The sequence below is a fragment of the Streptomyces sp. HUAS TT7 genome (genome assembly GCF_051550175.1).
Lineage (GTDB): Bacteria > Actinomycetota > Actinomycetes > Streptomycetales > Streptomycetaceae > Streptomyces.
In genome coordinates, this window is sequence record NZ_CP196175.1 from 3114421 (window position 1) to 3345106 (window position 230686).

Annotated in this window: 205 protein-coding genes and 3 pseudogenes (2 of these 208 running past the window's edge); 104 read left to right on the forward strand and 104 right to left on the reverse strand. The window is 70.5% G+C overall.

Going from position 1 to position 230686, the window contains the following annotated elements:
* The 3 genes in view from ACSHXC_RS13825 to ACSHXC_RS13835 are tightly spaced (at most 60 nt apart) and all read right to left on the reverse strand, a layout consistent with a single transcriptional unit that may run on beyond the window.
* Positions 1-12: the 5' portion of a DUF6113 family protein gene (locus ACSHXC_RS13825; protein ID WP_438291875.1), read on the reverse strand. It extends 378 nt beyond the left edge of the window; the window shows 12 of its 390 coding nt (coding positions 1-12); it begins with the start codon at positions 10-12; its stop codon lies beyond the left edge, outside the window.
* A 14-nt stretch (positions 13-26) separates the two neighbouring features.
* Positions 27-914, reverse strand: coding sequence for an N-acetyl-1-D-myo-inositol-2-amino-2-deoxy-alpha-D-glucopyranoside deacetylase (gene mshB, locus ACSHXC_RS13830; RefSeq protein ID WP_438291876.1), 888 nt, complete (start codon positions 912-914; stop codon positions 27-29).
* 60 nt (positions 915-974) lie between these two features.
* A complete protein-coding gene (locus ACSHXC_RS13835; protein ID WP_053729969.1) occupies positions 975-1169 on the reverse strand; it encodes a DUF2304 family protein in 195 nt (64 codons plus the stop codon).
* A 191-nt stretch (positions 1170-1360) separates the two neighbouring features.
* On the opposite strand from ACSHXC_RS13835, the gene ACSHXC_RS13840 reads away from it, so the two are divergent.
* The 6 genes from ACSHXC_RS13840 (at position 1361) to ACSHXC_RS13865 (ending at position 10024) form a co-directional block, all read left to right on the forward strand.
* Positions 1361-3526, forward strand: a complete 2166-nt coding sequence (locus ACSHXC_RS13840) for a prolyl oligopeptidase family serine peptidase (RefSeq protein ID WP_438291877.1) — start codon at positions 1361-1363, stop codon at positions 3524-3526.
* A gap of 355 nt (positions 3527-3881) precedes the next feature.
* A complete protein-coding gene (locus ACSHXC_RS13845; protein WP_438291878.1) occupies positions 3882-4919 on the forward strand; it encodes an ABC transporter permease in 1038 nt (345 codons plus the stop codon).
* Positions 4920-4947: 28 nt separating this feature from the next.
* A complete protein-coding gene (locus ACSHXC_RS13850) occupies positions 4948-6729 on the forward strand; it encodes an ABC transporter substrate-binding protein (RefSeq protein ID WP_438291879.1) in 1782 nt (593 codons plus the stop codon).
* 70 nt (positions 6730-6799) lie between these two features.
* Positions 6800-7777 (forward strand): ABC transporter permease, encoded by a 978-nt coding sequence (locus ACSHXC_RS13855; RefSeq protein WP_438291880.1) that lies wholly within the window; start codon positions 6800-6802, stop codon positions 7775-7777.
* Positions 7778-7805: 28 nt separating this feature from the next.
* On the forward strand, positions 7806-8873 hold the full coding sequence (locus ACSHXC_RS13860; protein ID WP_438291881.1) for an ABC transporter ATP-binding protein: 1068 nt from the start codon (positions 7806-7808) through the stop codon (positions 8871-8873).
* A gap of 20 nt (positions 8874-8893) precedes the next feature.
* Positions 8894-10024, forward strand: a complete 1131-nt coding sequence (locus tag ACSHXC_RS13865) for an ABC transporter ATP-binding protein (protein ID WP_438291882.1) — start codon at positions 8894-8896, stop codon at positions 10022-10024.
* A gap of 262 nt (positions 10025-10286) precedes the next feature.
* On the opposite strand, the gene ACSHXC_RS13870 is transcribed toward ACSHXC_RS13865, so the two are convergent.
* The 12 genes from ACSHXC_RS13870 to ACSHXC_RS13925 all read right to left on the reverse strand — a co-directional run bounded on the left by ACSHXC_RS13870 (position 10287) and on the right by ACSHXC_RS13925 (position 26960).
* The gene (locus ACSHXC_RS13870) at positions 10287-11327 is read right to left on the reverse strand and encodes an ABC transporter ATP-binding protein (RefSeq protein WP_438291883.1); all 1041 of its coding nucleotides are present in this window, start codon (positions 11325-11327) and stop codon (positions 10287-10289) included.
* On the reverse strand, positions 11320-12294 hold the full coding sequence (locus ACSHXC_RS13875) for an ABC transporter ATP-binding protein (protein WP_438291884.1): 975 nt from the start codon (positions 12292-12294) through the stop codon (positions 11320-11322). The genes ACSHXC_RS13870 and ACSHXC_RS13875 overlap by 8 nt, the downstream gene beginning before the upstream one ends.
* A gap of 11 nt (positions 12295-12305) precedes the next feature.
* Positions 12306-13280 carry an ABC transporter permease gene (locus tag ACSHXC_RS13880; protein ID WP_438291885.1) on the reverse strand — a complete coding sequence of 325 codons (975 nt, stop codon included), beginning with the start codon at positions 13278-13280 and terminating at the stop codon, positions 12306-12308.
* Positions 13273-14196: an ABC transporter permease gene (locus ACSHXC_RS13885; protein ID WP_438291887.1), complete on the reverse strand. Its 924-nt coding sequence runs from the start codon at positions 14194-14196 to the stop codon at positions 13273-13275. Before ACSHXC_RS13885 ends, ACSHXC_RS13880 begins: the two co-directional genes overlap by 8 nt.
* Positions 14197-14279: 83 nt before the next feature.
* A complete protein-coding gene (locus ACSHXC_RS13890) occupies positions 14280-15908 on the reverse strand; it encodes a peptide ABC transporter substrate-binding protein (protein ID WP_438291888.1) in 1629 nt (542 codons plus the stop codon).
* A gap of 162 nt (positions 15909-16070) precedes the next feature.
* Positions 16071-17219, reverse strand: a complete 1149-nt coding sequence (locus tag ACSHXC_RS13895; RefSeq protein WP_438291889.1) for an ABC transporter ATP-binding protein — start codon at positions 17217-17219, stop codon at positions 16071-16073.
* Positions 17212-18270: an ABC transporter ATP-binding protein gene (locus ACSHXC_RS13900; RefSeq protein WP_438291890.1), complete on the reverse strand. Its 1059-nt coding sequence runs from the start codon at positions 18268-18270 to the stop codon at positions 17212-17214. Before ACSHXC_RS13900 ends, ACSHXC_RS13895 begins: the two co-directional genes overlap by 8 nt.
* A gap of 11 nt (positions 18271-18281) precedes the next feature.
* Positions 18282-19217, reverse strand: coding sequence for an ABC transporter permease (locus ACSHXC_RS13905; RefSeq protein ID WP_438291891.1), 936 nt, complete (start codon positions 19215-19217; stop codon positions 18282-18284).
* A complete protein-coding gene (locus ACSHXC_RS13910) occupies positions 19210-20136 on the reverse strand; it encodes an ABC transporter permease (protein ID WP_438291892.1) in 927 nt (308 codons plus the stop codon). The genes ACSHXC_RS13905 and ACSHXC_RS13910 overlap by 8 nt, the downstream gene beginning before the upstream one ends.
* A 134-nt stretch (positions 20137-20270) precedes the next feature.
* A complete protein-coding gene (locus ACSHXC_RS13915; protein ID WP_438291893.1) occupies positions 20271-21896 on the reverse strand; it encodes a peptide ABC transporter substrate-binding protein in 1626 nt (541 codons plus the stop codon).
* Between the two features lie 502 nt (positions 21897-22398).
* Complete coding sequence (gene typA, locus ACSHXC_RS13920; protein WP_438291894.1) at positions 22399-24306, reverse strand: translational GTPase TypA; 1908 nt, start codon at positions 24304-24306, stop codon at positions 22399-22401.
* A 311-nt stretch (positions 24307-24617) separates the two neighbouring features.
* Entirely contained in the window at positions 24618-26960 is a 2343-nt protein-coding gene (locus tag ACSHXC_RS13925; RefSeq protein ID WP_438291895.1) for an ABC transporter family substrate-binding protein, read from the reverse strand.
* A gap of 323 nt (positions 26961-27283) precedes the next feature.
* On the opposite strand from ACSHXC_RS13925, the gene ACSHXC_RS13930 reads away from it, so the two are divergent.
* Genes ACSHXC_RS13930 through ACSHXC_RS13945 form a run of 4 tightly spaced genes read left to right on the forward strand, consistent with a single transcriptional unit; the run spans position 27284 to position 31129 of the window.
* Positions 27284-27577, forward strand: coding sequence for a hypothetical protein (locus tag ACSHXC_RS13930; protein WP_438291896.1), 294 nt, complete (start codon positions 27284-27286; stop codon positions 27575-27577).
* A gap of 23 nt (positions 27578-27600) precedes the next feature.
* Positions 27601-28431, forward strand: a complete 831-nt coding sequence (locus tag ACSHXC_RS13935) for a hypothetical protein (protein WP_438291897.1) — start codon at positions 27601-27603, stop codon at positions 28429-28431.
* 2 nt (positions 28432-28433) lie between these two features.
* Positions 28434-30362, forward strand: coding sequence for a fumarate reductase/succinate dehydrogenase flavoprotein subunit (locus tag ACSHXC_RS13940; protein ID WP_438291898.1), 1929 nt, complete (start codon positions 28434-28436; stop codon positions 30360-30362).
* Positions 30359-31129: a succinate dehydrogenase/fumarate reductase iron-sulfur subunit gene (locus ACSHXC_RS13945; protein WP_438291899.1), complete on the forward strand. Its 771-nt coding sequence runs from the start codon at positions 30359-30361 to the stop codon at positions 31127-31129. The genes ACSHXC_RS13940 and ACSHXC_RS13945 overlap by 4 nt, the downstream gene beginning before the upstream one ends.
* 17 nt (positions 31130-31146) lie before the next feature.
* On the opposite strand, the gene ACSHXC_RS13950 is transcribed toward ACSHXC_RS13945, so the two are convergent.
* The 8 genes from ACSHXC_RS13950 to ACSHXC_RS13985 form a co-directional block, all read right to left on the reverse strand.
* Positions 31147-32172 carry a hypothetical protein gene (locus tag ACSHXC_RS13950; protein ID WP_438296568.1) on the reverse strand — a complete coding sequence of 342 codons (1026 nt, stop codon included), beginning with the start codon at positions 32170-32172 and terminating at the stop codon, positions 31147-31149.
* A 232-nt stretch (positions 32173-32404) separates the two neighbouring features.
* Positions 32405-32674: a hypothetical protein gene (locus tag ACSHXC_RS13955; RefSeq protein ID WP_438291900.1), complete on the reverse strand. Its 270-nt coding sequence runs from the start codon at positions 32672-32674 to the stop codon at positions 32405-32407.
* Positions 32675-32827: 153 nt separating this feature from the next.
* Positions 32828-35362, reverse strand: coding sequence for a SpoIIE family protein phosphatase (locus ACSHXC_RS13960; protein ID WP_438291901.1), 2535 nt, complete (start codon positions 35360-35362; stop codon positions 32828-32830).
* Positions 35363-35529: 167 nt separating this feature from the next.
* Positions 35530-35934 (reverse strand): ATP-binding protein, encoded by a 405-nt coding sequence (locus tag ACSHXC_RS13965; RefSeq protein ID WP_438296569.1) that lies wholly within the window; start codon positions 35932-35934, stop codon positions 35530-35532.
* 125 nt (positions 35935-36059) lie between these two features.
* Positions 36060-36461: a (deoxy)nucleoside triphosphate pyrophosphohydrolase gene (locus ACSHXC_RS13970; RefSeq protein WP_438291902.1), complete on the reverse strand. Its 402-nt coding sequence runs from the start codon at positions 36459-36461 to the stop codon at positions 36060-36062.
* 56 nt (positions 36462-36517) lie between these two features.
* On the reverse strand, positions 36518-36700 hold the full coding sequence (locus ACSHXC_RS13975; RefSeq protein WP_189962829.1) for an SPOR domain-containing protein: 183 nt from the start codon (positions 36698-36700) through the stop codon (positions 36518-36520).
* A 197-nt stretch (positions 36701-36897) separates the two neighbouring features.
* A complete protein-coding gene (locus tag ACSHXC_RS13980) occupies positions 36898-37650 on the reverse strand; it encodes a GntR family transcriptional regulator (protein ID WP_053729995.1) in 753 nt (250 codons plus the stop codon).
* 156 nt (positions 37651-37806) lie between these two features.
* Positions 37807-38931: a DUF4190 domain-containing protein gene (locus ACSHXC_RS13985; protein ID WP_438291903.1), complete on the reverse strand. Its 1125-nt coding sequence runs from the start codon at positions 38929-38931 to the stop codon at positions 37807-37809.
* 218 nt (positions 38932-39149) lie between these two features.
* Here ACSHXC_RS13985 and ACSHXC_RS13990 point away from each other — a divergent pair, with 218 nt between their 5' ends.
* Positions 39150-40337 (forward strand): serpin family protein, encoded by a 1188-nt coding sequence (locus tag ACSHXC_RS13990; RefSeq protein ID WP_438291904.1) that lies wholly within the window; start codon positions 39150-39152, stop codon positions 40335-40337.
* Positions 40338-40342: 5 nt separating this feature from the next.
* On the opposite strand, the gene ACSHXC_RS13995 is transcribed toward ACSHXC_RS13990, so the two are convergent.
* Positions 40343-40825: a cupin domain-containing protein gene (locus tag ACSHXC_RS13995; RefSeq protein ID WP_438291905.1), complete on the reverse strand. Its 483-nt coding sequence runs from the start codon at positions 40823-40825 to the stop codon at positions 40343-40345.
* Between the two features lie 65 nt (positions 40826-40890).
* A complete protein-coding gene (locus ACSHXC_RS14000) occupies positions 40891-41739 on the reverse strand; it encodes a carbon-nitrogen hydrolase family protein (protein ID WP_438291906.1) in 849 nt (282 codons plus the stop codon).
* 161 nt (positions 41740-41900) lie between these two features.
* On the opposite strand from ACSHXC_RS14000, the gene ACSHXC_RS14005 reads away from it, so the two are divergent.
* Together ACSHXC_RS14005 and ACSHXC_RS14010 are read left to right on the forward strand one after the other, a co-directional pair.
* Positions 41901-42086: a hypothetical protein gene (locus tag ACSHXC_RS14005; RefSeq protein WP_438291907.1), complete on the forward strand. Its 186-nt coding sequence runs from the start codon at positions 41901-41903 to the stop codon at positions 42084-42086.
* 153 nt (positions 42087-42239) lie between these two features.
* The gene (locus ACSHXC_RS14010; RefSeq protein WP_438291908.1) at positions 42240-42968 is read left to right on the forward strand and encodes a thioesterase II family protein; all 729 of its coding nucleotides are present in this window, start codon (positions 42240-42242) and stop codon (positions 42966-42968) included.
* On the opposite strand, the gene ACSHXC_RS14015 is transcribed toward ACSHXC_RS14010, so the two are convergent.
* Positions 42940-44343, reverse strand: coding sequence for a class II 3-deoxy-7-phosphoheptulonate synthase (locus tag ACSHXC_RS14015; RefSeq protein WP_438291909.1), 1404 nt, complete (start codon positions 44341-44343; stop codon positions 42940-42942). The two genes, ACSHXC_RS14010 and ACSHXC_RS14015, sit on opposite strands and share 29 nt — an antisense overlap.
* Before the next feature lie 288 nt (positions 44344-44631).
* On the opposite strand from ACSHXC_RS14015, the gene ACSHXC_RS14020 reads away from it, so the two are divergent.
* Both ACSHXC_RS14020 and ACSHXC_RS14025 read left to right on the forward strand, forming a co-directional pair.
* Entirely contained in the window at positions 44632-46134 is a 1503-nt protein-coding gene (locus ACSHXC_RS14020) for an anthranilate synthase component I family protein (protein WP_438291910.1), read from the forward strand.
* 35 nt (positions 46135-46169) lie between these two features.
* Positions 46170-46772 carry an anthranilate synthase component II gene (locus ACSHXC_RS14025; RefSeq protein WP_438296570.1) on the forward strand — a complete coding sequence of 201 codons (603 nt, stop codon included), beginning with the start codon at positions 46170-46172 and terminating at the stop codon, positions 46770-46772.
* Between the two features lies 1 nt (position 46773).
* Here ACSHXC_RS14025 and ACSHXC_RS14030 read toward each other — a convergent pair whose 3' ends face one another.
* A complete protein-coding gene (locus tag ACSHXC_RS14030; RefSeq protein ID WP_438291911.1) occupies positions 46774-48189 on the reverse strand; it encodes a PLP-dependent aminotransferase family protein in 1416 nt (471 codons plus the stop codon).
* A 124-nt stretch (positions 48190-48313) separates the two neighbouring features.
* On the opposite strand from ACSHXC_RS14030, the gene trpD reads away from it, so the two are divergent.
* Positions 48314-49375, forward strand: a complete 1062-nt coding sequence (gene trpD / locus ACSHXC_RS14035; protein ID WP_438291912.1) for an anthranilate phosphoribosyltransferase — start codon at positions 48314-48316, stop codon at positions 49373-49375.
* 6 nt (positions 49376-49381) lie between these two features.
* Here trpD and trpC read toward each other — a convergent pair whose 3' ends face one another.
* The gene (gene trpC / locus ACSHXC_RS14040) at positions 49382-50185 is read right to left on the reverse strand and encodes an indole-3-glycerol phosphate synthase TrpC (RefSeq protein ID WP_438291913.1); all 804 of its coding nucleotides are present in this window, start codon (positions 50183-50185) and stop codon (positions 49382-49384) included.
* Positions 50186-50535: 350 nt separating this feature from the next.
* Between trpC and ACSHXC_RS14045 the strand changes: the two genes are divergently transcribed.
* From ACSHXC_RS14045 to ACSHXC_RS14125, 17 genes and pseudogenes are all read left to right on the forward strand, one after another.
* The gene (locus tag ACSHXC_RS14045; RefSeq protein WP_438291914.1) at positions 50536-51333 is read left to right on the forward strand and encodes an AfsR/SARP family transcriptional regulator; all 798 of its coding nucleotides are present in this window, start codon (positions 50536-50538) and stop codon (positions 51331-51333) included.
* A 155-nt stretch (positions 51334-51488) separates the two neighbouring features.
* Complete coding sequence (locus ACSHXC_RS14050; protein WP_438291915.1) at positions 51489-54038, forward strand: non-ribosomal peptide synthetase; 2550 nt, start codon at positions 51489-51491, stop codon at positions 54036-54038.
* Positions 54039-54147: 109 nt separating this feature from the next.
* Positions 54148-55137: a TauD/TfdA family dioxygenase gene (locus ACSHXC_RS14055; RefSeq protein WP_438291916.1), complete on the forward strand. Its 990-nt coding sequence runs from the start codon at positions 54148-54150 to the stop codon at positions 55135-55137.
* A gap of 454 nt (positions 55138-55591) precedes the next feature.
* Positions 55592-55771, forward strand: a pseudogene (locus ACSHXC_RS14060) (helix-turn-helix domain-containing protein); the annotation flags it as partial.
* A gap of 24 nt (positions 55772-55795) precedes the next feature.
* Positions 55796-56569: a LysR substrate-binding domain-containing protein gene (locus ACSHXC_RS14065; RefSeq protein ID WP_438296572.1), complete on the forward strand. Its 774-nt coding sequence runs from the start codon at positions 55796-55798 to the stop codon at positions 56567-56569.
* 45 nt (positions 56570-56614) lie between these two features.
* Positions 56615-56893, forward strand: a complete 279-nt coding sequence (locus ACSHXC_RS14070; RefSeq protein ID WP_189962842.1) for an acyl carrier protein — start codon at positions 56615-56617, stop codon at positions 56891-56893.
* Positions 56894-56922: 29 nt separating this feature from the next.
* Positions 56923-58155, forward strand: a complete 1233-nt coding sequence (locus tag ACSHXC_RS14075) for a beta-ketoacyl-[acyl-carrier-protein] synthase family protein (RefSeq protein WP_438291917.1) — start codon at positions 56923-56925, stop codon at positions 58153-58155.
* On the forward strand, positions 58155-59249 hold the full coding sequence (locus tag ACSHXC_RS14080; RefSeq protein WP_438291919.1) for a beta-ketoacyl synthase N-terminal-like domain-containing protein: 1095 nt from the start codon (positions 58155-58157) through the stop codon (positions 59247-59249). The genes ACSHXC_RS14075 and ACSHXC_RS14080 overlap by 1 nt, the downstream gene beginning before the upstream one ends.
* A gap of 117 nt (positions 59250-59366) precedes the next feature.
* Positions 59367-60113: a 3-oxoacyl-ACP reductase FabG gene (gene fabG, locus ACSHXC_RS14085; RefSeq protein WP_438291920.1), complete on the forward strand. Its 747-nt coding sequence runs from the start codon at positions 59367-59369 to the stop codon at positions 60111-60113.
* A 45-nt stretch (positions 60114-60158) separates the two neighbouring features.
* On the forward strand, positions 60159-60875 hold the full coding sequence (locus ACSHXC_RS14090; protein WP_438291921.1) for a 2-hydroxychromene-2-carboxylate isomerase: 717 nt from the start codon (positions 60159-60161) through the stop codon (positions 60873-60875).
* Between the two features lie 107 nt (positions 60876-60982).
* Positions 60983-72205 (forward strand): amino acid adenylation domain-containing protein, encoded by an 11223-nt coding sequence (locus tag ACSHXC_RS14095; RefSeq protein ID WP_438291922.1) that lies wholly within the window; start codon positions 60983-60985, stop codon positions 72203-72205.
* Positions 72202-73047 carry an ABC transporter permease gene (locus ACSHXC_RS14100; RefSeq protein WP_438291924.1) on the forward strand — a complete coding sequence of 282 codons (846 nt, stop codon included), beginning with the start codon at positions 72202-72204 and terminating at the stop codon, positions 73045-73047. Before ACSHXC_RS14095 ends, ACSHXC_RS14100 begins: the two co-directional genes overlap by 4 nt.
* A gap of 25 nt (positions 73048-73072) precedes the next feature.
* On the forward strand, positions 73073-74314 hold the full coding sequence (locus ACSHXC_RS14105) for a cytochrome P450 (protein ID WP_438291925.1): 1242 nt from the start codon (positions 73073-73075) through the stop codon (positions 74312-74314).
* A gap of 190 nt (positions 74315-74504) precedes the next feature.
* Positions 74505-74738, forward strand: coding sequence for a hypothetical protein (locus ACSHXC_RS14110; RefSeq protein WP_344378085.1), 234 nt, complete (start codon positions 74505-74507; stop codon positions 74736-74738).
* Between the two features lie 103 nt (positions 74739-74841).
* Positions 74842-75060 (forward strand): MbtH family protein, encoded by a 219-nt coding sequence (locus tag ACSHXC_RS14115; protein ID WP_399483656.1) that lies wholly within the window; start codon positions 74842-74844, stop codon positions 75058-75060.
* 43 nt (positions 75061-75103) lie between these two features.
* Positions 75104-76036 (forward strand): ATP-binding cassette domain-containing protein, encoded by a 933-nt coding sequence (locus tag ACSHXC_RS14120; protein WP_438291926.1) that lies wholly within the window; start codon positions 75104-75106, stop codon positions 76034-76036.
* Positions 76037-76086: 50 nt separating this feature from the next.
* Positions 76087-77091 carry an ArsR/SmtB family transcription factor gene (locus ACSHXC_RS14125; RefSeq protein ID WP_438291927.1) on the forward strand — a complete coding sequence of 335 codons (1005 nt, stop codon included), beginning with the start codon at positions 76087-76089 and terminating at the stop codon, positions 77089-77091.
* Between the two features lie 110 nt (positions 77092-77201).
* Here ACSHXC_RS14125 and ACSHXC_RS14130 read toward each other — a convergent pair whose 3' ends face one another.
* The 8 genes from ACSHXC_RS14130 to ACSHXC_RS14165 form a co-directional block, all read right to left on the reverse strand.
* Complete coding sequence (locus ACSHXC_RS14130) at positions 77202-79742, reverse strand: FtsX-like permease family protein (protein WP_438291928.1); 2541 nt, start codon at positions 79740-79742, stop codon at positions 77202-77204.
* The gene (locus tag ACSHXC_RS14135) at positions 79739-80539 is read right to left on the reverse strand and encodes an ABC transporter ATP-binding protein (RefSeq protein WP_438291929.1); all 801 of its coding nucleotides are present in this window, start codon (positions 80537-80539) and stop codon (positions 79739-79741) included. Before ACSHXC_RS14135 ends, ACSHXC_RS14130 begins: the two co-directional genes overlap by 4 nt.
* The gene (locus ACSHXC_RS14140) at positions 80536-81324 is read right to left on the reverse strand and encodes a sensor domain-containing protein (protein WP_438291930.1); all 789 of its coding nucleotides are present in this window, start codon (positions 81322-81324) and stop codon (positions 80536-80538) included. The genes ACSHXC_RS14135 and ACSHXC_RS14140 overlap by 4 nt, the downstream gene beginning before the upstream one ends.
* Positions 81321-81554 carry a hypothetical protein gene (locus ACSHXC_RS14145; RefSeq protein WP_438291931.1) on the reverse strand — a complete coding sequence of 78 codons (234 nt, stop codon included), beginning with the start codon at positions 81552-81554 and terminating at the stop codon, positions 81321-81323. The genes ACSHXC_RS14140 and ACSHXC_RS14145 overlap by 4 nt, the downstream gene beginning before the upstream one ends.
* Positions 81551-81880 (reverse strand): ArsR/SmtB family transcription factor, encoded by a 330-nt coding sequence (locus tag ACSHXC_RS14150; protein WP_053730020.1) that lies wholly within the window; start codon positions 81878-81880, stop codon positions 81551-81553. Before ACSHXC_RS14150 ends, ACSHXC_RS14145 begins: the two co-directional genes overlap by 4 nt.
* Positions 81881-82063: 183 nt before the next feature.
* Positions 82064-82588 carry a flavin reductase family protein gene (locus ACSHXC_RS14155; RefSeq protein WP_438291932.1) on the reverse strand — a complete coding sequence of 175 codons (525 nt, stop codon included), beginning with the start codon at positions 82586-82588 and terminating at the stop codon, positions 82064-82066.
* Positions 82585-83877 carry a cation:proton antiporter gene (locus ACSHXC_RS14160; RefSeq protein WP_438291933.1) on the reverse strand — a complete coding sequence of 431 codons (1293 nt, stop codon included), beginning with the start codon at positions 83875-83877 and terminating at the stop codon, positions 82585-82587. Before ACSHXC_RS14160 ends, ACSHXC_RS14155 begins: the two co-directional genes overlap by 4 nt.
* 22 nt (positions 83878-83899) lie before the next feature.
* Positions 83900-85450 carry a tryptophan halogenase family protein gene (locus ACSHXC_RS14165; RefSeq protein ID WP_438291934.1) on the reverse strand — a complete coding sequence of 517 codons (1551 nt, stop codon included), beginning with the start codon at positions 85448-85450 and terminating at the stop codon, positions 83900-83902.
* Positions 85451-85750: 300 nt separating this feature from the next.
* Between ACSHXC_RS14165 and sbnB the strand changes: the two genes are divergently transcribed.
* The 9 genes from sbnB (at position 85751) to ACSHXC_RS14210 (ending at position 95079) form a co-directional block, all read left to right on the forward strand.
* Positions 85751-86812 (forward strand): 2,3-diaminopropionate biosynthesis protein SbnB, encoded by a 1062-nt coding sequence (gene sbnB / locus ACSHXC_RS14170; RefSeq protein ID WP_438291935.1) that lies wholly within the window; start codon positions 85751-85753, stop codon positions 86810-86812.
* 15 nt (positions 86813-86827) lie between these two features.
* The gene (gene sbnA, locus ACSHXC_RS14175) at positions 86828-87805 is read left to right on the forward strand and encodes a 2,3-diaminopropionate biosynthesis protein SbnA (RefSeq protein WP_438291936.1); all 978 of its coding nucleotides are present in this window, start codon (positions 86828-86830) and stop codon (positions 87803-87805) included.
* Positions 87806-88027: 222 nt separating this feature from the next.
* Positions 88028-90265, forward strand: coding sequence for an MMPL family transporter (locus tag ACSHXC_RS14180; RefSeq protein ID WP_438291937.1), 2238 nt, complete (start codon positions 88028-88030; stop codon positions 90263-90265).
* 589 nt (positions 90266-90854) lie between these two features.
* A complete protein-coding gene (locus tag ACSHXC_RS14185) occupies positions 90855-91391 on the forward strand; it encodes a hypothetical protein (RefSeq protein ID WP_438291938.1) in 537 nt (178 codons plus the stop codon).
* Complete coding sequence (locus ACSHXC_RS14190) at positions 91388-91912, forward strand: hypothetical protein (protein WP_438291939.1); 525 nt, start codon at positions 91388-91390, stop codon at positions 91910-91912. Before ACSHXC_RS14185 ends, ACSHXC_RS14190 begins: the two co-directional genes overlap by 4 nt.
* A gap of 23 nt (positions 91913-91935) precedes the next feature.
* A complete protein-coding gene (locus ACSHXC_RS14195) occupies positions 91936-93696 on the forward strand; it encodes a fatty acyl-AMP ligase (protein ID WP_438291940.1) in 1761 nt (586 codons plus the stop codon).
* Positions 93693-93977: an acyl carrier protein gene (locus ACSHXC_RS14200; protein ID WP_438291941.1), complete on the forward strand. Its 285-nt coding sequence runs from the start codon at positions 93693-93695 to the stop codon at positions 93975-93977. Before ACSHXC_RS14195 ends, ACSHXC_RS14200 begins: the two co-directional genes overlap by 4 nt.
* A complete protein-coding gene (locus tag ACSHXC_RS14205) occupies positions 93974-94630 on the forward strand; it encodes a 4'-phosphopantetheinyl transferase family protein (protein WP_438291942.1) in 657 nt (218 codons plus the stop codon). The genes ACSHXC_RS14200 and ACSHXC_RS14205 overlap by 4 nt, the downstream gene beginning before the upstream one ends.
* A gap of 92 nt (positions 94631-94722) precedes the next feature.
* On the forward strand, positions 94723-95079 hold the full coding sequence (locus tag ACSHXC_RS14210; protein ID WP_438291943.1) for an ArsR/SmtB family transcription factor: 357 nt from the start codon (positions 94723-94725) through the stop codon (positions 95077-95079).
* Positions 95080-95124: 45 nt separating this feature from the next.
* On the opposite strand, the gene ACSHXC_RS14215 is transcribed toward ACSHXC_RS14210, so the two are convergent.
* From ACSHXC_RS14215 to ACSHXC_RS14225, 3 genes are all read right to left on the reverse strand, one after another.
* Complete coding sequence (locus ACSHXC_RS14215) at positions 95125-98064, reverse strand: trypsin-like peptidase domain-containing protein (RefSeq protein WP_438291944.1); 2940 nt, start codon at positions 98062-98064, stop codon at positions 95125-95127.
* Entirely contained in the window at positions 98054-98410 is a 357-nt protein-coding gene (locus ACSHXC_RS14220) for a trypco2 family protein (protein WP_438291945.1), read from the reverse strand. Before ACSHXC_RS14220 ends, ACSHXC_RS14215 begins: the two co-directional genes overlap by 11 nt.
* 276 nt (positions 98411-98686) lie before the next feature.
* Entirely contained in the window at positions 98687-100063 is a 1377-nt protein-coding gene (locus tag ACSHXC_RS14225; RefSeq protein ID WP_438291946.1) for a cellulose binding domain-containing protein, read from the reverse strand.
* Between the two features lie 520 nt (positions 100064-100583).
* Here ACSHXC_RS14225 and ACSHXC_RS14230 point away from each other — a divergent pair.
* From ACSHXC_RS14230 to ACSHXC_RS14255, 6 genes are all read left to right on the forward strand, one after another.
* Positions 100584-101678 (forward strand): glycosyltransferase family 2 protein, encoded by a 1095-nt coding sequence (locus ACSHXC_RS14230; RefSeq protein WP_438291947.1) that lies wholly within the window; start codon positions 100584-100586, stop codon positions 101676-101678.
* 13 nt (positions 101679-101691) lie between these two features.
* The gene (locus ACSHXC_RS14235; RefSeq protein ID WP_438291948.1) at positions 101692-101877 is read left to right on the forward strand and encodes a hypothetical protein; all 186 of its coding nucleotides are present in this window, start codon (positions 101692-101694) and stop codon (positions 101875-101877) included.
* Between the two features lie 94 nt (positions 101878-101971).
* Positions 101972-103357: a glycoside hydrolase family 26 protein gene (locus ACSHXC_RS14240; RefSeq protein ID WP_438291949.1), complete on the forward strand. Its 1386-nt coding sequence runs from the start codon at positions 101972-101974 to the stop codon at positions 103355-103357.
* Positions 103358-104161: 804 nt separating this feature from the next.
* Positions 104162-104437 (forward strand): hypothetical protein, encoded by a 276-nt coding sequence (locus ACSHXC_RS14245; protein WP_255980202.1) that lies wholly within the window; start codon positions 104162-104164, stop codon positions 104435-104437.
* Entirely contained in the window at positions 104434-104841 is a 408-nt protein-coding gene (locus tag ACSHXC_RS14250; protein ID WP_438291950.1) for a type II toxin-antitoxin system VapC family toxin, read from the forward strand. The genes ACSHXC_RS14245 and ACSHXC_RS14250 overlap by 4 nt, the downstream gene beginning before the upstream one ends.
* Positions 104842-104968: 127 nt before the next feature.
* Entirely contained in the window at positions 104969-106210 is a 1242-nt protein-coding gene (locus tag ACSHXC_RS14255; protein ID WP_438291951.1) for a hypothetical protein, read from the forward strand.
* A 228-nt stretch (positions 106211-106438) separates the two neighbouring features.
* On the opposite strand, the gene ACSHXC_RS14260 is transcribed toward ACSHXC_RS14255, so the two are convergent.
* The 3 genes from ACSHXC_RS14260 to ychF all read right to left on the reverse strand — a co-directional run bounded on the left by ACSHXC_RS14260 (position 106439) and on the right by ychF (position 108537).
* Positions 106439-106852: a DNA-binding protein gene (locus ACSHXC_RS14260; protein ID WP_102926138.1), complete on the reverse strand. Its 414-nt coding sequence runs from the start codon at positions 106850-106852 to the stop codon at positions 106439-106441.
* Positions 106834-107118, reverse strand: a complete 285-nt coding sequence (locus ACSHXC_RS14265; RefSeq protein ID WP_103541406.1) for a hypothetical protein — start codon at positions 107116-107118, stop codon at positions 106834-106836. Before ACSHXC_RS14265 ends, ACSHXC_RS14260 begins: the two co-directional genes overlap by 19 nt.
* 330 nt (positions 107119-107448) lie before the next feature.
* A complete protein-coding gene (gene ychF, locus ACSHXC_RS14270) occupies positions 107449-108537 on the reverse strand; it encodes a redox-regulated ATPase YchF (protein WP_438291952.1) in 1089 nt (362 codons plus the stop codon).
* 174 nt (positions 108538-108711) lie between these two features.
* On the opposite strand from ychF, the gene ACSHXC_RS14275 reads away from it, so the two are divergent.
* Positions 108712-109305: a DUF6542 domain-containing protein gene (locus ACSHXC_RS14275; RefSeq protein ID WP_438291953.1), complete on the forward strand. Its 594-nt coding sequence runs from the start codon at positions 108712-108714 to the stop codon at positions 109303-109305.
* 70 nt (positions 109306-109375) lie between these two features.
* On the opposite strand, the gene ppgK is transcribed toward ACSHXC_RS14275, so the two are convergent.
* Together ppgK and ACSHXC_RS14285 are read right to left on the reverse strand one after the other, a co-directional pair.
* Positions 109376-110119: a polyphosphate--glucose phosphotransferase gene (gene ppgK / locus ACSHXC_RS14280; RefSeq protein WP_438296574.1), complete on the reverse strand. Its 744-nt coding sequence runs from the start codon at positions 110117-110119 to the stop codon at positions 109376-109378.
* Between the two features lie 106 nt (positions 110120-110225).
* Entirely contained in the window at positions 110226-111215 is a 990-nt protein-coding gene (locus ACSHXC_RS14285) for a 4-hydroxy-3-methylbut-2-enyl diphosphate reductase (protein ID WP_344378043.1), read from the reverse strand.
* A 75-nt stretch (positions 111216-111290) separates the two neighbouring features.
* Between ACSHXC_RS14285 and ACSHXC_RS14290 the strand changes: the two genes are divergently transcribed.
* The 4 genes from ACSHXC_RS14290 (at position 111291) to ACSHXC_RS14305 (ending at position 115087) form a co-directional block, all read left to right on the forward strand.
* Entirely contained in the window at positions 111291-112739 is a 1449-nt protein-coding gene (locus ACSHXC_RS14290; RefSeq protein ID WP_438291955.1) for an APC family permease, read from the forward strand.
* A 9-nt stretch (positions 112740-112748) separates the two neighbouring features.
* On the forward strand, positions 112749-113963 hold the full coding sequence (gene xseA, locus ACSHXC_RS14295) for an exodeoxyribonuclease VII large subunit (RefSeq protein WP_438291956.1): 1215 nt from the start codon (positions 112749-112751) through the stop codon (positions 113961-113963).
* 10 nt (positions 113964-113973) lie between these two features.
* Positions 113974-114204, forward strand: coding sequence for an exodeoxyribonuclease VII small subunit (locus ACSHXC_RS14300; protein WP_386006012.1), 231 nt, complete (start codon positions 113974-113976; stop codon positions 114202-114204).
* Positions 114205-114496: 292 nt separating this feature from the next.
* Positions 114497-115087 carry a malonic semialdehyde reductase gene (locus tag ACSHXC_RS14305; protein ID WP_438291957.1) on the forward strand — a complete coding sequence of 197 codons (591 nt, stop codon included), beginning with the start codon at positions 114497-114499 and terminating at the stop codon, positions 115085-115087.
* A gap of 209 nt (positions 115088-115296) precedes the next feature.
* On the opposite strand, the gene ACSHXC_RS14310 is transcribed toward ACSHXC_RS14305, so the two are convergent.
* Positions 115297-115851 (reverse strand): DUF4245 domain-containing protein, encoded by a 555-nt coding sequence (locus ACSHXC_RS14310; RefSeq protein ID WP_438291958.1) that lies wholly within the window; start codon positions 115849-115851, stop codon positions 115297-115299.
* A 128-nt stretch (positions 115852-115979) separates the two neighbouring features.
* Here ACSHXC_RS14310 and glpX point away from each other — a divergent pair, with 128 nt between their 5' ends.
* The gene (gene glpX, locus ACSHXC_RS14315) at positions 115980-117011 is read left to right on the forward strand and encodes a class II fructose-bisphosphatase (RefSeq protein WP_344378035.1); all 1032 of its coding nucleotides are present in this window, start codon (positions 115980-115982) and stop codon (positions 117009-117011) included.
* 124 nt (positions 117012-117135) lie between these two features.
* Here glpX and ACSHXC_RS14320 read toward each other — a convergent pair whose 3' ends face one another.
* Complete coding sequence (locus ACSHXC_RS14320) at positions 117136-117489, reverse strand: WhiB family transcriptional regulator (RefSeq protein ID WP_438291960.1); 354 nt, start codon at positions 117487-117489, stop codon at positions 117136-117138.
* Positions 117490-117640: 151 nt separating this feature from the next.
* On the reverse strand, positions 117641-118339 hold the full coding sequence (locus ACSHXC_RS14325; protein ID WP_438291961.1) for a DUF1707 SHOCT-like domain-containing protein: 699 nt from the start codon (positions 118337-118339) through the stop codon (positions 117641-117643).
* Between the two features lie 166 nt (positions 118340-118505).
* Here ACSHXC_RS14325 and ACSHXC_RS14330 point away from each other — a divergent pair, with 166 nt between their 5' ends.
* Together ACSHXC_RS14330 and ACSHXC_RS14335 are read left to right on the forward strand one after the other, a co-directional pair.
* A complete protein-coding gene (locus ACSHXC_RS14330; protein ID WP_438291962.1) occupies positions 118506-120191 on the forward strand; it encodes a fumarate hydratase in 1686 nt (561 codons plus the stop codon).
* A gap of 134 nt (positions 120192-120325) precedes the next feature.
* Entirely contained in the window at positions 120326-120628 is a 303-nt protein-coding gene (locus tag ACSHXC_RS14335; protein WP_438291963.1) for a hypothetical protein, read from the forward strand.
* Positions 120629-120649: 21 nt separating this feature from the next.
* On the opposite strand, the gene ACSHXC_RS14340 is transcribed toward ACSHXC_RS14335, so the two are convergent.
* Entirely contained in the window at positions 120650-122173 is a 1524-nt protein-coding gene (locus tag ACSHXC_RS14340) for a ricin-type beta-trefoil lectin domain protein (RefSeq protein WP_438291964.1), read from the reverse strand.
* A gap of 165 nt (positions 122174-122338) precedes the next feature.
* On the opposite strand from ACSHXC_RS14340, the gene ACSHXC_RS14345 reads away from it, so the two are divergent.
* From ACSHXC_RS14345 to ACSHXC_RS14355, 3 genes are all read left to right on the forward strand, one after another.
* Complete coding sequence (locus ACSHXC_RS14345) at positions 122339-123730, forward strand: class II fumarate hydratase (protein WP_438291965.1); 1392 nt, start codon at positions 122339-122341, stop codon at positions 123728-123730.
* A 55-nt stretch (positions 123731-123785) separates the two neighbouring features.
* On the forward strand, positions 123786-124466 hold the full coding sequence (fomD, locus tag ACSHXC_RS14350; RefSeq protein ID WP_438291966.1) for a cytidylyl-2-hydroxypropylphosphonate hydrolase: 681 nt from the start codon (positions 123786-123788) through the stop codon (positions 124464-124466).
* A 293-nt stretch (positions 124467-124759) separates the two neighbouring features.
* On the forward strand, positions 124760-126796 hold the full coding sequence (locus ACSHXC_RS14355; RefSeq protein ID WP_438291967.1) for a SpoIIE family protein phosphatase: 2037 nt from the start codon (positions 124760-124762) through the stop codon (positions 126794-126796).
* A 62-nt stretch (positions 126797-126858) separates the two neighbouring features.
* Here ACSHXC_RS14355 and ACSHXC_RS14360 read toward each other — a convergent pair whose 3' ends face one another.
* Positions 126859-129144 (reverse strand): transglycosylase domain-containing protein, encoded by a 2286-nt coding sequence (locus ACSHXC_RS14360; protein WP_438291968.1) that lies wholly within the window; start codon positions 129142-129144, stop codon positions 126859-126861.
* Between the two features lie 270 nt (positions 129145-129414).
* Here ACSHXC_RS14360 and ACSHXC_RS14365 point away from each other — a divergent pair, with 270 nt between their 5' ends.
* The 4 genes from ACSHXC_RS14365 to ACSHXC_RS14380 are packed head-to-tail and all read left to right on the forward strand — an operon-like array spanning position 129415 to position 135389.
* Positions 129415-131790 carry an FtsX-like permease family protein gene (locus ACSHXC_RS14365; protein WP_438291969.1) on the forward strand — a complete coding sequence of 792 codons (2376 nt, stop codon included), beginning with the start codon at positions 129415-129417 and terminating at the stop codon, positions 131788-131790.
* Between the two features lie 58 nt (positions 131791-131848).
* The gene (locus ACSHXC_RS14370; protein WP_438291971.1) at positions 131849-132373 is read left to right on the forward strand and encodes a PadR family transcriptional regulator; all 525 of its coding nucleotides are present in this window, start codon (positions 131849-131851) and stop codon (positions 132371-132373) included.
* On the forward strand, positions 132370-133062 hold the full coding sequence (locus ACSHXC_RS14375; RefSeq protein ID WP_189968552.1) for an ABC transporter ATP-binding protein: 693 nt from the start codon (positions 132370-132372) through the stop codon (positions 133060-133062). The genes ACSHXC_RS14370 and ACSHXC_RS14375 overlap by 4 nt, the downstream gene beginning before the upstream one ends.
* Complete coding sequence (locus ACSHXC_RS14380; protein ID WP_438291972.1) at positions 133059-135389, forward strand: FtsX-like permease family protein; 2331 nt, start codon at positions 133059-133061, stop codon at positions 135387-135389. The genes ACSHXC_RS14375 and ACSHXC_RS14380 overlap by 4 nt, the downstream gene beginning before the upstream one ends.
* Positions 135390-135438: 49 nt before the next feature.
* Here the strand turns inward: ACSHXC_RS14380 and ACSHXC_RS14385 are convergent, their stop codons facing one another.
* Positions 135439-136377: a hydrogen peroxide-inducible genes activator gene (locus tag ACSHXC_RS14385; protein WP_438291973.1), complete on the reverse strand. Its 939-nt coding sequence runs from the start codon at positions 136375-136377 to the stop codon at positions 135439-135441.
* A gap of 165 nt (positions 136378-136542) precedes the next feature.
* Here ACSHXC_RS14385 and ACSHXC_RS14390 point away from each other — a divergent pair, with 165 nt between their 5' ends.
* Positions 136543-137097: a peroxiredoxin gene (locus ACSHXC_RS14390; protein ID WP_053726283.1), complete on the forward strand. Its 555-nt coding sequence runs from the start codon at positions 136543-136545 to the stop codon at positions 137095-137097.
* Positions 137098-137100: 3 nt separating this feature from the next.
* Positions 137101-137643 carry an alkyl hydroperoxide reductase gene (locus ACSHXC_RS14395; RefSeq protein ID WP_386003735.1) on the forward strand — a complete coding sequence of 181 codons (543 nt, stop codon included), beginning with the start codon at positions 137101-137103 and terminating at the stop codon, positions 137641-137643.
* 69 nt (positions 137644-137712) lie between these two features.
* On the opposite strand, the gene ACSHXC_RS14400 is transcribed toward ACSHXC_RS14395, so the two are convergent.
* The 4 genes from ACSHXC_RS14400 to ACSHXC_RS14415 form a co-directional block, all read right to left on the reverse strand.
* Positions 137713-139116 carry an AI-2E family transporter gene (locus ACSHXC_RS14400; protein WP_438291974.1) on the reverse strand — a complete coding sequence of 468 codons (1404 nt, stop codon included), beginning with the start codon at positions 139114-139116 and terminating at the stop codon, positions 137713-137715.
* Positions 139117-139276: 160 nt separating this feature from the next.
* Entirely contained in the window at positions 139277-139978 is a 702-nt protein-coding gene (locus ACSHXC_RS14405) for a transglycosylase SLT domain-containing protein (protein ID WP_438291975.1), read from the reverse strand.
* A 385-nt stretch (positions 139979-140363) separates the two neighbouring features.
* Positions 140364-141686: a PhoH family protein gene (locus ACSHXC_RS14410; protein ID WP_438291976.1), complete on the reverse strand. Its 1323-nt coding sequence runs from the start codon at positions 141684-141686 to the stop codon at positions 140364-140366.
* A 658-nt stretch (positions 141687-142344) separates the two neighbouring features.
* Positions 142345-143106, reverse strand: coding sequence for an isoprenyl transferase (locus tag ACSHXC_RS14415; RefSeq protein ID WP_189968569.1), 762 nt, complete (start codon positions 143104-143106; stop codon positions 142345-142347).
* Positions 143107-143242: 136 nt separating this feature from the next.
* Between ACSHXC_RS14415 and mgrA the strand changes: the two genes are divergently transcribed.
* Positions 143243-144280, forward strand: coding sequence for an L-glyceraldehyde 3-phosphate reductase (gene mgrA / locus ACSHXC_RS14420; protein WP_438291977.1), 1038 nt, complete (start codon positions 143243-143245; stop codon positions 144278-144280).
* Between the two features lie 368 nt (positions 144281-144648).
* Here mgrA and ACSHXC_RS14425 read toward each other — a convergent pair whose 3' ends face one another.
* Both ACSHXC_RS14425 and ACSHXC_RS14430 read right to left on the reverse strand, forming a co-directional pair.
* On the reverse strand, positions 144649-146196 hold the full coding sequence (locus ACSHXC_RS14425) for a DUF2079 domain-containing protein (protein ID WP_438291978.1): 1548 nt from the start codon (positions 146194-146196) through the stop codon (positions 144649-144651).
* 19 nt (positions 146197-146215) lie between these two features.
* Complete coding sequence (locus tag ACSHXC_RS14430; protein ID WP_438291979.1) at positions 146216-147013, reverse strand: class I SAM-dependent methyltransferase; 798 nt, start codon at positions 147011-147013, stop codon at positions 146216-146218.
* 46 nt (positions 147014-147059) lie between these two features.
* On the opposite strand from ACSHXC_RS14430, the gene ACSHXC_RS14435 reads away from it, so the two are divergent.
* Positions 147060-147443 (forward strand): DUF192 domain-containing protein, encoded by a 384-nt coding sequence (locus ACSHXC_RS14435; RefSeq protein WP_438291980.1) that lies wholly within the window; start codon positions 147060-147062, stop codon positions 147441-147443.
* Here ACSHXC_RS14435 and ACSHXC_RS14440 read toward each other — a convergent pair.
* Entirely contained in the window at positions 147433-148215 is a 783-nt protein-coding gene (locus ACSHXC_RS14440; RefSeq protein ID WP_438291981.1) for a hypothetical protein, read from the reverse strand. The genes ACSHXC_RS14435 and ACSHXC_RS14440 overlap by 11 nt on opposite strands.
* A 453-nt stretch (positions 148216-148668) precedes the next feature.
* Here ACSHXC_RS14440 and ACSHXC_RS14445 point away from each other — a divergent pair, with 453 nt between their 5' ends.
* The 6 genes from ACSHXC_RS14445 to ACSHXC_RS14470 all read left to right on the forward strand — a co-directional run bounded on the left by ACSHXC_RS14445 (position 148669) and on the right by ACSHXC_RS14470 (position 155421).
* Positions 148669-149289, forward strand: a complete 621-nt coding sequence (locus ACSHXC_RS14445; protein ID WP_438296576.1) for a Uma2 family endonuclease — start codon at positions 148669-148671, stop codon at positions 149287-149289.
* A 276-nt stretch (positions 149290-149565) separates the two neighbouring features.
* Entirely contained in the window at positions 149566-149973 is a 408-nt protein-coding gene (locus ACSHXC_RS14450) for a DUF6507 family protein (protein ID WP_438291982.1), read from the forward strand.
* Positions 149970-152258, forward strand: a complete 2289-nt coding sequence (locus ACSHXC_RS14455) for a hypothetical protein (protein WP_438291983.1) — start codon at positions 149970-149972, stop codon at positions 152256-152258. Before ACSHXC_RS14450 ends, ACSHXC_RS14455 begins: the two co-directional genes overlap by 4 nt.
* On the forward strand, positions 152255-153280 hold the full coding sequence (locus ACSHXC_RS14460; RefSeq protein WP_438291984.1) for a hypothetical protein: 1026 nt from the start codon (positions 152255-152257) through the stop codon (positions 153278-153280). The genes ACSHXC_RS14455 and ACSHXC_RS14460 overlap by 4 nt, the downstream gene beginning before the upstream one ends.
* A 37-nt stretch (positions 153281-153317) precedes the next feature.
* Positions 153318-153959 (forward strand): hypothetical protein, encoded by a 642-nt coding sequence (locus ACSHXC_RS14465; RefSeq protein ID WP_344377995.1) that lies wholly within the window; start codon positions 153318-153320, stop codon positions 153957-153959.
* 43 nt (positions 153960-154002) lie between these two features.
* Complete coding sequence (locus ACSHXC_RS14470; RefSeq protein ID WP_438291985.1) at positions 154003-155421, forward strand: DUF6177 family protein; 1419 nt, start codon at positions 154003-154005, stop codon at positions 155419-155421.
* 175 nt (positions 155422-155596) lie between these two features.
* On the opposite strand, the gene ACSHXC_RS14475 is transcribed toward ACSHXC_RS14470, so the two are convergent.
* Positions 155597-156076, reverse strand: coding sequence for an ATP-binding protein (locus ACSHXC_RS14475; RefSeq protein ID WP_438291987.1), 480 nt, complete (start codon positions 156074-156076; stop codon positions 155597-155599).
* 238 nt (positions 156077-156314) lie between these two features.
* Here ACSHXC_RS14475 and ACSHXC_RS14480 point away from each other — a divergent pair, with 238 nt between their 5' ends.
* Both ACSHXC_RS14480 and ACSHXC_RS14485 read left to right on the forward strand, forming a co-directional pair.
* On the forward strand, positions 156315-157166 hold the full coding sequence (locus ACSHXC_RS14480) for a helix-turn-helix domain-containing protein (protein ID WP_438291988.1): 852 nt from the start codon (positions 156315-156317) through the stop codon (positions 157164-157166).
* 11 nt (positions 157167-157177) lie between these two features.
* Complete coding sequence (locus tag ACSHXC_RS14485) at positions 157178-157369, forward strand: hypothetical protein (RefSeq protein ID WP_438291989.1); 192 nt, start codon at positions 157178-157180, stop codon at positions 157367-157369.
* 51 nt (positions 157370-157420) lie between these two features.
* On the opposite strand, the gene ACSHXC_RS14490 is transcribed toward ACSHXC_RS14485, so the two are convergent.
* The 15 genes from ACSHXC_RS14490 to ACSHXC_RS14560 all read right to left on the reverse strand — a co-directional run bounded on the left by ACSHXC_RS14490 (position 157421) and on the right by ACSHXC_RS14560 (position 169090).
* On the reverse strand, positions 157421-157654 hold the full coding sequence (locus ACSHXC_RS14490) for a hypothetical protein (protein ID WP_438291990.1): 234 nt from the start codon (positions 157652-157654) through the stop codon (positions 157421-157423).
* A gap of 96 nt (positions 157655-157750) precedes the next feature.
* Positions 157751-158371: an OmpA family protein gene (locus tag ACSHXC_RS14495; protein ID WP_438291991.1), complete on the reverse strand. Its 621-nt coding sequence runs from the start codon at positions 158369-158371 to the stop codon at positions 157751-157753.
* Positions 158372-158378: 7 nt separating this feature from the next.
* The gene (locus tag ACSHXC_RS14500) at positions 158379-158930 is read right to left on the reverse strand and encodes a hypothetical protein (protein WP_438291993.1); all 552 of its coding nucleotides are present in this window, start codon (positions 158928-158930) and stop codon (positions 158379-158381) included.
* Between the two features lie 81 nt (positions 158931-159011).
* On the reverse strand, positions 159012-159641 hold the full coding sequence (locus ACSHXC_RS14505) for a pilus assembly protein TadG-related protein (RefSeq protein ID WP_438296577.1): 630 nt from the start codon (positions 159639-159641) through the stop codon (positions 159012-159014).
* On the reverse strand, positions 159638-159946 hold the full coding sequence (locus tag ACSHXC_RS14510; protein WP_438291994.1) for a hypothetical protein: 309 nt from the start codon (positions 159944-159946) through the stop codon (positions 159638-159640). The genes ACSHXC_RS14505 and ACSHXC_RS14510 overlap by 4 nt, the downstream gene beginning before the upstream one ends.
* Positions 159947-160017: 71 nt before the next feature.
* The gene (locus ACSHXC_RS14515; protein ID WP_438291995.1) at positions 160018-160779 is read right to left on the reverse strand and encodes a response regulator transcription factor; all 762 of its coding nucleotides are present in this window, start codon (positions 160777-160779) and stop codon (positions 160018-160020) included.
* An 11-nt stretch (positions 160780-160790) separates the two neighbouring features.
* Positions 160791-162101 carry a sensor histidine kinase gene (locus tag ACSHXC_RS14520; protein ID WP_438291996.1) on the reverse strand — a complete coding sequence of 437 codons (1311 nt, stop codon included), beginning with the start codon at positions 162099-162101 and terminating at the stop codon, positions 160791-160793.
* Positions 162098-162991, reverse strand: coding sequence for a DUF5936 domain-containing protein (locus ACSHXC_RS14525; RefSeq protein WP_438291997.1), 894 nt, complete (start codon positions 162989-162991; stop codon positions 162098-162100). Before ACSHXC_RS14525 ends, ACSHXC_RS14520 begins: the two co-directional genes overlap by 4 nt.
* A 39-nt stretch (positions 162992-163030) precedes the next feature.
* Positions 163031-163966 carry a type II secretion system F family protein gene (locus ACSHXC_RS14530; protein ID WP_438291998.1) on the reverse strand — a complete coding sequence of 312 codons (936 nt, stop codon included), beginning with the start codon at positions 163964-163966 and terminating at the stop codon, positions 163031-163033.
* A gap of 32 nt (positions 163967-163998) precedes the next feature.
* The gene (locus ACSHXC_RS14535; protein WP_438292000.1) at positions 163999-165336 is read right to left on the reverse strand and encodes a CpaF family protein; all 1338 of its coding nucleotides are present in this window, start codon (positions 165334-165336) and stop codon (positions 163999-164001) included.
* 25 nt (positions 165337-165361) lie between these two features.
* Positions 165362-165754, reverse strand: coding sequence for a TadE/TadG family type IV pilus assembly protein (locus ACSHXC_RS14540; RefSeq protein WP_438296578.1), 393 nt, complete (start codon positions 165752-165754; stop codon positions 165362-165364).
* A gap of 9 nt (positions 165755-165763) precedes the next feature.
* Complete coding sequence (locus ACSHXC_RS14545) at positions 165764-166132, reverse strand: TadE/TadG family type IV pilus assembly protein (RefSeq protein ID WP_438292001.1); 369 nt, start codon at positions 166130-166132, stop codon at positions 165764-165766.
* Between the two features lie 2 nt (positions 166133-166134).
* Complete coding sequence (locus ACSHXC_RS14550) at positions 166135-167370, reverse strand: AAA family ATPase (protein WP_438292002.1); 1236 nt, start codon at positions 167368-167370, stop codon at positions 166135-166137.
* 7 nt (positions 167371-167377) lie between these two features.
* Positions 167378-168085 (reverse strand): Flp pilus assembly protein CpaB, encoded by a 708-nt coding sequence (gene cpaB / locus ACSHXC_RS14555; protein WP_438292003.1) that lies wholly within the window; start codon positions 168083-168085, stop codon positions 167378-167380.
* Between the two features lie 69 nt (positions 168086-168154).
* On the reverse strand, positions 168155-169090 hold the full coding sequence (locus ACSHXC_RS14560) for a hypothetical protein (protein ID WP_438292004.1): 936 nt from the start codon (positions 169088-169090) through the stop codon (positions 168155-168157).
* Between the two features lie 431 nt (positions 169091-169521).
* Between ACSHXC_RS14560 and ACSHXC_RS14565 the strand changes: the two genes are divergently transcribed.
* Positions 169522-171207 (forward strand): chitinase, encoded by a 1686-nt coding sequence (locus ACSHXC_RS14565; RefSeq protein WP_438292006.1) that lies wholly within the window; start codon positions 169522-169524, stop codon positions 171205-171207.
* A gap of 72 nt (positions 171208-171279) precedes the next feature.
* Here the strand turns inward: ACSHXC_RS14565 and ACSHXC_RS14570 are convergent, their stop codons facing one another.
* From ACSHXC_RS14570 to ACSHXC_RS14590, 5 genes are all read right to left on the reverse strand, one after another.
* Positions 171280-172152, reverse strand: coding sequence for a S1 family peptidase (locus ACSHXC_RS14570; RefSeq protein ID WP_438292008.1), 873 nt, complete (start codon positions 172150-172152; stop codon positions 171280-171282).
* 177 nt (positions 172153-172329) lie between these two features.
* The gene (locus ACSHXC_RS14575; RefSeq protein WP_438292009.1) at positions 172330-173811 is read right to left on the reverse strand and encodes a GntP family permease; all 1482 of its coding nucleotides are present in this window, start codon (positions 173809-173811) and stop codon (positions 172330-172332) included.
* Positions 173812-173934: 123 nt separating this feature from the next.
* Positions 173935-174348 carry a RidA family protein gene (locus ACSHXC_RS14580; protein ID WP_438292010.1) on the reverse strand — a complete coding sequence of 138 codons (414 nt, stop codon included), beginning with the start codon at positions 174346-174348 and terminating at the stop codon, positions 173935-173937.
* Positions 174349-174357: 9 nt separating this feature from the next.
* A complete protein-coding gene (locus ACSHXC_RS14585; RefSeq protein WP_438292011.1) occupies positions 174358-175119 on the reverse strand; it encodes an IclR family transcriptional regulator in 762 nt (253 codons plus the stop codon).
* Positions 175116-176171, reverse strand: coding sequence for a sugar kinase (locus ACSHXC_RS14590; protein ID WP_438296580.1), 1056 nt, complete (start codon positions 176169-176171; stop codon positions 175116-175118). Before ACSHXC_RS14590 ends, ACSHXC_RS14585 begins: the two co-directional genes overlap by 4 nt.
* A gap of 207 nt (positions 176172-176378) precedes the next feature.
* Here ACSHXC_RS14590 and ACSHXC_RS14595 point away from each other — a divergent pair, with 207 nt between their 5' ends.
* Together ACSHXC_RS14595 and ACSHXC_RS14600 are read left to right on the forward strand one after the other, a co-directional pair.
* Entirely contained in the window at positions 176379-177662 is a 1284-nt protein-coding gene (locus tag ACSHXC_RS14595; protein WP_438292013.1) for an amino acid deaminase, read from the forward strand.
* A gap of 179 nt (positions 177663-177841) precedes the next feature.
* Positions 177842-179566, forward strand: coding sequence for an N-acyl-D-amino-acid deacylase family protein (locus tag ACSHXC_RS14600; RefSeq protein ID WP_438296581.1), 1725 nt, complete (start codon positions 177842-177844; stop codon positions 179564-179566).
* Here the strand turns inward: ACSHXC_RS14600 and ACSHXC_RS14605 are convergent.
* Together ACSHXC_RS14605 and ACSHXC_RS14610 are read right to left on the reverse strand one after the other, a co-directional pair.
* A complete protein-coding gene (locus ACSHXC_RS14605) occupies positions 179496-179828 on the reverse strand; it encodes an alkyl sulfatase dimerization domain-containing protein (RefSeq protein WP_438292014.1) in 333 nt (110 codons plus the stop codon). The two genes, ACSHXC_RS14600 and ACSHXC_RS14605, sit on opposite strands and share 71 nt — an antisense overlap.
* A gap of 113 nt (positions 179829-179941) precedes the next feature.
* Positions 179942-181375: a cellulase family glycosylhydrolase gene (locus ACSHXC_RS14610; RefSeq protein WP_438292015.1), complete on the reverse strand. Its 1434-nt coding sequence runs from the start codon at positions 181373-181375 to the stop codon at positions 179942-179944.
* Between the two features lie 108 nt (positions 181376-181483).
* On the opposite strand from ACSHXC_RS14610, the gene ACSHXC_RS14615 reads away from it, so the two are divergent.
* From ACSHXC_RS14615 to ACSHXC_RS14625, 3 genes are all read left to right on the forward strand, one after another.
* A complete protein-coding gene (locus ACSHXC_RS14615; RefSeq protein WP_438292016.1) occupies positions 181484-182053 on the forward strand; it encodes a hypothetical protein in 570 nt (189 codons plus the stop codon).
* A gap of 297 nt (positions 182054-182350) precedes the next feature.
* A complete protein-coding gene (locus tag ACSHXC_RS14620; protein WP_438292017.1) occupies positions 182351-183562 on the forward strand; it encodes a pyridoxal phosphate-dependent aminotransferase in 1212 nt (403 codons plus the stop codon).
* A gap of 92 nt (positions 183563-183654) precedes the next feature.
* Positions 183655-184041 (forward strand): hypothetical protein, encoded by a 387-nt coding sequence (locus tag ACSHXC_RS14625; protein ID WP_438292019.1) that lies wholly within the window; start codon positions 183655-183657, stop codon positions 184039-184041.
* Positions 184042-184329: 288 nt separating this feature from the next.
* Here the strand turns inward: ACSHXC_RS14625 and ACSHXC_RS14630 are convergent, their stop codons facing one another.
* Positions 184330-186153, reverse strand: a complete 1824-nt coding sequence (locus ACSHXC_RS14630; RefSeq protein WP_438292020.1) for a phosphoenolpyruvate carboxykinase (GTP) — start codon at positions 186151-186153, stop codon at positions 184330-184332.
* A 289-nt stretch (positions 186154-186442) separates the two neighbouring features.
* On the opposite strand from ACSHXC_RS14630, the gene trhA reads away from it, so the two are divergent.
* Entirely contained in the window at positions 186443-187132 is a 690-nt protein-coding gene (gene trhA / locus ACSHXC_RS14635) for a PAQR family membrane homeostasis protein TrhA (protein WP_438292021.1), read from the forward strand.
* Positions 187133-187273: 141 nt separating this feature from the next.
* Here trhA and ACSHXC_RS14640 read toward each other — a convergent pair whose 3' ends face one another.
* Positions 187274-187420, reverse strand: a complete 147-nt coding sequence (locus ACSHXC_RS14640; RefSeq protein ID WP_438297107.1) for a hypothetical protein — start codon at positions 187418-187420, stop codon at positions 187274-187276.
* Between ACSHXC_RS14640 and ACSHXC_RS14645 the strand changes: the two are divergent.
* Positions 187386-188166: pseudogene (locus ACSHXC_RS14645) on the forward strand (hypothetical protein). The gene ACSHXC_RS14640 and the pseudogene ACSHXC_RS14645 overlap by 35 nt on opposite strands.
* Before the next feature lie 5 nt (positions 188167-188171).
* Positions 188172-188858: a TetR/AcrR family transcriptional regulator gene (locus ACSHXC_RS14650; protein WP_438292022.1), complete on the forward strand. Its 687-nt coding sequence runs from the start codon at positions 188172-188174 to the stop codon at positions 188856-188858.
* A 266-nt stretch (positions 188859-189124) separates the two neighbouring features.
* Here ACSHXC_RS14650 and ACSHXC_RS14655 read toward each other — a convergent pair whose 3' ends face one another.
* Complete coding sequence (locus ACSHXC_RS14655) at positions 189125-191149, reverse strand: thioredoxin domain-containing protein (RefSeq protein WP_438292023.1); 2025 nt, start codon at positions 191147-191149, stop codon at positions 189125-189127.
* 113 nt (positions 191150-191262) lie between these two features.
* Here ACSHXC_RS14655 and ACSHXC_RS14660 point away from each other — a divergent pair, with 113 nt between their 5' ends.
* Complete coding sequence (locus ACSHXC_RS14660; RefSeq protein ID WP_438292024.1) at positions 191263-194508, forward strand: tetratricopeptide repeat protein; 3246 nt, start codon at positions 191263-191265, stop codon at positions 194506-194508.
* Between the two features lie 80 nt (positions 194509-194588).
* Here the strand turns inward: ACSHXC_RS14660 and ACSHXC_RS14665 are convergent, their stop codons facing one another.
* Entirely contained in the window at positions 194589-194834 is a 246-nt protein-coding gene (locus ACSHXC_RS14665; protein WP_438292025.1) for a hypothetical protein, read from the reverse strand.
* On the reverse strand, positions 194827-195708 hold the full coding sequence (gene mca, locus ACSHXC_RS14670) for a mycothiol conjugate amidase Mca (protein WP_438292026.1): 882 nt from the start codon (positions 195706-195708) through the stop codon (positions 194827-194829). Before mca ends, ACSHXC_RS14665 begins: the two co-directional genes overlap by 8 nt.
* 127 nt (positions 195709-195835) lie before the next feature.
* Here mca and ACSHXC_RS14675 point away from each other — a divergent pair, with 127 nt between their 5' ends.
* Complete coding sequence (locus tag ACSHXC_RS14675; RefSeq protein WP_438292027.1) at positions 195836-196237, forward strand: DUF4307 domain-containing protein; 402 nt, start codon at positions 195836-195838, stop codon at positions 196235-196237.
* Positions 196238-196449: 212 nt separating this feature from the next.
* Positions 196450-196947 carry a transcription elongation factor GreA gene (gene greA, locus ACSHXC_RS14680; protein ID WP_386007444.1) on the forward strand — a complete coding sequence of 166 codons (498 nt, stop codon included), beginning with the start codon at positions 196450-196452 and terminating at the stop codon, positions 196945-196947.
* 71 nt (positions 196948-197018) lie between these two features.
* Here the strand turns inward: greA and ACSHXC_RS14685 are convergent, their stop codons facing one another.
* The 3 genes from ACSHXC_RS14685 to ilvA form a co-directional block, all read right to left on the reverse strand.
* On the reverse strand, positions 197019-197843 hold the full coding sequence (locus ACSHXC_RS14685) for an ABC transporter permease (RefSeq protein WP_438296583.1): 825 nt from the start codon (positions 197841-197843) through the stop codon (positions 197019-197021).
* Between the two features lie 17 nt (positions 197844-197860).
* Entirely contained in the window at positions 197861-198874 is a 1014-nt protein-coding gene (locus ACSHXC_RS14690; protein WP_438292028.1) for an ATP-binding cassette domain-containing protein, read from the reverse strand.
* Positions 198875-199045: 171 nt separating this feature from the next.
* Positions 199046-200275, reverse strand: coding sequence for a threonine ammonia-lyase (gene ilvA, locus ACSHXC_RS14695; protein ID WP_438292030.1), 1230 nt, complete (start codon positions 200273-200275; stop codon positions 199046-199048).
* A 156-nt stretch (positions 200276-200431) separates the two neighbouring features.
* Here ilvA and ACSHXC_RS14700 point away from each other — a divergent pair, with 156 nt between their 5' ends.
* Genes ACSHXC_RS14700 through ACSHXC_RS14710 form a run of 3 tightly spaced genes read left to right on the forward strand, consistent with a single transcriptional unit; the run spans position 200432 to position 201758 of the window.
* A complete protein-coding gene (locus tag ACSHXC_RS14700; RefSeq protein ID WP_189968650.1) occupies positions 200432-200935 on the forward strand; it encodes a MarR family winged helix-turn-helix transcriptional regulator in 504 nt (167 codons plus the stop codon).
* Positions 200936-200968: 33 nt separating this feature from the next.
* Positions 200969-201481, forward strand: a complete 513-nt coding sequence (locus tag ACSHXC_RS14705; RefSeq protein WP_438292031.1) for a sigma factor-like helix-turn-helix DNA-binding protein — start codon at positions 200969-200971, stop codon at positions 201479-201481.
* Between the two features lie 22 nt (positions 201482-201503).
* A complete protein-coding gene (locus ACSHXC_RS14710; RefSeq protein WP_386103885.1) occupies positions 201504-201758 on the forward strand; it encodes a hypothetical protein in 255 nt (84 codons plus the stop codon).
* Here the strand turns inward: ACSHXC_RS14710 and ACSHXC_RS14715 are convergent.
* On the reverse strand, positions 201755-202909 hold the full coding sequence (locus tag ACSHXC_RS14715) for a cystathionine gamma-synthase (RefSeq protein ID WP_386035929.1): 1155 nt from the start codon (positions 202907-202909) through the stop codon (positions 201755-201757). The genes ACSHXC_RS14710 and ACSHXC_RS14715 overlap by 4 nt on opposite strands.
* A 69-nt stretch (positions 202910-202978) precedes the next feature.
* Between ACSHXC_RS14715 and ACSHXC_RS14720 the strand changes: the two genes are divergently transcribed.
* The 5 genes from ACSHXC_RS14720 (at position 202979) to ACSHXC_RS14740 (ending at position 207310) form a co-directional block, all read left to right on the forward strand.
* Positions 202979-204088 (forward strand): hypothetical protein, encoded by a 1110-nt coding sequence (locus tag ACSHXC_RS14720; protein ID WP_438292033.1) that lies wholly within the window; start codon positions 202979-202981, stop codon positions 204086-204088.
* Positions 204089-204171: 83 nt separating this feature from the next.
* Positions 204172-204837 (forward strand): peptide-methionine (S)-S-oxide reductase MsrA, encoded by a 666-nt coding sequence (msrA, locus tag ACSHXC_RS14725; protein WP_438292034.1) that lies wholly within the window; start codon positions 204172-204174, stop codon positions 204835-204837.
* A 381-nt stretch (positions 204838-205218) separates the two neighbouring features.
* Positions 205219-205647, forward strand: coding sequence for a hypothetical protein (locus ACSHXC_RS14730; protein ID WP_438292035.1), 429 nt, complete (start codon positions 205219-205221; stop codon positions 205645-205647).
* 460 nt (positions 205648-206107) lie between these two features.
* Positions 206108-206404 (forward strand): hypothetical protein, encoded by a 297-nt coding sequence (locus tag ACSHXC_RS14735; protein ID WP_438292036.1) that lies wholly within the window; start codon positions 206108-206110, stop codon positions 206402-206404.
* A gap of 261 nt (positions 206405-206665) precedes the next feature.
* On the forward strand, positions 206666-207310 hold the full coding sequence (locus tag ACSHXC_RS14740) for a hypothetical protein (RefSeq protein ID WP_438292037.1): 645 nt from the start codon (positions 206666-206668) through the stop codon (positions 207308-207310).
* Between the two features lie 7 nt (positions 207311-207317).
* Here ACSHXC_RS14740 and ACSHXC_RS14745 read toward each other — a convergent pair whose 3' ends face one another.
* Positions 207318-208112 (reverse strand): MmyB family transcriptional regulator, encoded by a 795-nt coding sequence (locus ACSHXC_RS14745; protein ID WP_438292038.1) that lies wholly within the window; start codon positions 208110-208112, stop codon positions 207318-207320.
* 161 nt (positions 208113-208273) lie between these two features.
* Here ACSHXC_RS14745 and ACSHXC_RS14750 point away from each other — a divergent pair, with 161 nt between their 5' ends.
* Positions 208274-208708, forward strand: coding sequence for a VOC family protein (locus ACSHXC_RS14750; protein WP_438292039.1), 435 nt, complete (start codon positions 208274-208276; stop codon positions 208706-208708).
* Here ACSHXC_RS14750 and ACSHXC_RS14755 read toward each other — a convergent pair.
* The 3 genes and pseudogenes from ACSHXC_RS14755 to ACSHXC_RS14765 all read right to left on the reverse strand — a co-directional run.
* Positions 208705-208941: pseudogene (locus ACSHXC_RS14755) on the reverse strand (TetR/AcrR family transcriptional regulator); the annotation flags it as partial. The gene ACSHXC_RS14750 and the pseudogene ACSHXC_RS14755 overlap by 4 nt on opposite strands.
* 71 nt (positions 208942-209012) lie before the next feature.
* Positions 209013-210176, reverse strand: coding sequence for an AAA family ATPase (locus ACSHXC_RS14760; RefSeq protein ID WP_438292040.1), 1164 nt, complete (start codon positions 210174-210176; stop codon positions 209013-209015).
* Positions 210177-210272: 96 nt separating this feature from the next.
* Positions 210273-211310 (reverse strand): NAD(P)-dependent alcohol dehydrogenase, encoded by a 1038-nt coding sequence (locus tag ACSHXC_RS14765; protein WP_438292041.1) that lies wholly within the window; start codon positions 211308-211310, stop codon positions 210273-210275.
* A gap of 158 nt (positions 211311-211468) precedes the next feature.
* Here ACSHXC_RS14765 and ACSHXC_RS14770 point away from each other — a divergent pair, with 158 nt between their 5' ends.
* Complete coding sequence (locus ACSHXC_RS14770; protein WP_438292042.1) at positions 211469-212323, forward strand: helix-turn-helix domain-containing protein; 855 nt, start codon at positions 211469-211471, stop codon at positions 212321-212323.
* Between the two features lie 4 nt (positions 212324-212327).
* Here the strand turns inward: ACSHXC_RS14770 and ACSHXC_RS14775 are convergent, their stop codons facing one another.
* The gene (locus ACSHXC_RS14775; RefSeq protein ID WP_438296584.1) at positions 212328-213599 is read right to left on the reverse strand and encodes a L,D-transpeptidase; all 1272 of its coding nucleotides are present in this window, start codon (positions 213597-213599) and stop codon (positions 212328-212330) included.
* A 179-nt stretch (positions 213600-213778) separates the two neighbouring features.
* Positions 213779-214105 carry a hypothetical protein gene (locus tag ACSHXC_RS14780; protein ID WP_438292043.1) on the reverse strand — a complete coding sequence of 109 codons (327 nt, stop codon included), beginning with the start codon at positions 214103-214105 and terminating at the stop codon, positions 213779-213781.
* Between the two features lie 107 nt (positions 214106-214212).
* Here ACSHXC_RS14780 and ACSHXC_RS14785 point away from each other — a divergent pair, with 107 nt between their 5' ends.
* Complete coding sequence (locus ACSHXC_RS14785) at positions 214213-214494, forward strand: LPXTG cell wall anchor domain-containing protein (protein ID WP_386008876.1); 282 nt, start codon at positions 214213-214215, stop codon at positions 214492-214494.
* Positions 214495-214644: 150 nt separating this feature from the next.
* On the opposite strand, the gene hutH is transcribed toward ACSHXC_RS14785, so the two are convergent.
* The 5 genes from hutH to ACSHXC_RS14810 form a co-directional block, all read right to left on the reverse strand.
* Entirely contained in the window at positions 214645-216186 is a 1542-nt protein-coding gene (gene hutH / locus ACSHXC_RS14790; RefSeq protein ID WP_438296585.1) for a histidine ammonia-lyase, read from the reverse strand.
* Between the two features lie 93 nt (positions 216187-216279).
* Positions 216280-217440 carry a diguanylate cyclase domain-containing protein gene (locus ACSHXC_RS14795; RefSeq protein WP_438292044.1) on the reverse strand — a complete coding sequence of 387 codons (1161 nt, stop codon included), beginning with the start codon at positions 217438-217440 and terminating at the stop codon, positions 216280-216282.
* A gap of 86 nt (positions 217441-217526) precedes the next feature.
* Positions 217527-218315, reverse strand: a complete 789-nt coding sequence (locus ACSHXC_RS14800) for an enoyl-CoA hydratase/isomerase family protein (protein WP_438292045.1) — start codon at positions 218313-218315, stop codon at positions 217527-217529.
* Between the two features lie 40 nt (positions 218316-218355).
* Positions 218356-219558, reverse strand: coding sequence for an adenylate/guanylate cyclase domain-containing protein (locus ACSHXC_RS14805; protein WP_438292046.1), 1203 nt, complete (start codon positions 219556-219558; stop codon positions 218356-218358).
* A gap of 115 nt (positions 219559-219673) precedes the next feature.
* Complete coding sequence (locus tag ACSHXC_RS14810; RefSeq protein WP_438292048.1) at positions 219674-220534, reverse strand: biotin--[acetyl-CoA-carboxylase] ligase; 861 nt, start codon at positions 220532-220534, stop codon at positions 219674-219676.
* 151 nt (positions 220535-220685) lie between these two features.
* On the opposite strand from ACSHXC_RS14810, the gene ACSHXC_RS14815 reads away from it, so the two are divergent.
* A complete protein-coding gene (locus ACSHXC_RS14815) occupies positions 220686-222296 on the forward strand; it encodes an acyl-CoA carboxylase subunit beta (RefSeq protein ID WP_438292049.1) in 1611 nt (536 codons plus the stop codon).
* A gap of 19 nt (positions 222297-222315) precedes the next feature.
* Complete coding sequence (locus tag ACSHXC_RS14820) at positions 222316-222522, forward strand: acyl-CoA carboxylase epsilon subunit (RefSeq protein ID WP_438292050.1); 207 nt, start codon at positions 222316-222318, stop codon at positions 222520-222522.
* Between the two features lie 180 nt (positions 222523-222702).
* Here the strand turns inward: ACSHXC_RS14820 and ACSHXC_RS14825 are convergent, their stop codons facing one another.
* Complete coding sequence (locus ACSHXC_RS14825) at positions 222703-223989, reverse strand: SGNH/GDSL hydrolase family protein (protein WP_438292051.1); 1287 nt, start codon at positions 223987-223989, stop codon at positions 222703-222705.
* 276 nt (positions 223990-224265) lie between these two features.
* On the opposite strand from ACSHXC_RS14825, the gene mmpB reads away from it, so the two are divergent.
* Complete coding sequence (gene mmpB / locus ACSHXC_RS14830) at positions 224266-224394, forward strand: morphogenic membrane protein MmpB (RefSeq protein WP_264198151.1); 129 nt, start codon at positions 224266-224268, stop codon at positions 224392-224394.
* Between the two features lie 25 nt (positions 224395-224419).
* The gene (locus tag ACSHXC_RS14835; RefSeq protein ID WP_438292053.1) at positions 224420-225031 is read left to right on the forward strand and encodes a Maf family protein; all 612 of its coding nucleotides are present in this window, start codon (positions 224420-224422) and stop codon (positions 225029-225031) included.
* Between the two features lie 9 nt (positions 225032-225040).
* Here ACSHXC_RS14835 and ACSHXC_RS14840 read toward each other — a convergent pair whose 3' ends face one another.
* Positions 225041-225487, reverse strand: a complete 447-nt coding sequence (locus tag ACSHXC_RS14840) for a hypothetical protein (protein WP_438296587.1) — start codon at positions 225485-225487, stop codon at positions 225041-225043.
* A 392-nt stretch (positions 225488-225879) separates the two neighbouring features.
* On the opposite strand from ACSHXC_RS14840, the gene ACSHXC_RS14845 reads away from it, so the two are divergent.
* Positions 225880-227634 carry an acetyl/propionyl/methylcrotonyl-CoA carboxylase subunit alpha gene (locus ACSHXC_RS14845; RefSeq protein WP_438292054.1) on the forward strand — a complete coding sequence of 585 codons (1755 nt, stop codon included), beginning with the start codon at positions 225880-225882 and terminating at the stop codon, positions 227632-227634.
* A gap of 98 nt (positions 227635-227732) precedes the next feature.
* Positions 227733-228311, forward strand: a complete 579-nt coding sequence (locus ACSHXC_RS14850) for a TetR/AcrR family transcriptional regulator (protein WP_438292055.1) — start codon at positions 227733-227735, stop codon at positions 228309-228311.
* A gap of 18 nt (positions 228312-228329) precedes the next feature.
* On the opposite strand, the gene ACSHXC_RS14855 is transcribed toward ACSHXC_RS14850, so the two are convergent.
* Together ACSHXC_RS14855 and ACSHXC_RS14860 are read right to left on the reverse strand one after the other, a co-directional pair.
* Positions 228330-229286, reverse strand: coding sequence for a DeoR/GlpR family DNA-binding transcription regulator (locus ACSHXC_RS14855; protein WP_438292056.1), 957 nt, complete (start codon positions 229284-229286; stop codon positions 228330-228332).
* A 154-nt stretch (positions 229287-229440) separates the two neighbouring features.
* On the reverse strand, positions 229441-230686 hold the 3' portion of the coding sequence (locus ACSHXC_RS14860; RefSeq protein WP_189962918.1) for an NAD(P)H-quinone dehydrogenase. 194 nt of this gene lie beyond the right edge of the window; only the last 1246 of its 1440 coding nucleotides appear in the window; its start codon lies beyond the right edge, outside the window — the gene reads right to left on this strand; the stop codon is at positions 229441-229443.

Below are 230686 nucleotides of genomic sequence, written 5' to 3' on the forward strand. Positions count from 1 at the left end.
CGTTTCATCCATGGCGGTACGTTTACTCACTTGCCCACACCTTCAAACAGGTCGCGTTCGCGCTGACCGGCCGGAACTCCCGGGACGCCCGCCGCCAATTGGTAGTACTCGGTGGTGAAGATCGGCTGGCCCAGGTCGTTGGAGAGCGCGAAATAGGGCCCCTGAACGGCGATCTGGGTCTCGTGGGCGCGCATCGCGGCGGCCTTGGCCGCGGCGAACGCAGTGCCGTCGATCTCGGCCGTGATGTCCGGCTCGTCCACGACACCCGGTACGTCGCCGATGGCGGCGATGCCGGGGAAGTCCGTGTTCGCGGCGCGCAGCTCGGCGAAGGCGGCCTCGGCGACCGGGCGGGGCACCCGGTTCCAGTAGATCTTCGCGACGGTGTGCGGCTCGCCCAGGTCGCGGCGGTAGCCGGACTCGGCGGCGAGTTCGGCGGCGCGCATCGCGACCCGGTGCGCCTGGATGTGGTCGGGGTGCCCGTAGCCGCCGTCGGGGTCGTAGGTGACGAGGACCTGCGGGCGCACGGAGCGGATCACCTCTACGAGGTACGCGGCCGCCTCGTCCACGTCGGTGTTCCAGAACGCGTCCGCACGGTGGTTCTGCTCGACACCCATCATTCCGGAGTCGTGGAAGCGGCCCGGGCCGCCGAGGAAACGGTGGTCGGTGACGCCCAGTTCCTTCATCGCGGCGGCGAGTTCGCCGATCCGGTGGGCGCCGAGGCCGCCCTCCTGGTCGGGCGCGAGATGGGCGAGCTCCGGCGGGATGACCTCGCCCTCCTCGCCGAGCGTGCAGGTCACCAGCGTGACGTGCACGCCATCGGCGGCGTACTTGGCCATGGTGGCGCCGTTGTTGATCGACTCGTCGTCCGGGTGCGCGTGCACCAGGAGAAGACGGCGGGCGGGGAGTTCCGACATGGGCCCAGCCTACGAGGCCGGGCCGTGCCGTGCCCCCGCCGCCGGGGTTCAGGACAGGCCCTAGAACTTGATCCCGCCGATCATTCCCGCCACGTTGCTGGTCACTTGGCTGATGGTGGGGGCGATGGACGAACTCGCCAGATAGAAGCCGAGCAGCATGCAGACCGCCGCGTGTCCGGCCTTGAGCCCGGATTTCCGGACCAGCAGGAAGACGACGATCGCCAGCAGCACCACCGCCGAAATCGAGAGTGCCACGGCGGTTCACCTCCATCTGTTCCGGTGGTCGGACGGACCCAGCAGCGCGCATACAGCCAGCAGGTTCATACCCACTGAGCGCTACGGATCATAACTTTCCGTGGGAACGCATTGATCGGGGCACGGGCGCACATGGGGCGCACGCGGCTCGCACCTGGGCGGGCCGCACCGAGGGCGGCTAGGTTCCCCTCATGACGACCACCGCATCCAGGCACCCAGAGGACCCCGGGCAGCTCTCGTTCCCCCGGCACTCAGCACGGACCCAGCGCTTCACGCTCGGTGCGCCCCGCGCCTTCACCGTGTCGCCGGACGGCGAGCGGATCGTCTTCCTTCGCTCGCCGTCCGGCACCGATCGCAGCAACCGGCTCTGGGTGCTCGACCTGGTGCGCGGCGGTACGGAGCGGATCGCGGCGGACCCCGGCGCGCTGCTCGGCGGTCAGGGCGAGCGGCTCTCGCCGCAGGAGCGGGCGCGGCGCGAGCGCAGCAGGGAGGGTTCGGCCGGAATCGTCGGCTATGCCACCGACGCGGCTGTCGAGCTCGCCGCCTTCGCGCTGTCCGGGCGGCTTTTCACCGCCGAGCTGCGCGCCGGCACCGCCCGCGAACTGCCCGTGCCGGGCCCGGTGCTCGACCCCCGCCCCTCCCCCGACGGGCGCCATGTGGCCTATGTGGCGCGGGGCGCGCTGCGGGTCGTGGGAGCCGAGGGCGAGGGCGACCGGGCGCTCGCCGAGCCCGAGTCGCCCGAAGTGACGTACGGGCTCGCGGAGTTCATCGCCGCGGAGGAGATGTCCCGCTCGCGCGGCCACTGGTGGAGCCCCGAATCGGACCGCCTCCTGGTCGCCCGCGCGGACGACTCGCCGGTGCGGCGCTGGTGGATCGCCGACCCGGCCAACCCCGGCCAGGAGCCCGTACGGGTCGCCTATCCGGCGGCCGGCACGCCCAACGCCGAGGTGCGGCTCTTCCTGTACGCCCTTGACGGCACCCGTACCGAGGTCGTCTGGGACCGGGTCCGCCACCCCTATCTCGCCCGGGTCCACTGGTCCTCGGACGGGGCGCCGCTGCTGCTCGTCCAGTCCCGGGACCAGCGCACCCAGCTCCACCTCGCCGTCGACCCCTCGTCGGGCGCCACGCGCACCGTGCATGTCGACGAGGACGCGGACTGGCTCGAACTCCTGCCGGGCGTCCCCGCGTGGGCTCCCGACGGCCGCCTGGTCCGCATCGCGGACGAGGGCGGGGCGCGGGTCCTGGCCGTGGGCGACCGGGCCCTGACCGGCGGGCAGTTGCACGTCAGGGCGGTGCTCGACATCGGCGAGAGCGATGTTTTGATCTCCGCGTCCGCGGGCGTGAAGGCCCCTTCGGCGACGGCCGGTGCTCCCGAGATCGGCGAGATCCATGTGTACCGGGTCAATGAGCTGGGTACGGAACGCGTCTCGGACGGCGCGGGAGTCCACTCGGCCGTGCGTTCCGGGGCGATCACGGTGCTCAGCTCCGCCCGGCCCGACCGGCCCGGGACGGACGTCAGGGTGCTGCGGGACGGCAAGGAACTGGCCAAGATCGTCTCGTATGCCGCGACTCCCGGCCTCTCGGTGCGGCTCCGGCTGACCGAAGGGGGCGCACAGCGGATCCCGTGCGCCGTTCTGCTCCCGTCCCACTACCGCGAATCCGACGGACCGCTGCCCGTACTCATGGATCCGTACGGCGGGCCGCACGGACAGCGGGTGGTGGCCGCGCACAATGCGCACCTCGCCTCGCAGTGGTTCGCCGACCAGGGCTTCGCGGTGGTCGTCGCCGACGGCCGCGGCACCCCCGGCCGCTCCCCCGCCTGGGAGAAGGCGGTCAAGAACGACTTCACCCTCGTCCTCGACGACCAGATCGAGGCGCTGCACGGCCTGGCGGGCGCCCATCCCCTGGACCTCGGCCGGGTGGCGATGCGGGGCTGGTCCTTCGGCGGCTATCTGTCCGCGCTCGCCGTGCTGCGGCGGCCCGATGTGTTCCACGCGGGCATCGCCGGGGCGCCGGTGACGGACTGGGAGCTGTACGACACGCACTACACGGAGCGGTACCTGGGCGACCCCGCACAGAACGCGGCCGTCTACACCGCCAACTCCCTTGTCTACGAAGGTGAGTTGACGCAGCATCCGAGCCCGGCCCGCCCGCTGATGGTCATCCACGGCATGGCGGACGACAACGTGGTGGTGGCCCACTCCCTGCGGCTGTCCTCCGCGCTCCTGGCGGCGGGCCACCCCCATGAGGTGCTCCCGCTCACGGGCGTGACGCACATGACCCCGCAGGAGCAGGTCGCGGAGAACCTGCTGCTGCTCCAAGTCGACTTCCTGCGCCGCTCGTTGGGGCTCCAGTAGACCCGAGCAGCCCGAGTGACGGTCGGCCGGACCGCAGGAAGCGGCCCGGCCGGCCCACGGCACCCGCACGGCCGTACGGTGCTCACCGTGCCATGTCCGTATATCGGCGCCGCGACCGGCATGTTGCCCCCGCGTTACGGAAATTGATGGGCATTTAGCATGAGATTCCGGATAAGCCGGGAGCCTGTCAAGCACGCGGCCGCACCGAAGAATGAAATCTTGCGCCAAGTAAAGCGATGAGTTCACCTCGGCCTGTACCAACCTCTTGACTCGCACCGCCGCACGCATGAATGTTCCGGTCAACAAATGACGCAACAGCGCCGCTGAATCCTTCCTGCGCGGAGGGCAATGCGAAATGTCGAGTTCCACAAGAGCTGCCATGGAGCCATCCGATCCACTTCCCGGAGAGGGTGGGGCCCCCGGCCCGGTCGACGGTATCGAAGCAAAGACAGGCGAACTTGTCGGGCGCTCACCCGGGCGTCTCGCATGGATCCGGTTCAAACGCGACAAGGTCGGAATCCTGTGTGCCTTTACGGTGCTCGGATTCATCCTGGTCGCCGTGGCCGCTCCCCTCATCTCCAAGCTGTACGGAAAAGATCCCTACCAGCTGTACGGGCAGGACCGCGGGCTGCTGAACAGCTACGGCATTCCGCTCAAGCCCAACGGCGGGATCGACGGCGACTTCTGGTTCGGCCTCGAACCGAAGCTCGGCCGCGACGTGTTCACGCTTTTGATCTACGGCATCCGCACCTCGCTGCTCATCGCCCTCGCGGTCACCACGGTCGCGGTGATCATCGGCGTCCTCATCGGCCTGGTGCAGGGGTATCTGGGCGGCCGGACCGACTACTTCCTCGGCCGGTTCTCGGACCTCATGCTGTCCTTCCCGCAGCAGCTGTTCTTCATCGCGTTCACCCCGGTGATCGTGGCCCTGTTCGTCTCGCCCACCGAGGAGGAGCCCGCCTACGTGCGGGTGGTGGCGCTGATCCTGGTGCAGCTGGTCCTCGGCTGGATGACGATCGGCCGACTCATCCGGGCCCAGGTGCTCTCGCTGCGCGAGCGCGAGTTCATCGAGGCGGCCCGGCTCAGCGGTGCCTCGGGGTGGCGGATCATCCGCAAGGAGCTGCTGCCCAACATCTGGTCGACCGTGCTCGTGCAGGCGACCCTGCTGCTCCCGGTCAACGTCACCGCCGAGGCGGGGCTCTCCTATCTCGGCGTCGGGGTCCACAGCCCGACTCCCGACTGGGGCCTGCTCTTCCAGTCCGGAGCCACGTACTACGACTCCGATCTCACCTTCATGTTCTTCCCCGGCATCGCGATGGTCGTCTTCGTCGTCGCGTTCAACCTGCTCGGGGATTCGGTCCGGGACGCTCTCGACCCCAAGACCGTGCGCTGAAGCCGATCATCCTGACAGGCAGGAACTCATGAGAATAGACAAGGCGCGCCAGGTTTCCGCGGTGTTCGCGGTGGGGGCACTGGCGCTGACAGCCGCGTGCAGCAGCGGCGGGGCGAGCGACGGCGGCAAGAGCCCGGGCACGGGCAAGCAGGCCTCGGTGCAGAACTTCGGCGTGGGCACCAAGGCCGACTCCACCGGTCCGGCCGTCGCGGTCGACGGCGCGAAGTCCGGCGGCACCGCCTACAGCCTCGACCAGGCCGGCTTCGACTACCTGGACCCGGGCCAGCAGTACGTGAGCGACCAGCTGTCGGTGCAGCTGCTCTACAACCGCTCGCTGACCGGCTACAAGATCGACCCGAAGACCGGCAAGACGATCGTCGTCGGCGACCTCGCCACCGACACCGGCACCCCCTCCGACGGGTCGAAGACCTGGACGTACACCCTCAAGGACGGGCTGAAGTTCGAGGACGGCACGCCGGTCACCACCAAGGACATCAAGTACGGCATCGAGCGGCTCTTCGCCGACTACGAGACACAGGGACCGCAGTACGTCCAGAAGTGGATCTACGGCCCCGACTACCGCAAGCAGTACGCCGGCCCCTACGACGGCAAGGAGATCCCGGACTCGCTGATCTCGACGCCCGACGACAAGACGATCGTCTTCCACTTCCTCCAGCCGCACGCGGACACCCCGTATGCGATGGCGATGCCCAATATCTCGCCGGTCCCCAAGGCCAAGGACGACAAGCAGAAGTACAACAACCACCCGGTCTCCACCGGCCCGTACAAGATCGCGAGCTATCAGCCGGGCAAGTCGCTGTCCTTCGTGCGCAACACCAACTGGGACCCGAAGACCGACCCGATCCGCAACGCCTACCCCGACAAGTGGGAGTTCCAGCTCGGCATCCAGGAGCCGGGGCTCACCAACCGGCTCGCCGCGGACACCGGCACCGACAAGTACGCCATCAACATGGCGCAGTCGGCGGACCCCTCGAAGATGCAGACGCTGACGTCGGACCCGCAGTACAAGAGCCGGACGGTGAACGAGTACCAGCCCTACGTCGAGGTGTTCAACCTCAACACCAAGCGGATCACCAACCCGAAGGTGCGCCAGGCGCTCCAGTACGCCTTCCCGCTGCAGCAGGTCCAGCAGGCCATGGGCGGCGGCGCACAGGGCGACCTCGGCACCTCGCTGCTCAGCCCGACGGTGTCCGGCTACAAGAAGTCCGACCCGTTCGGCAAGCTCGCCAAGCCCATGGGCGACCCCGAGAAGTCACTCCAGCTCCTGAAGGAGGCCGGCGTCACCACCCCGTACAAGATCTCGCTGGCCTACGCGAACACCCCGAAGTGGGACACCGTCACGCTGACCATCCAGAAGGCCCTTGAGAAGGCCGGCTTCCAGGTCGACCGCAAGGCGATCGACACGACCTCGTACTACACGGTGGTCGGCAAGGTGAACACGCCGTACGACATGTACCGCGCGAGCTGGGGCGCGGACTGGCCCAACGGGTCGACGGTCGTGCCGCCCACCCTGGACGGGCGCAACCTCATGGACGGCACCAACAACTACTCGTTCCTGAACGACCCGAAGATCAACTCCGAGATCGACCGCATCAACCAGATCACGGACCTGCCCAAGCAGGCGGCCGCCTGGGAGCAGCTCTCCGAGTACGCGCTCCAGACCGACGCGTCGCAGATTCCGTTCATGTTCGACAAGTACTTCAACCTGTACGGTTCCGGCCTCGGCGGCATCACCTACAACCAGGTCTACGGAACGATCAACCCGAACTCGATCTTCGTGAAGCAGTAGCACGTGCGGCCCGGTTTCCCCGGCCCCGAGGCGGGCCGGGGAAACCGCATAGCGACGGAAGAGTCAGCCGATGTTCCGTTTCCTGGTGCGCCGTGTGCTCGGTGCCATGGTCATTCTGGTTCTGATCAGCATGATCACGTATTTCCTCTTCTTCTCCCTGCCGTCCGACCCGGCGCTGCTCTCCTGCGGAAAGCAGTGCGATCCGCAGAATGTCGCCCTGATCCGCAAGAACCTCGGGCTCAACCTGCCGATCTGGACGCAGTACTGGCACTACATGGTCGGCATTTTCGCCGGCCGTCATATGCCGATCGGCAATTGCCCGGCGCCCTGTTTCGGCTATTCCTTCGCCAATCAGCAGCCGGTCTGGGGCACGATCGCCGACAGCTATCCGACGACGCTGACCCTCGCGGTCGGCGGCGCGGCGGTCTTCCTCACCATCGGCGTCTCGCTCGGCCTGATCTCGGCCTGGCGCCAGGGCACGGTCTTCGACCGGTTCGCCAGCGCCACCTCGCTGCTCGGGCAATCAGTGCAGATCTACTTCATCGGACCGCTGGCGATCCTCTTCTTCTCCACCAAGCTGGGCTGGCTCGACCGGGGCCACGACGTGGACTGGGCGCACGACATCTGGGGTTCGGTCACCGGGATGATCCTGCCCTGCCTGGTCCTCTCGGTGATCTTCTGGTCCAACTACAGCCGCCAGACCCGCTCGTTGATGGTCGAGCAGCTCTCCGAGGACCACATCAGGGCGGCCCGCGCCAAGGGCATGTCGTCCCGCTACGTCTTCCTGCGGTACGCGCTGCGCGGCGCGATGGCCACCATCATCACCATCTTCGGCGTGGACCTGAGCGCGGTGCTCGGCGGCGCGATCATCACCGAGGTCACCTTCGGCCTGCACGGCCTCGGGCTGCTCTCGGTGGAGGCGGTGCTCCGCAGCGACCTGCCCCTGGAGATGGCCGTGATGCTCATCGGCGCCTCCCTCATCGTCGTCTGCAACATCGTCGTGGACCTGGCGTACGCCTTCATCGACCCCCGGATCAGGCTCGCCTGACGCCCGCAGACCTTCAGGAGAACCACCTGTGTCCACCCTGAGCCAGCCCGCCGCCGAGCCGGTCTCCGCGCCGGCGCGCTCGTTCCTCTCGGTCCGCGACCTGTATGTGCACTTCGCCACCGAGGACGGCACCGTCAAGGCCGTCGACGGCCTCTCCTTCGATCTGGAACGCGGCTCCACGCTGGGCATCGTCGGCGAGTCGGGCTCCGGCAAGTCGGTGACCAACCTCGCGATCCTGGGCCTTCACAACCCGCGCAACACCACGATCCAGGGCGAGATCCTGCTCGACGGCCAGGAGCTGACCGGCGCCACCGAGCGGCAGCTGAACCGGCTGCGCGGCAAGAAGATGGCGATGATCTTCCAGGACTCGCTGGCCGCGCTCTCGCCGTTCTACACGGTGGGCCGGCAGATCGCCGAGCCCCTCATGAAGCACACCGGCGCCTCCCGCCGCGAGGCGCGGGCGCGGGCCGTGGACATGCTGCGCAAGGTCGGCATCCCCCAGCCCGAGCTGCGCGTCGACGACTATCCGCACCAGTTCTCCGGGGGCATGCGGCAGCGCGCCATGATCGCGATGGCGCTGGTCTGCGACCCGGAGCTGGTGATCGCGGACGAGCCCACGACCGCGCTCGACGTGACCGTCCAGGCCCAGATCCTCGACCTGCTCAAGGACCTCCAGCAGGAGACCGGCGCGGCGATCATCATCATCACCCACGACCTCGGGGTGATCGCCAAGACCGCCGACCAGGTGATGGTGATGTACGCCGGCCGGTGCGTGGAGCGCGGCACCGTCAAGGAGGTCATGCACCGGCCCCAGCACCCCTACAGCTGGGGGCTGCTCGGCTCCGTACCCCGCCTCGACTCCTCGGTCGAGACCCCGCTGATGCCGATCCCCGGCGCCCCGCCGAGCCTGCTCTCACCGCCGCCGGGCTGCCCGTTCCACCCCCGGTGCGGCTTCACCGGGGAGGTCCCGGGCGGGACCTGCCACACCGTCCGGCCCGATCTGCCCGAAGACCAACGACGCGGCTCCGCCTGCCACCTGACGAGTAATCAGAAAGAGGCCATCTTCACCGACCAGATCCGTCCGAGGCTGCGCTGACAAGGATGCGGGACATCGTCATGAGTGAGAAAGCCACCAGCCTCGCCGAGCAGCGGGGCAGCGCGCCCGGGTCCGGCGGCACGGGCCCGTTGCTCGAAGTGACCGGCCTCGTCAAGTACTTCCCGATCAACATGGGGTTCCTCTTCAAGCGGCACGTCGGCGATGTGCGCGCCGTGGACGGGATCGACTTCAGCATCGGGAGGGGCGAGACCCTCGGCCTGGTCGGCGAGTCCGGCTGCGGCAAGTCGACCACCGGCCGCCTGGTCACCCGGCTCCTGGAGCCCACCGCCGGAAAGGTCGTCTACGCCGGGCGGGACATCACCCACGCCTCCCGCCGGGACATCGCGCCGATCAGGTCCGAGATCCAGATGATTTTCCAGGACCCGTACGCCTCGCTCAACCCGCGCCAGACGGTCGGCGACATCATCGCCAACCCGATGCTGGTCAACGCCATCAAGCCGCCCGGCGGCGTGGAGCGGCGGGTGCGCGAGCTCCTGGAGACCGTCGGTCTGAACCCGGAGCACTACAACCGCTTCCCGCACGAGTTCTCCGGCGGCCAGCGCCAACGCATCGGCGTGGCACGGGCGTTGGGCATGGAGCCCAAGCTGATCGTGGCGGACGAGCCGGTCTCGGCGCTCGATGTGTCGATCCAGGCGCAGGTGGTCAACCTGCTCCAGAACCTCCAGCAGGAGCTGGACATCGCCTTCCTGTTCATCGCGCACGACCTGGCGATCGTGCGGCACTTCTCGCAGCGGGTCGCGGTGATGTACCTGGGCCGGATCGTCGAGGTCGGCGATCGCGAGTCGATCTACCGGCGTCCGCGCCACCCGTACACCCACGCCCTGCTCTCGGCGGTTCCGGAGGCCGTGGTGGACGAGGAGGGCGAGGGCCGCGAGCGCATCCGCCTCGCCGGGGACGTGCCCTCGCCGGTGGACCCGCCGTCCGGTTGCCGGTTCCGCACCCGGTGCTGGAAGGCTCAGGAGCGCTGCGCTTCACAGATGCCGCCGCTGGTGCGGATCGAGGGCAACCGGGAGGGGCATCTGACGGCGTGCCACTTCCCGGAGGAGCCGACGATCACGGCCCGGGACGAGGACGTGGTCCTCGACCCCGCGCTCGCCGCGATCGAGGAGGCGACGGACACCACCCGTTGACCCGAGTTCGTAGTGCCTCCGCTCGGAGCGAGGCCCGCGCCCGCACACCCCAGCCACCACCGCGGGCGCGGGCCTCGGCGGCACGCCCCTTGAGGCAACGGCGAAGCCGAGCACTCCAGGGGCGCGGGGAACTGCGCGACCAGCCCCCACCGGCCCGCGGTCGAAGGCGGGTTCAGGGGCGCGGGGAACTGCGCGACCAGCCCCCACCGGCCCGCGGTCAAAAGCGGGTTTCAGGGGCGCGAGGAACTGCGCAAAAAGCCCCCTACCCGCGGCCCGCGTCCGGCGGCACCACCCGCTTCTCCTCCGCGAAGTGGCAGGCCGAGGGGTGGTGGGCCGGGCCCGGAGCCAGCCGGAACTCGGCCGGCACCTCAAGCAACGGCACCTCAAGGGCGCACCGCTCCCGCGCCTTCCAGCAGCGCGTACGGAAGGGACAGCCCGACGGCGGATTCGCGGGCGAGGGCACGTCCCCGGTCAGGATGATGCGCTCGCGGTGCTCGCGCGCGGACGGGTCGGGCACCGGCACCGCGGAGAGCAGCGCCTGGGTGTAGGGGTGGGTGGGGTGGTCGTAGATCTCCTCGTCCCGGCCGATCTCGACGATCCGGCCGAGGTACATCACCCCGACCCGGTCGGAGATGTGCCGCACGATGGACAGGTCGTGGGCGATGAAGACGTATGAGAGGGAGAACTCGTTCTGGAGGCGGTCCAGGAGGTTGACGACCTGCGCCTGCACCGAGACGTCGAGCGCGGAGACCGGCTCGTCCGCGACGATGATCTCGGGCTGGAGCGCCAGCCCCCGCGCGATGCCGATGCGTTGGCGCTGGCCGCCGCTGAACTGGTGGGGGTAGCGGTTGATGTACTCGGGGTTGAGCCCGACCACGTCCAGCAGGTCCTGGACCTTCTGGCGGCGGTTGCCCTTCGGGGCCACCTCGGGGTGGATCTCGTACGGCTCCCCGATGATGTCGCCGACCGTCATGCGCGGGTTCAGCGAGGTGTACGGGTCCTGGAACACCATCTGGATGTTGCGCCGGACCGCCTTCAGGGCCCGCCCGGACATCTGCGTGATGTCCTCGCCCTTGTACTTGATCTGCCCGGCCGTCGGGCGTTCCAGGTTGACCAGCATCTTGGCGACCGTCGACTTGCCGCAGCCGGATTCGCCGACGATGCCGAGCGTCTCGCCGGCCGCGAGGTCGAAGGAGACGCCGTCGACCGCCTTGACCGCGCCGACCTGCTTCTTGAAGAGGATGCCCTGGGTCAGCGGATAGTGCTTGACCAGGTCCCTGACCTCCAGAATGGCCTCAGCCATCGAGGGTCTCCTTCCAGAAGAAGCACGCGCTCTGCCGGTCGGCGGCCACGTCGAACAGCGGCGGCACGTCGGTCCGGCAGACGTCCTGGGCCATCGGGCAGCGCGGGTTGAAGGCGCAGCCCGGCGGGATGTGCATCAGGTTGGGCGGCAGGCCCTTGATCGCGTACAGCTCCTGGCCCTTCTGGTCCAGGCGCGGGATCGATTCGAGCAGCCCCTTGGTGTACGGGTGCGCGGGCTTCTTGTAGATCTCGTGCACCGGGGCCTGCTCGACGATGCGGCCCGCGTACATCACCGCGATCTTGTCCGCGACGTCGGCGACCACGCCCAGGTCGTGGGTGATCAGGATGAGCCCCATGTTCAGCTCGCGCTGCAACTCGGCCAGCAGGTCCATCACTTGGGCCTGGACGGTGACGTCGAGGGCGGTGGTGGGCTCGTCCGCGATGATCAGGGACGGTTCGAGGGCCATCGCCATCGCGATCATGATGCGTTGGCGCATGCCGCCGGAGAACTGGTGGGGATACTGGCCGACCCGCTCCTTCGCGGCGGGGATGCGCACCCGGTCCATCAGCTCGACGGCCTTGGCCCTGCCGTCCTTCCTGGACATGCCGCGATGGACGGTGAACATCTCCGAGAGCTGGTCGCCGACGCTGAGCACCGGGTTCAGGGAGGACAGCGCATCCTGGAAGATCATGGCCATCCCGGAGCCGCGGATCCTGCGCCGCTCGTCCTCCTTGAGCTTGAGGAGGTCCTTGCCCTGGAAGAGGATCTCGCCGCCCGCGATCCGTCCGGGCGGCATGTCGAGGATGCCCATGACGGCCTGCGCGGTCACGGACTTGCCGGAGCCGGACTCGCCGAGCACGGCGAGCGTCTCGCCCGCGTCCACCGAGTAGTTGACCCCGTTGACGGCCTTGGCGACCCCGTCCCGCGTCTTGAACTCCACCTGGAGATCGCGTACTTCGAGCAGCATGGTCCCTCTCCTCAACGCAGCTTGGGGTCGAGGGCGTCGCGCACCGCGTCGCCGAGCATGATGAACGCGAGCACCGTGATCGCCAGCGCCCCGGCCGGCCAGAGCAGCATGTGCGGGGCGTTGCGGATGTACTGGGAGGCGGCCGAGATGTCGATGCCCCAGGAGACGGTGGGCGGCTTGAGGCCGACGCCGAGGTAGGACAGCGTCGCTTCGAGCGCGATGTACGTACCGAGTGCGATGGTCGCCACGACGATGACCGGCGCCACGGCGTTGGGCGCGATGTGGCGGAGCAGCATGCGGGAGTTGGAGGCGCCGAGGGCGCGGGCCGCCTGGACGTAGTCGTTCTGTTTGGCGGTGATGACGGAGCCGCGGGCGATGCGGGCGATCTGCGGCCAGCCGAGCAGGATCATGAAGCCGATGACCGGCCAGACGGTGGCGGAGGTGACCACCGACAGGAAGACCAGGCCGCCGAGGACGACGGGGATGCCGAAGAAGATGTCGGTGACGCGGGAGAGCAGCGCGTCCCAGCCGCCGCCGAAGAACCCGGCGAGCCCGCCGACGAACGAGCCGAACAGGGCGACGCCGACGGTGGTGCACACGCCGACGGTGACCGAGGTGCGGGCGCCGTAGACGGTCCGCGTGTAGACGTCGCAGCCCTGCCCGTTGTAGCCGAAGGGGTGTCCTGGCTGGGAGCCCTCCTGCGCCTTGGCGAGGTCGCACTGGAGCGGGTTGCCGTCGGCGATCAGCGAGGGCCACAGCGAGATGACGACCAGGAAGAGGATGACCAGGCCCGAGAGGATGAAGACGGGGTTGCGGCGCAGGTCGCGCCAGGCGTCCGACCACAGCGAGCGGGGTTTTTCGGAGGGGCCGGTGCCGAGCGGCCCGCCGGGGGTCTTCTCCAGGGTGGCAGCCTCGCTCGCCGCGAGGTCCATCGCCCCGCCGGCCCCCGTCCCGGCGATCGCTCCGTCGTCGTAGGGCTCAGGCATAGCGGATCCTCGGGTCGAGTACGGCGTACAGAAGGTCGACGATGAGGTTGGCGACCAGGAAGACCAGCACGAGCACGGTCACGAAGCCGACCACGGTCTGGGTGCTCTGGCGCAGGATGCCCTGGTAGAGCTGGTAGCCGACGCCGTGGATGTTGAAGATCCGCTCGGTGACGATCGCGCCGCCCATCAGCGCGCCGACGTCCGTGCCGATGAAGGTGACGACGGGGATCAGCGAGTTGCGCAGCAGGTGCTTGGTGATCACCCGGCGCCTGGGCAGGCCCTTGGCGACGGCGGTGCGGACGTAGTCGGCGCGCGAGTTCTCGGCGATCGAGGTCCGGGTGAGCCGGGTGACGTACGCCAGCGACACGGACGCCAGCACGAGGCCCGGGACGAGGAGTTCGTTGAACGGGGCCTCCGGCGAGACCGTGGGTCTGATGACGCCCCATTCGACGCCGAGCAGCAGTTGGAGCAGCAGGCCCGTGACGAAGACGGGGATGGCGATGACGATGAGGGTCAACATCAGGACGACGGTGTCGACGGGCCGGCCGCGCCGCAGCCCCGTGACCACGCCGAGGCTGATGCCGATGACGATCTCGAAGAGGATCGCCACGATGGTCAGCCGGATGGTGACGGGGAAGGCGGCGGACATCAGCTCGGTGACCTTCTGCCCGTTGAACGCGGTCCCGAAGTCGCCGGTGAACACGTTCCCCATGTACGTCAGGTATTGCTGCCAGACCGGCTTGTCGAGGCCGAACTCCTTCTTGAGCTGGGCGGCGGTGGCGGGGTCGCAGGCCTTGTCGCCGCACAGGCCGGCGATCGGGTCCCCCATCACGTTCACCATCAGGAAGATCAGCAGCGTGGCCCCGAAGAAGACCGGGATCATCTGGAGCAGACGCCGGATCACATACCGTCCCATGAGGCCCTCCGGGGGTCGTCGGAACTCTCAACGGGCTTGGCCCGGCGCCGGGTTGAGCGCGCCGGGCCGTGCGCCCTACGGCGTCAGCCCACCTTGATCTGGTCGTAGACCGGGACGCTGAAGGGGTTCAGCGAGACGTTGGAGATCCGGGTCGAGTAGCCCGCGCTGCCGTTCTGGTACCAGAGCGGGATGGCCGCCATCTGGTCCCGTACGACGCCTTCGGCGTGCTGGAAGTCGGCGACCGCCTTCGCCTTGTCGGTGTCGGCGTTGGCCTGGTCGACCAGCTTGTCGAACTCGGCGTTGGACCACTTGCCGTCGTTGGAGGAGGCGCCGGTGTAGTACAGCGGCTGGAGGAAGTTCTGGATCAGCGGGTAGTCCATCTGCCAGCCCGCCCGGAAGGGGCCGGACATCTTCGACTGGGTGATCTGGCTGCGGAAGTCCGCGAAGGTGCCGACCGGCCCGCCGACGCACGCCTTGTCGTTGCCGAGCGCGTTGTTGATGCTGTTGCAGACCGCGTCGACCCATTCCTTGTGCGAGCCGGTGTCCGCGTTGTACGAGATCTTCAGCTGCCCGCCGGGGATGCCGCCGCCCTCGGTGATGAGCTTCTTGGCCTCGGCGGGGTTGTAGGTGCAGGAGTCCCCGCACAGCCCGGCCTTGTAGCCGCCGGCCTCGCCGAGCACCGGCGAGGTCCAGTCGGTGGCGGGGGTGCGGGTCTTCTGGAAGATGGTGTCGGTGATCTGCTGCCGGTTGATCGCCATGGAGATGCCCTTGCGGACCTTGACCGCGTCCGGGGTGTTCCAGGCGGCGTCGTAGTAGGGGAAGGCGAGGGTCTGGATGATGCCGGCCGGGGTGTTGATGTACCGGTCGCCCAGGTCGGCCTTCACGTTCTTGAGCTGGGAGGCGGGCACGTCGTCGACGAGGTCGAGGTTGCCGGCCGTCAGATCGGTGTAGGCGGTGTTGTTGTCGGTGTAGACCTTGAGGTCGATGCCGCCGTTCTGCGCCTTGTCCTCGCCCATGTACCCGGCCCACTTGCGCATCGCCAGCTTGGAGCCCTTGGTGTACGAGTCCACCGTGTACGGGCCGTTGCCGACGGGCTTGGACAGCCAGGCCGCGTGGTTGTCGAAGAAGGCCCTGGGCAGCGGGGCGAACGCGGGGTAGCCGAGGGTGTCGGGCCAGGTCGAGAACTTCTGGTTGAGCCTGACCGTGAAGGTCTTGTCGTCGACGACCTTGAGGCCGGACATGGTGTCGGCGGCCGGGGACCCGGTCTTGGGGTGGATCTGGGCGTAGCCGTCGATGTAGGAGAACATCGAGGCGTTCTTCTGGTTGTTCTTCAGGTTGGCGCCGTAGTTCCAGGCGTCCACGAAGGACTTGGCGGTGACCTTCTCGCCGTTGGAGAACGTCCAGCCGTCCTTGAGGGTGACCTTGAAGTTCTCGGAGTCGGTCGTCTCGATCTTGTCGGCGAGCATGTCCTTGGCCTCGCCGGTCTTCGGGTCGTACCGCTTGAGGCCGCGCGTGAGCATGTCGAGGACCTTGCCGCCCTGCACCTCGTTGGTGTTGGCCGGCTCCAGCGGGTTCTGCGGGTCGCCCCAGGAGGAGCTGACGATCCCTTCGGCGCCGCCACCGCCGCCGCTCCCTCCCCCACCGCAGGCCGTGGCCACGAGGGCGACGACCACCGCACCGGCGGCCCACTTGGCGTGCGCGGCTCCGCGCATGGAGTCCTCCTAGAGTCCCATTCGAGTCCCAAGTCTCACTTAGGCCCAAATATCACCCCGGAAGCGCAGATACCGCACCTTTACCAGCGCCGTACGGGCGCACAAACGGGTGGGCCCGCGATCCCGGTCGGGAACCGCGGGCCCACCCGTGTGGTGCCGGTGTCAGGCCGCGCCGACGACGTCCTTCTCCTCGGCGAAGTGGCACGCCGACTCGTGCGCCACCGGGCTGTCCAGACCCTGGAACCGCTCCGGGATCGCGAGCAGCGGGACCTCGGTCGAGCAGCGGTCCTCCGCCTTCCAGCAGCGGGTGCGGAAGCGGCAGCCCGACGGCGGGTTGGCGGGCGAGGGGACGTCACCGGTGAGGATGATCCGCTCGCGGTGCTCGCGCGCGTCCGGGTCGGGGACCGGGACGGCGGAGAGCAGCGCCTGGGTGTAGGGGTGCGTCGGGTGCTCGTAGATCTGCTGGTCGGTGCCGATCTCGGCCATCTTGCCGAGGTACATCACACCGACCCGGTCGGAGATGTGCCGAACGATCGACAGGTCGTGCGCGATGAACACGTACGACAGGTTGAACTCGTTCTGCAGCTTCTCCATCAGGTTGATGACCTGCGCCTGGACGGACACGTCGAGGGCGGAGACCGGCTCGTCACAGATGATGATCTCGGGGTTCAGCGCGAGGCCGCGGGCGATGCCGATGCGCTGGCGCTGACCGCCGGAGAACTGGTGCGGGTACCGGTTGATGTACTCGGGGTTGAGGCCCACGACGTCCAGGAGTTCCTGGACCTTGCGGCGCCGGTCGCCCTTCGGAGCCACCTCGGGGTGGATGTCGAAGGGCTCCCCGATGATGTCGCCGACCGTCATGCGCGGGTTCAGCGAGGTGTACGGGTCCTGGAACACCATCTGGATGTTGCGGCGGACCGCCTTCAGGGCCCGCCCGGACAGCTTGGTGATGTCCTGGCCCTTGTAGAAGACCTCGCCGGCGGTCGCCCGCTCCAGCGTCATCAGGAGCTTGGCGACGGTGGACTTGCCACAGCCGGACTCGCCCACGATGCCGAGCGTCTCGCCCTGGTACAGGTCGAAGGAGATCCCGTCGACGGCCTTGACCGCGCCGACCTGCTTCTTGAACAGGATGCCGCTGGTCAGCGGGAAGTGCTTGACCAGATTGCGGACCTGGAGGATCGGCTCGCCCCGGTCGACCGGGGCGTCGAGGATCGCCTCGACCTCGGTGGTCGTGGAGGCGTCCACCTTGACGACGTCGGTGACGTTGGGAGTGGCGTCCACGGCCTCGTCCTTCTTGTCGAGCTCAGCCATGGATCGTCTCCTTCCAGAAGTGGCAGGCGCTGCCGCGGCCGACCAGGTCGGTGCCGTCCTTCTCGGTGACCGGCAGCAGAGCCGGGACCTCGGTACGGCAGATGTCCTGCGCCTGAGGGCAGCGCGGGTTGAAGGCGCAACCGGTCGGGATCTTCAGGAGGTTGGGCGGCAGGCCCTTGATCGCGTACAGGTCCTGGCCCTTCTGGTCCAGGCGCGGGATCGAGGCGAGCAGTCCCTTGGTGTACGGGTGCGCGGGGCGCTTGTAGATCTCGTGCACCGGGGCTTGCTCGACGATGCGGCCCGCGTACATCACCGCGATCTTGTCCGCGACGTCGGCGACCACGCCGAGGTCGTGGGTGATCAGGATCAGGCCCATGTTGTACTCGCGCTGGAGCTCCGCGAGCAGGTCCATGACCTGGGCCTGGACGGTCACGTCGAGCGCGGTGGTCGGCTCGTCCGCGATGATCAGGTCCGGCTCCAGGGCGAGCGCCATGGCGATCATGATGCGCTGGCGCATACCGCCGGAGAACTGGTGGGGGTAGTCGGTGACCCGGGACTTGGCGGCCGGGATCTTGACCTTGTCCATCAGCTCGATGGCCTTGAGCTTGGCGTCCTTGCGGGACAGGCCCTGGTGCACCTGGAACATCTCGCCGAGCTGGTAGCCGACGTTGAGGACCGGGTTGAGCGCGGAGAGCGCGTCCTGGAAGATCATCGCGATCTTCTGGCCACGGATCTTGCGGCGCTCCTCGTTGGACATCTTGAGCATGTCCTGGCCGTGGAAGAGGATCTCGCCCTGCGGGATCTTCCCCGGCGGCATGTCGAGGATGCCCATGATCGCCTGGGCTGTCACGGACTTGCCGGAGCCGGACTCGCCGAGCACGGCGAGCGTCTCGCCCGCGTTCACCGAGTAGTTGACACCGTTGACCGCCTTGGCGACACCGTCTCGGGTGTGGAACTCCACGTGCAGGTCGCGGACTTCGAGCAGCGCACCGGACTCGTCCCCGGAGGGACGCTGTGCCGGGACGTTGAGGGTCTTGTCGATAGTGGTCACGTACGCCCTCCTCAGCGCAGCTTGGGGTCGAGGGCGTCGCGCACCGCGTCGCCGAGCATGATGAACGCGAGAACGGTGAGGCTCAGCATGCCCGCGGGGAAGAACAGTGCGTGCGGGGCCGTGCGGATCACGCGCTGGGCCGACGAGATGTCGATGCCCCAGCTGATCGTCGGGTCCTGCAGACCGATACCGAGGTAGCTCAGCGTCGCCTCGGCGCCGATGTAGCCGCCGAGCGCGATGGTGGCGACCACGATGACCGGGGCGACCGCGTTCGGCAGGATGTGCCGGAGCATGATCCGGAACGTGCCGGCGCCGAGCGCCCGGGCCGCGGTGACGTAGTCGGCGGCCTTGGCGGTGATGACGGCGCCGCGCATGACACGGGTCATCTGCGTCCAGCCGAGCACCGCGAGTGCGAACACCACGGTCCACACGGTGCGGTTGGTGAACGCGCTGAGGATCACCAGCGAACCGAGCAGCAGCGGGATGCCGAAGAAGATGTCGGTGATCCGGGAGAGCAGGGTGTCGACCCAGCCGCCGAAGTAACCGGCGATCATGCCCGTGATGCCGCCGACGATGGTGACCGCGGCGGTCACGCAGATGCCGACGGTGATCGAGGCCCGGGCGCCGTAGAGCGTACGGGCGTAGATGCTGCGGCCCTGACCGTCGTAGCCGAACCAGTCGGGCTGGAAGACGTGACCCCAGTTGGGGGTGGTCAGGTAGTGGTTGCGCAGATCGCCGGCGCGCGGGTCCACCGAGGTGAACAGGCTCGGCGCGATGGAGATGGCGATCAGCAGCACGATGAGCAGCGCCGAGAGGATGAAGACCGGGCGGCGGCGCAGGTCGCCCCACGCGTCCGACCAGAGGCTGCGCGGCTTGTCGACCTGGTCTGCCGGGGCGTTTACGGCCGCCGATCCGGGGACCGAGGTCTTCTCGATGGTGTCAGGCATACCGGATCCTCGGGTCCAGGACCGCGTAGAGCAGGTCGACGATCAAGCTGGAGAGGAGGTAGACGACGACCAGGACGGTCACGAAACCGACCACCGTCGCACCTTCCTTGCCGTTGATGGCTCGGTAGAGCGCGTTTCCGACACCCTGCACGTTGAAGATTCCCTCGGTGACGATCGCGCCGCCCATCAGGGCTCCGAGGTCGGTTCCGAGGAAGGTCACCACCGGGATCAGCGAGTTGCGCAGCAGGTGGCGGGTGATGATGCGGCGCTTGGGCAGGCCCTTGGCGACGGCGGTGCGGATGTAGTCCGCACGCAGGTTCTCGACGATCGAGGTGCGCGAGAGCCGTGCCACGTACGCGAGCGACAGCGAGCCCAGCACGATGGCCGGCAGCATCAACTGGCTCAGGTCCATGGAGTCCTGGACGGTCGGGGTGACCCATCCGAGGCCGTCCGAGAAGACCGCCTGGAAGACGTAGGCGAGGACGAAGATCGGCACGGAGATCACCAGGAGGGTGACGACCAGGACGAGCTTGTCCATGAGCTTGTTGCGGCGCAGACCCGAGAGGACACCGAGCAGCACACCGAGCACGAGCTCAATGGTGAAGGCCATGAGCGCGAGCCGGACGGTGACCGGCAGGGCCTCGCTCATCACGTCGGTGACCTTGCGGCCCGACATGGTCATGCCGAAGTCGAAGTGGGCCAGGTTGGAGATGTAGTCCCAGTACTGCTTCCACAGCGGCTGGTCCAGGCCCAGTTGGTGCCTGATGGCGGCGAGCTGGGCGGGGTCTGCCGCCTTGTCGCCCCACATGGCTCTGACGGGGTCGCCCGGCAGGGCGTACACCATCAGGAAGATGAGCAGGGTCGTCCCGAGGAATACCGGGATCATCTGGAGCAGTCGCCTCGCGACATAACGCCCCATGGTGCCTCCATAGATGGGTCGGCGCGACGGCGGCCGGATCGCTCCCCCAAAGAGTAGGGGGAGCGTCCGGCCGCGTCTTCACTGTGCCTGCTCCGCGATTGCGGAGCTTGGGGGTGGGCCGGATGCCGACCTGGTTACTTCTTCTTGACCTCGACCTGCGTGAAGACAGGGTCGCCGAAGGAGTCGTACTTGACGTTCTGGACCTTGTTCGACCAGCCCGCGTTGGTCTTGTAGAACCAGAGCGGGATGGACGGCATGTCCTTGAAGAGGACGCCCTCGGCCTGCTGGTACAGGGCCGTCGTCTGGTCGACGCTGGTGGCCTTGTCGGCGGCCTTGGAGAAGTTGTCGAACGCGGGGTCCGAGAAGCCCGAGTCGTTGGCCGAGGCGCCGGTGCCGTAGATGTCGCGCAGGAAGTTGGCGTTCAGCGGGTAGTCCTGCTGCCAGGCGGACCGCATGATGCTCTTGACCTGCTTGTTCGTGATGAGGTCACGAGCGGTCTTGAAGTCCGGCTTCGGGTCACCGGTGCAGTCGATGCCGGTGGCCTGGCGGATGGAGTTGCAGACCGCGTCCACCCACTCCTTGTGACCGCCGTCGGCGTTGTAGAGGATGGTGACCTTGTTGTTCGGGACGCCACCACCCGCGGCGATGAGCTCCTTGGCCTTGGCCGGGTTGTACGTGCAGGCGTCGCCGCAGGCGCCCTGCTTGTAGCCCGCCACGCCCGGGGCGACAAAGCTGTCGGCCGGCTGGCGCGAACCCTGGAGCACCGTCTTGGTGATGGTGTCGCGGTCGATCGCCATGGACAGACCCTGGCGGACCTTGGCCTTCTCCGGCGCCTTCCAGGCGTCGTCGTACATCGCGAAGGCGATGGAGGTGATGCCACCCTGCGGCTGGTCGACGGCGCGGTTGCCGAGGTCCGCCTTGTACTTCGGGAGGTCGGTCGGGTCGACCTGGTCGAGCACATCCAGGGTGTCCGAGGTGAGCTCCTTGTAGGCAGCCTCGGCCTGGGTGTAGTTCTTGAAGACGATGCCGCCGTTCTTCGGCTTGTCCTCACCCTTGTAGCCGTCGTACGCGGTCAGCGTGACAGCCTTGTTGTGCTCCCAGCTGACAAACTTGTACGGCCCGTTGCCGACCGGGTTCTCGCCGAACTTCTTCGGGTCGGCGTAGAAGGCCTTCGGCAGCGGCGAGAAGGCGGTGTAGCCGAGCTTGTACGGGAAGTACGACACCGGCTGGTTCAGGTCGACCTGGATCGTCTTGTCGTCGACCGCCTTCAGACCGGACATCTTGTCGGCCGTCGGGTCACCCTTCTCCGGGTGGACGTCCTTGTAACCCGCGATGTCCTCGAACCACGTCGAGTTGATCTGGTTGTTCTTGGTGTTGGCGGACCAGTTCCAGGCGTCGACGAAGGACGCGGCGGTCACCGGGGTGCCGTCGTGGAAGGTCCAGCCGGTCTTGATGGTGATCTTGTAGTGCTGGGAGTCAGTGGTCTCGATCTTGTCGGCCATCTGGTTCCGCAGCTTGCCCGTCGCCGGGTCGTAGTCCGTCAGGCCGCGGAACAGGTTCTTGATGATGCGGCCGCCGCCGACCTCGTTGGCGTTGGCCGGCTGCAGCGGACGCTGCGGCTCGCTGCTCTGGTAGCTGTAGACGCCCTTGGCGTCCACTTCGGCCTTCGCGTCGGAGCCCTTGCCGCCACCGCAAGCGGTAGCGCCCAGGGCGATGATTGCCGCTCCCGCGACCCACTTGGCGCTCGTAGCACCACGCATGGGTTTCCTCCTCATGAGTCCACTTGTCACTACAAGAGGGGTACTTCTACGCGCGCTGACACCCCTGACAGCGCTGTGACGTCAAGTACCCCGAGTGTGCTCGTGAGTCGGCACTCCCCACAGTGCGTGACCCATTGACCCGAGCTCAATGGAGCCAACTATTAAGTACGGCCGGGCTGTAAACCACACTTAAAGGGTCTCGTTTTGACAACATCGGTACCGGTCAACGGCCCGAAATCCGGACAAAATGAGCACAGACAGACACACCCGAAACGGACCGTTAACACATCTTCCGGAGAGCGACGCTCGATATCCGAACACCGTGCCTGTTAAAACAACTTGACCGTAGAGGGCCCCGGTCACTGTCCACGAGGCTCTTTGACAGTCCTTTGAACTTGATCGCCCTCGCGTGTGTACACGGCCGTTCAAACCCGGCCGGCAACGCCGAAGGCCCGGCCCCGCGAAGTACGCGGAACCGGGCCTTCTGGACGTACTGGGTACGTCAGTTGTGCTTGGCGCGCGAGGCGGTGCGGCCGCGCTCCTTCTGGTCCAGGACGACCTTGCGGATGCGCACGGCCTCCGGGGTCACCTCGACGCACTCGTCGTCGCGGCAGAACTCCAGCGACTGCTCCAGGGAGAGCTTGCGCGGCGGGACGATCGCCTCGAACGAGTCGGCCGAGGAGGACCGCATGTTCGTGAGCTTCTTCTCCTTGGTGATGTTCACGTCCATGTCGTCGGCGCGCGAGTTCTCGCCGACGATCATGCCCTCGTACACCTCGGTGCCGGGGTCGGTGAACAGGACGCCGCGCTCCTGGAGGTTCGTCATCGCGAAGGCGGTGACGGCGCCGGCCCGGTCGGCCACCAGCGAACCGTTGTTGCGGGTCGTCAGGGTGCCGAACCACGGCTCGTGGCCCTCGTGGATCGAGTGGGCGATACCGGTGCCGCGGGTGTTGGTCAGGAACTCCGTACGGAAGCCGATGAGGCCGCGGGACGGGACGACGAACTCCATGCGGACCCAGCCCGAACCGTGGTTGGACATGTTGTCCATGCGGCCCTTGCGGACACCCATGAGCTGGGTGACGGCGCCCATGTGCTCCTCGGGCACGTCGACCGTGAGGCGCTCGACCGGCTCCTGCACCTTGCCGTCGACGGTCCGGGTGACGACCTGCGGCTTGCCGATCGTCAGCTCGAAGCCCTCGCGGCGCATCTGCTCGACCAGGATGGCGAGCGCGAGCTCACCGCGGCCCTGGACCTCCCAGGCGTCGGGGCGCTCGGTGTCGAGGACGCGCAGCGAGACGTTGCCGATGAGCTCGCGGTCGAGGCGGTCCTTGACCTGACGGGCCGTCACCTTGCGGTCCTTGACCGCCGACTTCGCCTGGGCGCCCTTGCCGGTGCCGCCGCGGCCGACCAGCGGGGAGGTGTTGGTGCCGATCACCATGGAGATGGCGGGCTCGTCCACCGTGATCAGCGGCAGCGCGATCGGGTTCTCCGGGTCGGCCAGGGTCTCGCCGATCATGATGTCGGGGATGCCCGCGACCGCGCAGATGTCACCGGGGCCGGCCACCTCGGCCGGCTTGCGGGTGAGCGCCTCGGTCATCATCAGCTCGGTGATGCGGACGTTGGAGATCGTGCCGTCCCGCTTGATCCACGCGACCGTCTGGCCCTTGCGCAGCTCGCCCTGCTCGACGCGGAGCAGCGCGATACGGCCCAGGAAGTTGTCGGCGTCGAGGTTGGTGACGTGCGCCTGCAGCGGGGCGGCCTCGTCGTACTCGGGGGCCGGGACGTGGGAGAGGATCGTCGAGAAGAACGGCTCCAGGTTGTCGCTGTCGGCCGGGACCGTGCCGTTCTCCGGCTTGGTCAGCGACGCGACGCCGTCACGGGCGCAGGCGTAGACGATCGGGAACTCGATCTGGTCCTCGTCCGCGTCCAGGTCCAGGAACAGGTCGTACGTCTCGTTGACGACCTCGTCGATCCGGGAGTCCGGGCGGTCCGTCTTGTTGATGCAGAGGATGACGGGCATCCGGGCCTGCAGCGCCTTGCGGAGCACGAAGCGGGTCTGCGGCAGCGGACCCTCGGAGGCGTCCACGAGCAGGACGACCGCGTCGACCATCGACAGACCGCGCTCGACCTCGCCACCGAAGTCGGCGTGGCCCGGGGTGTCGATGATGTTGATGGTGATGACGTCGCCGCCATCCTTGGGGTGGTACTTGACGGCGGTGTTCTTCGCCAGGATCGTGATGCCCTTCTCACGCTCCAGGTCGTTGCTGTCCATCATGCGGTCGTCGAGCGACTCGGCGGCGTGCGCGGCGAAGGCACCGGCCTGCTTGAGCATGGCGTCGACCAGGGTGGTCTTGCCGTGGTCGACGTGGGCGACGATGGCGACGTTACGGATGTCGTGGCGCGTGGGCATGCTGGCTAGCGCTTCTCTCGATCGTGGGATCAGGCGTCTGACGCGGTCGAGTCCTCGTCCGCCCGCCGGGCAGACAGGCCACGGCTGCCTCCCATGGTACGGGGCCGCCGCGCCGACGGCCTCCCGGGCCGATTCTGCCGATCTTGAGCAGGGGGCTACGTCGTGATTGAGCCTGGGTCAGGGGCGTACACGACCTTGCCCGCCGGCGGGGCCGGCGGGCAAGTGACTTGAGCAGGTTCTGAGCTTGGGGCCGGTACCGGCGTCCGCTTCTGACCTGCTTTTTTTCTGTTCTACTTCTTACTGTTCTCCTTCTACTTCTTACTGTTCTTCGTCGCGTCGGGCGCCGTTTCCGGCTTCTTGAACCCGATGTCCTGGAAGTGCGGGACGCCGAACCCGAAGGCACCGGCATTGGCCACATTCGGCTTCACGGCGACCAGCTGCGGACGCTGGTAGAGCGGAATCGAGCCGGCCGCCGCCCAGATCCTGGCGTCGGCCTTCTGGACGAGGTCGCGGGCCTCGTCCTCGTCGAGCTCGGCGGCCGCCTGCTCGAAGAGCTGGTCGATGTGGTCGGTGCCGACCCGGCTGTAGTTCTGTTCGACGAGCAGCGAGCCGTCGGCGGCGGGCTCCGGCTTGGCGAAGATCGGCCGGTCGTCGGTGGCCGGGTAGGCGGTGCCGGGCCACGAGTACAGGGCCAGGTCGAAGTCGCCGGACGCGATGTGGTCCTTGAAGTAGCTGTCGTCGGCGACCTTGACGATGTCGGTGTTGATGCCGACGGCCTTCAGCTCGGCCGCGATCCTGTCGCCGACGGTGCGCAGCGCCTGCGAGCCGGGGCCCGAGGGCAGCACGAAGCGCAGGGTGAGCGGCTTGCCGTCCTTGCCGAGCGGGCCGCCCTGCGGCGCCGGGGCCGCGGTGCCCTTCGGGGCGTACGCGCCGGGGGCGCCGCCCTTGGGCCGGGCTTCGGTCTTGGTGTTCTTGTCGGCGGCCTTCTTGCCCTGCTCGGCGGGCTCGGTGTCGAAGATGCGGGCCTGCTTGAGCAGCGCGGCCCGCTGGATGGCGGCGGCGCGGTCCGGGGCGAGCACGGAGGAACCGGATCCGGCGCTGCCGGGCTTGTCGTCGCCGACGATGTAGGTGCCCTCGTCGTTGGGGTGGTTCCCGGTGGCGGGGTGGGTCGCGGCCGCCAGGCGCTTGCCGTCGTCGGAGTCCTCGCCGTCGGCCTCGCCGCCCGCCTTGGCGGGGACCTGCTTCGGCTTCATCCGGGCGCCGTCGGTCGTCCACCCGGCATCCGCGAGCAGCGCCCGCGCCTCCTTCTCGTCGTGGCTGCCCAGCGCGTCACTGCTGTCGGTGTACGCGTCCTGGCCGGCCAGGGCGAGGTGGCTGCCGGGGGGCCGGGCGGGCAGGCCGAGCGGCTTGAGGACCTCCTCGGCGATCTCCTGGCGGTTGAGTGCGCGGGCCACCGCGCGCCGGACCCGCTCGTCGGCCAGCGGCCCGGAGGCACCGTTGAGGGCGAGCTGGGTGTAGGCGGGCTCCAGGGTCTTGCGGATGGCGAAGCCGCGCAGCCCGGCCTGTTCCTTGGCGTACTTCTCGACGGCGGCCCGGCTCTCCTTGCGGGCCTCCTGCTCCGCCTCGGCCTTGTCGTCCTCGCCGCTGTGGGCGATCGCCCAGGAGCGCAGCGCGGAGGCGGGCGTGATCGCGGCGGCCGGGCCGTGCGTGACGGCCTGGCCCTTGTCGCGTTCGGCGAGGGTGATGCGGTCGGCGTCCGTGCGGTCGATCTCGGCCATGTCGACGGTGCCGGCGGCCAGGGCCGCGGCCCGCTTGTCGCGCGGCACGGCCTGTAGGACCAGGGTGTCGAGCTTGGCCGGGTGACCCCACCAGCGCGGGTTGCGCTCCAGGGTGACGACGCCCTTGGCGCGGTCGGCCTCCTTGAGCCGGAAGGCCCCCGCGGTCGCCTTCAGCTTCGTACGGGCGCCGTCGTTGAAGGAGTCGGGGGTGCCCGTGATGTCCTTCGGGTAGAGCGGGCTGAACAGGGAGCGCCAGTCGGCGTACGGCTTGGCGAAGGTGACCTTGACCTCCAGGTCGTTGGCACCCTTCTCGATCTTCTCGATGCGCTCGTAGCCGGCGTTGCGCGCGGTCCAGTACGCCGAGTCCTTGCCGCTGAGCGCGCGCCACTGGGCGACGAAGTCGGGGGCGCCGATCTCGCGGCCGTCGCTCCACACCGCCCTCTGGTTGAGCTTGTAGAGCACGACCTGCTTGGGCTCGCGCTGGACGACCTCGGCGGACTCCAGGTAGTCGGCGTTGCGCTCCGGCCGGCCCCGCTCGTCCAGCGTGAACAGCGCGGGCAGCACGGCCTGGGCGACCCGCTGGGTCGCGGTGTCGGCATCGGCCTGGAAGGTGTTGAGCGTCTCGGGCATCGCGTCGACGGCCCACCTCAGGGTGCCCCCGTCGGCGACTTGCGGCCGCTCGGCGACCGCGATGTCCTGGGGCGCGGCTCCCGCCTCGGTCCCGCTGTCGGCCGAGCCGCAGCCGGTCAGCAGCACGGGGAGCACGAGCGCCCCGGTGGTCAGGAGCGCGACGGAGCGCGACCGGACGCAGGCCGCGGTCCGGATCGCCGTGACGATCCGGGGCGCCCTCCCGTTCGGGTCACCGACGTGGGACATGGCTTGTACCTCTTCGTCAGATTTGCTGGGCTTGATGCCATTTCGCGATGATCACACCTATCCCAGCCACTGAAGGGGACGGGCCCGCCCCCCGGGTGGCGACACGGCGCAGCGGGCCCCGAACCCCACCCGTGCGGCCGAACGCACCCGCGAACACGACAGCCCCCGGCCGGCCTCGTTTCGAACACCGGCCCCATAGGGGGCGCGCCCCGATTCCGCAACCCCACAACGTCGTGCACGCACCTTCACAACCGCGCATGTGAGGCGCGACACTCTCAGGCGCATGAACATTGCCACCCGCTCCGGCGAAAGGCAGGCAAGTCATGTCCCTGCAAGACGAGTTGACGGCGGCTCAGCGCTGCCTGGACGACCTCGTGAAGAGCGTCGGGCGACTGGAGAAACAGGTCGGGCACAGCCTGGAGATCAGGCGGGTGAAGACCGACGCCGACCATCTGCGCGAGAGCCTCGCGCTGCTCCGCGAGACGGCACCCGGCGCCCCGGCGGCCCGGCCCGACCTGGTCACCATCCCCGACACCCCGTACGACACCTCGCTCTGGACCGATGCGGACGACGAAGGGCTCGGGAGCACCCGGTCCCGCGGCCGACGCGCCCCCTGACTTCACTTCCACTGGAGCCACTCTTGGCCACAGGCACGGAACCCTCTCCCCCGGCGGGGACCGGCACCGGCGTCCACGACGCCTCGCGCGCCGCCATCTCGCCCCGCCATCTGCGCACCGACCGCTGGTGGCTGGCGCCGGCCGTGACCGCCGCGGGGCTGCTCGCCTTCATCGTGTACTCGACCTGGCGTGCGTTCGCGAACGCGGACTACTACCACGCGCCCTATGTCTCGCCGTTCTACTCCCCGTGCCTCGCCGACAACTGCGCACCCATGCGGCACGGGCCGAACGCGGAGATCTTCGGCAGCTGGTGGGGCCTGTCCCCCGCGCTCCTCATCCTGATCTTCCCGCTCGGCTTCCGGCTGACCTGCTACTACTACCGCAAGGCGTACTACCGGGGCTTCTGGGCCTCGCCGCCCGCCTGCGCGGTGGCCGAGCCGCACAAGAAGTACTCGGGCGAGACCCGCTTCCCGCTCATCCTGCAGAACGTCCACCGGTACTTCTTCTACTTCGCGGTCCTGGTCGCGGGGGTCCTGACGTACGACACCGTGCTCTCGTTCCGCGACGAGCACTACGGGTGGGGCCACATGGGGCTCGGCAGTCTGGTGTTCCTGGTCAACATCGCGCTGATCTGGACGTACACCCTGTCCTGCCACTCCTGCCGGCACATCATCGGCGGCCGGCTGCGGCACTTCTCCAAGCATCCGGTGCGCTACCGGCTCTGGGGCTGGGTAGGAAAGCTGAATGAGCGTCACATGCTGCTGGCCTGGGCCTCGTTGATCAGCGTCGCGCTCGCCGACTTCTATGTGTATCTGCTCGCCACCGGGGCGTTCGACGATCCGAGGTTCTTCTAGACATGACACAACTCGAACGGCAGCAGTGGGACGTCGTCGTGGTGGGCGCGGGCGGGGCGGGCCTGCGGGCCGCCATCGAGGCGCGCGAGCGGGGCGCCCGTACGGCGGTGATCTGCAAGTCCCTCTTCGGCAAGGCGCACACCGTCATGGCCGAGGGCGGCATCGCGGCTTCCATGGGCAACGTGAACTCCGGCGACAACTGGCAGGTCCACTTCCGCGACACCATGCGCGGCGGCAAGTTCCTGAACCAGTGGCGCATGGCGGAGCTGCACGCGCGTGAAGCCCCCGAGCGCGTATGGGAGTTGGAGACCTGGGGCGCCCTGTTCGACCGCACGGCGGACGGCCGCATCTCCCAGCGCAACTTCGGCGGCCACGAGTACCCGCGCCTCGCCCACGTCGGCGACCGTACGGGCCTGGAGCTCATCCGCACCCTCCAGCAGAAGATCGTCAGTCTTCAGCAGGAGGACAAGAAGGAGTTCGGCGACTACGAGGCCCGCCTGAAGGTCTTTCAGGAGTGCACCGTCACCAGGGTGTTGAAGGAGGAGGAGCGGGTATCCGGAGCGTTCTGCTACGAGCGCGAGAGCGGCCGCTTCTTCGTCCTTGAGGCCCCCGCGGTCGTGCTCGCGACCGGCGGCATCGGCAAGTCGTTCAAGGTGACGTCCAACTCGTGGGAGTACACCGGCGACGGGCACGCGCTCGCGCTGCTCGCCGGGGCGCCGCTCCTGAACATGGAGTTCGTGCAGTTCCACCCCACGGGCATGGTCTGGCCGCCGTCGGTCAAGGGGATCCTGGTCACCGAGTCGGTGCGCGGTGACGGCGGGGTGCTCAGGAACTCCGACGGCAAGCGCTTCATGTTCGACTACGTGCCGGACGTCTTCAAGGAGAAGTACGCGGAGTCCGAGGAGGAGGGCGACCGCTGGTACGAGGACCCGGACCACAACCGCCGGCCGCCCGAGCTGCTCCCCCGCGACGAGGTCGCCCGGGCCATCAACGCCGAGGTCAAGGCGGGCCGCGGCACCCCGCACGGCGGCGTCTTCCTGGACGTCTCCACGCGCATGCCCGCCGAGGTCGTCCGGCGCCGGCTGCCGTCCATGTACCACCAGTTCAAGGAGCTGGCGGACGTGGACATCACGGCCGAGGCGATGGAGGTCGGGCCCACCTGTCACTACGTGATGGGCGGCATCGCGGTCGACTCCGACACCGCGGCGGCCCGCGGCGTGCCCGGCCTCTTCGCGGCCGGCGAGGTCGCGGGCGGCATGCACGGATCCAACCGGCTCGGCGGCAACTCGCTCTCCGACCTGCTGGTCTTCGGCCGCCGGGCCGGGCTGCACGCCGCCGAGTACGCGGCCTCGCTCGCGGCTCGCCCCGCCGTGGACGAGATCCAGATCGACACGGCGGCCGCGGAGGCCCTGCGCCCGTTCAGCGCCGAGGCCCCCGAGGACGGCTCGCCCGTCGAGAACCCGTACACCCTGCATCAGGAGCTCCAGCAGGCCATGAACGACCTGGTCGGCATCATCCGCCGGGAGGGCGAGATGCACCAGGCGCTGCGCAAGCTCGCCGAGCTGCGCATGCGGGCTCGGCGGGCCGGGGTCGAGGGGCACCGCCAGTTCAACCCGGGCTGGCACCTCGCGCTCGACCTGCGCAACATGCTGCTCGTGAGCGAGTGCGTGGCGCGGGCCGCGCTTGAGCGCACCGAGAGCCGCGGCGGCCACACCCGCGAGGACTGGCCATCGATGGACCGCGCCTGGCGGCGGGTGAACCTGCTGTGCCACCTCGCCGACCCCACCGAGGGCCTGGCCCCGCCCGACTCCGAGCGCGGCCAGATCAGGCTGGTGCGCGAGGAGACCGACCCCATCCGTGCCGATCTGCTCTCCCTCTTCGAGAAGGAGGAGCTGGTCAAGTACCTCGCCGAAGAGGAGCTGTACGAGTGAGTACGTACGATGCGAGCTTCCGGGTCTGGCGGGGCGACACCGGCGGCGGTGAACTCACCGACTTCACGGTGGAGGTGAACGACGGCGAGGTGGTCCTCGACATCATCCACCGCCTCCAGGCGACCCAGGCCCCCGACCTCGCGGTCCGCTGGAACTGCAAGGCGGGCAAGTGCGGTTCGTGCAGCGCGGAGATCAACGGGCGGCCGCGGCTGATGTGCATGACGAGGATGTCGGTGTTCGCCCCGGGGGACGTCATCACGGTAACTCCCTTGCGGGCGTTCCCGGTTGTACGGGACCTGGTCACGGACGTGACGTTCAACTACACGAAAGCACGGGAGGTGCCGGCGTTCGTGCCGCCCAAGGGGGTGGCGCCGGGCGAGTACCGGATGCAGCAGATCGACGTGGAGCGCTCGCAGGAGTTCCGCAAGTGCATCGAGTGCTTCCTGTGCCAGGACACCTGCCACGTGGTGCGCGACCACGAGGAGAACAAGGGCGCCTTCGCGGGCCCGCGCTTCCTGATGCGCGTCGCGGAGCTCGACATGCACCCGCTGGACGCGGCGTCCGAGGCGGGCCTGGACCGCAAGGCGACCGCCCAGGACGAGCACGGGCTCGGCTACTGCAACATCACCAAGTGCTGTACGGAGGTCTGCCCCGAGCACATCAAAATCACCGACAATGCGCTGATCCCGCTGAAGGAGCGGGCGGCGGACCGCAAGTACGACCCGCTGGTGTGGCTGGGAAGCCGGATCCGGCGCCGGGAATCCTGACGGGGTTGGGGGGCTGGTCAGCTCCAGCCCTTGCGGTAGGCGGCCCAGTCCTCGTCGCGCTCGGCGAAGTCGACGTACAGGGCGACGCCGAAGTGCTGGCGGTGGCGGTCGGTGCGGGCCAGGCCCAGGCGGGCCCCGCGCACGGCCGCCTCGACCGTCTCGGCGGAGCCGTGGTGGGACATGCTCTCGTGGTCGTAGAAGGGAAGCCCCATCAGCAAGTCGGTCTGCTTCGGGGTGACTTGGAGGGCGAGCGCGGTCTGACGGGCGACGTAGCCGCCGTACAGGCTCTGCACGGGCATCGCCGTGTCGTACGACATCACGGCGATCTGGTCGACGCGGCGGGCCACCTGTCCGAAGTAGGCCTGCGCCCACCACTTGCCGTGGCCGGTGAGGCTTTCGGCCGCGGAGTGCAGTGCGGGCAGCGGGTCTATCTGGTGCGCGGCCACGGAGAGCACGGCGCCGCGGGGCTTGGTGAGCGCGTGCAGCGAGTCGAGCAGGGCGAGGTAGTTCTTGTCGCCCGAGGGGAGCGGCTCCAGGTCAAAGTGGACGCCGTCGAAGTGGGCGCCGTCCAGGACTTGGCGGGCGGTGGTGACGACGGCGGTGCGGGTGGTGGGGGTGTTGAGCCGCAGCCCGACGGGGCGCTCGCCGGCCAGCCGGTCCCCCAGCCAGGCCTGCACCCGGACATCCGGGAGCCTGCGGTGGACACCCTCCACCAGCCAGCTGGCCCTGGGGTAGCGGGTGACGGGGAGGGTGCCGTCGTGGTCGAGGGGGCCGGTGTGCACGAAGAGGTCTTTGATGCCGCTGCCGCGCAGTTTGGCCGCGAAGGCGTCGAGGTCCTTGTCGTTCTTGCGGCCGTCGACCCAGGCGTGCCCGAGCCAGTAGGCGTCCCGGCCGCGGGTGCGGGTGTCCTTGCCGGGGGCGCCGGCGTACTGGGCGCGGAGCGCCACTCCGGCGGCGGCGAGGGTGACGACTACGACCAGGGTGGCGGCGAGCAGGGTGCGTCGCGTCCACCGGCCTCCGCGGCCGCCCCACCACGTGCGTATCCTGCCCACGCCTGCGTCTCCCCCTCGAATGCCCTGAGCCCCAGATTAGCCGCCTCCCTGTTCAGGGGCTCCGCCCCCGAACCCCGGCTCCTCAAACGCCGGAGGGGCTTGGGGGGGTGGTTGTTTGGCTGCGGACCGTGGGTGGTTGCTCGCTCCCCCAAGTTCTCGGCTTTGCTCGAACAGGGGGGACCCCCATCGCGGCGGAGCCGCACAATGTCACAGCCCCGCACCCCTAGCGGGGTGGGGGTGTCCTGGGTGGAGCTTGCCCCTGGCCGGGCGTGGTGCGGGTATGGGTTCGCCGCTTTCTCTTGAGGTACGCGTACGCGGCTGACGCGCCCGCCACGACGATCACAACCACGGGGAGCACCAGGTCACTCGCCGAACTCCCGGAGTCGTGGGTGCTGTTGGCGAGGGCGGGGGCGGGGGCGATCAGGATCCAGCACAGAGCGGCGAGCGTGCCCAGGGCGGCACGGCGCCAAGCTCTTCCGACGGGCGGCATCACGCTCCGAGCGTATGGCTGAAACAGAACCCTGGCGACCGGAAAGCGCCCCTGCGCCCCACCCTGCTAGGGGCGCGGGGAACTGCGCGACCAGCCACCCCCGGTCCGCAGCCGAAAGCCCCCCCCCAGCCTCTCCGGCGTTTTGAGGAGAGGGCGTCAGAACATGCTCAGGATCTGTTCCTCCGTCAGCTCCACCGGCCCGGACTCCCCGTCCGGCAGGGCCAGTTCGAACCACACCGTCTTGCCGCGCGGGGTGCGGCGGGCGCCCCAGGCCGCGCTCAGGAGGCCGACCAGCTGGAGGCCTCGCCCGCCCTCGTCCGTGTCGCGGGCCCGGCGGCGCCGGGGCTGGACCAGGCCCGCGTCCCACACCTCGCACACCAGCGTGCGGTCCCGGAGGAGGCGGAGCCTGATCTCGCCGTCCCCGTACCGCAACGCGTTGGTCACCAGCTCGCTGACCAGGAGTTCCGTGGTGTCGACGAGGTCGTCCAGGTCCCAGGCGAGCAGCTGCGTGCGGGCGAGCTCGCGGGCCCGCCCCACCGAGCGGGGCTCGCGCGGCAGGCGCCAGTCGCCGACCGCGTCCGCGGGCAGGCCCTGGATGCGGGCGAGGAGCAGCGCGATGTCGTCCTCGCCGTGGCGGGTGTCGAGGGAGCCGAGGACCTGGTCGCAGACGTCCTCAAGGGGACGGTCCGGGTCGGTGAGGGTCTTGCGGAAGGCGTTGAGGCCCTCGTCGAGCGGATGGTCGCGGGACTCGACGAGGCCGTCGGTGTAGAGGGCGAGCAGCGCGCCCTCGGGCAGGTCGACCTCGACCTCCTCGAAGGGCTCGCCGCCGACGCCGAGCGGCAGCCCGGGCGGCACGTCCAGGAGCATGGCGGGCTCGCCCGGGTCGTCGCCGGGTTCGACCAGGACGGGCGGCAGGTGCCCGGCGTTGGCGAACGTACAGCGCCGGGTGACCGGGTCGTAGACCGCGTACACACAGGTCGCGAGGTACACCTCGGAGAGGTCGGCGTCGCGGGACTTGTGGGCGACCCGGGACGCCTGCTGGCTGCCGCCGGGCGCGCCGAGCCCGCGGGCGATCTCGTCGAGGTGGGAGAGGACCTCGGCCGGTTCGAGGTCGAGCAGCGCCAACGTCCGTACCGCGGTGCGCAGTTCGCCCATGGCGACGGCGGCGCGCAGCCCGCGGCCCATCACGTCGCCGATGACGAGCGCGGTGCGGTGGCCGGGGAGTTCGATGACGTCGAACCAGTCGCCGCCGACCTCGGACTCCGCGCTGCCCGGCAGATACCGGCAGGCGATGTCGAGCCCGGCGGCCTCGGGGTCGCCGGGCGGGAGCAGGGAGCGCTGGAGGATCAGCGCGCGCTCGTGCTCCCTTCGGTAGAGGCGGGCGTTGTCTATGCAGACGGCGGCGCGCGAGGCGAGCTCGGTGGCGAGCGCCCGGTCGCGCTCGCCGAACGGCTCACTGCCCTTGGCCCGGGCGAACTGCACCAGGCCGACGACGGTGTCGTGGGCGACCATCGGCACGGCGAGGATGGTCTGCACTAGACCGCCGTCGGCGCCCCGCACCGTGTGCACCCGGGCGGTGCGCAGCGCGCTCGCGTACGGCGAGTGGAACCGGTAGCGGTGTACGTCGCCGACGCCCACCTCCCCTTCGCCGCCGGTCAGCGGCCCGTCCGAGACGGCGCTCGCGAAGGCGACCCGGCGCAGTTCACCGCGCCCGTCACAGGGGCCGGCGCCGGGGTCGTCGCCGGCGAGCAGGGTCTGGTAGAGGTCGACGGAGGCGAGGTCGCAGAAGCCGGGGACGGTGATGTCGAGGAGTTCGCGGGCGGTGGTCTCCAGGTCGAGGGAGTTGCCCATGCGGGCGCCCGCCTCGTTCAGGAGGGCGAGGTTGCGGCGGGCGTCGGCGGCCTCGCGGGCCGCGTTGTGACGGCGGGTCACATCGATGCCGAGGCCCGCGACGCCGATCGGGCGCCCGGTGCCGCTGTGCACCCGGTACAGGTTGATCGACCAGTGCCTGTGGTCGGAGCCGCCGGGCGCCGAGCCCACTATCTGCAGGTCGGTGACGGACTCCCCGGTGTCCAGGACCCGCTGCAGCGCGGCGGACATCCGGTCGGCCTCGGGGCGGGAGAGGTAGTCGTGGACGGTGTGGCCGCGGTGTTCCTCGGGGGCCCCGCCGAAGACGGTGGCGAACCGCCGGTTGGCGCGGAGCACGGTGAGATCCGTACCGAACAGCAGGAAGCCATAGGGAGATTGACCAAAAATGGCCTGCGACGCGGCCAGGTCGGTCTCGATGCCGCGCAGGGCGCGTACGTCGACGACGATACAAAGGGCCGCCCGTTCGTCGGCGGCCGTACGGCTCGGCATGACGTAGAGCTCGGCGAGACCCCGGGCACGCTCGGCCCCGTCGGACGGCATGCGGAAGGGGACGACGCCGGTCCATTCCTTGCCGTCCAGGATCTCGGCGACCCGGCGGTGGCCGCGCGGGCGCAGTTCGGGGGGCATGAACGCCTCGACGGGGTCGCGGCCGATCACGGTGGCCGCGGCCAGGCCGAACTGTTCCTCGGCCCGCAGGCTCCACTGCTCGATCAGCCCGTCGGGCCCGATCGAGAACGAGGCGACGCGGATGTAGTCATAGATCGAGCCAGGCGGGCTGCTCTGCCACACGACATCGCCAGCCGTCTCAGGTATCTCGCTCACGCGACCGTCCCCTCCAGCTCACCGCACCGGACCGGCCTTGACCGCAGTATTCAGCACTACGGCCCCAGCCGACACGGCGTTCACGATCACGACCCGGTCTCGTTCTTTTCCAGCCGTTGCCGGCCGGTTCTCAACCGGGGCTTGTGATCGTCCGTCCCTCCCTCCTTCTAACCATGCAGAGCCAGCTCGAACCACACGGTCTTGCCTGTTCTGCCGTGGCGGGTCCCCCAGCGCCGGGCGGAACAGGCCACGAGCTGTATGCCCCGGCCCCCTTCGTCCTCCATTCCGGCCGTACGTTCGACCGGCGGATCCGGAAGCGGATCGGAAACCTCCACGAGCAGGGTGATGTTGTCGAGCCGGTCGAGCCGGACCCCGATGGGCCCCGACGCGTAGCGCAGGGAGTTGGTCACCAGCTCGCTGACCAGGAGCACCGCCACGTCCACGGCCGCGCCGTCGAGGGCCCAGCCGCGCAGGGCGTCCCGGACGGCGTGCCTGGCGGTCCGTACGGCTCCCGGTTCAGCCGGGAAGGTCCACTCGGCGCACTCGCCCGAGGTGTCGATCACGCCGATCACCCGCATCCGATGGTTCGGGGGGTTTAGAAACGATTAATAGGCACATACCCGATATTTGGTACGGCCTATCCCCAAGTGGGGCGTATGGCGGCATGAAAGTGCCCTGCGGGAAGGGTGGGCTCCGCTCAGCGGCGCAAAGCCCCCAGGATGCGCATCGCCTCCGCCACCGCTGGGCGGTCCTGGGGGAGCCAGTCGACCTCGTCGGCCTCCTCGGGGGCCAGCCACCGGAGTTCGTCGTGGTCCTGGAGCGGTCGGGGCTCGCCGTCGAGCAGCCGCGCGGTCCATGCGTGCAGGACGAGGCCGGGCCTGAGGGGCCACTCCCCCGCGATGCGTTCCAGCGGCTCGGTCTCGATGCCGAGTTCCTCGCGGAGTTCGCGCACGAGGGCCTGCTGCGGGCTCTCACCCGGTTCCACTTTGCCGCCGGGCAGTTCCCAGCGGCCGGCCAGCTCGGGCGGGGCGCTGCGGCGGGCGGCGAGCAGGCGCCCCCGGTCGTACACGGCTCCGGCCACCACCACGGTCTCGTTCATGCGCCGGAGCGTAACGCGCGCCCTTCGGCCGTCCCGCATCCTGCCCGCGGGAAGGGCTACTGCTGGGCGGGGGCGCCGATCCGCTCGACCCAGTAGAGCTGCTTGTGCCCGCGGACGTCGAGGCGGTCGGCCATCTGCTCGGCCTCGGCGCGCGTGGCGTACTTGCCGACGCGGTACTGGTTGCCGTTGTCGTCCTGGCGTATCACCTGCCAGGCGAGCACAGCCCCACTGTCGTTCATCGCACCTCTCCCGGCGTCGGCGTGCAGGTCAGTAAGCATCCCCAGGAAACCGCAATCCGCATATGCCCGAGCCTACGCCTGACCTTTACTCAGCGGATACGGGTTTACACAAAGAGATACGAATTCGGTCATCGGCGGCACACGGAGAAGGGGGCGCACCTGTTGGGTGCGCCCCCTTCTCCCCCGTACCGGGGCCGCTATTTCACGGGCAGGTGGTACGCGATCCGGTAGCGGTCGGCCGGGACGACGACGTCGGCCGTCTCCACCGCGAGCCCCGAGGCGTAGTACGTCCGCTCGATGACCAGGACGACATGGCCGGGGACCCCGCCGAGCGCGAGGAGTTCCTCCGCGAGACCCGGGCGCGCACCGACCTCTTCGACGACGTTGTCCACCACGACGTCGATCGCGCCCATCCGCTCGACCACCCCGCATCCTCCGAGCGGCCCCTCCTCGGGCAGCATCACCGGAGTGCGCCCGGTGACGGAGAGGGGCTCCCACGACGTGGACAGCATCATCTGCTCGCCCGCATCGCGGAACACGTACCGCGTGCGCATGACACGGTCGCCCGGGCGGATGCCGAGCCGCTTGGCGATCTCGGCGGTGGCCTCCTCCTGCTCGCTGCGGGACTCCCAGGTCCCGCGCGCCGCCTCCTCGGCCTGCTCCTGGCGGAACGGGCTCGCGCCCTTCGTGGGCCGGTAGCCGGAGCGGGCGACCCGGCGCGGCACCGGGCGCTCGCGCACATATGTGCCCGATCCGGAGCGGCCCTCGACCAGGCCCTCGGCCATCAGGACCTTGCGGGCTTCGAGCGCCACGGTGTCCGAAACCCCGTACTCCTCGCGGATCCTGGCCTGCGAAGGGAGCCGGGTGTGCGGCGGCAGCGAACCGTCCACGATCTTCTGCCTCAGATCGCCGGCTACGCGCAGATAGGCGGGCTGCTCACCGAATGTCACGGGCCACTCCCATCAGGTTGACAGACAGCAACAGCGTGGCAACCGTGGGTTGGCGACCGCAAGCAAAGGCCAGACATTCACTCGAAGTGATTAAGAGCCCCTGCCCAGGGCGTACCCGCGGTACAGCGGATACGTTCTGCCCTACCCGAGACCTCCTCAGACGCTTTTGGAACCACCGGTTCCGGAACCGGTCCCGCCCTTGCCGCTGCCGCTGCCACCGCCGCCGGGGTGTTCGTCGGTGGACGGCGGGGTCGTCGCGAGGCCGAGGGCGGCGCGCGCGGCGATCTCGTCGGCCTGCTTCATCGCCTTGTCCGCCGCCCCGGAGTGCAGGTAGAACGCGTCGGCGTCGGAGGCGCCCGACGCCTTCACCCACTCCATCTGCGCGGTCTTCATGCCGTCGATGTACGCCTGCACGGACGCGAGCTTGCCGGCCGACCAGGTGTGCGCGGTCAGGTCCTGGGCATCCAGGCCCAGGGTGCCGGTCATCTCGCCCGCCCACTTCTTGAAGCCGGGCAGGTCGTCCTCGACCCGGTCCTCGTCGGGGGCCTTGGCCAGGGTGCGCTCCACGTCGTTGGCGGCCTTCAGGAACGCGAGCTGGTCGGCGTCGAGCGTGCCGGCGTCATTGCGCACCGACCCTTCGAGCTTGCCGCCCTCCGAGGCGAACGCGCAGGTGACGGTGTGGTCGCCGAGCGCCCAGCTCTTCCGGCTCGGCGTGTAGTAGTACGGCCCCGCGCCCGCCGGGATCTTCCAGCTGTCCATGGCGTACGCCTGCTCCACGTCCCAGCACCGCGCGTCGGCCTCGGTGGAGATGGCCTCCGCGCCCGGGTAGCCGCCGTTCCCGTTCAGCCGGAACGAACCGGAGACCTCGGCGTCGTGCCTGCCCTTGCAGGACACGATCCGCACGGAGGCGACCTCGCGCTCCAGCTTGCCGCCGGGCACGTCGAAGCAGTCGCCCTTGCGCAGGTCGAGCGTGTTGCGCGTGCTGGAGACCGAGCCGTTCCAGCCGTCCTTGAAGTTCCGCCAGCCGTCCGCGAGCCCGCCCGTCGCGATCGAGACGATCAGCAGCAGCGTGCTGATCGCCGAGAGCACGACGCCGGCGACTGCCATGCCCTTGCCGCGCAGCCCCTTCTTCTTGATCTGCCCGAGCGCGACGACACCCAGGACCAGACCGAGCGGGGGTATGCAGCACAGGATGCCGGCGATCAGCGAGCCGACGGCGAGCCCGCTCACCGGCGGCTGCTGCGGCGCCTGCGGATACGGATACCAGGGCCCGCCGTTCATCGGCTGCCCCGGGTACGGACCCGGACCCGGGTGTCCCCCCGGTGCCTGAGGCGGCACCGGCCAGCCGTACCCCTGCCCCGGTTGCGGCTGCTGAGGCTGCTGCCCGGGTGCGGGCGGCGGCGGTATCTCCACGGGTACGGTGCTCCTCATAGGGCTGTGGCGAACTGTTGCGCGAATGCGCATCGTACGCGGGCGAGTACGGGGGAATGAGGGGCGGGATGGCATCCAGGGCTGCCGCGATCGAAGCGGCCAACGCGCTGACGGCACGGTGGGGAAGCACCCACGCCGGCAGGACGGACACCGTCTTCTCGGCGGCCGGCGTCTGGCCGCTGCTCGCCCTCCTCGCGGCCGGTGCGCACGGCCCGGCGAGGGCCGAGCTGGCGGACGCCGTGGGCCTGCGCCCCGAGGACGCGGCCAGCGCCGCCCGGGAGTTCCTGGCCCACGTCGGCGCGATCCCCGGGGTGCACGCGGCGACCGGGCTGTGGACCAGGCGGACGCTGCCGCTGCGCCCCGAGTGGTCGGCCGGACTCCCGCCGGGCACCCACGGGGTGCTCACCTCGGACCCCGCCGCGGACCGCAAGGCCCTGGACGCCTGGGTGTCCGAGCACACGGGCGGGCTGATCGAGGCCATGCCGGTGGCGGCGGACGGGGACACCGAGCTGATCCTCGCGGCGGCCCAGGCGGTACGGACGGAGTGGGTGAAGCCCTTCTGGGCTTCGAGCAGGCACCCCGAGTCCGGACCGTGGGCCGATCGGCGGCTGCCCACCCTGCGCCGCTCCACCGCACTGCTCGACGAGGTCGCCGTCGCCGAGACCGCGCACGGCCCGCTGACCGTGCTCAAGGTCCTCGGTGACACCGGCGTGGACGTCCATCTCCTGCTCGGCGAAGCCGAGTTGACGGCGGGTCAGGTCCTGGCGGGCGGCGTCGACGCCCTCGCGGGGCGCTGCCCGGTCGTGCCCGGGGACCGCCTCATCCAGGGCGCGGTGGGTCCGGGCCTGACGGTGCGGGAGGTGCGCAGCACCACCCAGGAGCCCCGACTCGACGTCACCACGGTGCCGTTCGACCTCTCCTCCGAGCACGACCTGCTGGCCTCGGCGCGCCTGTTCGGCCTGGCGACGGCGAGCGAGCGGACGAGTGGCCACTTCGACGGCATCAGCCCCGCACCGCTGGCCGTCGCCTCGGCACGGCAGGCGGCGAGGGCGACCTTCGGTGAACTCGGCTTCCGCGCGGGCACGGTGACCGCGGTGGCGATGAACGCGGGCAGCGTCCCGCCTCCCCCGCCGTACCTGGTGAGGCGGATAGAGGCGGTCTTCGACCGCCCCTTCGGCTTCCTGGCCGTACACCGCACCTCACGCCTGGTCCTCACCGCGGGCTGGGTTGCGGAGCCGCCCCAGCCTGCGGGGTAGGGCGCTCAGTCCGTCCAGTACGTGTCGTGCTTCAGGAAGAACTCCGTGCGCTCCTGCGGGCTCATCTGCGCGACCTCCCCCACCTTCTCGAAGTACTGCTCACGCGGGGCGCCCGGTGCGAAGAGCAGCAGCATCGAGGCGGCCTCGTCGGAGTCGTTGCGGAAGCCGTGCAGGCCGCCCGTCGGGACGTACAAGAAGTCGCCCTTCTCGGCCTCGATCCACTGCTCGCCGTTGTAGAGGCGGACCGTGCCGTCGAGGATGAAGAAGGTCTCCGAGATCGTGCGGTGGAAGTGGGTGCTGGGGCCGCCGGCCCGGGGCGCCATGTCGAGCCGGTAGAGCCCGAACTCGCCCTGTGTGGACTCGGTGGTGGCGAGGTAGTGCGTACGGCTCCCGTTCGGCGAGGCCAGCTCGGCGGGCGTGTCCGCCGGCCGGAACACCGCGTTGACCTCGCCCTTCTCGCCGAAGTACCGGGGCTCGGGGTACGACATGACACAGCTCCTCATGATCGGGTTCGCCACCACTCTGGCGCACGGGGGGCGCGTTCACCACCCGCTTACCGGGCTGGAACCGACCCCAGGACCGTGCGCGGCTCGGCCCCCGTGTCGTGCAGGTCGCGCAGCATCGGCTCCGCCTCGCGGGCCGCGTGCAGATGTTCCGGGAGGAGGTCGGCGAAGACGAGTTCCTCGTCCGTGGGGCCGGCCTCGGCGACGACGCGTCCGTCGGGACCCCACACCGCGCTGCCCCCGCAGGCGCGCCAGCCGCCGGTCACGCCGACGTGGTTGGAGAGCACCGCGTACACCGTGTTGTCGAAGGCCCGGGCCGGGAACCAGATCCGGGACTCGTGGTGGCCGCCGCCCTCGCCGAACAGGGCGCCCACGACATACGCGTGGCAGCCGTCGAGTGCGGCGGCGCGGGCGTGCTCGGGGAACCCGGAGTCGTAGCAGATCCCCAACCCCAGCCGCCAGCCGCCCACTTGGAGGGTGGCCCCGGCGCCTCCCCGGCAGTAGACCGCCTGCTCGTGCCGGAACAGGGTCTGCTTGTCGTAGCGGCCGACGACGCCGGTTTCGTCGATGGCGAGGGCGGACACGTACAGCTCCCCGCCGTCCTGTACGGCGGCCCCGACCACGGCGGTGACCCCGCTCGCCCGGCAGGCCTCGGCGATCGGGGCGAGCCGGGGGTCGTCCGGCCGTACGGCACAGCGCTCGGGGTCGGCACGGATCAGCTCTATCTCGTAGCCGCTGAGGAACTTCTCGGGAAAGACGGCGACGCGCGCCCCGCCCTCCCCGGCGGCCCGGACCATCCGCGCCACGGCGGCCGCGTTGGCCTCGACCTCCCCGGGAACGGCCTGCGCCTGTGCGGCGGCGATACGGAGAGGAGCGTCGGGAAGCTTGAATTCGATCACGGACCTCGACCCTACCGCCCGCGCGTCCACACCCAAGTACTGTCCGTAACTGCTGGACATGCGTGGAATGTCCCTGCGTGCCACGCTGGTCGAGGCCCGGGGGAGCCGCGGGAACAGCCCCGGCCCCCCGCCCCCTCACACCCCTGTAGGAGTGACGCCAGATGGGCATCAAGGACCAGTTCGACGACAAGTCGCAGGAGCTCAAGGACAAGGCCAAGCAGGCGCTGGGCGACAAGAAGGACGAAGCGCAGCAGCGCGCCCGGCAGGCCCAGGACAAGGCCCAGAGCGAGACCCAGCGCGCCCAGCAGGAGGCGCAGGACCGCTTCGACCAGGACTACGACGTCTGACGCGAGCGTCTCCCGCACGGCAGAGAGCGGCGCACCCGCGGCACCGGGTGCGCCTCTTTCGCGCGGCCGGGGTGTCAGCCCCCTGTCAGCCCCCCGCCGGATCATGGACCGCGCGTATGCGGAGCCACGCCGCACGGGTCTTGGGGGCAACAAATGGTCTGGATACAACGTGTCGCGCCTCAGCCGTTCGCGGCGCGGCGGGTGATCTGTTTTCCGCACGCCGGAGGCTCGCCCTATTTCTTCCGGGGCTGGGGCAAGGCGCTCGGCGATTTCGATGTTCACGCGGTGTGCTATCCGGGGCGGGCGGAGCGGATAGCCGAGAAGCCCGCCGACGAGTTGATTCCCATGGCGCGGGAAATCGCCCGGGAAACAGTCAAGTTGATGGGTGAGGACGGGCGGCCCACTGTGTTTTTCGGACACAGCATGGGAGCCATCGTCGCGTACGAGGCCGCTGTGGAGCTTGCGAGCCGGGGAATTGAGCTCGATCACTTCATTGCCTCGGGAGCGCGGGCCCCTCATCTGATGCGGCCCGATCCCAGTGCCCACTGGGACGACGAATCCATCGCGGCCACGCTCGTGGAACTCGGCGGCACCGATGCCGAGCTCCTGCGCAATCCCGCTTTCGTGGAACTCGTCCTGCCCTATATCGGGGCCGATTTCCGCATGCTCGCCTCGTACGACGCACCGCCGCGTACCCCGTTGGGCTGCGCCGTGACCGCCCTGGTCGGGGCCGACGACCCCCGGGTGAACCTCCAGCAGGCGTCCGCCTGGCGGGAGTCGACCCGGGGGGCGTTCGACGTGCGGACGCTGCCCGGGGACCACTTCTATCTGGCCCGGAACCCGCCGTTCGACATCATCGAAGGCTCCGCGGCCGGGCGTTGACCCGGCCGCGCTCGCGGTACATCCGGGCCAGCCGGAAGGCCAGGTCCAGGGACTGGGTGTGGTTGAGCCGGGGGTCGCACGCCGTCTCGTAGCGGTGGTGCAGCTCCTCGGCGAGGACCGCGTTGCCGCCGCCCACGCACTCGGTGACGTCGTCGCCGGTGAGCTCCACATGGATGCCGCCCGGGTGGCTGCCCAGCGCGTCGTGCACCTCGACGAAACCGCGCACCTCGTCCAGGATCGCGTCGAACCGGCGGGTCTTGTGCCCGCTCGCGGCGGTGATCGTGTTGCCGTGCATCGGGTCGCTGACCCAGCAGACCTGCGCCCCCTCCGCATTCACCTTCTCCACCAGGGTGGGCAGCAGATCACGGATGCGCTCGGCGCCGGCCCGGACCACGAAGGTCAGCCGGCCCGGATCGCGGTCGGGGTCGAGCCGGTCGAGCAGCCCGAGGACGGTGTCGGGGCTGGTGGTCGGCCCGAGCTTGACCGCGATGGGGTTGTCGATGCGCGAGAAGTACTCGACGTGCGCCCCCTCCAGGTCCCGGGTCCGCTCGCCGATCCACAGCAGGTGGGCGCTGGTGGCGTACGTGCGGCCGGACTCGGCTTCGGTGCGGGTCAGAGCCGCCTCGTAGTCGAGGAGCAGGCCCTCGTGGCCGACGAAGAACTCGGCCGTACCCAGCTCCCGGGTGTCCACCCCGCACGCCTTCATGAAGGCGAGGCTGCGGTCGATCTCGTCGGCGAGCTCCTCGTACTGCTCGCCCACGTGCGAGTCGGCCACGAACCCCCGGTTCCAGGCGTGCACTTGGCTGAGGTCCGCGAAGCCGCCGGTGGTCAGGGCCCGCACCAGGTTGAGCGTGGTGGTAGAGGCCTCGTACATCTTCCGCAGCCGCTGCGGGTCGGGGCGGCGCGAGGCCGCGGTGAACTCCAGGCCGTTGACCGCGTCACCGCGGTAGGACGGCAGGGTCACGCCGTCGCGGTGCTCCTGGTTCTGGGAGCGCGGCTTGGCGTACTGGCCGGCCATCCGGCCGATCTTGACGACCGGCAGGGCCGCGGCGTGGGTGAGCACGGCGGCCATCTGAAGCAGCGTCTTGAGCTTGCCGTGGATGCCGTCGGTCGTGGTGCCCGCGAACGTCTCGGCGCAGTCGCCGCCCTGCAGCAGCACGGCCTCGCCGCGGGCCACCGCCGCCATGCGCCGGCGCAGCAGATCGCACTCGGCGGCGAAGACCAGGGGCGGCGACTTCTCCAGCCCGGCGGTGACGGAATGCAGTTCGTCCATGTCGGGCCACTCGGGCTGCTGGGCGGCGGGACGGGCGCGCCAGGATTCGGCGGCGCTTTCGGCCGAAGTCTTCGCTGCGGGGTCCCAGATGCTGTTTCTCATTACTGCCTCCGGTACGGCTGGCGGGGAGGAAGAGCGGACTGGCGAAAGTGGGGCGGTAAAAGCGTTTCGGGGCGGGTCCACAACAGGCGGTAAGAGGGCTGCGTCGGACCGGGCCGGTAACAGATCAGCCCAATCGGGCCGCCGGGGTCAAGCGAATCGCGAGTGGTCCGTATCGAGGGTCGGCGATTGGTCTGGCACCGGTGGTACGCCCGCTGATTTGCTTCGCATGGCCGAGTGGTCCGCATCGGCACACATTCCCAACCGTCCTTCATGTACGAGGAGTTCACCATGCCGGGAATCAGCACGATCGGTGTGCGGGTCACCGATACGGCGCTGCCGCACCACGATCCTCTCGATTTGTACGTCCGGCTGCGCGAAAGCCTCGCCGCCGACGACGTATTCCTCTTCGAAAGCGTGGACGGCGCCGACCAGGACCGCCGCTGGGCCGTCGTCGGGTTCGGCCGGCTCGCCGAGATCCGGGTCCACGAGGGGTATCTGGAGATCGACGGGGCCGCGCGGATCGCCGAGGCGCTGGCCGAGCGGGCCGGTGCGGCCGGTCTCGCCGGCCACACGGTCGAGTCCGGGGTGCACCGGCTGACGTTCGGCGATGCCGGGCAGATGTGGGACGTACTGGCCGGCGCGCAGGCCCTGTTCGACGTGGCCACCGACATCCCGTCGACGGCGTACGCCTTCGGGTTCCTGACGACGTTCGCGTACGAGTCCGCCTGGCACATGGAGCGCTTGCCCGAGCGCGGCAAGGCGCCGAACGGCCCGGACATCACGCTCACGCTCTTCCGCGACACCGTCTGGTACGACCTGGTCGACGGCGGGGTGCGTCAACTCAGCGCGGAGAGCCCGGCGTTCGCGGACCGGCCGAGGGTCGCGGACGCGGTCCTCGCCGCCGGGGCCGCCTGGGGCGCGGTCGGGGACGATCCGGTGCCCGAGGCTCCGGAGCCGCTCTCGGTGCGCGACAGTGTGAGCCGGGAGACGTTCCTCGGCTGGGCCGACCGGTGCCTGGAGCACATCCGGGTCGGCGACATCTACCAGATCCAGATCGGCCACCGCATCGATGTGCGGACCGACCTTGAGCCGGTCGACGTCTACCGGAGGCTGCGCGGCCGCAACCCGTCGCCGTACATGTACCTGATGCCGCGCGCCGGGCGGACCCTGATCGGGGCCAGCCCCGAGCTGTTCTACCGGATCGAGGGCGACGAGATCACGATGCGGCCGATCGCGGGCACCGCACGGCGCTGCGCGGACGCGGAGGAGAACGAGCGCCGCATCAAGGAGATGCGCGAGAGCACCAAGGAGCAGGCCGAGCACATCATGCTGGTCGACCTGTGCCGCAACGACATCGGGCGGGTGACCCGGCCGAGCACCCAGCCGGTGGACCGGCTGATGGCGGTGGAGACGTACTCGCACGTCTTCCATCTCGTCTCGACCGTCTCGGGCCGCCTGGAGCCGGACGTCGACACCTGGCAGGCGATGCGCGCGACCTTCCCGGCGGGCACGATGACGGGTGCGCCCAAGGTCCGCGCCATGGAGATCATCGACAGCCTGGAGCAGGAGCGGCGCGGCAGTTACGCGGGCGCGGTGGGCCTGGTCGACGTACGCGGCTGGAGCGAGCTGGCGCTGACCATCCGCACCATCGAGTACGACGGCGAGACGTACTCCACGCAGAGCTCGGCGGGCATGGTGGCGCAGTCGGAGCCCGAGTCCGAGTGGCGCGAGACGCTGGCGAAGATGGGGGCCGCCTACTGGGCGCTCACCGGTCAGGAGCTGTCGTCGTGACCCGGACCGCACAGACCGAAGGAGACGTCACGGGCATGAAGGTGCTGCTGATCGACGCGTACGACAGTTTCGTGCACATCATCGACCAGTATCTGCGCACCCTGGGGGCGCGGACCGAGGTCGTACGGTCCCGCACGCTCTCCCCCGACGAGCTGGCCGCGCGCGAGCCCGACGCGGTGGTGCTCGGTCCCGGGCCCGGGCACCCCGCGCAGTCCGGCCACGTGGAGCTGGTGCACGAGTTCGCCGGGCGGGTTCCGCTGCTCGGCGTGTGCCTGGGGCACCAGGCGATCGCCCTCGCGCACGGCGGGCGGGTCGAGGTGGCGGACCAGGTGATGCACGGGCGGACCAGCACGGTGCGGCACGACGGGGCCGGGCTCTTCGAGGGGCTCGGGCACACCCTGGAGGTGACCCGGTACCACTCGCTGATCGTCGCCGAGCCGCTGCCCGAGGAGCTGGTGTCCACGGCGGTCGCCGTCGACCACGGCTATCTGATGGGGCTGCGCCACCGCACTCTGCCGATCGAGGGCGTGCAGTTCCACCCGGAGAGCATCACCACCACGGGCGGGCTCACGATGCTCGACAACTTCCTTGGTTCGTCGGCCGGTTGGCGCTCTCCCGCGAAGCTCTCCGGGGTCTGATTCACCCATGGGCGGCCGCCGCCAGCTGCCGGACGGCCTCGCCGACGCCGGAGCGCGGCAGGTGGGCGTGGCCGACCACCAGGGCCGGGGCGCTGCGTCCCGGCCCGGCGTGGAAGGCGGCCGCGCCGCGCAGCAGGACGCAGCGGCCGAGCGCCCGGGCGACCAGGGCCGCCTCGTCGGTGCCCCGGGGCAGCTGCAGGTAGGCGTGCAGACCGGCGCCCCGGCCGAGCACCGCGGCCCCGGGAAGGTGGCGGCGTACGGCCTCCTCCAGGGACTCCCGGCGGCTGCGGGCCAGGGAGTTGAGCCGGCGCAGGTGGCGGTCGAAGAGCCCGGTGCGCAGGAGTTCGGCGAAGGTCAGCTGGGTGAGGGTCTCGGTGCCGAGGTCCTGGCGGGCGCGGGCCCGCATCAGGAGGTCGAGCAGGGGCGCGGGCGCGGCCAGCCAGCCGAGCCGCAGGCCGGGGGCGAGGGACTTGCTCGCGGTGCCGGCGTAGACGACCCGCTCGGGGTCGGTGCGCTGCAACGCGAGGGGGCGGGCGCCGCGTTCGTACCAGAGGCCGCCGTCGTAGTCGTCCTCGATGATCCAGCCGTCGACGTCGCGCGCCCACCGGGCCAGCGCCTCGCGGCGGCGCGGCGAGAGCGTGCCCCCGGTCGGGAACTGGTGTCCGGGGGTGACCAGAACGGCACGGGCGCCCGAGGCGGCCAGCGCCTCGACGTCGATGCCCTCGGCGTCGACCGGGACCGGCACGGCCCGCAGCCCGCTCTCGCGCACGAACTGCCGCTGGCCGGGGTGGCCCGGATCCTCGATGGCGAGCGCGTCGATGCCGATCCGGGGCAGGACCGCGCACATCAGGCCGAGCGTCTGGGCGAACCCGGCCACCACCATCAGCCCGGCGGGCGTGGTCCGCACTCCTCTCAACCGGCCGAGATATCCGGCGAGTTCGAGGCGCAGGTCCGGCTCGCCCGCGAGCGACGGGTAGTCGTGGGCGCCCGGGTCCGCCCGGTACAGGACCCGCTGGTAGCAGCCGAGCCACTCGCGGCGCGGGAACGCCGGGAGGTTGCCGCCGCTGGGCCTCAGGTCCCAGCGGACCGGCGCGGGCGGCGCGTCGAGCGGGTCGGCCGCCTCCCCGTCGTCGAGGAGCGCGGGCACCACGGCCCGGTCGTCCCCGAGATGCCGTACGACCCGGGTGCCCGCGCCCTGGACCGCCTCCAGGTAGCCCTCGGCGACGAGTTGGCCGTACGCCTCGACGACCACGCTGCGTGACACGTCGAGGTCGTCGGCGAGCCGCCTGCTGGACGGCAGCCGGGTGCCGGGATGGAGAATTCCCTCGGCTATCTCCCGCTTGATGAAATTCTGGATCTGCGAGGTCAGGGAATTCGAGGAGTCCCTGACCACCTCCACCGCCATGTGCAGGGCCACCGGTCCTGCCCCCCTTAACGAATTGGACCGTACATCTCGCCGGACAGTGGTCTGGAGGGCGCTTTGCGCGCCTCACAGAATGGGTTGCGCATACTTCCGATGGCGCCGTTCAAGGAGATTCCCCGTGACTGCCGAGCCGCAGGGTCGTACCTGGCCGGAATTGCTGAACTCGCTTCTGGACCGAAGGGACCTCACCACCGAGGACTCCGCCTTGGCGATGGACCAGGTGATGTCGGGCGGGGTCACCCCGGCCCGCCTGGCCGCCTTCGTGGTGGCGCTGCGCGCCAAGGGCGAGACCGTCGACGAGATCGAGGGCCTGGTGGGCTCCATGCGCCGGCACGCCGTGCCGCTGCGGGTGTCCGGGCCCACCCTCGACATCGTCGGGACCGGCGGCGACGGCTCCAACAGCGTCAACGTGTCCACCATGTCGGCGGTCGTGGCGGCCGCCGCGGGCGCCCGGGTGGTCAAGCACGGCAACCGCTCGGCGTCCTCCGCCTGCGGCTCGGCCGACGTCCTCGAAGAGCTGGGCGTGGCCCTCGACCTGGAGCCGGAAGTGGTCGCGACGGTCGCCGAGGAGACCGGCATCACCTTCGCCTTCGCCTCGGTGTTCCACCCCTCGATGCGGCACGCGGCCGCGCCGCGCCGGGAGCTCGGCGTCCGTACCGTCTTCAACGCGCTGGGACCGATCGCCAATCCGGCCGACCCCACCGCCCAGGCGGTCGGGGTCGCGGACCGGCGGCTCGCGCCGCTGCTCGCCGAGGTGCTGGCCCGCCGCGAGGTGTCGGCGCTGGTGTTCCGGGGCGACGACGGGATGGACGAACTGACGGTCACCACTACCTCCACGGTCTGGTCGGTCATCGGGTCCGAGGTACGGACCGAGTCGTTCGACCCGCGCGACATCGGCATCGAGTACGCCTCCCCCGACGCCCTGCGCGGCGGGGACCGGGCGCACAACGCGCGGGTGGCCCGCGAGACGTTCGCGGGGGCGCGCGGGCCGGTCAGGGACGCCGTGCTGCTGTCGGCCGCGGCGGGCCTGGCGGCCCTGAACCCGAGCGGGCGGCCCGTCGCGGAGCGCCTTGCCGAGGGCGTGGCCCGGGCCGGCGAGGCGATCGACTCGGGGGCCGCGGCCGCGGTCCTGGAACGCTGGACGACGGTCACCGCCAAGTACGCGGCCCAGGGCGGCTGACCACGCTCAGGTCGAGGCGGGCGCGCTGCGGCCCGCCTCGACCAGGGCCGCGACGGCGGCCGCCGGGCTGCCGCCGGTCACCACCGCCTCGCCGACCAGTACGGCGTCGGCCCCATGGGCGGCGCACGCGATGACGTCCCCGGGACCTCGCACACCGGACTCGGCGATGCGCACCACGTCCTCGGGGATTCCCGGGGCGAGGCGCGCGAAGGTGGCGCGGTCGACTTCGAGGGTGCGCAGGTCGCGGGCGTTGACCCCGACGACCCGGGCCCCGGCCCGCAGCGCCCGCTCCACCTCTTCCTCGCTGTGCGTCTCGACGAGCGGGGTGAGCCCGATCCCGACGGCCAGCGCGTGGAGGTCGGCAAGCAGGGACTGATCGAGCGCGGCGACGATGAGCAGCACGAGCTCGGCGCCGTGCGCCCGCGCCTCCCACACCTGGTACGGGTCGACCACGAAGTCCTTGCGCAGCAGCGGCACGTCGACCCGGGCCGCCACCGCGTCCAGGTCGGCGAGCGAGCCGCCGAAGCGGCGCCGCTCGGTGAGCACGCTGATCGCGGCGGCGCCCCCGGCCTGGTAGTCGGCAGCCAGCGCGGCCGGGTCGGCGATCTCGGCGAACGCGCCCTTGGACGGGCTGGCCCGCTTCACCTCCGCGATGACCTTCACGCCACCGGTGCCGCGCAGCAGCGCCGCACAGTCCCGCGCGGGCCGGGCGGCCTGCGCGCGCTCCCTCAACTCGGCCAGCCGCACCTGCTGTTGGCGTACGGCCAGATCCGCGCGGGCTCCCTCGACGAGCTGGTCGAGCGTGTTCATATGGGCGTCCTCCCCGGTTCGGACGCCGGATGCCTCGAATGCGGTCCGGCGCGGGTGACCGGTGGGTGGCGCCACTGCCCCGGAACGCTAGGAAGAAGCGAATACCGGGGCCATGTCCTTAAGACTCGGCTGAAAGTCACAGGTGGGACTTCGGCTCGGACTTGAGGTGGGACTTCAGGGGGACTTCTGCCCGTCAACCACTCGCCCGGGCGGTGAACAGAAACCGGTTGGTGGGTTTTTTAGAGGCCATACCATTCGCGTCCGCGGCCGAGGGGGAAGTGATATTTCCCGGGCCGTACGGGCGTGGTCAAGAGTGGCTCCGACAGTTGCTGATAACGGGGGTTACTACTGTGGAAATCAAGGTCCTGGGTGAGCTCTCTCTGTCCTGCGGGGACCAGCAGTCCCCCGTCGCCTCGAAGCGCGCGAGCACCGTACTGACCCTGCTCGCCATGACTCCCCGGGTCCCGGTCCCCTTCGACCAGCTCGTCGACGAGCTGTGGGCGGACCAGACGATGACCAACCCCCGCAACGCCCTGCAGGCCATCGTCAGCCGGCTGCGCAAGCTCCTGGAGTCGGTGACCGGCCGCAAGGGGGACGAGATCGTCCGCACCGGCAGCAACGGATACCTCCTCGACGTCCCCGCCGAGACCGTGGACGCCCACCGCTTCCTCGCCCTCGCCGAGGCCGGCGCCGATCTGGTGCAGCGCAATCCGGCCGAGGCCATAGCCAAGCTGGAGCGGGCCCTCGACCTGTGGCGCGGGCCCGCCCTGATGGACGCCCGGGACGGGATGCGCTGCCAGATCCACTCGGTCGGCCTGGAGGAGCGCCGGATCACCGCGTTCGAGGACCTGACGGTGGCGAAGCTCGCCGTCGACGCCGAGCGCGTCTCGATGTCCGAGCTGCGCCAGCTGGCCGCCGAGCACTCCGAGCGGGAGCGGCTGAGCGAACTTCTGATGCTGGCCCTCTACCGCGACGGCCGCCAGACCGAGGCCCTGGAGGTCTTCCACGGCGCGCGCCGCCGCCTCGCCAGCGACCTGGCCCTGGAGCCGGGCCCCGCCCTGCACCACGCGTACGAGGCGATCCTCAACCAGGACGTGGTCCTCGGCCGCCCGAGGCGCACCCTGCTCACCTCGGGCCAGCCGCACTGAGGACATCCCGGCTCCGGCCGCGCACGAACCCTTGCGTACGGCCCAACTCCCGCCCTTCCATGGGCATTTCATTTCATTCAGGCGTACATCCGGCGCTGCCGGACACTCACTCATGTCCGGCCCCCGCCGGACACCCACCAGGAAGGGCAAGGCCCGTGACGGCTAGGCAGAGCGGATCCGGAGACCGACCAGAGGCGCGGCCGTCCAAAGCGGAGGCCCTGGCGTTCTGGCGGGACGTCCTCGCCGGCAGCCGCTTCACTCCCCTGCCTGCCTGGTGCGCCGAGGCACCCGCGCGGGACCGCATCGCCGAACGCCGCACCCTGCTGTCGTTGGGCACATCGGCCGCGCTGCTCGATCGGGCCGGGCGGAGCGACGTCCCGACCGACGCGCTCCTGATCACGGCCGCCGCACGCGTCCTGGCCGCCGTGACCGGGGACGCGACGGTCGTCACCGGGTACCTGCCGGCCGGCGAACCCGGCACGGACGCCGAGCCGTTGCCCTGCCCGGTGCACGTCGTCGAGGGCACCTGGCAGGAGCTCCTGGGCGAAGCCGCCGCGGCGCGGGCCGCCGCCGAGCGGCACGGGGGCGTCTCGCCGGCCCGGATACACAGCGAACTCGGCCGTACGGATTCCCTGTTCGACACCCTCGTGGTCGGCGGGCGTGCGCCCGGGGCGGCCGACCTCGCCGACGACACCGTGCTCGCGGTGGGCCTCGTAGCGCGGGGGGACCGGCTTGAGCTGGTGCTGCGCCACCGCTTCAGCGTGCTGGACGCCGACGCGGCCGGGCGGATCGCCGGGTATCTGCTGGCCGCCCTGGAAGAGCTCGGCGCCCGTCCGGAGACGGAGCAGCACCAGTGGCATCCCGTGCCGGAGGCCGAAGCGGCCTTCCAGCGGGAGCACCTGGCCGGGCCCCGGCGCCCGCTGCCCGACCGGCGGGTGCACGAACTCTTCGAGGAGCAGGCCCGGTTGCGGCCGGACGCGGTGGCCGCCGTGCACGAGGGCCGGTCGCTGACCTACCGGGAGCTCAACGCGCACGCCAACCGGGTCGCCCACGCCCTTCGCGCGGGCGGCCTGCGCGACGAGGACGTGGTCGCGGTCGTCACCGAGCGGGACCTGGAATGGCTGACGGCGGTGCTCGCCGTGTTCAAGGCGGGCGGGGCATACCTCCCCGTCGAGCCGCAGTTCCCGGCCGACCGGATCACCGCGATGCTGTCCCGCAGCGGCTGCCGCCGGGTACTCACCCAGGACGGCGTGAGCCCCGGCCTGGATGCGGCGCTGGCCGAACTCGACGGCGTGCGGGCCGACTTCATCGCGGACGTACGCGACGACGAGGCCAACTCCGACGCGGACCCCGGCCTGCGGGTGGGCGCGGACCAGCTCGCGTACATCTACTTCACCTCCGGCTCGACGGGCCTGCCCAAGGGCGCGATGTGCGAGCACGAGGGGTTCCTCAACCACCTCTTGGCCAAGATCGAGGACCTCGGTGTCGGGGCCGGCACGGTGGTGGCGCAGACCGCGCCGCAGTGCTTCGACATCTCGCTGTGGCAGCTCGTCGCGGCGCCGGCCGTGGGAGGCCGCACGCTGATCGTCGGACAGCGGGACATCCTCGAAGTCCCGCGCTTCGTGGCGCTGATCGCCGAGAGCGAGGTGGAGGTGGCCCAACTCGTCCCCTCCTACCTGGAGGTGGTCCTCGACCACCTGCGCCGCAGACCGCGTCCCCTGCCCCACCTGCGCTGCGTATCGGCGACAGGCGAGGCGCTGAAGAAGGAACTGACGGAGCGGTGGTTCGCCACGCTTCCGGACATCACGCTGGTCAACGCCTACGGTCTGACCGAGACCTCGGACGACACCAACCACGAGGTGCTGCGCCGTCCCCCGGCCGGGGCCTCGGTGCCGCTCGGCCGGCCGGTGCGCAATGTGCGCGTGTCCGTACTCGACGAAAGGCTCAGGCCGGTGCCGCTGGGCTCGCCCGGCGAGCTGGTCTTCTCGGGGGTCTGCGTCGGCCGCGGATACGTCAACGACGAGGAACGCACCCGCGCCGCCTACCTCCCCGACCCGGACCGGCCCGGCGGACGCCTGTACCGCTCGGGCGACTTCGGCCGCTGGCAGCCGGACGGGCGCCTCGAATTCCTCGGCCGCCGCGACGCCCAGGTCAAGATCCGGGGCTTCCGGATCGAGATCGGCGAGGTGGAGAACCAGCTCCTGAAGGTGGACGGGGTGCGCGACGCGGCCGTCGTGGTCGTGGGCACGGGCGACGCCCGGCGGCTTGCCGCGTTCTACGGTGCGGCGGAACCGGTCCCTGCCCAGGAACTGCGTACGGCGCTCGCCCGCTCGCTGCCCGAGTACATGCTGCCGGGCCGCTTCCACCAGCTGAAGGAGCTGCCGCTCACCCCGAACGGCAAGATCGACCGCAAGCTGCTCGCCCAGCGGGCCGAGGAGGCTCCCGAAGCGGCGTCCGAGGGGCCCGAGCCCCTGCGGACACCGACCGAGCGCCGGCTCGCCGAACTGTGGGCGAAGGCGCTGAAGGTCCCCGTCGAGACCATCGGCCGCACGACCAACTTCTTCGAGGCGGGCGGGAGTTCCATCGCCCTGCTGCGGGTGGTGATCGCCCTGGACCAGGTGGTGACGGCCCCGGAGCTGGCCAAGGCACCGGTCCTTGGCGATGCGGCGACGCTGATCGACGCGAAGTCGGACCGGGCGGCCTGAGTCGTCCGATCCGCGTTTGATACGGACCAGGGGCCGGATCGCCCTGGTGACGCAGCCCGGCCCCGCCTCCCCGCGCGGCCGGGCTGATCTACAGAGGGAGACGAATCCAATGACAACGGTCAATGACCCGGGGAGCATGGCGGCCCTCCCCGAGGGACGGCACCTCACGCTCGAAGAGGGCCGTACGCCGATCCTGCACCTGCCCGGCCCCGGGCCCCTGCCCGGCCCGGAGGTACGCGCGCTGGTCGACCGGCACGGCGCGGTCCTGGTCCGCGGCCTGGGCCTGGCCTCGGCGGGCGATCTGGCCGCCGCGGCCAAGGAGTTGGGGGTGACCGGCATGGTCGAGCGCGAGGGCTTCACCGGCCGGCAGGCCTACCCCGACGGCGTCTACTCCACCTCGGAGTGGGCCTCGGAAGACCAGCTCTGCATGCACCACGAGCTGAGTTACGCCGCCGTCGTGCCCTCGATCGCGCTGTTCGGCTGCCTCGTGGCGCCGGAGCGCGGCGGCACGACCACGGTGGCCGACGGGGAGCGCGTCCTGGACCTGCTGCCGGACGCCCTGGTCGCCCGTTTCGATCGGGACGGGTGGGAACTGACCCGGAATTACTACCAGTTCGGGCTGACCTGGGCGGAGGCCTTCGGCACGGACGACCGGTCCCGGGTCGAGGAGTACTGCTCCTCCCACTCCCTCGACTGCACCTGGACCGAGGACGGCGGCCTGCGCACGCGCCAGCGCCGCCCGGCGCTTCTGCGCCACCCGGTGACCGGCCGCCGCGTCTGGTTCAACCAGGCGGCGTTCCTGCACGAGTCGGCGCTGGATCCGCTGATCCGGGAGTACCTGGAGTCCCTGTACGGCCCGGAGGGTCTGCCCTTCCGCACGACGTACGGCAACGGCGATCCCATCTCCACGGATGTGGTCGACGCGATCAACGCCGCGTACCAGAACGCCTGTTGGAGCGAGCCCTGGCAGGCGGGGGACCTTCTGGTCCTGGACAATCTGCGCATGGCGCACGGCCGGGACCCGTACGAGGGCGCCCGCGAGGTGCTGACCCTCTTCGGCGCCGCCGTCCGCCTGACCCCGCCTGCGGCAACCCGCTGACCCCGGAGCCCGCCGGCCCCCGGGACACCCCGGGGGCCGGCGGGCTCGACCACATACCCACCTGCGGCCCGGTGGGAGCCGATCGCGCAGTTCCCCCGCGCCCCCGTTGGGGCACCCGCAACGCCCCCCCATTCCCCAATCCCTCCATTACGGACAATGTCGGGGCATTCGCGAATTCACTTGCCCCGAGTCCGACGCGATGGCTAAATATTGAGCAGTTGGCGCGATACTCTGCCACTCGGGGACGGGTGAGGAATGGAAAGGGAGCCGCACCGATGGGGGGATGAGCGAACGTCACAGGTAGGTCTTGCCGTTACGGCCGCTCCCGCACACGGGTTGGACCAGTAGTAATTCTGGACCGGTGATTCAGGGGGAAAGGCGTCCGGGCAGCGGGCACCACCGCGCATCGAGCCACGCCAGGGCCGCGCCAATGGAATCACAAGATAGCAGGAATATGGATCTGGAACTGAGACACGCAAGGGCTGTTTCAATCATCGCAGAGGCCGGGAGCATTTCCAAGGCGGCAGTCCGGCTAAATCTTCCGCAACCGAGCCTGACCGCGCAATTACGCCGTATAGAGAAAATGCTCGGCGGGGATCTTTTCGTCCGGTCGAGTTCTGGCATCGTGCCGACCCCCCGGGGAAAGCGACTCATTCCGATGCTGACCGATCTCGTGCAGCAGGCGGACGAGGTGATCAGCGAGGCCGCCGCGAGCTCCACCATCACGCTGCGTTTCGGCAACACCGAGTGGACGCCACCGACGCTGCTCGGCGCGATCCAGGCGGCGGTGCCCACCGTGGACGTGGAGACCGAGACGCTCGCCCCGGCGGCCGCCGTCGACGCGGTGCACCGCGGTGCGCTCACCGTCGCGATGATCCCCGCTTCGGCGACGGACATGCCGGACTCCCTGCTCCAGCCCGGCCTGGAGACCAAGGTCATCTTCCGGGAGCCGATCTGGCTGGCGGTGCCGCGGGGGCATCCGCTGGTCGGCCGCACCTTCGTGGACGGCACCCACCTCTCCACCCTCCACTGGGTCCACTACTCGCGGGACCACTGGTTCCACGAGATCGAGAAGAAGCTGCTCGCCCGGCTGAACTACACCGACCTCGGCGCGGTGCACTACGCGGACGGCCACCACGAGGCGATGAGCTGGGTCAGGGACGCGGACGCCGCCGCCCTCACCACGGCGACCGGCGCCACCGGCGACGTACGACTGGTGCCGATACGGGAGACGCACTCCATCGCGCAGCTGCTCGTGTGGCGGCGGGACACGGTCGCCAGGGACACCCTGCGCCGGCTCGTGGACACCGTACGGCGGTACTACTGCGAGTACGCGAGGTCCATCCCCCGCTATCTGTCCTGGATCATCGAACACCCGGCGGACTTCCCGGAGTTGGAGCACTTCCTGCCCGTGCGGGCGCAGGCGGGTTGAGGGTCTGTCAGTTCGCTGTCAGGGCTCTTCGGCACCATCGCCCGCATGACTACAACGAAGCACGTGGACGCCGAGGGCCGTGCCACGATCAAGGGCATCATCTGCGACATCCTCGAAATCGACGAGGCCGAGATGACCGACACGAGCCGCTTCAAGGAGGACCACGAGGCGGACTCGATGGGCGCCATCGAGATCCTCTCCCAGCTTGAGCGCGCCTTCGGGATCGACATCGACCAGGCCGAACTGGCCCGGATGGTCAATCTCGAAGGCGTCGTCACGGTGGTCGACGAGGCCGTCGCGGCCAAGGCGGCCGCGTCCCTCTAGACGCCGGGACCGAGTGAGGGGAGCGCAGGTTGTACGACAACGACGAGCGGCCGCGCCGGGTCGTGATCACCGGACTCGGCACGGTCACCAGCATCGGCCTCGGCGTCGAGGCCTTCCTGGAGGGGCTGCGGGCCGGGCGCAGCGGCGCCAAGCCGATCACCGCTTTCGACACGGCGGGCTTCGCGCACGCCAACGGATGCGAGGTCGACGACTTCGATCCCGCCGAGTGGATCCACCAGGTGGACCCCGAGGAGCTGGGGCGGGCCACCCAGTTCTCGGTCGCCGCCGCCAACCTGGCGGTGGCGGACTCGGGCCTCACTCTCGAAGAGCTCAGGCGGCGCAGGGCGCTGGTCTCGGTGGGCACCACCGACGCCGAGTCCCGCGACCTCGACACCCTGATGGGCGTCCAACTGGAGTACGGGCCCGACCAGTTGGCGCCCACCGTGGCTCGCAGGGCACAGGCCGGCCGGCTTTCCAGCGGCATCATCCGCGAGCTGGGCCTGGTCGACGTCGAGGCGCTCACCATCCCCACCGCCTGCGCGGCCGGCAACTACGCCATCGGCAGCGGCTTCGACGCCATCCGTGACGGCGAGGTCGACGTCGCGCTGTGCGGCGGCGCGGACGCGGTGTGCCGCAAGACGTTCGCCGGGTTCTACCGGCTCGGCACCATCGCCCCCGAGGTGTGCCAGCCCTTCGACAAGGACCGCAAGGGCATCCTCACCGGCGAGGGCGCCGGAATCCTGCTGATGGAGAGCCTGGACTCGGCGCTGGCCCGCGGCGCCCGCATCCACGCCGAGGTGCTCGGCTACGGGCTCAACTGCGACGCGCACCACCCGGTCGCCCCCGACCGGGACAGCCTGGCCAGGTGCATGGAGATCGCGCACCGCAACGCCGGGGTGAAGCCGGAGGACATCGACTTCATCTCCGCGCACGGCACCGGCACCCGCGCCAACGACGTCACCGAGGCCGGAGCCATCCGGCAGGTGTTCGCCACGCCGCCGCCCACCATCTCCATCAAGTCGATGATCGGGCACTCGATGGGCGCCGCGAGCGCGCTGGCCTCGGCGGCCTGCGCCCTTGCCCTGACCGAGGGCTTCATCCCGCCCACCATCAACCACCGCGAGACCGACCCCGAGTGCGGCCTGGACTGCGTGCCCAACGAGGCGCGGCCCGCCGAGCTCAACGTGGTCCAGAACAACGCGCTCGCGTTCGCGGGCAACAACGCCGTGCTCATCCTGGGCCGGTACCGGGAGGCCGAGTGATGTCCGAACTGGTCCTCTCCGCCTGGTCGGTGGTCTCCCCCTACGGCGTGGGCAGCGCTCCCTTCAGCGCCGGGGTCGGCTCCGGCACGAGCGCGGTCGGCGAGCTCGACCGGGCCGCCTGGCCCGGCCCCTTCGACCGATGCGGCCTGGTGCCCGACTTCACCGCCGCCGAGTACGTGGGCAAGAAGGGCACCCGCACCATGGACCGGGTGACGGCGATCGCGGTCACCGCGGTCGGCCGGCTCCTCGCCTCGTGCGGCGACGAGCTGACCGCGCACCCCGAGCAGATCGGCCTGGTGCTCGGCACCGGCTCGGGCAGCGTCCAGAGCATCATGGACTTCACCCGGGACTCCCTCGTCGGTGAGCGTCCGTACCACGTCGACCCGGCCCGCTTCCCGAACACCGTGATGAACCGGGCGGCCGGCCAGAGCGCCATCTGGCACGGCATCAAGGGCCCCAACACCACGGTCGCGGGCGGCTGGCTGACCGGCCTGCTCGCCCTGAGCTACGCGGTGCGCCTGCACCGCGGCGGCCACTGCGCGCGGGTCCTGTGCGGGGCGGCCGAGGAGTACTCCACCCAGCGCGCCTGGCTGGAGTGGCACGGCCGCGGCTTCGAGGAGCGGGAGTCGCCGCTCGGCGAGGGCGGCGCCGTCTTCCTGATGGAGACCGCCGCCGACGCCCGCGAGGCCGGCCGCACGCCGCTCGCCCGCGTCCTGGCCACCCGCTTCCGGGCGTACGCCGAACGCGCCGACGCCCAGAAGACGCTGGCCGAGTGCGTGGGCAGCGCCCTGGACAAGGCCGGGGTAGCGCCCGAGGACATCCGCCTGGTGGCGCCGCTCGGCGCGGGCGCCGGACTCTCCGCGCCGGAAGAGGCCGGCATCGAGGACGCGCTCGGCACGGCCCGGCCCCAGTGGATCCGCTGCCGGCCGCTGCTCGGCGACACCTCCGCCGCCTCCACCAGCCTCCAGCTGGCCGCGGTGCTCGCCACCGCGGGCGAGTCGGGGCTCGGCCCCGGCGAGGCGGCGCTCGTCACCGGCATCGACCGGGACGGAACGGTCGGCTGCGCGGTGCTCGGCGGCCCGGCCCGCGCCTGAGGAACCGGACGACCGGGAGGTGCGGCACGGCAACCCGGTGCCGCACCTCCCGCGAGCCAGCCCAACTCCCTTACTTCGTACGGCACTTGAGCCGTACCTCTGGAGAGGAAAACGCGCATGTCCGCAAGCGAACGACGCGTCGCGCTGGTGACCGGGGGCTCCCGGGGGATCGGCCGCCACGTCGTGACCAGGCTCGCCGGCGACGGCTACGACGTGGCCTTCTGCTACCAGTCCAACAAGGAGGCCGCCGACGCGGTGGCCGCCGAGGCCACCGCCGCCGGGGCCCGCGTGTACGCGGCGCAGGTCGACGTCGCCGGGCACGGCGCCGTGCGCGACTTCGTGCGCGACAGCGAGAAGGCGCTCGGCCCGCTGCACACCGTCGTCTCCTGCGCGGGCATCGTGCGCGACAACCCGCTGGTCATGCTGGCCGAGGCCGACTGGGACGCGGTGCTCCGGGTCAACCTCGACGGCACGTACAACGTGTGCAAGGCGGCGGTCTTCTCGATGATGAAGCGCCGCGCCGGATCGGTCGTCACGCTGTCCTCGGTCGCGGGCGTGTACGGCAACGCCACGCAGACCAACTACTCGGCGACCAAGGCCGGGATCATCGGCTTCACCAAGGCCCTCGCCAAGGAGTCCGGCCGCTACGGCATCCGCGCCAACGCGGTCGCCCCGGGCTTCATCGAGACGGACATGCTCTCCGCACTGACCGAGGAACACACCCGCAGGATGACGGAGCGCATTCCGCTCGGGCGCTTCGGCCGCCCCGACGAGGTCGCCGACCTGGTGTCGTTCCTCGCCTCCGACCGCGCCTCGTACATCACGGGCCAGGTCTTCGGCGTCGACGGCGGCCTCGTCGTCTGAGCCACTCCCACACCCCCAGCCCCGAGAGACAGGAGCGCATCACCCATGCCCGCAGCCGACAGGAAGAACAAGACGCCGCGGTTCTACTTCAGTCTGCGCAGCCCCTATTCCTGGCTCGCCTACCGCGAGCTGATGAGCCGGCACCGCGACCTGGTCGGGCGGCTGGAGTGGCTCCCGTTCTTCGAGCCGGACCCGGAGAGCACCCGCGAACTCACCGAGCGGGGCGGCCAGTTCCCGTACTCGGAGATGTCGCGCGAGAAGAACCGGTACGTCTTGCAGGACGTCGGCCGGCTCACCAAGGCCCGGGGCATCACGGTGACCTGGCCGGTCGACCGCGCCCCGGTGTGGGAGGTCCCGCACCTGGGCTATCTGGTCGCCCAGGAGCACGGCCTCGGCCACGAGTACATCACCGCGGTGTACGAGGCCCGGTTCGGCGCGGGACTCGACATCTGCGACCGCGAGGTGATCGGCGACATCGGCGAGAAGCTCGGCATCGACCGGGGCCTGATCGCGGACGCCGGCGACGACGCGGACCTGCGCGCCGAGGGCGTCCGGATCCTGCTGGAGGTCTGCAAGGACGGCGTGTTCGGCGTGCCGTTCTTCGTGCACGGATACACCCGCTTCTGGGGTCTGGACCGGCTCGACGCGTTCGTCGAGCACCTGCGCTCCAGGACCGCTCCGGCCGCCGCTCTCGCGGAGCCGTCGGGCGCGGTGGCGCTCGGCCGCTCGGTCGAGGACGCGCACGCGGGCGGCTGCGGCTGAGCCCGGCAACTCGCTTCACAGGCAGGGAAGTTGAGAGTCAGCCCGCTGTCAGCGGCTTTCTCGATGATCGACGCTGTGCACTCGGTGACCTTCGCTAGGGGATTGCTATGACTGACGTTCAGACGGGCGGCCTGCCCCTCACGGCTGGCCAGAAGGACATCTGGTTCGACGAGAAGCTCTCCGGCGGAGGCGCGACGTACAACACCGCCATCTACTGGGACATCCGCGGACCGCTGGACCAGCGGCTGTTCCGGGCCGCGCTGGCGCGCCTGGTGGAGGAGTCCGAGTGCCTGCGGACCCGGTTCACGGAAGTGGACGGCGAGCCCTGGCAGTTCGTCGAGCCGGTGGCCGAGCTGCCGCTGACCGTCACCGACGTCAGCGGCGCCGAGGACCCGGCCGCGGCGGCGCTCGCGGCGATCCACGACGATCTGCGGGTCCCCCTCCCCGTGACCGCCGTCCCGCACGTGCCGCTGTTCCGGCTGAGCGTGTTCACGCTCGGCGCCGACCGCACCTTCTTCTGCCTGCTCAACCACCACCTCGTCTCGGACGGGTTCAGTTACGTCATCTACTGGCAGCGGCTGTCCGCGATCTACGAGGCGATGCTCGCGGGCACCTCCCTCGACGAGAACCGCTTCCCGCCCCTGAGCACCCTGATCGAGGCCGAGGCGGCCTACGCGGACTCGCCGCGCATGGAACGCGACCGCGCCTACTGGGAGAAGGAGCTCGCCGACCGGCCCGAGCCGCTCAGCCTCGCCACCCGCGACGCGGAGCCGGCCCAGACCTTCCTGCGCGAGGCGACCGTCCTGCCGGAATCGATCGCGGAGCGGCTGCGCTCGGTGGGCTGGGACGCCCGGGTCACCTGGCAGACCGTCCTGGTCGCGGCTCTCGGCTCGTACTCCGGGCGCCTGGCCGGCACCGACGACGTGCTGCTCTCGCTGCCCGTGACCGCGCGGGTCGGCGGCACCATGCAGGGCATCCCCGGCATGGTGGTCAACTACCTGCCGCTGCGGCTCTCCCTGCGGCCCGGCATGACCCGCGGCGAGCTGCTCGCCTCGACGTACAAGGCGTTCTCGCAGGGGCTCAAGCACCAGCGCTACCGGGTGAGCAGGATCCGGCGCGCGATGGGGCTGCCCAGCGACGACCGCAGGCCGTTCGGGCCGTTCATCAACATGATGCCGCAGGTGGAGGAGCTGAGCATCGGGCCCTGCGCGGCGACGATCTGCAGCCCCTCCACCGGGCTCGTCGACGACCTGGAGTTCACCGTCGCCGACAAGGGTGCCGACGGGATCGGCGTCGACCTCAGCGGCAACGAGGCCCGCTACACCCCGGACGACGTACGCGGTCACCTGGCCCGGTTCGTCGCCTTCCTCGACCGCTTCCTGGACGCGGGCGCGGACGACCCGCTGAGCGCGCTCGACCTGTTCTCGCCCGGCGAGGCCGCCGAGCTGGCCGCCGCCCTGACCGGCCCGCGGAGCCAGGAGCCGTACCTGGGTGTCGTGGAGCGGGTACGGGCCCGCGCCGCCGAGCGCCCCGACGCGGTGGCGGTCACCGACGACGGCGGAAGCCTGACCTACGCCGAGCTGATCGGGCGGGCCGGCGCCGCGTCCCGGCAGGTGGCGACCGACGGCCCGGTGGCCGTACTGACCGAGCCCGGGCGGGACTTCGTGACCGCCGAGCTCGCGGTGCTCGGGGCCGGCGGGGCGTTCCTGCCGCTCGACCCGCGCGCGCCGCTCAGCCGTCTGACCTCCCTGTTGAAGGACAGCGGGGCGGTCCAGATCCTGGCCGACACCACGCACCGCGCCCTCGCCGGACGGGCGGCGGGCTCGCTTCCCGTGCATGTCCTGGACGGTGCGCGGGACGACGCCGGTGACCTCGCGCCCGTCGTCGGCGGCCCCCTCGACCTGGCGTACGTGATCTACACCTCGGGCTCCACCGGCAAGCCCAAGGGTGCGATGGTGCAGCGCGGCGGCATGGTCAACCACCTGCTCGCCAAGGTGGCGGAGCTGTCCCTCACCGACACCGACGCGCTCGTGCACAACGCGCCCGTCACCTTCGACGTCTCCGTCTGGCAGTCGCTCACCACGCTGCTCGTCGGCGGCCGGATCCGGGCGGTCGCCCGTGCGGAGGCCGCCGATCCGGAGGCCCTGTTCGGCGTCATCGCGGCCGAGCACCTCACCGTCCTCGAAGTCGTGCCCTCGCTGCTGCGCGCGACGCTGGACGTGTGGGACGCGGCGGGCGGCGGGCCCGAGCTGTCCGCGCTGCGGTGGATGATCTCCAACGGCGAGGCGCTGCCCGCCGAGCTGTGCGCCCGCTGGTTCGCCCGCCATCCCGGCATCCCGCTGGCCAATGTGTACGGCCCCACCGAGTGCTCGGACGACGTCACCCACGGGTACGCCCGCTCCGCGGCCGAGGTGACCGGCGCCTCCATGCCGATCGGCCGGCCGCTGCGCGAAACCCGCCTCTACGTCCTCGGCGACGACCTGCGGCCGGTGCCGCGCGGGGTTCCCGGCGAGCTGCACATCGCGGGCGCGGGCGTCGGCCGCGGCTACCTCGGCGACCCGGGCCGCACTGCGGCCACCTACGTGCCCGACCCGTTCGCGGGCGACGGCTCCCGGATGTACCGCACCGGCGACCAGGTGGTGCTGCTCGCCGACGGGCAGCTCGTCTTCACCGGCCGCCGCGACCACCAGGTCAAGATCCGCGGCCAGCGCATCGAGCTCGGCGAGGTCGAATCCGCGCTGCGGAACCTGCCCGGCGTCGCGGACGCGGTGGCCGCCGCCATCGCCGACCCGGCGGGCAACCAGCGGCTGATCGGCTACGTGGTGCCCGAGTCCGGCACCTGCGACACCCTCGCCCTGCGCGACCGGCTCGCGGCCGTACTGCCCGAACAGATGGTGCCCGCCGTCCTGCTGCCCCTGGAGCGGATGCCGCTCACCGCGCACGGCAAGGTGGACCGCAAGGCGCTTCCCACCCCGGAGTTCGCGGTCACCGCCAGCGGACGCGCGGCCCGCACCCCGCAGGAGGAGACCCTCTGCACGGTGCTCGCCGAGGTGCTCGGGGTGCCCCGCATAGGCGTCGACGACAACTTCTTCGCGCTCGGCGGCGACAGCATCAGCGCCATCCAGGTGGTCGGCCGCGCCCGCGCCGCAGGCCTCGTCGTCACCTCCCGCGACGTCTTCCAGCACCGCACCCCGGCCGCGATCGCCGCGGTGGCGAGGCGGGTGGACGGAGCTGCGGACGCCGCCGCGGACCTGGCGGCGGACGGCATCGGCGAGCTCGAACTCACGCCTGTCATCGACCAGTTGAGGGAGGGCCTGGCCGCTCACCCCACCGCGGGCGCGGCCTTCGCCCAGTACGTCACGGTCGCGCTGCCCGCGGCCGCGCACGCCGACCCGGCCCGCCTGGAACGTGCGCTCCAGGCCGTCCTCGACCGGCACGACGCGCTGCGCACCAAGCTCACCGAGCCGGCGTGGGGCCTGTGGTCCCTGGAGACTCTCCCCCAGGGGGCGATCTCCGTCTCCGACGTACTCAGCAGGGCCGAGTCCACGCCGGGCGCGGACCGGGACGCGGTGCTCGCCGAGCAGGTCGCGGCGGCCGGGGCGCGGCTGTGCCCGATGGACGGCCTCCTCGTCCAGGCCGTGGTCCTCGACGAGGACCGCCTGCTCCTCGTGATCCACCACCTCGCCGTGGACGGCGTCTCGTGGCGCATCCTGCTGCCCGACCTGGAGGCCGCCTGGAACGGCACGGACCCGGCCCCGGTCGGCACCTCGTTCCGGCGCTGGTCGAAGACCCTGTCCGAGCAGGCCCGCACCACCCACCGTACGGCCGAACTCCCGTTGTGGGCCGAGCAGTTGGGCGGATCGACGATCGAGCTCGGCGACCGGCCGCTCGACCCCGCCCGCGATGTGTACGCCACTGCCGGACGGCTGCGGCTAGAACTGCCCGCCGAGCAGACGGCCGCCGTGCTCGGCCGCGTGCCCGCCGCGTTCCACGCCGAGGTCAACGAGGTGCTGCTCACCGGCTTCGCGCTGGCGCTCGCCAACCGGGGCGCGGGATCGCGCGCCCTGGTCGAGCTGGAGGGTCACGGCCGCGAGCAGCAGCTCGCCGAGGGACTGGACCTGTCCCGGACGGTCGGCTGGTTCACCAGCGTCTTCCCCGTCGGCCTCGATGTCGGCGAGCCGGACTGGGAGCAGGTGTGGAACGGCGGGGCGTCCTGCGGGGCCGCGCTCAAGCGCGTCAAGGAGAGCCTGCGGGCGCTGCCCGACCACGGCATCGGATACGGGCTGCTCCGCCACCTCAACCCGCAGACCGCCGCCGTTCTGGCCCGCTCGGCCACCCCCCGGATCGGCTTCAACTACCTGGGCCGGTTCGCCACCGACGACGCGGCCGGCGACTGGTCGATGCAAGCCGGGGCCTTCGGCCTCACCGCCGCCCCCGAGACCCCGCTGCGGCACGCCCTGGAACTGATCGCGACGACCGAGGACCGCGCCGAGGGCCCGGTGCTCGTCGCCGAGTGGGTCTGGGCGGGCGAACTGCTCGCACAGGCCGACGTCCAGGCGCTCGCCGCCGACTGGTTCCGCGCCCTCGACGCGCTCGCCGCGCACGCCGAGCGGCCCGAGGCGGGCGGGCGCACCCCGTCCGACTTCCCGCTGGTCACGATCACCCAGGCGGAGATCGAGGCGTACGAGCGCGACATCCCGGGGCTCGTCGACATCCTGCCGCTCTCCCCGCTCCAGCGCGGCCTGCTCTTCCAGGCCGAGTTCGACCAGCAGGGCATGGACGCGTACACCCTCCAGGTGACGATGGACGTGGACGGCCCCCTTGACCGCGGCCGGCTGCGCGCGGCGGCGACGGCGCTGCTCGACCGCAACCCGAGCCTGCGGGCCTGCTTCCGCGAGCGCGACGCGGGTGACCCGGTCCAACTGGTGTCGTCCGACGTGGAGTTGACCTGGGTCGAGGTGGACCTCCGGGAGTTCGCCGAGGGCCGTACGGAGGCCGAGGTCGACGCGGAGGTGCGGCGGCGGACCGAGGCGGAGTGGCTGGACCGCTTCGACGTCACCCGCGCGCCGCTGACCCGCTTCACCGTCTACCGCGTCCGCGACGACCGGCACCGGGTGGTGTGGACGGCGCACCACATGCTGGTGGACGGCTGGTCGCTTTCGGCGGTCCTCGCCGAAGAGCTGGTCACCCTGTGGTCCAACGGCGGTGACACCTCGGCGCTCGCGCCGGTCGTCCCGCTGCGCGGCTATCTGGAGTGGTCGGCCGCACAGGACAAGGCGGCCGCGCGTGAGGCCTGGCAGAAGGAGCTGGCCGGCATCGACGAGCCCACCCGGCTCGGCCCCGCCGACCGGCCGCGCGTCTCGGTGCTGCCCGGCTCCCTCGATCTGGAGCTGCCCGAGGCACTGACCGGGGCGGTCACGTCCTGGGCGACCTCGCGCGGTCTGACGATGAGCACCGTCATGCAGGGCTGCTGGGCGCTCGCGCTCGGCCGGCTGACCGGCCGCCGGGACGTGACGTTCGGCGCGGTCGTCTCCGGCCGGGCCGAGGAGGTCCCCGGCATCGAGCAGACCGTCGGCTCCTTCCTCAGCACCCTGCCGGTACGCGTCGCCCTCACGCCCGCGCTTTCCTTCGAGGAGATGCTGGCCGCGCTCCAGGAGCGTCAGCTCGACCTGGAGCCGCACCACCACCTGGGCCTCGCCGAGGTCCAGCAGGGTGCCGGGATCGGCGAGCTCTTCGACACCGTGGTCTCCTTCCACAACTACCCGACCGGAGTCCTGGACCGCATCGGCGAGCACGTCCCCGGGCTGAGCATGCGCGCCTGGGAGGCCCGGGTCATCGCCGAATACCCCTTCGCGCTCAACGTGTTCCCCGGCGACCGGATGCGTCTTGAGGCGCAGTACCGGCCCGACATCTTCACGCCGGGCGAGGTCGACGAGATCCTGCGCCGCTTCGTGCGCGTGCTGGAGCAGCTGGCCGCGGCCCCCGGCACCTCGCTCGGCCGCCTCGACGCGCTCGGCGACGACGAGCGCGCCCAGCTGCTCGGCGACTGGTCCGGCGCGGGCAGCGCGAAGGCGTCGTCCGGCGGGCTGACCACCGAGGTCTTCGAGGCCCGCGCCGCCCGCACCCCGGGCAAGACTGCGGTCGTCTTCGGCACCGAGGAAGTGACGTACGCCGAACTCGACGCACGCGCCAACCGGTTGGCCCGGCTGCTCGTCGAGCGCGGGATCGGCCCCGAGCAGACCGTCGCGGTGATGCTGCCCCGCTCCCCCGAGGTGGTCGTGGCGGCGCTCGCGGTCCTGAAGGCCGGTGCGGCATACCTGCCGGTGGACTCGGCGTACCCCGTCGACCGCATCTCCTACATGCTGGCCGACGCGCACCCGACGGCGGTCATCACCGATGCCGCGACCGGTCAACGCCTCGACGGCATACCGGAGTCGGTGACCGAACCGCTGGTCCTGGACGCGCCCGGAACCGTGGAGCGCCTGGCCGCACTGCCCGGCTCGGACCTCACCGACGCCGACCGGGTCGCGCCGCTCGCTCCGGAGCATCCGGCGTACGTCATCTACACCTCCGGCTCGACGGGCCGGCCCAAGGGTGTCGTGGTGGCCCACACCGGGCTGCTTTCGATGGTGGACAGCCTCGTCGAGCGCTTCGGTCTCGACGACGGGACCCGGGTGCTCCAGTTCGCGTCGTTCAGCTTCGACGCGTCCGTCTGGGAGATCATGCTCGCGCTGCTCACCGGCGGCACGCTGGTGATCGCCGACGAGGAGTGCCGGGCGCCGGGGCAGCCGTTGGTCGACCTGATCAACAGCGCCCGCGTCAACCTGGCCGGACTGCCGCCCGTCGTGGTCGGCGGCCTGCCCGAGGGCAGTACGCTCCCCGCCGACCTGCGCCTGGCGGTGGCCGGCGAGGCCGTCCCGGCGAGCGTCGTCGAGCGCTGGTCCTCGGCCGTGCGGCTCTACAACGGCTACGGCCCGACCGAGGCCGTGGTGAGCTCGACCGTCGGCGGCCCGCTGAGGGACGCGGGCCGCCCGCCGATCGGCCGCCCCACCAGCGCGCACCGCGTGTACGTCCTCGACCACCACCTCCGGCCCACACCGCGCGGGGTCGTCGGCGAGCTGTACGTCGGCGGCGGCCTGGCCCGCGGCTACCTCGGCCGCCCGGACCTGACCGCCCAGCGCTTCGTGGCCGATCCGTACGGTCCCGCCGGAACCCGCATGTACCGCACCGGCGACCTCGTACGGTGGCTGCCGGACGGCCAGCTGGACTACATCGGCCGCGCCGACGACCAGGTGCAGCTGCGCGGGTTCCGTATCGAACTCGGCGAGATCTCGGCCGCGTTGCTCGCCCAGCCGGGCGTGGAGCAGGCCGCGGTGATCGTCTCCGAGAGCGAGGACGGCGACCGCCGTCTGGTGGCGTACGTCGTGGCGTCCGAGCCCGGGGTCGCCGACGGGCTGCGCGAGCAGCTCGGCCGGTCGATGCCCGAGTACATGGTGCCGTCCGCGGTGGTCGCGCTGGACGCGCTGCCGCTGACCGCGCAGGGCAAGCTCGACCGCAAGGCGCTGCCCGCGCCGGATCTCGGCCACTCGCTGAAGGGCCGCGCGCCGCGCACCCCGGTCGAGGAGATCCTCTGCGGCCTGTTCGCGGACATCCTCGGGGTGGCCCAGGTCTCCATCGACGACGACTTCTTCGAGATCGGCGGCCACTCGCTGCTCGCGACCCGCCTGGTCAGCCGGGCCCGCACCGCGCTCGGGGTGGAGCTTCCGATCCGCGCGCTCTTCGAGGCGCGGACGGTGGTCGCGCTCGCCGGTCATGTCGCGGCGGCCGACCGGGCCAGGCCCGCGCTGACCCCGGCGCCGAAGGACGCGCCGCTGCAGCTGTCGTTCGCCCAGCAGCAGCAGTGGTTCATCAACCGGAGCCAGGAGAGGGCCGACGGCACGTACAACACCCCGATGGCCTTCCGGCTCACCGGAAGCCTCAACGAGGCCGCGCTGCAAAGGGCGTTGACCGATCTGGCCGAGCGCCACGAAGTGCTGCGCACCGTCCTGCCGGAGACCGACGGGGTGCCGTCGGTGCGGGTGCTCGACGCGGCGACGGGCGGGCCGGTGCTGCGGACCCGCACGGTGTCGGCGGCGAAGCTGGAGGCCGCGCTGATCGCCGAGGGCGACCAGGGCTTCGACCTGAGGTCCGAGCCGCCGCTGCGGGCACGGCTGTTCGCGATCGGGGTGGACGAGTGGGTGCTGGTCCTGGTCTTCCACCACATCGCCTTCGACGGCTGGTCGATCACGCCGATGCTGACCGACCTGGCCGCCTCCTACCGGGCCCGCTGCGACGGGCGCGCGGCGGACCGGGCCCCGCTGCCGGTGCAGTACTCCGACTTCGCCGGCTGGCAGCGCGAGCTGCTCGGTTCGGCGGACGACCCGGACAGCCTGGCCGCCGAGCAGGTCGCCTTCTGGCGTGACGCGCTCGCGGGCGCGCCGGAGGAACTGCCGCTGCCCACCGACTTCCCGCGCCCCGACGCGAGCACGTCCTCGGGCGACATGGTGATGTTCGAGCTGGAGTCCGGCCTGCACACCAGCCTGATCGAGCTGGCCCGCCAGACCGGCACCACCGAGTTCATCGTCTTCCAGGCCGCGCTGTGCGCCCTGCTGACCCGGCTCGGCGCGGGCACCGACATCCCCGTCGGCTCCCCCATCGCCGGACGCACCGACGAGGCACTGAACGATCTGGTCGGCATGTTCATCAACTCCCTGGTGCTGCGCGGCGACACCAGCGGCGACCCGACGTTCCGCGAGCTCCTGGAGCGGATCCGCGAGACCGACCTGGCGGCCTACTCCCACCAGGACATCCCCTTCGACCAGGTGGTGGAGGCCCTCAGGCCGACCCGCTCACGGGGCCTGCACCCGCTGTTCCAGGTGATGCTGAGCGTGCAGAACCAGGGCAACCTGCCGCTGGAGATGCCGGGTCTCACCGTCCAGCCCGAGTACGTCGGCTCCGACCGGGCCAAGCTCGACCTGATGCTGGAGCTGCTTCCGTGGCCCGGCGGGGGCGGCATCCGGGGCCTGCTCAGCTTCAGCACCGACCTGTTCACGCGGACCACCGCGGAGCGCATGGCCGAGCAGTTCCAGCGGGTGCTGCACGCGGTGGCCGCCGATCCCGAGCTGCGCCTGAGCGGCCTCGATCTGCTCACCGGCGACGAGCGCGAGCGGGTGCTGCACGGCTGGAACGACACCGCGCACGAGCTTGAGGCGGCGACGCTGGTCGACCTGTTCGCGGCTCAGGCCGCGCAGACCCCGGACGCGCCCGCCGTCGGCACCGGGGCCAAGGGCCTCACGTACGCTCAACTCCATGCCCGGGCAAGCCAGTTGGCGCGTCGGCTGATCGCAGAGGGCGCCGGTCCCGACCGGATCGTGGCCCTCGCAGTGCCGCGCGCCGCGGACCGGACCGTCGCCGTGCTCGCGGTGCTCAAGTCCGGTGCGGCGTACGTCCCGGTCGCCGCCGACGAGCCGGTCGCCCGCGTCAAGGCGCTGTTCGCCGACACCGACCCGCTGTGCGTGCTGACGACGGCGGGCCTGGCGAGCCGGCTGCGCAGCACCGGCGTCACCGCCGTGGTCCTCGACGGCCCGGAGGTCCGTGCCGCTTCCACCGACCCGGTCACCGACGCGGACCGCACGGCCCCGCTGCGCCCGGGCCACGCCGCCTATGTGATCCGCGCGGACGACGCGGCGGGCCGCCCCCGCGGCACCGTCGTCGAACACCGGGCGGCCGCGGGCCACCTCGCCTGGGCGCTCGCGTCCGGGGAACTCGCGGAGACCGGCCTGTTCGGGCCGCTCCTCTCCGGGTCCGGGGTGTCGGCCACCGAGCCGCCGCCGCAGGACTGGGCGACCCCGCGCACGTACGCACCGGGGAAGCCGGTGTGGAACACGCAGGTCTATGTCCTCGACGAGTGGCTGGCGCCCGTTCCGCCAGGTGTGGTGGGCGAGCTGTACGTCGGCGGAGCCACGCTTCCCCGTGGCTTCGCGGGCCTCGCCCGGCCGACCGCCGAGCGGTTCGTGGCCAACCCGTACGGCCCGCCCGGCTCCCGGCTCCTTCGCACCGGCGAGCGCGCCAAGTGGGACGCGGCGGGAAACCTGCTCGCCCCCGACGCGGTCCCGGTGGCCGAAGAGCCCGAGGAGACGTCCGTAACCGCGGAGTCCGCTCCCCCGACCCCCGTGGAGGCGACGCTCTGCGCGATCGTCGCCCAGATTCTGGGCCGTGACGAGTTCGGCGTCGCGGAGAACTTCTTCGACACGTCGATGACCAGCATGAAGTCGCTGCGCCTGGTGGCCCTGGCCCGCAAGGCCGGGATCGAGTTCAGCATCGCGGACGTCTTCGAGCACCAGACGGTCCGGGCCCTCGCGGCCGCCGCCGTCCGGCCCGCCGGATCCGCCGCCCCCGTCCGCCGGCAGAGCACGCAGATCATGGCGGACGCCATCGACGAGGCCGGCGGCCTGGACTTCGCCGACCCGTTCAGCCCGCTGCTCTGCATGAAGCCGACGGGCAGCCGCCCCCCGGTGTTCTGCCTGCACAGCGGGGTCGGGTTCGCCCTGTCGTACATGCCGCTCATCCGCCACCTCGGCGACGGGCGCCCCGTGTACGGCATTCAGGCGCCGTACGTCGTCGAGGGCGGGCCGCTGCCCACGAGCGTCGAGGAGACCGCGGCCGAGTACATCCGGCTGATCAAGACGGTGCGGCCCGAGGGGCCCTACCACCTGCTCGGCTGGTCGCTCGGCGGACTGCTCGCCTACGAGATCGCCGTCCAGCTGCGCGCGGCCGGTGACGAGGTCGGGCTGCTCGCCAACCTCGACTCCTACCCGCGCACCGAAGAGACCGGGCCCGAGGAGATGCCGGACCAACAGGCCATGCTCGCCTGGCTGTTGGAGGGCATCGGGCACGACCGCTCCGAGTTCGGCGACCGGCCGCTGGACGTCGGCGACATCATCGACACGCTGCGGCGCGACAACAGCCCGCTGGCCCAGATGGGTGAGGAACGCATGGCCCGCATGGTCGATCTGATGACCAACCACCAAGTACTGCACGCCCGTTGGACGCCACGGGACTACGACGGCACGATGCGGCTCTACGTCGCCGGGCAGTCGGACGAGGCCGCGAACGGGACCGACATGGCCCAGCGCTGGAAGCCGTACTTCAGCGGCATGCTTGACGTGCACGTCATCGACTCCAACCACGACGACCTCCTCAACCCCGGCCCGCTGGACGAGATCGGCCCGGACCTCGCCGCCGAGCTCGACCGGCTGCACCGCGATCAGGACGGGCGGGCGCGGCGATGACCACCGTGACGAACGCCGCGGCCCTGGACACGGGCCTGCCGAGCGCCCCGGGCGGTCTCCGCTCGGCCCTCACCGAACTGTTCGCGATCACCGGCCGGCGCCTGCTCCACCTGCGCCGGGCGCCGGGCCGGGTGCTCGGCGTGGCGATGAGCCCGCTGGTGTCGATGGTCATGGTCGGCTACCTGTTCCGCGACGCCATCACGCTTCCGGCGGGCGGCGACTACGGCGAGTACGTCTTCGCGGGCGGCGCGGTCCAGGTGGCGCTCGCCTGCGTCGGGCCGACCGCCGTGTCGGTGGCGATGGACCTCCAGGGCGGGCTCGTCGACCGGTTCCGGTCACTGCCCATCAGCCGGTCCGCTGTGCTCTTCGCGCACACCTTCGCGGATCTGCTCGTGGGCCTGCTCGGCCTGGTCGTCGTCACCGGGGCAGGGCTGGTGCTCGGCTGGCGGCCGCACACCGACGCCCTGTCGGTCCTGGCCGGGTTCGGCCTGATCGTGCTCCTGACGTACGTGATGCTGTGGCTCGGCGTGCTGTTCGCGATGACGCTCGGCAGCGTGGAGACGATCAACGTCTGGACGCCGTTCATCGTGATCGTGCTGCCCTTCGTGTCCAGCGCGTTCCTCTCCCCCGCCTCCATGCCGTCCCTGGTCCGCCCGCTCGCCGAGTGGAACCCGATCAGCGCCGTCATCGCGTCCTGCCGCGACCTGTGGGGCAACCCCGCCGCGACCAGTGACAGCTTCCCCGGCCAGCACCCCGGGGTGGTGATCGCCGTGACGCTGAGCGTGCTGTTCGCCCTCTGCTTCACCGTGAGCCTGCGCCGCTACCGCACCGCCGGTTCCTGACCCCGAGCCCGAAAGGAGACACCCCATGACCACTGCGCAGGAGCAGCGCGCCGTACCGGATCCGAGCACCGTGGACCTCACCGACCCGCAGACCTTCCTCGATGTCGACCCGCACGCCATGTGGCGCCGGTTCCGCGAGGAGAGCCCGGTCCACTGGCAGCCGGTGAGCGGCAGCCGGATGCCCGGGTTCTGGGCGGTCACCAAGTACGCCGACGTGGTGGACATCTACCGCAACAACAGGGAGTTCACCTCCGAGCGCGGCAACGTCCTGGTGACGCTGCTGCAGGGCGAGGACTCGGCGTCGCGCAAGATGCTGGCCGTCACCGACGGCCCCCGGCACCGCGAGATCCGCAACCTGATGCTCAAGTCGTTCTCGCCGCGGGTCCTGGAACCGGTCGTGGCCGGCATTCACCGGCGCACCCGGGAACTGGTCGAACTCGCCCTGGAACACGGCGAGTTGGACTTCGTGACCGATGTCGCCGACCACATCCCGATCAACACGATCGGCGACCTGATGGACATCCCGGCCGCCGACCGCGAGCGCCTGGTGGAGTGGAACACCCAGACGCTGTCGCGGCACAGCTCCGAGGACAGCGCCCTGGACGAGGTGATGGCGCGCAACGAGATCCTGCTGTACTTCTCCGAGCTCGCCGCCAAGCGGCGCCGCAACCCGGGCGAGGACGTGATCTCCGCCCTCGCCACGGCCACCGTCGACGGCAAGCCGCTGTCCGAGGACGAGATCGTCTTCAACTGCTACAGCCTCATCCTCGGCGGCGACGAGTCCAGCCGCATGTCGTCCATCGGCGGGCTCATCGCGTTCAGCGACCACCCCGAGCAGTGGCGGCGGTTGAAGAGCGGCGAGGTGGGAGCGGACAGCGCCACCGAGGAGGTCATGCGCTGGACCACCCCCGCCATGCACTTCGGGCGCCGCGCCCTGGCGGACGTCCCGGTCCGCGACCAGGTGGTCAAGGCCGGTGACGTGGTGACGCTGTGGAACAGCTCGGCCAACTTCGACGAGGACGTCTTCGCCGATCCGTACACCTTCGACATCGCGCGAACCCCCAACAAGCACGTCGCGTTCGGGCACGGCCCGCACTTCTGCCTCGGCGCCTTCCTGGGCCGCGTGCACGTGAACGCGATGGTCGAGGCTCTGCGCACGAGGGTCGCCCGCATCGAGCTGGCGGGTCCGCCGCAGCGCCTGTACTCCAACTTCGTCTACGGATACAGCGGTCTGCCCGTGAAGCTCACCGCGGAGCCGGCCGCCTGACCCTCGCGATCCGGCCATCCCGACAGCCCGCCCCCGCGCCTCTTCGACGAGGCCGAGGGCGGGTTGTCGGCGTTCGGGCCGGTGCCGCGGCTGACAACCGGCTGACACGGGGCCGACTGTCCTACGAACCTGGATACGATCCTTGAGGCCACGGGTAAAGAGGACTCAACGAACCTAAGGGGAAGCCCACATGACCGGCGCTGTCATCGCCATTGCCATCGTTCTGATCGTCATCGGCGGCATTACGGCGAGTGTGGTCGCGTACTTCAGACTGCAGCGCCACCGCGCCGACGCCGTCGCCATGGCCGAGTACCGCCGCCTCGCCGAGGAAGCGGTCGCCAACCAGGAAGTGCTCCAAGGGCAGTTGGGCGAGCTGAACGACCGCATCAAGTCGGTCGAAAGCCTGCTGCGCAGCGTCGACTGAGCGCGCGCGGGGCTGTCAGGGCCGCGTCAGCGGGCGCCGGGAACATGAAGGCACGGGTCGATCGCCCGTGTCTTCATACGACTCGGATACCGGAGTTCGCGACGTGTCGAATCCTTTTGATGACCAGGACGGAACGTTCCTTGTACTGGTGAACGACGAGGGCCAGCACTCTCTTTGGCCCGCGTTCGCCCAGCAGCCCGACGGCTGGAAGGTCGCCCTCGGTGAGGGCCCGCGTGACGCCGCCCTCGCCTTCATCGAGGAGCACTGGACCGACATGCGCCCGCGCAGCCTGCGCGAGGCCGTCGCCGCCCAGAGTTCTTGACCATCCCTCGCATCGCCCGCAGGCCGGAGGAACAACAGTGAGCATGGCGATTCAGGCGGATGGACTGCGCAAGCGGTACAAGCAGCACGAAGCGCTCAGCGGCGTCGACCTCGCGGTTCCCAGCGGCACGGTGTTCGGCCTGCTCGGCCCCAACGGAGCGGGCAAGACGACCACCGTACGCATGCTGGCGACCCTGGCCGAACCGGACGGCGGACGTGCGGAGGTGGCCGGGTTCGACGTGGTGCGCCGCCCGCACGAGGTGCGCCGCAGGATCGGTCTGGCCGGCCAGTACGCGGCGGTGGACGAGCTCCTCACCGGCCGGGAGAACCTGGTTCTCATCGGCCGGCTGCTGCACCTGGGCGGGCGCGCCGCACGTCAGCGGGCGGCGGAGCTGCTTTCCCGGTTCGATCTGACCGACGCGGCGGACCGCCCCGCCCACACCTACTCGGGCGGCATGCGCCGGCGTCTCGACCTGGCCGTGTGCCTGGTCACCAGGCCGTCGGTGCTCTTCCTCGACGAGCCCACCACCGGACTCGACCCGGTGAGCCGGATGGCCCTGTGGAACGCGGTCCGCGAACTCGTGGCCGACGGCGTGACCGTGCTCCTCACGACGCAGTACCTCGACGAGGCCGACGCGCTGGCCGACCGGATCGCCGTCGTCGACACGGGCAGGGTCATCGCCGAGGGCACCCCGGACGAGCTCAAGCGCAAGGTCGGCGACGAGCGCCTGGAGGTCGAGGTGGCCCGCCCGGACGAGGTGTCCGCCGCGGTCACCGCGCTGCGCCGGATCTCGGCGGACGAACCGTCCGTCGACCCGGAGCGGCGCCTGGTCTCCATCTCGCTCGGCGACGGCATGACCGGCATCGCGAACGCCGCCACCGCGCTGCGGCAGGAGGGCGTGGAAGTCGTCGACTTCGCGCTGCGCAGGCCGACCCTGGACGACGTCTTCGTGACGCTCACCGGCCAGTCGGCCTGACCGGTCCCTTCCCGGTTTCCTTGCCAACGAGCTCAACAACGGGGGCAGTTATGCAGAGAATTCACTTCACCGCTGCCGATATCGCCAAAACCCGGCTGAGGACGACGGCCGGCCCTCTCGTCGAAACGGCCTTCGCGTACGGGCTGCTCGGCCGGGGCGTCGTGCCGGCGTACGCGCGCTGGCGCAAGCAGGTCGCCAAGCGGCTGCCGTCCTGGCCTCAGCTGCGGTCGGGCGGCGTCGGCCTCGTCGCCGACCCCGAGGTGCTGCTGCGGCTGATCGAGCACAACGGCGGCGAGGGCTACGCCGACGGCGACCCGGCCGGACCGGACGCGCTGGTGGCGCAGTTGTCCGCCTACCGGGAGGCCGCCGGTCTCTCGGAGGTGTGGCAGGCGGCGATCGCGCCGTACTGGGACCACATCGAGGCATACCTGGAGGTCGAGTGCGAGGCGCGCGGCCGGGTCGTGATGGCCGGCGGCGTGGGGCTGCTCCTCGCCACCCTGCATCCGCGCATCAAGTGGCGTTCGCAGGTCCTGGAGATTCCGGGCGGGCCCGACGAGGACGTCTACCTCGACCGGCGCGGCCTGGTCCTCACTCCGTCGGTCTTCCTCAACCACCGCCCGGCCCAGCTCACCGGCAAGCGCACGGAGAACGGGGAACTGGTCCTCGCGTTCGCCGCGCCGCCGGACGTCCAGCGGGCGGCGAGCCTGTGGGACGAGCCCGACGACAGTGCCCAGTCGCTCGGCGCGCTGGTCGGCCAGACCCGGGCCGCGGCCCTGCGCGTGCTGCGGGCCACCTGCACGACCAGCCAGCTGGCCGACCGGCTCGGCATCTCGGCGGCCGGCGCCAGCCAGCACACCACGGTCCTTCGCCAGACCGGCCTGATCACCACCCGCCGCATCCGCAACACGGTCCTGCACACGGTGACCCCGCTGGGCCTGGCCCTGCTCGACGGCCTGCCCACGCGCTCCGGTCCGGACCGGGAGGGCACGGCGTCCCAGATGTGGCGGCACGCCCTGGACGGCATCCCCCACCAGCTCGCCCAGCACGCTTCCTGATACTTCATCAATTCTCTTTGTGCACAAGCAATGTGCGCGCAACCGATGTGTGTGAGCGATCCCCCGGCCGCGGTCTCCCGCGGCCGGGGGATTTTCGTGCGTACGCACTCTCACTCGCGGATGCCCACGACCCCGCGGGGCCGGTTCCGCAGGACGATCATCGCGGAGAGCAGGGTGGTGACCAGGGTCAGGGCGAAGGCGGCGACCACCACCGTGGCGAAGATCCACGGTGAGCCCTCCGGCACCGGCGAGCCCAGCACGCTCAGGCTCAGCGGCACCAGGGTCAGCACCGCGACCAGGGCCCCGAGCACGAGTCCGGCCACGGAGACCAGGACCGCCTCGACCGTCATCATGCGCAGCACCTGCCGTCGGGTCGCCCCGATGAGGCGTTGCAGCATGAACTCGCGGCGCCGTTCGGTGGTGGCCAGAACTTGCGTGTTGACCAGGGCGATCGTCGCGTAGGCGACGACCACGCCGAGGACGAGGTAGGCCATCCAGGCCTGGGTGTCGTCCTCGCTCTGGTGCACCGCGCCGACCGTGGCCCGGGACAGCACGCCGAGTCCGGGATGCGTCTCGGCCAGCGCCGACAGGTTCTTCTGCAGCTGGGCCGGGTCCGTCCCCGGCTTGGCGGTCACCGTGATCTGCGGAACCAGACCCGCGTCGGTGTGCTGGACCAGGAGCGAGGCCGGGAGCAGCGCGGTCTCGTAACCCCGGCGGGCGTCCACGGTGGCGACCAGTTTGAGGCCGACCTCCGTGCCGTCGCCGAGCCGCATCGGGACGGTGTCGCCGAGCTTGAACCCGCCGGCCTCGGACGCGGGCAGTGCGACGGTGTCGCCGTGCAGGTCGTCCAGGCTGCCGGTCGTGGCGCGGAAGGCGGTGGTGCCGGTGACGCCCTCGGAAGTGACACCCTGCATGGGCATCTCGGTGGGCTCGAAGTCGCCCTCGTCGATCTCGGACTGCGAGGGCGGGGTCTTGGGCTCCAGGTAGCCGAGGCTGGAGATCTGGGCGGAGGCCGCAGCGACGCCGGGCTGCTTCTGGATGGTGTCCACCAGGGACAGCGGAAGACCGCCGGATACGGAGGTGACCGCGAGGTCGGCCCGCATGTTCTCGCTGAACGCCCGCTGGGAGCCGCTGGACTGGGTGGTCTGGAGGTAGATCAGCGCGGTGGCGAGCCCGGTGGCGAGCATGACCGGCATGACCGCTCCGGCCATCCGGCCGATCCGGGCCTTCGCGTTGAGGGTGGCCAGGCGTCCGGCCAGACCGGTGAACGCCCTGAGCGGCCAGCGGAGTACGGCCGTGATCACCTTGGCGAGACCGGGGCCGAGCAGCCCGAACCCGGCCGTCCACAGCATTGCCGCGGGGGTCGCCGTGCTGCCCGCCATGGGGCCCGACATGTGCGCGGTGACGATGGCGAGCGCGGTGCCGCCGCCGAGGAAGAGCAGCGCGAAGATCAGCCTCGGGGCGCTGACCCACTTGCGCTGGAGGGAGGCTTCGGCGAGTGCTTCGGTGGGCCGGGTGCGGGCGGCGCCGCGGGCCGAGATGAAGGCCGCGCCGAGCGCGGTGAGCAGGGCCGCGCCCACGCCGGTCACCATGGGGATCCAGCCGGCCCGGTACGCCAGGGCGTCGGGCACCACGTCGCCGCGGGCGAACGCTTCGAGCAGCCGGCGTCCGACGCGCGGCCCGGGAACGCAGGCGAGGCCGGTGGCGATGACGGCGATGAACAGGGTCTCGCCGAGGATGAGCCGGCGCAGCTGGCCGGGGGTGATGCCGATCGCCCGGAGGAGGGCCATCTCGCGCTGGCGCTGCTGGATGGACAGGCTCGTGGTGCTGGACACGACGAACACGGTGACCATCGCGGAAAGACCGCCGAACACCGAGGCCAGGGTGACCAGTTTGGTGCCGTCGGTGATGATCGACGGGTTCTCGGCCCAGCCGCGCTTGTCACCGGTCAGGACCGAGACGGGCCGGCCTTCGGCCGCCTTCTTGATGGCGCTGACGACCTGGCCGCGGTCGGCTCCGGGCGCGGTGAGCACGCCGATGTTGTCGAGCTTGTCGGGGCGGCCGGTGGCCTGGGCGGCGGTCTGGTCGGAGAGGAAGACGGCGTTGGCGTCGCCGGAGCCGGTGGCGATCCCGGAGACCTTGACCTTCTTGGCGCCGCCGTGGACGAGGAGTTGGGTCTCCTGGCCGGTGCTGAGCCCGGCCTTCGCGGCGAGCCGCGCGTCGAGCACGACCTGGCCGGCTCCGGTGGGCGCGCTGCCGTCGGTGATCCGGTACGGGGCGAGCGCGGCGGAGGACCAGCCGTGGCCGGTGACCTTGACCGGGCCGCCGCCCTGCACGACCGTGGCGTCGAAGGAGACGTCCGGTACGGCCTCGGCGACGCCGGGCACCGCCTTGATGGCGGCGGCGAGGGAGGCGTCGAGGTGGACGCGTTCGGTGAAGACGGTCTCCCCGTGGGTGCCGGGGTGGGACTGGTCGCCCGTGACGACGATCGGGGCGGCGCCGAGCCGCCCGGGGGGCGCGGCGCTGCGCAGCCCCGTCTCGAAGAGGCCGCCGCAGCCGATCACGATCGCGGCGCCGAAGAACAGCGCGATGAACGAGGCGATGAAGCCGCCCTTGTGGAAGCGCAGGGTGCGCAGCGCGATGTGGATCACCGGGGCACCCCGTGTCCGGCCCGGACGGCGGCGGAGTCCTGGCCCCATGCGCCCAGGCCCGTCATGCGCTCGGCGACCTGGTCGGCGGTCGGCCGGTCCAGGTAGCTGACGAACTGGCCGTCGGCGAGGAACAGCACGCGGTCGGCGTGGGACGCGGCCACCGGGTCGTGGGTGACCATGACCATGGTCTGCCCGGCTTCCCGGACGGCCTCGCGCAGCAGCATCAGGATCTCGCGGGCGGCGTAGGTGTCGAGGGCGCCGGTCGGCTCGTCGCCGAAGATCACCGCGGGTTTGGTGATCAGAGCCCGCGCGATGGCGACGCGCTGCTGCTGACCGCCGGAGAGCTCGGCGGGCCGGTTGTTGCGGCGCTCCGCGAGGCCGACGCGCTCCAGTACCGCCTCCACCGCGGCCTTCTTGGGCCGGTGGCCGGCGAGCCGGAGCGGCAGCGACACGTTGTCGAGCACGCTGAGCGCGGGGAGCAGGTTGAACGCCTGGAAGATGAAGCCGATCCGTTCCCGGCGTAACTTCGTCAGCTCCCGCTCCTTGAGCGGCGAGAGGTCGACTCCGTCCAGCAGCACCGTGCCCGAGGTCGGCCGGTCGAGGCCGGCCGCGCAGTGCAGGAAGGTGGACTTGCCGGACCCGGAGGGGCCCATCACCGCGGTGAAGGTGCCGCGCGGCAGGCCGATGGTGACCCCGTCGAGGGCCGCGACCCGGTTCTTGGACCCGCCGTACACCTTGCGTACGGATTCGAGGCGTACGACGTCCCTGTGGAACTGCGGGCTCGGTGTCCCCGTCATGAGCTGTGTCCTTCGCTGAGGGAGAGCCCGGGCAGCGGGCCGGTGGATACGAGCGCCAGGGGGCCGGGCTCGGTGAGGATGCGCTTGGCCCGCGCGAGCGGGTCGGGCGGCGGGCGGAGCAGGGTGTGGGCGACGGTCAGGTGCAGCCGGGCCGCCGCGACCACGAGGCGGGCGACGTACAGGGCGAGGCCGAGGCACACGGCCGCGGTGATCAGGGCGGCGGGCCAGCTGTCGATCCGGAACCCCAGGTCGCCGTCGTCGGGCCCGCCGATCCAGACGCCGTCGACCCGACTGCCGTTCACCTGGCGCGAGTTGATGGTCCACCACCACAGCGGAAGCGAGACTCCGGCGAGCGGCACCAGCCACGCCACGAGCGCGAGCAGGTCGAGCAGCAGGAGGAAGGGGAACATCAGGACCAGGCAGGCGATGTCCCGGAAGGTAACCGGATCCCCGCAGCGCGCCTTGAGCTGCCCGACCAGGCCGGGCTTCGCGGCCTCCTGGTAGGCGTACGGGACCGGCTCGTCGACCAGGACGGCGCGGCCCCGCTCGACCTGGGCCAGGCAGCGGATCACCCAGGCCGAGCCGACGGTGAGCGCCACCGTGACGGTGAGCTGCATGAAGACGAGGCCGAGCACCACGGCGAGGGCCGCGACGGCGAACAGGGCCGGGCCCGCGAGGAGATAGCTCGCGAGGTAGCCCGTCGCGCGCCAGGGTGCGGCCGAGAGCAGCATGCGTACCGGGTTGCGCTGCGCAGGCAGCTTGCGGCCGGGCCTGAGCGCGATCATCCGACGCTCCGCAGCAGGTTCTCGATCGACTTCATCCGCTCGTCGAGCACGCCCAACTGGGTCTGGAGGGCCTGCTGCACGACGGGCAACTCTTCGGCCAGCTTGCGGAATTCGGCCATGGCGACGGCGTCGGCGCGGTGCCGCAGCAGCCGGAAGTAGGCGACGACGCTGCCCGTGATCCCGCCCACGACGAGCAGGGTGATGGTGATGGTGATGACGGCGCCGGTCATGCCGCGGTCCCCTTCTTCATGTTGACGGGCCCTTCCGTGTCCTGGGCCATGGCCCCGACGATCGTGGCGATGTTCACGTGCAGGTCGAACGGCGCGAGCTCGAAGTACTTCAGCGCCTTGCCGTCCGGGGAGAGTTCCAGGTTGCTGACCACCAGATCGGCCTTCTCCAGGCGTTCCAGGTGCATGTAGAGCAGCGGCCGGGACATCCCCAGGCGGCGCGCGAGTTCGCTGACGTACAGCCGTCCGCCGGCGAGTTCGGCCATGGCGCGGAGCCGTTGCCGGTGGCCCACCGCGGCGAGAACTGCCAGCAGGTCGTCGCTCGTCATGGCTCACCCTCTCCGAACCCCCGAAGCCTGTAAGTTGAGACTTACACATGGCGGCGCATGCGGTCAAGGGTAAGTCCTGGCAGTCTGGTACCCCCTGGGCAGTGGGCGTGCGGGCATGCGCGAAGGTCCGGCCCTCGGATCAGGGACGGACCTGTGGCGCTGTTCGGATCGGTGGCGGGACGGTCAGAGTTCGGACCAGGCGCGGAACTTCCGCAGCCCGTACAACAGCGGTGGCAGGCCGTGCCGCTGGGTGATCAGACGGGCCTCGCCGAAGACGGTGACGTGGTCGCCGATGCGGTGGACCGCGGACACGTCGCAGTCGGCGACGGTGTGCGCGTCGCGGACCAGATGCGGGCCGCCGGAGTCCGCCTCCTGCTCCCACGGGACCATGCGGAAGCGCTCCGGGTTGCCGGAGGCGAACAGCTCGGCCGTCTCCCGGGCCCCTTCGTGCAGCAGGTTCACCGCGAAGGTGCCCCGCTCCAGGATCGCTTCGAGGGTCGGGCTGCCGTCGCGCAGGCAGACCAGGAGGGTGGGCGGGCTGAGCGTGACGCTGCACACCGAGGAGCACGTCATGCCGCGCGGCGCCCCGTCGTCACCGGTGGTGGTGACCACGCCGACGCCGGTGGGGAAACCGCTCATCATCGCGCGGAAGCGGTCGGGCGTCGCCGGGTCGGCCACCTCTTCTACGTTCACGGCGCGTTCGGTCATCGGACACTGCTTTCTGTCGCTACGGCAAACGCCCCGGTACTGAGGCGGCGCTCCCCCCGGTCGAGGAGATTCAGGAGCGGTCCCGTCATGGCCGTCGTCGTCAGCGCCATGACGATCAGCGCCAGGACGAGGGGCCCGGTCAGGATTCCGGAGCTCAACCCGGCCTGGATGACGATGAGTTCGGTCAGCCCGCGGGTGTTCATGAGGACGGCGATCCTGCGTGCCGTCCCCGGGGGCCGCCCGCCCCGGCGCGCCCCCAGATAGCCGCCGAGCCCCTTGCCCAGGCAACCGAGCACGACGGCCGAGGAGATCAGCAGCCACGAGGTGTCGGAGAACGAGCGGGTGAGCACGCTGATCCCGGTGACCACGAAGAACGCCGGGGCAAGGAGGCTCCCCGCCCGCGAGACCGAGGTCACCGCACGCTCCCAGGGCGCGTTCTCGTCCCCCGGGATCGACAGACCGACCAGGGCCGCGCCGAGGATCGCCGTCATCCCGAGGTGTTCCATGGCCAGCGCCACCGTGAGGGCCGCCGCGCCGAGAGCCACCGCCACGGTGCGCGGCATCCGTACACAGGCGTTCCGGGCGACCTGGGTGCGCAGCCCGTACCGGACGGCGAGGGCGCACACCGCGCCGAACGCGAGCGCCCGGACCGAGTGCAGCGAGCCTTCCAGACTTCCCTTGCCGAGAGAGATGGCGAGGGTGAGCAGCAGCCAGCCGACCGCGTCGATGACGATGGCCGCCGCCAACGCGGTCTGCCCCGCCGCCGATCGGCTCATTCCGCGGTCCGCCAGGATCCGGGCCATGACGGGTACGGCCGTGATGGACATCGACACCGCGACCATCAGGACGAAGGCCGGGAGCGGGGCGCTGCCGCGCGCCGCGCTGTCGTCGGTGACCAGGACCAGGCCGGCCAGGAGCAGGCCGGTCACCAGCGGCGGAACCAGCGCCCCGGCCGCCACCCACAGCGTGCCGCGGCGCGGCGGCCCGCCGGAGTCGGCCCCCAGCTTGTGGGCGAGGCCGACCAGGAACAGGACCAGACCGGCCTGGGAGACCAGCTTGACCACGTCGAACACGGGGCCCGGCAGCATCGCGTCCAGGGTGTCCCGCCCGAACAGGGCGATCACGGCGGGCCCGGAGAGCAGCCCCACCACGATCTCCCCGATGACCTCGGGCTGGCGCAGTGTCCTGGCGAGGGCCCGGCCCGCCAGGGCTATCAGCAGGATGACGGCGAGCGCCACCGATACGTGCGCCAGGCGCGGCGCATCGCCGAGAAGCCTCAGCGTTTCCATTTCGCGGTCCCCCGTCGTCCGCTCAGTGGTGCTGAGCGAAGTATTCGTAGGCCTTGGGCAGCGTCTCGGTCAACCGGCGGGTCTTGTCGCGGATCGCCGCGAACTCCCGCTCGGCGGCGGCCGGATCGGACAGCGCGAGCGCGGGCGACGGCTTCATCTCGATTCCGCCCATACCGAGCAGAACGCACATGTACGAGTAGGCGGGCAGCCCGTGGTAGTACGGGAAAATGCTCTCGGAGTCGGGAATCTGGGTCTTCCACATCTCCAGGCGCTCGGCGAGCGAGTCGGGAATGGCCCGGGTCTTGGTGTCGCGCCAGTACTGGGTGTCCTGCCGCTTGGCCGCGACGTAGTGCAGGACCAGGAATTCGCGGATTCCGTCCATGACATGGGCGATGGACCGGTTGTAGAGGACACGCTGGTTGGGGTTCCAGTCCTCGTTCGGGAAGTTCTTCGCGATCTGCTCGATGGCGTGGTGGATGAAGAAGATTCCGGTGGATTCGAGCGGCTCGACGAATCCGCTGGAAAGTCCCACTGCCACACAGTTGTTGACCCATGAATTACGGCTGCGGCCGATTCGCATCTTGATGTGATTGGCGCTGACATCGGCCGCCGCGGGGCCGACGAATTCGCGCAGGGTGCGCTCGGCGTCCTCGGGCGAGAGGTAGTCCTTGGCGTAGACGTAGCCGGTGCCGACCCGGCCCATCAGCGGAATCGTCCAGATCCAGCCGGCGTCCTGGGCGGTCGCGGTGGTGCAGGGCATGATGCCGCGCTTCTCCATGTCCATCGGGACCTGGAGGGCGACCGCGCTGTCGTTGGGCAGCGTGTCCGCGTAGGAGATGAACGGCTCGTCGAGCGCCTTGTTGATGAGCAGCGCGCGGAATCCTGTGCAGTCGATGTACAGGTCGCCGCTGATGTCGCCGTGCTCGGCGGTGGTGACGCCGCTGATCCAGCCGCGGTCGTCCAGGTTGACCTGCAAGACGTCATCGATGATGTGCTTGACGCCACGTTCCACCGAGTACTTCGTCAAGTACTTGGCGAGCAGCGCGGCCTCGAATTGGTAGGCGTAGGGGAACTGGGTCTTCCCCTGGTGCTCGGACATCGTCAGGCCCTGCATCTCGTCCGCGCCCTCGTCGAAGGGCTGGTCGATGAGGGTGCCGTCGAGCCGGCGCGGGCTGAGCCCGGCGTCGATGACCGAGGCCATGACGAAGCAGTCCTTGTCGAACCGGTCCGTCGGGCCCTGGTGGAGCCACCAGTCGGTCAGCGGGAAGCCGTTGACCGAGCGCATCTGCTCGAAGGGGTGGTAGAAGTAGTGGCCCTTCTCGCGCCAGTTCTCGAAACGCACCGCCAGCTTGTACGTGGCGTTGCAGGCCGGCATCCAGTCCTTCTCCTTGAGTCCGAGGAACTCGAAGAAGTGCCGGATGTCGCTGAAGGTGGCCTCGCCCACGCCGACCGCACCGACGTGCCCGGACTCCACGAGGGTCACGTCTATTCGGTCCCCGAACGCGGCCTTGAGGTACGAGGCCGTCATCCAACCGGCTGTTCCGCCACCCACGATCACGACTTTGTTGAGCACTGGTGACTCCTGTTCGGTAGCTCCACGAGTTTCGCCAGTGGCTCCGGCCCATTGTCTGAAACTTGTTGGGTGGCGCCACCGAGAAAGGACACTAGGCGGCGGTCAAATCGGCGCACAGATCATTAAGCGATGGCCGAAAATCCCAGGTGGGGCTGACCGGACGGACAGTAGGTGCCCGTTTCGGCCGGTTCTGCGGGCATCCAACGGGGCGTCAGCCCACTGTCAGCGCCGCCCCGCAGCATGAAACGCGGGGTTACCGGGTGGGAATCGCTCCGCCCGCCCGCTGCAATGGAGATTTGGATGACAAAGGAAGAACTTGTTCCGCCGTTCGCCGTGATCCCTGGCTCGCAGGTCCACCGCATTCTCACCGGCCATGAGCAGCACACCATTGATCTGGTGGAGGCCGCATACCGGGTGCACGGCGAGGGCGACACGGTCAACCCACCGTCGTATTTCCTGCGCTTTCCGGACCGCCCCACCGCCCGGATCATCGCGCTGCCCGCCTCCATCGGCGGTGAGACCCGGGTCGACGGGCTGAAGTGGATCTCCAGTTTCCCGGAGAACGTGGCCGCGGGGATTCCCCGCGCCTCCGCGGTGCTGATCCTCAACGACCACGACACGGGCTATCCGCTGGCGTGCCTGGAGAGCTCGATCATCAGCGCCGCGCGCACGGCGGCCTCCGCGGCCCTCGGCGCCGACTGGCTCTCGCGCGGACGCACCCGCCCGCGCAGGGTCGGCTTCATCGGTACGGGCTTCATCGCCCGCCACATCCACACCTACCTCGCGGGGGCCGGCTGGACCTTCGACGAGGTGGGCGTGCACGACCTGAACGCCGAGTACGCGGACGGGTTCAGCGCGTACCTGGAGGGCGCGGGCGAGGGCGGCCGGATCACCGTGCACGACAGCGCCGAGGAGCTGATCCGCTCCTCGGACCTGGTGGTCTTCGCGACCGTCGCGGCGGCCCCGCACGTCCACGAGCCGGCCTGGTTCGCGCACAACCCGGTGGTCCTGAACATCTCGCTGCGCGACCTGGCCCCCGAGATCCTGCTGGCCTCGGCGAACGTGGTCGACGACATCGAGCACTGCCTGAAGGCCGACACCTCCCCCCATCTGACCGAACAGCTCACCGGCTCACGGGAGTTCATCGACGGCACGCTCGCCGAGGTGATGGCCGGGAAGGTGGAGGTCCCAACCGACCGCCCGGTGGTGTTCTCACCGTTCGGCCTCGGCGTCCTGGACCTCGCGGTCGGCAAGTTCGTGTACGACGAGGTGCTCGGCCGCGGCGAACTCGGCGTCATCGACGGCTTCTTCCACGAGGTGGACCGGTATGGGCGCGCGGCCGCGACCAGCAGCCGTGCCTGAGGCGAGGGGGCCCAAGTGCCGGTGATCTCCGTCCCGGAGGACTTCCACACGGAGGACCTCTACGTGGACCTGCGGTCCGTCCTGGACGCCCCGCTGTACCTGAAGTGCGAAGGCTTCAACTTCGCCGGGTCGATCAAGCTGAAGGCGGCGCGCGCGATGATCGCCGACGCCGAGCGCAAGGGGCGTCTGACCCGGGACTCGGTCATCGTCGAGTCCTCGTCGGGCAACCTCGGCGTCGCCCTGAGCATGATCGCGGCGAGCAGGGGCTACCGGTTCCTGTGCGTCACGGACACCCGTTGCAACCTGAACACCAGACGGCTGATGGAAGCGATGGGCGCCCAGGTGCACACCATCACCGAGCCCGACCCCGAGGGCGGCTTCCTCGGCGCCAGGCTCGACCACGTACGCAAGCTGTGCGCGTCCGACAGCCGGCATCTGTGGCTCAACCAGTACGCCAACCCGTGCAACTGGCAGGCGCACTACCGCAGTACGGCGCCTGCCATCGCCGAGCGGTTCCCGGATCTCGACGTCCTGTTCGTCGGCGCCGGCACCACCGGAACTCTGATGGGATGTGCCCGGTACTTCAAGGACTCGGGCCGTCCGGTCACCGTGGTCGCCGTCGACTCGGTCGGCTCGGTCACCTTCGGCGGGCCGCCGGCACCCCGGATGATCCCGGGCCTGGGCTCCGGCGTACGGCCGCAGCTGCTCGACACGTCGTTCGTGGACGACGTGGTGCACGTGCCGGAGATCGACACGATCCGCGTCGCCCATCAACTGGCGGCGGGCGGCTTCCTGTTCGGGGGTTCCACCGGCACGGTCATCTCGGGCGCGGTGGCCTGGCTGGCCGACAACCGGGACGGCAGGCCGTGTACGGCGGTGGCGATCTCCCCGGACCTCGGCGAGCGCTACCTCGATTCGATCTACCAGAGCAACTGGGTGAGCGATCTGTACGGGGCTCACGCGCTGGAGTACGACCCGATCAGGGCGAGCTGACGCACGGCCGGGTTCTTTCATGAGCCACCGTCAAATCCCGTACGCCCAGAGGTTTTTGGCGGCCCCCGCCACCTGTCCCGCAGGTGGCGGGGGCCGTTTCGCGTCCACCGGGCGCACGAACCCGACCGCCCCCCGGATCGGGGTTGACGGTCCACAGCACCACATGTAATTCTCGACTTACACCCGTTGGGTAGAGGTGACTACCGTAAGGAGCTGGGTTCAGTGAAGAAACAGCCACTCACCGTGAAGGTGGCGAGCTGGAGTGCCCTGCACCCAGGACGGGCCATCCTCGGTTGGTTCGTCTTCGTCGCCCTCTGCCTGGTCCTCGGCGGCGCGGTCGGCACCGTCGACGCCGGCGACAAGGACTACTGGGTGGGCGAGGCCGGCCGCGCCGAGTCGATCGCCACCGAGGGCAACCTCCAGCACAAGTCCGCCGAGCGGATCATGATCACCGACCCGTCCGGTGCGGCACCCGGCGCGAACGCCCAGAGCGCCGCCGCGGACGTCGCGGCCCGGATGAAGCAGCTGCCCGAGGTCGAGAAGGTCGCGGCCCCGGTGCGGTCGGCCAACGGCAAGATGCTGATGGTCGAAGTGACCATGAAGGGGCTCCGGTTGGAGGCCCAGAAGCACATCCAGCCGCTGCTCGACACGACCGCCGAGGTCCAGAAGAAGAATCCGGACCTGAAGGTCGAGGAGTCCGGCGACGCCTCGGTCGAGATGGGCCTGGACAAGTCGCGCGACGACGACCTCTCCACCTCGGAGACCATCACCTTCCCGATCACCCTGATCACCCTGCTCGTCGTGTTCGGATCGCTGATCATGGTCGGCGTGCCGCTGCTGCTCGCGGTCTCCTCGATCGGCGCCGCCATGGGCCTGTCGCAGCTGATCTCGCACCTGGTGCCGGACGCGGGCGTCGGCAAGAGCGTCATCCTGCTGATCGGCATGGCGGTCGGCGTCGACTACACGCTCTTCTACCTCAAGCGGGAGCGGGAGGAACGGGCCCACGCGAACGGCCGGCTCAGCCCCGAAGCGCTGGTGGGGATCGCCGCCGCGACCTCGGGCCGGGCGATCGTCGTCTCCGGTCTGGCGGTCGCCCTCTCCACCGCCACCCTCTTCCTCGCCACCGACATCGTCTTCACCTCGCTCGCCGTCGCCACCATCGTGGTCGTCCTGGTCGCCGTGCTCAGCTCGATGACCGCACTGCCCGCCCTCCTGGTCCTGATCGGCCGGCGCCTGGACCGCAAGGCCACCAAGGCGGTGGCGCGCGGCAAGCGGGTCAAGCGGCACAAGTCCGAGGAGACGGGCCGCGTCTGGACGGCTCTCCTGAAGCCCGCCAAGAACCGCCCGGTGGCCACCCTGCTGATCTCGGTGCTCGTGATGTTCGGCCTTGCGCTCCCCGCGTTCGGCATGAACCTGCGCGTCCTGAACCTGGCCACCCAGTCCCGGGCCATCCCCGAGCTGAAGACGTACGACCGCCTCAACGACGCCTTCCCCGACCTCCTCGCCGAGCACTGGGTGATGGTGCGCGACAACAACCCCGGCGAGAAGCCCGAGGTGCAGTCGGCCCTGAAGGACCTGGCCGCCAAGGCGCAGGCCGACCCCATGTTCTCCAAGAAGCCGCCCAAGCTGGAGACGACAGCGGACGGCCGGATCAGCGTGATGACCCTGTCCGTCCCCTTCAACCTGAGCTCTCCGCAAGCCCATGACTCACTGACGGAACTGCGCAAGAACTTCCTGCCGGAGACGCTCGGGAAGGTGAGGGGGGCCGAGTTCGCGGTCAGCGGCCCCGTCGCCCAGGACGCCGACTATCTCGCCCACCAGAACGACAAGCTGCCCATCGTCGTCGGATTCCTGCTCCTGCTGACCTTCATCCTGACCCTGTTCGTCTTCGGCTCGGCGACCATCGCCGCGCTCGGTGTCCTGCTCAACCTGCTCTCCGTCGGCGCCTCGTTCGGCCTGGTCGTCGTCTTCTTCCAATGGGGCCTGGCCTCGACGGTGTTCGGCTTCGAGCCCAGCGCCACCCATGCGATCGGCTCCCGCGTACCGCTCTTCCTCTTCGTGATCCTGTTCGGCCTCTCGATGGACTACCAGGTCTTCGTCGTCAGCCGGATCAAGGAAGCGGCGCTGAAGGGAGTGCCGACCCGGCAGGCGGTGATCGACGGGATCGGCCACTCGGCCAAGGTGGTCACCAGCGCGGCGGTCGTGATGGTGACGGTGTTCGCGAGCTTCATGTTCCTGCACCTGGCCGAGATGAAGCAGATCGGCTTCAGCCTCGGGGTGGCGGTCCTCCTGGACGCCTTCATCATCCGGGTCATGATCCTGCCCGCGGCCCTGATGCTGCTCGGCAACGCGAGCTGGTGGCCGTCCCGCAAGATGCGCCGCGCCCAGCAGCACGCGGTACCCACCCCGGCGGCCGACGCTCCGCCGCCCTACCACCCGGCGGCACACACCTACCGATAGCCGCGGCACACAGCCGCAGCTGGCCACCGGGTCCCACAGACGGACGCCGGACCGGACATCCCCCGCCGGTCCGGCGTCTGGCATTTCCCCTCCCCAGACCCTCCCGAGGCGGCCGACCGGCCGTCAGCTCCCTGTCAGGGGCAGGCGCAACCATCGTCACAGGGTCGCCGCGACAGGGACGATCCGCCGCCACGATCAGTGAGCCGATGCGGAGGCCGGGGATGAGCGTGATCAGCGCCGAGGGATCGGCGGCGACCGTCGAGCGGTCGCTCCGAGGGATCGAGGACCTCGTCCTGGACGAGGTCCTCGTCTCGTTTCCGTACAACAGCGGGTCCCAGCTGCACGAGTACTTCGGCGCCGGCCCCGTGCCGCGCGCGTTCGGCGGGTCCTGCGTCTGGCAGTCCTTCGAGGCCGGGCGCCTGGTGTCGGACATGGCCGGCCGGAACGTGACGTACCGGATCGACGGCCGCCATGTGGCGGTGGTCCACCGCGACGCCGACGGCATCACTGTGCTCGACCCCTACCTGCTGCACGCCCACCCCCTCCGCCTCGACCGGGCCGACGCACGGGCCGGCGTGGTCGAGCTGGCGTGGTCGAGCTGGCGGCCGACGCCTATCCCTACCGGGTACGCGCCGACGGCTCCCCCGCGCCGAGCCGCGTGTGCGTGCGGTGGCGGCTCGACGACGACTCGATCCGCCTCAACTACCTCCGCCATAGCCCCCGCCGGGGCCACAACGTCATCTCGCGCTCGTTCCTGCTGCGCGCGGACCAGCTCCTCACCTCCGTACCGCCGGACCCCGACTGGGTACGCCCGCAGCTGCTGCACCCGGAGCAGCACAGCCTGTCGGTACGGGTGCTGCATCCGGCATCGCGGCAGCTGGCAGAACTCGTACTCCCGCTGACCGTAAGAGATTTGACGACATCTCAGCTCATCAGCAAGAACAACCAGGGCGAGGTGTCCCGCCACGGCTCGCGGAACTTCGACCGCGACAGCGAGCTGGTGGCGGACGCCATCTCCGTACACCCCACCGATGTGTACGCGTTCCTCCTGGAGGCGGCGGCGCTGCACCGGGCGGCCGCGCCCGCCGGGCTCGAACTGGCCGACTACTGCCTGGAGGACGAGTGAGGACCGCGACCGCCGCCCCCTCCTTCTTCCTCGCGGGCACCATGCAGGGCGCCAGGACCGGATCCAACCTCATCGACCAGTCCTATCGCGCGGCGCTGACCTCGACGATCCTCGACCGGCGACCGGACGCCGTCATCCACGACCCCGGGGCGCTGATGGCCCGGTGGGAGGCGGAGTGCAAGGCGGACGTGCGCGCCGCCCACGCAGCGCTCAGCGAACTCCCGGCCGTCCACCGCAGCGAGCTGGCCCCCGAACTGCTCGCCCTCACCGACATGTTCCACCACCTCACCCACCTCGCCGCGAGCAGCGACATCTGCGTTGCCTGGCTGCCCGGCCACGAGCCGAGCATGGGGACGGCCGCCGAGATGCTGTCCGCGTACCGGGCGGGCCGCACCGTCGTGTCCATCACGGCCATGTGCCAGAACCTCGCGGTCCTTGCCTGCTCGACGGTGATCCTGCCGGACCTGCCCGCGTTCCAGGAGTGGCTCGGCAGGGACGTGCCCCCGAGCCGCGTGAACTGAAGAGGAGCGAGACCGTGGCCCTGATGACCAGTCCGTCCCGTCCCACCCTGTCGCCCCAACTGCCCCACCCGGCAACCGTCGTGGAGGCCCTGCTGCTCCGCGCCTCGGGCCCGGACGCGGCCCGGCCCGTGTTCACCGCGCTCGGCGACGGGGGCGAGCGGCTGGGGCAGCTGACCGCGGCCGAGCTCCTGGGCCGGGTCCGCGCCACGGCCGCCGCGCTGCGGAAGGCAGGCGGCCCGGGCGACCGGGTAGTCGTCCCGGCACTGCCCGGCCTCGACTTCCCCGTCGGCTTCCTCGCCTGCCTGTACGCCGGGCGGATCGCGGTGCCGGTACCGCCGTTGCGCGCAGGCACCCGCACGACCGACCGCGCGGACCGCCTCGCGGTGATCGGGAAGGACTGCGACCCGGTGGCGGTCCTGGTCTCGACGGCCGAGGAGTCACTCCAAGGCCGCCCCGGACCGGCCAGGATCGCGGTGTCGCAGTCACCGACGGCGGACGACGTGCCGCCCGCTCCCTCCGCACTCGACCCGGAGGCGATCGCGCTCCTCCAGTACACCTCCGGCTCGACGAGCGACCCCCTGGGAGTGATCGTCGGGCACGGGAATCTGGTGGCCAACCAGGTGGCCCTTCGCGACCGCTGCGAGGTCGACTCCGGTACCACGGTGGTGAGTTGGCTGCCATTCTTCCACGACATGGGGCTGTGCACGGGCGTGGTCCTGCCGCTCGTGTCGGGGGCGGCGGCCGTCACGATGGAGCCCGCCACGTTCGTACGGGATCCGATGGTGTGGCTGCGTGCGATCGAGGCCGAGGAGGATGTGTTCGCCGCAGCGCCGGACTTCGCGTACGACCTGTGCGTGCGGCGGATTCCGCCGGAGGAGCGGCGCCGGGTCGACCTGTCCACGTGGCGGGTGGCCGCGAACGGGGCGGAGCCGGTGCGTGCGGAGACCCTGCGCAGGTTCGCGGACGCCTTCCGCCCCTCCTTCTTCCGTACGGAGGTGTTCTCGCCGGGGTACGGCCTCGCGGAATGCACCCTGAGCGTGACGATCGGCCGCCCGCTGTACGACTCCCCCGTCCGCCGCTACGACCGGGACGCGCTGGCCCGCGGCACGGCAGTACCGGCCGCATCGCCCGACAGCGCGGTCGAACTGGCCGGCTGCGGCACCCCGCTGCCCGGAGTCCGCGTCCGCATCGTCGACCCGGCGACGCACCGGGTGCTGCCCGCCGGCGCGGTGGGCGAGATCTGGGTTTCAGGCCCTGGGAACTGCCGGGGGTACTGGGGCCGGAAGGCGGAGTCGGCAGAGGTGTTCGGGGCGCGCCTTGAAGACGGTACGTACGTACGCACCGGAGATCTGGGCTGCCTGGACGGCGACGACGAACTGTTCATCACCGGCCGCCTGAAGGACGTGCTGACGGTCGGCGGGGAGAACTACTTCCCGCAGGACATCGAGGCGGTGGCCGGTGCCGCGCACGAGGCCTTCGCGCACCAGCGGGCCGCGGCGTGGCCGCTGGACGAGTCGGCGCCAGGGGTCGCGGTGGTGGTCGAGACGACCGAGCGGGACCCGGAGGTGCTCGCCCGCGCGGTACGGGCCGCGGGCATCGCGGTCGCCAGGGCGCTGCCCGCCCCCGTGAGCGTCTTCGCGGTGGCCCGCAACCAGGTACCCCGCACGACCAGCGGCAAGACCCGCCGCAGGGACTGCGCGAAGGACGTACGGGCGGGCCGGCTGCCGCTGCTTGCCCAGTGGTCGAGCACACCCGTCCACGAGAAGGGGAGACACTCCGCATGAGCGAGCAAGGGGCCGCATCGGTGACGTCCGTGACCAAGCAGCAGGTGGCAGACGAGCTGACCCAACTCCTGTCAGAACTGCTGGACTTGGAGCCGGACCTGATTGACCACGACGTACCGCTCAGCGCCTACGGAATCGACTCGATGACCAGCACCTGGCTCACGGGAGAGCTGGGGGAACGCTGCGGGGTGGTGATCGACAGGGTGGTACTGCTCGACAGGCCGAGCGTGGCGGAGGTGGCGGAGGACGTGGTGGCGGCGCTGCGTGGAGCGGCCTCTTGATCGAGGCGCTGGTCCCCTGGGAGACCGCCGCAGCGGAACACTTCGGAGACACTCCTGACTGTGAGAAGAGCCTCTTCCCGGAGGAGAGGGCGCTGGTGGCGGGGGTGGGGGCGGGCCGGCGCAGGGAGTTCACGACGGTACGGGCCTGTGCCCGCCTGGCCCTGAAGGACCTGGGCGTGCCCCCGGCCCCTCTCGTGCCCGACGAGTGGGGCGCCCCGGGCTGGCCGACGGGAATCGTGGGCAGCATGACCCATTGCCGCGGCTACAGGGCAGCGGTGGTGGCCCGGCGCACCTCCGTACAGGCCCTGGGCATAGACGCGGAACCGCACCGCCCGCTGAGGGAGGGCGTGCTGGGCGCGGTGGCCCGCCCGGAGGAGCGGGCAGCCCTCGCGGACCTGGACGGCACGGTCTCCTGGGACCGCCTGCTCTTCTGCGCGAAGGAGGCGGCGTACAAGGCGTGGTCCCCGGGCGCCCGAGCGGGCGGCGTCCGCCCGAGGAGCCTGCACGACATCGGGGTGACCCTGCGTCCGGCGGACGGCACATTCCGGGCAGAGGTCCTGCCCGGCCACCCGGAATCCAGGAGCCTGGAAGGCCACTGGCTGGCGACCACCGCCCTCCTGCTGACGGCAGTGTCAGTACCCGCCTCCCGGTAGACGGCTGTCGGCCGGGACGAACGTTTGACAGCCGTTCATGCCATGGGAAAGTCTCGGCCTACAGGTTTCCGGGATTTTGCTAGAGGTGGGCCATGACCAGCGAGGAGCTTCTGGCGGTACTTGCCGCGGTCGGCCACGCCCAGCGGCTGAGGGTGGTGGCCGAACTCTCCGAGGGCCGCATGTACGTCAGCGAACTGGCCCGCCGCCTGGGCATGTCCCGCCCCCTCCTCTACATGCACCTGGAACGCCTGGAAAAGGCCGGCCTGGTGATCGGCAGCCTGGAACTGAGCGAGGACGGCAAGGCCCTGAAGTACTTCGAACTGGCCCCGTTCGACCTCCACGTGAACGTGGACACGATCCTGGCGGCGGTGGCGGAGGATGCGGCGGCGGGCGGGGCCGAGGCGGCGGAGGAAGCGGCTGAGACCAGGCCCAAGAAGAAGCGGGCTTAGCGGCCGGGCACGAGATTCGGCCCACCGGAACCTCTGAAAGCCGGCTCAGCCCATCAGCCCCCGGGCCCGCTCCGCGACCCACTCCGGCGAGACGACTTCCACATTCCCGTCCAGCGCGGCCGCCGCGCGGCCCAGCGCTTCGGCGGCCGCCCCCGGCCCACCGGGCAGCGCCCGGGCTGCCTCCGCCAAGGTCCTGGCCGCATCCGCCTGGGCGGCGCCCGCGATGTCCAGGGCGGCCGAGGCACGGTCCGCCGTGGTGGCGGACCGGTCGTAGCGGGCGTCGCACCAGTACGCCCAAGCCAGGTTCAGCAGGCAGACGCCTTCCGTACGAGGGCTCTCCGTCAGGGAAGCTTCGTGGCAGGCCTCTTGGAGTACTGAAATCGCCTGCGCCGTTTCATCGAGAGCCAGGAGGGCGAGGCCTTGCGCGTTCATTGCACCGGAGATCGCCTCCTGGATGCCGGAGGCGCGGTAGGCACGGATGGTCTCGGTGCCTGCTGCGATGGTTTCGCGCCAGCGGCCCAGCGCGAGCAGGGCGATGGTGCGCGCGTTGCCCGAGCGTGCGGTTGTGAGCAGGTCGCCGCTCGCCTCGCCCAGCGCGGCCAGCCGGTCGGCGCCGGCCAGCGCACTCTCGCCGTCACCGAGATAGCTGTGAGTAAGGCTGAGCGAGAGCAGTGCGTGCACTTCACGCTCGGCGTCCCCGAGTTCACGCGCCAGTTCGGCGGCGCGGGCCAGTGGCTCGATACTGGCATGCAGGTGACCCAGTTGCCGGTTGGCGTCGCCGAGGCCGAACAGTGCGTGCTGGAACTCGCGTCGATCACCGAGGCGTTCGGCGAGGTCCGCCGCTTCGGTGAATGACGCGACCGACTGCTCCATCGGCCCGGCTATGAGCCGCGCGTGCCCATAAGCGACCGCATGCGCGAGACGTACCCGCTCGTCGCGGATGCGCCCCTCGACGGCGAGATGCATCGAGACGGCGGCAAGAACCGACCCGTGCCACACCAGCCACTCGCTGATCTCGCACAGCACCCGCGCGGCATCGTCGTAGTCCTCGGAGCGTACGAGGTGCCCGAACCGGCGCCGCTGTGGCTCGATGTCCTCCAGCGTCCGCCAGGTCCCACGCGACTGGGCGCGGCGCCCGTACCAGGATGCGATCTCTCGTTCCACTGCCTGTCTCCTGTGGGGTCCGTCCTGGGGCATGCGTCCGTAGGCGATCTCCGCGTCCAGCGGGTGCAGGGCGAAGGTGCGGTGTGCCCGGTCCACGGAGACCAGGTGCATGCGGACGAGGGAGGCGAGAACGCGGGCCGTGGGCAGCTCCGGGTCGAGGCCGGCCACTATCTCCTCGACCGCGCTCTGCGCCACGGGCGTACGCAGCGCGGCGAGCACACCGAGGACGGCGTGCGCCCGCTCGTCGAGCCGTTTGTAGCGGTCCTGGGCGAGGTCGGCGACGACGTCGTGGCGCCTGGTGAAGTCGTTCAGTACGTCCCGCAGGCTGGGCAGGAGCACCGTGTCGTCGGCGAGCGCGCCGATGAGCAGTTCCAGCGCGCGGGGTACGCCGTGCACATGGACGGCGGCGTGCAGCAGTTCGTCGTCGGACAGGCCCGCGATGCCGAGCGAGCCGTCCCGGTCGAGTTCGCGCAGCAGGACCGCCGACTCGGCGGGGCTGAGGCCTTCGGAGAGTTCCACATGGGCGGCGAAGCGCCGCAGTTCGGGCGCGAGGCGCACCGGCACCTGGCTGGTGACCAGGAGGCGCGGCGTGGAACGGGCCCGGAAGAGCCAGTCGAGGATGACCGCGAGTTCCTCGTCGGCGACGCTGCCGTCGTCGTCGAGCAGGTCCTCCAGGTTGTCCATGAGGATGACGATCAGCCGGTCGCCGATGGCCGCGAGCAGCTCGGCGAGCCGCTCCTGCGTCGTACCGCCCGTGTTCCAGACGTCGCGCAGCTCGGCCAGGCGCTCGGGCCCGAGCAGCCGGGCACAGTCGAAGTAGAAGCGCTCCAGCGAAATCCCGGACGTACGGGTGGAGAGGTTGACCAGGCCGGAAGGAAGCGGGCCTTGGACGGTGCCGCCCGGCCAGGCGCCACGGTCGAGCAGGTCCATGACCTTCGCGGCGAGCGCGCTCTTGCCGATGCCGCGCGGCCCTGTGATGGTCACCATGCGGACGGCGGGATCGCTCAAGTGCCGGGCGATCGCGTCGCGTTCACTGGTGCGGTTCTTGAACAGCTCGATGCCGTACGCGACGGGCACGCCGACCACCCGCACGCCCTCGTGTGACTCCCCGGGCAGAGCGAGAGGCAGGGGCTCGGTCAGCCCGAGCAGCCGCACGAACTCCGCACGGTCCGCCGGCCCGAGCCTGCCCAGCGCATGGTCCAGGCGGACGGCGGTGAGCCGGCCCGGCCCCTCCGAACGGTGGTGCTCGGCGACCACACCGATGATGCGGCTGCCGGCCCACACCGCGGCCCCGGACATGCCCGCCCACGGCGACGTACCCGGGTCGGGATCGGCACCGGCCGGCGCGACGGTCATCTCCAGCGTGCCGGTACGGAGGTTGGAGAGCGCGGCCACGGTCCCGTCCGCCTGGTGCAGTTCGCGGAAGGACGTACGGTCGGAACGGCTGCGGCGCTTCCACAGCGGGAACCCGAGGGCGTGCACGTCGATCACGCCGTGCCGGTCGTCGGGGATGCGCCCGAACCGGCCCGGCTCGACGGCCACGGGGACCGGCTCCGGCGGTACGACGCTCAGCACGGCAAGGTCGGTGCCCACATCCGCCCAGGTCACAGCGGCCGGGCCCGACCATTCACCCTCCCGGTCGGCATCGAACCGTACGACTACGCAGGTCGCATCAACGACCACATGAGCAGCGGTGAGGACGGCGTCCGCGCATATCCGGTAGCCGGAACCGCGTCGCCTGCCTCCGCCGGTCTCGACGATGATCTCGGCGATCCGGTGCGGGTCGAGCCCAGGCCCGTCGGCCGAGGGCTCAGCTCTCATCGAACAGCTCGGCGCCCGAGATCAGCGCGGGGCGCTCGGGCGCGTCGGCGCGCACCGGCTTGAGGCTGAGCTTGATCCGCTGGGTGGCCGTGTTCGCGGAGCGCGCGGAATGCTGGACGTCGAACACCCAGAACCGCACCTTGGCCCCCGGCTCCCGGCTCCGCTCGACCCCGACGGTGAGTTCGAGTTCGAGGGACTCGGCCTGAAAGCGGATGCCTTCGCCGTCCCCGTCCGCCATGGCCCGGCTCAGCTCGCTCCGCAACTGAGCGACCATGTCCGCCAGCTCCACCGCGCCGTCCACTCTCAGCCCCCGCCCCACCCGTACGCCGCTTGGCCGTGTGCGCACCGAGCATACCTAGCGAACCCCAACTGCACGCAGAACAACGAGACTTCAGCCAGCCCTGGAACCGGACCCTCGGCGCATGGCGCAACAGCACGACATCGCCGATGGCCCGCGGTTGGAGCGGTTTCATCCGGGCGGTGAAGGCATCGACATCGCCTTTGACGAATCCCTCTCAGCTGGACGAGCACAGACCGGCGGGTACTGGCCAGAGAGCCGACGACTCTGGACCCACACGCTCTGGCGTCCGGGGTACAGCAGGGGAATTCACGGGGCGGGAGGTCAGGGCTTGGTCAGGGTGTTCACGTAGTGGGTGCCGCCTGCGTAGAAGCCGTCCACCGCCTTCTGGACCTCCGGCAGCGAGGCGGCCTTGTCGGCCTGGTAGTAAAGCCAGTTGACCTTCATGTCCCAGGTGCGCGGCCCCTTGAAAGGGAGGTCGACGAGCCAGGCGCTGAAGTGGATGCCCATGCGCTCACGCGGGAAGTACTTGCTGTCGCTGCGGAACAGCTCGCGCCCGTCCATGGAATAGGTGACCACCCCGTTTGCCGCGGTGATCATCAGGGTGTGCCAGCCCTCGAGTCGCTGCTTGGTGTCGCGGGTGACCCGGTTCTCCGGCCTGCCGTCGCCATTGCGCCAGCTCGTGGTGTCGAGCCGGGGGCCGGGCGCGCCCCAGCCGCCGTTCGGCATGTACTCGTAGTCGAGTTCGCTGTACTTCGGCGAGGTGTGCACGGGGGAGATCGCGAAGAAGGACTGGTTGATGTGGTCGCCGTTGCGGCCGCTCGTCGGTTTGTCGCTCAGATAGACGCGTGCGGCGATGGTCCCCGAGGTGAAGTTCGGCTTGCTCTGCAGTTCCGCCTGGCGGGTGCCCTGCTTGGTTCCGTCGGTGGTGACGCGGAGCTGAAGCCCCTGTCCGCCCTGGGCGGTGGGCTGGGCCGGGAAGCTGATGCCCGCGGCCGACCAGGTGTCGTGGATTCCCGGGCCGCCCGCCCCGGCCCGGATCTGCCAGCCGTTGGCGGACAGCGCGGGGTCGCCGGGGCCGCTGTAGTGGAAGTTGTCGAACATGACCCCCGCGGGCGGTGGGGCAACGGCCTGGGCCGGCGCGTCCGACTCGCGTGCGGGGGTGACGCCGCTCGGCTCGTCGCCCCAGGTGAGCACCCCCCGCAGGTACGCGGTCACCAGTTTCGACTCCGCGTAGTGGGTGACCTCGGCGTTGAACGAGCGGTCGTTCGCCTGGTTCAGCGCCTTGCCGTCGAGGCGGTAGAGCTGGAGTCCGATGCCCTGACTGGTTTCACCGGGCGCCAGGCTGCCTGCTCCCGAGGTGAAGCCGATCTGGAGATGGTGGCTCGTGGTGGTGGTCGCCGTCGTCGCGGCACTGATCCGCTGGGTGATGTTGGAACAACCCAGGGACGTCTGGACGCAATTGGAGCCGTATTCAGCTGCCTCGTCCGCCGTGAAGTAGTAGCGCAGGGTCACGTCGCTCAGCGGCACGGTCTTCTTGGACTTGTTGATGACTTCCAGCCACGGCTTGGCCACGGTGGCCCCGGCAGGAGAGCCGGTCCGGTAGCGGACCGTAAGCCCTTCGGTCTCGGCCTGGGAGCCACGCCATTTCGGGTAAAGGATGGCGCCCGCGCCGACCAGCACGATCACGGGGAGAAGCATTTTGAGGGCGGTCCACCCGCGACGGCGAGGGGTGCGGCGGGGACGACTCACGAAAGCTCCTTGGCGGGATGCGGCCAGCGGCGCTTTGCACTCGCTTTGCCCACATCCTTCACATGACCGGTACGACTTTTCACGCATTTCCATCGTAACCATGAGCGATCCCGACCTGTGCATCGCCGACGGTTGCACCAGACAGAGTGACCTTGGCCATAGTCCGAGGCTGCATCCAGTGGCGAATGTGTCCGATTTGAACTCTTTTACTCCTCCATTACTGACGGAAACATAGAGAGCTTCCGTCTATGCACCCCTATGTGGCCACTGCCTGAATCATGCCGGTGAGGTACCTTCTCGTTGTTCTTCACAGGGTCAGCACACCGTGCAAACCCTGTGCGTTTGAATTGAGTGGGGGAGAACGTCCTTGTCGGGCACCGCTGCGCGCCGGGGGCGTGCCAAAGCGCCGCGCGCCTCGCGCAGTCGGCACGGCAGTCGGCATCGTCGCGGCCGCATTTCCCCCCAGGAAGTGGGCGGCGACGCCGTCTACGAGACAGTCGTCCTGGTTCCCGCGCGGAACGAAGAGGTCGGCGTCTTCACATCGTTGGGGTCCCTGGCGGCGCAGAGCCGGCGCCCCGACCTCATCGTCGTGGTGGTCAACAACTCGACCGACCGCACCGAGGACTTCGCGCGCGAGTTCGCGGACAACGTGAACACGCCGCCGACGGTGGTGCTGAACCTGGAGAACAATCCGCACAAGAAGGCCGGTGCCCTGAACTACGGCCTGCGCTGGCTCAGGGATGCCGTCGGGGGGCGGCTGACCAACAAGGTGCGGCACGTCCTCGTGATGGACGCCGACACCGAGCTGCACCCGAAGTTCATAGAGCGGGCCTGCAACGTCATCGCGTCGGATCCCCAGCTCGGCGGCGTCAGCGCCGCCTGTCTGGGCCGTACCGACCTCTGGCGCAACCCCTGGCAGCGCTACCTCCTGGGCATGCAGATCATCGAATACGGACGGGCCGCCAACGCCCGCTACCGGCGTGACGTCCACACCATGTCAGGGGCCGGTTCCTTCTACCGGGCCGAGGCTCTGCAGAGCCTCCTCGACTGGCGGGGCGAGGTCTTCTGGGAAGACCACAGCAACCTGGTCGAGGACTACGAGACGACGCTCGCACTCAAGGAGTCCGGCTGGAAGGTCACCGCCAACCAGCTCTGCATCGCCTACACCGACCTCATGCCCACGCTGCGCGAACTGATCCAGCAGCGTGAGCGGTGGAGCCGGGGCACCGTGGACACCCTGCGCGCCCGTGGCTGGACGAAATTCACCTGGCACTCCATCACCACCATGATCCTCGGGCTATTGGGCGCCGCCTACATCCTGGGCTGGGGCTCATCCCAGTTGGTGCTCGCCGCGAAGCACGGCTTTTCCCAACAGCCCATCTTCTGGGCGCTCTTCAGCTTCTGGATCCTCTATCCGGCACTTCGGGTCCGTAACCTCGGCTGGAAGGCAATGCTTGTCGAGGCCCTGCTGATCCCGGAACTGGTCTACACCGTGGTGCGCACCTATTGGCTGGTGTCATCCATCGTCAAGTCGTATGTGACGCGCGTGTCCGCGTGGAAATGAACCAAGGAGAACGATGAACTCCCTCAAGGGCTTGGGAGTCTGCGCGGTGATCGCGTGTATTGCCTACGCACTGACTCGAGTTGAGGATATCGACCAGCTGATCCTTGGTGCCAGCATCGGGATCATCACCGTGTCACTGACCACGTACATCGCGTCTATCAGACGTCGCCGCCGGGACCACCGCATCGCCGGCGAGTAACCGAATGCCGTGCCTGACGCTCGGCCCCCAGGGGCGGGTGTACTCGAACGGTGACCGCCACACCGTCGGTCACATCGCAGGAGGATCAGCCACGATGCGCCGCCGCACCTTCCTTACCGCTTCCAGCGCGGGTGCTGCCGGAGCGCTGCTGCCCAGCGCGAGGAGCGCCGGCGCTGCCGAACGGGCCCCTCACATCAGCGCCACGCTCACCGCACGGGACGTCCAGGCCTCGAAGAACGCCCAGGCGGTTTACGCACACCTGGTGGCCCTGGAGAACGCGGCACGAGCGCAGGCCTCGCCCAAGACCATCATCGGGCAGCACATCGAGGCCCAGAACGAGCTCTACAACGCGCACTACGGCGACACCGGGGATGTCACGTATGCCGGTTACTACTACGACAAAGTCCGGGCGATCACGAACCGGCTGCCGGGTTTCGTCGAGATCGACCTGGGACCGGGGTACGGCAGCACCACCGGCTGGGGAACCTACAGCGGCCGCTCCTACACCCAGCATCTGAACCTGCCCTCGCGCCAGAAGCAATGGCAGTACGTCGAGGACGCCGTGGACCTGGCCTTCGGTGTGTGGAAGGGGCTGCCGCGCGAGGCAGACGGCAGTTACAACTGCCAGGGCTCCATGGTCAGCGCCGACGGACAGCGGGTCTCGACTCTGGCGAACGGCGGTGACGCGGCAGGCATGGTCGGCCTCAGTTTCCACCAGCCCTACCCGGGGTCGGCCGTGAAGGACTTCAGCACGGTGCTCACCCAGGTGGCGGGGAAGAGCCCGGGCAACCCGGAGTGGAACTACCCGCCGGCCACCCTCACCACCGACCAGACCTGGTTCACCAAGGTGGTCGACTGGGAAGCCGACACCCCCGAGTACCGGGCCCTGCTGGCCGACCTCGAGGTCCTCGCCGCCCACCTGTCCTACTTCGCCGCGTACGACGTTCCCGTCCTGCTGCGCCCGTACCACGAGATGAACGGTGACTGGTTCTGGTGGGGAGGCAAGGCCCCGGCCAGCTACAAGAAGCTGTGGTGGATCACGTACGACTTCCTCGTGAAGACCAAGGGCCTCCACAATCTGATCTTCGTGTGGTGCCCCAACGCGTGGAATCCCCAGAGCACCAACGTGCCGTGGGACTACTACCCAGGCGCCGACCGCGTGGACATCGTCGCTGTCGACGACTACAGCCCGCACAACTCCGGCCTCACGAACCTCTACTACACAGGGCTGGCCGACTACGCCAAGCCACGCATGCTCGCCGAGACCTTCAACCTCCCGATCACCGCGAACGGCACCAACGCCCTGACCGCCAGCCCCTGGGTGATCTGGAGCATCTGGGGTGACGGACTGACTCGTGCCGACGTCAATTCCAACGCCGACGTGAAGGCCACCTACTACGCCCGCAGCCAGATCCACACCGGCGGTTCAGGCACCGCCTACGGCCAGAACTTCGACTGGGGCTCCGTCCACGCCGACTGATGTGTGGGAGGGGAGCAGCCGATCCTTCAGCGAAGTCAGCGGTGTCACGGATGTGCCCGGACACGTCGGGGTGCCTCACTCCGCGGACGGTGTGGTGACACGGAGGGTGAGCCGGAGGGTAGTGCCGTTGAGTGGCATGCAGGCCCGGGGCCAGGCCTTGAAAAGCTGTCCGAAGATACCGTTGGCCGCACGGGGCCCTCGTCGCCCGGCCATTTCCCCAGGCCGCAGGCTGCCGCGCTCACCTCGGGCGCATGGCCTGCTGCATGACAGCGGCAGCGGTGCTCACGCACCCGGCTACCAGAACACCCACACCCCAGGACCTCACCGCACCGCGCAATGCCACAGTCCCGAGCAGCTGACGGCAGCCCAGGCGCGGGGCGGAGCCAGCCACGGAGATCACCGGGATCCAGCACAAATCCAGCGTCCGTATCCCGAACACCTTGAGGCAACGTTGCTACCAACGCCGCGACCTGCGCGAACTCGCCTGACGCAACGTCAGATCATCCCGCGAAACCCAGCACAACGTTCCGCGGAACGACCCAAAGGGGGCCGCAGCGGACACCACGACCGGCCCTGACCTGCGGCTTCACCCTGTTGTTTGATCGGGAACGGCGACTAAACGTTGAAGCGGAACTCCACCACAACTACTCTGACCTGCGGTTATGCAGGCACATCCCAGCACCATCCCAGCACGGGAGCCGCGACAAAGTACAAGAAGATCCAATGGCGCCGAGACTACGCCGCCGGATACGGGCCGCGCAGCATCTCACCCGATGTAATAGTTCCTGTACTAGACTGGCCCCTATGAAGTCACCCCGCCCCGGCGGCACGGAGAACATCTCCGTCTCGATGCCCTCGGAACTCCTCGGTGCCCTGCGGACCCGCACCGGCAAGCGCGGCGTGTCCGCGTACGTGACCGCGGCGGTCCGGCATCAACTCGCGATGGACGGCCTCGCCGAGATCGTGGCCGCCTACGAAGCTGAGCACGAACCGCTGAGCGAAGCCGAGATCCAGGCCGCGCAGCACGAACTGTTCGGTGACGCACCGGCGCCGTACGCGTCGAACGACAGCGCCGCATGAAGGAGCCCGCGGCCAGGTCCCTGGTTCTGGACTCCCAGGCACTGTCGCTGCTGCTGCGTAACGACCGCCAGATGGTCACCCGGATCGAGGCCGCACGGCGCGTAGGCGTGCCCGTCCTCGTGTCAGCCCTGACGGTGGTGGAGGCCGTCTACGGGGAGACGGACACCGCCCGGCTGCGCTGGCTTCTCTCCCGTCTTCAGGCCCAGGACGTCACCCAGGCGGACAGCCTCACCGCAGTGCAGTTGCTGGCCGACGCCGGTGGCCTGCACGGCCACAAGTACGCCATCGACGCCCTCGTCGCCGCGATGGCACTCCGCTCTCCGGCGCCCGTCCTGGTACTGACCTCGGACCGCGACGACTGGTCGAAATTGTGCGGCGACCACGTACAGATCAAGAACGTGTGAGGGCGTCGCGCGTGTGCGCGATCACCTGCGGGTCATCCATGACCCGCTCTCAATCCTGCGGCGCAGGTCACGACGGAGGACGGCCATCCGGTCGCGCAGAACCGGCACGGGAAGCACCGCAACGAACATGAGCACGTACAGCGCGCGCATCTGGTGCGGTGCGGCGCCAGCTGGTGCGCAGTTCATCGAAGGAGCGGTGCAGTCCTTCGGCTCCTGTCCGGTCGCCACCCGCCGACGTCGGGGCTCGCTCGCACGGCCCCGCGACCGCCACGAAGGCTCGGCAGGCGCACCGCTGGAACGCCATGCTGTTGTCATGACGCACTCCGGCCAGGACAACCCAGCAAGGATCACAGCGGTGACACGGCGCGATGTCTTCGACTTGCTACGCGCTGCGGAGGGCGGCTGGTGGGGACGCCTGGACGAAGTCGCCTTCCTGGGCAGCCTGTACGACCTGGACGCCCTGCCATCAACCGACTCGCGCCACCCGACCGCCCGCACCGACATCATCCAGCACCGGTTCAACAACTACGACTGGGAGGACGATTGGGTTTTCGAGGACCCGCGGTTTGGGCTCCTCGATGGCCCGGACGATGTGCTGCTGGCATTCCTCTCACGGCTGGTACATCCCGAGGTACGCCCCGACGCCGACGAGGCGGCCAGGCGCGTCGATGAGCTCAACCGGCTTCTGGCAGCGGATGGCTGGGCGCTACGCCCCCGAGACTTCATGTCCGGGCGACCCGTCTATGCGCCATTCCCAGAGAGCGCCGTCACTCCGACGATCCCATTGCCGCTCAGGGGCGACGACGCCAGCAAGCTCGATCTCGTCCTCGGACAGACCCACCATCTGCTCGACGACGACGGCGAAGGGTTCGCTCGGGACCTTGTCCGCTCGGCGAAACTCACCCTGCGCCGCGACGGTGGGTACTTCCATCCGATGCCCAACGACAACTGGACGGATGCCACTTACGAGGCCGTCCTCACCGTGGACCGCGCGCTCGTACCGGAGTTCACGACGGCCATGACCGAGGCAATTTGGCAAAGGCTAAGAGCCGTGCTCAAGCAGCTGGAGCGCTTGGACGTGCAGTCCCTCGTGGTCGAAGCAGCGCTGCGCCCGCTCCCGGAGATCACGCAGGACTGGCGGTATCAAGGAAGCAGTCCGACCAACCAGGCTCGCCGTGAAAACTGCCGCCGGGGCAGGAGAGGACCGATATCGAGGCGTGGCTCGCGTTCGCGGACGCGCACCTCCAACACCTCACCGAGTCCGCCTCAACGCCAAGGCTGCCCACGCCGCCGAAGCCCAGCGGCGACGACCTCAAGCCCTTCCTCGGATACTGGAGCCCCTACGGACCCCGCTCCTACTGACCCTTGACTCGGTCCGCGACCCACGGACTTGTCGCCCGGCAGGACCCCGATCTCCCTGCCGCAACATAGCGGCGGATCCCCGGTTACCGAAACCGGGGATCCGCCGAATACTTGTAGATCCACCGCCACGCCCTGACCGCCCGTCGAAAGGCAGTAAAGCGACGATCAGCACCTCACCTGTGAAATTCGCCTGACCCTATCGAGCACTGCCCTGTCGCACCGCGGACAGGGGAAGTCAGACCGCCACGAGCCGGACCCGATCGCCGCAGAGCTTGACCATGTCGTCGATATCGGAGGTCAACATGACCACGGGGCGGTGCTGGCGCAGCGCGGCCTCAGCGACCGCCGCATCGATCGCGTACTTGTGCCCGTGCAAACCTGCATCCATCAGCAGCTTCGAGGCCGCTCTCGCCTCCTCATCGCCCACCGGGACGACCCGCAGCCCGGAGAGCACCCAGTTCAGGCGGGACTTGTTCGTACGCGAGTGGACGGCCTCGATGATGGTGAGCGCACTGATCACGACCTCCATGCCGCGCGAGCGCGCCTCGGCAATCAGAGCCACCACCTGCTCGTCGTCGGCGAGTAGCTTCGAGAGCCCCTCACTGTCGAGGATCAGCGTCCCCTCGTGACTCAGCCTGCGGCGGGCCACTCGGCCTCCTCGGCGAACACCTCGTCGAAGACCTGGCGCGCCCGCTGCCGGGCCTGCTCAGAGACCGGCCCCTTGCGGCTCTCGTAGTCCGCCAAGTACTCGTCAAGGACCTGGCCACGCAGCTCACGCTCGACCGCCTCAGCGATGAACGCCGAGAACTCCCGCTTACCCACCCGCGCCCGGATCGCCTCCGCGGTCCCCTCCGGCAGCGACAGGCTCACCCGCGTCGCCGGCCCTTCCCCGATGCTGTACGTCGTCTCGGCCATACCCCGAGTGTGTCAAACGAGTAGGAAAAGCGCCACGGCCCGGCCCTGCACGGAGGCCCAGAGCCGTGAAGAGAGCGTGTGGACGGATCCGCCCCCGCCAGCCCCTCGCATCGGACAGCACAGCGTCCGAAATCCAGCACGGGCGTCGCCATCCCATCCCAGCACAATCCCAGCACGGTACAGATGACCAGGGATGACGACAGGTGACGAGGGGTCAGTTATCCCAGCACCATCCCAGCACGGGAAAAAGCGAAGGGCCCGACTCCGAAGAGTCGGACCCCTTCTGACCTGCGCGTTTGCCATACCAGCGACGCGGCGATAAGTCAGCGGCTACACATTGAACCGGAACTCCACAACATCCCCGTCCTGCATCACGTACTCCTTGCCCTCCATCCGCGCCTTCCCCCGCGACCGTGCCTCCGCCACCGAGCCCGCGTCGATCAGGTCGTCGAAGGAGATGACCTCCGCCTTGATGAAGCCCTTCTGGAAGTCCGTGTGGATCACGCCGGCTGCCTCGGGGGCCGTGGCGCCCTTCGGGATGGTCCAGGCTCGGGTTTCCTTCGGGCCTGCTGTCAGGTAGGTCTGGAGGCCGAGGGTGTCGAAGCCGACTCGGCCCAGGGTGGCGAGGCCGGGCTCTTCCTGGCCCATGGACTGGAGGAGTTCGAGGGCCTCGTCGTCGTCCAGCTCGATCAGCTCGGACTCGATCTTCGCGTTGAGGAAGATCGCCTCCGCGGGGGCGACCAGCGCGCGCTGCTCGTTCTTGAAGTCCTCGTCGACCAGTTCGTCCTCGTCCACGTTGAAGACGTAGAGGAAGGGCTTGGTGGTGAGGAGGTGCAGCTCGTGCAGGAGGTCGCCCTGCTCCGTGCCCTTGGTGATGCCGTGCGAGAACAGGGTGTCGCCGGCCTCCAGGATCTTCTGCGCCTTCTCCACTGCCGCCAGGACCGCGATCTTGTCCTTCTGGAGGCGGGACTCCTTGGTCAGGCGCGGCACCGCCTTCTCGACGGACTGGAGGTCGGCGAGGATCAGCTCGGTGTTGATCGTCTCGATGTCGTCCTTCGGGGACACCTTGCCGTCGACGTGGACGACGTTCTCGTCCTTGAAGGCGCGGATGACCTGGCAGATCGCGTCCGACTCGCGGATGTTCGCGAGGAACTTGTTGCCCAGGCCCTCGCCCTCGCTCGCACCGCGCACGATGCCGGCGATGTCCACGAAGTCGACCGTGGCGGGGAGGATGCGCTGGGAGCCGAAGACCTCGGCCAGCTTCGCCAGGCGGGCGTCGGGGACGCCCACGACGCCGACGTTCGGCTCGATGGTGGCGAACGGGTAGTTGGCCGCCAGTACGTCGTTCTTGGTCAGGGCGTTGAACAGGGTCGACTTGCCGACATTCGGCAGACCGACGATTCCGATCGTGAGCGACACGTGGCGACTTCCCGGTACGAGGGCGGTGGACGGTCCTGAGAGTGGACCGTCCACCAGTTTACGGGCGCGCGATACCGGCCGTGACGGCCCCGGACCGTCGAACGCACACCCAAGCTCGCCCAAAGGGCGTGTCCAATGGGTGGTTACTCCCCTGTGGCGACCTACGTTGGTGCGGTGGAGCAATACAGGACGCGCACCCCGCAGCACGGACAGCGAGCACAGACCTCGGCGCCGGGATCCTCCCGGGCGCCCATCGGCGTGCCCGCGGGAGCGGCGGTGAACGGTGAGAACGCCGCCGTCCACCGGACGGCCGACCGCACCCGGCCGGTCCCGCCCATCGCTCTCGCGCTGCGCAGACTGCCCGCCCCCCGGCTCACCGGGCTCGGCGGCGGGCTCTTCGCGGCGGCCCTGATGTTCGTGCTCGGCACCCTGGACTCGCTGCTCCTCGACGACTCACCGACGGTGTACGGAGTGCTGTTCCTGCCGGTCAGCGCGGTCACCGCGCTCTGGGTACGGCCCGTCGACCTGGTGACCGCCCCGATCTGCGTGCCCATCGCCTTCGCCGTGGGGATCGTCCCGATCGCGGGCGGCGTGGGCGGCTTCGGCGGGCAGGCCATGGCCGTGGTCACCGCGCTCGCCCTGCACGCCGGCTGGCTGTACGCCGGAACGCTCGTGGCCGCGGTGATCGCCACCGTACGGAAGGTGCGGATGATGAGCCGCCGCAGGCGCGGTTCGAGGAAGCCCGGTGGGCCGGCGGGCAGGCTCTGACCCCGTCGCTCAGCAGCCCTGGGAAGCCGGGCGGGGGCGAGCCACTAACCGGCCCGCCCCCGCCCCGCGGCTACCGCCCCGCCGCCACCATCGCCGCCCCCACGATCCCCGCGTTGTTCTGCAGCTGCGCCGGGACGATCTCCGCCTCGATGCCCTCGATCAGCGGGAGGAACTTGTCGGCCTTGCGGCTCACCCCGCCGCCGATGACGAACAGCTCGGGCGAGAACAGCATCTCCACGTGGGCCAGGTACTTCTGGACCCGGCGCGCCCAGTGCGACCAGCTCAGGTCCTCGTCCTCCTTGGCCTTGGTGGAGGCGTGCTTCTCGGCGTCGTGGCCGTGCAGCTCCAGGTGGCCGAGCTCGGTGTTGGGGACGAGGTGGCCGTCGATGAAGACCGCGCTGCCGATGCCCGTACCGAAGGTCAGCAGGATCACCGTGCCCTTGCGGCCCCTGCCCGCGCCGACGCGCATCTCGGCGACGCCCGCCGCGTCCGCGTCGTTCACGACGGTGACGGGCAGGCCGCCCAGGCGGTCACCGAGGAGCCGGGCGGCGTCCACGCCCACCCACTTCTTGGCGACGTTCGCCGCGGTACGGACGGTGTTCGCGGTGATCACCCCGGGAAACGTGATGCCCACCGGGCCCGACCAGCCGAAATGGCTGACGACCTCCGCGACGCAGCCCGCCACCGCGTCGGGGGTGGCGGGCTGCGGGGTCAGTACCTTGTGACGTTCCTGCGCCAGGTCGCCGCGCTCCAGGTCGACCGGGGCACCTTTGATGCCGGATCCGCCGACGTCCACTCCGAACACGTTCCTCATGGCGTTCATGAGATCCACGGTACGGGCGGACGCCCGGCCTGACGTGCTGGACGGAGCGACTCGTCCGGGTGTCCGGACGGGGTTGCTCGCCGAGAGGCCGGGCGGGTTATTCGCCCGAGAGCTCGGCCGCCTCGGCGCGCAGGTCGCGGCGCAGTTCCTTGGGCAGCGAGAAGGTGATCGACTCGTCCGCCGTCTTCACCGTCTCGACGTCGCCGTAACCGCGCTGGGCCAGCCACTCCAGTACGCCGTCGACGAGGACGTCCGGGACGGAGGCGCCGGAGGTCAGGCCGACCGTGGTGACGCCCTCCAGCCAGGCCTCGTCGATCTCGTCCGCGAAGTCCACCAGGTGGGCGGCGGGGGCTCCCGCGTCCAGGGCGACCTCGACCATGCGGATCGAGTTCGAGGAGTTCTTGGAGCCGACCACGATGACCAGTTCGGCGTCCTCGGCGAGCTTCTTCACCGCGACCTGGCGGTTCTGCGTGGCGTAGCAGATGTCGTCGCTGGGCGGCGAGAGCAGGTTGGGGAACTTGTTCTTGAGCGCGCCGACCGTCTCCATCGTCTCGTCGACGGAGAGCGTGGTCTGGGAGAGCCAGACGACCTTCGACTCGTCGCGGACCTCGACGTTCGCCACGTCGTCCGGGCCGTCGACCAGCGTGATGTGGTCCGGGGCCTCGCCCGAGGTGCCGATGACCTCCTCGTGGCCCTCGTGGCCGATCAGGAGGATGTCGTAGTCCTCCTTGGCGTACCGCACGGCCTCCTTGTGGACCTTGGTGACCAGCGGGCACGTCGCGTCGATGGTGGCCAGCTTGCGCTCGGCGGCCTCCGCGTGGACGGTCGGAGCCACGCCGTGGGCCGAGAACATGACGATGGAGCCCTCGGGCACCTCCGCCGTCTGCTCGACGAAGATCGCGCCCTTCTTCTCCAGGGTCTGTACGACGTACTTGTTGTGGACGATCTCGTGCCGGACGTAGATGGGCGCCCCGTACTGCTCCAGGGCCTTCTCCACGGCGATCACGGCACGGTCCACGCCCGCGCAGTAGCCGCGGGGAGCGGCGAGCAGGACCCGGCGGGAAGCAGTAGCAGTCATGCCGTCCATGGTAGGGGCTGGTACGGAAAGACCGACCGGCGTGCCCGGCGGGCCAAAGATCGCGGAGCCGGTGAGACTGGCTGCATGAGCGGCGTACGCGAGGAGCACGGGGAGCCCCAGGAGCCCGGGCGGACGGAAGGGACCGATCCGGGCGAGGTGGCCGAGGGGGCCGGGCAGCTGCGGCGGAGTCTCGGGTTCCGGGACCTGGTCGTCTACGGGCTGCTCTTCATCGCCCCCATGGCCCCGGTCGGCATCTTCGGCACCCTGGACGCCAAGTCGCACGGCGCGGTCGCGCTGGTCTATCTGGTGGCGACGGTCGCCATGGGCTTCACCGCGTTCAGCTATGCCCAGATGGTGCGGGTCGTGCCGCTGGCCGGGTCGGTGTTCGCGTACGCGCGCAAGGCGCTCGGCGAGGGGCCCGGGTTCATCGCCGGGTGGATGGCGATGCTCGACTACCTGCTCATCCCGGCGGTCGCCTACCTCTTCTCCGGCATCGCGATGAACTCCCTGGTCCCGTCGGTGTCGCGCTGGGTGTGGACGGCGATCGCGGTGGTGATCACCACCCTCCTGAACCTGTGGGGCGTACGGGCCGCGGCCCGGGTCGGCTTCGCGGTGCTCGCCATGGAGATCGTGGTGCTGCTCGTCTTCGTGGTGTCGGCGGCGGTCGTGCTCGTACGGGACGGGGCGCAGCGGGGCTGGCTTTCGCCGCTCAGCGGGGATGCCGGCTTCTCGCTGGGGGCGGTGCTCGGCGCGGTGTCCGTGGCCGTGCTGTCCTACCTGGGCTTCGACGCGATCGCCACGTTCGCCGAGGAGGTCACGGGGGGCTCGGCGAAGGTGGCGCGGGCGGTGCTGTTCTGCCTGGTCCTGGCCGGGATCCTGTTCGTCGTGCAGTCATATCTGGCGGCGCTGCTCGAACCGATGTCGTCGGCGCAGCTCGCGGCCGACCCGGCCAAGCAGGGCTCGGCGTTCTACGACACCGTCGAGGCCTCGGTCGGGGGCTGGCTGCACACCCTGGTCGCGGTCAGCAAGGCGATCGGGGCGGCCTTCGCGGCGCTGGCCGGGCAGGCCGCGGCGGGCAGGCTGGTCTTCGCGATGGCCCGCAACCGGCGCCTGCCGCGCTTCCTGTCGCGGACCGACTCGGGGGTGCCGCGCGCGGCGCTGCTGCTCGCCGCGGTGGTCACGCTGGTGGCCGCGGTGTGGGCGGCCCGGCGCGACGACGGCATGGACCACCTCGTCTCGGTGGTCGACATGGGCGCACTCACCGCGTTCTTCCTGCTGCACGCCTCCGTGGTCGGCTGGTACGCGGTACGCCGCATGGAGGGCGCCCCCAACTGGCTGAGCCACGTGGTGATTCCGGTGCTCGGCGCTGCCGTCATCGTCGCGGTGATCTGGGAGGCGACGGCCACGGCCCAACTGGTGGGCCTCGGCTGGCTGGCGGTGGGCCTGGTGGTGCTCGCCCTGCAGTGGGGCCGCCGGGGTGGCGCCGACGCGGAGCCCCCGGCGCCGGGCGGGACTGTCAGTGGGGCGGGCTAGCCTGCGTACATGGCTCTGAATACGAGTGCGGACGCGCCGCTCCCCGTCGGCGAGGTGTCACGCCTCATCGGGGGGTGGATCAACCGGCTCGGCGCGGTCTGGGTGGAGGGGCAGATCACCCAGCTCTCGCGGCGGCCCGGCGCGGGCGTGGTGTTCCTGACCCTGCGCGACCCCTCGCACGACATCTCGGTGGGCGTCACCTGCTACCGCCAGGTGTTCGACGCGGTGGCCGACGTCGTCTCGGAAGGCGCGCGCGTCGTCGTGCACGCGAAGCCCGAGTGGTACGCGCCGCGCGGCCAGCTCTCGCTGCGGGCGGTGGAGATAAAGCCCGTCGGCATCGGTGAACTGCTCGCCAGGCTGGAGCAGTTGAAGCGGACGCTGGCCGCGGAGGGGCTCTTCGCCCTGGACCGCAAGCGCCAACTCCCGTTCCTGCCGCAGCTCGTCGGGCTCGTGGTGGGGCGGGCCTCGGCGGCCGAGCGGGACGTCCTGGAGAACGCGCGGCGGCGCTGGCCCGCGGTGCGCTTCGAGGTGCGCAATGTGGCGGTGCAGGGGGTGCACGCGGTGTCGCAGGTCGTCCAGGCGGTGAAGGAGCTCGACGAGCTGCCGGACGTCGACGTGATCATCGTGGCACGGGGCGGCGGCAGCGTGGAGGACCTGCTTCCGTTCTCGGACGAGCAGCTGGTGCGGGCGGTCGGCCAGTGCCGTACGCCGGTGGTCTCGGCGATCGGGCACGAGCCGGACGCGCCGCTGCTCGACCTGGTCGCGGACCTGCGCGCGTCCACCCCGACCGACGCGGCGAAGAAGGTCGTGCCGGACGTCGGCGAGGAGCTCGACCGGGTCCGGATGCTGCGGGACCGGGCCCGCCGCCATGTCGTCGGCCTCGTCGACCGGGAGGAGCGGGGGCTCGCCGGGGTGCTCGGCCGGCCCTGGATGGAGCGGCCGCACCGGATGGTCGACGACCGGGCCGACGAGGTGGACGCGCTGCTCCACCGCTCGCGCCGGGTGCTCGGCCACCACCTCGACCGGGCTGACTCCGAGCTCTCGCACACCCACGCCCGGGTGGTGGCCCTGTCGCCGAAGGCCACCCTGGAGCGGGGGTACGCGGTGCTCCAGCGGGCCGGGGGCGAGGTGGTGCGCTCCCCCGACGAGGTCGCGGCCGGGGAGGATCTGCGCGCCCGGGTCGCCGAGGGCGAGCTGCACGTCACTGTCGTACCGCGGACTTAGGGTGGATCACATGGCCAAGACGGACGAGGCGGCATCGGGTGATGCGGCACTGGGGTACGAGCAGGCGCGGGACGAGTTGATCGACGTGGTGCGGCGGCTCGAAGCGGGGGGTACGTCCCTGGAGGAGTCGCTGGCGCTCTGGGAGCGGGGGGAGGAGCTGGCGAAGGTGTGCCGCCGGTGGCTGGAGGGGGCCCGGGCCCGCCTCGACGCGGCGCTGGCGGAGCCGGCCGAGGAGGGCTGACCCGAGCCGCCCGGGGCTCCGCCCCGGACCCCGTTCGCGCCTTAAGGGCGCTCGTCCTCAAACTCCCCCAAGGCCTTAAGGGCCAGGGGGGACCCCCCTGACAGGCTGGATATGCCCGCATCCACCCTGCCAGGGGCGCGGGGAACTGCGCGACCACCCGGCCACGGTCCGCAGACCGAAGAAAGCCCTCTGTGAGCCTGATCACGCAAAGCCAGGTTTAGTTGAAAGTTAACCAAACCCTGCCGTACGGTCGAGGACATCGCTTGATCAGCAGCCCGGAAGGTGTTTCCAGATGTCCCTCGCCCTTGACCCCGCCGCCCAGGACCTCCTCTTCCGTGAGGCTCGCACCGCCAACACGTTCACCGACGAGCCGGTGACCGACGAGCAGGTCCAGGCGATCTACGACCTGGTCAAGTACGGCCCGACCGCCTTCAACCAGTCGCCGCTGCGCATCACCCTGGTCCGCTCCCCGGAGGCCCGCGAGCGCCTCGTGAAGCACATGTCCGAGGGCAACCAGCCGAAGACCGCCGCCGCCCCGCTGGTCGCGATCCTCTCCTCGGACAACGAGTTCCACGAGGAGCTCCCGGCCCTCTTCCCGCACTTCCCGGCCGCCAAGGACGCCTTCTTCTCGGAGCGCCCGGTCCGCGAGGGCGCCGCGCTGCTCAACTCCGCGCTGCAGGCCGCGTACTTCATCATCGGCGTCCGCGCCGCCGGCCTGGCCGCCGGCCCGATGACCGGCCTGGACTTCGCCGGTGTGCAGAAGGAGTTCCTGGACGACGACCACACCCCGCTGATGGTCGTCAACATCGGCAAGCCCGGCGAGAACGCCTGGTACCCGCGCAGCCCGCGCCTGGCCTACGAGGACGTTGTCACCACCGTCTGACGACAACCCCCTCCGGCCGGGGGTCCGGGGGGTGCCCCCGGGAAGACACAGTCCGCGCAGCCCGCGCCTGGCCTACGAGGACGTTGTCACCACCGTCTGAGCCGGCGCGCAGCGCACAGCGCGTACGACGAGGGCCGCCGCACCTTTCCGGTGCGGCGGCCCTCGTCGTACGCGGCACAGGCCTCGTACGCGGCACACGTCAGGAAGTCTCAGCCCGTCGGCGTCGGCGTCGGCGTCTTCTTCGACTCCAGTGCCCCCGCCATCGCCACCAGCTGCTCGTACGGAGCCGTGCCCGTGACCACCGTCGTGGAGCCCTGGTCCTGGCGGACGAGGGCGTCGTACTTGGGGCCGTCCCAGAACGTCCAGGTCGCGCCCGCGATCTTCTGCGACTTGTCGGTCTTCGTCGCGCTCTTGCTGACCTCGGCGACGAACTTGTCCGAGGGCGCGGTCGACTGCTCGATCGCGACGTACTGGTTCCCGGGGTCGAGGAAGCCCAGGTGCCAGGCGTTGCTCTTGGCGCCGTCGTACCACTTCGAGGTCGCCCGCCACTTGTCCTGGTCGGGCAGGCCGACCGGGGCCGCCACCGGGTACGGCGCGAGCCGCCGCGCGATGGTGAGCTCGACCTGGTAGTCGACGGTCTGGACCGGGTCGGCCGATTCGTCGTGCGGGATGAACACATAGATCACAGCCGCCGCGATGCCGATCACCGCCAGCGACTGCAGCATGTTCCGGACTGTCTGCTTGCTGCTGCGCGTTCCTGCCACGGCCCCATGGTCTCAGGTCATGTCGCCGCTCATACGTGGACCCCTCTGCTCAATTTGTCGATGTGCCGATAGAGTCCTAGCACCCTCTTTTATCCTGCGGCCGTCGCCGTACAGAAAGGTGCGCTCCGATGACCGAGCATCATCTGCCGTCCGAACTCGAAGTCTCCCCGGAGGCTCCCGACCGCAACCTGGCCCTGGAGCTGGTGCGGGTCACCGAGGCCGCCGCCATGGCCGCCGGCCGCTGGGTCGGCCGCGGGGACAAGATCGGCGCGGACGGCGCCGCGGTCAACGCCATGCGGACCCTCGTCTCCACCGTCTCGATGAACGGCGTCGTCGTCATCGGCGAGGGCGAGAAGGACGAAGCCCCCATGCTCTACAACGGGGAGCGCATCGGCGACGGCACCGGCGCCGAGGTCGACATCGCCGTCGACCCGATCGACGGCACCACCCTGAACGCCAAGGGCATGCCGAACGCCATCGCCGTGCTCGCCGCCGCCGACCGCGGCACCATGTTCGACCCGTCCGCCGTGTTCTACATGGACAAGCTGGTCACCGGCCCCGAGGCCGCCGACTTCGTCGACATCAACGCCCCGGTCTCGGTGAACATCCGCCGGGTCGCCAAGGCCAAGAAGTCCTCGCCCGAGGACGTCACCGTGGTCATCCTCGACCGCCCCCGCCACGAGGGCATCGTCAAGGAGATCCGGGAGACCGGCGCACGTATCAAGTTCATCTCGGACGGCGACGTCGCCGGTTCGATCATGGCCGTGCGCGAAGGCACCGGCGTCGATCTGCTCATGGGCATCGGCGGCACCCCGGAAGGCATCATCTCGGCCTGCGCGATCAAGTGCCTGGGCGGTGTCATCCAGGGCAAGCTGTGGCCCAAGGACGAGGCCGAGCGCCAGCGCGCGATCGACGCCGGGCACGACCTGGACCGTACGCTCTCCACGAACGACCTGGTCAGCGGCGACAACGTGTTCTTCGTCGCGACCGGCATCACCGACGGCGAGCTCCTGCGCGGCGTCCGCTACCGCGCCGAGACCGCCACCACCCAGTCCCTCGTGATGCGCTCGAAGTCCGGCACCATCCGCCAGATCGACTCGACCCACCGCCTGTCCAAGCTGCGCGCGTACAGCGCGGTCGACTTCGACCGGGCCAAGTAGCCACCAGGCCAACTGGCCACTGCGCCAACTACCCACTGGGTCAAGGCAGTTCGTACGTATGTGAAGGGGCGTCCCCGTAGTGCGGCGGGGGCGCCCCTTCACGTACGCAGAGCCGTGAGCGGAGCTATGCGGCGGATGCGGCCTTCTTGAGTTCGACCTCGCGCCGTCGGCGGCGGGCGATGACCACCCGGCGTTCGGCCGCGGTCAGGCCGCCCCACACCCCGTAAGGCTCGGGCATGAGCAGGGCGTGCTCGCGGCACTCCACCATGACGGGACAGCGGGCGCAGACCCGCTTTGCGGCCTCCTCACGGGAGAGCCGGGCGGCCGTGGGTTCCTTGGACGGGGCGAAGAACAGGCCCGCCTCGTCCCGGCGGCAGACCGCCTCCGCGTGCCACGGGCCCGCCTGATCCTCCCGAGCTGGACCACGCTGCGGCGGAACGGCGGTGACCTGCACGGAATGATGCGGCGGATGCAGCACGGTCTACTCCTGACGACGGCTTCGCTAGCGAGCGACGATGCGACAGTCCCTACCCGCTGTACGCGCGCCTATGCACTGAGTTCCGTAGTGCGGAACTTCGCTCGGGTCGCCGATGGCCTGAACCCGGCGCCGCCGCGCGCCGATCCGGCCGTCAGGGGCCGAGCCGTTTGCGCAGCCGGTCGTGGAGGTCGGCGATGCGCTTGCCCCGCTTCGGCTTGGCCTCGATGTTGCCGAAGACCGAATATCCATTGACGACGACCACCGGCGCCTCAGGATCGTCGGCCTCCAGGGTGTGCACCTCGAAGTTGCCGAAGATGCCGGTGCCGCTGCCGCGCAGGCTCAGATTCTCCGGGACCCGGACCTCCACATTGCCGAAAATCGCAGTCGCGTTGATGACGGTCAGCCGCTGTTCGAAGAGCGCCTCGGTGAGGTCGATCTCCACGCTGCCGAACAGCGAGAAGGCGTTGGTGCGCTTGCCGACCCGCCAGCGGCCCTTTCGGGTGGAGGCGGAGAAGACCGCGACCAGGTTCTCGGCGTCGACCGGCACGCCCGGCTCCTCCGGCACGCGCGGATCGGGGGCAGCCACCGGGCGCGGGCGGGCTCCGGCCGCGGGCAGGTCCAGGACCAGGGGCTCCAGTTCGCCGACCGTCTTGGCGCGGTAGACCGCGTCGATGCGCTCGGAGTGCTCGGCGGCATCGAGCCGGCCCTCGGCCAGGGCGTCGCGCAGGATGTCGGCGATCCGGTCCCGGTCCGCGTCGGAGGCCCGCAGCGCCGGGGGCTCGGCATGCTTGGTGAGATCGGCCTTCGCGGGCTCCGCGGGATCCGGCTGAGCGTGCTTTTCGAGGTCCACGGAGCCAGCGTACCCAAACGCGATAGATCGCGACTAGTCGCGGGATGGGGCGAGCTCGGCAACTGAGCCTTACCTCACAGGATCGCGCCGGTGGCGGCGGCATACGCTGGTGGGTGCTGTGTCAATGGAGGTGCAGCAGCTGTCTGCCGAGTGAGGAATGGCCGCAATGCCAGAGTTTCAGTACTCCGACCTTCTCCCCCTGGGAGAGGACACCACGCCGTATCGCCTGGTGACCGCCGAGGGTGTCTCCACCTTCGAGGCCGACGGCCGTACGTTCCTCAAGGTCGAGCCGGAGGCGCTGCGCAAGCTGGCCGCCGAGGCGATCCACGACATCCAGCACTACCTCCGCCCGGCGCACCTGGCCCAGCTGCGGAAGATCATCGACGACCCGGAGGCCTCGGGCAATGACAAGTTCGTCGCGCTCGACCTCCTGAAGAACGCGAACATCGCCGCGGCGGGCGTGCTCCCGATGTGCCAGGACACCGGCACCGCGATCGTGATGGGCAAGCGCGGCCAGAACGTGCTCACCGAGGGCGGCGACGAGGCGGCCCTCTCGCGCGGCATCTACGACGCGTACCTGAACCTCAACCTGCGCTACTCGCAGATGGCGCCCCTCACCATGTGGGACGAGAAGAACACCGGCTCGAACCTGCCCGCGCAGATCGAGCTGTACGCGACCGACGGCGGCGCCTACAAGTTCCTCTTCATGGCCAAGGGCGGCGGCTCGGCCAACAAGTCGTTCCTCTACCAGGAGACGAAGGCCGTCCTGAACGAGTCCTCCATGATGAAGTTCCTGGAGGAGAAGATCCGCTCGCTCGGCACCGCCGCGTGCCCGCCGTACCACCTGGCGATCGTGGTGGGCGGCACCAGCGCCGAGTTCGCACTGAAGACCGCGAAGTACGCCTCCGCGCACTACCTGGACGAACTCCCCTCCGAGGGCTCGGAGTTGGGCCACGGCTTCCGGGACGAGGAGCTGGAGAAGAAGGTCTTCGAGCTGACCCAGAAGATCGGCATCGGCGCGCAGTTCGGCGGCAAGTACTTCTGCCACGACGTGCGCGTGGTGCGCCTGCCGCGGCACGGCGCCTCGCTGCCCGTCGCGATCGCCGTCTCCTGCTCGGCCGACCGCCAGGCCGTCGCGAAGATCACCGCCGAGGGCGTCTTCCTGGAGCAGTTGGAGACGGACCCGGCGCGCTTCCTGCCGGAGACGACCGACGAGCACCTGACCGCGTCCGATAGCGGCTCCGCCGCGGGCAACGAGGACGACGTCGTCCGCATCGACCTCAACCAGCCGATGGACGCGATCCTGGCCGAGCTCACCAAGTACCCGGTCAAGACCCGCCTCTCGCTGACCGGCCCGCTGGTCGTGGCCCGCGACATCGCGCACGCCAAGATCAAGGAGCGGCTCGACGCGGGCGAGGAGATGCCGCAGTACCTCAAGGACCACCCGGTGTACTACGCGGGCCCGGCCAAGACCCCCGAGGGGTACGCGTCCGGCTCGTTCGGCCCGACGACGGCTGGCCGGATGGACTCCTACGTGGAGCAGTTCCAGGCGGCGGGCGGCTCCAAGGTGATGCTGGCCAAGGGCAACCGCAGCAAGCAGGTCACCGACGCGTGCGGCACGCACGGCGGCTTCTACCTCGGCTCGATCGGCGGCCCGGCCGCGCGTCTGGCCCAGGACTGCATCAAGAAGGTCGAGGTCGTCGAGTACGAGGAGCTCGGCATGGAAGCGGTGTGGAAGATCGAGGTCGAGGACTTCCCGGCGTTCGTCGTCGTGGACGACAAGGGCAACGACTTCTTCCAGGCCCCCGCCGAGCCGCCGACGTTCCTGAACATCCCCGTCCGGGGCGCCTAGTTGAGACCGGGCTCGAATAGGGTCCAAAGGCCCTAAGGGCCCGGTGAATTAGCCACCTATCCTGGCATGTGTCCGCAATCGCCCCGGCCGCCGCATCGGCCGGGGAGGTTCAACCACCGGGAGGGGTGGCGCAGTTGGGGTTTCTTCTCGGGCCCGGCGGCTTACTGACGGGGCTCGACCGGGCGCTCCGCCGGCGCCGCGCGAAGGCGTCGCCGACGGCCCATGCGCTGGTCGGCGAGGCGGGCCGGGTGGTCACGCCGATCCCGCGCGGCGGCTACGGCGAGGTGCTGTTCTGTGTGCGCGGCCGGTCGCTGAAGTACGCGGCCAGGGCGCGCACCCCGCTCGCCTTCGGCGCCCCCGTCCGGGTGTCGGCGGCCCTGTCCCCCTCCGCCATCGAGGTGGCGCACCTCGGCCCCGCCGCGGACGGCTGTCCGTGACGGGGCCGGGCGCTCGATCGGTCAGGCGAAGCGCTGGCTCGCGGTGGCGTCGCAGGGCCGCAGCGTGAGCGGGTCCTTGGCGGCGCCGAGCGTGGCGCACAGGCTGGTCGCCGCGGCCGGGCGCAGGGTGCCGGACTGGCGCACCCACTCCTGGTTGGCGGCGCCCGAGCAGTTCCAGATGATCAGCTCGGCACCGGCGGTGTAGTTCGCGCCCGGCACGTCCAGGCAGCGGTCCTGGGTGAGCTGGGTGTGGACGGACCCCCGGTCACTGTCGTACCACCAGCCCTGGTTGCGACCGCCGTGGCAGTCCCAGCCGCCCACCGTCGTACCGTTGGCGCTGTTCGCCGCCGTGACGTCGACGCATGTCCCGGTCGCCTCGTTCTTCAGCGGCTTGTACGCGTCGTCCCAGGCGAGCGGGTAGAGCGTCGGGGTTCCGGTGGAAGCGGGGTCGGAGCAACTGCCTTCCTGTACACCGGAGTTGTAGAGCTGGGTGAGGCAGGAGGCGAAGGCGCCGTGGCCCCGGTAGTTGGGGTGGAAGGACTGGCGGACCGAGTTCGAGTCCGGCAGCCCGGGCTTGGAGAGGTCGATGTAGAGGCCCCGGGCCCAGGTGTCCTCCATGCACACCTCGTGGCCGTTGAAGAGCCGCGAGTTGTCGAGGTAGGTCGCGCCGGTGTCCTCGGCCGCCTTGCGCATGCCGACCTCGAAGGCGGGCACCGCGGTGTTGCGGCCCCAGACGGTGTCGGAGTCGTAGCCGAGACCACCGCAGGCGAGCTTGCCCGGGAAGCTCGGGTTGTCGTGGAAGTCGGGACCGATCGGGCTCGGGTAGCCCATCACGACGAGCTTGTACGAGCCGTCGGCGTAACCGGCGTCGCGCATCACGGTCTTGAGGTCGCTCACGGCCCGCTCGACCTTGGGCACCAGGGCGTCCACCCTGGCCTGCCAGCCGGCCTCGTACTTGGGCCGGCACGGACCCTGGAGCAGCAGATAGCGCTCGACGCAGTCGGTCATGACCGGGCCGAACTGGAGGTCGTCGTTGGCCCCGGCGACCAGGAGCACCATCTTGATGCGGGTGTTGCGGGCCTTGATGGCGAGGTTGTCGCTCTGCACGAGCTCGTCGGCGTACTGCTTGGTCCCGCCGATCACGATGTTCCCGGTGTACGCGCCCGAGCAGGCGACGTTGTACGTCTCGTCGGCCGGGATGCCGGTGCGGTGGATCGCGGAGTCGGGCGAGCGGTGGCACCAGTTGTCGGGACCGTTGGTGCCGGCCTCGTAGGTGCCGACGCCCTCGCCGGATATCTCGCTGTCGCCCAGCGAGATCAAGCCGGTCTTGCGGTCGGCCATCGGCCGCTCGGCCGGGCTGCCGTAGAGCTGCGTCGCCTCGGCCGCCCGGATCTTCTCCAGCTCGGGCGAGAGCGGAGTGGACCGGACGGACGGCGTGGCCGCGGCCTGCGCGGTCGTCGCGCCGGCCGCCATGCCCCCGAACGCCGCCGCTGCGGCCACGGCGGCCGCGAACGTACAGCGAAGTCTGTGCCTGGTGCGCCTCATTGCGCCTCCCCGGTTATTGGTTAACACCGGTATTTACTGGCCAGTAAGGCGTGTTGGGAATAGGTAGAACAAGACAAGTGCTCACGTTTTTCGGGGTCTGGGGTCGCCCCCAGAAAATTGCAGCTTCGGGACCCGGAAAACCACAGCCTCAGGAGGTTCAGCGACATGAACGACAGCGAGTTCCGCATCGAGCACGACTCGATGGGCGAGGTGCGGGTCCCCGCGCATGCCAAGTGGCGGGCGCAGACGCAGCGGGCGGTGCAGAACTTCCCCGTCTCCGGGCAGCGCCTGGAACGCGCCCACATCGAGGCGCTGGCCCGCGTCAAGGCGGCCGCGGCCAAGGTCAACGCCGAGCTCGGGGTCCTCGACAAGGACATCGCGGGAGCTGTCGAGGAGGCGGCCGGGGAGGTCGCCGACGGGCGCTGGGACGAGCACTTTCCGGTCGATGTCTTCCAGACCGGATCCGGTACCTCCTCGAACATGAACATGAACGAGGTCGTGGCGACGCTCGCCACCGAACGGCTCGGCCGCGACGTCCACCCCAACGACCACGTCAACGCGTCGCAGTCCTCCAACGACGTGTTCCCCTCCTCCATCCACATCGCCGCGACGGCCGCCGTCACCGCCGACCTGATCCCCGCCCTTGACCACCTGGCGGCCGCCCTGGAGCGCAAGGCGGCCGAGTTCGCCGACGTGGTCAAGTCGGGCCGTACGCACCTGATGGACGCCACCCCGGTGACGCTGGGCCAGGAGTTCGGCGGCTATGCCGCACAGGTCCGGTACGGCATCGAGCGGCTGCGCTCCTCGCTGCCGCGCCTTGCCGAACTCCCCTTGGGCGGCACGGCGGTCGGCACCGGCATCAACACCCCGCACGGCTTCTCGGCGGCCGTCATCGCCGAGGTCGCGCGGGCCACCGGCCTCCCGCTCACCGAGGCCCGGGACCACTTCGAGGCGCAGGGTGCGCGCGACGCCCTGGTGGAGACCAGCGGGCAGCTGCGCACCATCGCGGTCTCGCTCACCAAGATCTCCAACGACCTGCGCTGGATGGCCTCGGGGCCGCGTACGGGATTGGCCGAGATCAGTCTTCCCGACCTCCAGCCGGGCTCGTCGATCATGCCCGGAAAGGTCAATCCGGTCATTCCGGAGGCCGTTCTCATGGTCGCGGCCCAGGTCGTCGGCAACGACGCGACCGTCGCGACGGCGGGCGCGGCCGGCAACTTCGAGCTCAATGTGATGCTGCCGGTGATCGCCAAGAACCTCCTGGAGTCGATCCGGCTCCTCACCAACGTCTCCCGGCTCCTTGCGGACCGCACCGTCGACGGCATCACCGCGAACGTCGAGCGGGCCCGCGAGTACGCCGAGTCCTCGCCGTCCGTCGTCACCCCGCTCAACAAGTACATCGGGTACGAGGAGGCCGCCAAGGTCGCCAAGAAGTCCCTGGCCGAGCGGAAGACCATTCGTGAAGTGGTCCTCGAATCCGGCTACGTGGAGCGCGGCGACCTCACCGTCGAGCAGCTCGACGAGGCGCTGGACGTGCTGCGGATGACCCGTCCCTGAGACCGGGTGATCTGTATCGCAGCGTGGTCTTGACCGCACTCCGTAATATCTGCGCATGGCAGGTACAGGAGGCGGCACCCCACACTGGGCGCCAGGGGACCAGATCCTCTGGCGCTATCGCGATCACGCCCCCGGCCCGGAAACGGGCGGGTTCCACATCTGCCGCCCGGTCACGGTCGTCCAGGACACCGACGACGTGCTCGCCGTGTGGATGGCGCCCGGCACCGAGTGCGTCCGCCCGATGCTCGCCGACGGCCGGCCCCTGCACAAGGAACCGCTGGCCACCCGCTACACCGCCCCGCGCACCACGGAGCACTCGCAGTGGTTCGGCACAGGCGTGCTCAAGCTGGCGCGCCCCGGCGAACCCTGGTCGGTGTGGCTCTTCTGGGAGCGGGGCTGGCGCTTCAAGAACTGGTACGTGAACCTGGAGGAGCCGCGCGCCCGGTGGTCGGGCGGCATCGACTCCACGGACCACTTCCTCGACATCTCGGTTCATCCGGACCGGAGTTGGCGCTGGCTGGACGAGGACGAGTTCGCCCAGGCCCAGCGGGTCGGCCTGATGGACGGCGAGCGGGCCGGGCGGGTCCGGGAAGCCGGGCACGCCGCGGTCGAGGTGATCGAGGCGTGGGGCCGGCCGTTCTCGGACGGCTGGGAGACGTGGCGGCCCGATCCGCGATGGCCCGTACCCGCGCTCCCGGCGGACTGGGATCGCACCCCGGCGCATATGACGTCGTGAGACCCTTGATGCGCCCCCGGGGTTCAAACGTAGGATCGTCCTCCGCAGGGCCACGCAGGGGCCACCAGCAGTAATCGGCAGTCCCGGTGCAAGAATTGACCGTATGTCACCACAGGGGGGTGGAGCATGCCCGGTGTCGCCGCCGCCCGGTCGGGTCCGCCCCCGTGCCTCAAGAACGTGGGGGAGGGTATACGGCGTGAAGCGACCGCATCGCGCATCCTTACCCTGTCGCTGCCACTGCCGCCGCTCGCGGCAGGGCGGATGTCTCATCCCGGACGGACGGAACCCGACGCGTGACGGAGCCCCAGCCCACCTCGCACGAGAGCCGGCGCAAGGAACTCGCCCGGCCCACCGAGCAGCCCCTTCCCCACGCTCTTGAGGAGCAGGGGAGGCCCCATGCCGACACCCCGGATTCGGGCGGTCCGGCCCGGCGCAGCCCGCTGGGCGCCCGTGCCGCCGACCGGAGCGGCGGCGTGACCGCCTCCGTGCCCGGCCAGCCCGAGCGCGGCAGCCGGGACGCCGCGGCCGCCTCCGCCGTGCCCTCCGTCGGCGTGCCCGGGGTGCCCGGCGAGGGCGGATCGGGGGCTTCGGGTCCCGGCGACGGGGCGGCCGCGGTGGCCCGCCGCGAGGGCGACCGGCTGCGCTTCGTGGGCGCCGCGACCCGGCGGATCGCCCGCGGCATAGATCTCGACGAGATCGTGCTCGGCCTGTGCCGGGCCACCGTGCCCACGTTCTCCGACGCCATCCTGGTCCACCTGCGCGACCCGCTGCCGGTCGGCGACGAACGCCCGGCGACGCCGTTCGTGCTGCGCCTGCGCCGCACCGACCGGCTGCGTTTAGTGGACGAGGCGCTCAGCGAGAGCGCGGAGGCCGACGGCCTCACCCTGCTCGGCCCCGGACCCGACCTGACCCCCGCCTCCGAGCTGTGCGAGGTGCGCACCGGCGGCGAGCTCAACGAGGTCCTGCGCGGGGTGCGGCCGGTCTTCGCGGAGTCCCCCGCCGCCCGCGCGGCGCTGGCCGAACTGCTCGGCCCCGACCGTACGGTGCCCGGCGGCCGGCGGGCGATACTCGCGCCGCTCCGTGGCCGGCGGCGGGTGATCGGCGCCGCCGTCTTCGTGCGCGGACCCGAACGGCCCGCCTTCGAGGCCAACGACCTCTTGGTCGCCGCCCAGTTGGCGACGCACACCGCCCTCGGCATCGACAAGGCCGTCCTGTACGGCCGCGAGGCGTACATCGCCGACGAGCTCCAGCGCACCATGCTGCCCGACAGCCTCCCCCAGCCCACCGGCGTGCGGCTCGCCTCGCGCTACCTGCCGGCCGCCGAGACCGCCCGGGTCGGCGGCGACTGGTACGACGCGATCCCGCTGCCCGGCAGCCGGGTCGCCCTGGTCGTCGGCGACGTCATGGGCCACTCCATGACCTCCGCCGCGATCATGGGCCAGCTGCGCACCACCGCGCAGACCCTGGCGGGCCTCGACCTGCCGCCCGCCGAAGTCCTGCACCACCTCGACGAACAGGCCCAGCGGCTCGGCACCGACCGCATGGCGACCTGCCTGTACGCGGTGTACGACCCGGTCGCGCACCGCATCACCATCGCCAACGCCGGCCACCCGCCACCGGTGCTGCTCCACCTCGGCGGCCGCGCCGAGGTCCTCAGGGTGCCGCCGGGCGCCCCGATCGGCGTGGGCGGGGTCGACTTCGAGGCCGTCGAGCTGGACGCCCCGGCGGGCGCGACGCTGCTCCTGTACACCGACGGGCTCGTCGAGTCGCGGCTCCGCGATGTGTGGACCGGCATCGAGCAGCTGCGTGAACGCCTCGCCGCCACCGCCCAGTTGACCGGCCCCGACCACTCGCCGCCGCTCGAAGCGCTCTGCGACGACGTGCTCGACATGCTCGGCCCCGGCGACCGCGACGACGACATCGCGCTGCTCGCCGCCCGCTTCGACGGCATCGCGCCGAGCGATGTCGCGTACTGGTTCCTGGACCCGGAGGAGACCGCCCCCGGCCGGGCCCGCCGGCTCGCCCGCCGGGCCCTGGAACGCTGGGGCCTGGAGGAGCTGACCGACTCGGTGGAGCTCCTGGTGAGCGAGGTCGTCACCAACGCCGTGCGCTACGCGGAGCGGCCGGTCACGCTGCGGCTGCTCAAGACCGACGTACTGCGCTGCGAGGTCGGCGACGACTCCCCGCAGCTGCCCCGCCAGCGCCGGGCGCGCGAGACCGACGAGGGCGGGCGCGGGCTCTTCCTGGTGAACCGGCTCGCCAGACGCTGGGGCGCCACCCGGCTCTCCGGCGGCAAGGTGGTCTGGTTCGAGCTGCCCACCCGTACCTGACGAGTTCCGGAACGAGACGGCCCCCACTCCCGGTGTCCCGGGGTGGGGGCCGTCGGCCGTCGTCAGCCGTTGGGGTTGAGCGGGTTGTCCACCGGCGGGCTCGCCCCGCCCGTACCCGAAGGCGTCGGCGGTGTCGGCGGCTTCGGCTTGTGCGAGGCCGTGTTGGACGGGGTGTTGCTCGGGGTCACGGGGGTGTTGGACGGCGTGTTCGACGGGCTCCTGGCCGGGGGCTTGGACGGCGTGTTCGACGCGGGCTTGGAGGGCGTGTTCGACGCGGGCTTGGACGGCGTGTAGGCGGGCTCAACGGCCGCGCCCTGGTCGGTGTCCAGGTCGAACTTGGCGGCGCCGCCCTTGACCGCGTCGAAGGTGTACGCGGCCCAGATGCGGGCCGGGATGGAGCCACCGTTGATGCGGCCGTCCTCGCCGGCGCCGTTGGTCATCGTGACCTGGCCGCCCTTGGGGATGTTCACGCTCTTGCCGTCGACCTTGACGACGCGCGGCTCGGCGGCCTCGCCCCACAGTCCGACCGAGGTGACCAGGTCCGGGGTGTAGCCGGTGAACCAGGCCGACTTGTTGTCGTCGGAGGTACCGGTCTTGCCGGCGACCTGCTTGCCGTCGCGGTTGTCGGCTTCGGCCACCGACTTCTGCGCCGTACCGTCGTCGACCACGCCGGTGAGCACCGAGGTGACCGAGTCCGCGGCCTGCTTGCTGATGACCTGGCTGCCGATCGGGTCCGGCTTCTCGTACTTGTGGTCCTTGTGCTCGGCCGACTTCACGATCGACGGCGTGACTTCCTTGCCGTGGTTGTCGAGCGTGGCGTACACGGCGGCCATCTGGAGGGGGCTGGCGCCGTAGGAGCCGAGCGTCATGGCGGGCACGGGGTTCAGGCCCTTGATGGACGTCATGCCCATGGCCACGGCGGTGTCGCGCACCTTGTCGAGGTGGGCGTCGACACCCATCTGCGCGAAGACGGAGTTGACCGACTTGTTCATCGCGTCCTGGACGCTGATGGGGCCGTAGCTCCTGTCGTCCTCGTTCGGCGGGTCGAAGGCGATGTTGCTGCCCTTGACCGGCCGCCTGCTGTCACCGTTGTAGACGGTGTTCGCCGTGATCTGCTTGCCGTCCTGCGTCTCGGCGCCCTGGTTGAAGGCGGCCGCGAGGATCACCGGCTTGAAGGTCGAGGCGGGCTGGTAGGTGGGGTTGGTGGCGTTGCTGAGCTGGTGCTTCAGGAAGTCCTGGCCGCCGTAGAGGGCGACCACCGAGCCGGTCTTCGGGTCCACCGAGGCCGCGCCGGCCTGGAGGTCCGCGTCGACCTTGCGCTTGCTCGGGTCGAGCTTGCTGGTCAGCTGCGCCTTGACCGCGTCTTCCAGGAGCTTCTGCTTGGCGGGGTCGATGTTGAGCGTGATGGTCCAGCCACCGCGGTCCAGGACGGCGGAGTCCACCCCGTTGCGGATCACCTCGGCCTTGGCGGCGGCGACCAGGTAGCCGGTCTGGCCCGCCATGCCGGCGTCGGCCTTGGCGTCGTTGGGGGGCGTGAACTTCAGCTTCGCCCGTTCCTCGGGCGTGAGCCACTTCTGCTCGACCATGTTGTCGAGGGCCTTGTTCCAGCGCCCCTGCACCAGCTGCTTGCCCATCGGGCCGGCCGTCTGCCAGTCGTACTGACTGGGTGCCTGGAGCAGCGCCGCGAGGTAAGTGCCCTCCTCCAGCGTCAGCTTGGAGACGTCCTTGCCGTAGTACGCCTGCGCCGCGGCCTGGATGCCGTAGGCACCCCGGCCGTAGTAGCTGGTGTTCATGTACCCGGCGAGGATCTCCTCCTTGGTGTAGCGCTGGTCCACCTTGAGGGAGATCACGATCTCCTTCAGCTTGCGGGTGACCGTCTGCTCCTGCGTCAGGTAGTTGTTCTTGACGTACTGCTGGGTGATCGTCGAGCCGCCCTGGGCGCCCTTGCCCATCAGGGTCTTGAGGATGCCTCGGGTGGTGCCCTTGAAGTCGACGCCCTTGTCGTCGTAGAAGGTCTTGTTCTCCAGGGCGACGAAGCTGTGCTGGATCGGTACGGGGACCTTGTCGAGGGAGACCGCCTCGCGGTTCACCTTGCCGGAGCGGGCGAGTACCTGGCCGTTGGAGAGCTTGTAGACGTTGCTCTCCAACTGGGCCTGGTCGTTGTCCTTCGGGATGGGCACCATCAGGTAGATGACATAGAACGCGCCCATCGCGAGGAGGCAGAGGCCGAAGAAGGTGCCGAGCATCTTCTTCCAGGTGAAGAACCGGCGTATGCCCTTCTTCTTCACCTTCTGCTTGCTCCGGCGCGCCCCGTCCTGCCGGGCGCGCCGCTCTTCCGCTCGGCCCATAACCTCAGTCGCTCGCCTTCATATGACTCACCAGACTCGCCAGATCAGCTCAGAAAACTAACACCGCACCTATGGACAAAGCGGATTCGATCACGTCTTTTCCGTACGTGAGAATGAGCACCTGCCCCATGGGAACCGACGATTGAATCGTGCCAAGGGTTGCGAGAGTTCCTGATACTGCCCTGATTTGCCCGGTAATGGCAGGGTCACCGAGCGCTATGCACCCCGGGTATACACAGTAGGTATACCGGGTGCGTATAGTGCTCTCCCATGAAGCGACGGCTCCACGATCTCGGCCTCGGCATCCGGTTCGCCCTCAGCGGCGGCCGCGAGGGCTGGGCGCGCACCCTGCTCACCGCGGTCGGTGTCGGGCTCGGCGTCGCCCTGCTCCTGGGCGCCGCATCGGTGCCGCACCTCGTGGACGAGCGGGCGAACCGCATCCACGACCGGCAGCCGTTCTCGGCGGGCTCGGCCAAGAACACCGGCGACCTGAAGGCCTCGCTCCTCTATGCCACCGCCGACACCGAGTACCGCGACGACACCATCGGCGGGAAGGTGCTGCGCCCGGCGAACGCCGACCCCGTCCTTCCGCCCGGCCTGACCTCCATACCGGCCCCCGGCACCATGGCCGTCTCCCCCGCGCTGCGCGACCTGCTCGACTCCCCCGAGGGCGAACTGCTCCGTCAGCGGCTCCCGTACGAGATCACCCGGACCATCGGCGACGCGGGCCTGGTCGAGCCCTCGGAGCTCTACTACTACGCGGGCAGCGCCACCCTCTCCGCCGACACCGGCGCCTCCTCGGCGGCCGGGTTCGGCAACATCGGCGAGAGGGAGCCGCTCGATCCGATGCTGGTCGTCCTCGTCATCCTGATCTGCGTCGTCCTGCTGATGCCGGTCGCCATCTTCATCGCGACCGCCGTACGGTTCGGCAGCGAGCGGCGCGACCGTCGGCTCGCGGCGCTGCGCCTGGTCGGCGCCGACGCCCGCACCACGCGCTGGATCGCCGGTGGCGAGGCCCTGGCCGGAGCCGTGCTCGGGCTCGCCATCGGCACCCTGCTCTTCCTCGGCGGCGCCGAAGTCCTGGGCCCCCTCAAGCTGTGGAGCTTCGGCTTCTTCCCCGGCGACCTCAGGCCCGTGCCCTGGCTGGCGCTGCTCGTCGCCGTCGCGGTGCCCGCCCTGGCGGTGGCGGTGACCCTGGCCGCGCTGCGCTCGGTGGTCATCGAGCCGCTCGGTGTCGTACGGGGCGGACGCACCCGGCGCCGCCGGCTGTGGTGGCGCCTCGCGATGCCCGGCGTCGGTGTGGTGCTGCTCTTCCTGTCGCAGAGCCCGGACGTGCAGACGGCGCCGCTGGTACCGGACGGCATCGCCATCCCTCTACTGGACAGCCTCACCCCCGTCTTCATCGCCACGGGTGCCACCCTCGTCCTCGCCGGGCTCATCACGCTGCTGCCGTGGCTGGTCGAGGCGGTGGTGGGCAGGCTGCGCGGCGGCTCGCCGGCCTGGCAACTGGCCGTACGAAGGCTCCAGTTGAGCAGCGGCACGGCATCGCGAGCCGTCAGCGGCATCACGGTGGCGGTCGCCGGGTCGGTCGCGCTCCAGATGTACACCGTCGGCATCCACGACGACTTCAACAGGGTGACGGGCGCGGACGCGAACCGCGCCCAGTACACCGTCATGGCCGAGTACCCGGACGCGAAGCTCGCCGAGAAGATGATCGGGGCCTTCCGGGACACCCCCGGCGTGCGGAAGGTGATCGGCTCCGTCAGCAGTTACGTGACCAGCCCCGAGCCCGTCGCGTCCGACGACATCCGGCCCACCACCCAGCTCACCCTCGGCGACTGCGCGACCCTCAAGGAGCTGGCCCGTATCGACTCCTGCAAGGACGGCGACACCTTCGTGGTGCACCCCACGGACGATCCGAGGCAGGCCGCATGGGTGGACCGCACGGCCCGGCCGGGCAAGCCGGTCAACACCGCGTCCGACGAGCCCGGCGTCCCGCAGCGGCTGTGGACGCTGCCCGCATCGGCCCGTACCGTCACCGCCCGCCCGGACCCCACGGGTGAGGAGCAGCACGGCATCTTCGTCACCCCGGGCGCGATCGACGTCTCACTGCTCGGCAGCACGGCCGGCACGTCCGCCATGCTCACCGTCGACCAGCGGGTGCCGGACGCCGCCGAGCACATCCGCAACACCGCGGCCGGGCTCTCCCCGCAGCTGCGGGTCAACACCGTGCGCACCATCGAGCGCGACCAGCAGTACGCCGGCATCCAGACCGGCCTCCAGGCCGCCTCCCTCGCCACGCTCGGCCTGATCGCGGCCAGCATGCTGGTCTCGCAGCTGGAGCAACTGCGCGAGCGCAGGCGCCTGTTGGCGGCCCTGGTCGCCTTCGGTACCCGGCGGGCGACACTGGCCGGCTCCGTCCTGTGGCAGACCGCGGTGCCGGTCGTCCTCGGGATCGGTCTCGCGGTGGCGGGCGGCCTCGCGCTCGGCGCCCTGATGCTGCGGATCATCGGCAAGACCATCACCGACTGGTGGCTCTTCCTGCCGCTGGCCGGGGCGGGCGCCGCCGTGATCCTCGCGGTGACCCTGCTGAGCCTGCCGGCCCTGTGGCGCCTGATGCGCCCCGACGGCCTGCACACCGAATGACTACGACTTTCCGTAACTCCCTTACAGCCAGCGGCAGTTGAGAAGAAAGGAACACCCCATGTCCATCGGCCACACCCTCCTCGGGCTCCTTGAGTCGGGCCCACGCCATGGGTACGACCTGAAGCGCGCCTTCGACGAGAAGTTCGGGCACGACCGTCCGCTGCACTACGGGCAGGTCTACTCGACGATGTCCCGGCTCCTGAAGAACGGCCTCGTCGAGGTCGACGGCGTGGAGGCGGGCGGCGGCCCCGAGCGGAAGCGGTACGCCATCACCGAGGCGGGCGTCACCGATGTCGAGGCGTGGATCCGCCAGCCGGAGAAGCCCGAGCCCTACCTCCAGTCGACCCTCTACACCAAGGTCGTGCTCGCCCTGCTCACCGGCCGCGACGCGGCCGACGTCCTGGACACCCAGCGGGCCGAGCACCTGCGTCTGATGCGGGTGCTCACCGACCGCAAGCGGCACGGCGACCTCTCCGACCAGCTGATCTGCGACCACGCCCTGTTCCACCTGGAGGCCGACCTGCGGTGGCTCGAACTGACCGCCGCCCGCCTCGTCCAGCTCGCCACGGAGGTACGCACATGACGCCCGCCGGCTCCCTTCTCGTCGCCCAGGACCTGCACAAGGCCTACGGCCCGACGCCGGCCCTGGACGGCGCCGAGTTCTCCATCCACCCCGGCGAGGTCGTCGCGGTGATGGGCCCCTCCGGCTCCGGCAAGTCGACGCTCCTGCACTGCCTCGCCGGGATCGTCACCCCGGACTCCGGCAAGATCCTCTACGACGGCCGTGAGCTGTCCGCGATGTCGGACGCCGAGCGCAGCGCGCTGCGCCGCACCGAGTTCGGCTTCGTCTTCCAATTCGGCCAGCTGGTACCGGAGTTGACTTGTGTCGAGAACGTCGCCCTGCCGCTGCGCCTGACCGGCGTCAAGCGCAAGGAGGCCGAGCGCAGGTCCCTTGAGTGGATGGAGCGCCTGGAGGTCGCCGACCTCGGGAACAAGCGCCCCGGCGAGGTCTCCGGCGGTCAGGGCCAGCGGGTGGCCGTGGCCCGCTCGCTCGTGACCCAGCCCCGGGTCGTCTTCGCCGACGAGCCGACCGGCGCGCTCGACTCGCTCAACGGCGAGCGCGTCATGCAGCTCCTGACCGAGGCGGCCCGCTCCACCAACGCGGCCGTCGTCCTGGTCACCCACGAGGCCCGGGTCGCCGCCTACTCCGACCGCGAGATCGTCGTACGCGACGGAAAGTCCCGCGACATGATGCTGGAGCACTCCGTATGAGCCTGCTCCGCGACCTCGCCCTCGGCGCCCGGTTCGCCCTGTCGGGAGGCCGCGAGGGCTGGACGCGCACGCTGCTCACCGCGGTCGGCGTGGGCCTCGGGGTCGCCCTGCTGCTCGGCACCACCGCGCTGCCGGGCGCGCTGAACGCCCGCACCGCCCGCGACAACGCCCGCAACGACTACGGCGCTTCCGTCGACGGCGGCCCCGCCGCGGACACCCTGCTGATCGGGCGCGCGGACTCGCAGTACCGGGGTTCCGACGTGCGCGGCCGACTGGTCCAGGCGGAGGGCGCCAAGCCGCCGCTGCCGCCGGGCGTCTCGGCGCTCCCGGCCCCCGGCACCATGGCCGCCTCGCCCGCCCTGCGCGACCTGCTCGCATCGCCCGACGGCAAGCTGCTGCGCGAGCGCATCCCGTACGAGATCAGCTCGACCATCGCCGACCAGGGCCTGATGGGCCCGCACGAACTCGCCTACTACGCGGGCAGCGACACCCTCAAGCAGCGCAAGGCCGCGGCGGACAACGCCGGCGAGGTGATGCGCGTCAACGCGTTCGTCGACAAGCAGCAGGAGAAGCTCGACCCGATCCTGGCCCTGCTCATCGTGATCATCTTCGTGGTGCTGCTCATGCCGGTCGGCGTGTTCATCGCGGCCGCCGTACGGTTCGGCGGCGACCGGCGCGACCGGCGGCTCGCGGCGCTGCGCCTGGCGGGCGCCGACCGCCGGATGACCCGCTGGATCGCGGCGGGCGAGGCGCTGGCCGGAGCCGTGGTCGGGGTCGTGGTCGGCGCGCTGTTCTTCGTGATCGGCCGCCAGTACGTCGGCGACATCTCGGTCGCGGGGCTCAACGTCTTCCCGTCCGACATCGACCCGAACCCGCTGCTCGCGGTGGGCGTGGCGATCGCGGTGCCCGCGTCGGCGGTCGCGGTGACCCTGTTCGCGATGCGTTCGGTGGTCGTCGAACCGCTGGGCGTCGTACGTGCCTCGGTGCCGCGCAGGCGGCGCATGTGGTGGCGGGTCCTTCCGCCGCTCGCCGGACTCGGCCTGCTCGTCCCGATGATGGGCCGCGGCCGCGACCGGGGGATGTTCAACCAGGGCCAGGTGATCGGCGGCACCGTCCTGCTGCTCATCGGCGTCACCGCGCTGCTGCCCTGGCTGGTGGAGGCCGTCGTGCGCAGGCTGGGCGGCGGCCCGGTGGGCTGGCAACTGGCCGTCCGCAGGCTCCAGTTGACGTCGGGCTCGGCGGCCCGGATGGTCAACGGCATCGCGGTCGCGGTGGCCGGGGCGATCGCCCTGCAGATGCTCTTCGGCGCCGTCGAGGGCGACTACGTCAAGTCGAGCGGCGAGGACACGAGCCGCGCCCAGCTGGTCGTCCCGCTCGCCGCCTCCGACCCCGCCCGGCAGTCCGGCGAGCTCCGGGCCCTGAAGAGCACCGAGGGCGTGACCCACGCGGTGGTCCTCGGTTCCCTGAACGGCGGAGAGAAGGCCAGGGAGCCGGAGCACTACACCCCCGTCACGGTCGCCGGCTGCGCGGATCTGCGCGAGGTCGCCACCCTGCCCGCCTGCAAGGACGGCGACACCTTCACCGCGACCGGCGGCGACTACCCGTACGACAACATCGCGAAGCCGGGCAGCACGATGTACCTCGACCCGACGAACGGCGGCTCCGAGTCCAAGGGCGCGGAAGTCCGCTGGACCGTTCCGGCGGGCACGAAGGACGTCCCGTCCCGGCCCGACCCGATGGGCCAGCGCCGCACCGGTCTCCTGGTCACCCCGGGCGCGCTCCCGCAGCACGCAAAGCTGCCGACGCGCTCCACGGTGTACGTCTCGACTGCCCCGGGCGACGCCCTTGCCAAGGAGCGGGTCCTGAACGTGGCCACCCGGGCCGACCCGCTCACCTCGGCGCGCTCGCTGAACGACACCCGGACGTCGGGCCGGTTCGCCGGGGTCCGCAAGGGCCTGTACATCGGGGCGGCGGCGGTGCTGATGCTGATCGGCGCGAGCCTGCTCGTCTCGATGCTGGAGCAGCTGCGCGAGCGCAAGAAGCTCCTTTCGGCCCTTGTCGCGTTCGGCACCCGGCGCACCACGCTGAGCTGGTCGGTCCTGTGGCAGACCGCGGTGCCGGTCGCGCTCGGCCTCACGCTGGCGGCGGCGGTGGGCCTGGGCCTCGGCTCGGTCCTGCTGAGGATGGTGGGCCGCTCGGTGACCGTCGACTGGGTCCCGGCGGTGTCGATGGTGGGCATCGGCGCGGGCGTGGTCCTCCTGGTCACGGCCCTTTCCCTGCCACCGCTGTGGCGGCTGATGCGCCCGGACGGCCTGCGCACGGAGTAACCCAGCACCTGAACTCCCCCTGCTTCAGGGGGAGTTCAGGCACACCACCTCACTTCGACACCCGTACCGGCAGATCGCGCAACGCCCCGCGCAGAGCCGCCGCGAACTCCTCGAACTCGCCCTGGCGAGCGGCGCCCGTCCGCATCGCCAGGGCGATCGTGCGCGAGGGGGCGGGCTCCGCGAAGTACCCGGTGACGAGCCGGTCGTTGCGCCCCGTCTCGATCTCCACGGCGGTACGCGGCAGAAGGGTCACCCCGAGCCCGCCCGCGACCAGCTGCACCAGGGTGGAAAGCCCCGCGGCGGTCGTCGTGACCGGCGCCCCCTCGGTGCGCCCGGCCTCCCGGCAGATGTCGAGCGCCTGGTCGCGAAGGCAGTGCCCCTCGTCGAGGAGCAGCAGGTGCAGTTCGCGCAGGGCCTCGCGGGGGATGCCGGTGCGGCCGCCGAGCCAGTGGTCCTGCGGGGTGACGAGCACGAAGTCCTCGTCGAACAGCGGGAGTTCACTGACTCCGGGCACCCCGAGCGGCACGGCGAGCAGCAGCAGGTCGAGCCGCCCGGCCGCGAGCCCTTCGAGCAGCGAGGAGGTCTGCTCCTCGTGGACCTGGAGGTCGAGCTCGGGGTAGCGCTCGTGGACGAGCCGCAGCACGGCGGGCAGCAGATAGGGCGCGACGGTCGGGATGACGCCGAGCCGGAGCACCCCGGTGAACGGCGCCCGCACCGCCTCGGCCTCCTCCATCAGCTCGCCGACCGCGTCGAGCACCGCCTTGGCCCGCACCGCGAGCCGCTCCCCCGCCGGCGAGAGCAGCACCTTGCGGGTCGTACGCTCCAGGAGCTGCACGCCGAGCGCCTCCTCAAGGGCCGAGACCGCCCCGGAAAGGGCGGGCTGGCTCATGCCGATCGCGGCGGCGGCGTCCCGGAAGTGCAGATGTTCCGCGACGGCCGCGAACGCGCGCAGCTGCGCCAGGCTGGGCTGCTTGGCCCGGTTGCTCATGCCCCTATTACTGGTGGCCACTGATAGGTACCTCCGATCACGCTGACCCAGTCTAGCTATTTCACTGATCAATGCTCTCTGTGCCAGGATCGGTAATCCGTCCACCCCCGTAGGAAGCTTCCCGAATCCGCTCGATCCGGACTTCCTCGTTTGCAAGGAGAGCGCGTGCTCACTGTTGGTGACCAGTTCCCCACGTACGACCTGACTGCCTGCGTGTCGCTGGAGAGCGGCAAGGAGTTCCAGCAGATCGACCACAAGACCTACGAGGGCAAGTGGCGTGTGGTCTTCGCGTGGCCCAAGGACTTCACCTTCGTCTGCCCGACCGAGATCGCCGCGTTCGGCAAGCTGAACGACGAGTTCGCCGACCGTGACGCCCAGGTCCTCGGCTTCTCCGGTGACTCCGAGTTCGTGCACCACGCCTGGCGCAAGGACCACCCGGACCTGACCGACCTGCCGTTCCCGATGCTGGCCGACTCGAAGCACGAGCTCATGCGTGACCTCGGCATCGAGGGCGAGGACGGCTTCGCGCAGCGCGCCGTCTTCATCGTCGACCCGAACAACGAGATCCAGTTCACGATGGTGACCGCCGGTTCCGTGGGCCGTAACCCCAAGGAGGTCCTGCGGGTCCTCGACGCCCTGCAGACCGACGAGCTGTGCCCGTGCAACTGGACCAAGGGCGAGAACACCCTGGACCCGGTCGCGCTGCTGGCCGGTGAGTAACCCATGTCCCTCGACGCGCTGAAGTCCGCCGTACCGGACTACGCCAAGGACCTGAAGCTGAACCTCGGTTCGGTCATCGGGAACTCGGACCTTCCGGCCCAGCAGCTGTGGGGCACGGTGCTCGCCACCGCCATAGCCTCGCGCAGCCCGATCGTGCTGCGCGAGCTGGAGCCGGAGGCGAAGGCGAACCTGTCGCCGGAGGCGTACACGGCCGCCAAGTCGGCCGCCGCCGTCATGGCGATGAACAACGTCTTCTACCGCACCCGCCACCTGCTCTCCGACCCGGAGTACGGCACGCTGCGGGCCGGTCTGCGGATGAACGTCATCGGCAACCCGGGCGTGGAGAAGGTCGACTTCGAGCTGTGGTCGCTCGCCGTCTCCGCGGTGAACGGCTGCGGCCAGTGCCTCGACTCGCACGAGCAGGTCCTGCGCAAGGCCGGTGTCGACCGCGAGACGATCCAGGAGGCCTTCAAGATCGCCGCGGTGATCACGGCCGTGGGTGTCACGCTGGACTCCGAGGCCGCGCTGGCCGCTTCGGCCGAGTAGTTCTCGCGCACGTGCATCAGAAGGGCCCCGCCGATGTCGCACCGGCGGGGCCCTTCCGCGTCCTGTGGCTTACTCCCGGTCGGCGGCGACGGGCACGGGCTCGGCGGCCGGGGCCTCCTCGACCGCCACGGCACCGCGCAGCGCGTTCTCACGGGCGTACGCCCGCAGGTATCCGACCACCGTGTTGGTGACCGCGACCAGCGGGACGGCGACGACGGCGCCGCCGATGCCGGCGACCAAGCCGCCGGCGGCCACCGAGAGCACCACCGCGAGCGGGTGCACACGGACCGCGCGCCCCAGGATGAAGGGCTGCAGCACATGCCCCTCGATCTGCTGCACCGCGAGGACCACGACCAGGACCATCAGGGCGTTGAACACCCCGTCGGTGACGAGCGCGACCACGACCGCGAGCGCGCCCGAGATGACCGCGCCGACCAGCGGGATGAAGGCGAACAGGAAGATGAACACGGCGAGCGGCACCGCCATGGGCACGCCGAGGAAGTAGATGCCGACGCCGATGCAGATCGCGTCGATCAGAGCCACTATCACCGTGCCGCGCACATACGCGGTGAGCGTGCGCCAGGCCTGCGGGCCCGCCCCCGCGACGCCCGGACGGGCCGCGGCCGGCACCAGCTTGAGCACCCACTGCCAGATCTTCGGGCCGTCGTACAGCAGGAACAGCGTCGAGAACATCGCGAGCAGGATGCCGGTGAGCACCTCGACGAGGACGGTCACGCCCTGGAGCCCGGCCGAGGTGATCTCGTTGGTGTTGGACCCGATGGTGTCGCTGAGGTTCTTGGCGATCTGGTTGATCTGGTCCTCGGTGACATGGAACGGGCTGTTCAGCGCCCAGCGCTTGAGCTCCTCGATGCCGTCCCGCACCTTGTTGGACAGGTCGTCGAGGTTGTCCATGACCTGCCAGACCACGAACCAGCCGACGAGCCCCATGATGACGAACCCGGAGATCGCCGTGACCGCGGTCGCCACCCCGCGCGGCAGCCCCATCCTCTTCAGGCGGGCGACGGTGGGCTGGAGCAGCGCGGTGATCAGGAGGGCCGCGACGAACGCGAGCACCACGAGCCGGATCGCGCTGATGACCTGCGTCAGTACATAGAGGGTTCCGGCCAGGACGAGCAGCCGCCAGCCGACCTCGGCCGCGACCCGCATGCTCCACGGCACGGCGAGCACCGGATCGGGCCGGGCGGCGACGGCGGGCGCGTACGAGGGCGGCGGCGGTACGTGTTCGGGGGCGTGGTCGTCCGAAGGCGCCACCGGTGGCGGGGACTTCGCCTCGGTCGCCTGCGGCCCGGGCCGTGCGGGGGGCTCGGCCGCGGGAGGGGCCATCGCGGGCTCGACGACCACCGGACCGGTTTCGGTCCCGGCCTCCGCCTCGGCCCGGCGCTCGTCCAGGCGCTCTCCCATCCGGGTCAGTCCGGCGCCTAGCCGTCCGAGCAAACTGGGCACTCTCGACATGATCCCGCCGTTTCCCTTTCCCCCACCGCTGAGTCTCCTCACCGCTTCCCCCCGAGCCGTCCGGACCTGACCGTACACGGGCGAAGCCCCGCACCGAAGGACGGTGCGGGGCTCCGAAAGGTTGAGCGGCTCCGGCCGGATTCTTTCCCCGGCCTGCCGTCTAGTACCAGCTGTGAGCCTGCCAGAACGACCAGGCGCCGCACGGGCTGCCGTAGCGCTCGTTCATGTAGCCCAGGCCCCACTTTATTTGGGTGGCCGGGTTGGTCTGCCAGTCGTCGCCGGCGCTGGCCATCTTGTTGCCGGGCAGCGCCTGGACGAGGCCGTAGGCACCGGAACCGGCGTTGGTGGCCTGGAAGTTCCAGCTCGACTCGTTGTTCACGATGTTGCTGAAGCACTGGAACTGGCCCGACGGCACGATCTGACGGGCGATCGCCTGCACGTCGGCTATCGAGTAGGAGCTCTTGACCGCGAAGTCCGTCCGGGCGGCCGAGCGGCTGGCGGCCTGGGTCTCCAGGTCGCGGGCCTTGGCTTCCTTGTCGGCCTTGTCCTTGTCGGCCGCGTCCTTCTTGGCCTTGGCGGCCTCGGCGGCCTGAACGCGCGCGGCTTCCTCGGCGGACTTCTTCGCCGCGGCACTGGCCTGCGCGGACTGGGCGTCCGCCTGCTGCGTCAGGGACGCGGTCTGCACCTGGGCCTGCTGGCCGGCGGGGATGTCCGCGAGAAGCGTCGTGTCGGCTGCGGTGGCCTCGAAGTTGTCGTTCGAAGCGGCAGCGGGGCTTCCTGCGGCAACGCCGACGACGGCGCCAACGGTGGTGACCGCAGTGGCAGACGCCACCGCGAATCCCCGGACCGAGATCCGGCTCACACGGTTTCCTTCCAGCAGCGCCCGCACGGGTGACCTCGCGGACGCAATCGTGCCCCTGGCTCTCTCCTCCCAACTACTGGGTCACGGGAGGAACTGACCCGATGGGCAACTCCCTTGCGGGAAGTGCCGCGTGATGCGCGGGCGGCATACGGCTCAGCTATTGAGTTGCGAGGGTACGGAGATACCCGGGGTACAGGGGTGCCGTATGCGGGGCCTGACGGATGCAAGACTCTGCCGGAAGCCGATGCCGCGAGGCAATTCCCCGTTGCGTGTGAAACCTCACACCCCGTTCGCCCCAGTAGTTTTTATCAATTCCGCCCACAAGAAGGCGCCGCCCGGCTACGCTGCTGCGCTCGCCGGACGGCGCCAACTGGTGCGTACTGCCTCAGATAGAGACGTCCTCCAGCATTTCGGTCACCAGAGCGGCGATCTGCGAACGCTCGGACCGGGTGAGAGTGACATGCGCGAACAGCGGGTGGCCCTTCAGCTTCTCGACGACCGCCACGACACCGTCGTACCGGCCGACCCTCAAGTTGTCGCGCTGGGCCACATCATGGGTGAGCACCACCCTCGAATTGGCCCCGATACGGGACAGAACGGTCAGCAGGACGTTCCGTTCCAGCGACTGCGCCTCGTCCACGATCACAAAGGCGTCGTGCAGCGAGCGCCCCCGGATGTGGGTGAGCGGCAGGACTTCGAGCATGCCGCGCGAGGTGACCTCCTCGATGACCTCACGGCTCGTCACCGCGGACAGCGTGTCGAAGACGGCCTGGGCCCAGGGGCCCATCTTCTCGGCCTCGGACCCCGGCAGATACCCGAGCTCCTGCCCGCCCACCGCGTACAGCGGCCGGAAGACCATGACCTTCTTGTGCTGCCTGCGCTCCAGGACGGCTTCGAGGCCCGCGCAGAGCGCGAGCGCCGACTTGCCCGTACCGGCCCGGCCTCCCATCGAGATGATCCCGACCTCGGGGTCGAGCAGCAGGTCGAGCGCGATCCGCTGCTCGGCGCTGCGGCCATGGATGCCGAACGCCTCTCTGTCGCCCCGGACCAGCTTGACGTTCCCGTCCGGCGAGACCCGCCCGAGCGCCTTGCCGCGCTCGGAGAGCAGCACGAGCCCGGTGTGGACGGGAAGCTCGGCGGCCTCCGGAACGTAGAGCGTCTCCTCCTCGAAGAGCAGATCCACCTGCTCGCCGCTCAGCGGCAGTTCGGCCATTCCGGTCCAGCCGGAGTCGGTGATGGCGAGCTCGGCGCGGTACTCCTCGGCGAGCAGGCCGACCGACGACGCCTTGATCCGCAGCGGCAGGTCCTTCGACACGACGGTGACGTCGTATCCCTCCGCCTGGAGATTGCGGGCGACGGCGAGGATCCGGGAGTCGTTGTCCCCCAACCTGTAGCCGGCGGGCAGTACGCCGGGATCGGAATGGTTCAGCTCGACACGGAGGGTGCCGCCGAGTTCCCCCAACGGGATGGGGGCGTCGAGACGTCCGTACCGGACCCGGAAGTCGTCCAGCAGGCGCAGCGCCTGCCGGGCGAAGTAACCGAGCTCGGGATGGTGCCTCTTGGCCTCCAGCTCTGTGACCACGACGATGGGGAGCACCACTTCGTGCTCCTCGAACCGGGTCATCGCGTTGGGGTCGGCCAGCAGGACGCTGGTGTCGAGGACGTAGGTGCGCCGGTCGGGCATGCGGCGCTTTGTGCTGGTCACCACGGAAGGACGTACCCCCTCTTAAGAGGCGCATGAGATCGGGGTGCGACGGCGTCGCGGAAACTGGGACCGGGCTTCGACCGCGCTGCGCGGGCCGAGCTCCGGCCCTCCACGTCGCCCGCGCGCGGTGCGCGGTCGTCCTGGTGCAAAGGGCCTCCCGGGCGAGCGGCGCTGATGCCGCTCACTGAGATACGACGTCCGTGGACCGGACGTCGACCTGGGTGGGTTATGCCCTCGAACACGCGAGGCCATGCCCCGTCATATGCCCGGAGTTCTCCCCCACCCCGCCCCTCCCCAAGACCCTCCGGGGGTGAGGAAGCGGCTGAGCTGCTCTCCTGGGGCTCCGCCCCAGACCCCGTTCGCGCCTAAAGGGCGCTCGTCCTCAAACGCCGGACAGGCTAGAGATGGGCTGACGTCCGTGATCACCACCAGGCCAGGTATGCCCACATGGGCACCCCGCCATGGCCGGTACTGCTAGGGGCGCGGGGAACTGCGCGACCAGCCACAGACGTCCCGCGGCCGGCCAACGGCACACTCAGCCCGTCCGGCGATTGAGGACGCTCGCCGCAGGCGTGGGGGACGGGCAGCAGAACGCCGGACGGGACCACGAGCCCGTCCGGCGATTGAGGACAAAAGAGGGGGGTTAAACGGGACCCACCCCTCAGGTGCCGTACCTTCGGTGGCGCGCCGCGTAGTCGCGCAGGGCCCGGAGGAAGTCGACCTTGCGGAAGGCCGGCCAGAACACTTCGCAGAAGTAGTACTCGGAGTGCGCGGACTGCCAGAGCATGAAGCCGGACAGGCGCTGCTCACCGCTGGTGCGGATGACCAGGTCGGGGTCGGGCTGCCCCCGCGTGTACAGGTGCTCCGAGATGTGCTCGACGTCGACGATCTCGGCGAGCTCCTCGAAGGACGTGCCCTTCGAGGCGTGCTCAAGGAGCAGGGACCGCACCGCGTCCGCGATCTCCTGGCGGCCGCCGTAGCCGACGGCGACATTGACGAGTATCCCGTCGATGTCGTGCGTGGCCTGCTCGGCCTCCTTGAGGACGGCCTGCGTGTGCCCGGGCAGCAGATCCGCGTTGCCGACGTGGTGCACGCGCCAGCGCCCGTCCGCCGCCAAGTCCCGTACCGCGTCCTCGATGATGCCGAGCAGCGGGATCAACTGGTCCTCGGGGCGGTCCAGGTTGTCGGTGGAGAGCAGCCAGAGGGTGACGACCTCCACGTCCGTCTCGGCACACCAGCCGAGCAGTTCCTGAATCTTGCTGGCACCGGCCTGGTGGCCCTGCTCGGGGCTGCGGGCCGAGGCCTTGGCCCAGCGCCGGTTGCCGTCCAGGATGACGCCGATGTGCTTGGGCACCTGGTCGTGGTCGAGGCGGCCTTCCACCCGGCGCGCATAGAGCCTGTACACCAGGTCGCGCAAACTCACCGATTCCACCCTCTCGTTGCCTTCCGGGGGCCCGCCGCCGCCCCGCACACCGGCCGCCCCAGGGAAAGCACAGTACTGCGGACGGGCGACGGCGGCCCAACTCGGTCTGTCACAAGTCCGTGATAAGCAGGGAAACGTGACTGAATCGCTCCGCTTCCTCGCAGCCCCGGACCGCTACGACTCCATGGAGTACCGCCGGACCGGCCGCAGCGGCCTCAGGCTCCCCGCCGTCTCGCTCGGCCTGTGGCACAACTTCGGCGACGACCGCGCCCTGGATTCCCAGCGCGCGATCCTGCGCCGCGCCTTCGACCTGGGTGTCACCCACTTCGACCTGGCGAACAACTACGGCCCGCCGGCCGGCTCGGCCGAGCTGAACTTCGGCAAGATTTTCGGCCAGGACTTCGCCCCGTACCGGGACGAGCTCGTCATCTCGACAAAGGCCGGCTATCTGATGCACCCCGGGCCGTACGGCGAGTGGGGTTCGCGCAAGTACCTGCTGTCCTCGCTCGACGCCTCGCTCGGCCGCATGGGCCTGGACTACGTCGACATCTTCTACTCGCACCGCTTCGACCCGGAGACCCCCCTGGAGGAGACGATGGGCGCGCTGGCGTCCGCCGTCCAGCAGGGCAAGGCGCTGTACGTGGGCGTCTCCTCCTACAACAGCGAGCAGACCGCCGAGGCCGCCCGCCTCCTGAAGGAGATGGGCGTTCCGGCCCTGATCCACCAGCCGTCGTACTCGATGATCAACCGCTGGACGGAGGACGACGGGCTGCTCGACACGCTGGAGGCGGCCGGCATGGGCTGCATCTCCTTCGTGCCGCTCGCCCAGGGCCTGCTCACCAACAAGTACCTGAAGGGCATCCCGGAGGGCTCGCGGGCCACCCAGGGCAAGTCCCTGGACCCGAACCTGCTCAGCGACGAGGTCGTACGCCGGCTCAACGGCCTGAACGACATCGCCTCCCGGCGCGGTCAGTCGCTGGCACAGCTCGCGCTGGCCTGGGTGCTGCGCGACCCGCGGATGACGTCGGCGCTGATCGGCGCGTCCAGCGTGAAGCAGCTGGAGGAGAACGTGGCGGCGCTCGCCGGACCGACGCTCACCGACGCGGAGTTGAAGGAGATCGACGTCTTCGCCGTGGACACCGAGGGCACCAACATCTGGGCCCGCCGCGGCTGAGCCGGATGGGAGCCGGAGGCGGTCGGTCCCGCGTGGTACGGACCTGACCGGGCCCCGCGAAAGAAAAAACGGGCCGGTCCGTGGGGGGGATACGGACCGGCCCGAGGGGGGGTTTCCACCATAACCCTTCGTAAGTGATGCTGGGCGCCACGGCGCTCCGGAACTACGCTCCGAAACCGGTCCAGTACGGACCGCCGGTCCCCCGCAGGGGTGACCGCCACTGCGCACCCGGCCTTGACCGTGCAGGTCAGACGGGTCGCGGCCGGGATCGGAGCACCGCTCGACGACGGATTTCGCGGCCCGGAATTCGCTCCCCGTGTGCTTCACCCCACTGGGTCAAGGCAGGCGCTCCGGGTGACCGTCCGGTGTCAGCGCGTACGCGAAGACCCCTCGGCTCGGCGCAGCAGCGAGATCCCGTCCGCCTCGGCCACCCGTACATATCCGTACTTCGCGAGCGCGAGGGCGTACTCCTGCTCCTGGCGGGGCGCCGGGTGGGGCCAGGTGCCCCGCGGGTAGGGCCAGGACTCCGGCGGGACGCGGTCGTAGGCGATCCATTGCGCGGTGGGGCGCGGGATGGGGCCGTCCGTCTCGTACAGCTTCCCGTGCACCGGGAAGGTCGGGAAGAGGACGACCGTGGTGCGTGAAGTCAGCTGCGGGACAAGGCGGTTGGAGGCCGCGACGGTCACGCCGTCGGGGATGCGGCGCAGCAGGTCGGCTACCGCTGTGACGTGTGGAGTGGTGCGCCATGTGGAGCGGTGGGCGATCTGGGCGAGGGGGAAGGAGGGGATGAGGACGAGCGTCACCGCCGTCGTCGTCACGAGCGAGGCCCGTACATGACGCCGGGTCAGCTGGCCGCCGTCGGCGGCGTACGGGCGCAGCGCGTCGGTCAGGGCGGCGAACACCACGGGCATCAGGACGGCCGTGTAGTGGAAGGCGGTCCCCCAGTGGAAGACGTTGGCGGACAGCATCCGCCAGCCCAGCGTGGGCAGCGCGATCAGGGCGAGCGGCGAGCGCAGGGCGATGAGCGCGGCCGGCGCGAAGACGAGGACGAGGGTGGTCGTCTTCACTTCCGGGCGTACGGCGTCGAGCGGCGCGAGGGCGAGCGTGGTGAGCAGCGAGTGGTGGGCGGGCGCGAGGTTCGCGGCATGCGCGTAGGCGCCCGCCGGGTTGAAGAACGGCATCAGGACTTTGAATTCGAGCGCGCTGCCCACCAGGCCGGTCACGGCGGCCGCGATGCCGAGCCGGCGCGGGCCCCGCCAGGCGACGTACGCCCCGATCGCGGCCAGGGTGAGCCCCAGGTCCTCCTTGACGAGGAGCAGCGGCACGGCCCAGGCGATCGCGCGCCGCCACCGTCGGCGGGCCAGCGCTTCGAGGGCGTAGGAGACGAGCGGGACCGCGAAGCACACCTCGTGGAAGTCGAAGCCGACCGCCGATGCGATGCCCCAGCTCAGCCCGTACCCGAAGGCGAGGACATGGGCGGGCCGGCGGCCGAGGACCCGCGCGGCGTGCCGGGCGAGCGGCACCACGGCGAGCGCGAGCAGCGCGGCCTGCGCGAGGAGCAGCGTGTACGGGGAGGGGAGGAGGCGGTAGAGGGGGGCGAGGACGGCGAGCACGGGGTGGAAGTGGTCGCCGAGGAGGTTGAAGCCGTCGCCGCGCAGGGGGGAGACGGGCGCCTGGAGGTGGGCGTACGCGCGGACGGCCTGCTCGAAGATGCCGAGGTCGTAGCCGGTGGTGCGGACCAGCGCCTGGCGGCGGCCCGAGACGGTCGCGTACAGGAGGAAGAGCGCGACGGCCCACCCCCACCACAGGAGGGCGGGCCGGCCGATGCGTACGCGAAGGATGCGGGAGGTGTTGGGTACGGGCGTGATCGGCGGCCGGCTGCGCCGCCCTACCCTTTGGTCAGCAATTGTCCCCATACATCCGGATGCTAGGGCCTCAGCGGGTCGGCCTCAGGGGCTTCCGCGCCTCGATCAGGAAGCGTGTCGTGTGCGCGACGAAGGGGCCCTCGGTGCGGATCTGCTCGTCGAGCGCCTTCAGCCGGTCGCGGTACTCCTCGACGGTGAAGCCCGGCACCATCCAGATCACCTTGCGCAGGAAGTAGACGACGGCGCCGACGTCGTTGAATTCGGTACGCAGCTTCTCCAGGCGCAGATCGACGACCTCAAGGCCCGCGCTCTCCGCCTCCTTGCGCGCCCTGCCGGGGTCGCGACCGCCGCGCACCTCCGGCGGCTGCGGCCCGAGGAAGTACTCGACGAGCTCGAACACGCTGGCCGGGCCCACCTGTTGGGAGAAGTACGTGCCGCCGGGCGACAGGACGCGGGAGATCTCGGACCACCAGGTGGTGACGGGATGCCGGCTGACCACCAGGTCGAAGGCGCCGTCGGCGAACGGCAGCGGGGGCTTGTCCTCGTCGGCGACGACCGCCACTCCGCGCGGGTGGAGCAGGCCGGTGGCGCGGGCGACGTTCGGTGGCCAGCCCTCCGTCGCGACGGCGAGCGGCGGCAGCTGGGGCACGGCGGCGAGGACCTCGCCGCCGCCGGTCTGGATGTCGAGGGCGGCGGTGGCCTTGGCCATCCGCCCGGCCATCGACCGGGCGTACCCCCACGACGGCCGCTCCTCGGTGGCCCGGCCGTCGAGCCAGGAGAAGTCCCAGCCGTCGACGGAGACGGACGCGGCCTCGTCGATCAGTTCCTCGAAGGGGCGGTTGTTGTGGTTCCTGATGTTTCGGCCCATGTTGCGGACCCTACGCGGCGGCCCCGTGAGCCACTACCGTTTATCCATGGGCCGATGGAGGGACGGAACGGGCACGCTGAGCGTGCTCGACGGCGCCGGGACGGCGGTTCCGCTGGAGATCGCGGCGTCCTACCGGGCCCGCACGCGGGGCCTGCTCGGCCGGGACGGCATCGAGGGCGCGCTCCTGCTGACCCGGGCGAGCAGCGTGCACACCTTCAGGATGCGCTTCGCGATCGACGTGGCCCATCTGGACCGCCATCTGCGCGTGATCGCGGTACGCACGATGAGGCCGGGCCGCCTCGGCGCGATCCGGCCGCGCGCGCGGCACGTGCTCGAGGCGGAGGCGGGCGCGATGGAGGCGTGGGGCCTGCGGCCGGGCTCTCGGCTGACCGTCGCAGCCGGCTCGGCCGGGCAGGATCTCAGGACTTGAGCTTGGCCGCCTGTGCAACGGCGAGCCGGTCGGGAATCCGCGGCGTGTCGCCCCCGCTGACATCAACCGCGTAGTAGGTGACAACAGTGGTCCCACTCCGCACCACCTGAAAAACCATGGGCACGGGGTCGCCCTGGGCGGTCCCCATCAACTCGTACGCGACGGCCTCGTCCCCCGCCTCGGGCGCGGGCAGCTCCTTGACCTCGGTGAAGACGGAGGGCTCCAGGTCGCCGCCCTTGGTCTGAAAGCCGTCGGAACAGGCATCGATGGCGGTACGCAGCCGAGCGAGCACGTCGGAGGCCCCGGCCGGATGCGAACCGAGCACCTCGGTGACGACGGTCTGGTCGGCCTGCCCGTCCTCGGTGGTGTCGACGAGGCGCCGGTAGACGGTCGCGGAGGGGGCGGGCTCGGGGGTGCCGTTGATGACGGACACGAAGGGCATGCACTCGGCCTTGGCCGTACGGGAGCTGCCGGTCGGGGTGCCGCCCTCCAGGGGCTCGGCCGCGAAGCCCTCGACGTCGCCGGTCGCGAGCGCGGCCGCGGTGAGCTGCTCACTGCTGAGCGCGCCGTCGGCCTTGACCTGCGGGGTGGTATCGCTCGCGCGGGGTGCGGACGGGGCGGCCCCGCTCACTCCGGGAGCGGCCGCGGTGTCCCGGACGGAACCCTCCGCCCCCTTGCTCCCACCGCTGGGCTCGCAAGCAGCCGCCCCCGCGAGGGCGATCAGACACACCCCAGCCGTCGCCGCACGGCTCCGTACCAGCCTTGGCTTCATACCCAGCACGGTAACAACCACGCCTGTGGATTGCGTGGGTCCCGGACCCGGGGATTCCGCCGGTCGCCTGAGCGTTGCTTTGCGGCCACCCGGGGTCGGGGGTGGGTCAACTTCCCATAAAGGGTGGCTAGTTGATGGCATTCGGCAGAACGACGCAGGGACGGGCGCCGCCACCTGATCCGGCGCCAGCAGCCGCCCGCGCGCGTGCGGTGCGCCGGCCCACCGACTACGGCTGCACCGACAAGGCGCACATCCCGCCCTCACCGACACCGGCGACGCCCGTGACGTCAGGGCCGGCAAGGCGGGTCACCCGCCGCGGGCCACGAAGGGGTGTCACTCTGCGTAACCACAGGTAAGTGAATTCGATCTACTGGGGAGCCTATGCCCCCGCCCGGCGCTACGGTTGATGCAGGACCACTCCCCGTAGTCGCATGGAGGACCGCGGTGACCATCATGACTGACCGCCCGACAGCCATAGACGCAGAGGCAGACGCCGACACAGTCCAAAACGTGACCTTCGAAGAACTGCTGCGGACTGTCGAGGAACTGAACACGCCAGACGGCTATAAGGCCGAGCTCATCCGAGGGAAGATCGTCGTGTCGCCGTGGTCCAAGCTTCGCTACCTTCGCCCCATGAGGCTGCTCCGATCGCAACTCGAGGCCCACGCTCCGAAGGCCCATATCGCAGACACCTCACCGTTCCTCTTCCGCTTCCCTGCCGCCGAGCGCGGCTACGGCCCGGACCTCTTCGTCGCAGACGAGGCCGCCTTCGAAGCCGAGGGACGGCATGCCGACGGAGGCGCGCTCTCACTGGTCGCCGAGTTCACGTCACTGTCCACCCGGGACGCGGACTGGGAGGAGAAGGTGGCCGTTTACGGTCAGCTGGTTCCGGTCTACCTGGTGCTCGACATGCAGGCCGCCGAAATCACCTGCTTCTGGGACCCCTCGCCGCACGGATACCGCTCACGGACAACCGCTCCGTTCGGCCGCCCCCTTCACATCCCGGCCCCCTTCGACTTCGATCTCGACACGGCCGAGTTGGCGGCCACCCCGGACAAGACCGGGCCTTCCTGAGACTTGACCAGCGCTGCACCACGGGGTGGGTTGTGGATGCCGTCGCGACAGCATCCGCGCTTTCAAGTTTGCTTCCAGGGCGCTGCCTTGGGGTCGCCCACATCGGCGAAGCGGACCAAGGCGAGAGGTGCCCCGCTCCTGGACAAGCCAAGGATCGGCCTGAATCGCATTGCATGTGCAACGACCCCCTTGATAGTCATGGACACCGGTGTGTGTCAGTGGTGCGTGTGAGGATGCATACCGACTACGGGGCTACAGGGTTGCGGGGGCTGGTTGATGACGGGGTGGGACATAACGCCTAGCGGGGTGGCGTCCATACTGTCGCTCGTTGGGCTTGCGGCGGATGACCTGAGCAAGGACATCAAGGGCTACGGCGACAGCATGGTGGACGCCGGGCGCTTCGTGGGCACGATCAGTGGTCCGTACTGCGGTGAGGCGCCGCCGGGGCCGGTGGGAGTCGCGATGGCAGATTTTGCCTCCGACACGCAGAGCAGCATCCGGTTCATGGCGGCCCGTACGAAGAAGACGATGGACGGCACGGTCAAGGCCACGACCGAGTACATCGGCGGCGATGTGGAGATGGCGGCCCAGGCGCAGCGCGAGGCGGCCAAGGCACCCACTCCGGAAGAACTGGCCGCGGTGGGCAAGGAGCCCGGCGGCAAGGGCGGGAAGCGGTCGGGATGATCGAGCCGAGCGAGATCCCGCAGTACACCGGTGACTTCGACAAGCTGGCGACGGCTGTCACACAACTGCGCACATACGCGACCGGGATCCGTAACAACGGGCAGGACGTGCACTCGCGTTTCCAGGCGACGGCCGGCTACTACAAGGCCCCGGAAGCCGAGCAGCTGTTCTCCTCGACCAGGCCGGTGATGGACACCGCCGATACGTTCGCCACGCACATCGAGTCCCTCGCCGACGCGCTGGACATCTTTACTGCCGAGGCCAAGCCGCATGCGGACCGGCTCAAGCAACTGAAGCTGGACGCGATCGCTTTCGTCGCCGAGGTCCAGGGGGATGACGGCTGGACGAAGGACCAGAAGAAGGTCGACCGCGACAAGGCGCTGTGGGACGGCGTGAACGAGGCGCGCGCGGCGTTCCAGGACGCCGAGCGCCGCGCCGCCAACAAGATCGAGGCGATCGCCCCCGCGATATGCCGGCCCACGTGGATCGTGGACGACGGCACCCACGCGAAGGGCATGTACGGCGAGAGCGCCGCCATGCTGAAGGACATCGGCAACCTGCCCTGGGGCAGCCCTGACGAGCGCACGTACGAGCGCTGGAGCCTGGACTGGTGGGCGCATGGCGCCAAGAGCTGGGCCTGGGACGGTCTGGCCAAGGACAGCATCTGGGGCGGGATCGACGGCATCGGCATGCTGCTCGGGTATCACGGCCAATCCGCTCGCGACCAGGCCTGGGACGGGCTGCGCCGTACGTTCGTCGGCGGTTACGCGTACGGCATGGATCTGATCGGTGAGGGCGAGCACGTCTCCAAATGGCAGCGTGACAGCGAGGCGTATGCGAAGGAGTTCGGCAAGCAGTTCGTCGCCTACGACATGTGGAAGAAGGACCCTGCCCGCGCGCACGCGGTGGTGTTCTTCAACCTGATCACCCTGGGGTCCGGTCCGCTCGCGGGCGTATCGAAGCTGGGCAAGGGCGGTTCCATCGCGAAGGCGGCAGGCACTCTGTCGAAGATCGGCGACGTGCTCGACCCGATCTCCGGCAGCCTCAAGGCGGTCAAGGCCCTGTCCGACCTGCCCAAGGTCTCCCAGGTGCTGGCCAGCGTGACCGACCACTTCCAGATACCGAAGTCGAAGTTCCCCGACGGCATCTTGGACCTGGACCACCGATACCGGGTCGGCAAGGACGGCAAGCTCATCCCGATCAACGCGGACGGCACGCCCAACCTGGCACCGGCACCGCGCGGGCGCGAGGGAGACCTCGCGACGGGGGCGGGGCGTGGTGAGCGGGAACTCGCGGGGGTGGGTGCGGGAGGCCATGCGCATGGGGTAGCTGGCCGTGCGGGCGAGGGGCTGCCGCCACGGGGTAGCCACGAAACGCATGGGGGGAGTGGCAAGGACACCGGTCCCGCGGCGAACGGCCACGGCGGGCGAGAGAGCGACCACCCGACTGGGCATACCGAGCATGGGGAAGGTTCCGCGAGTCATCACGGTCCGGACCATGGTGGCAGCGGGGGCGCGGCCGACGATGGCCCGCACACACCGCACGGTCCCGGCGATGGCGGGACCGGGGGCGGCGACACCTCTGGTGGACATGGTGCGGCTTCGCCCGGGGGCGAAGGGCAGCCGATGGTCCGTGGAGGAAAGACGGAGCAACGGCTGCGGGATGCCGTCAAGGGCATCCCCGGAAAAGTGCGGCCGAATCCCAAGCTTCTTGAGAAGGTGATCGACCGGCTCACCACGGAAGCTGATGGACAGAGGGTCGCCGACATCATCGCTTCGGGCCAGTTCAATCAGAGCGACGAATTCGCCACGGTAGTGAAATCGCTCGGGGCAGGCAGGAAGCAGATGTTCCAGCCGGGCGCTGATCAACTCATCTTCGCCGACGACTTGGTGAAGAGCGGTGTGCCCGCGCATTCCATAGACTTCGAGCTCAAGCACCCGCCCGGTGCCGATGTGGACGTCCGTATCGCGGACGAGTCCGGCAAGGTTTACGCCTATCAGATGAAGCACCTCAACGACCCTGCTGACCAGGTTGGTGAGATCACCCGGCCGAAGTACCTGAACCAGTTGGCGATCGCCGAAGCGGACTACCGTGTGCTGCTTGTGGACGGCGGCCGGGGAACGCGCGCCGAATGGATGGCCAACGGTTCCTATGATGAACTCATGGCTGTCCGTCGTGACGTAGACCACCCGGAGAACCTAAAAATCACGTTCGTCATACGCCTCAAGGACGGAAACCTCGTCGTCCCGCCCGGAAGCAAACTCGACCCCAAGGACATACTGTGATCAACTCGTCAATGCCTGTGGGCGATTGGACTTGGGAGGTCGCGCCAGCCTCCGGCGGGGTCCGGCCTGCCGCCCGGGCTGCGGAAGTCGCCCTCGAAATCTGGAACATTCTGGCCGAGCGGGATTTGGCGACCCCGGTCGGCAAGGTGGGTGTCTCCGTTCGATCCGCGGGCGACGTGCGGGACGTACTGATCGACGCCGCCGGTATGAACCTGGAGCCGGAGCCACTGGCCCCCGGAACCGCATTCGCGAGGGCCATGGACCAGGCGGAGTCGGTCGAGGAGGACTGCGTCGTCACCATCAGGGTCGAGTGCCCCGGATACTGGCTGGAGCGGGACGGCAAGTACCGAGCAGAGAAGCTGTTCACCATCCAGGTGACCCTCTGGGCACGACGCTCTCTGATGGTGACACTCGAGACCTATTCCGACGCGTGGTTGACCATCGACACCCGGGACCGGGAACAGCCCGAGGTACACGCTCTGAACGCGCCCCGTCTTGCTGGGGCCCTTGAGAGCATCTCGGCTCTGCTGGGCAGCGCGCCCGACCCCGGCGACGAGAACTACTTCGCGAAGCCGACCCAGGACGGATTCGAGGACGTCAGGATCGAAGGGCCTGCCTACGACGATGCCTGGGGGACGTTTGAAGTCCCGGACCAGTACCGGCGGTTGCGCTCTATGCTCCCGAAGTCCGAGGACGAGTACGAGTACGAGTGCATCACGGATCACCCGGTGCGCTACCTCACCGTCGAGCGCGCCGGAGACGTGGTGGGATACCTCTGGGCTTCCGTCGCGGATGATGCGGCCGGTTTCGCGCCGCGAGTCGCCGTCGGTGACATCGCCTTCCAAGCGGGGGCCGGATGGCTGTTGGCCCTGAGGGAAGCCCACAGCCAAGGCCTGGCCCCGCTCGCCGCAATGGACTGGCTGGCCCGGCGACCGCCGCGGCCGGAGTTCGGCCTCATCACCGGGGCTGCCCGGGAGCTCGCATCTCTGGACGCGCTGGAAGAGCTGTCGGGCCGGTACTGAGGCTCGCGTGTCTGGCCCTTCCAAATCAGGAAACGCTATGTCTACATTGCCCCGCGCGCCGAAGGAGTGCGGTTCTTGGTACTGGGACCTCGGAGAGACTGTTCCGTCCGGCCTGGAATCCGCCCTCGCTGTTGCGGCGGGCGTCACCAATGTTCTCAAGCGGTTCGACCTAATGGATCCAGTGAAGCTGGAGTACGCCTGGTACGTGCTCGATGCGGGGCCTTCAGGCGTACGGAGCATGCTCTTCACACACCGACCTCTAGATGATCCAGACCTTCCTGGGAAGGTGCTTGGAAGCAGACCCGTCGCATTTCCCGATGCAGAAGTCGGTGATCTCCATATCGGTGGGGCAGGAACGTGGTTCGACGCTCCGGGGAAGGGCCGTAGGGAGTGGCTCATCGAGCTATCGGTTTCGCCGAATCTCTTCGGTGTGGCGGTGAACCTCGCAGTGCATCACGACATCTGGAGCCCGCTCGATTTCTCAGGGCGCCCGCAGCCAGAGGTGTTTTCGCGGAACGCACCGCGCCTCGCGGATGCGCTGCGCGAAATCACCGTTCTCCTCGGCGTTTCACCTGAGGTAGGGGAGCCCACTTACTTCGGCCACGCCGTCGAGTTCGGCATCTTCACCTCCGAGGCGCAGGAGGACGGCCTCGGTATCGATCTGACAGATCGCCTCTGATCGAGGCATCTGGCTCTCTGCCCCGTACTTCAGAAAGCAGTACATGACCCACGACGTCATCGCCCTCACCCCGGCCATGCCGGACACCAAGACGCTGCTCGCCGCGCTGCACGCGGGCGGTCCGGACCTGAGGGTGAACGGGGCGGCCAACGGCGCGGTCGCGCAACTGTGCCGTGCCAGCGGACAGCCCCTCGTCTCCATCGAAGCGCCCCGCTTCCTCCAAGTTCCGGGCGAAGCCGCACGGTTGCTCGGCATGGATGCCACTGCTCCGGTGTGGTGGACCGAGGTGCGTGGTACGAGCGCGGTCACGGAGGCTCGGCGGCTGGCAGGCTCGGTGGCAGGGCGGCTGGTCGCGGTGCTCGACGGCACCACCTGGCCTCGCGAGGCCGCCCACACCGACGTCGTCGCCGTTCCCGACACCGGTCGAGCAGCCGAAGCAGTACTTGGGCCGACGGGCATCGACGTACTTACCGACAAGGCTGCCATCGTCATCCACGACCGCCCCATCGCCGCCGCCACCCCCTGGCTGGCCGACGTCATCCGCTTCACCACCGGCACCGGCCGCGAACTCCACCTCATTACCCCGCCCCGCGCCCGGCTCACCCTCCCCCTGCGCACGCTCCTGGACCACATACCCGGCCGCTGGGTCGTACAGGATCCCGAACAAGGCTACTACGACGGCCTCACCGGATCCGAACTCACCTGGAACGACGGACACTTCACCCCGGCCGCCGACCCCGACGGGCGACCGCGCGTCGCATCGCCGTTCAAGCGCCCCCGAGCAGACGGCGAGAGCGAACGGCAGCTGGTGCTGTCGCTGCGCACCATCCACCCCGCCACCGACCACCTCGTCCTCGGCGGGGCCCTGGAGTGTGCCTGGCAGATGCTCACCGGCGCCGCGCCCGCCGGATGGTCCACGGCCGAGCCCGTCAACTTGCCCTGGTCACGTGGCCAGTTGACGGATCTAGCCCGCGACAGGGCACGAAGTTCCACCCCCACCTGGCTCGTCGCGGTCGGCGCTCCCGAGAGACCAGCCATCGCCACCACCCGCATCGCCCACACCCGCGCCGGCATCGAGGAACACATCACCCTGGCAGTCGGCCACGCCGCTGGCCAACGCCCGCCCCTGGAGGCGCTGCCGAAGCTGGCGGAGACCCTAGCGGACCGGCACGACCTCGCCACGATGGTCACCGAACTGCGTCCGGCCCGAGCCGACCTCACAGCTCCGGCGCACCATGAGCCGCCGTCCATCCCACTCTCGTTCACCCTCGGCCCCGACGCGGTGGCGGAGCTCGGCCTCGCCCGTACCCGCCGCGCTCTCGCCGAACTGGCCCCCGCGCAACTCGGCCCAACCGCCCGCCCAGCCCTGCACTTCACCTTCGGCGACGGCACCAATACCTCAGCCTGGCAGCGATTGCACCAGGTCACGGCTTACTTGGGCACTGGCCGCAGGTCGGCCTGAGCGGGAGCGCCGCGGCGGCGCATCCTGCATGCCGGGAAGGCGCGAGCAGCGTGGGCTTCACAGGCGCCCATATCCGAGCCGGCCACAGCACTACGCCGCGCCCGGCATCAGCCGAGTGCAGCCCCCGGACCGGCCGCCTCAGCGCCGGACCGGTTGCGCCCTGCTCCGATCAGCCTCAGTTCATGAGGCACGGCAGCACCGCCCAGCTCCGGGTGCCGCCGCCGGGTTCGCGGGATTCGCCGAATCCCCAGTCGCCGCCGCAATCCCGTACAACCGCGGCGAGCAGCCGTAGCCCGCCCCGGCGTCGGGCGTCACAGGCAGTGGCGAGCCGGGGATGGGCGTGCCGGGCATGGGCGTCGTACACGATCAGGCGCAGTGCGCTGTCGCGATGCCGGAGGGAGAGGTAGAGGTCCTGGGAGGGGTTCAAGTACGCGGCCACGGCGACCAGTTCGGACGCGGCGAGCACCACTTCGGGCGCGAACGGATCGAGCGCGTGAGCGTGCAGGGCCGAGCGGACCGCGCTGCGCGCGATGCCCGCGCAGTGCGGTTCACCGGGCAGGGTGAGGCTGAGTGACAGCCCCTCCGGGGGTGGTGGGCAGACGATCGGTGCCGGGTGGGCGGCCGGGCAGGCCGCAGTGGTGCGGGTGGTGAGCATCTCTGGCTCCCGTGTGCTGGTGGGGGGGGGCAGCGAGCAGTGGCTTGTCTCCCTGGCACGGGCCCACCCCTCCCAGGGGAGGAGCACGCGGGCAGGCTCGCGCGATGCACTTCCAACTCGCTTGCGTAGTTGGTTCGTTACCCACTGTAGGGCCAACTTCGGCACACGTGCCACCACTTCAGTGGCAATTGCCCCCACCAGTGGACCGACACACGCGGACGACGGCAGACTGACCCGCATGCCGACGCGCCCCGCCCCTACCGAACGCCAGAAGCGACTCGGCGCCGAGTTGCGCAAGATGCGGACCGCGGCCGGCGCCACCACCGAGTACGCGGCCGGGCTGCTCGGTCTCGACCGGACCAAGGTTTCCAACATGGAGTCGGGAATCCGGCCCATCACCCCCGAACGTGTACGCATGCTCGCGAGCAACTACGAGTGCGCAGACGTCGGCTACGCAGAGGCGCTGGCCAAAATCGCGGCACAACGGGAGCGCGGCTGGTGGGAGCGGTATCGCGGCACGCTGCCCTCGGGTCTCCTCGACATCGCCGAGCTGGAGTGGCACGCCGTACGCCTCCGTACGGCACAGACCGTCCACCTCCCGGGCCTCCTGCACACCGAGGAGTACGCACGGGCCGTGTTCGGCGCGGTGATCCCGCCCCTGCCCCGCCTCGAAGTGGAGCTGCGAGTCACCCATCGCATCGAGCGTCAGCGGGTCTTCGAGAAGGATCCTCCGCTCGACTACGTCGGATACATCCACGAGGCTGCGCTGCGCATGCAGTTCGGGGGCCGCAAGGTGACCCGCGAACAACTCCACCACCTCTGCGGCGCGTCCGAGCACGACCACATCGAACTGCGGGTCATCCCAGTGGAACGCGGCGCCTTCCCCGGCGCCGGGCACGCCCTGCTGTACGCCGAGGGCGTGGTCCCTCAGCTCGACACCGTCCAACTGGATTCGGCACACGGTCCGGAATTCATGCACGCCGAGGCGCAGTTGACCAAGTACCGGGCCCACTTGGACTGGATGGAGGCGGCAGCGCTGCCCGCGACGGAATCCGTCGACTTCATCCAGCGCGTGGCGAGCCAGCTTTAGGAGGGGACGACATGAACCGCATCGAGTGGGAAGAGCCGTACTGCGGCGAGGGCAACAACTGCTTCCGCCTCGGCGTCGACGATGACGGCAACGCGTACATCGCCATCGCCGGACAGGAGGACCGCTACCTCACCGACACCCGCGACGCCCTACGCAACCTCATCCGCGACATCAAGGCCGGCAAGGCGGACCATCTGCTCTGAGCGGGACACGGGAAAGGTCGCGGTCGCCAACCACCTGCGAGGGGGGCCTCGTCACCCCTCGGTCTTCTTCGGTTTGTACAGTTTGAGATCTTTATTCACGAACAAGTGCACATAGCCGCAATTCCAGCAGATCAGCCCGTTCGCCGACTCGTTCGCCCAGCCGAAGTTCATGAACTCCATGCCTGAGCTGTTGAGTTTCACCTCACGTTCCCGAAACTCATCGCCCTGACAGAATAGGCACTTGACCCACACATTTCCGATAGCCGCGCGTACCGGCTTGGCCACACCATCACCTCTCCCAGAACAATTCGGAGTGGCGTCACCGTCCCGCACACACCGCGCAGCGGCCAGGATAACCAGCCACCGGCCCGGCCCCTCTTCCTACCCGCTGCTCCGAGTGAAACTGACCTCCACCCGCCGGTTCTTCTTGCGGCCGTCCTCCGTCGAGTTGTCCGAGATCGGGTAGTCCTCGGCGTAGCCCCGGATCTCGAAGGTCACGTCGGGGCCGAGCGACAGGGAGAGGGCCTTCTGGACGGCGTCCGCGCGCTGCTTGGAGAGGACCACTCCGTGCTCGTGCGTGCCGAGGTTGTCCGTGAAGCCGAAGACCCTCACGTTCGTCGCCTTCTGCTTCTTGATCTCCGCCGAGATGCCCTGGATACGGTCGTTCGCGTCGGACGACAGGGCCGCGCTGTCCATCGCGAACAGCACCTCCGCCTGCAGCGCGAACGTCACGCTGGTGTTGGTGTCCGAGCGCCGCTCCTCGCCGCCCTGGTCCTCGACGATCGACTTGATGTCGAGCACCTTCGGCGCCGCTAGCGTGCCCCCCTCGGGAAGCTTCAGGTTCGGTGAGGTGCTGTCCACCTTCATGGAGGGGTCGGACGTCGCTTCCGTGCCGGGCAGTGGGGGGCTGCTCGGCGTCTCGTCCGCGTATGCGGTGGTGCCGCCGCCGGTCAGGACTAGCGCGGCGGCGATCGCTACGGCTGCGTGCCGGGTTCTGGTCATGGCGTGATCACCCGGAGACGGGAACGGTCATGGTGGGGAAGGTCGGCAACTGGAAGTCGACGTCCTTCGTGCCGTTCGGGGGGGCGGGGAATTGGGCGAAGAAGGGGACGCTCTGGCCCGCCTTCACCCCTACGATGCCCATCGTGCAGAGGCACTTCCCGCCCGTGTCGCGGAGTACGTAATAGCGCTTCTTGCCCACCTTGTCGACGAGCGTCGCCCCGGCCACCGAGTCACCGCTGGCCAGCACGTCCTTCTCGGTGCCGACCCAGCCGGAGGTGTCGACGAAGTTCTCCGAGCCGGGGTTCTTCACTTGGCCCGACACCGTGACGAATCCGCCCGAATCGCGCGCCACGCTGTTGATGGTGAGGACGATCCCGCCCTGACCGGTGGACTCGGCGAGCTTGACCGTGGGGTCCGACTTCGGCGGCGAGGAACCCGGCTGCTGGCCGCCCCCCGAGGAGGCCGCCTTCGACTGCGAACTGCTGTTGGCCGCGTCCGACTTGCCGCCCTTGCTGTCGCCGCCGCATCCGCCGACAGCCAACGCCAGGGCGACTGCCATCGCTGCCGCCACCGCCCCCCTACGGGCCCTCAACGTATGCCGAACGCTCATCGGTGCCATTCCTCTGCTCGTCGATTGCTGTCAGTCGACCAGTTTCACGGTGAAGATCTTGTCCAGGGCAGGCACGGGATCCACGGGCAGGTCCTTGCCGTCACACGTGATCGTGACCGGAGGAGGCGTAGGAGTCGGTGTAGGCGCAGAAGTCGGCGTCGGCGCCGGGCTGTTGCCACCGTCACCACCGGACGGAAGGGTGCACCGCAGCTCGATCATCGCCGTGGCGCTCGCGGTTCCGTGCTCGTCTTCGGTGCCCGGGATCACCGATGTCCCCACCGTGTACTGCGTTTTGACCGCCGCGGTGAACTTGAACTGGCCGACACCACCGGCGCGCGATTCGAACCCCGTCAGGTCGGCATGGTTCTTCGACGCGAAGTTCGCTGCCTCGTTGTGCGCATCAGCGATGACGATGCCGTTGAAGATGTTGTCGAGACCGCCGGGTGTCGCGAGCGCTGTCAGCACCTTCGGGCCCAACTCCTCGCGCACTCGCTGTGCCGCTGCGAGAGCAGCCGAATCCGCCGCCCCCTGGGCTCCGTTGCGCGTCGCGGACGCCTGGCCGACCGCGAAGAACGCGAACGCGAGAAAGAGCAGGCCCGCCACCATCACAACGTAGATGGGGAAGGCCTGCCCTCGGTCCTGGCGCAGGTCTGGGATCAGCCGCCGGCCTTGATCTTGTCGATCTGCTCTTTGATCTTGTTGGTGATGGACGTCCCGATCCCGGTCGCCATGATCCCGCCGATAATCGCCACCACCACCAAAATGATCCCCAGATACTCGAACGAAGTCTGCCCCCGGTCCCGGCCAGGGCCGGAGCCCGCCGACGCGTACCGGCGCCGGACACGGGTGATCGCTGTGTCCCTCCAGCCGGTCACCCGTACCTGCGCAGCGACGGCGGTCTTCAGCAGCGTGTCCTGCGGCATTTCGCGGCTCTCCTCCGGTTGCGGCGTCACGTCGTACGTCATCGGGAACGTAAGGCGGGGTTCCGGAGGCCGCCGAGGGTCCTGGGGCCCAAATCCGGGCCCAAGCGCGGGGCTTACCCACCGGACACCCCCAGCCAGCGGGCGATCGCCTCGCTGCGGGTCGTGGCGTGCAGCTTGGCGAAGATGCGGTTGATGTGGTTCTTGACCGTCTTCTCGCTGATGAAGCACGTGGCCGCGATGTGCTGATTGCTCATGCCCGCCGCGATCAACTCCATCACCTCGGCCTCCCGCGAACTCAGCCTGAAATCTTCCCTGTTGCGCATGGACGCTGCTCGCTGTGCAGTTGAAGACTGTGCCACAACCGGTTGCAGTTGCGAAAGGGATTGCGCGGAAATGGGAGACGGCGGGTCCGGTTGTTCGCGTACGTGGGCAAGAAGGGCGTTCGCCGCCGTGGCGGTGAAGGCGGCCCTGCCCTCCCTCATCCCCCGTACCGACGCCGTCAGTTCGTCCACCGTGAACTCCCCGTGGACCAGATAGCCCCCGGCCCCGAGCCGCAGCGCCTCCCGCACGATCTCGCTCTCCCGGCTGTACGTCAGCATCATCACCGGGGCAAAGCCCACCAGGTGTGGCAGCGCCGCCATGCCGTCGACTCCCGGCATGCGGACGTCCAGCAGAATCACGTCCGGGCGGTGGCGCACGGCCGCCTCGTACGCCTCGCGGCCGTCCGCCGCTTCCGCCGCCACCTCGATGTCGTGGCGGCCGTGCAGCAGCGCCGCCAGGCCCGCCCGTACGACCGGGTTGTCGTCCGCCACGACGATCCTCAGCGGACGCACCGGGTCGCACACTCCCCTCGCGTACGGCATTCCGTCCGGCATGACACCCCCTCTCAAGGAGTTCCCAAAGTCGTCGGATTCGGATTACGAGACAACTGCCCGCCGCTCAGCGGGAGTTCTACGCGCACCTCCGTGCCCGTCACCGCCGTCCCCCGGCCCACCCTGATCCGCGCCCCGATCGCCGCCGCCCGCTCCACCATGCCCACCAGGCCGAAGTGGCCCGAGCGTTTCAGGTCGTCCAGGGTCGTGCCGGGCGGCAGGCCCCGGCCGTCGTCGTGGATGCTGAGGCGGAACATCGCACCCTCGACGCCCGCCTCCACCGCGATGCGGGCCGGGCCGGCGTGCCGGTGGGCGTTGTCCATCGCCTCGCTCGCGATGGCGACCAGCTGACGGGCCACTGCCGCCGGCACGACCGTCGGACCCCGGCCGTCACCGAGCGCCTTCCACCCCGCCCCCGCCCCCGTGCGTCGCGTGAAATCCCTTATGGATAGGCGCAGTTCAACCAGCACGTCCACCTCCCCCGGCGTCCGCCTCAGGTCCGCGAGGACCTCTCGGGATTCCGCTGCCGCCCTGCGCGCGGCTCTTGCGACCAGTTCGGCCTGGGCGCGGACCGTCCGCGGGTCCACCCGGTCGGCCGAGGCCGCCAGTCCGTCGGCCGCAAGGGCCAGGCCGTGCAGCGTCTTCGCCACCGAGTCGTGCATGTCCCGGGCCAGGCGTGCGCGCTCCTCCTCGACAGCCAGGCGCGCCCTCGTCTCCGTCAGGGCCTGGCTCGCCGCGCCGAAGCGGAAAAGGAGATTACGGATCGTTACGCCTACCGCCCCTGCTATCACGCAGAACCCTGGCAGCAAGAGGGCTGAGGCATCGACCAGTTGATGCCTCGGGCCCGTCGCGTACACGACCGTCAGGATCGTCACCTGGAGGCCCGCGAAGATGCCCGCGCCCCGCCAGCCGTACACCAGGCCCGCGAGCAGCGGGGTGCAGATCGTGACGTAGCCGAGGGGGGACTCCGGGGTCGCCGTGATCAGCAGGAGTGCGCCGAACACGGCGTCCAGCGCGAGCAGCCAGGGGTGGCGCAGGAGCAGCGGGCCGAAGCGTTCCCAGTCGCGGAACAGGACGTACGAGCCCATGAACGTGACCAGGACCGCCGCGCCCACCAGCAGGCCGGGCGCGCCCTTGGCCGCGCCCGCGAGCGCGAAGGGGGCGCCTATCGCGATCATCGCAAGACGGAAGCCGAACGCCTGGCGGCACATCGCCTGGAGTGCGTTGATCTGGAGGGTGGGGGGCGGCAGGGCTTCCGTCGCTCTGCGGCGGTTCAGCTTCGGCATCCTCAACCCCCTTGCCTCTGCTGTCAGTTGGAGGGTCACTTCGGGCCTCCCAGGAAGCCGCCGAAGTCCAGGTTCGCTCCGTAGACGAAGCCCACGCTGAGCAGGATCAGCGTGCCCGGCAGCAGGAAGGTCGTCACCGCGAAGGTCGCCTTGGGGACCGCGCGGGCCGCCTTGCGGCGGGCGTTCTGCGCGTCGGTGCGGCGCATGTCGGCGGCGATCGCTATCAGGGTGTCGACGATCGGCGCGCCCAGCTCCTCGCCCTGCTGGAGCGCGGTCACGAACATCGCGACCTGCTCGGAGTCGTTGCGCTTGCGCAGTTCCTCGAAGGCCTGGCGGCGGCTGACGCCCATGTCCATCTGGCGGAGAGTGATACGCAATTCGTCCGCCCAGGGCCCTTCGTACTTGTCGGCGACCCGGTCGAGGGCCTGGCGGAAGCCGAGGCCCGCGCTGACCACCACGGCGAGTACGTCGAGGAAGTCGGGCAGGGTGCGTTCGATGTGGTCGCGGCGGACCCGGACCGCCGACCAGATGCCGACCTCGACCCAGAACAGCGCGAAGGCCACCATGACCAGGGCGATGATCCAGTGCCCTTCGAGCAGCATGATCAGCGCGGCCGCCGCGCCGAGCACCCCGTACACCGCGCGGCGGGCCGCGTAACGGTCGACGGTGAGGCCGCCCGGGTTGCCCGCGAGGTCGATCTGGCGGCGCTTCCTGCCGACCCGCTCGGGGCCCATCATCCGCAGCACGGCCGGCGCCCAGCGGATGCCGAGCCGGTCGACGGCCGAGCCGACGGCGGTGGTGCGCGTCGCGCCGACCTCCAGGGCCACGGAGAGGTCGCTCGGAAGCTTCACCTCGGCCCGGTACATGCGGATGCCGAGGAACATCCCGTACACACTCAGGCCCACCAGGGCCGCGAAGAGCAGTCCCATCTCGCGCTCACTCCCCTCTCTCCGGCCGGCTGCCCGGGCTCATACGTCGATGCGGGACAGGCGGCGGACCACGAAGAATCCGAGGGCGTACAGGGCGATCGAGACCAGCACCGCCGCCTGGCCGAGCAGCGCGCCCGTCATGCGGTCGAGCGCGCCCGGCATCACCGCGTTCAGCATGAGCAGCGCGGCGATCCCGAAGCCGGGCACGGCGTACGCGGTGACCGTCACCTGGGCCAGCGTCGTGCGCACCTCCCGCCGGGTCTCCTTGCGCTCCTCCAGGGTGGTGGTGAGGTTGCGCAGCGAGCTGACGACCGTGCCGCCCGCGCGGTTGGCGAGCACCAACGTCGTTACCAGGACGACGAGTTCGCGAGAGGGGAGCCGGTCGGCGAGTTCGCCGAGCGCGTCGTCGAGGGACTCGCCCATGGCGAGCCGGTCGGTGACCCGGCCCAGTTCCTCGCCCGCCGGGGCCTCCATCTCCTCGGCCGCCATGGCGATCGCGGTACGCAGCGCGAGGCCGGCCTGGGTGGCGTTGGCGAGGATGCGGGACAGCTCGGGCAGCTGGTTGATGAAGCGCTCGATGCGTTTCTGGCGCTGCCAGTCGAGGAACGAGTTGGCGCTCCACAGGCCCGCGAGCCCGGCGAGCGGCCCGAAGAACGCGGCGAGCACCGATGCCGCGATCAGCCACAGCGCGGCCACCCCGGCCAGCATGTACACGAAGAACTCGCCGGGGGTGAGGTCGAGGCCGGTGGCGGCCAGCTTCAGTTCGATGCGGCGGCCCAGTGTCGTACCGCGCAGCCTGCGGTCCACGCCCTGGAACGGGCGGTTCCGGCCGGTCGTGTGCTGGGCGCCCGGGTTGGTGAGCCGGTCGATGAGGGCTTCGCGCTGGGCGCGGCCCGCCCCGTAGGAGCGCAGCCCCAGGACCGCGAGCACCCCGGCGAGCAGGGTGACGCCGAGCGTGAGGAAGGAGAGGTTCATCTGCGCGTTCCCTGTCAGTTGGCGTGGCGGACTCAGTTGGCGTGGCGGACGGCGAGCTGTTCGGCGCTTGAGGCCACCCCGTACGCCTGCGGAACGGGCTGGTTGGCGAGGTAGAGGCGGTCGGCGACGCGGCGGGGCAGCGGAAAGTACTGGAAGCGGCCGTGGATGCGGCCGTCGGCGGCCATCGGCTGGGCGTCGAAGCGGCAGACGGTGGTGATGCGGTACGGGTCGCGGCCGTGGGATTCGAGGACGGCGATCTCGGTGATCTTGCGGGCGCCGTCCGCGTGCCGGGTGAGCTGGACGATGACGTCGACGGCCGAGTTGATCTGGTCGTGCAGCGCCTCGAAGGGGACCTCCACTTCCGACATCGAGGCGAGCGTCTGGAGCCGCATGAGCGCGTCCTCGGCGCTGTTGGCGTGGACGGTGGCGAGCGAGCCGTCGTGACCGGTGGACATCGCCTGGAGCATGTCGAGCGACTCGCCGCCACGGACCTCGCCGACGACGATCCGGTCGGGGCGCATGCGCAGCGAGTTGCGTACGAGGTCGCGGATGGAGACATGGCCCTTGCCCTCGACGTTCGGCGGCCGCGACTCCAGGCGGATGACATGGGCCTGCTGGAGCTGGAGCTCGGCGGAGTCCTCGATGGTGATGATGCGCTCGTGCGGCGGGATCAGACCGGACAGGGCGTTGAGGAGCGTGGTCTTCCCGGTGCCGGTGGCGCCCGACACGATGATGTTGAACCTGGCCTGGACGAGCCCGGCGAGCAGCAGCAGCATGTGTTCGTCGAGCGAGCCGAACGTGATCATCTCCTGGAGCGTGAACGACCTCGGGAAGCGGCGGATGGTGAGGGTGGCTCCGGTCAGCGACAGCGGCGGGATGATCACGTTGACGCGCTCGCCGGACGGCAGCCGGGCGTCCACCATCGGGTTCGACTCGTCCACACGCCGGTTGACCGTCGACACGATCCGCTCGATCGTCTGCATCAGCTGCTCGGGCGAGGCGAACCGGAGCGGGAGCTGCTCCACCCGCCCGCCGCGCTCGACGAAGATCTGGTCGGGGCCGTTGACCATGATCTCGGTGATGGAGGCGTCTTCGAGGAGCGGTTCGAGGATGCCGAGGCCGAGCGCCTCGTCCACGACCCGGCGGATCAGCTGGGCGCGCTCGGCCGTGGAGAGGACCGGGCCCTCGCGGCTGATGATGTGCCCGAGCACCCGCTCCAGGCGGGCCCGGCGCTCGGCGGCGGCAAGGGACGACATCTCCGCGAGGTCGATCTCCTCCAGGAGCTTGGCCCGGTAGGAGGCGACCAGGTGGCCGTCCTCCCGCCCGCCGCCGGTCTCCTCGGGGACCGCGATGCGTGCCCGCAGACTCATGTGTCTCGTCTCCAGTCGTCTCGGGTCAGTTGTGGGGCTGAAGCTTCGGCATGGTGGAGGTGCGGGTGGCGGTGCCGAAGAAGCCATCGGGCAGGCCGGGGATGACGCTGGGGATGGTCACGGTGACGGTGTACGTGGCCTCGCCGCCGCCGGACCCCGCGGGCGAGACGTCGGGCTTGAGCCAGCCACTGACCGCAGCCGTGCCGGCGGCCACGGGGTCCAGCTTCGGCTCGCCCGCCCTCGGCTCGTCCAGGCTCGCCGCCCGCGCCGCCGCCCGCGCCCCCGTCCCCGCCTGGTTCACGGCGTACGCGGCGACCCCGAGCTGGATCGCGGCGAGGCCGACGAGCAGCAGGATGGCGACGAACCCGATGTATTCCAGGGCGACTTGACCCCGGTCGCGCTCTCGGTGCGTACGCATGCGCACGGCTCAGCGCTCCTTCACGTGGGCGGCGGAGCCGTCGACGGGGAAGCTGTTGAGGACGCCCGGGATCAGGACGGGGATCTTGAGGGTGACCTTGGCCCGGTACATGCCGCCGTCCGGGGCGCAGTCCGCCTTGCCCTGGAAGGAGGAGGGCAGCTCACGCCGGGCCGCCGCCTGGCACGCCCCCGCCCCGTCTCCCTCCGCCGCCGCTCCCGCCCGCGCCCCCTCGTCCGCCGCGTTGCCCGCGAGGACGAAGGTGTAGCCGACCAGGGCGCACTGCCACAGCGCGACCAGAAGCAGCAGGATCAGCGGGACCACGCCGACGAACTCGATGACCGTCTGCCCCCGGTCCCGCTCGCTCCTGGGAATCCGCATCATCAGCCCCTGCGCCTGAGCACCAGGCCGGAGCCCCGCGCGGCCCGCGCCTTCGCTCTGCCCTCCGGGGCTTTGAGGAGGCCGAGTTCGCCGGCCAGCGCCCACAGGGCCTGCTTCACCGTGCTCTTGTTGTCGAGGTCGTGCAGGCGCCCCGCGTCGACGACGGCCTGGAGCTCCTTGAAGTGGGCCGGGATCGCGGTCTGGGCGACCCGGGTGCCGGTGATCTTCTGGACGAGCGGGGGCTGGATCTCGGTGTGCCGGGTGTGCCGGTTGACCAGCGTGGTGGTCTCCTCGGCCTTGCGGATCTGGAGCCGGTCCCACATCCGTACGGTCCGCTTGGCACCCCGTACGGACACCACGTCCGGGGTGGTGACGAGCAGCGCCACGTCGGCCATTTCGACGGCGGCGGCGTTGGCCGCGTTCATCTGGGTGCCGCAGTCCACGACGACGGCCTCGTAGCGGGTGCGCAGCGCGCCGATGATCTGGCGGGCGGCCCGGTCGGTGACCTCTTCACCCCGTTCGCCCTCGCCGGGAGCGAGCAGCAGGGCGAGCCCGCTCTCGTGGTTGAAGACTGCGTCGGCGAGGACACGGGGCGAGATGTCGGTGATCGCCGCGAGGTCGGCGATGGAGCGCCGGAACTGGACGTCGAGGTAGGAGGCGACGTCGCCGGCCTGGAGGTCCATGTCGAGCAGGACGGCCGTGCGGCCCGACGCCCTTGCCGAGAGGGCGAGTTGGATCGCTACGAGCGTGGTGCCGACACCTCCCTTGGCGCCGGTCACGGTGGTGACGGTGCCGCCGGGCCCGGTGAAGACGTCGAGGCTGGCGCCGAGGTGACGGCGTACGCCCGCGGACCACTGGGCCGCCGCCTGGACGCGTACCGCCAGCTCCTCGTACGACAGGGGAAGCGCGACCAGGCCGCGGGCCCCGGAGTCCATGGCGGCGGAGAAGACGGCGGGCCCGGCGTCGGAGGAGATCAGGACGACGCCGACCGCCGGGAAGCGCAGGGCGACCTCGCGGATCAGCTCCAGGGCCGGGACCGGGCCGATGCGCTCGTGGACCAGGACGACCTCGGGGAGCTCGTCCAGGGACTCGGCCGCGAGCCTGGCCAGGGTGTCGAGGAGCTGGGTGGAGTCGCCGACGGGCATGGCGGGTTCGGCGTCGGGGAGCTGGCTGAGCAGGGTGGTGACGGAGCGCGCGGCGTCCGCGTCGGCGACGGCCGGCAGGATTCTGGTGGTCATCCGCACCTCACTGGTCCTTTTCGAGCCGGTACGTACGGTCACCGGGCGGGATCGTGCTGTCGCCGTTGCCACGGCCGACGAGCGCGAGGCGGACATGGGTGGCGAACGACTCGGCGTAGGCGACCCGTTGGGCGTCGAGGGTGCTGAGGGCGAAGGTGATCGGGACGGCCTGGGTGGTCTGGTTCTTGTCGGACGCGCTCGGGGTGAGGGCCTGGACGGCCCCCACTTGGATCACCCGGGCATTGGCCACGATGAGCTTGGACTCCGGGGTGTCGCCCTGCTTGGTGGCGGCGAAGGTGGCGAAGATGTTGACCGTGTCGCTCGTGTTGATCTTTCCGGCGACTCCGGTCGCCGCGTCGATCATGATGGCGATCTCCTGTTCACCCGGCTTGAGCTGGGGCCGGTCGGTGAACATGCCGTCCTGGAGCAGCGAGCCACGGGTGAGACGGGTGGCGGCCATCTTGCCGTTGACGTCGGAGATGTCGGTGACCGCGCCCTGCGAGAGCCACCGTTTGGGCATGCTCGTCTGCACGAACAGGTCTGCCTTGAGAGGGGTGTAGGCGGGGATGTCGTCCTTGAGTTTGTACGCCGTCACCTCCGGTCCGACCTTGGAGTTCACGTCGCTGATCACCGTGAGCACCCCGGCGAACGCGCCGAGGGCGCACAGGACCGAGAGGAGGAGAAGGATGATGCCGCGGCGCTGGCGGGAGTTCATTGACCGTACGACCTCGTTCGCTGACGTGGGGCAGAGCGGGCAAGTGGCGGGCTGAGGAGGCAGGTCGGGTCAGGGGCCCGGGGCGATGGCGCGGCGGCGTTCGGCCCGGGTGAGGGGCCGGGCGTGGTAGGCGGAGGCGGGGACGGGGCCGAGGGCGGCGGCGCCGTACGGGTCGGCAGGCTCCTCCTCCGGCGGCTGCCGCGAGGCGCAGAATCCGCAGCGGTCGCCGATGAGCTCCATGGCGCACCAGCGGCACTGTTCGCGCCGTACGGAGGCGACGAGTTGGTAGAGCACCGAGATGTCGGGCAGGTAGGCGGCGAACTCGGTGAGCTTGCCGGTGCCCCACCAGCCGGCCGAGTCGGCGGGCAGGGCGGTCTCCTGCACGGCCTTGACCTGCCAGGACGGGGCGAGGGTGCCCGTGATCCAGTCGGCGTTGGCGGTGCCTCGGGCCAGCAGGAGGTGGCAGGCGAAGTCGGGCCCGGTGAGGGCGCCGGCCGGGCCGACCTTGACGAGTTGCGGGTCCGGGTTGGCGAGGACGGCGAACTGGCTGCCCGGCATCCAGGACTTGGCGTGCGCGGTCAGGCCGACCGGGATGCGCTCCAGGCGGGTCACGGAGTTGAGGACGGCGCCCGCGTGGATGTAGTGGGAGAGCAGCCGGGACGCCGAGGCGATGACACCGGGACTGAAGTCGCAGACCGATAGTTGCCGCAACTGCCGTACCAGGATGGCGAGTCCGAGCGGCGGCAGATCGGATTTGATCAGCGTGATCCGATCGGTTTCCAGGAGAGACCGAACGGTATGCAGCCGGTGTTCATGGGCGGCGTCAATTGATGCCGGATAGAACGCGATGACGTAGCCGTGCTGTTCCAGAAGGCGGTGCATGTCGACGAGTGCGGCGTCGAGGGGCTGGGCGTGCGGCGACTGGAGCAGCGCCGCGAGCGGCGTCTGCGGATCGGTCGGCGGCAGCACCAGGTCGGGGCTGGTGACGGCTATCGCGGTCGGCACGTCGCGGGCCCCCGTTCACTGATCGCGGTCGCCACCTTGCGGCCCCCGTTCCCTTCGGACGCGCGAGCCTGTGCGAGCCCCCACGACCGCAACTGATCACTGCAATTCCCACCTGCCTCAGCACTTTATCCACGACCTACCGGCCGGAGAACCGTCTTCTCCTTTCCTGTGTGCTTCCACGGCCGGTTTTGGTGCGCATGGGACGGGAGTTGCGTTGATAGTCGGCCAGCCGTGCGGCCGGAATTGATCCTTCACCCTTGGGGGCGCGGGACGACGTCCGCATGCGGGACGCGGCACCGAGGCGTCGTACGGGGCATCGCCAGAGGCCTTGACAACCCAATTGGTCTGGACCATGTTGTGCGGACCAGGACGCCCCACCCCCACTCCCCCACGTCCTTCTCTCCTCCCAACTCCCCTCCCGGAGGCAGCAAGTGAACCGTGCAAGATTCGGGCTGGCCGTGGCCGCGGCCGGCGCGCTCTCCATAGCCGGGCTCACCGGCGTCGCGTCGGCGGCCGATGTCAACAACGCCAAGAACGCCGGGTTCGAGTCGGGCCTCGGCGGCTGGAGCTGCTCGGCCGGCAGCGGCTCGGTCGTCTCCTCCCCGGTGCACGGCGGAACCGCCGCCCTCAAGGCAACGCCCTCGGGGTCCGACACCGGCCAGTGTTCGCAGACCGTGGCGGTCAAGCCCAACTCGACGTACACGCTGAGCGCCTGGGTGCAGGGCAGTTACGTCTACCTCGGCGCGAGCGGCACCGGCACCACCGACGTGTCGACCTGGACGCCGGGCACCGGCAGCGGCTACAGCCAGCTGTCCACGACGTTCACCACCGGCTCCTCGACGATCTCGGTGCAGATCTACACCCACGGCTGGTACGGCCAGCCCGCGTACTACGCCGACGACATCTCGGTGTACGGGCCCGACGGCGGCGGGGGCGGCGACCCCGCGCCGACGATTCCGGCGGCTCCGGGCGGCCTGGCGGTCGGCTCGGTCAGCTCGTCCTCGGTGAACCTGTCGTGGGGCGCGGTGTCCAACGCGACCGGGTACAACGTCTACCAGGGCGGCACCAAGGTGCAGTCGGTGACGGGCAGTTCGGCGACCGTGACCGGGCTGAGCGCGTCGACCTCGTACCAGTTCCAGGTGACCGCGACGAACGCGGCGGGTGAGTCCCCGAAGTCGGCGGCGGTGACCGGCACGACGTCGGCGACCGGCGGCAATCCGGGCGGCGGGACCGTACCGAAGCACGCGGTGACCGGCTACTGGCAGAACTTCAACAACGGCGCGACCGTGCAGAAGATCAGCGACGTGCCGGCGAACTACGACATCATCGCGGTCGCCTTCGCGGACGCCACAACGACGCCCGGCGCGGTGAGCTTCACGCTCGACACCAACGGTCTGGGCGGCTACACCGTCGACCAGTTCAAGGCGGACATCGCGGCCAAGCACGCGGCGGGCAAGTCGGTGATCATCTCGATCGGCGGCCAGAACGGCACGATCTCGGTCAGCGACTCCGCCTCGGCGAACAACTTCGCCGATTCCGTCTACTCACTGATGCAGACGTACGGCTTCGACGGCGTCGACATCGACCTGGAGAACGGCCTCAACTCCACTTACATGACACAGGCGTTGAAGTCCCTCTCCGCCAAGGCGGGCAGCAAGCTCGTGATCACGATGGCCCCGCAGACCATCGACATGCAGTCCCCGTCGAACGAGTACTTCAAGACGGCGCTCAACATCAAGGACATCCTGACCGCCGTCAACATGCAGTACTACAACAGCGGTTCCATGAACGGCTGCGACGGCAAGGTGTACTCGCAGGGCTCGGTCGACTTCCTGACCGCGCTTGCCTGCATCCAGCTCCAGGGCGGCCTCGACCCGTCGCAGGTGGGCCTCGGCCTGCCGGCGTCGACGTCCGGCGCGGGCAGCGGCTATGTCTCGCCCTCGGTGGTGAACGCGGCGCTCGACTGCCTGACCCAGGGCACGAACTGCGGCTCGTTCAAGCCGTCGAAGACGTACCCGGGCCTGCGCGGCGCGATGACGTGGTCCACCAACTGGGACGCGTCCTCGGGCAACGCCTGGTCGAACGCGGTGGGCCCGCACGTCCACGCCCTGCCGTAACAGCACCCTGGTGGAAACAGACAGCAGCGCCGCCCACTCCCCCGGACGGCGCTGCTGGCAGGTGCTAGAACGTCACGGCTTCGGCAGAGTGCAGCCCGCGCGACTGAGGTCGATCTTGTTACCGGCCCCGATGCAGGGAACGATGATGTACGTCTGCTCGGCGTAGTTGATGCCCTGGCGGACGGTGACGTTGCCGTTCTCGTCGACCTCGCACGGGTTGTTCTCCGTGCACTGCTCGCCGTCCTCGTTCCCGGTGTTGTTGACGGCGACGACCTTGCCGGTGGTCGTGTCGATCACCGGGGAGCCGGATGTGCCGCCGATGGTGTTGCAGGACGAGGTGTAGCGGACCGAGTCCTTCCAGGTCCAGTCGCCCTCCTTCAGCCGGTAGACGAAGCCGTCCACGTTGCAGCTGTAGGTCCGCTTCCAGTACCCGGAGACGACCTTGATCGCCGAACCCTGCGTCGGGTGCGCGTCGTTGAGGGTGAGCGCGCTGATCCCGTAGCTGCTCTGGATCTGGGCGTACGTCGTGTTGAGCTGGTAGATCGATATGTCGGTGTCGGTCATCGTGGCGTACGAGACCTTGGTGGCGCGCAGGGTGGCGACCTTGGACCCCGAGGCATTGAGCAGCGAGAACGAGCGGGACGACGGCTGGTCGGTGATGACCTCGCCGGCGGCGGGGAATCCGCTTTCGAGGCAGTGCCCGTTGGAGAGCACGAGCGCGGGGTCGTTCGGCTGCGAGTCGGGCGTACGGATCACGGAGCCCGAACAGTTGCTCAGTGCCACGGTCCCGGCGAAGTTGACCGCCTTGGCGGCGGGCTGGGCGGGGGCGGCCTTGACCGGGGCCTTGCTGTCGGAGGGCTGGGCGGCGACGGCGGGCACCGCGCCCGCGGTCGCGAGCAGCAGGGCACAGACGGCGCCGAGTGCGCCGGCGTAGGACTTCTTCATGTGGGGGTTCCCTTTTTGAGGGTGCTCGGATGATGAAGGAGTGCGGTTTTGTCATGCGCATTGTTGAGGGTCCACTGGTCAACGGGCAAGTGGACAAAAGGAGTTGTACGAGTGCCGGACGGGGATGGCCGAAGCGGCCGGCAGAAGGCAACCCCCACCGGCCACCCCCTCGGTCTCCTAGATCACCAGGCTGAGCAGTGCGGCCACCGCGAAGCCCGCCACCGACAGGACCGACTCCAGGACCGTCCAGGACTTCAGGGTGTCCCGTTCCGTGATGCCGAAGTACTTGGCCACCATCCAGAAGCCGCCGTCGTTTACGTGGGAGGCAAAGATCGAGCCCGCCGAGATCGCCATGATGATCAGGGCCAGGTGGGCCTGGGAGTAGCCGGAGCCCTCCACCAGGGGGACCGCGATGCCGGCCGTCGTCACGATCGCCACCGTGGCCGAGCCCTGGGCGACGCGCAGGACGACCGAGATCAGCCAGGCCAGGAGGATGACCGGGAGACCTACGTTGCTGAAGGTGGTGGCCAGGGCGTCCGCGATGCCCGAGGCCTTCAGGACCGCGCCGAAGATGCCGCCCGCGCCGACCACGAGCAGGATGTTGCCGACCGGCTTCAGGGACGAGGTCGACACCGTTTCAAGGGACTTGCGGGACCAGCCGCGCCGGATGCCGAGCAGGTAGTAGGCGAGGACGAGGGCGATGGTCAGGGCGACGAAGGGGTTGCCGAAGAACTCCAGGACCGAGCGCAGGGTGGACCGGTCCAGGGCGATCGAGGAGAAGGTGGCGGCCAGGATCAGGATCAGCGGCGTGCCGATGATGGCGAGGACCGCGCCCAGCGGCGCCGGCTCCTCGCGCGGGGCGACCCCGGCGGCCCGCTGTTCGGCGGCGACCGCCGCCTTCGCCTCCTCGGCGGCCTCCAGCATGTCCTGCGGGACCTCGACGAAGATGCGCTTGCCGATCCAGGCGGCATAGCCCCAGGCGGCGAGGACGGACGGGATGCCGACCAGGGCGCCCATCAGGATGACCCAGCCGAGCGAGACGTGGAACAGGCCGGCCGCGGCCACCGGGCCCGGGTGCGGCGGCAGGAAGGCGTGGGTCATGGACAGGCCCGCGAGCAGCGGCATGCAGTACAGCAGGATCGACTTGCCGGACCGCTTGGCGGCCGCGTACACGATCGGCGCGAGGACGAAGATGCCGACGTCGAAGAAGACCGGGATGCCGAAGATCAAGCCGGTCAGGCCCATCGCGAGGGGCGCCCGCCGCTCGCCGAAGAGGCGGAGCAGTCGGATGCTCAACACCTCGGCGCCGCCGCTGACTTCGAGGATCGAGCCGAGCATCGTGCCGAGCCCGATGATGATCGCCACGTGTCCGAGGATGCCGCCCATGCCGGACTCGACGACCGAGACGGCGGCGGACTTCTGGACCGTACCGAAGAGCTCGGTGACCGACAGGCCCGCGCCGAGGCCGACGGCTATGGAGACCGCGAGCAGGGCGACGAACGGCTGGAGCCTGACCTTGATGATCAGGAAGAGCAGGAGGGCGATGCCCAGGACGGCGACGGTCAGCAGACCGGCGGTGCCGCCGACGAGGGGCAGGATGCCGCCCGTGTGGACGGGCTTGGGTGGCGGGGTGGCGGCCGCGACAGCTTGGAACAACATGTGCCAACTCCGTTGTGCAGCAGGGGGGTTCCAGGGCAGGGGGGACCGCGGCACGGCGCCCCGGCGGTCCGGGGCGCCGCACCGTGCGGCGGGTCGAGCGGTGGGACTAAGGGCAGCAAGGAATTACGCGTCCAGTACGGCGAGGGCGTCGATCTCGATGAGCAGGCCCGCGGGCAGACCGACATACACGGTCGTGCGGGCGGCGGCGGGAGCCTTCAGGCCCTGCTCCTCGAAGTAGGCGTTGTAGATCTGGTTCATCTCCGCGAAGTGGTCCACGTCCGTCAGATAGACGCGCATCATCATCACGTCGTCCCAGCTCGCGCCGCCCTCCTCCAGGATCGCCTTGACGTTGGCGAAGGTCTGGAGGGTCTGCTCGCGCAGGGTGGGGCCGGCCGGGGTGGGCGCCCGGCCCTCGACGGCCGGGAGGAAGCCGACTTGTCCTGCGACCTGGAGGATGTTCCCCTTGCGCACGCCGTGCGAGAACTTGGCGGGCGGGGTGGTGTGCGTGGCCGGGGTGATGGCGGTCTTCTCGGTCATGGAACTTCCTTATGCATGCGGGGTGTTGGGGGCTGCGCCGGAGTACTCGCGGCTGATGTCTTCCGCGGTGCGGCGCACCTGGGGAAGCAGGGTGAGGAGTTCCTCGGCGGTGACGACGACGTTCGGTGCGGACACCGACATGGCGGCGACGACCCGGCCGTCCGCACCGCGGATGGGGGCCCCGATGCAGTTGATGGACTCCTCGTGGCCACCGAGGTCGGTGGCCCAGCCCTGTTCGCGCACGGTCGCCAGCTCCTTGAGGAAGGCTGCGGCGTTGGGCGTCGAACGGGACGTGTAGGCGGGGTAGTCGAGCTTCTCCGCGACGGCGCGGCGCTCGGCCTCCGGCAGGTCGGCGAGCAGCAGCTTGGCGACGGCGGCGACGGTGATCGCGACCGGCTTCCCGATCCGCGAGTACATCCGCACGGGGTAGCGGCTCTCGACCTTGTCGATGTAGAGGACCTCGCCCTCCTCGTGCACGGCGAGGTGGACGGTGTGCCCGATCCGCTCGTTGAGCGCGACGAGGTGGGGGTGGGCGATCTCGCGTACGTCCAGGTTCTCGACGGCTTCCTGGGCGAGCGCGAAGAGGCGGGCGCCGAGCCGGTAGCGCTGGTCCTCCTGGCGGTAGACGAGCCCGTGCTCGTGCAGCGTGCGCAGGAGGCGCAGCGCGGTGGACTTGTGCACCCCGAGCCGGTCGGCGACCTGCCCGAGGTCGGCGGGGCCCTGCGCGAGCAGCGGCAGAATGCTCAGCGCCCGGTCGACGGTCTGACTCATGGCGTACGTACCTCCTGGTCGTCCCCCGTCCACCCGGGGCCGAGACGAAGTCTCCCCCAGCCGGTGTCGTCCAGAGCTACGAGCCGGTCGGCGTGTGTCATCCAGGAGGTGCGCCGCGGAGCGGCTCCTTGAGGGGCGGTGGTCGGGCGACGGGCGGGCGGCTGCGTGAGGTCCCCGGGCACGGTGAGCACGGCAGCCGCCATGAGGTGCCCGTGCCGGATGCGATCTCGGACGGGGAGACCGCGGAGGGTGGCACTGAGAAACCCCGCGGCGAAGGCGTCGCCCGCGCCTACGGGGGCGACTACGTCGACACGGGGAGGACGTACGAGGGTGGCCACCCCGTCGCCGTCCTCAAGCCCTTCGGTCGCCTCGGGCCCTCTCTCGAAGACGATGGCCCCGCCTTTGCCCAGCTTCACGACCAGGACGGCCGGTTCCGGCAGCACATCGCTGATGGCATTGGTTCCCCGCACCCCCCAGGCCGCCTCCGCCTCGTCCTCGCCCACGAAGACGACGTCCGCCCCCCGAGCCAGTTCGAGCAGCACGGAAGGCCCGGCCGCGTCCCGCCACAACCCCGGCCGATAGTTGACGTCGAACGAGACGAGGGGGCGGCCGGGCCGACGGAGGACGAGGTCGCGCATCAGGGCGAGGCAGTCGTCGGAGAGCGCGGCCGTGATGCCGGAGAGGTGCAGGATCCGCCCGCCCCACAGGTCCCGGTACGGCACGGTCGCCGGCGACATCGCGGAGGCCGCGGACCCGGCGCGGTAGTAGAGCACCTCGTGGCCGTCGGCCGCCCGGTCGTCGGCGGTGCGGAAGTAGATCCCGGTGGGCCGCACCGGGTCGCGGCGTACGGCGCTCACATCGACCCCGTACGAGCCGATCGCCTCGACCAGATGGTCACCGAAGCCGTCCGAGCCGACCCGGCTGACCCACTTCGCACGGTGCCCGGCCGCCGCGAGCGCGCAGGCCACGTTGGACTCGGCGCCGCCTATCGTCCGCTCGAACGCGGGAACATCGGCGAGGCGGCCCGGCCGGGCCGGAAGGAAGGTGACCATGGACTCGCCGAGGCAGACGACGTCGACCGGTGTGTCGGCGTCGTCCGCGGCGGCTGGGGATCCGGTGGTCACTGCTGGCTCCTCGCTGATGGACGGCCCAGGCTGGTCATTGACCCGGCATTGGCCCGGATGTTAGACAGCATTGAGCGATATACGCAATTGGTGTTGCAGATGATGCAACGCCACCCCGAGAAGGGCGAGGTTTCCGTGACAGCCACCGATCGCGAAGACAGGCTTGCGGCGCTGGGCGCCGAACGCGTCGACCACCGCTTCAAGGGGCTGCCGCCGGACGCGGACGGGCTCACCGTCGCCGAGCTCGCCGCCCAGCGCCGCGACCTCTTCACCGGCGGTTTCGCCACGCCCGTCCTGACGCTGTCCGCGGAGGCCGTCGAGCACAACCTCACCCTCCTGGAGACGTACGCGGAACGCCACGGCCTGGCCTTCGCGCCGCACGGCAAGACGTCCATGGCGCCGCAGCTCTTCGCCCGCCAGGTCGAGCGCGGCGCCTGGGGGATCACCCTCGCGATGCCCCACCAGGTGCGCGTGGCGAGGGCGTTCGGGACCGAGCGGATCTTCCTCGCGAACGAGCTCGTGGACGCGGCCGCGCTGCGCTGGATCGCCGGGGAACTGGTCCGGGACCCGTCCTTCCGCTTCATCTGTTACGTCGACTCCGTACGCGGGGTCGAGCTGATGGACGAGGCGCTGCGGGGCTCCGCCCGGCCGGTGGACGTGGTGGTCGAGCTCGCCGCGGGCGACGGCGCGCGGACGGGGGTGCGTACGGAAGCGGAGTGCGCGGAGGTCGCCGACGCGGTGGCCCGCGCCCGGACGCTGCGGCTCGTCGGCGTCGCGGGGTACGAGGGCGAGGTGCCGCGGGCCGACCCCGCGCGGGTACGGGCCTACCTGGAGCGCCTCGTCTCGCTGGCGGTCGACTTCGACAAGGCGGGGCGGTTCTCGGGCCTCGACGAGATCGTGGTCAGCGCGGGGGGCTCGGCATGGTTCGACACGGTCGCCGAGGCCTTCGCCGCCATCCCCGAACTCTCGCTCCCCGTACTGAAGTTGCTCCGTTCCGGGGCGTACGTCTCGCACGACTCGGGGCACTACCGGAAGCTGACCCCCTTCAACCGGGTGCCCTCGGAAGGCGCCCTCCAGCCGGCCTTCCGGCTCTGGGCCCAGGTCGTCTCGCGGCCCTCGCCGGAGCAGGCGTTCGTGAACGCGGGGAAGCGGGATGCGGCGTACGACCTCGATCTGCCGGTGGCGGAGGTGGTGCGGGATGCGGTGACCGGGGTTGTCCGACCCGCGTCGGGCATCTCGGTGACGGGGCTGTCCGATCAGCACGGGTGGCTGCGTACGGAGGAGGGGGTTTCGCTGTCCGTCGGGGACTGGGTGGGGATGGGGCTTTCGCATCCGTGCACGGTGTTCGACAAGTGGGGGTTGATTCCGGTGGTGGAGGGGGATGGGGTGGTGTCGGACTACATCCGCACGTACTTCTGACCCCGGTCCCGCGCGTCCTCCTGGGGCTCCGCCCCAGACCCCGGCGGGGGCTCCGCCCCCCCCTGCACCCCCGTTCGCGCCTTAAGGGCGCTCGTCCTCAAACTCCCCCAAGGCCTCAAGGGCCAGGGGGGACCCCCATGACGGGCTGAAGATGCCGGTGCCAGCCAGGACCGACGCTGCTGGGGGCGCGGGGAACTGCGCGACCAGCCCCCACCGGCCAGGCGGCCGCCCCACCCACCCCCGGAGGGTCTGGGGAAGGGGCGGGGTGGGGAAAAACCACCCGACCCACACGAGAGGCACGCATGGACCTCCTGATCCAGGACGCCCGCGTCATCGACGGCACCGGCGCCCCCTCCCACCCCGCAGACGTCGGCATCACGGACGGCCGGATCGCCGCGATCAGGAAGCCCGGCGAGCCCCCGCTCACCGCCCGCCGCGCCCTCCGCGCCCACGGCCTCGCCCTCGCCCCCGGGTTCATCGACATGCACGCCCACTCCGACCTCGCCCTGCTCCGCGACCCGGACCACAGCGCGAAGGCCGCCCAGGGCGTCACCCTGGAGGTGCTCGGGCAGGACGGGCTCTCGTACGCGCCCGTCGACGACCGCACGCTCGGCGAGGTCCGCCGGGCCATCACCGGGTGGAACGGCGACGGCAGCGACATCGACTTCGACTGGCGCACCGTCGGCGAGTACCTCGACCGCCTCGACCGCGGCATCGCCGTCAACGCCGCCTACCTCATCCCGCAGGGCACGGTCCGGATGCACGCCGTCGGGTGGGACGACCGGCCCGCCACTCCCCAACAGCTCGACCACATGCGGCAGTTGGTGGCCGAGGGACTCCAGCAGGGCGCTGTCGGAATGTCCTCCGGGCTCACCTACACACCCGGCATGTACGCCACCGACTCCGAGCTCACCGAGCTCTGCCGCGTCGTCGCCCGCTACGACGGCTACTACTGCCCCCACCACCGCTCCTACGGCGCCGGCGCCCTCGAAGCGTACGGGGAGATGGTGCGGCTCACCCGGGACGCCGGGTGCGCCCTCCACCTCGCCCACGCCACCATGAACTTCGGCGTGAACAAGGGCCGGGCTCCCGAACTGCTCTCACTCCTCGACGACGCCCTCGCCGCCGGGGCGGACATCAGCCTCGACACCTACCCCTACACCCCCGGATGCACAACTCTCGTGGCCATGCTGCCCAGTTGGGCGAGCGAGGGCGGGCCCGAGGCCATTCTCGGGCGGCTCCGCGACGATGCCACCGCCGAGCGCATCCGGCACCACATGGAAGCCGTCGGCGCCGACGGCTGCCACGGCGTGCCCATCGACTGGGGAACGATCGAGATCTCGGGCGTGAGCCACCCCGGCCTCTCCGACTGCGTCGGGAAGACGGTCGCCGAAGCCGCCGCCCAGCGCGGCGAGGCGCCCTGGGCCACCGCCCGGCGGCTGCTCGTCGAGGACGGGCTCGGGTCCACGATCCTCCAGCACGTCGGCCACGAGGAGAACGTGCGGGCCATCATGCGGCACCCCGTGCACACCGGCGGCAGTGACGGCATCCTCCAGGGGGACAAGCCGCACCCCCGCGCGTACGGCACGTTCCCGCACTATCTCGGGCACTACGCACGGGAGTTGGGCGTCATGTCGCTTGAGGAGACCGTCGCCCATCTCACCTCCCGGCCCGCCGCCCGGCTGCGGCTGCCCGACCGGGGGCTCGTCCGCGAGGGGTACCGCGCGGACCTCGTCCTGTTCGACCCGGACACGGTCGCGGCGGGCTCCACCTTCGAGTCCCCGCGCACGCTGCCCGTCGGCATCCCGTACGTCCTGATCGACGGGAAGTTCGTCATCGAGGACGGCAGGCGGACCGATGTGCTGGCGGGCCGCTCGGTGCGGCGGACGCCCGGGGTGCGGTGAGCGCGCCGGTGGACAGTTCGCGCGCCGCCGTCAGATAGACGGTACGCAGGGGGCCGTAGTCGGCGGAGTAGGCGAGCTGGGTGAGCGCGAGGGCCTGCAGGGCCTGCGCGCTGCGCCGGGCGGCCGGGGGAACGGCGGCCCCGACCACCTCGTCGAGGAGCTCGATCACCTTGTCGTAGTGGGGAGCCGGCGCATCGTACTCCCGCTGCGCGGCGGCAAGCAGCCCCCGCCACCGCAGCCGCCCACGGGACCGGTCGGTCATGGCCACTGCCTCCTGATGCGCGCCGGGCGAAGGACGTACGGGACGCTAGGAACACCCCGGCCCACGGCACAACACCGTCCTGCCGGACGTGGCTCAATCCGCCCCGCGTTCCCTCATGCCCTCGGGGTGATCCGCACCGAGACCACTTCTCCACTCCCCGAAGTGACGTGCAGGGTACGGGAGTTGACGTCCCATGCCCCCGCCGTCCCGCTACCCGTGACCACACCGCCCCCGGGGAAGAACCGGGCGGGCAGATACACCTCCGTGTCGCCGCGCACCCCCTCCGCCGGCCGCCAGCTCACGGACAGCGTGCGGCTCGCCTCGTCCCAGGCGTACGCGACCGGGTCGCCCGCGATCGTCCTCGGTTCCGGGCGGTCCAGGGCCGGGAGCAGCGCGGTGGGCTTCAAGCTCTGGTCCCAAGGGGCCCAGGATCCGGGGTCGTTGGACCAGTACGCCGTGCCCGCACCCATGTCGTCGGCCATGGCCCGCACCTTGGCCACGTAGCGCAGGGCGCCGGGCAGGGTGGTGTCGAGGCCGTACTCGCCGATCAGGACGGGGGCGCCCAGCCTCCGCGCGGTCTTCTCGGTCTGCTCGCGCCAGGAGGCGAGCGTACGGTCCACCCACTTCTCGGCGTCCCCGGTGTAGCCGCCGCCGAGGTCCATGGGGAGGGGGTAGAGGTGCGGCGCGTACGCGATGCGGGCGTCCTGCCCGTCGCCGCGCGGGTCCTTCAGATACGGGAGCCCGCTCGGCAGGCCCCAGTTGGTGCTGACGGCCTCGGGTTCGACGAAGATCCAGGAGTCGTGGTCGACCTTGCGGATGGCGGCGATGGTCTGACGGTAGAGCGCGGCGAGCGGGCCGGCTTCGAAGGCGGGGCCCTGGACGCTGCCGCCGAACGGCTCGTTCATCAGGTCGTAGCCGAGGACGGCCGGGTAGTCGGCGAACCGTGCGGCGACATGGGCCCAGGCGGCGGCGTAGTGCGCCCGAAGATCCCGGCTCGCACCGCGCGTCCCCCAGAAGTTGTCGAAGGCCCGCACTGTGCCCGGCTCGATGTACTTGAGCTCCCACTGGCCCTGCTCGGCGACCGGAAGCCCCTCGTTCTCGGTGGCCCACTCCGGCGCGCCGTTGCCCTTCACCTTCGGCCCGTACACGTCCTGGTGCAGGTCGAGCATCACGCGGTAGCCGCGCGCCCCGTACCACCGCACCCGCTCGGCGACCTGTGCGAGGTAGCCGTCGTCGTACTCCCCGGGCCTCGGCTCGACGTTCCGCCACTGGATGAGGAACCGTACGAAGTCGGAGCCGAGCGCGTCGGATTCGCGCTGCACGTCGGCCTCCCTGATCCAGGGGAGTCCGTCCGGCCGGGACTTGGCGCTGCTCGCGGTGTTGAGGCCGGTCAGGACGAGGGCGCGGCCCTGGTCGTCGGTGATCCAGCGGTGCCCGGCGGCGGTGTGCGCGGGCCCCGCCTCGGCGGGACCGACCACCACGAGAAGGGCGGCGGCCACCGCCAGTGCCGCGCCCGCCGCCGTCCACCTGATCGCCCGTAGCCGCATGGCCGGACTCTAAAGGCTCGGCCTCGCACTCAACACCCCTGTTCACAGCGATAGTTGAGTCTTGTTCAGCATCTTCTCATCGTCCGCTCCGTGCCCTAGGGTCCGCCCATGCGTCAGCTCATGCGCCCGCCCATGCGTCTGCCCGGAACCGAGCCGGCGGTGGCCGCAGTCGCCGGGGTCTGCCTGCTGCTCGCCCTGCTCCTGGGCCTGACCCCGGTCCTGACCGCGCTCACCGCGCACGAGGGAATGACCCTGGTCCCGAGCGCCCTCGGCGCCCCGCTCGCCCTGCCCTCGCTGCGCGCGGTCCCCCTGGGGAGCACGGGCTGGCCCCACCTCCTCTGCGAAGACTTCGCGGCGGCGATCCTGGTGACGGTGGCGGCCCTGCGCATGCACCGCCATCTGCGCCGCCGCCCCGAGGCTGCCCGCCTCCGCCGCCTCCTGGCAGGCTGGACCGCCCTGATCGCCGCCGGGGGCGCGTCGGGGGCGTGGCGAGGCCTGGTGACGGCCCGCATGGTGGACGCGGGGCCGGTGGGATGGCTGCTGTACGCGGCGACGGGGGCGGCGTTCGGGGCGCTGTGGGGACTGACGGCCGGGTGGCTGACGGGGGTGGCAGCGCTTTGCACCCCGCCCGCGCAGGCATCCCCAGCCTGTCCGGCGCTTGAGGACGAGCGCCCTTGAGGCGCGAACCGGGGGCGCAGGGGGCGGAGCCCCCGCCGGGGTCTGGGGCGCCGCCCCAGGAAACCAGCCTTCCCCCCACCCGTGCCCCCGGAGGGTCTCGGGAAGGGGCGGGGTGGGGAAGATCTCACCCCGCACGGCCCGCACCCGCATTCCAAGCCCCGCCACCCCGAACAACCCCGCTTCCCCCGGCCCGAAGCCGACCCGCACATTGCGATGAAAGCCCGCCCCGGCGGGATCGCGCCCGGGCGGCCCCAAATCACGAGGCACCGCACGAAACACGCCCGTAAGGTGGCCGTCATGCAGGTGATCCAGTCGACGAAGCTCGCCAATGTCTGTTACGAGATCCGGGGCCCGGTGCTCGAAGAGGCCATGCGCCTCGAAGCGGCAGGCCACCGCATCCTCAAGCTGAACACCGGCAACCCGGCGGCGTTCGGCTTCGAGTGCCCGCCCGAGATCCTGGAGGACATCCTCCGCAATCTCGCGGGCGCGCACGGCTACGGCGACGCGAAGGGCCTGCTGTCCGCGCGCCGCGCGGTGATGCAGCACTACCAGACCAAGGGCATCGAGCTGGACGTCGAGGACGTCTATCTCGGCAACGGCGTATCCGAGCTCATCCAGATGTCGATGCAGGCGCTGCTCGACGACGGCGACGAGGTGCTCGTCCCCTCGCCGGACTACCCGCTGTGGACCGCCTCGGTCTCGCTCGCGGGCGGCACCGCCGTGCACTACCGCTGCGACGAGCAGGCCGACTGGATGCCGGACCTCGCCGACATCGAGCGCAAGGTCACCGACCGGACCAAGGCCATCGTCATCATCAACCCGAACAATCCGACGGGCGCGGTGTACGACGAGGAGATGCTGCGCGGGCTCACCGAGATCGCCCGCCGCCACAACCTGGTCGTCTGCTCGGACGAGATCTATGACCGCATCCTGTTCGACGGGGCCACCCACACCCCGACCGCGGTGATCGCCCCGGACCTGATGGTCCTCACGTTCAACGGGCTCTCGAAGAACTACCGGGTGGCCGGCTACCGCTCCGGCTGGCTGGCGGTGTGCGGGCCGAAGGCCCACGCGTCCTCGTACATCGAGGGCCTGACCATCCTCGCGAACATGCGTCTGTGCGCGAACATGCCGTCCCAGCACGCGGTGGCCACCGCGCTCGGCGGCCGGCAGTCGATCGAGCAGCTGGTGCTGCCGGGCGGGCGGCTCCTGGAGCAGCGGGACACGGCGTACGAGCTGCTCACGCAGATCCCCGGCGTCACCTGTGTGAAGCCGAAGGGCGCGCTCTACCTCTTCCCGCGTCTCGACCCGAACGTCTACAAGATCAAGGACGACCGGCAGATGGTGCTCGACCTGCTGCGGGCCGAGCAGATCATGGTCGTGCACGGGACCGGGTTCAACTGGCACGAGCCCGACCACTTCCGGATCGTGACGCTGCCGTCCGCGAAGGACCTGGCGGACGCGGTGACGCGGATCGGCAAGTTCCTGGAGGGCTACAGCCAGGTGTAGCCCCCGGACCCCGACCTTCGACTGGTCCCGACTCAACTTTAGACAGAATCTAAGCTAGGATGGCTTCCTGAGACATTCAGGAGGCCATTCCCATGTACGAACCGATCCGCACCAAGTCGGTCCACAGCACGATGGCCACCGACGATGCCCCCATCCCGCACCGCTCCCGCGAGGACGAGCTGGACATCCAGCTCGCCGGACACCTCTCCGCCCTGCTCGCCGTCACCGACGAACTCGGGCTCACCGAGGCCGGGGACGCCATCGCGCGGCAGGTCGCCCGGCTGCGCGGCGGCCTGCCGCCGGTCCGCCACGCGGGGCTCAGCCGGGCCGACGCGGACACCCTGCACACACGCGCCCACGCGCTCGCGGGCCGCGCCCTTCTCGTCGCCGCCTCGCGCGCCGACACCGCCGCCGCGATCCTGGCGGCCGAGCGCATGGACGCCCACGCGGCGGCCCGCGCCCTCACCGCCGCCTCCTGAGCGGCCTCCGTTCGGCCCCGGTCCGCGAGCCGCGGAGGTCTGCGGACCGGGTGCCACACATCCCCAACTGCCGTTCCGTACGCACTAATTGACGTGACGTACGCATCAGTGGAGACATACGCGAAAAGGCCGACCCCCGGAGCCGTGAGGGAACTCCGGGGGTCGGCCTTCATACGCGGCGGGTCACGAGTGACCCCACAGGTCAGGGCGGATGTCGAACCGACCCGCCGCGAACACCTCCGGCCGGGCCAGGACAGGCGGCCGTGACCGGAGGGGGTTTCGGGGTGGTCAGCCGAGGCGGGACACCAGGGCGCGGTACTCGTCCCACAGTTCCTTGGGCGTGTGGTCGCCGAAGGTGTTGAGGTGCTCGGGCACCAGCGCCGCCTCCTCGCGCCAGACCTCCTTGTCGACCTTGAGCAGGAAGTCGAGGTCGGCGTCGGGCAGGTCCAGGCCGTCGGTGTCCAGGGACTCCTTCGTCGGCAGGATGCCGATGGGGGTCTCGACGCCCTCGGCCTTGCCTTCGAGGCGCTCCACGATCCACTTCAGGACGCGGCTGTTCTCACCGAAGCCGGGCCACACGAACTTGCCCGCGTCGTTCTTGCGGAACCAGTTCACGTAGTAGATCTTCGGCAGCTTGGCGGCATCGGCGGTGGCGCCGACCTTGACCCAGTGGGCCATGTAGTCGCCCATGTTGTAGCCGCAGAACGGCAGCATCGCGAACGGGTCGCGGCGCAGCTCGCCGACCTTGCCCTCGGCGGCGGCGGTCTTCTCGGAGGCGACGTTCGCGCCGAGGAAGACGCCGTGGTTCCAGTCGAAGGACTCGGTGACCAGCGGCACCGCGGAGGCGCGGCGGCCACCGAACAGGATCGCCGAGATCGGCACGCCCTTGGGGTCCTCCCACTCGGGCGCGATGATCGGGCACTGGCCGGCCGGCACGGTGAAGCGGGCGTTGGGGTGCGCGGCCGGGGTGTCGGACGCGGGCGTCCAGTCGTTGCCCTTCCAGTCCGTGAGGTGCGCGGGCGCCGTCTCGGTCATGCCCTCCCACCACACGTCGCCGTCGTCGGTGAGCGCGACGTTGGTGAAGACGGAGTTGCCCCACATCGTCTTCATGGCGTTGGCGTTGGTGTGCTCGCCGGTGCCGGGCGCGACGCCGAAGAAGCCCGCCTCGGGGTTGATCGCGTACAGGCGGCCGTCCTCGCCGAAGCGCATCCAGGCGATGTCGTCGCCGATCGTCTCGACCTTCCAGCCGGGGATCGTCGGCTCCAGCATGGCGAGGTTGGTCTTGCCGCAGGCGCTCGGGAAGGCCGCGGTGACGTACTTGGGCTCGCCGCTCGGCGGGGTCAGCTTGAGGACGAGCATGTGCTCGGCGAGCCAGCCCTCGTCACGCGCCATGACGGAGGCGATGCGCAGCGCGTAGCACTTCTTGCCGAGCAGGGCGTTGCCGCCGTAGCCCGAACCGTACGACCAGATCTCGCGCGACTCGGGGAAGTGCGAGATGTACTTGGTGGAGTTGCACGGCCACGGCACGTCCGCCTCGCCCTCGGCCAGCGGGGCGCCGAGGGTGTGGACGGCCTTGACGAAGAAGCCGTCGGTGCCGAGCTCGTCCAGGACGCGCTGCCCCATGCGGGTCATGGTGCGCATCGACACGGCGACGTAGGCGGAGTCGGTGATCTCGACGCCGATCGCGGAGAGCGGAGAGCCGACCGGACCCATGCAGAAGGGGACGACGTACATGGTGCGCCCGCGCATCGACCCGCGGAAGATGCCCTTCTCGCCGGCGAAGATGTCCTTCATCTCGGCGGGGGCCTTCCAGTGATTGGTCGGCCCGGCGTCCTTCTCGTCCTCGGAGCAGATGAAGGTACGGTCCTCGACCCGGGCGACGTCGCGGGGGTCGGAGGCGGCGTAGTACGAGTTGGGGCGCTTGGTCTCGTCGAGCTTCTTGAACGTGCCCTTGGCGACGAGCTCCCCGCACAGGCGCTCGTACTCTGCCTCGGATCCGTCGCACCAGACCACGCTGTCCGGCTGGGTCAGTTCCGCGATCTCGTTGACCCACGAGATCAGTTCCTGGTGCTTGGTGGGGACAGAGAGGGGAGCCGCGATATCGCGCGCCACGATCGCTCCTTGATGAGGGTCTTTGGAGGGGTTGACGTACTACTTCATTGCCGCCCCGTGGGGGCTGCGACCCGGATGCTTGACCCCGTGGATCCCTTTGGCGCTCATCCGGTGCCGACCGCACTCATCTGATCTTCCGCGTCGTTCGCCCATATGTCCAGGGGGCCTCTCACGTGAGCATCACCACTTACCGCCTTCTTAACTGCCATTTGCCGTTCACTTACCCGACGACTGAGGGACGCTCGGTTACGGGCCGTACCTATCCGTAACCTACGGAGCCGTAGGTAGCATGCGGACCATGACTGATCAGGTGATGGCCCCCGCGATCGACCCGGTGACACAACAGGTGAAGCCGAAGATGCGCGGCTGGCTGCACGCCGGGATGTTCCCGGCCGTACTGATCTCGGGCCTGGTGCTGACCGCGCTCGCGGACTCCGCCAAGGCCCGGATCGCCTGCGGGATCTACGTCCTGACCGCCTGCCTGCTTTTCGGGGTCAGCGGCCTCTACCACCGGGGCAACTGGGGCCCGCGGGGGGAGGCGATCCTGCGCCGCCTCGACCACGCCAACATCTTCCTCATCATCGCGGGCACTTACACCCCGCTCACCCTGCTCCTGCTGCCGGACTCCACCGGCCGCGTCCTGCTGTGGGCGGTGTGGGCGGCCGCGGCGGCCGGTATCGCCTTCCGGGTGTTCTGGATCGGCGCCCCACGCTGGCTCTACACCCCCTGCTACCTGGCGATGGGCTGGGCGGCCGTCTTCTTCCTGCCCGACTTCATGCGGGCCGGCGGCATCGCGGTGCTCGTCCTGGTCGTCGTCGGCGGGCTCCTCTACAGCGCGGGCGGCGTGATCTACGGCATCAAGCGCCCGAACCCGTCACCCCGCTTCTTCGGCTTCCACGAGGTGTTCCACTCGCTGACCCTGGCCGCGTTCGTCGTGCACTACGTGGGCATCTCGCTCGTCGCCTACCAGCACGGATAACCCGACTCCGGCCCCGAAGGCCCCCGGCGCGAAGGCGCCGGGGGCCTTCACCGTTCCCGAGCCATTGGCACTGAGATTCTTTTGAGAGTTACTGTCACAAGACAGAAACTCTCACCCTGCGCATGACCGGGCGTACGGAACTCACCCACGGGGGCCGACCATGACGACCACACCGCCCACACCCCTCACCGGCGCCGCGGCGCTCACGGTCGCGCCGGCCCCGGACGCCCGCCGCTGGTGGGCGCTCGGGGCGATGGTCGCGAGCATGCTGGTGCTCGGCTTCGACATGACGATCCTGCCTGAACGTCTCGCTGCCGACCATGGCCGCCCAGCTCGGCGCCACCACCGGCCAGCAGCAGTGGATGGCCGACGCGTACGTCATCGTGTTCGCGGCGCTGATGCTCCCGGCCGGGCTCGGCGCACTGATCTACGCCATCATCGAGGCCCCGAACCGGGGTTGGGGCAGCCCGCTGGTGCTCGCCATGCTGGGCGGCGGGGAGGTCCTGATCGCGGCTCCGGTCGTACGGGAGCGGCGGGCCGCGCGCCCGATGCCGGACCTCAAGCTGCTCGGCCACCGGCCGTTCCTGCTGAACACGCTCGCCGCGACGCTGGTGATGTTCATCCTGTCCGGCCTCATGTTCGTGCTGCCGCCCCACCTCCAGGCGGTGCTCGGCAACGACGCGTTCGGCACCGGGCTCCTCATGACGGTACGTCAGGTGGGCAGCGCCATCGGCATCGCCCTGCTCGGCTCGCTGCTCGCGGGTGTGTACGCGGACGGGCTGCCGGCGGGGTCGCCACATGCGGCGGCGGACTCGGTGGTGGCCGCGCACATAGTGTCCGCGAAGACGGGCGACCTCCCTCTCCTGGCGGCCGCCGACTCCTCGTACGTGCACGGCATGGGAGTCGTCCTGCCGGTCTGCTTCGCCGCCGCCGTGGTGACCGCACTGCTCGCCGCGGCCCTGCTCCCGAAGACCGAACCCGCAGGTCCGGCGCCCGGCGACGTCGCCCCGGCCACGCCCGATGCAGGACAATGAGGACCATGGCCGCCACCTCCCGCACCTCAGCCGCCGCCGCTTCCCTCGACCCGGCCGACCCGGTCGACCCGGTCCACGCGGTCGCGGAGAGCCTCCAGCCGCAGCTGAGCCTGCGCGAACGCAAGAAGATCAAGACCCGCACCGCGATCCGCCGGGCCACGTACCGGCTGATCGCGGAGCAGGGGTACGAGGCGACCACGGTCGAGCAGATCGCGGAGGCGGCGGAGGTCTCTCCCTCGACGGTGTTCCGCTACTTCCCCACCAAGGAAGACATCGTCCTGACCGACGAGTTCGACCCGATCATGCTGCGGGAGATGCGGTCCCGTCCGGCGTCGGAGCCCCCGCTGGAATCCTTGCGGCACGTCATCACCGAGGCAGCCCGGCTCTCGCTCGTTCACGACCGCGAGGAGACCCTGCAGCGCACCCGCCTCATCGCGGAGGTCCCGGCGCTGCGGGCCCGCATGATGGAATCGGTGGCCGATACGAGCCGGTTGCTGTGCGACGTGCTGGCGGAGCGGACGGGGCGGGAACGGGTGGACCTGGAGGTCCGGGTCTTCGCCATGGCGGTGCTCGGTGCGCTCCACGAGACGACGGTGTACTGGGCGGAGCACAACCACGAGGACGACCTCCTGGATCTGATCGCCCGGACGATGAACACGCTGAGCGAGGGCTTGACCCTGAGCACGCGGTAGCGGAGACCCCCGGCCGGGTGCACTGGGGCTCCGCCCCAGACCCCGTCGGCCCCTCCCCGCCCCTTCCCTAAACCCGCCGGGGGTGAGTGTCGTCGGGTGCGGGCCGTGGATGGCTGCTCGCGCAGTTCCCCGCGCCCCTGGCGCCCTTCAGGCGCGAACGGGGTCTGGGGCGGAGCCCCAGGAGTCCAGCTCAGCACACCCACAACCCCCGGAGGCCACGCGGCGGAGCCGCAGAGTGTCACAGCGGGAAGGGGCGGGGTAGGGGACTAGCTCAGGGCCTCCGCCAGCGCGTCCGCCGACGTAACCGGCGCCTCGCAGGTGAACCGCCGGCACACATACGCCGCCGGAGCCCCGTCCACCAGCGGCCGGTCCGCGAGGAGCGGGAACTCCGAACCCCCCGGCACCCCCACCGCCACCACCGCCCCCGGCGCGGAGGCCAGCAGCGCCGTGCGGTGCAGCGCCCCCGTCCGCGGGTCGGTGGGCGCACCCACCACCGCGACCTCCCGCGGCCCGTCCAGCGCGGCGGAGGCCGCCGCGAGCCCCCACCCGATGAACCGCGGCGCCCGCGGACCGAGCGCCCGGACCACCCCCAACGCCCCCTCCGCCGCCTCCCGGTGCGCCGAGGACCCCGTGTGCGCCGCATACGACAGCAGGGCCGAAGCCGCGGCCGTCCACCCCGAGGGCGTCGCGTTGTCCGTCGGGTCCTGGGGGCGCCGGATCAGCTTCTCCGCGTCGTGCGCGGTGTCGTAGAGCACGCCCTCCTCGCCGACGAACTGGTCCAGGACGATGTCGAGCAGGAACCCCGCGAACTCCAGCCAGACCCCCTCCCCCGTCACCCCGGCCAGCGCGAGGAAGCCCTCGGCGACATCCGCGTAGTCCTCCAACACCCCACTGTTCGCGCCCACTTGACCGTCCTTGGAGGTACGGGCGAGCCGGGCGTGGCCGTCCATGTGGACCCGTACGAGAACGTCCGCGGCCTCCGTCGCGCGCTCCACGAGGTCCGGGCGGTCGAAGAGCGCGCCCACCTCGGCGAGCGCCGCGATCGCCAGGCCGTTCCACGCGGCCACCAGCTTGTCGTCCCGCCCCGGGCGCTCCCTCAGCTCACGCGCAGCCAGCAGCCGCTCGTACACCGAAGCATCCAACTCGCCACCTTCCGAAGGCAGTTGGAGGACAGAGGCGCCCTCCTCGAACGTGCCCTCCTCCGTCACCCCGAAGTGCCGGGCCGCCGCCTCACCGTCCTGCTCGCCCAGGACCTCCGCGAGCTGCGCGGGCGTCCACACATAGAACGCACCCTCCACATGGTGTCCGGCACCATCGTCGCTGTCGGCGTCCAGAGCGGAGGCGTACCCGCCCTCGTTGGTGCGCAGCTCGCGCACCATGAAGTCGGCGGTCTCCAGGGCGACCCGGCGTGCCAGGTCGGAGCCGGTGACCCGCCACAGGTGGGCGTACACCCGGCACAGCAGGGCGTTGTCGTACAGCATCTTCTCGAAGTGCGGCACCAGGGCGGCCCCCGGGCGCGGGCGCAGTACGTAGCGGTGGAAGCCGCCGCCGAGCTGGTCGTACAGGCTGGAGCGGGCCATCGCCTCGCACATGCCCTCGGCCATCTCCAGGGCGCCCTCGGACCCGGTCCGGACGTGGTGGCGCAGCAGGAACTCGATCACCATGCCCGGCGGGAACTTGGTGTCGCCACTGCCGAGCCAGCCGCTCGCCGGGTCGTACTCGCGGACGATCCCGAGCAGCGCCTGGTTGAGCTCCTCCTCGCCGGGCAGCCCGCCCGTACCGTGGTCCAGTTCGCGGGCCGCCAGATCGCGGGTGATCTTCCCGGCGACCTCGGCGACCTCGTCGCGCCGGTTGACCCACGCACCCTGGACGCCTTCGAGGACCTGCCGGAAGGACGGCATGCCGTGCCGGGGCTCGGGCGGGAAGTACGTACCGAAGTAGAACGGCTCGCCGTCCGGGGTCATGAACACGGACATGGGCCAGCCGCCCTGCCCGGTCGCCGCCTGCACCGCCTCCATGTAGACGGCGTCGACGTCGGGCCGTTCCTCGCGGTCCACCTTCACGTTCACGAAGTGCTCGTTCATGAAGGCCGCCGTGACCTCGTCCTCGAACGATTCGTGCGCGAGGACATGACACCAGTGACAGCTGCTGTACCCGACGCTGAGCAGCACCGGAACCCCGCGTTCGCGGGCCTCCTCGAAGGCCTCGGGCGACCAGGGCCACCAGTCGACCGGGTTGTCGGCGTGCTGCAGGAGGTACGGGGACGTCTCATGGGAGAGGCGGTTCGGCATGACCCCATACTCCCCCACACGGGAGATGATCCGCCGACTCCCTCGCGCCGACGCGCGTCACGCTGGACACTTGGAGAGGTAGGCGGGCGACGGACTCTCGGAGGGGGACGCACATGCGGGACAGCCATCGGGCCGAGGCCGAGCGGCTGTTGGTACGCGCCGTGGAGGAAGAGGTACGGCGCTCCGGCGGGCGGTCCGACGGGAGCGCCCTGCTCTCCCGGGGCCGGGGCGCGCTCGACGCGCTGGCCCAGAGCGCCGCGGAGGAGTATGCGGCCTACACCCACGCCCTGGACGAGGCGGCGGCCGGGCAGCTGTCGTTCGGGAAACGATTCAAGCGTGACGGCGGCCCAACTGGCTTGCTGGCCACGGGAGTTGGAGCCGTCGCAGCCGTCGTTGTCGACATCGCGCTCGGGGTCGGCGCGGGCGGCGCGGTGGGTACCGGGGCGGCCGTGGCGGTGGCCGGGGCCGCGGGGACGGTCGCCAAGGTGACGGCCTCGCACGTGCCGGCCGCACACCGGCGGGCCGGGGCGCTCGGCCAGCCGGGCGGCCTGGAGCAGTTGCGGCTCCAGTGGCTGACGGCCCTTGAGGTGCGGGGCATCCGGCCGTTCCTGGACCAGCAGCGCGCGGTGAGCCCCAAGCCGCCGCAGAAGAAGGTGCCGACCCAGCTGCGCGGCACGGACAAGAGCGCGGCGGCCCGCCGCAGGTCGGTCCTTGAGCAGTCGTTCGGCCATCTGCCCGATCCGCAGGGCCCGTTCGCGGGGCGGCGCTCCGAGCTGGCCCGGATCGGCCAGTGGGTGCAGGCGGCCCGCGCCTCGACGGAGACCCGCCCGGTCGTCGTCGTTCTGCACGGCGCGCCCGGCTCCGGCCGCAGCACCCTCGCGGTGCGGGCCGCGCACGGGCTGCGCGACCAGTTCCGCGGCGCGTGCCTGGTCGACATGCGCGGCGGCGGCCTGTCGGGCGAGAGCCCGCTGCCGACCCGGGACGCGCTCCTCCACCTGCTCAACCGGCTCGGCGCGCCCCGCGAACAGCTCTTGTTCCGAAATGGGGTCTCCCCTGATCGAGCGGAGTCGAGCTCTCGGGGAAGATCGTCCCCCGAACAGCAGGTGCGCCGCCTCGCCGAGCTCTACCACCAGCATCTGACGGGCCTCGCGGTCACCGTCGTACTGGACGACACCGACGACGCCGAGCAGGTGTGCACCCTGGTGCCGCAGCGCTCCGAGGGCCTGGTGCTCGTCACCTCGTCCAGGCCGCTCGACCTGCCCGCCGACTTCCCGGCGTGGGTGCACCAGCTGGCCGTCGAGCCGCTGGACGCGGCGGGCGCCGAGGAGCTCCTTCGCGAGTCCGCCGAGGAGAAGGAACCCGGCCCCTACGACGCCGAATCGGCCGAGCTGGTACGGCAGTTGTGCGGCGGGCTCCCGCTGGCGCTGCGCATCGCCGGATCCTCGCTCGGGCCGCGTTCGGTGCGGGCACTCGCCGCGGATCTCGCGGCGTACGGCCCGGTGGCGCCCGCCGAGCGGGCCCTGTGGCTGCGCTACACCGACCAGTCCGAGCCGGCCCGCCGCCTCCTGCGCCGCCTGGCGCTCGCGGGCCGGGCCTCGCTCGGGGCGGCGGCCGCTGCGTCGCTGCTCGCCGCCGACGAGCAGGAGGCCCAGCGCCAGCTCACGGCGCTTGCCGCGGCCGGGCTCATCGACCACGTACGCGGCAGCCGCTACCGGCTGCACGACGTCGTACGGTCCTTCGCCGAGGCCCGCCTCGCCGACGAGGAGGAACAGGCCGAGCGGGTGGCCGCGCAGGAACGCCTCATCCGCAACTACGCGGAGCTCGCCGACGCCGTGGGCCGCATGGTCGACGGCAAGATGTCGACCCGGGCCGGCCAGTTCGGCGGACACGGCTTCCCCTCCCTGGACGCGGCGCTGCGCTGGCTGGACGACGAGTCGAGCTTCATCACGGCCGCCCTGCGCCAGGCCGAGGGCGTCGACCAGGAGGCCGTGCTCAGCCTGCTCGGCGCGCTGTGCGACTACTGCCTGCTGCGCGGCGACCTCTACCGCCTGGGCGAGATCAGCGAGCTGACCCAGGCCGTAGACCAGGGCCTGCTCGTCCGCTCCGTGCAGTGGCGCACCGGCATCGCGGCCCGCCAGCTCGGCGAGCTCGACACCGCGCGTACGACGCTGTCGTCCGTGGTCAACCTCTACCGCGAGGCCCAGCACGAGGCGGGCCAGGCGCTCGCCCTGTGCTCACTCGGCATCACCCTGCACCACCAGGGCAACCTGGCCGAGGCGGCGGCCCGCCTTCGCGAGGCCATCGACCTCCAGGCCGGCGAGGATCTCTCCGGCGACCGCGCCTGGTCGCTGCACGCGCTCGCGGCCGTCGAGCGCGACCGCTCCAACCTGTCCGGCGCGCTGACCCTGCTCGCCACCGCGCTGGCCCTGCACCGCGAGAACGAGTCGCTGCACGGCGAGGCCTGGACGCACTTCCAGCTCGGCCAGCTGTATCTGCGGATGGGTGAAGTCCCGCGCGCGGAAGAGGAGTTGCGTACCGCGCTCGACCTGTACGGGCGCACCCGCGACGGCCGCGGCGAGGCCTGGGCGATGACCCAGCTGGCCCGCGCCCGGCTCGTCGACGGCGACGCGTCCGCCGCGGTCGACCAGCTCCGCCAGGCCCTGTCACGCCATCGCGAGCAGGAGGACGCGCGCGGCGAGGCGTGGACGCTGTACTACCTGGGCCAGGCCCTGGAGGAGCGCGGCGACCGCGACCAGGCGGTGCGAGAGCTGGAGCGGGCCCGCACGATGTTCTCGCGGATGCGGGACGTGTACGGGCTCGCCTGCGCCCGCCATCACTCGGGCCGGGTCACCCGCGACCAGCGCGCCGCCCAGACCGGCAACCTGCGCAACTCCGGCTTCGCCCGCCAGCTCCTGGTCGACGCGCGCGCCGACTTCCACCGCATCGGGGTGGCGCACGGCGAGGCCTGGACGTGTCTGGAGCTCGCGCTGATCGACGCGGGCAACAACCGCCCCGGCCCGGCGCTCGCGCTGTGCGACGAGGCGACCGCACTGTTCGCCTCGTACGACGACCGGCGGGGCGGCGACTGGTCCCGCTTCCTGCGCTGCACGCTGCTGCCGTACGCGGGCGCGGGCGGCGTGGACGTCGGCACGGCGGTCGCCCAGGAGGAGGTGGCCCAGCTCCTGCGCGCCACGCACGACTCCCGCGACAGCAAGCTGGAGGACTGCGCGGAGGCCTTCGCGCTCATGCTGGAGCGCGGCATCTCCCTGGAGGCGGGCTGGCAGGCCTGGCACCTGGGCATGGTCCCGGACCGGCACGCCCGGGAGGTCATGGGGGTGCCGGTGACGGCCGGGCGCTGACGCCGTCGGCCACGGCTGAACGGCGCCCACGGCCGCGTCCCTGGACGGGCGCGGCGCGGGCGCTCAGCGGACCCGGAAGGTCAGGCGTTCTTCGGTGCGCCCTTGCCCGGGGCGGCCGCCGGGGTCGCCACGGACGGGTCCGGGGCCTCCTCGAAGTCCACCTTGCCCATGTGGCGGTTCATCGACTTCATCAGCATCCACACGCCAAGCGCGAGAGCGGCGAAGACGATGAAGCCGAGGACACCCGGCGTCACCTTGTCGTTGTTGATCTCCGCGGCCAGCGGGACCATGTGCGTCACTGCGAGGCTTGCGCTCATATCAGGCATTGTCGCGTACGCCCGCGAAGAGGTCGTCCTCGGGGAGGGAAGTGTCCACGAGCGACTTCGCGAGCTCGTACTCCTCGGTCGGCCAGACCTCCTTCTGGAGGTCGAGCGGCACGCGGAACCAGCCGCCGTCCGGGTCGATCTGGGTGGCGTGCGCGATCAGCGCCTTGTCCCGGATCTCGAAGAACTCCGCGCACGGAACGTGCGTGGTCAGCGTGCGTTCGGCGCGCTCGAACTCCTTCCAGCGCTCCAGCCACTCGCCGTACGGGGACTCCATGCCGCGGGCGAGCAGCGCCTCGTGCAGGGCGACCGTGCGCGGCTTGTTGAAGCCCTGGTTGTAGTAGAGCTTCTGCGGCTGGAAGGCCGGGCCGAACTCGGCCTCCGGGTACTTCTCGGTGTCGGCCGCGCCCTCGAAGGCCACCATCGTGATCTTGTGGGTCATGATGTGGTCGGGGTGCGGGTAGCCGCCGTTCTCGTCGTACGTCGTGATGACCTGCGGACGGAAGGTGCGGATGGACCGCACGAGGCGGCCGGCCGCGAGGTCGACGTCCTCCAGGGCGAAGCAGCCCTCGGGCAGCGGCGGCAGCGGGTCGCCCTCGGGCAGCCCCGAGTCGACGAAGCCGAGCCACTCCTGGCTCACGCCGAGGATCTCGCGCGCCTCGTCCATCTCCCTCTTGCGGACCTCGTGGATGTGCTCCTCGATGTACTTGTCGCCCTGGAGCTTGGGGTTGAGGATGGAGCCGCGCTCGCCTCCTGTGCAGGTCACGACCAGCACGTCCACCCCCTCGGACACATACTTCGCCATGGTGGCCGCGCCCTTGCTCGACTCGTCGTCGGGGTGGGCGTGGACGGCCATCAGTCGCAGCTGCTCAGTCAAGACTCGATCCTCGGTGACTCAGTAAGTGAATTCGGCGCCCTCTGTGATCGGCGCAATGGGCGGCTTCTATAGTGACCGAATCGGGGGGCGGAAAATTCCGGCGACCCCCACCAGCAGGAGGACGATCATGGCCGCTGTTCGCGAGCAGCTTCCCCAGGGGCGCTACGGGCGCTCGGCGGACGAGCGCGCGGACCGCAAGCTGAAGATCATCGGCGCCGCGCTCGGGGTCGTAGTGCTCGGCGTGATCGGCTGGATCGGTTACGACTACGTGGGCGGGCAGTCGCTCTCCGCGCAGGTGATCAAGTTCAAGGTCGTCTCGGACACCTCGGTCGAGGTGCACCTGGAGGTCCGCAAGGACAAGGACGCCAAGGGCACCTGCACCCTGCGCGCCCAGCAGACCAGCGGCGACGACGTGGGCCGGGCGGACTTCCGGTTCGACGAACCGGTCGGGCAGGTCGACAAGGTGGTCACGATCACCACGACCTCGCGGGCGACGGCCGCCGACCTGGTCGGCTGCCAGTCCGACTGAGCCCGACCGGCCCGGCCTGGCCCCGTACTGCTCAGGTTATTGATCAAGGTTGACGACGCACCGGCCCTGACCTGCGTTGATGAAGTTCTAGCGGTTTATGTCCTCCCCCTACGGCGCCTGAATTGTTAGGCTCGTGGTTTCGCCCACCCATCAAGGCACATGCTTGTGGGTAGGGCGATGCTTTGTATTCCCAGTACCGACGAGGAGCACCTGTGACCCAGACCAGCGACAACGTCACCTGGCTGACCCAGGAGGCGTACAACCAGCTCAAGGCCGAGCTGGAGTACCTGTCTGGTCCCGCGCGCACGGAGATCGCCGTAAAGATCGCGGCGGCCCGTGAGGAGGGTGACCTCCGGGAGAACGGCGGGTACCACGCGGCCAAGGAGGAGCAGGGCAAGATGGAGCTCCGGGTGCGCCAGCTGACCCAGCTCCTGGAGCACGCCAAGGTCGGCGAGGCCCCCGCCGCGGACGGCGTGGTGGCTCCCGGCATGCTCGTCACGATCGCCTTCGACGGCGACGAGGACGACACCCTGCAGTTCCTGATGGCGTCCCGCGAATACGCGTCGGACGACTTCGAGACGTACTCGCCGCAGTCGCCGCTCGGCTCGGGCGTGAACGGCAAGAAGGTCGGTGAGGACGCCGAGTACGAGCTGCCCAACGGCAAGAAGGCCTCGGTGAAGATCCTCGACGCCAAGCCGTTCAGCGGCTGACGCCCGTACGCCCTGCCTGAACTCAGCACGAAGCCCCCGGCCGCCTTTGAGCGGCCGGGGGCTTCGTCGTGCTACGCCGTGGCCGAGCGGTACTTGCGGACCGCCAGCGTGCGGAAGACCGCGATGATCAGGATCGACCAGAGCAGCGAGGCCCAGACCGGGTGCTGCATCGGCCAGGCGCCGGAGTCGACCACGCCCGGGTTGCCGAACAGCTTGCGGCAGGCCTGGACGGTCGCGCTGAAGGGGTTCCACTCGGCGATGTGGCGCAGCCAGGCCGTCATGCCCGAGGTGTTCACGAACGCGTTGGACACGAAGGTGACCGGGAACAGCCAGATCAGCCCGCCCGAGGTGGCCGCCTCGGGGGTACGTACGGAGAGGCCGATCAGGGCGCCGATCCAGGAGAAGGCGTACCCGAGCAGGAGCAGCAGGGCGAAGGCGCCGAGCATCTTCGGCAGGCCGTTGTGGATGCGCCAGCCCACCAGGAGGGCCACGATCGCGAGGACGACGACGGTCAGGGTGGTCTGCACGAGGTCGGCGAGCGTGCGACCGGTCAGGACCGCGCCGCGCGCCATGGGCAGCGAGCGGAAGCGGTCGATGAGGCCCTTGTGCATGTCGTCGGCGATGCCCGCGCCCGCTCCGGCGGTCGCGAAGGTGACGGTCTGCGCGAAGATGCCGGCCATCAGGAACTCGCGGTAGGCGCCGGGGTCGGTGGTACCGCCGATGTTGACCGAGCCGCCGAAGACGTAGCTGAACAGCACCACGAACATGATCGGCTGGATGAGGCCGAAGATGACCATCTCCGGGATCCGGGACATCCGAATCAAGTTCCGCTTGGCCACGACCAGCGAGTCCCGTACGGACCCGCCGATGCCGCCGCGCGCCCGGGGTGCGGGCATGGTGTCGGTGATGGCACTCACTTCGCGGCCTCCTTGCGGCCCTTGGACCTGCCGTGGGCGTCGGGGCTCTCTTCGTCGTCTTCCTTCACCGTCTCGGCCGCGTGGCCGGTCAGGGAGATGAAGACGTCGTCGAGGGTGGGGCGGCGCAGGCCGATGTCGTCGATCTCCACGCCCCTGGCGTCGAGTTCGCGGATGACCTCGGCGAGCAGCTTCGCGCCGCCGGTGACCGGGACGGTGAGCTGGCGGGTGTGTTCCTCGACCTTGACCTCGCCCTTGCCGAAGCCCGCGAGCACGTCGCGGGCCGGGGCTATCTGGTCGCTCTGCTGGACGACGACCTCGACGCGCTCGCCGCCGGTGCGGGCCTTCAGCTGGTCGGAGCTGCCGCGGGCGATGACCTTGCCGTGGTCGACGACGCAGATGTCGTGGGCGAGGCGGTCGGCCTCTTCGAGGTACTGGGTGGTGAGCAGCAGGGTGGTGCCGCCGGCGACCAACTCCTGGATGACCTCCCAGAGTTGCTGCCGGTTGCGGGGGTCGAGGCCGGTGGTCGGCTCGTCCATGAACATGACGGGCGGCGAGACCACCAGGGCGGCCGCGAGGTCGAGGCGGCGGCGCATGCCGCCGGAGTACGTCTTGGCGGGGCGGTCGGCGGCGTCGGCGAGGTTGAAGCGGTCGAGCAGTTCGCCCGCGCGCACCTTCGCGGCCTTGCCGTTCATCTGGTAGAGCCAGCCGACCATCTGGAGGTTCTCGCGGCCGGTGAGGTATTCGTCGACGGCCGCGAACTGGCCGGACAGGCCGATGGACCGGCGGACTTCGTTGGGATGCTTGAGGACGTCGATGCCCGCGACGACCGCCTTGCCGCGGTCGGGCTGGAGCAGGGTGGTCAGGACGCGCACGGTGGTGGTCTTGCCGGCGCCGTTGGGGCCGAGCAGGCCGAGGACCGTCCCTTCCGGGACATCGAGGTCCACGCCGTCCAGAGCCGTGACATCGCCGAAAGTCTTCACCAGGCCTTCGGCATAGATGGCGCCTGGCATGTGGGTACCCCCAGTGTTGACTGTGACTTTCTGGATAAATCCTAGATTTTCCGGGCATGGGTCGCCCGGTAAGCCTTGGTCGAGCCACACACACCATAACGCGATACATCGCGTACTGTCAGCCGTCCTGCGCAACCTTCCCGTCCCCCTCTCCGTCGCGCGGATCCCGGCTCAGCCCATGACGGTGTAGCCCGCCTCCCGCAGCGCCGACGCCACCTCCTTGCAGTGCTCCGGGCCCTTCGTCTCCAGGTGCAGCTCGACCTCCACCTCCGTGAGTCCGAGCCGGGGGTCGGTCCGTACGTGGCTCACGTCCAACACATTGGCATCCAGCACTGACAATTCCCCGAGAAGCGAGGCCAGCGCCCCGGGCCGGTCGGTGAGGCGAAGGCGCAGCGACAGATAGCGGCCCGCCGCCGACATGCCGTGCCGCAGGATCCGCTGCATCAGGAGCGGGTCCACATTGCCGCCGGACAGCACCGCGACGACCGGCCCGTGGAATGCCCCCGGATCGCTGAGCAGTGCGGCCACCGGGCTCGCCCCGGCCGGCTCGACGACCAGCTTCGCCCGCTCCAGGCAGAGCAGCAGCGCGCTGGAGAGCTCGTCCTCGGAAACCGTACGCACCTCGTCCACCAGCTCGCTGACCAGCGCGAACGGTATGTCTCCCGGTCGTCCCACCTTGATCCCGTCGGCCATCGTCGGCGCCGCGTCGATGGCGACCGGGTGCCCGACGGCCAGCGAGGGCGGGTAGGCCGCGGCGGCCGCCGCCTGCACGCCGACGATCTTCACGTCGGGCCGCAGCGCCTTCACCGCGACCGCGATGCCCGCCGCGAGCCCCCCGCCGCCGATGCCGACGACGATCGTGCGCACCTCGGGGCACTGCTCCAGGATCTCCAGGCCCACGGTGCCCTGCCCGGCGATGATGTCCTGGTGGTCGAAGGGGTGGATGAACACCGCGCCGGTCTCGGCCGCGTACGCCTCGGCGGCGGCCAGCGTCTCGTCGACGACCGTGCCGTGCAGGATCACCTCGGCGCCGTAGTGCCGGGTCGCGGCGACCTTAGGCAGCGGGGCGCCCATCGGCATGAACACCGTGGAGTGCACGCCGAGCAGCGACGAGGCAAGGGCCACGCCCTGTGCGTGGTTGCCCGCGCTCGCGGCGACCACCCCGGCGGCCCGCTCCTCGGGACGCAGCCCGGCGATCCGCACGTACGCGCCGCGCAGCTTGAAGGAACCGGTGCGCTGGAGGTTCTCGCACTTGAGGTGGACCGGCGCTCCGACCAGCGACGACAGGTAGCGGGAACCCTCCATCGCGGTGGTGCGGGCCACTCCCGAGAGCATCTTCTGCGCGCCGCGGATGTCATCGAGGATGAGGTGGTGCAAGGGGCCAGACGTACTGAAGCTCATGACCGCAAGTCTTGCAGCTCACAGCGCTTTCCGGCCGCCCGGATTCCGATCCGCAGGGGAGTTGTCCACAGGTTTGCGCACCGCCGGTACGTATACCGGTCAGGCCGCGTACTCTGTCCCCCACCACACCGACACCCGCACGAGAGAGCCCCGGCCATGCCCCCAGTTCAGGACATGACTCCCCCGCTTGACCCCGGCCTCCTCGATGCCCTCCAGCACCAGGTGGCCGTGTTCGCCCGCCGCGCCGAGCAGACCAGGCTCGGCGGCGTCGGGCAGGTCCGCAACTCGATGGACCGGGCCGCGTACCTGCTGCTCAACCGGCTTGACCTGGAAGGCCCGATGGGCGTCAAGGCGCTCGCCGCGGGCATGGGGATCGACTCGTCGACCGTGACCCGCCAGGTCGCGCCGCTCGTCGACACCGGCCTGGTCAAGCGCACGTCGCACCCGGAGGACGGCCGGGCGGTCGTGCTCCAGCTGTCCCCGCGCGGCCAGTCCCGCCTCGAAGAGGTGCGCTCCTCGCGGCGCGAGCTGATGGCGCAGGTCACCGACGGGTGGACGGAGCACGAGCGGGAGTCGTTCTGCACGCTGCTCACGCGCTTCAACTCCGCGCTCTCGGCCCGCCAGTCGGCCGCTCAGGAGCCGTCCGCGCCGACCTCTTGACCGGGGGCTCGCGCCTGCCCTCATATGAGGCTCATGCGCGAGCGGCACTTCAGCCAACACCGCCGCCGCACCCGGGAGTTCGAGTCGTACGTGGCGGGCGCGGGCGGCCGGTTGCTGCATGCCGCCACCCTGCTCACCGCCGAGCCTCCCGACGACAACCCGCGCGCCCGGCGCCTGCTGACCGCCGCGCTGGCCGAAACGTACGCCCGCTGGGACCGGCTGCGCGGTGAGGACCCGTACGACCGCACCCGTCAGGAGCTCGCCGCCCGGTTCGCTCGCGGCGCCTGGCGCTACCACCGGCCGGCGATACCCGGTCTGGCCCGGCCGCACGCCGACGAGGGGCTGCTCGCGCGGCTGACCCCGCAGGAGCGGCTCATCCTCGTGCTGCGCCTGTACGAAGGGGTCGCCGAGGAGCAGACGGCGGCGCTGGTCGGGCTGCCGGCGGACCGGGTCCGGGCGATCTGCACCCGGGCGATCGCCACGATGCGCAGCACCCCGCCGACGCCGCCCGCGCCCGCCGCCCCGGCCCCCGGGGTGGCCACATGAGGGGCTGCGAGGAGGCCGTGCGATGAGAACGCCCGACCGCAAGACCGCCGAGGTCCGCCGTCTCCTGGAGGGCGGCCCGCACCCGGCCGTACCGGCCGAACTGGCCGTCCGGGCAACCGAGTTGGGCCTGCGGATGCTGCACCGGCGGCGCCTCGTCCGCCGCACGCTGTGGCTGCTGCTCGCGGTGGCGGTGATCGTCTTCCTGGTCTGGGCCTCGATCGCCCAGCCGTGGGTGGCGCCCCCTTCGACGGTGACGCCACCCGTCGAGGGGCTCTAGCCCAGCGCCTGCTGAAGGTCGGCGAGGAGGTCGTCCGCGTTCTCGATGCCCACGGAGACCCGGACGAGGTCCGCCGGGACCTCCAGGGCGGAGCCCGCGACGCTGGCGTGCGTCATGCGGCCCGGGTGCTCGATCAGCGACTCGACACCGCCGAGGGACTCGCCGAGCGTGAACAGCTTCGTACGGTTGCAGACCTCGACCGCCGCCTCCTCGCCGCCCTCGACGCGGAAGGAGACCATGCCGCCGAAGGCCCGCATCTGCTTGGCCGCGACGTCGTGGCCCGGGTGCTCGGGCAGCCCCGGGTACAGGACCTGGGTGACCTTGGCGTGCCGGGTCAGCATCTCGGCGACCTTGCCCGCGTTCTCGCTGTGCCGGTCCATGCGGACGGGAAGCGTCTTGATGCCGCGCAGCACCAGCCACGAGTCGAAGGGCCCGGCGACCGCGCCCATCGCGTTCTGGTGGTACGCCAACTCCTCGCCGATCTCGGCCGAGTTGGTGATCAGCGCGCCGCCCACGACGTCGGAGTGGCCGCCCATGTACTTGGTCAGCGAGTGCACGACGATGTCCGCGCCGAGCGACAGGGGCTGCTGGAGGTAGGGGCTCGCGAAGGTGTTGTCGACGACAAGCCTGGCGCCCGCGTCCGCCGCCACCTGCGCCACGGCCGCGATGTCCGTGATGCCGAGCAGCGGGTTGGAGGGCGTCTCCACCCAGATGACCTTCGTACGGTCGGTGACGGCGGCCCGCACCGAGGCGGGGTCCGAGGTGTCGGCGACCGACCACTCCACGCCCCAGCGCGACACGACCTTCGCGAACAGGCGGAACGTGCCGCCGTAGGCGTCGTTCGGGATCACGACGTGGTCGCCGGGGGCGAGCAGCGTGCGCAGCAGGCAGTCCTCGGCGGCGAGCCCCGAGGCGAAGGCGAGGCCGCGGCGGCCGCCTTCGAGCGCCGCCAGGTTCTCTTCGAGGGCGGTCCGCGTCGGGTTCGCGCTGCGGCTGTACTCGTAACCGCCGCGCAGGCCGCCGACGCCGTCCTGCTTGTAGGTGGAGACCTGGTAGATCGGGGGTACGACCGCACCGGTCAGCGGATCCGCGGTGTTCCCGGCATGGATCGCGATGGTCTCGAAGCTCTTGTCGAGGTGCTCGTGGCTCATGGCCCAGAGCCTAGTTCGTCGGCCCACCGGGTTCGTCATATCCGGCCGCGGTCTGGTTCGCTGGGAGACATGGAGATTCTGTGGACCCTGCTCGCGCTGTGCATGCTCGTCGCGATCATCGGCCGGTTCGTGTTCCGCCGCGGCGGAACCGGCATCCAGCTGTCCCTTCCCGGTGCGCCCGATGCCGCCGACCCGGCGGCGTACGGCTTCGCGCTCCAGGAGGAGCTCGATGTGCGCATGCCCGGGCCCGACCAGGATCTCCTCGACGTGCTCGCCGTGGTGCAGCAGACCCAGGACTGGAAGCCGGCCGCCCGCCTCCTCGCCGAGACCCCGAAGGAGGGCGAGCGGCGCTGGCAGCGCGTCCAGGCGTTCGCGGGCGCGGCTTCCCTGGAGCTCGCCCAGCGCCCGGGCATCGGCGGGGCCTGGCTGCGCAAGTGGCGCTCTCAGGCACCGAAGGACGCGGGGGCCGCGCAGGTGCACGCGGAGTTTTTGGTCCAGCAGGCCTGGCGGTCCTCCTCCGTCGGCCAGGACGACTTCCGCATCATCCTGGAGGAGGCGCGCACGGTGTGCGGCGAGGCCGCGCTGCTCGCGCCGGGCGACTCCGTCCCGTACATCACCGAACTCGCGGTGGCGCGTGGACTGGCCTACCCCCGACCGGAGTTCGACCGGCTGTGGGCCAAGGTCATGGACCGCGCCCCGCACCACATGGGCGCGCACCTCGCGGCCCTGCACTACCACTGCGAGAAGTGGCACGGCTCGCGCGCGCAGGCCGACGAGTTCGCGACGTCGGCCGCGGCCCGCGCCCCGCACGGCTCCCTCCTCTCCGCGCTGCCCCTTTTCTCTGTGTACGAGCACGTGCCGGACGTCGTCCTGGTCAGCGACTTCTACCGCACGGCGGTGGTGAGCCGCGCCATGGAGGGCGCCCTGCACGCCGTCCACCAGGCCCGCCCCGACGACCCGGTCCTGCCCCAGGTCCGCCACCTCCTGGTCTTCTTCCTGGTACGCGCCGAACGCTGGGCGGAGTCGATGGACCAGTTCGTGGCCCTGGACGGCTACGTGGGTGCCCTCCCCTGGACGGTCTCCGAGGACCCGGCGGCGGACTACACCCTGTGCCGGGCCCTTGCGGTGGCGGGGTACGAGGCGAACGGCGGGAGCCCGGCGACGCTGCGGCGGCCGTAGGGGAGGCCCATGGGGGTGGCCGGAATCTCTCGGCCCGGCCGTACGTTCCCCCTAGGCATCCACACTCTTCCGAGGAGCCCCCGATGATCTTCGGCCGCCGTACGCCCGAGCTGCCCACCCCCGAGCAGGCCCTCAAGGGACGCCCGGAGCCCGAATTCACCCTGCCGTCCCGGCACACGGTCCTGGGCAACCCGCTGGCGGGGCCGTACCCCGAGGGGCTTGAGATCGCGGACTTCGGGATGGGCTGTTTCTGGGGCGCCGAGCGCAAGTTCTGGCAGACCCCGGGCGTCTGGACGACGCTGACGGGCTACCAGGGCGGGAGCACGGTGAACCCGGCGTACGAGGAGGTCTGCTCGGGCCTGACGGGCCACACTGAGGCGGTCCGGGTGGTGTACGACCCCGCCGTCGTCTCGTACGAGCAGCTCCTGAAGGTGTTCTGGGAGAACCACGACCCGACGCAGGGCTTCCGCCAGGGTAACGACGTGGGCACCCAGTACCGCTCGGCGATCTACACCCACACCCCCGCCCAGGAGGCCACGGCCCGGGCGTCCCGCGAGGCCTACCAGAAGGTCCTGACGGCCTCGGGCCACGGCACGATCACGACGGAGCTGCTGCCGGCCGAGGGGCGTCCGTTCTACGCCGCGGAGCCGTACCACCAGCAGTACCTGGACAAGAACCCGGCGGGCTACTGCGGCATCGGCGGCACGGGGGTCTCGTGCCCGATAGGCGTGGCGAAGGCGGGGAGCTGACCCAGCCCGGACGGCTTCCCGGCCGGGGGGCGTTCACGGCTCGGCGGGCTCGCGATGGGCTGGGCGGGGGAAGCGGGGTGACCGGGGCCGCGGAGAGCCGTTGGACCCGGGGCAAGATCACGACGGAGAGTGCGCCCAGGGGTCCCGGGGTCCGGCCGGTCGCCCCGGGGCGCGGGGCACCCACGACCCCGCCGGTCGGGCCGGGGCAGGCAGAGACGGCGCGGAGCGCGCGAGCCCGGTGACTGCCGCGCCGACGGGTTGGCATTGGTCCGAATGAGCACAATTTGTGACGTGATGCCCAGGTCCCTCGTTCCAGGAGGGACGGGCTTCCCCCGGGCAGGCCTGTCACCCCCTCTCCGACCCACCATTGGGAGTACAACCGTGATCAAGCAGGTTCTCGCCGGAGCGGCCTTCGCCACCGCCGCAACGATGGCCATCGCCGCGCCCGCCTCGGCGCAGACCCCGAAGCCGAAGGCCGTCACCCCGCCGGCCACCACCCCGCTCCAGATCCCCACCAGCACGCTCCAGAGCCTCCTCGCCGCCGCCGCGGGCCCGACGGTGAGCAGCACCGGCGCCATGGGCAGCGTCGGCGCCACGGACTTCGCGACCCGCAACGGCAACACCACCATCGCGGGTGAGGCGGGCGGCATCGGCAACACCTACGGCGCCCCGTTCGCCAACGTCGACCTCCGCTGCGCGGTGCCGCTGCCCGAGGGCGAGGGCATCGGCGGACACGCCCTCGGCGGACCGAAGGCCGCCTGCAACATCGCCCCCGTCGACCAGTACCAGGCCCCGCAGAAGCTGCTCTGACGCACCACCTGCCGTACGGGTCTCCCACCGGAAAACCCGGCACGACAGGCTGAACGAACAACAACCCGCACAGCTCGCGCAACCCTGAATGGGCTGTGCGGGGGAACCGGGGTGACCGGGGCGACGGCGAGCCGTTGAACCCGGCGCATTGGAGAGTGCACAAGGGTCCCGGGGCCGACCAGTCGCCCCGGGACCCTTCTCACTCACCACCCCGCCGACCTGACCGGGGCACACCAGCCCCTCCATGTGTCCGTTTTTAGTCTTAACGGGCGCATTTTATGACGTGTTGTGCATGTTCCTCCGTCGAGGGGGCGTCCGGTGGATCAGGGTCGGACAGGGCACGGCGTCCGGTGCGGTGCGCGCCGGATGCCCGCCCCTTGTCCGGCCCCTCCAGGGGTCGCAGGTTTCCCTACGGGGCGGGCCTGTCAGCCTCTCTGACCCACCGAATGGGAGCACAACCGTGATCAAGAAGATTCTCGCCGGGTCGGCCCTCGCCATTTCCGCGACGATGGCCGTCGCCGCACCCGCCTCCGCAGACACCAGGGACTTCGGGACCCGCAACGGTGACACCGTCATCGCGGGCGGGGCGGGCGGCATCCTCAACACCTACGGCGCCCCGCTCATCAGCGCCGACCTCCGCTGCGCGATCCCGATGCCCGAGGGCGAGGGCATCGGCGGACACGCCTTCGGCGGACCCAAGGCCGCCTGCAACGTCGCACCCGTCAACCAGTACCAGGGCCCGCAGAAGCTCCTCTGACCCTTCGGCGGCCGACCGGGGCACCGGACACGCGCGTCGAGTACCGGTGCCGCCGGCGGCCGAGAGCGTTCGCTTCCGGGTGCGGCCGCGTCCCCGGCCCCGGAGACTTCCTGCGGACGGCGGACGCACTGGCCCCCACTCCGCGTTGGTCCGAATGAGCACACTTCGTGACGTGTTGTGCATGTGCCTCGTTCCAAGGGGCGGCAGGTTTCACAGGGCGAGCCTGTCACCCCCGACCAACCACCGAATGGGAGCACAACCGTGATCAAGCAGGTTCTCGCCGGAGCGGCCTTCGCCACCGCCGCAACGATGGCCGTCGCAGCGCCCGCCTCGGCGAACAACCCGGTGCCCCAGGGCCACAAGACCGCCGCCGACGCGATCCAGAGCGTCCTCGGCGCCGCGCAGAACCCGACCACGAGCGGCACCGGCACCGGCTGCAACTGCGGCACCGTCAGCGGCGCCGCCGGCACCGTTACCAACCTCACCGGCACCAGCAACCTCACCGCCCCCGTCAGCAGCGTCGCCGGCAACCCCACCGGCACCGTCAGCAACGTCGTCGGCAACCCCACGGGCGCCGTCAGCAACCCCACCGGCACCGTCAGCAACCTCACCGGCAGCCTCACCGGTGCCGCCACCGGCGCCAGCATGCCCGGCACCGGTGGGAGCAGCGACGGCGCCTCGGCCTTCGCGACCCGCAACGGCGACACCGTCATCACGGGCACGGACGGCGAAGGAGCGGGTGGCATCCTCAACACCTACGGCGCCTCGCTCGTCAACGTCGACGGCCGCTGCCTGGTGCCGCTGCCCGAGGGCGAGGGCATCGGCGGACACGGCCTCACCGGCCCCAAGGCCGCCTGCAACCTCGCACCGGTCGACCAGTACGAAGCCCCCCAGAAGCTCCTCTGACCCCGGGTCAGCCCAGCCGCTGGACCAGGATCGGGTCCGCGCCCGCCGCTGGGTAGAGCAGCGTCATCGTCGAGCTAAGCCCCGGGGCTCCCGGCACCGGGGACAGTTCGACCGTACGGCTCCCGAAGTCGCCGACCTCGCGGCAGGACCACCACTCCGCCAGGTCGGGGCGGGCCTCGCGCAGGCGGGCGGTGAGGCGGCGGACCCGGTCGTCGTGGGGGTTGCGGTCCGCGCGGGTGCGGAAGTGGCGGTGCAGGTCCATCGCCACCGGCTCCCAGTCGGGCAGCAGCCTCTGGTGGGGCGGGTCCGTGAGCAGCAGGAGCAGCAGGTTCCGGTCCGGGGCCGCGATGCGCGCCGGGTCCGGCCAGAGGGCTGCGTATGCCTCGTTCCACGCTGTCATGAAGAGTGCCGGGTCGAGAGCCACGGCCGGAGTCTCGCCCCAACTGTCCATCAGGGCCCGGGTGTTGGCGTCCAGGGGCACCGTCGGCTCGGGTGCCGCGAAGCCCGCCAGGGTCAGGACGTGGGCGTGGGCCGTCGCGTCCAGGCGCAGGGTGCGGCTCACCGCGTCCAGCACCTGACGGGATGTCTCGACCCGGCCCTGCTCCAACCAGGAGTACCAGGCCACGCCCACCCCGGAGAGCGCGGCCACCTCCTCGCGGCGCAGGCCCGGGGTGCGGCGCCTCGCCCCGGCGGGCAGGCCCAGTTCTGCGGGGCTGAGGCGTTCGCGGTGGGCGCGCAGGAATCCGCCGAGCTCCTGCCGCCGAGCAACACCGCTGCCATCGCCCCCGATGCCCGCCGTCACACCCACCACCTCCCCGGGCGTACGCCCGCCGTCACACGTGCGGATCTCCCCGAACGCACGCCCCGCGTCCTCGGTCCCCCTCTTCGCCTCAGCCTATGACCCCGACTCACCGCATCAACCGGCGCCTGGTTGCCACCCCTTGGGAGTCCGAGGCTGAACCCATGACTCGACACGACGCCACCCCCCTCGTGCAGCGACGCAGCAACGACTCCTCCGCCCTCACCGCGCCCCGCGCCTTCATCCGCGTCTTCACCGGGCCGGGCACGCTCGAAGAGCTCACCCGCTTCTACGAGGAAGTCCAGGGTGTAGAGCGCGACATGTGGTTCACCTATCCGGCGAAGGGGCTCGCCCTTGCCGCGGTCGGCGGCTTCCTGCTCGTCGAGGGGTCCGACGACGCCGTCGCGCCGTTCCTCGATGTCGACGGCACCTTGCTCGTCGACGATGCCGCCGCGCATCTCGCCCGGCTGACCGCGCTCGGCGCGGAGATCCTCGACCCGCTGCACAAGGTGCCCACGGGGTCCGGGTTCCATGTCCGGCACCCGGACGGCACCGTGATCGAGTACGTCGAGCACCGGCCCACCCCCGAAGGGCTCTAACCCGCCCCGAAGATCCGGTCCAGGTGCAGCCCCAGCACCCCCGTCGCCGACTCCGTGTCCCGCTGGCCGACCAGGATGCTCGTCCCCAGACCGGCCGACATCGCGAGCAGGCCGATCGCCTCGGCCCTCTCGTCCAGCCCCGGAGCGGTGAGGCCGGCCTCGCGCGCCTGGCGGAGGAGGCCCGCGACAGCCTCCTCCGCCGCATCCGGGTCGGCGATGAACGGCTGGACGAGCCTCGCGCTCATCGTCGGTGGTCTCTGCCTGCACGCCCTGCACCGGCCCCCGCCGGAACCCCCGGCTACGGCTACCGCTTGGGCCAGTGCCACGCCGGCTCGTCCAGAAGCCCCTGCCCCTCGACCACCGTCTGCCCGAACTCCTTGACCAGCTCGATGACTTCGGCTCCGCGCGAGAGCTCGGCGGCCAGCGGGCGGGCGTGGGTGACGACCACGATCTGGGAGTGCTTGGTGGCCGTACGGATCAGGTCGGCGAGCGGGGCGAGCAGGTCGGGGTGCAGGCTCGTCTCGGGCTCGTTGAGGACGAGCAGCTCGGGTGGGCGGGGGGTGAGCAGCGCCGCGACCCACAGCAGGTAGCGCAGGGTGCCGTCGGAGAGTTCGGCGGCGGTCAGGGGGCGGAGCAGTCCGTGCTGGCGCAGCTGGAGTTCGAAGCGGGTGCCGAGCAGGCCGATCTCGACGCGGCTGCCGGGGAACGCCGCGTCCACCGCCTCGTCCAGCGCGTCGCGGTCGCCGATCTCGCGGATGGTCTGGAGCGCGGCCGCCAGGTCGGCGCCGTCGGCGCTCAACACCGGGGTGCGAGTGCCGACCTGGGCGCTGCGGGCGGGGGCGTGCGCGTCGGTGCGTACATGGTCGTAGAAGCGCCAGGCGCGGATCTGCTCGCGCACGGCGAGCACGTCGGGGGCGCGCTGCGGGTCGGCGAGCTCGCCGAGCATCGAGTCGTACGGGCGGAGCGCGCCGTGCGAGCGGTGCCAGGTGCCGTCGGCGGCCCGCACCTTGACGGCGGCGCCCCTGCGCTCGGACAGCAGCGCGGCCGGGCGCAGCACCGGGCCGCTCCAGATCGCCTCGGACTTGATCTCGGGGTCGAGGTCGAACAGGGAGCGGTTGTCGTTCGGGGCGGGGTGGCCGAAGTCGACGGCGTACCCGAACGCGTCGCCCGCGAAGCCGAGTCGCAGACTGACGGGCTCGCTGCGCACGGTGCCCTGGAGCGGGTGCAGCCCCTCGCGCACCGCACGGCCCGTCTTCTCGGGACCGGCCCACAGCGTGGAGGGCAGCCCGCCCTCGTGGGCAAGAGCGGCCACGGCACCGCCGCGCGCGGAGTCGCCGAGCAGCCGCAGAGCCCGGTAGAGGGAGGACTTGCCGGTGCCGTTGGACCCGGTCACCACGTTGAGGCGCCCGAGCGGCACGACGAGCCTCCGCAGGGACCGGTAGTTCTCGACGGCGAGGGTGCTGATCATGCCGTCGAGCCTACGGGCCGGGTTCACCTCCCCGCCCCGGGCCGCCGTCCTCGCGACCGGCCGGGGCGGGGCCGTGACACCACAGCCGAGCCGGGATCAGATCGTCGCGGTGTCGATCACGAACCGGTAGCGCACGTCGCTGGCCAGCACGCGCTCGTACGCCTCGTTGATCTGGTCGGCGCGGATCAGCTCGATCTCCGCGCCCAGGCTGTGCTCGGCGCAGAAGTCGAGCATCTCCTGGGTCTCGGCGATGGAGCCGATCATCGAACCGGCGAGGATCTTGTTGCCGCCGATGAGGCCGAACATGTTGAGCGCGTTCGGCTCCTCGGGGGCGCCCACGTTGACGAACGCGCCGCCCGTCTTCAGGAGCGAGAGGTACGCGCCCAGGTCCAGCGGCGCGGACACGGTGGAGACGATCAGGTCGAGGGAGCCCGCGAGCTGCTTGAAGGTGTCCTCGTCGCTGGTCGCGTAGTAGTGGTCGGCGCCCAGCTTGAGCCCGTCGTCCTTCTTGCGCAGCGTCTGGCTGAGCACGGTCACCTCGGCGCCGAGGGCGTGCGCGATCTTCACGCCCATGTGGCCCAGGCCGCCGAGCCCGAGGATGGCGACCTTCTTGCCGGGGCCGGCCTGCCAGCGCTTGAGCGGGGAGTACAGGGTGATGCCGGCGCAGAGCAGCGGGGCCGCTACGTCCAGCGGGATGCTGTCGGGGATGCGCAGGGTGTGGTCGGCGTCCACGACGATGTGCGTGGAGTAGCCGCCGTAGGCGGGCTTGCCGTCCCGGCCGATCGCGTTGTACGTCGAGACACCGTCCTGGCAGAACTGGTTCTGCCCCGAGAGACAGGCCTCGCACGTGCCGCAGGAGTCGACGAAGCAGCCGACGCCCGCGCGGTCGCCGACCTGGAACTTGGTGACGGCGGAGCCGACCTCGGTGATCACGCCGGCGATCTCGTGGCCGGGCACCATCGGGAAGATGGCCTCGCCCCAGCCCTCGTTCGCCTGGTGGATGTCGGAGTGGCAGATGCCGGCGTACTTGATCTCGATGAGCACGTCGTTCGGGCCCACGGGACGGCGCTCGATGGTGGTGCGCTCCAGGGGAGCCTTGGCGGCGGGGGCGGCGTAGGCGGCGACGGTGGTCATTGCCGTTCTCCTCAGATCTTTGGGGTACGCGGTCCAGCCTGCCCTTGTTCCCGCCTGCCACCCAGGCCCCTGTTCTGCCTACGTCCAGCGTGCGTACCACTGACAGGGTCAGGCTCCGGGTCGTACGACCACGGCCGCGACCTCGGATACTGGGTGTCATGGACCAGCGTGCCGAACTCAGCGAATTCCTCCGCTCCCGCCGGGCCCGGCTCAAGCCCGAGGACGTGGGGATGCCGGACCACGGGCGGCACCGCAGGGTGCCCGGCCTGCGCCGGGAGGAGCTGGCGCAGCTGGCCGGGGTGTCGGTGGCCTACTACACGCGCCTGGAGCAGGGCAACGCGCAGAACGTGTCGGTGGAGGTCCTGGAGGCGATCGGCCGCGCGCTGCGCCTGAACGACACCGAGCAGAACCACCTGACCCACCTCGCCAAGGGCAAGGCGAAGAAGAAGCGCGTCTCGGCCGCGCGGGCGCACGAGTTCCGTCCGGCGCTGCAGGAGCTGATGGACGCGATGGAGGGCGTGCCCGCGTACCTCGTCGGGCCGCGCCTGGACATCCTCGGCTGGAACCGGATGGCGGCCGCCCTGCTCGGCGACCTGTCCCAACTGCCGCCGCAGGAACGGAACTTGGCGCGCCACGTGTTCCTCGACCCGGCTTCGCGTTCGCTGTACGTCGACTGGCACGCCAAGGCCGTCGACGTGGTGAGCGTGCTGCGGCTGTGCGCGGGCTGCTATCCCGACGACCCTCAACTGACCGCACTGATCGGCGAGTTGTCGGTCAAGAGCGAGGAGTTCCGCTCGATGTGGGCGGCGCACACCGTCGCCGAGAAGGGGCACGGTGTGAAGCGGCTGCGCCATCCGGTGGTGGGTGAGCTGACGCTGGCGTACGAGACGCTGAAGCTGCCGGACGCGCACGACCTGTCGCTGGTCACCTATCACGCGGAGCCGGGCTCGAAGTCGGCGGAGTCGCTGCGGCTGCTCGGCAGCTGGAGCGCCGAGCAGCCGGTACGTACCTGAAGGGTCAGACGGCGGAGCCGGCCTTCCACTGGGCCCAGCTCATGTTCCAGCCGTTGAGGCCGTTGTCGGGCTGGATCGTCTTGTCGTGGGAGTTCTTCATGATCACGACGTCGCCGGTGATCGAGTTGTTGTAGAACCAGGCACCCATGGTGCCGTCGTCGCCCGCGCCCTTGGTGTCGGACAGGCCGACGCATCCGTGGCTGGTGTTGGCGCTGCCGAAGATGGACTTGGCGCCCCAGTAGTTGCCGTGGATGAAGGTGCCGGACGCGGACAGGCGCATGGCGTGCGGCACGTCCTTGATGTCGTACTCGCCCTTGCCGTCGTCGTCGGTGAAGCCGACGGTCGCACCGTTCATGCGGGTCTGCTTGTACTTCTCGGAGATCACCATCTGGCCGTTGTACGTCGGGTGCTCGGGCGAGCCCGCGGAGATCGGGATGGTCTTCACGACCTTGCCGTCCTGGGTGACGGTCATGGTGTGGGTGTTGGCGTCGACGGTGGAGACCTGGTTGCGGCCGATCTTGAAGGTGACCGTCTTCTCCTGGACGCCGGTGATGCCGCTGGAGCCCTCGACGCCGTCCAGGTCCATCTTCATGGTGACGGTCGAGTTCCCCTTCCAGTACTCCTGCGGGCGGAAGTCGAGGCGCTGCGAGCCGAACCAGTGCCCGACGACCTCCTGGCCGCTGCTGGACGAGACCGTGATCTTGGCCTGGACGCCCTTCTTGTTGGTGATCGCCTTGTCGAAGTTGATCGACACCGGCATGCCGACGCCGACGGTGGAGCCGTCCTCGGGCGTGAAGTTGCCTATGAAGCTGTTCTTCGGGGAGACGGTGGTGAAGGAGGCGTTCTCGTGCGCCTGGCGCCCCTTGGCGTCCGCCGCGGTCGCCGTGATCTTGTACGTCTCCGAACGCTTCAGGGCCTTCTCGGGCGCCCAGCTCAGGCCGTCGGCGGATATCTTGCCGGCGACCTTGGCGCCGTCGGCGGAGGTCAGCGTCACATCGGTCAGCTTGCCGTCGGCGACGGTGACCTTGGTGTCGCTGTTGATGCCGACGTTGTTCGCGCCGTTCTTGGGGGCGATGGTGATCTTGGCGTCCGAGGTGTCCTTCTCGGCCGCCTTGTCCGCCGCCGCCTGAGCCGACGACGAGCTGTCGGCCTTGGCGCCCTTGTCGCCGCCGCCGTCGTTGCACGCAGAAAGGACCAGTACGCCGCCGAGCACCGCGCACGCCGCCGCGAGACCCTGCTTGCGGCGCTTACTCTCCGTCTTCACACGCTTCTCCATCGTCGCCTCGTCCCCCCAAGTCATCACGACTAGAACATCAGACTGCCTGGCGCAGTTCCGCAGCGGGGGTGAATGTGGGGCACACCACGCACCGGCGGACGGGTCGGGGCGGGACGGTACAAGATCGCCAAAAGGTCGTTCCGGTACCCCTCGCGCCCGCCCCGCCTCCTCAGCGGCCGTCAGTCCTCGTCATTGCCGTCCTCCTCGCCCAGGTCCCATTCCTCGTCGTCGGGGTCGTAGCCGACCCGCTCGCTGCTCCAGGAGGCCTGGACCAGCTCCGCACCCGGCAGCGCCTCCACGAGGTCCACGGGGTCCACGAGGTAGGCGAGGGCCTCCGCTCCGTCTTCCCGTACGGCCGCCTCGGCATGCGCGCGTTCCTCGGGCCGCATCGCCGGGTCCTCGGCGATGCGCTCCAGGGCGGCCGCCGCCAACTGCCCGGCGTCGTCGATCTCCAGGACCAAATCGACGCGGAGGCGCACATACCGTGATGTCTCTTCTTCGCTCATGCGGGGAGCGTAGGGCGCGAGCGGAGCACGACTTTCCCACGACCCGCTGCTTTCACTAGCATCAGCGCATCCCGCCAATTCGAGGTACTCGCAAGGGGATCGCTCACTTGTCCGTCGCTCGTCGCCCCCTGCTCACCGCCACCGCGGCGGGCACCCTGCTCTGCGCCCTCTGGTTCGTTCCGTCCGCCAACGCGACGGACGAGCAGCACCCTTCGACACCCCCCGCGCACTCCGCGTACCGGGCCGCCCCCGCCCCCGCCGAAGGCCCCCTCGCCCTCGCCGACACCGGCGGCGCGAACACCTCCCCCTACCTGGTCGGCGGCACGCTGTTCCTGGGGCTCGGGGCGGGGTTCGTGACGTACTCGGTCCGTAGATCACGCACCTGCTGACCACGCCGTACGCATCCCAACTGCCCCTGTGTGTACGGAAGTCGGGAGCGTCCTCTCATGCGGAAGGGGCCGCCCGGGATACGAGATCCGGGCGGCCCCTTCCGTATGAGCGGTGGGGGTCCCCCCTGCTCCTTGAGAGCTTGGGGGAGGTCAGGCAAGCGGACCGGTGACCGGCTCCACGGCGGCGACCAGCTTTCCTTCGCGTACGAAGGCGTCCGCGGCGGCCAGGTCGGGGGCGAGGAAGCGGTCCGGGCCGGGGCCCTGGACGCCGGCCGCGCGGGCCGCGGCGATGGCGGCCTGCGAGGCGGGCGCGGGGGTGAGGCCCTTGCGCAGCTCGATGCCGCGGGTCGCCGCGTACATCTCGACGGCGATGATGCGGGTCAGGTTGTCGACGGCACTGCGCAGCTTGCGGGCCGCCGACCAGCCCATGGAGACGTGGTCCTCCTGCATGGCGGAGGACGGGATGGAATCGGCGGAGGCGGGCACCGCGAGCCGCTTCATCTCGCTGACCAGTGCGGCCTGCGTGTACTGGGCGATCATGAGCCCGGAGTCGACACCGGCGTCGTCCGCGAGGAACGGCGGCAGGCCGTGGCTGCGGTTCTTGTCGAGGAGGCGGTCGGTGCGGCGCTCGGCGATGGAGCCGAGGTCTGCGGCGGCGATCGCGAGGAAGTCCAGGACGTAGGCGACCGGGGCGCCGTGGAAGTTGCCGTTGGACTCGACGCGGCCGTCGGGCAGCACCACCGGGTTGTCGACGGCGGAGGCCAGCTCGCGCTCGGCGACGGTCAGGGCGTACGCGATGGTGTCGCGGCCGGCGCCGTTGACCTGCGGGGCGCAGCGCACCGAGTACGCGTCCTGGACGCGCGGCGCCTCTTCCTCCTGGAAGTGGCCGGTCAGGCCCGAACCCTTGAGCACGGCCAGCATGTTGGCGGCCGAGGCGCCCTGGCCCGGGTGCGGGCGGATGGCGTGCAGTTCGGGGGCGAGCACCTTGTCGGTGCCGAGCAGCGCTTCGAGGGTGAGGGCCGCGGTGATGTCGGCGGAGGTGTAGAGCTTCTTCAGGTCGGCGATGGCCATGCACAGCATGCCGAGCATGCCGTCGGTGCCGTTGAGGAGGGCGAGCCCCTCCTTCTCGCGCAGCTCGACGGGCTGGATTCCATGCTCGGCGAGCAGCTCACCGGCGGGCTTCACGACGCCGTCGGGGCCCTCGGCGTCGCCCTCGCCCATCAGCGTCAGGGCGCAGTGCGAGAGCGGCGCGAGGTCGCCGGAGCAGCCGAGCGAGCCGTACTCGTGGACGACCGGGGTGATGCCCGCGTTGAGCACGTCGGCCATGGTCTGCGCGACGGAGGGGCGCACGCCCGTGTGCCCGGAGGCGACGGTCTTCAGGCGCAGGAACATGAGCGCACGGACGACCTCGCGCTCCACCCGCGGGCCCATGCCGGCGGCGTGCGAGCGCACGATGTTGCGCTGCAGCTGGGCGCGGAGATCGGGGCTGATGTGCCGGGAGGCGAGGGCACCGAAGCCGGTGGAGACGCCGTACACCGGCTCCGGCTTGGCGGCCAGCGCGTCGACGATCTCGCGCGCCTTGGCCAGCGCGTCGAGCGCCCCGGCGGAAAGCTCGACCTTCGCGTTGCCGCGGGCCACGGCGATGACGTCCTCGGGGGTGGTCCCGGAGGTCCCCACCACGACAGTGTGCATATCCATATTCAGCACCCTACGGATTGAATCCCGTCATGTCACTAGCAGAATGCGCCCGAGGTCCTTACCCGCTCGCCGCGCCCCCGGCGGGTCTCAACTCCGCCCCCTGAACCGTCGCCGGTCATGCGGAGCAGGAGGCGGTGCGTCGGCAAGGCGTAGAACCGCTCCGTCCCGCCCCGCCACCACCGGCTTCGCCGAGCGCGCGGCCTTCGCCCGGTACTGGGCCGCGTCCGCGAGGCGGAACAGGCGGCGGGCCGAGCGCACCGGGCCGATGGGGTCACCCGTCGAGGCCACCCCGCACGCGACTCCCTCCCCGAGCTCCAACTCCCCTGCCCTCAGGCAGAGTTCCTCGCCCACCGCCACGACCTCGTCCGCGGAGGGCCCCACCGAAAGCAGGCAGAACTCGTCGCCTCCCAGCCGCGCAGCCAGCGCGCCGGGCAGCATCGCCCCGCACAGCGAGAGCACCGACCCGAAGCGTTCCAGGAGCCGGTCGCCCACCGCGTGGCCCAGCGTGTCGTTGACCCGCTTGAGCCCGTTCAGGTCGCAGACCACGAGGCTGACGACCGAGCCGTCGGCCCGGTGCCGCTCGACCGCCTCGTCGAGCCGCACGTCGACCGCCCGGCGGTTGGCGAGCCCGGTGAGCGGGTCGGTGAAGGCCAGGCGGCGCACCTCTTCGAGGCGCTCGGTCTGGACGAGTCCGGCGGCCACGACCGAGGCGAGAACCGTGGCGAAGTCCGCGTCGGCCGCGTCGAAGACGGGCGCCCCGACGGGCCGCGCCACGTACAGCTCGCCCCATGCCCGCCCGTGCAGCACGATCGGGGCGACCACACAGCAGCCCCGGCCGCGCCGGCGCAGCGCCGCGCCCCTCCCCCAGCTACCGCCGGGAGGTGCCCCCACGCGGCAGTACCCCGCCCCGCTCCGGGGAGGCGCGGCGGCCGTCTCGACCCAGGCGTTGGGCTCGCCGCCGCCGGCCCAGCGCTCGTGCAGGAACTCGGTGATTTCGGGGAACTGGTGCACCGGATACGTCTCGTCCTCGGGGAACTCCTCCTCCCCGAGGGCCCGTTCACCCTCGTTCACCAGGACGCGAAGACACCCCAGCTCGCGCTCCCACACCGAGAGCGCGGCGAAGTTCCCGCCGAGCGCGTCCCGCGCGCCGAGCGCCGCGGCGCGCCAGGACTCCCGCGGCGTGTGCGCCGCGGCCATGGCCTGCGCCAGCGAAACCACGGCCCGCAGCCGGGCATCCTCTCCACCCATTCCTCCAGCTTAGGGAGGTTTAGGAGGTTTTGACCTTTGGGACGTCGTCGCTCATCCGCCGTCACACACACGCCGCCACCAGGGGGTCACTCCCCGGGCCACACCGGCTTCCGCTTCTCGTTGAACGCGGCCACGCCCTCCGCCCGGTCCCCCGAGAACGCCACCGACCGCCACGCCGCGTCCTCGACCTCCAGGCCGGCCCGCAGGTCGAGGCCCTGGCCGAGCCGCATCGCCCGCTTCGCCGCGCGCAGCCCGACGGGCGAGTTGGCCGCCATCCGCCCCGCGAGCGCGAGCGCCTCCGTACGGGCGTCGTCGGCCAGCACGTCGACGAGCCCCAACTCCCTTGCCTCCACGGCTTCGACGCGGCGCGCGGTGAAGACCAGCTCGGCGGCGCGGGCCGCGCCGACCCGGCGCGGCAGGAGCTGCGTACCGCCGCCGCCGGGGATGACGCCGACCGACACCTCGGGCAGTCCGACCACGGCGGTCGCGTCGGCCACGATCACGTCGCAGGCGAGCGCCAGCTCGAAGCCACCGCCGAGCGCGAAGCCGTGCACGGCGGCGACGGTGGGCATGGGCAGTTCGAGCACGCCGGTGTACGCGGCGCGGGCGGTGGGGCGCTGGCGCACGAGCTCGGCGTCCGTGAAGGAGTTGCGCTCCTTCAGGTCCGCGCCGACGCAGAACGCCCGCTCGTTCGTGGAGGTCACCACGGTGACCCGGGCGTCCGGGTCGGCGCCGAGCGCCTCGCAGGCGGCGGCGATGGAACGGGCCATCTCCGTCGACACCGCGTTCATGGCCTTGGGCCGGTCGAGCACCAGCTCGGCGACGTACCCCTCGCGCCGTACGACGACGAACTCCCCGAACCGCTGCTCAGCCATGGAAACCCCTCCGTTAACGAACGTTACGTCGGGGCCGATCCTAGGCTTCCCGCCGGTGCAGCAGCCAGGGCTCCACCACGCCGAGGCCGCGCACCGGGCGCTGCCACATGGGCTGGAGTGCGAAGCGGTACTTCGCGGCGGGCGCCGGTTCCTCGCCTTCCTTCTCGGCGGCCAGCGCGTCCTGGGCGGCCTGCGCCTCGGAGACGGGCGCGTCTCCGGTACGGGCGAGCTCCTCGGCGAACGCCCCGTCGACCAGGACGGCGTCCTTGGGGGCTATCGAGGTGAGCCGGCTCGCGAGGTTCACCGTCGTACCGAACACGTCGCCCATGCGGGTCGTGACGGTGCCGAACGCGATGCCCACGCGCAGGGCGGGCATCGTCTCGTCGCCCGCCATGGTCTCGATGAGCCGCAGCGATATCTCGGCGGCCGTGCCCGCGTCGTCGGCGGCGAACAGGACCTCGTCGCCCAGCGTCTTGATGAGCCGCCCGCCGTGGGCCGCTACCAGGTCGGCGGCGGTCGTCTCGAAGGCCTCGACGAGCTCACCGAGCTCCTCCTCCTCCAGGCGCCGGGTGAGCCGGGTGAACCCGACGAGGTCGGCGAAGCCCACCGCCAGGCGGCGGTCCACCATCTCCTCGTCGTCGGCGGCCTGCACGACACGCCCGGTCGCGGCGGCGAGCTGGCGCCGCCACACGTACACGAGGAACTCTTCGAGCTCGGGCAGCAGCAGCTCGACCAGGGGGTACGTGACTTCCGTACGGGTCATGCCGGGCTCGGGGGGTTCGGTGAGACCCTCCAGAAAAGAATCGATCTGCCATTCGGCCAGCCGGGCGGTGGTCTGCCCCGTGGAGCGCGCGACCTGCACCGCCATGGGCTCGCTGAGCAGCCCCGCCTCGACGAGTCCGGCGAGCCGGCGCAGGGCCAGCACATCGGCCTCGGTGAGCGCCTTGGCCTGCCCGATGTCGGCGAACCCCATGGCCCGCCAGAACCGGGATGCCAGCTCCATGGAGACGCCCGCGGTACGAGCCGCCTGGAAGGGCGTGTAGCGCCGGTCGGCACCGAGGATGAGCTGTTCGAGCCGGATGGCGAGCGGGTCGTCGGTGGGCTCGGCGGTGTGGTCGACGGCGTGGTGCGGCGTCGGATACGCGGAGGCCGGGGGGTCCGAAGGGGTGCCGGAGGCGCCGCCGGTGCGGGCGCCGGTACCGGTACCGGCGCCCGCACCGGACCGTGTCTCGTCGACGGTCACCGGCCGCCTCCTGCCCGTTGCCTGCGCACTGCCCTGCCGATCTGTCGCTGGATCGGGCTCAACGATACGGCAGGTGTGCCGTAGCTCACGTCCCGGGAGCGACCACTCCACCCGCCTAGGGTGCGGCGGGCCGCAGGTGGACGATGTCTCCCGCCGCCACCGGGCGCTGCACGCCCTCCGACGTGGCCAGCACCAGGCGCCCGTCGCCGTCCACCGCAACCGCCTCGCCCTCGACCGACTGGCCTCCGGGCAGCTCCGCCCGCACCGTGCGGCCCAGCGTCGCGCAGGCCGCCGCGTACGCCTCCTGGAGGCCGGATGCCTCGGGGTCACCGGATGCCGCGCGCCACGTCCCGTACCACTGCTCAAGGGAGCGAAGGACCGCGCGCAGCAGGGTGTCGCGGTCCGTGGAGACGGCTCCGGCGAGCGCGAGGGAGCCCGCGCCGGGGACGGGGAGTTCGTCGGCGCGCAGCGTCACGTTGAGGCCGATGCCGACGACGACGCCGTCCGCTCCGGCCCGTTCCGCGAGGATCCCGCCCGCCTTGCGCTCCTCACTGTCCACCGTGACAAGGAGGTCGTTGGGCCACTTCAGCGCCGTGTCGACCCCCGCCGCCCGCGCGAGCCCCGTCGACACGGCGACCCCGGTGAGCAGCGGCAGCCACCCCCACCGCTCGACCGGCACCGACGCGCCCGGCTTCAGGAGTACGGAGAAGAAGAGCCCGGAGCGGGCCGGCGCCGACCAGCGCCGGTCCAGGCGGCCTCGCCCCGCCGTCTGCTCCTCGGCGACCAGGACCGCGCCCTCGCCGAGCTCGTCCGCCTTCGCCGCGAGGTCGGAGTTGGTGGAGCCGGTCGCGGTGACCACGTCCAGGGAGGTCCACAGCGCGTCCGGCCGCAGCAGGGCGCGGCGCAGCGCGGTGGCGTTCAGGGGCGGCCGGTCGAGGTCGGACCAGCGGCTGTCGGAAGCGTCCGGGGGTGTCATGCAGCCAGGTTAGGCCGCAATTGCAAGGCGCCCCGGGTGTGGCAAACGCCGCACTGCCGAACGGTATCGGCGCCACTACCCTACGAGTCAGTAGCCAGCCTACGAGTCAGCAGCCAGCCACCCCCGTGACCAGGCAGGGAGCCGCATCCCGATGTCCGAGCCGGAAAACGCCCAGAGCGACGCCACCGTCGACATCCACACCACCGCCGGAAAGCTGGCGGATCTGCAGCGCCGCATCGACGAGGCGACCCACGCCGGCTCCGCGCGCGCGATCGAAAAGCAGCACGCCAAGGGCAAGTTGACGGCCCGTGAGCGGGTCGACCTGCTCATGGACGAGGGCTCGTTCGTCGAGCTGGACGAGTTCGCCCGGCACCGCTCGACCAACTTCGGCATCGAGAAGAACCGCCCGTACGGGGACGGCGTGGTCACCGGGTACGGGACCGTCGACGGCCGCCCGGTGTGCGTCTACTCGCAGGACTTCACCATCTTCGGCGGCTCGCTGGGCGAGGTCTACGGCGAGAAGATCGTCAAGGTCATGGACTTCGCGCTGAAGACCGGCTGCCCGGTCATCGGCATCAACGACGGCGGCGGCGCCCGCATCCAGGAAGGCGTGGTCGCGCTCGGCCTGTTCGCCGAGATCTTCCGCCGCAATGTGCACGCCTCGGGCGTCGTTCCGCAGATCTCCCTGATCGTCGGCCCGTGCGCGGGCGGCGCGGTGTACTCCCCCGCGATCACCGACTTCACGGTGATGGTCGACCAGACCTCGCACATGTTCATCACCGGGCCCGACGTCATCAAGACCGTCACCGGCGAGGACGTCGGCTTCGAGGAGCTCGGCGGCGCGCGCACGCACAACACCACGTCGGGCGTGGCGCACCACATGGCGGGCGACGAGAAGGACGCGATCGAGTACGTCAAGTCCCTCCTCTCCTACCTGCCGTCGAACAACCTGAGCGAGCCCCCGGCCTTCCCCGAGGAGGCCGACCTGGAGACCACGGACGAGGACCGCGAGCTCGACACCCTCATCCCGGACTCCGCGAACCAGCCGTACGACATGCACACGGCCATCGAGCACGTCCTGGACGACGGCGAGTTCCTGGAGACCCAGGCCCTGTTCGCGCCGAACATCGTCACCGGCTTCGGCCGCGTGGAGGGCTTCCCGGTCGGCATCGTCGCCAACCAGCCGATGCAGTTCGCGGGTTGCCTCGACATCAACGCCTCCGAGAAGGCCGCGCGCTTCGTGCGCACCTGCGACGCGTTCAACGTCCCGGTCCTGACCTTCGTCGACGTCCCCGGCTTCCTCCCCGGGGTCGACCAGGAGTACGGCGGCATCATCCGGCGCGGCGCCAAGCTGATCTACGCGTACGCCGAGGCGACGGTCCCGCTGATCACCGTCATCACCCGCAAGGCGTTCGGCGGCGCGTACGACGTCATGGGCTCCAAGCACCTGGGCGCCGACCTCAACCTGGCCTGGCCGACCGCGCAGATCGCGGTCATGGGCGCGCAGGGCGCGGTCAATATCCTGCACCGCCGCACGATCGCGGCGGTCACGGACCCGGATGAGGCCGAGGCCACCCGCACCGAGCTGATCGCGGACTACGAGGACACGCTCCTCAACCCGTACATCGCGGCCGAGCGGGGCTACGTCGACGCGGTGATCATGCCGTCGGAGACCCGCGCCCACATCGTGAAGGGCCTGCGTCAGCTGCGTACGAAGCGGGAATCCCTCCCTCCGAAGAAGCACGGCAACATCCCCCTCTAAGCCCTCGCAAGGAGCCGCTGTGATCAAGGTCGTACGGGGCAACCCGACCCCGGAGGAGCTGGCCGCCGCACTCGCGGTGGTCCAGGCGCGCGCCGCGGCGACGGCTTCGTCCGCGTCCGCCGCGGCGCGGCTGCCGGAGGGGTGGTCCGACCCCGCGCGGATCGCCCGCCGCGCCCTGCCCCGCCCCGGGGCCCGTACGTGGGCCCGTACGTACTGGCCTGCGTAACCCGCTCCGCAGGGGGTGCGGGGTTTGTGCCAGCGGGCCGTCCTGGACCCGTTCGCGCAGTTCCCCGCGCCCCTGGCAGGGTTGATGCTGGCAGGGCCGAGCATCTTCAGCCCGTCCGGCAATTGAGGACGAGCGCCCTTAAGGCGCGAACGGGGTCTGGGGCGGAGCCCCAGGGAGTGGTCAGAGGAGCTGGGCCAGCAGCTCCGCCATCAGCCGATACCCCGCGTCATTCGGGTGCAGGGCGTCCCCCGAGTCGTACTGCGCGGCCAGGCGGTCGGGGTCGGCCTTCGAGGCGAGCGCCTTGTCGAAGTCGGCCACCGCGTCGAACGCGCCCGACGTGCGGATCCAGTCGTTGACCTCGTCACTGACCCGCGCCGAGTGCTCACCCCAGTGGTCGGACCCCTTGAGCGGCAGCAGCGTCGCGCCGACCGCCTTCAGCCCCCTGCCGTGCGCCTGACGTATCAACTCCCGGTATCCGTCGATGAGTTGGGCACTGGTGACGACCGGCGCCGGCTTGTACGTGGGCTGCGGCTTCGGCCCCTTCTGAGCTTCGCTGAACCCGATGTCGTTGACGCCTTCGAGGACGACGACCGTCGAGACGCCGGGCTGGTCGAGCACGTCCCGCCCGAAGCGCGCGGCGGACCGCTCGCCGTACCAGGCCGAGTCGTTGAGCACGAGGTTGCCGCCGATGCCCGCGTTGACGACGGGCCGGCCGGTGCGCTCGGCCAACGCGTCCGAGTAGCGGCGGTCGGCGCCCGCGGTCGAGCCGAACCCGTCCGTGATGGAGTCCCCGAACAGGGCGGCGCCGTCACGCCTCGCCCCGCCGCCGACCTCGACGCCCGAGAGGTAGTACCAGGACTGGCTGGTCGCGGTGAAGGCGCGGCCCGACGGGTCCGCCCGGTGGTCGCCCTCGGCCCGGTAGGTGTCGGCGAAGCCCTGCGCGTGGAAGGTGGCGGGCCCGGTCGTCCCGGCGAAGTAGAGCGTGACGGTCACCGAATCGAGCCGCTCCAGGCCGAGTCGGGCCGCGTCGCTGCGCAGCTCGCCGTGCGCCGGGATGCTCACGGACTTCCCGCCGCCGAAGGTCAACTCCCTTACGGATCCCGGCTGTACGTCCGCACCCCGACCCGTCTTGGCGACGGTGGCCCCGGTGAGGGTGAGCGGCGAGGTGCCGTACGCGTTGGAGAGCCGGATCCGGACCCGGTCGCCGCCCTCGGTGACGCGCACGACCTGGCGGACGCTCTGGTGCGAGAAGCCCTCCTGCGACCAGTTGGGGGTGAACCCGGTCGCGGGCAGCTGCGGCGACGCGGCCCAGGCGGCACCCCAGGCGACGGGCCGGGCGGCGGGCCGGGCGGAGGACGGCTGCGCCCCGGCGAGCAGCGCGAGCGCGGCAGCACCGGCGGCCAGCGGGCCACCACCCCGCCGGACGGCCCTGCCGACCCCAGCCTTGTTGATCCCGTTCTCGTTCATGGCGATCTCCCCTGTTCACGACGGACCGACTGGTGAGCCATTAATGGTTCACCAGTCCCGTTAACTCGGACAGTAACAGCCCTCGATCATTAATGGAACTCGTAGACCGTTTACGAAGTGGGTGACAGTCGGCCGGCCGGCGCGTGCCGCACATGTCGGCGCGTGCCGCACATGAACGGGAGATGAAGTACTGGTCCGCAATTAGTCAATCGGCACCGGGCATCCTGAGTACCCGTACTCAGGCGCGCCAACAGCCCTGGTCCCACTATCGATTACATGCTGTGGTCAGACCCGGAGAACGAGCCGCCCAAGGAATTACGCGACGCCCAGGCGATGATGCGCCGGGCGGGCCTGTTCCTCGCCCTGGCCATGGTGATCGCGATGCTCGTGGCCGGCCTGCACTGAGGGGCCGGGGCCGGGGCCACCTACGATGGCGCCCATGACTGCTCAGCGCCGCCTCGTCCTCGCCTCCCAATCGCCCGCCCGGCTCGGACTGCTCCGCCAGGCCGGGCTCGCGCCCGAGGTGATCGTCAGCGGCGTCGACGAGGACGCCCTGACCGCGCCCAGCCCCGCCGAGCTCGCCCTCGTACTCGCCGAGGCGAAGGCGGACGCGGTGGCCGGCCGCCCCGAGGCCGCCGACGCCCTGGTCGTCGGCTGCGACTCGGTGCTCGAACTCGACGGCCAGGCGCTCGGCAAGCCCGCCGACGCCGAGGACGCGACGGCCCGCTGGAAGTCGATGCGTGGCCGCTCCGGCGTGCTGCAGACCGGGCACTGCGTGATCGACACGGCGACCGGCGAGCGCGCCTCGGCGACCGCGTCGACGGTCGTACGGTTCGGCGAGCCCACCGACGCGGAGATCGCGGCGTACGTGGCGAGCGGCGAACCCCTTTACGTGGCAGGGGCGTTCACGCTCGACGGCCGCTCGGCGCCCTTCGTCGACTCGATCGAGGGCGACCACGGAAACGTCATCGGGCTCTCGCTGCCGCTGCTGCGCAAGCTGCTCGCCGAGCTCGGCGTCTCGATCACCGACCTCTGGGTGTAGCGCCGGGGGTCAGGCGGCGGCCGGGGCTCCGCCGGTGGCCCCGCCATCCTTGGGCTCTGGCTCGGGGCGCTCCTTCACGTACGCCAGGAGTACGTGGACGAGCAGCGCGAGCACGACCATCAGGTAGGCGAAGGCGGGCCAGCCGACCAGGCCGACGGTGAGCGCGCCGAGCACGCCGTGCACCACCGCGCAGGCGATCAACGTGATGCGGGCGAAGCGGCCTGGGGCGCGGTCGCGTATGCCGACGATCAGCAGGACGACGCCGCAGGCCGCGAGGAAGATCCCGAACAGGGCGCCGGCGACCCACGCTCCGGTGGATATCGCGTCCGGATCGAGCCCGGCCATGGACATGTGCTGGTTGTCGGCGACCATGCCCAGCACCCAGTTCACGAGCACGACGGCGCAGGCCTCGGCGAAGAGAATGAGCGCGGCCACGATGGCGATCGGTCGGCGCAGCACGCGCGACACCCCCTGTTACCCGTAGTACGGCGATGTTGCGCACGCTACTAACCGGTAATGGTTCGTACAAGGGTCTGGACAACAACGATGGCCGGTCCGGGGTGAAGTGCCTCGCCGCGCGGGGGCCGGGTCGCAAAGAATCATTCGGCCATTCGTAGGGACTCCACAAAGAAACCCGGCGACCTGAGGGCCTCGGAGACAGAGACCTTGACCACACCACACCGCTACTGTGCGGTACGGGAGCCCGGCGTACCGTGGTGCGACAAGGGATTTCGCGACTTGAGCGTGCCTCGAATCACACTCCGTGTGGGCAAGCTCACCATTGGGGATGGGTCGTAAGCCAGTGTGCGGCTTCCCTAAACTCAGCTTGTTTCAAGGAGGGAGCCATCGTGCGCAAGGTGCTCATCGCCAACCGTGGCGAAATCGCTGTCCGTGTTGCCCGGGCCTGCCGGGATGCCGGGATCGCGAGCGTAGCCGTCTACGCCGATCCGGACCGGGATGCACTGCATGTCCGGGCAGCGGACGAGGCGTTCGCCCTGGGCGGTGACACTCCGGCGGCCAGCTATCTGGACATCGCCAAGGTGCTCGCGGCCGCGGCCGACTCGGGAGCGGATGCGGTCCACCCGGGCTACGGATTCCTCTCCGAGAACGCCGAGTTCGCCCAGGCCGTCATCGACGCGGGCCTGACCTGGATCGGCCCGCCCCCGCAGGCCATCCGCGACCTCGGCGACAAGGTGGCGGCCCGTCACATCGCCCAGCGCGCCGGTGCCCCGCTCGTCGCGGGCACCCCGGACCCGGTCGCGGGCGCCGACGAGGTCGTCGCGTTCGCCGAGCAGCACGGCCTGCCCATCGCGATCAAGGCCGCCTTCGGCGGCGGCGGCCGCGGCCTGAAGGTCGCCCGCACCCTCGAAGAGGTCCCGGAGCTGTACGACTCCGCGGTGCGCGAGGCCGTCGCCGCCTTCGGCCGGGGCGAGTGCTTCGTCGAGCGCTACCTCGACAAGCCGCGGCACGTCGAGACCCAGTGCCTGGCCGACACCCACGGCAACGTGGTCGTCGTCTCCACCCGTGACTGCTCGCTCCAGCGCCGCCACCAGAAGCTGGTCGAGGAGGCCCCCGCCCCGTTCCTGACCCCGGCCCAGAACGCCGAGCTGTACGCCGCGTCCAAGGCCATCCTCAAGGAGGCCGGCTACGTCGGCGCGGGCACCGTCGAGTTCCTCGTCGGCACCGACGGCACGATCTCCTTCCTGGAGGTCAACACCCGCCTCCAGGTCGAGCACCCGGTCACCGAAGAGGTCACCGGCATCGACCTGGTCCGCGAGATGTTCCGCATCGCCGACGGCGAAGAACTCGGCTACGACGACCCGGCCGTACGCGGGCACTCCTTCGAGTTCCGCATCAACGGCGAGGACCCGGGCCGCGGCTTCCTGCCCGCGCCGGGCACGGTGACGGTGTTCGCACCGCCCACCGGCCCCGGTGTCCGCCTGGACGCCGGCGTCGAGTCCGGCTCGGTCATCGGCCCCGCCTGGGACTCGCTCCTGGCCAAGCTCATCGTCACCGGCGCCACCCGCGAGCAGGCGCTCCAGCGTGCCGCGCGTGCCCTGGCGGAGTTCAACGTCGAGGGCATGGCCACCGCGATCCCCTTCCACCGCGCGGTGGTCGCAGACCCCGCCTTCACGGCCGACCCGTTCCGTATCCACACCCGGTGGATCGAGACCGAATTCGTCAACGAGATCCCGGCGTTCACGGCTCCGGCCGACACCGAGACGGACGAAGAGCCCGGCCGCGAGACGGTCGTCGTCGAAGTCGGCGGCAAGCGCCTGGAAGTCTCCCTGCCCTCCTCCCTCGGCATGACACTGGCCCGCACCGCGGCAGCCGGCGGCGCCAAGCCCAAGCGGCGTGCCGCCAAGAAGGCCGGCTCCGCCACCTCCGGCGACACCCTCGCCTCCCCCATGCAAGGCACCATCGTCAAGGTCGCCGTCGAGGAAGGCCAGCAGGTCAACGAGGGCGACCTCGTCGTCGTCCTGGAAGCCATGAAGATGGAACAGCCGCTCAACGCACACCGCTCCGGCACCATCAAGGGACTCTCCGCCGAGGTCGGCGCGTCCGTCTCCTCCGGCGCGATGATCTGCGAAATCAAGGACTGATGCGCTGACGCGCAGGAGCCCCGGCCGCATTCGCGGCCGGGGCTCCTGCCTTTCCCCACCCCGCCGCCCCGGACGGGCCCGGGTGGCATGCTGGGGGCATGGATGGGAAAACGGGGGTTGGGGTTCGGCCCCTCAGGGCCGACGCGCGGCGCAACCACGACCGCCTGCTCGCCGTCGCCCGCACCGCCTTCGCAGAACGCGGCACGGACACCTCCCTGGAGGACGTGGCCCGCAGGGCCGGCGTGGGCATCGGCACCCTGTACCGCCACTTCCCCACCCGCCACGCCCTGCTGAGCGCGGTGTTCCAGAGCGAGGTGGACGTACTCCTCGACCGGTCAAGGGAGTTGCTGGACGCCGAGCAGCCCTGCACCGCGCTCATCGAGTGGCTGCGCGCCATCATCACGCACGCGGGGGTGTACCGGGGCCTGGCCCGCGCCCTCATGTCGGCTTCGGGCGACGCGAGTTCGGCCCTGGCCAGGTGCAGCGAGCCGATGCGCGAGGCGGGCGACGCCCTGCTCGTACGGGCCAGGGAAGCCGGTTCCGTACGAGCCGACGTCACCATCGCCGACCTCATGCAGCTGACCAACGCGATCGCTCTGGCGGCCGAACAGTCCCCGGACGACCCGGAGTTGGCGGACCGCCTGCTCGCCCTGACCTACCGGGGACTCAAAGACTAGGGGCCGCCACGCCCCGTTTCAGCGCCGCCGCAGATCCGCGACCCGCGCCCGCTCACCCGGCCCCTGCGGCTCGCCCATCGATGCCGCGCTGCGCAACTGCGGGCCCGCACCGGGGCCGTGGCTGCGACGTTGGCCGGGGAGCGGCATGTCGCGGCGCGGAGGGCGGCCGGGGGTGGACTCCCCACCCGCGCCCGCGGGGCCGGCCACGGCGATCTGCACGCCCTGGTCGGCAAGCGCCTGCAACTCGGTGGCGGCGCGGTCGTCGTGGCCCGGCGGCTCGTCGGTGACCAGGCGTGTGATCACGTCGGTCGGCACCGTCTGGAACATGGTGTCGGTGCCGAGCTTGGTGTGGTCGGCCAGGACCACGACCTCCGCGGCGGCCTGGACTAGGGCCCGGTCGACGGACGCCGAGAGCATGTTGGAGGTGGACAGGCCGCGTTCGGCCGTGAGTCCGCTCCCCGACAGGAAGGCGCGGGAGACGCGAAGGCCCTGGAGGGACTGCTCGGCGCCACTGCCCACCAGGGCGTAGTTGGAGCCGCGCAGGGTGCCTCCGGTCATGACCACTTCGACCCGGTTGGCGTGCGCCAACGCCTGTGCCACCAAAAGGGAGTTGGTGACGACGGTCAGGCCGGGGACCCGTGCGAGCCGGCGGGCCAGCTCCTGCGTGGTCGTCCCCGCGCCGACCACAATGGCCTCGCCCTCTTCGACGAGGCTGGCGGCGAGGTCGGCGATGGCCGTCTTCTCGGCGGTCGCTAGATGGGATTTCTGCGGGAAGCCGGATTCGCGGGTGAACCCGCCCGGCAGCACCGCACCGCCGTGCCGGCGGTCGAGGAGTCCTTCTGCCTCCAGCGCCCGCACGTCCCGCCGTACGGTCACTTCGGAGGTCTGGACGACGCGGGCGAGCTCACGGAGCGATACCGCCCCGTTGGCGCGCACCATTTCGAGGATCAATTGGCGACGTTCTGCAGCGAACACGAAACTGACAGTAACCTGGGCGGCCGAATATTCTCAGCAGTTTGCGCCGAATAACAGAAGGTGCACTCAAAGGGGGTCGTCGAGTGGTATACGCCCGGCCCGGGTCTCCCAGGCACCGTGCACCACTCGACAACCCCCCGTCCCACCAGGGAAGTTACGCCTCTCCGGCCTTCTTCCGGGTGTGCAGCTGACGGGCCACCTCGGCGATCGAGCCCGACAGCGACGGGTACACGGTGAACGCATTCGCGATCTGCTCGACCGTCAGATTGTTGTCGACCGCGATCGAGATCGGATGGATCAGTTCACTCGCGCGCGGCGCGACGACACAGCCGCCCACGATGATGCCGGTGCCCGGCCGGCAGAAGATCTTGACGAAGCCGTCCCGGATGCCCTGCATCTTGGCGCGCGGGTTGCGCAGCAGCGGCAGCTTGACGACGCGGGCCTCGATCTTGCCCGCGTCGACGTCGGCCTGCGTGTAGCCGACGGTGGCGATCTCCGGGTCGGTGAAGACGTTGGAGGAGACCGTCTTCAGGTTGAGCGGGGCCACCGCGTCGCCCAGGAAGTGGTACATCGCGATGCGGCCCTGCATCGCGGCGACCGAGGCCAGCGCGAAGATGCCGGTCACGTCGCCGGCCGCGTACACGCCGGGGGCGGAGGTGCGCGAGACCTTGTCGGTCCAGATGTGGCCGGACTCCTTGAGGCGTACGCCCGACTCCTCCAGGCCCATGTTCGCGGTGTTGGGGATGGCGCCGACGGCCATCAGGCAGTGGGTGCCGCTGATGACGCGGCCGTCGGAGAGGGTGACCTCGACGCGGTCGCCGACGCGCTTGGCGGACTCGGCGCGCGAGCGGGCCATGACGTTCATGCCGCGGCGGCGGAACACGTCCTCCAGGACGGCGGCCGCGTCCGGGTCCTCGCCCGGCAGCACCCGGTCGCGGGACGAGACGAGGGTGACCTTGGAGCCGAGCGCCTGGTACGCGCCGGCGAACTCCGCGCCGGTGACGCCGGATCCGACCACGATGAGCTCCTCGGGGAGCTCGTCCAGGTCGTACACCTGCGTCCAGTTGAGGATCCGCTCGCCGTCGGGCTGGGCATCGGGCAGCTCGCGCGGGCTGCCGCCGGTGGCGATCAGGACGGCCTCGGCGGTGAGCATCTCCTCGGTGCCGTCGGCCGCCGTGACGATGACGTCGCGCGTGCCGTCGATGCCCTGGGGGCCCGCGAGCCGGCCGCGGCCGCGCATGACGCGGGCGCCGGCCCGGGTCACCGAGGCGGTGATGTCGTGGGACTGGGCGAGCGCGAGGCGCTTGACACGCCGGTTGACCTTGCCGAGGTCCACGCCGACGACCCGGGCGGACTGCTCCTCGGGGGGCGTGTCGTCGGCGACGAGGATGCCCAACTCC

Bases quoted from the DNA above. Each gene is read 5' to 3' on its own strand.
- ACSHXC_RS13870 (WP_438291883.1), bottom strand. From the start codon at position 11,327: ATGGCTGAGGCCATTCTGGAGGTCAGGGACCTGGTCAAGCACTATCCG.
- ACSHXC_RS14665 (WP_438292025.1), bottom strand. From the start codon at position 194,834: ATGCCTGATATGAGCGCAAGCCTCGCAGTGACGCACATGGTCCCGCTG.
- ACSHXC_RS14225 (WP_438291946.1), bottom strand. From the start codon at position 100,063: ATGCTTCTCCCCGTGATCGTGCTGGTCGGCGCGGGCGCCATCCTTTAC.
- ACSHXC_RS14150 (WP_053730020.1), bottom strand. From the start codon at position 81,880: ATGACGAGCGACGACCTGCTGGCAGTTCTCGCCGCGGTGGGCCACCGG.
- ACSHXC_RS14250 (WP_438291950.1), top strand. From the start codon at position 104,434: ATGAAGGAGCCCGCGGCCAGGTCCCTGGTTCTGGACTCCCAGGCACTG.
- ACSHXC_RS14380 (WP_438291972.1), top strand. From the start codon at position 133,059: ATGAGCCTGCTCCGCGACCTCGCCCTCGGCGCCCGGTTCGCCCTGTCG.
- ACSHXC_RS14065 (WP_438296572.1), top strand. From the start codon at position 55,796: ATGCTGACCGATCTCGTGCAGCAGGCGGACGAGGTGATCAGCGAGGCC.
- ACSHXC_RS14305 (WP_438291957.1), top strand. From the start codon at position 114,497: ATGTCCCTCGCCCTTGACCCCGCCGCCCAGGACCTCCTCTTCCGTGAG.
- ACSHXC_RS14590 (WP_438296580.1), bottom strand. From the start codon at position 176,171: ATGGTCACCTTCCTTCCGGCCCGGCCGGGCCGCCTCGCCGATGTTCCC.
- ACSHXC_RS14375 (WP_189968552.1), top strand. From the start codon at position 132,370: ATGACGCCCGCCGGCTCCCTTCTCGTCGCCCAGGACCTGCACAAGGCC.
- hutH (WP_438296585.1), bottom strand. From the start codon at position 216,186: ATGCACACTGTCGTGGTGGGGACCTCCGGGACCACCCCCGAGGACGTC.
- ACSHXC_RS14395 (WP_386003735.1), top strand. From the start codon at position 137,101: ATGTCCCTCGACGCGCTGAAGTCCGCCGTACCGGACTACGCCAAGGAC.
- ACSHXC_RS14345 (WP_438291965.1), top strand. From the start codon at position 122,339: ATGAACGACAGCGAGTTCCGCATCGAGCACGACTCGATGGGCGAGGTG.
- ACSHXC_RS14440 (WP_438291981.1), bottom strand. From the start codon at position 148,215: ATGAAGCCAAGGCTGGTACGGAGCCGTGCGGCGACGGCTGGGGTGTGT.
- ACSHXC_RS14340 (WP_438291964.1), bottom strand. From the start codon at position 122,173: ATGAGGCGCACCAGGCACAGACTTCGCTGTACGTTCGCGGCCGCCGTG.
- ACSHXC_RS14155 (WP_438291932.1), bottom strand. From the start codon at position 82,588: ATGACCGAACGCGCCGTGAACGTAGAAGAGGTGGCCGACCCGGCGACG.
- ACSHXC_RS13925 (WP_438291895.1), bottom strand. From the start codon at position 26,960: ATGTCCCACGTCGGTGACCCGAACGGGAGGGCGCCCCGGATCGTCACG.
- ACSHXC_RS14125 (WP_438291927.1), top strand. From the start codon at position 76,087: ATGCAGAGAATTCACTTCACCGCTGCCGATATCGCCAAAACCCGGCTG.
- ACSHXC_RS14685 (WP_438296583.1), bottom strand. From the start codon at position 197,843: ATGCCCGCACCCCGGGCGCGCGGCGGCATCGGCGGGTCCGTACGGGAC.
- ACSHXC_RS14700 (WP_189968650.1), top strand. From the start codon at position 200,432: ATGCCCCCAGTTCAGGACATGACTCCCCCGCTTGACCCCGGCCTCCTC.
- ACSHXC_RS13865 (WP_438291882.1), top strand. From the start codon at position 8,894: ATGAGTGAGAAAGCCACCAGCCTCGCCGAGCAGCGGGGCAGCGCGCCC.
- ACSHXC_RS14120 (WP_438291926.1), top strand. From the start codon at position 75,104: ATGGCGATTCAGGCGGATGGACTGCGCAAGCGGTACAAGCAGCACGAA.
- ACSHXC_RS14290 (WP_438291955.1), top strand. From the start codon at position 111,291: ATGAGCGGCGTACGCGAGGAGCACGGGGAGCCCCAGGAGCCCGGGCGG.
- ACSHXC_RS14450 (WP_438291982.1), top strand. From the start codon at position 149,566: ATGACGGGGTGGGACATAACGCCTAGCGGGGTGGCGTCCATACTGTCG.
- ACSHXC_RS14160 (WP_438291933.1), bottom strand. From the start codon at position 83,877: ATGGAAACGCTGAGGCTTCTCGGCGATGCGCCGCGCCTGGCGCACGTA.
- ppgK (WP_438296574.1), bottom strand. From the start codon at position 110,119: ATGAGGAACGTGTTCGGAGTGGACGTCGGCGGATCCGGCATCAAAGGT.
- ACSHXC_RS13990 (WP_438291904.1), top strand. From the start codon at position 39,150: ATGGCATCCAGGGCTGCCGCGATCGAAGCGGCCAACGCGCTGACGGCA.
- ACSHXC_RS14510 (WP_438291994.1), bottom strand. From the start codon at position 159,946: ATGACGTACGACGTGACGCCGCAACCGGAGGAGAGCCGCGAAATGCCG.
- ACSHXC_RS13880 (WP_438291885.1), bottom strand. From the start codon at position 13,280: ATGCCTGAGCCCTACGACGACGGAGCGATCGCCGGGACGGGGGCCGGC.
- ACSHXC_RS14255 (WP_438291951.1), top strand. From the start codon at position 104,969: ATGAGCACGTACAGCGCGCGCATCTGGTGCGGTGCGGCGCCAGCTGGT.
- ACSHXC_RS14515 (WP_438291995.1), bottom strand. From the start codon at position 160,779: ATGCCGGACGGAATGCCGTACGCGAGGGGAGTGTGCGACCCGGTGCGT.
- ACSHXC_RS14605 (WP_438292014.1), bottom strand. From the start codon at position 179,828: ATGACCGACCGGTCCCGTGGGCGGCTGCGGTGGCGGGGGCTGCTTGCC.
- ACSHXC_RS14765 (WP_438292041.1), bottom strand. From the start codon at position 211,310: ATGACCACCGTCGCCGCCTACGCCGCCCCCGCCGCCAAGGCTCCCCTG.
- ACSHXC_RS14195 (WP_438291940.1), top strand. From the start codon at position 91,936: ATGACCAGTCCGTCCCGTCCCACCCTGTCGCCCCAACTGCCCCACCCG.
- mshB (WP_438291876.1), bottom strand. From the start codon at position 914: ATGTCGGAACTCCCCGCCCGCCGTCTTCTCCTGGTGCACGCGCACCCG.
- ACSHXC_RS14705 (WP_438292031.1), top strand. From the start codon at position 200,969: ATGCGCGAGCGGCACTTCAGCCAACACCGCCGCCGCACCCGGGAGTTC.
- ACSHXC_RS14525 (WP_438291997.1), bottom strand. From the start codon at position 162,991: ATGGGACTGCTCTTCGCGGCCCTGGTGGGCCTGAGTGTGTACGGGATG.
- ACSHXC_RS14455 (WP_438291983.1), top strand. From the start codon at position 149,970: ATGATCGAGCCGAGCGAGATCCCGCAGTACACCGGTGACTTCGACAAG.
- ACSHXC_RS14825 (WP_438292051.1), bottom strand. From the start codon at position 223,989: ATGAACGAGAACGGGATCAACAAGGCTGGGGTCGGCAGGGCCGTCCGG.
- ACSHXC_RS14400 (WP_438291974.1), bottom strand. From the start codon at position 139,116: ATGTCGAGAGTGCCCAGTTTGCTCGGACGGCTAGGCGCCGGACTGACC.
- ACSHXC_RS14550 (WP_438292002.1), bottom strand. From the start codon at position 167,370: ATGACCACCAGAATCCTGCCGGCCGTCGCCGACGCGGACGCCGCGCGC.
- ACSHXC_RS14095 (WP_438291922.1), top strand. From the start codon at position 60,983: ATGACTGACGTTCAGACGGGCGGCCTGCCCCTCACGGCTGGCCAGAAG.
- ACSHXC_RS14435 (WP_438291980.1), top strand. From the start codon at position 147,060: ATGGGCCGATGGAGGGACGGAACGGGCACGCTGAGCGTGCTCGACGGC.
- ACSHXC_RS14500 (WP_438291993.1), bottom strand. From the start codon at position 158,930: ATGGCAGTCGCCCTGGCGTTGGCTGTCGGCGGATGCGGCGGCGACAGC.
- ACSHXC_RS13995 (WP_438291905.1), bottom strand. From the start codon at position 40,825: ATGTCGTACCCCGAGCCCCGGTACTTCGGCGAGAAGGGCGAGGTCAAC.
- fomD (WP_438291966.1), top strand. From the start codon at position 123,786: ATGGCAGGTACAGGAGGCGGCACCCCACACTGGGCGCCAGGGGACCAG.
- ACSHXC_RS14080 (WP_438291919.1), top strand. From the start codon at position 58,155: ATGTCCGAACTGGTCCTCTCCGCCTGGTCGGTGGTCTCCCCCTACGGC.
- ACSHXC_RS14385 (WP_438291973.1), bottom strand. From the start codon at position 136,377: ATGAGCAACCGGGCCAAGCAGCCCAGCCTGGCGCAGCTGCGCGCGTTC.
- ACSHXC_RS13855 (WP_438291880.1), top strand. From the start codon at position 6,800: ATGTTCCGTTTCCTGGTGCGCCGTGTGCTCGGTGCCATGGTCATTCTG.
- ACSHXC_RS14100 (WP_438291924.1), top strand. From the start codon at position 72,202: ATGACCACCGTGACGAACGCCGCGGCCCTGGACACGGGCCTGCCGAGC.
- ACSHXC_RS14010 (WP_438291908.1), top strand. From the start codon at position 42,240: ATGGTCTGGATACAACGTGTCGCGCCTCAGCCGTTCGCGGCGCGGCGG.
- ACSHXC_RS14610 (WP_438292015.1), bottom strand. From the start codon at position 181,375: ATGCGGCTACGGGCGATCAGGTGGACGGCGGCGGGCGCGGCACTGGCG.
- typA (WP_438291894.1), bottom strand. From the start codon at position 24,306: ATGCCCACGCGCCACGACATCCGTAACGTCGCCATCGTCGCCCACGTC.
- ACSHXC_RS14480 (WP_438291988.1), top strand. From the start codon at position 156,315: ATGCCGACGCGCCCCGCCCCTACCGAACGCCAGAAGCGACTCGGCGCC.
- ACSHXC_RS14105 (WP_438291925.1), top strand. From the start codon at position 73,073: ATGACCACTGCGCAGGAGCAGCGCGCCGTACCGGATCCGAGCACCGTG.
- sbnB (WP_438291935.1), top strand. From the start codon at position 85,751: ATGACAAAGGAAGAACTTGTTCCGCCGTTCGCCGTGATCCCTGGCTCG.
- ACSHXC_RS14235 (WP_438291948.1), top strand. From the start codon at position 101,692: ATGAACTCCCTCAAGGGCTTGGGAGTCTGCGCGGTGATCGCGTGTATT.
- trpC (WP_438291913.1), bottom strand. From the start codon at position 50,185: ATGAACACGCTCGACCAGCTCGTCGAGGGAGCCCGCGCGGATCTGGCC.
- ACSHXC_RS14245 (WP_255980202.1), top strand. From the start codon at position 104,162: ATGAAGTCACCCCGCCCCGGCGGCACGGAGAACATCTCCGTCTCGATG.
- ACSHXC_RS14770 (WP_438292042.1), top strand. From the start codon at position 211,469: ATGGACCAGCGTGCCGAACTCAGCGAATTCCTCCGCTCCCGCCGGGCC.
- ACSHXC_RS13840 (WP_438291877.1), top strand. From the start codon at position 1,361: ATGACGACCACCGCATCCAGGCACCCAGAGGACCCCGGGCAGCTCTCG.
- ACSHXC_RS14495 (WP_438291991.1), bottom strand. From the start codon at position 158,371: ATGACCAGAACCCGGCACGCAGCCGTAGCGATCGCCGCCGCGCTAGTC.
- ACSHXC_RS13905 (WP_438291891.1), bottom strand. From the start codon at position 19,217: ATGCCTGACACCATCGAGAAGACCTCGGTCCCCGGATCGGCGGCCGTA.
- ACSHXC_RS14575 (WP_438292009.1), bottom strand. From the start codon at position 173,811: ATGTTGTTCCAAGCTGTCGCGGCCGCCACCCCGCCACCCAAGCCCGTC.
- ACSHXC_RS14795 (WP_438292044.1), bottom strand. From the start codon at position 217,440: ATGGGTGGAGAGGATGCCCGGCTGCGGGCCGTGGTTTCGCTGGCGCAG.
- ACSHXC_RS14800 (WP_438292045.1), bottom strand. From the start codon at position 218,315: ATGGCTGAGCAGCGGTTCGGGGAGTTCGTCGTCGTACGGCGCGAGGGG.
- ACSHXC_RS13885 (WP_438291887.1), bottom strand. From the start codon at position 14,196: ATGGGACGGTATGTGATCCGGCGTCTGCTCCAGATGATCCCGGTCTTC.
- ACSHXC_RS14025 (WP_438296570.1), top strand. From the start codon at position 46,170: ATGAAGGTGCTGCTGATCGACGCGTACGACAGTTTCGTGCACATCATC.
- ACSHXC_RS13875 (WP_438291884.1), bottom strand. From the start codon at position 12,294: ATGCTGCTCGAAGTACGCGATCTCCAGGTGGAGTTCAAGACGCGGGAC.
- ACSHXC_RS13910 (WP_438291892.1), bottom strand. From the start codon at position 20,136: ATGGGGCGTTATGTCGCGAGGCGACTGCTCCAGATGATCCCGGTATTC.
- cpaB (WP_438292003.1), bottom strand. From the start codon at position 168,085: ATGAACTCCCGCCAGCGCCGCGGCATCATCCTTCTCCTCCTCTCGGTC.
- ACSHXC_RS13890 (WP_438291888.1), bottom strand. From the start codon at position 15,908: ATGCGCGGAGCCGCGCACGCCAAGTGGGCCGCCGGTGCGGTGGTCGTC.
- ACSHXC_RS13970 (WP_438291902.1), bottom strand. From the start codon at position 36,461: ATGAACGAGACCGTGGTGGTGGCCGGAGCCGTGTACGACCGGGGGCGC.
- trhA (WP_438292021.1), top strand. From the start codon at position 186,443: ATGCGGACCATGACTGATCAGGTGATGGCCCCCGCGATCGACCCGGTG.
- ACSHXC_RS13985 (WP_438291903.1), bottom strand. From the start codon at position 38,931: ATGAACGGCGGGCCCTGGTATCCGTATCCGCAGGCGCCGCAGCAGCCG.
- ACSHXC_RS14780 (WP_438292043.1), bottom strand. From the start codon at position 214,105: ATGAGCGAAGAAGAGACATCACGGTATGTGCGCCTCCGCGTCGATTTG.
- ilvA (WP_438292030.1), bottom strand. From the start codon at position 200,275: ATGAGCTTCAGTACGTCTGGCCCCTTGCACCACCTCATCCTCGATGAC.
- ACSHXC_RS14200 (WP_438291941.1), top strand. From the start codon at position 93,693: ATGAGCGAGCAAGGGGCCGCATCGGTGACGTCCGTGACCAAGCAGCAG.
- ACSHXC_RS14585 (WP_438292011.1), bottom strand. From the start codon at position 175,119: ATGAGTCAGACCGTCGACCGGGCGCTGAGCATTCTGCCGCTGCTCGCG.
- ACSHXC_RS14690 (WP_438292028.1), bottom strand. From the start codon at position 198,874: ATGCCAGGCGCCATCTATGCCGAAGGCCTGGTGAAGACTTTCGGCGAT.
- ACSHXC_RS14535 (WP_438292000.1), bottom strand. From the start codon at position 165,336: ATGAGTCTGCGGGCACGCATCGCGGTCCCCGAGGAGACCGGCGGCGGG.
- ACSHXC_RS14240 (WP_438291949.1), top strand. From the start codon at position 101,972: ATGCGCCGCCGCACCTTCCTTACCGCTTCCAGCGCGGGTGCTGCCGGA.
- msrA (WP_438292034.1), top strand. From the start codon at position 204,172: ATGATCTTCGGCCGCCGTACGCCCGAGCTGCCCACCCCCGAGCAGGCC.
- ACSHXC_RS14675 (WP_438292027.1), top strand. From the start codon at position 195,836: ATGGCCGCTGTTCGCGAGCAGCTTCCCCAGGGGCGCTACGGGCGCTCG.
- ACSHXC_RS14850 (WP_438292055.1), top strand. From the start codon at position 227,733: ATGGATGGGAAAACGGGGGTTGGGGTTCGGCCCCTCAGGGCCGACGCG.
- ACSHXC_RS14570 (WP_438292008.1), bottom strand. From the start codon at position 172,152: ATGAAGAAGTCCTACGCCGGCGCACTCGGCGCCGTCTGTGCCCTGCTG.
- ACSHXC_RS14070 (WP_189962842.1), top strand. From the start codon at position 56,615: ATGACTACAACGAAGCACGTGGACGCCGAGGGCCGTGCCACGATCAAG.
- ACSHXC_RS14285 (WP_344378043.1), bottom strand. From the start codon at position 111,215: ATGGACGGCATGACTGCTACTGCTTCCCGCCGGGTCCTGCTCGCCGCT.
- ACSHXC_RS13975 (WP_189962829.1), bottom strand. From the start codon at position 36,700: ATGAACGACAGTGGGGCTGTGCTCGCCTGGCAGGTGATACGCCAGGAC.
- ACSHXC_RS14815 (WP_438292049.1), top strand. From the start codon at position 220,686: ATGTCCGAGCCGGAAAACGCCCAGAGCGACGCCACCGTCGACATCCAC.
- ACSHXC_RS14215 (WP_438291944.1), bottom strand. From the start codon at position 98,064: ATGAGAGCTGAGCCCTCGGCCGACGGGCCTGGGCTCGACCCGCACCGG.
- mmpB (WP_264198151.1), top strand. From the start codon at position 224,266: ATGCTGTGGTCAGACCCGGAGAACGAGCCGCCCAAGGAATTACGCGAC.
- ACSHXC_RS14300 (WP_386006012.1), top strand. From the start codon at position 113,974: ATGGCCAAGACGGACGAGGCGGCATCGGGTGATGCGGCACTGGGGTAC.
- glpX (WP_344378035.1), top strand. From the start codon at position 115,980: ATGACCGAGCATCATCTGCCGTCCGAACTCGAAGTCTCCCCGGAGGCT.
- ACSHXC_RS14580 (WP_438292010.1), bottom strand. From the start codon at position 174,348: ATGACCGAGAAGACCGCCATCACCCCGGCCACGCACACCACCCCGCCC.
- ACSHXC_RS13850 (WP_438291879.1), top strand. From the start codon at position 4,948: ATGAGAATAGACAAGGCGCGCCAGGTTTCCGCGGTGTTCGCGGTGGGG.
- ACSHXC_RS14710 (WP_386103885.1), top strand. From the start codon at position 201,504: ATGAGAACGCCCGACCGCAAGACCGCCGAGGTCCGCCGTCTCCTGGAG.
- ACSHXC_RS14055 (WP_438291916.1), top strand. From the start codon at position 54,148: ATGACAACGGTCAATGACCCGGGGAGCATGGCGGCCCTCCCCGAGGGA.
- ACSHXC_RS14110 (WP_344378085.1), top strand. From the start codon at position 74,505: ATGACCGGCGCTGTCATCGCCATTGCCATCGTTCTGATCGTCATCGGC.
- xseA (WP_438291956.1), top strand. From the start codon at position 112,749: ATGGCTCTGAATACGAGTGCGGACGCGCCGCTCCCCGTCGGCGAGGTG.
- ACSHXC_RS14430 (WP_438291979.1), bottom strand. From the start codon at position 147,013: ATGGGCCGAAACATCAGGAACCACAACAACCGCCCCTTCGAGGAACTG.
- ACSHXC_RS13930 (WP_438291896.1), top strand. From the start codon at position 27,284: ATGTCCCTGCAAGACGAGTTGACGGCGGCTCAGCGCTGCCTGGACGAC.
- ACSHXC_RS14620 (WP_438292017.1), top strand. From the start codon at position 182,351: ATGCAGGTGATCCAGTCGACGAAGCTCGCCAATGTCTGTTACGAGATC.
- ACSHXC_RS14365 (WP_438291969.1), top strand. From the start codon at position 129,415: ATGAAGCGACGGCTCCACGATCTCGGCCTCGGCATCCGGTTCGCCCTC.
- ACSHXC_RS14835 (WP_438292053.1), top strand. From the start codon at position 224,420: ATGGCGCCCATGACTGCTCAGCGCCGCCTCGTCCTCGCCTCCCAATCG.
- ACSHXC_RS14135 (WP_438291929.1), bottom strand. From the start codon at position 80,539: ATGACGGGGACACCGAGCCCGCAGTTCCACAGGGACGTCGTACGCCTC.
- ACSHXC_RS14470 (WP_438291985.1), top strand. From the start codon at position 154,003: ATGACCCACGACGTCATCGCCCTCACCCCGGCCATGCCGGACACCAAG.
- ACSHXC_RS14810 (WP_438292048.1), bottom strand. From the start codon at position 220,534: ATGACACCCCCGGACGCTTCCGACAGCCGCTGGTCCGACCTCGACCGG.
- ACSHXC_RS14145 (WP_438291931.1), bottom strand. From the start codon at position 81,554: ATGACCGGCGCCGTCATCACCATCACCATCACCCTGCTCGTCGTGGGC.
- ACSHXC_RS14540 (WP_438296578.1), bottom strand. From the start codon at position 165,754: ATGCGTACGCACCGAGAGCGCGACCGGGGTCAAGTCGCCCTGGAATAC.
- ACSHXC_RS13915 (WP_438291893.1), bottom strand. From the start codon at position 21,896: ATGCGTGGTGCTACGAGCGCCAAGTGGGTCGCGGGAGCGGCAATCATC.
- ACSHXC_RS14265 (WP_103541406.1), bottom strand. From the start codon at position 107,118: ATGGCCGAGACGACGTACAGCATCGGGGAAGGGCCGGCGACGCGGGTG.
- ACSHXC_RS14640 (WP_438297107.1), bottom strand. From the start codon at position 187,420: ATGTCGAAGCCGAGCACCAGCATGCTCGCGACCATCGCCCCGAGCGCC.
- ACSHXC_RS14475 (WP_438291987.1), bottom strand. From the start codon at position 156,076: ATGCTCACCACCCGCACCACTGCGGCCTGCCCGGCCGCCCACCCGGCA.
- ACSHXC_RS13940 (WP_438291898.1), top strand. From the start codon at position 28,434: ATGACACAACTCGAACGGCAGCAGTGGGACGTCGTCGTGGTGGGCGCG.
- ACSHXC_RS14715 (WP_386035929.1), bottom strand. From the start codon at position 202,909: ATGAGCCACGAGCACCTCGACAAGAGCTTCGAGACCATCGCGATCCAT.
- ACSHXC_RS13895 (WP_438291889.1), bottom strand. From the start codon at position 17,219: ATGGCTGAGCTCGACAAGAAGGACGAGGCCGTGGACGCCACTCCCAAC.
- ACSHXC_RS13845 (WP_438291878.1), top strand. From the start codon at position 3,882: ATGTCGAGTTCCACAAGAGCTGCCATGGAGCCATCCGATCCACTTCCC.
- ACSHXC_RS14775 (WP_438296584.1), bottom strand. From the start codon at position 213,599: ATGGAGAAGCGTGTGAAGACGGAGAGTAAGCGCCGCAAGCAGGGTCTC.
- ACSHXC_RS14720 (WP_438292033.1), top strand. From the start codon at position 202,979: ATGGAGATTCTGTGGACCCTGCTCGCGCTGTGCATGCTCGTCGCGATC.
- ACSHXC_RS14370 (WP_438291971.1), top strand. From the start codon at position 131,849: ATGTCCATCGGCCACACCCTCCTCGGGCTCCTTGAGTCGGGCCCACGC.
- ACSHXC_RS14485 (WP_438291989.1), top strand. From the start codon at position 157,178: ATGAACCGCATCGAGTGGGAAGAGCCGTACTGCGGCGAGGGCAACAAC.
- ACSHXC_RS14015 (WP_438291909.1), bottom strand. From the start codon at position 44,343: ATGAGAAACAGCATCTGGGACCCCGCAGCGAAGACTTCGGCCGAAAGC.
- ACSHXC_RS14750 (WP_438292039.1), top strand. From the start codon at position 208,274: ATGACTCGACACGACGCCACCCCCCTCGTGCAGCGACGCAGCAACGAC.
- ACSHXC_RS14005 (WP_438291907.1), top strand. From the start codon at position 41,901: ATGGGCATCAAGGACCAGTTCGACGACAAGTCGCAGGAGCTCAAGGAC.
- ACSHXC_RS14660 (WP_438292024.1), top strand. From the start codon at position 191,263: ATGCGGGACAGCCATCGGGCCGAGGCCGAGCGGCTGTTGGTACGCGCC.
- ACSHXC_RS14760 (WP_438292040.1), bottom strand. From the start codon at position 210,176: ATGATCAGCACCCTCGCCGTCGAGAACTACCGGTCCCTGCGGAGGCTC.
- ACSHXC_RS14425 (WP_438291978.1), bottom strand. From the start codon at position 146,196: ATGGGGACAATTGCTGACCAAAGGGTAGGGCGGCGCAGCCGGCCGCCG.
- ACSHXC_RS14615 (WP_438292016.1), top strand. From the start codon at position 181,484: ATGCGTCAGCTCATGCGCCCGCCCATGCGTCTGCCCGGAACCGAGCCG.
- ACSHXC_RS14545 (WP_438292001.1), bottom strand. From the start codon at position 166,132: ATGCGGATTCCCAGGAGCGAGCGGGACCGGGGGCAGACGGTCATCGAG.
- ACSHXC_RS14020 (WP_438291910.1), top strand. From the start codon at position 44,632: ATGCCGGGAATCAGCACGATCGGTGTGCGGGTCACCGATACGGCGCTG.
- ACSHXC_RS14465 (WP_344377995.1), top strand. From the start codon at position 153,318: ATGTCTACATTGCCCCGCGCGCCGAAGGAGTGCGGTTCTTGGTACTGG.
- ACSHXC_RS14140 (WP_438291930.1), bottom strand. From the start codon at position 81,324: ATGATCGCGCTCAGGCCCGGCCGCAAGCTGCCTGCGCAGCGCAACCCG.
- ACSHXC_RS14330 (WP_438291962.1), top strand. From the start codon at position 118,506: ATGCCAGAGTTTCAGTACTCCGACCTTCTCCCCCTGGGAGAGGACACC.
- ACSHXC_RS14530 (WP_438291998.1), bottom strand. From the start codon at position 163,966: ATGAACCTCTCCTTCCTCACGCTCGGCGTCACCCTGCTCGCCGGGGTG.
- ACSHXC_RS14445 (WP_438296576.1), top strand. From the start codon at position 148,669: ATGACTGACCGCCCGACAGCCATAGACGCAGAGGCAGACGCCGACACA.
- ACSHXC_RS14210 (WP_438291943.1), top strand. From the start codon at position 94,723: ATGACCAGCGAGGAGCTTCTGGCGGTACTTGCCGCGGTCGGCCACGCC.
- ACSHXC_RS14625 (WP_438292019.1), top strand. From the start codon at position 183,655: ATGTACGAACCGATCCGCACCAAGTCGGTCCACAGCACGATGGCCACC.
- ACSHXC_RS14360 (WP_438291968.1), bottom strand. From the start codon at position 129,144: ATGGGCCGAGCGGAAGAGCGGCGCGCCCGGCAGGACGGGGCGCGCCGG.
- ACSHXC_RS14090 (WP_438291921.1), top strand. From the start codon at position 60,159: ATGCCCGCAGCCGACAGGAAGAACAAGACGCCGCGGTTCTACTTCAGT.
- ACSHXC_RS14650 (WP_438292022.1), top strand. From the start codon at position 188,172: ATGGCCGCCACCTCCCGCACCTCAGCCGCCGCCGCTTCCCTCGACCCG.
- fabG (WP_438291920.1), top strand. From the start codon at position 59,367: ATGTCCGCAAGCGAACGACGCGTCGCGCTGGTGACCGGGGGCTCCCGG.
- ACSHXC_RS14655 (WP_438292023.1), bottom strand. From the start codon at position 191,149: ATGCCGAACCGCCTCTCCCATGAGACGTCCCCGTACCTCCTGCAGCAC.